Origin of the sequence: Nocardia sp. NPDC056000, assembly GCF_042269265.1 — a bacterium.
Lineage (GTDB): Bacteria > Actinomycetota > Actinomycetes > Mycobacteriales > Mycobacteriaceae > Nocardia.
Genome location: NZ_JBHJXS010000006.1, coordinates 1 through 227903 on the forward strand (window position 1 = coordinate 1; position 227903 = coordinate 227903).

The 227903-nt window shown below is 66.5% G+C and carries 224 protein-coding genes, 4 tRNA genes and 2 pseudogenes (1 of these 230 running past the window's edge); 78 read left to right on the forward strand and 152 right to left on the reverse strand.

Features of this window, described 5'->3' with window-relative positions; translation table 11 throughout:
- Window positions 1-83: 83 nt before the first annotated feature.
- A complete protein-coding gene (locus ACFC4D_RS18465; protein ID WP_376064882.1) occupies window positions 84-569 on the reverse strand; it encodes a DoxX family protein in 486 nt (161 codons plus the stop codon).
- 74 nt (window positions 570-643) lie between these two features.
- Entirely contained in the window at window positions 644-1312 is a 669-nt protein-coding gene (locus ACFC4D_RS18470; RefSeq protein ID WP_376064885.1) for a FadR/GntR family transcriptional regulator, read from the reverse strand.
- Between the two features lie 214 nt (window positions 1313-1526).
- Between ACFC4D_RS18470 and ACFC4D_RS18475 the strand changes: the two are divergent.
- A pseudogene (locus ACFC4D_RS18475) lies at window positions 1527-2855 on the forward strand (2-isopropylmalate synthase); the annotation flags it as partial.
- Window positions 2856-2877: 22 nt separating this feature from the next.
- Here the strand turns inward: ACFC4D_RS18475 and ACFC4D_RS18480 are convergent.
- The 5 genes from ACFC4D_RS18480 to ACFC4D_RS18500 form a co-directional block, all read right to left on the reverse strand.
- Window positions 2878-3504 carry a Clp protease N-terminal domain-containing protein gene (locus ACFC4D_RS18480; RefSeq protein ID WP_375967807.1) on the reverse strand — a complete coding sequence of 209 codons (627 nt, stop codon included), beginning with the start codon at window positions 3502-3504 and terminating at the stop codon, window positions 2878-2880.
- A 70-nt stretch (window positions 3505-3574) separates the two neighbouring features.
- On the reverse strand, window positions 3575-4189 hold the full coding sequence (locus tag ACFC4D_RS18485; protein ID WP_375967809.1) for a DNA-3-methyladenine glycosylase: 615 nt from the start codon (window positions 4187-4189) through the stop codon (window positions 3575-3577).
- A gap of 168 nt (window positions 4190-4357) precedes the next feature.
- A complete protein-coding gene (locus tag ACFC4D_RS18490; protein WP_364643037.1) occupies window positions 4358-4681 on the reverse strand; it encodes a DUF3761 domain-containing protein in 324 nt (107 codons plus the stop codon).
- Between the two features lie 175 nt (window positions 4682-4856).
- Window positions 4857-5783, reverse strand: coding sequence for an RNA polymerase sigma-70 factor (locus tag ACFC4D_RS18495; protein ID WP_376064888.1), 927 nt, complete (start codon window positions 5781-5783; stop codon window positions 4857-4859).
- Between the two features lie 71 nt (window positions 5784-5854).
- Window positions 5855-7036 (reverse strand): NAD(P)/FAD-dependent oxidoreductase, encoded by a 1182-nt coding sequence (locus ACFC4D_RS18500; RefSeq protein WP_376064890.1) that lies wholly within the window; start codon window positions 7034-7036, stop codon window positions 5855-5857.
- 179 nt (window positions 7037-7215) lie between these two features.
- Here ACFC4D_RS18500 and ACFC4D_RS18505 point away from each other — a divergent pair, with 179 nt between their 5' ends.
- Window positions 7216-7941 (forward strand): DsbA family oxidoreductase, encoded by a 726-nt coding sequence (locus tag ACFC4D_RS18505; protein WP_376064892.1) that lies wholly within the window; start codon window positions 7216-7218, stop codon window positions 7939-7941.
- A 3-nt stretch (window positions 7942-7944) separates the two neighbouring features.
- On the opposite strand, the gene ACFC4D_RS18510 is transcribed toward ACFC4D_RS18505, so the two are convergent.
- The 4 genes from ACFC4D_RS18510 to ACFC4D_RS18525 form a co-directional block, all read right to left on the reverse strand.
- On the reverse strand, window positions 7945-8358 hold the full coding sequence (locus ACFC4D_RS18510) for a hypothetical protein (protein ID WP_376064894.1): 414 nt from the start codon (window positions 8356-8358) through the stop codon (window positions 7945-7947).
- Window positions 8355-9497, reverse strand: coding sequence for a molybdopterin-dependent oxidoreductase (locus ACFC4D_RS18515; RefSeq protein ID WP_376065523.1), 1143 nt, complete (start codon window positions 9495-9497; stop codon window positions 8355-8357). The genes ACFC4D_RS18510 and ACFC4D_RS18515 overlap by 4 nt, the downstream gene beginning before the upstream one ends.
- Window positions 9498-9813: 316 nt before the next feature.
- Window positions 9814-10503 (reverse strand): DUF2064 domain-containing protein, encoded by a 690-nt coding sequence (locus tag ACFC4D_RS18520; protein ID WP_375967819.1) that lies wholly within the window; start codon window positions 10501-10503, stop codon window positions 9814-9816.
- Window positions 10500-11165, reverse strand: a complete 666-nt coding sequence (locus ACFC4D_RS18525) for a glycosyltransferase family 2 protein (protein WP_364643048.1) — start codon at window positions 11163-11165, stop codon at window positions 10500-10502. Before ACFC4D_RS18525 ends, ACFC4D_RS18520 begins: the two co-directional genes overlap by 4 nt.
- A gap of 125 nt (window positions 11166-11290) precedes the next feature.
- Between ACFC4D_RS18525 and ACFC4D_RS18530 the strand changes: the two genes are divergently transcribed.
- Genes ACFC4D_RS18530 through ACFC4D_RS18540 form a run of 3 tightly spaced genes read left to right on the forward strand, consistent with a single transcriptional unit; the run spans window position 11291 to window position 14704 of the window.
- Window positions 11291-12979, forward strand: a complete 1689-nt coding sequence (locus ACFC4D_RS18530; protein ID WP_376064897.1) for a hypothetical protein — start codon at window positions 11291-11293, stop codon at window positions 12977-12979.
- A gap of 5 nt (window positions 12980-12984) precedes the next feature.
- Entirely contained in the window at window positions 12985-13680 is a 696-nt protein-coding gene (locus ACFC4D_RS18535; protein ID WP_376064899.1) for a response regulator transcription factor, read from the forward strand.
- The gene (locus ACFC4D_RS18540) at window positions 13670-14704 is read left to right on the forward strand and encodes a sensor histidine kinase (protein WP_375967825.1); all 1035 of its coding nucleotides are present in this window, start codon (window positions 13670-13672) and stop codon (window positions 14702-14704) included. The genes ACFC4D_RS18535 and ACFC4D_RS18540 overlap by 11 nt, the downstream gene beginning before the upstream one ends.
- Window positions 14705-14858: 154 nt before the next feature.
- Here the strand turns inward: ACFC4D_RS18540 and ACFC4D_RS18545 are convergent, their stop codons facing one another.
- Window positions 14859-15914 (reverse strand): NAD-dependent epimerase/dehydratase family protein, encoded by a 1056-nt coding sequence (locus ACFC4D_RS18545; RefSeq protein ID WP_376064902.1) that lies wholly within the window; start codon window positions 15912-15914, stop codon window positions 14859-14861.
- Between the two features lie 198 nt (window positions 15915-16112).
- Complete coding sequence (locus tag ACFC4D_RS18550) at window positions 16113-17309, reverse strand: low temperature requirement protein A (RefSeq protein WP_376064904.1); 1197 nt, start codon at window positions 17307-17309, stop codon at window positions 16113-16115.
- A gap of 186 nt (window positions 17310-17495) precedes the next feature.
- Between ACFC4D_RS18550 and ACFC4D_RS18555 the strand changes: the two genes are divergently transcribed.
- From ACFC4D_RS18555 to ACFC4D_RS18570, 4 genes are all read left to right on the forward strand, one after another.
- A complete protein-coding gene (locus ACFC4D_RS18555) occupies window positions 17496-19016 on the forward strand; it encodes a multicopper oxidase family protein (protein WP_376064905.1) in 1521 nt (506 codons plus the stop codon).
- A 95-nt stretch (window positions 19017-19111) separates the two neighbouring features.
- Window positions 19112-19843: an ABC transporter ATP-binding protein gene (locus ACFC4D_RS18560; protein WP_376064908.1), complete on the forward strand. Its 732-nt coding sequence runs from the start codon at window positions 19112-19114 to the stop codon at window positions 19841-19843.
- Window positions 19840-20628, forward strand: coding sequence for an ABC transporter permease (locus tag ACFC4D_RS18565; protein ID WP_375967835.1), 789 nt, complete (start codon window positions 19840-19842; stop codon window positions 20626-20628). Before ACFC4D_RS18560 ends, ACFC4D_RS18565 begins: the two co-directional genes overlap by 4 nt.
- Complete coding sequence (locus tag ACFC4D_RS18570) at window positions 20625-21227, forward strand: TetR family transcriptional regulator (RefSeq protein WP_364643068.1); 603 nt, start codon at window positions 20625-20627, stop codon at window positions 21225-21227. Before ACFC4D_RS18565 ends, ACFC4D_RS18570 begins: the two co-directional genes overlap by 4 nt.
- A gap of 63 nt (window positions 21228-21290) precedes the next feature.
- Here ACFC4D_RS18570 and ACFC4D_RS18575 read toward each other — a convergent pair whose 3' ends face one another.
- Genes ACFC4D_RS18575 through ACFC4D_RS18585 form a run of 3 tightly spaced genes read right to left on the reverse strand, consistent with a single transcriptional unit; the run spans window position 21291 to window position 24275 of the window.
- Window positions 21291-21512 (reverse strand): Trm112 family protein, encoded by a 222-nt coding sequence (locus tag ACFC4D_RS18575; protein WP_364643070.1) that lies wholly within the window; start codon window positions 21510-21512, stop codon window positions 21291-21293.
- A 10-nt stretch (window positions 21513-21522) separates the two neighbouring features.
- Window positions 21523-22086, reverse strand: a complete 564-nt coding sequence (locus ACFC4D_RS18580; protein ID WP_376064911.1) for a GtrA family protein — start codon at window positions 22084-22086, stop codon at window positions 21523-21525.
- Window positions 22083-24275, reverse strand: a complete 2193-nt coding sequence (locus ACFC4D_RS18585; RefSeq protein WP_376065525.1) for a hypothetical protein — start codon at window positions 24273-24275, stop codon at window positions 22083-22085. The genes ACFC4D_RS18580 and ACFC4D_RS18585 overlap by 4 nt, the downstream gene beginning before the upstream one ends.
- Window positions 24276-24640: 365 nt before the next feature.
- Here ACFC4D_RS18585 and ACFC4D_RS18590 point away from each other — a divergent pair, with 365 nt between their 5' ends.
- Window positions 24641-25675 carry a glycosyltransferase gene (locus tag ACFC4D_RS18590; RefSeq protein WP_376065526.1) on the forward strand — a complete coding sequence of 345 codons (1035 nt, stop codon included), beginning with the start codon at window positions 24641-24643 and terminating at the stop codon, window positions 25673-25675.
- Window positions 25665-26804 (forward strand): dTDP-4-amino-4,6-dideoxygalactose transaminase, encoded by a 1140-nt coding sequence (rffA, locus tag ACFC4D_RS18595; RefSeq protein ID WP_376064913.1) that lies wholly within the window; start codon window positions 25665-25667, stop codon window positions 26802-26804. Before ACFC4D_RS18590 ends, rffA begins: the two co-directional genes overlap by 11 nt.
- A gap of 64 nt (window positions 26805-26868) precedes the next feature.
- On the opposite strand, the gene ACFC4D_RS18600 is transcribed toward rffA, so the two are convergent.
- Both ACFC4D_RS18600 and ACFC4D_RS18605 read right to left on the reverse strand, forming a co-directional pair.
- Window positions 26869-27486: a methyltransferase domain-containing protein gene (locus tag ACFC4D_RS18600; RefSeq protein ID WP_376065528.1), complete on the reverse strand. Its 618-nt coding sequence runs from the start codon at window positions 27484-27486 to the stop codon at window positions 26869-26871.
- A 168-nt stretch (window positions 27487-27654) separates the two neighbouring features.
- Complete coding sequence (locus tag ACFC4D_RS18605; protein ID WP_376064916.1) at window positions 27655-30618, reverse strand: AMP-binding protein; 2964 nt, start codon at window positions 30616-30618, stop codon at window positions 27655-27657.
- A 476-nt stretch (window positions 30619-31094) separates the two neighbouring features.
- Between ACFC4D_RS18605 and ACFC4D_RS18610 the strand changes: the two genes are divergently transcribed.
- The 4 genes from ACFC4D_RS18610 (at window position 31095) to idi (ending at window position 34365) form a co-directional block, all read left to right on the forward strand.
- The gene (locus ACFC4D_RS18610; protein WP_375967844.1) at window positions 31095-32501 is read left to right on the forward strand and encodes a family 2B encapsulin nanocompartment shell protein; all 1407 of its coding nucleotides are present in this window, start codon (window positions 31095-31097) and stop codon (window positions 32499-32501) included.
- A 12-nt stretch (window positions 32502-32513) separates the two neighbouring features.
- Window positions 32514-32837 (forward strand): hypothetical protein, encoded by a 324-nt coding sequence (locus ACFC4D_RS18615; RefSeq protein WP_376064919.1) that lies wholly within the window; start codon window positions 32514-32516, stop codon window positions 32835-32837.
- A 92-nt stretch (window positions 32838-32929) separates the two neighbouring features.
- Window positions 32930-33799: a geranyl diphosphate 2-C-methyltransferase gene (locus ACFC4D_RS18620; RefSeq protein WP_364643083.1), complete on the forward strand. Its 870-nt coding sequence runs from the start codon at window positions 32930-32932 to the stop codon at window positions 33797-33799.
- Window positions 33796-34365, forward strand: coding sequence for an isopentenyl-diphosphate Delta-isomerase (gene idi / locus ACFC4D_RS18625; RefSeq protein WP_364643085.1), 570 nt, complete (start codon window positions 33796-33798; stop codon window positions 34363-34365). The genes ACFC4D_RS18620 and idi overlap by 4 nt, the downstream gene beginning before the upstream one ends.
- Before the next feature lie 5 nt (window positions 34366-34370).
- Here the strand turns inward: idi and ACFC4D_RS18630 are convergent, their stop codons facing one another.
- The 5 genes from ACFC4D_RS18630 to ACFC4D_RS18650 all read right to left on the reverse strand — a co-directional run bounded on the left by ACFC4D_RS18630 (window position 34371) and on the right by ACFC4D_RS18650 (window position 38517).
- Window positions 34371-34748, reverse strand: a complete 378-nt coding sequence (locus ACFC4D_RS18630; protein ID WP_376064922.1) for a hypothetical protein — start codon at window positions 34746-34748, stop codon at window positions 34371-34373.
- 278 nt (window positions 34749-35026) lie between these two features.
- On the reverse strand, window positions 35027-35485 hold the full coding sequence (locus ACFC4D_RS18635) for an RrF2 family transcriptional regulator (RefSeq protein WP_376064925.1): 459 nt from the start codon (window positions 35483-35485) through the stop codon (window positions 35027-35029).
- Window positions 35486-35575: 90 nt separating this feature from the next.
- A complete protein-coding gene (locus ACFC4D_RS18640; protein WP_375967853.1) occupies window positions 35576-37066 on the reverse strand; it encodes an NCS1 family nucleobase:cation symporter-1 in 1491 nt (496 codons plus the stop codon).
- A gap of 80 nt (window positions 37067-37146) precedes the next feature.
- Window positions 37147-37872: a GntR family transcriptional regulator gene (locus tag ACFC4D_RS18645; protein WP_364643091.1), complete on the reverse strand. Its 726-nt coding sequence runs from the start codon at window positions 37870-37872 to the stop codon at window positions 37147-37149.
- Between the two features lie 126 nt (window positions 37873-37998).
- On the reverse strand, window positions 37999-38517 hold the full coding sequence (locus tag ACFC4D_RS18650) for a hypothetical protein (protein ID WP_376064928.1): 519 nt from the start codon (window positions 38515-38517) through the stop codon (window positions 37999-38001).
- A 173-nt stretch (window positions 38518-38690) separates the two neighbouring features.
- Between ACFC4D_RS18650 and ilvA the strand changes: the two genes are divergently transcribed.
- A complete protein-coding gene (gene ilvA / locus ACFC4D_RS18655) occupies window positions 38691-39914 on the forward strand; it encodes a threonine ammonia-lyase (protein WP_376064931.1) in 1224 nt (407 codons plus the stop codon).
- Window positions 39915-39974: 60 nt separating this feature from the next.
- On the opposite strand, the gene ACFC4D_RS18660 is transcribed toward ilvA, so the two are convergent.
- Entirely contained in the window at window positions 39975-40298 is a 324-nt protein-coding gene (locus tag ACFC4D_RS18660; RefSeq protein ID WP_375967857.1) for a DMT family transporter, read from the reverse strand.
- A 272-nt stretch (window positions 40299-40570) separates the two neighbouring features.
- Between ACFC4D_RS18660 and ACFC4D_RS18665 the strand changes: the two genes are divergently transcribed.
- Complete coding sequence (locus ACFC4D_RS18665) at window positions 40571-40753, forward strand: hypothetical protein (protein ID WP_376064933.1); 183 nt, start codon at window positions 40571-40573, stop codon at window positions 40751-40753.
- 78 nt (window positions 40754-40831) lie between these two features.
- Here the strand turns inward: ACFC4D_RS18665 and argH are convergent, their stop codons facing one another.
- From argH to ACFC4D_RS18760, 19 genes are all read right to left on the reverse strand, one after another.
- A complete protein-coding gene (gene argH, locus ACFC4D_RS18670) occupies window positions 40832-42253 on the reverse strand; it encodes an argininosuccinate lyase (RefSeq protein ID WP_375967861.1) in 1422 nt (473 codons plus the stop codon).
- Entirely contained in the window at window positions 42250-43167 is a 918-nt protein-coding gene (locus ACFC4D_RS18675; protein WP_376064936.1) for an SAM-dependent methyltransferase, read from the reverse strand. The genes argH and ACFC4D_RS18675 overlap by 4 nt, the downstream gene beginning before the upstream one ends.
- Window positions 43168-43232: 65 nt before the next feature.
- The gene (locus tag ACFC4D_RS18680; RefSeq protein ID WP_375967865.1) at window positions 43233-44435 is read right to left on the reverse strand and encodes an argininosuccinate synthase; all 1203 of its coding nucleotides are present in this window, start codon (window positions 44433-44435) and stop codon (window positions 43233-43235) included.
- Window positions 44436-44680: 245 nt separating this feature from the next.
- On the reverse strand, window positions 44681-45076 hold the full coding sequence (locus ACFC4D_RS18685) for an Imm7 family immunity protein (protein WP_376064939.1): 396 nt from the start codon (window positions 45074-45076) through the stop codon (window positions 44681-44683).
- Between the two features lie 43 nt (window positions 45077-45119).
- Entirely contained in the window at window positions 45120-45530 is a 411-nt protein-coding gene (locus tag ACFC4D_RS18690; RefSeq protein WP_376064941.1) for a hypothetical protein, read from the reverse strand.
- Window positions 45530-46786, reverse strand: coding sequence for a polymorphic toxin type 24 domain-containing protein (locus ACFC4D_RS18695; RefSeq protein WP_376064944.1), 1257 nt, complete (start codon window positions 46784-46786; stop codon window positions 45530-45532). Before ACFC4D_RS18695 ends, ACFC4D_RS18690 begins: the two co-directional genes overlap by 1 nt.
- Window positions 46787-46870: 84 nt before the next feature.
- The gene (locus ACFC4D_RS18700) at window positions 46871-47173 is read right to left on the reverse strand and encodes a WXG100 family type VII secretion target (RefSeq protein ID WP_376064946.1); all 303 of its coding nucleotides are present in this window, start codon (window positions 47171-47173) and stop codon (window positions 46871-46873) included.
- A complete protein-coding gene (locus tag ACFC4D_RS18705) occupies window positions 47170-47493 on the reverse strand; it encodes a WXG100 family type VII secretion target (protein WP_376064948.1) in 324 nt (107 codons plus the stop codon). The genes ACFC4D_RS18700 and ACFC4D_RS18705 overlap by 4 nt, the downstream gene beginning before the upstream one ends.
- Window positions 47494-47694: 201 nt before the next feature.
- Window positions 47695-48093 carry a HEAT repeat domain-containing protein gene (locus tag ACFC4D_RS18710; protein WP_376064951.1) on the reverse strand — a complete coding sequence of 133 codons (399 nt, stop codon included), beginning with the start codon at window positions 48091-48093 and terminating at the stop codon, window positions 47695-47697.
- Between the two features lie 34 nt (window positions 48094-48127).
- Window positions 48128-48658: an arginine repressor gene (locus ACFC4D_RS18715; protein WP_364643122.1), complete on the reverse strand. Its 531-nt coding sequence runs from the start codon at window positions 48656-48658 to the stop codon at window positions 48128-48130.
- The gene (argF, locus tag ACFC4D_RS18720) at window positions 48655-49596 is read right to left on the reverse strand and encodes an ornithine carbamoyltransferase (RefSeq protein WP_376064954.1); all 942 of its coding nucleotides are present in this window, start codon (window positions 49594-49596) and stop codon (window positions 48655-48657) included. Before argF ends, ACFC4D_RS18715 begins: the two co-directional genes overlap by 4 nt.
- A complete protein-coding gene (locus tag ACFC4D_RS18725; protein ID WP_376064957.1) occupies window positions 49593-50792 on the reverse strand; it encodes an acetylornithine transaminase in 1200 nt (399 codons plus the stop codon). The genes argF and ACFC4D_RS18725 overlap by 4 nt, the downstream gene beginning before the upstream one ends.
- Window positions 50789-51706 (reverse strand): acetylglutamate kinase, encoded by a 918-nt coding sequence (gene argB / locus ACFC4D_RS18730; RefSeq protein WP_364643128.1) that lies wholly within the window; start codon window positions 51704-51706, stop codon window positions 50789-50791. Before argB ends, ACFC4D_RS18725 begins: the two co-directional genes overlap by 4 nt.
- The gene (gene argJ / locus ACFC4D_RS18735) at window positions 51703-52914 is read right to left on the reverse strand and encodes a bifunctional glutamate N-acetyltransferase/amino-acid acetyltransferase ArgJ (protein WP_376064959.1); all 1212 of its coding nucleotides are present in this window, start codon (window positions 52912-52914) and stop codon (window positions 51703-51705) included. The genes argB and argJ overlap by 4 nt, the downstream gene beginning before the upstream one ends.
- The gene (argC, locus tag ACFC4D_RS18740) at window positions 52911-53969 is read right to left on the reverse strand and encodes an N-acetyl-gamma-glutamyl-phosphate reductase (protein ID WP_375967885.1); all 1059 of its coding nucleotides are present in this window, start codon (window positions 53967-53969) and stop codon (window positions 52911-52913) included. Before argC ends, argJ begins: the two co-directional genes overlap by 4 nt.
- A gap of 76 nt (window positions 53970-54045) precedes the next feature.
- On the reverse strand, window positions 54046-55521 hold the full coding sequence (locus ACFC4D_RS18745; protein WP_376064961.1) for a GntP family permease: 1476 nt from the start codon (window positions 55519-55521) through the stop codon (window positions 54046-54048).
- A 10-nt stretch (window positions 55522-55531) separates the two neighbouring features.
- Entirely contained in the window at window positions 55532-56140 is a 609-nt protein-coding gene (locus tag ACFC4D_RS18750) for a bifunctional 4-hydroxy-2-oxoglutarate aldolase/2-dehydro-3-deoxy-phosphogluconate aldolase (protein ID WP_376065531.1), read from the reverse strand.
- 8 nt (window positions 56141-56148) lie between these two features.
- Window positions 56149-57765 (reverse strand): amidohydrolase family protein, encoded by a 1617-nt coding sequence (locus ACFC4D_RS18755; RefSeq protein ID WP_376064964.1) that lies wholly within the window; start codon window positions 57763-57765, stop codon window positions 56149-56151.
- A gap of 10 nt (window positions 57766-57775) precedes the next feature.
- Window positions 57776-59095, reverse strand: coding sequence for an amino acid deaminase (locus tag ACFC4D_RS18760; protein ID WP_376064966.1), 1320 nt, complete (start codon window positions 59093-59095; stop codon window positions 57776-57778).
- A 139-nt stretch (window positions 59096-59234) separates the two neighbouring features.
- Between ACFC4D_RS18760 and ACFC4D_RS18765 the strand changes: the two genes are divergently transcribed.
- The 5 genes from ACFC4D_RS18765 to ACFC4D_RS18785 all read left to right on the forward strand — a co-directional run bounded on the left by ACFC4D_RS18765 (window position 59235) and on the right by ACFC4D_RS18785 (window position 63716).
- Window positions 59235-60269 carry a sugar kinase gene (locus ACFC4D_RS18765; protein WP_376064968.1) on the forward strand — a complete coding sequence of 345 codons (1035 nt, stop codon included), beginning with the start codon at window positions 59235-59237 and terminating at the stop codon, window positions 60267-60269.
- The gene (locus ACFC4D_RS18770) at window positions 60266-61021 is read left to right on the forward strand and encodes an IclR family transcriptional regulator (RefSeq protein ID WP_364643142.1); all 756 of its coding nucleotides are present in this window, start codon (window positions 60266-60268) and stop codon (window positions 61019-61021) included. Before ACFC4D_RS18765 ends, ACFC4D_RS18770 begins: the two co-directional genes overlap by 4 nt.
- A gap of 10 nt (window positions 61022-61031) precedes the next feature.
- Window positions 61032-61439 carry a RidA family protein gene (locus ACFC4D_RS18775; protein ID WP_375967897.1) on the forward strand — a complete coding sequence of 136 codons (408 nt, stop codon included), beginning with the start codon at window positions 61032-61034 and terminating at the stop codon, window positions 61437-61439.
- A gap of 214 nt (window positions 61440-61653) precedes the next feature.
- The gene (locus ACFC4D_RS18780; protein ID WP_376065532.1) at window positions 61654-63138 is read left to right on the forward strand and encodes an LCP family protein; all 1485 of its coding nucleotides are present in this window, start codon (window positions 61654-61656) and stop codon (window positions 63136-63138) included.
- 77 nt (window positions 63139-63215) lie between these two features.
- Window positions 63216-63716, forward strand: coding sequence for a nitroreductase/quinone reductase family protein (locus tag ACFC4D_RS18785; RefSeq protein ID WP_376064971.1), 501 nt, complete (start codon window positions 63216-63218; stop codon window positions 63714-63716).
- Window positions 63717-63854: 138 nt separating this feature from the next.
- Here the strand turns inward: ACFC4D_RS18785 and ACFC4D_RS18790 are convergent.
- The 9 genes from ACFC4D_RS18790 to ACFC4D_RS18830 all read right to left on the reverse strand — a co-directional run bounded on the left by ACFC4D_RS18790 (window position 63855) and on the right by ACFC4D_RS18830 (window position 70870).
- A tRNA-Glu gene (locus tag ACFC4D_RS18790) sits at window positions 63855-63930 on the reverse strand.
- A 25-nt stretch (window positions 63931-63955) separates the two neighbouring features.
- Window positions 63956-64034 (reverse strand) — tRNA-OTHER (locus tag ACFC4D_RS18795).
- Between the two features lie 420 nt (window positions 64035-64454).
- On the reverse strand, window positions 64455-64823 hold the full coding sequence (locus tag ACFC4D_RS18800) for a DUF6188 family protein (RefSeq protein WP_364643148.1): 369 nt from the start codon (window positions 64821-64823) through the stop codon (window positions 64455-64457).
- A gap of 19 nt (window positions 64824-64842) precedes the next feature.
- The gene (locus tag ACFC4D_RS18805; RefSeq protein ID WP_376064974.1) at window positions 64843-65886 is read right to left on the reverse strand and encodes a hypothetical protein; all 1044 of its coding nucleotides are present in this window, start codon (window positions 65884-65886) and stop codon (window positions 64843-64845) included.
- 35 nt (window positions 65887-65921) lie between these two features.
- Window positions 65922-66431, reverse strand: coding sequence for a PspA/IM30 family protein (locus ACFC4D_RS18810; RefSeq protein ID WP_376064976.1), 510 nt, complete (start codon window positions 66429-66431; stop codon window positions 65922-65924).
- Window positions 66432-66532: 101 nt separating this feature from the next.
- Window positions 66533-67408, reverse strand: coding sequence for an SDR family oxidoreductase (locus ACFC4D_RS18815; protein ID WP_376065534.1), 876 nt, complete (start codon window positions 67406-67408; stop codon window positions 66533-66535).
- Complete coding sequence (locus ACFC4D_RS18820) at window positions 67408-68871, reverse strand: flavin-containing monooxygenase (RefSeq protein WP_376064979.1); 1464 nt, start codon at window positions 68869-68871, stop codon at window positions 67408-67410. Before ACFC4D_RS18820 ends, ACFC4D_RS18815 begins: the two co-directional genes overlap by 1 nt.
- 20 nt (window positions 68872-68891) lie before the next feature.
- Window positions 68892-69875 (reverse strand): PDR/VanB family oxidoreductase, encoded by a 984-nt coding sequence (locus tag ACFC4D_RS18825; protein ID WP_376065535.1) that lies wholly within the window; start codon window positions 69873-69875, stop codon window positions 68892-68894.
- A gap of 101 nt (window positions 69876-69976) precedes the next feature.
- Window positions 69977-70870, reverse strand: coding sequence for a metal-dependent hydrolase (locus tag ACFC4D_RS18830; protein ID WP_364643158.1), 894 nt, complete (start codon window positions 70868-70870; stop codon window positions 69977-69979).
- Window positions 70871-70969: 99 nt separating this feature from the next.
- On the opposite strand from ACFC4D_RS18830, the gene ACFC4D_RS18835 reads away from it, so the two are divergent.
- Together ACFC4D_RS18835 and rho are read left to right on the forward strand one after the other, a co-directional pair.
- Window positions 70970-71587 carry a TetR/AcrR family transcriptional regulator gene (locus ACFC4D_RS18835; RefSeq protein ID WP_376064982.1) on the forward strand — a complete coding sequence of 206 codons (618 nt, stop codon included), beginning with the start codon at window positions 70970-70972 and terminating at the stop codon, window positions 71585-71587.
- A 223-nt stretch (window positions 71588-71810) separates the two neighbouring features.
- Window positions 71811-72956 (forward strand): transcription termination factor Rho, encoded by a 1146-nt coding sequence (gene rho / locus ACFC4D_RS18840; protein ID WP_376064985.1) that lies wholly within the window; start codon window positions 71811-71813, stop codon window positions 72954-72956.
- A gap of 3 nt (window positions 72957-72959) precedes the next feature.
- Here rho and ACFC4D_RS18845 read toward each other — a convergent pair whose 3' ends face one another.
- The 4 genes from ACFC4D_RS18845 to ACFC4D_RS18860 all read right to left on the reverse strand — a co-directional run bounded on the left by ACFC4D_RS18845 (window position 72960) and on the right by ACFC4D_RS18860 (window position 78231).
- Window positions 72960-73730, reverse strand: a complete 771-nt coding sequence (locus tag ACFC4D_RS18845; RefSeq protein WP_376064988.1) for an alpha/beta hydrolase — start codon at window positions 73728-73730, stop codon at window positions 72960-72962.
- 104 nt (window positions 73731-73834) lie between these two features.
- The gene (pheT, locus tag ACFC4D_RS18850) at window positions 73835-76336 is read right to left on the reverse strand and encodes a phenylalanine--tRNA ligase subunit beta (RefSeq protein WP_375967915.1); all 2502 of its coding nucleotides are present in this window, start codon (window positions 76334-76336) and stop codon (window positions 73835-73837) included.
- Between the two features lie 34 nt (window positions 76337-76370).
- Window positions 76371-77435, reverse strand: coding sequence for a phenylalanine--tRNA ligase subunit alpha (gene pheS / locus ACFC4D_RS18855; RefSeq protein ID WP_375968232.1), 1065 nt, complete (start codon window positions 77433-77435; stop codon window positions 76371-76373).
- A 151-nt stretch (window positions 77436-77586) separates the two neighbouring features.
- Window positions 77587-78231 (reverse strand): nitroreductase family protein, encoded by a 645-nt coding sequence (locus ACFC4D_RS18860; RefSeq protein ID WP_376064989.1) that lies wholly within the window; start codon window positions 78229-78231, stop codon window positions 77587-77589.
- A 72-nt stretch (window positions 78232-78303) separates the two neighbouring features.
- Between ACFC4D_RS18860 and ACFC4D_RS18865 the strand changes: the two genes are divergently transcribed.
- A complete protein-coding gene (locus tag ACFC4D_RS18865) occupies window positions 78304-78681 on the forward strand; it encodes a winged helix-turn-helix transcriptional regulator (protein ID WP_376065537.1) in 378 nt (125 codons plus the stop codon).
- On the opposite strand, the gene ACFC4D_RS18870 is transcribed toward ACFC4D_RS18865, so the two are convergent.
- Both ACFC4D_RS18870 and ACFC4D_RS18875 read right to left on the reverse strand, forming a co-directional pair.
- On the reverse strand, window positions 78641-79210 hold the full coding sequence (locus ACFC4D_RS18870) for a hypothetical protein (protein WP_376064991.1): 570 nt from the start codon (window positions 79208-79210) through the stop codon (window positions 78641-78643). The two genes, ACFC4D_RS18865 and ACFC4D_RS18870, sit on opposite strands and share 41 nt — an antisense overlap.
- Window positions 79211-79336: 126 nt before the next feature.
- Window positions 79337-80788, reverse strand: a complete 1452-nt coding sequence (locus tag ACFC4D_RS18875; RefSeq protein ID WP_376064994.1) for an MFS transporter — start codon at window positions 80786-80788, stop codon at window positions 79337-79339.
- Window positions 80789-80892: 104 nt separating this feature from the next.
- On the opposite strand from ACFC4D_RS18875, the gene ACFC4D_RS18880 reads away from it, so the two are divergent.
- Window positions 80893-81462, forward strand: coding sequence for a TetR/AcrR family transcriptional regulator (locus ACFC4D_RS18880; RefSeq protein ID WP_375967923.1), 570 nt, complete (start codon window positions 80893-80895; stop codon window positions 81460-81462).
- Window positions 81463-81471: 9 nt separating this feature from the next.
- Here ACFC4D_RS18880 and ACFC4D_RS18885 read toward each other — a convergent pair whose 3' ends face one another.
- From ACFC4D_RS18885 to infC, 5 genes are all read right to left on the reverse strand, one after another.
- Window positions 81472-82989 (reverse strand): APC family permease, encoded by a 1518-nt coding sequence (locus ACFC4D_RS18885; protein ID WP_376064995.1) that lies wholly within the window; start codon window positions 82987-82989, stop codon window positions 81472-81474.
- A gap of 80 nt (window positions 82990-83069) precedes the next feature.
- A complete protein-coding gene (locus tag ACFC4D_RS18890; protein WP_376064998.1) occupies window positions 83070-83873 on the reverse strand; it encodes a TrmH family RNA methyltransferase in 804 nt (267 codons plus the stop codon).
- A 37-nt stretch (window positions 83874-83910) separates the two neighbouring features.
- Window positions 83911-84291 carry a 50S ribosomal protein L20 gene (gene rplT, locus ACFC4D_RS18895; RefSeq protein WP_043650578.1) on the reverse strand — a complete coding sequence of 127 codons (381 nt, stop codon included), beginning with the start codon at window positions 84289-84291 and terminating at the stop codon, window positions 83911-83913.
- A gap of 91 nt (window positions 84292-84382) precedes the next feature.
- Window positions 84383-84577, reverse strand: a complete 195-nt coding sequence (gene rpmI, locus ACFC4D_RS18900) for a 50S ribosomal protein L35 (RefSeq protein WP_330181812.1) — start codon at window positions 84575-84577, stop codon at window positions 84383-84385.
- A gap of 64 nt (window positions 84578-84641) precedes the next feature.
- A complete protein-coding gene (infC, locus tag ACFC4D_RS18905) occupies window positions 84642-85364 on the reverse strand; it encodes a translation initiation factor IF-3 (protein WP_364644180.1) in 723 nt (240 codons plus the stop codon).
- Between the two features lie 341 nt (window positions 85365-85705).
- Here infC and ACFC4D_RS18910 point away from each other — a divergent pair, with 341 nt between their 5' ends.
- A complete protein-coding gene (locus tag ACFC4D_RS18910; protein ID WP_364643183.1) occupies window positions 85706-86074 on the forward strand; it encodes a DUF1844 domain-containing protein in 369 nt (122 codons plus the stop codon).
- Between the two features lie 14 nt (window positions 86075-86088).
- Here the strand turns inward: ACFC4D_RS18910 and ACFC4D_RS18915 are convergent, their stop codons facing one another.
- Window positions 86089-86943, reverse strand: a complete 855-nt coding sequence (locus ACFC4D_RS18915) for an SGNH/GDSL hydrolase family protein (protein ID WP_376065000.1) — start codon at window positions 86941-86943, stop codon at window positions 86089-86091.
- Window positions 86944-87335: 392 nt separating this feature from the next.
- On the opposite strand from ACFC4D_RS18915, the gene ACFC4D_RS18920 reads away from it, so the two are divergent.
- From ACFC4D_RS18920 to ACFC4D_RS18945, 6 genes are all read left to right on the forward strand, one after another.
- Entirely contained in the window at window positions 87336-88160 is an 825-nt protein-coding gene (locus ACFC4D_RS18920; protein WP_375968234.1) for an LppX_LprAFG lipoprotein, read from the forward strand.
- Window positions 88161-88428: 268 nt separating this feature from the next.
- Window positions 88429-89892, forward strand: coding sequence for a fatty acid desaturase (locus tag ACFC4D_RS18925; RefSeq protein ID WP_364643189.1), 1464 nt, complete (start codon window positions 88429-88431; stop codon window positions 89890-89892).
- 99 nt (window positions 89893-89991) lie between these two features.
- The gene (locus ACFC4D_RS18930; RefSeq protein ID WP_364644183.1) at window positions 89992-91152 is read left to right on the forward strand and encodes a 3-oxoacyl-[acyl-carrier-protein] synthase III C-terminal domain-containing protein; all 1161 of its coding nucleotides are present in this window, start codon (window positions 89992-89994) and stop codon (window positions 91150-91152) included.
- Between the two features lie 36 nt (window positions 91153-91188).
- Complete coding sequence (locus ACFC4D_RS18935; protein WP_376065002.1) at window positions 91189-93159, forward strand: ATP-binding cassette domain-containing protein; 1971 nt, start codon at window positions 91189-91191, stop codon at window positions 93157-93159.
- Between the two features lie 44 nt (window positions 93160-93203).
- Window positions 93204-94073 (forward strand): helix-turn-helix transcriptional regulator, encoded by an 870-nt coding sequence (locus ACFC4D_RS18940; protein ID WP_376065004.1) that lies wholly within the window; start codon window positions 93204-93206, stop codon window positions 94071-94073.
- Window positions 94074-94222: 149 nt separating this feature from the next.
- Window positions 94223-95014 (forward strand): SDR family NAD(P)-dependent oxidoreductase, encoded by a 792-nt coding sequence (locus tag ACFC4D_RS18945; protein WP_376065006.1) that lies wholly within the window; start codon window positions 94223-94225, stop codon window positions 95012-95014.
- Window positions 95015-95156: 142 nt separating this feature from the next.
- On the opposite strand, the gene uvrA is transcribed toward ACFC4D_RS18945, so the two are convergent.
- Both uvrA and ACFC4D_RS18955 read right to left on the reverse strand, forming a co-directional pair.
- A complete protein-coding gene (uvrA, locus tag ACFC4D_RS18950) occupies window positions 95157-98183 on the reverse strand; it encodes an excinuclease ABC subunit UvrA (RefSeq protein WP_376065008.1) in 3027 nt (1008 codons plus the stop codon).
- 122 nt (window positions 98184-98305) lie between these two features.
- A complete protein-coding gene (locus ACFC4D_RS18955) occupies window positions 98306-99136 on the reverse strand; it encodes a hypothetical protein (RefSeq protein ID WP_376065010.1) in 831 nt (276 codons plus the stop codon).
- A 177-nt stretch (window positions 99137-99313) separates the two neighbouring features.
- Between ACFC4D_RS18955 and ACFC4D_RS18960 the strand changes: the two genes are divergently transcribed.
- A complete protein-coding gene (locus tag ACFC4D_RS18960; protein WP_376065012.1) occupies window positions 99314-101044 on the forward strand; it encodes a GAF domain-containing protein in 1731 nt (576 codons plus the stop codon).
- A gap of 41 nt (window positions 101045-101085) precedes the next feature.
- On the opposite strand, the gene ACFC4D_RS18965 is transcribed toward ACFC4D_RS18960, so the two are convergent.
- Window positions 101086-102228, reverse strand: coding sequence for a beta-ketoacyl synthase N-terminal-like domain-containing protein (locus ACFC4D_RS18965; protein WP_376065015.1), 1143 nt, complete (start codon window positions 102226-102228; stop codon window positions 101086-101088).
- Between the two features lie 225 nt (window positions 102229-102453).
- Here ACFC4D_RS18965 and ACFC4D_RS18970 point away from each other — a divergent pair, with 225 nt between their 5' ends.
- Window positions 102454-103788: a diguanylate cyclase domain-containing protein gene (locus ACFC4D_RS18970; RefSeq protein ID WP_375967938.1), complete on the forward strand. Its 1335-nt coding sequence runs from the start codon at window positions 102454-102456 to the stop codon at window positions 103786-103788.
- A gap of 269 nt (window positions 103789-104057) precedes the next feature.
- Window positions 104058-106343 (forward strand): HelD family protein, encoded by a 2286-nt coding sequence (locus ACFC4D_RS18975; protein ID WP_376065539.1) that lies wholly within the window; start codon window positions 104058-104060, stop codon window positions 106341-106343.
- A gap of 63 nt (window positions 106344-106406) precedes the next feature.
- On the opposite strand, the gene ACFC4D_RS18980 is transcribed toward ACFC4D_RS18975, so the two are convergent.
- The 3 genes from ACFC4D_RS18980 to ACFC4D_RS18990 all read right to left on the reverse strand — a co-directional run bounded on the left by ACFC4D_RS18980 (window position 106407) and on the right by ACFC4D_RS18990 (window position 108674).
- Window positions 106407-106859 carry a universal stress protein gene (locus ACFC4D_RS18980; protein ID WP_375967940.1) on the reverse strand — a complete coding sequence of 151 codons (453 nt, stop codon included), beginning with the start codon at window positions 106857-106859 and terminating at the stop codon, window positions 106407-106409.
- A 451-nt stretch (window positions 106860-107310) separates the two neighbouring features.
- The gene (locus ACFC4D_RS18985; protein ID WP_364643213.1) at window positions 107311-107727 is read right to left on the reverse strand and encodes a DoxX family membrane protein; all 417 of its coding nucleotides are present in this window, start codon (window positions 107725-107727) and stop codon (window positions 107311-107313) included.
- An 83-nt stretch (window positions 107728-107810) separates the two neighbouring features.
- Window positions 107811-108674 (reverse strand): DUF6597 domain-containing transcriptional factor, encoded by an 864-nt coding sequence (locus tag ACFC4D_RS18990; RefSeq protein WP_376065018.1) that lies wholly within the window; start codon window positions 108672-108674, stop codon window positions 107811-107813.
- A gap of 55 nt (window positions 108675-108729) precedes the next feature.
- On the opposite strand from ACFC4D_RS18990, the gene ACFC4D_RS18995 reads away from it, so the two are divergent.
- The gene (locus ACFC4D_RS18995; RefSeq protein ID WP_376065021.1) at window positions 108730-109200 is read left to right on the forward strand and encodes a VOC family protein; all 471 of its coding nucleotides are present in this window, start codon (window positions 108730-108732) and stop codon (window positions 109198-109200) included.
- Between the two features lie 5 nt (window positions 109201-109205).
- Here ACFC4D_RS18995 and uvrB read toward each other — a convergent pair whose 3' ends face one another.
- Window positions 109206-111371: an excinuclease ABC subunit UvrB gene (gene uvrB / locus ACFC4D_RS19000; protein WP_376065022.1), complete on the reverse strand. Its 2166-nt coding sequence runs from the start codon at window positions 111369-111371 to the stop codon at window positions 109206-109208.
- Between the two features lie 282 nt (window positions 111372-111653).
- Between uvrB and ACFC4D_RS19005 the strand changes: the two genes are divergently transcribed.
- Window positions 111654-112238 carry a DUF402 domain-containing protein gene (locus ACFC4D_RS19005; RefSeq protein ID WP_375967944.1) on the forward strand — a complete coding sequence of 195 codons (585 nt, stop codon included), beginning with the start codon at window positions 111654-111656 and terminating at the stop codon, window positions 112236-112238.
- 100 nt (window positions 112239-112338) lie between these two features.
- Here the strand turns inward: ACFC4D_RS19005 and ACFC4D_RS19010 are convergent, their stop codons facing one another.
- Complete coding sequence (locus ACFC4D_RS19010; RefSeq protein ID WP_375967945.1) at window positions 112339-112770, reverse strand: hypothetical protein; 432 nt, start codon at window positions 112768-112770, stop codon at window positions 112339-112341.
- Between the two features lie 152 nt (window positions 112771-112922).
- Between ACFC4D_RS19010 and ACFC4D_RS19015 the strand changes: the two genes are divergently transcribed.
- Window positions 112923-113447 carry a DUF402 domain-containing protein gene (locus tag ACFC4D_RS19015; protein WP_375967946.1) on the forward strand — a complete coding sequence of 175 codons (525 nt, stop codon included), beginning with the start codon at window positions 112923-112925 and terminating at the stop codon, window positions 113445-113447.
- Window positions 113448-113485: 38 nt separating this feature from the next.
- On the opposite strand, the pseudogene coaE reads toward ACFC4D_RS19015, so the two are convergent.
- Window positions 113486-114433 (reverse strand): annotated as a pseudogene (coaE, locus tag ACFC4D_RS19020) (dephospho-CoA kinase); the annotation flags it as partial.
- Between the two features lie 289 nt (window positions 114434-114722).
- On the opposite strand from coaE, the gene ACFC4D_RS19025 reads away from it, so the two are divergent.
- Entirely contained in the window at window positions 114723-114941 is a 219-nt protein-coding gene (locus ACFC4D_RS19025) for a hypothetical protein (protein ID WP_364644243.1), read from the forward strand.
- A 98-nt stretch (window positions 114942-115039) separates the two neighbouring features.
- Here ACFC4D_RS19025 and ACFC4D_RS19030 read toward each other — a convergent pair whose 3' ends face one another.
- Window positions 115040-116572: a phospholipase C gene (locus ACFC4D_RS19030; protein WP_376065023.1), complete on the reverse strand. Its 1533-nt coding sequence runs from the start codon at window positions 116570-116572 to the stop codon at window positions 115040-115042.
- 194 nt (window positions 116573-116766) lie between these two features.
- Between ACFC4D_RS19030 and ACFC4D_RS19035 the strand changes: the two genes are divergently transcribed.
- Window positions 116767-119007, forward strand: coding sequence for an MMPL family transporter (locus ACFC4D_RS19035; protein ID WP_376065025.1), 2241 nt, complete (start codon window positions 116767-116769; stop codon window positions 119005-119007).
- On the opposite strand, the gene ACFC4D_RS19040 is transcribed toward ACFC4D_RS19035, so the two are convergent.
- Together ACFC4D_RS19040 and rpsA are read right to left on the reverse strand one after the other, a co-directional pair.
- Window positions 118953-119525: a TetR/AcrR family transcriptional regulator gene (locus ACFC4D_RS19040; RefSeq protein WP_375967949.1), complete on the reverse strand. Its 573-nt coding sequence runs from the start codon at window positions 119523-119525 to the stop codon at window positions 118953-118955. The two genes, ACFC4D_RS19035 and ACFC4D_RS19040, sit on opposite strands and share 55 nt — an antisense overlap.
- A 143-nt stretch (window positions 119526-119668) precedes the next feature.
- Entirely contained in the window at window positions 119669-121150 is a 1482-nt protein-coding gene (gene rpsA / locus ACFC4D_RS19045) for a 30S ribosomal protein S1 (protein WP_375968235.1), read from the reverse strand.
- 295 nt (window positions 121151-121445) lie between these two features.
- Between rpsA and ACFC4D_RS19050 the strand changes: the two genes are divergently transcribed.
- A complete protein-coding gene (locus tag ACFC4D_RS19050) occupies window positions 121446-122318 on the forward strand; it encodes a class I SAM-dependent methyltransferase (RefSeq protein WP_375967950.1) in 873 nt (290 codons plus the stop codon).
- A 38-nt stretch (window positions 122319-122356) separates the two neighbouring features.
- Window positions 122357-123919 (forward strand): serine/threonine-protein kinase, encoded by a 1563-nt coding sequence (locus ACFC4D_RS19055; RefSeq protein WP_376065027.1) that lies wholly within the window; start codon window positions 122357-122359, stop codon window positions 123917-123919.
- A 51-nt stretch (window positions 123920-123970) separates the two neighbouring features.
- Here the strand turns inward: ACFC4D_RS19055 and ACFC4D_RS19060 are convergent, their stop codons facing one another.
- Entirely contained in the window at window positions 123971-124141 is a 171-nt protein-coding gene (locus ACFC4D_RS19060; protein WP_375967952.1) for a hypothetical protein, read from the reverse strand.
- Window positions 124141-125025 carry an SPFH domain-containing protein gene (locus ACFC4D_RS19065; protein WP_375967953.1) on the reverse strand — a complete coding sequence of 295 codons (885 nt, stop codon included), beginning with the start codon at window positions 125023-125025 and terminating at the stop codon, window positions 124141-124143. The genes ACFC4D_RS19060 and ACFC4D_RS19065 overlap by 1 nt, the downstream gene beginning before the upstream one ends.
- Window positions 125026-125140: 115 nt before the next feature.
- Here ACFC4D_RS19065 and ACFC4D_RS19070 point away from each other — a divergent pair, with 115 nt between their 5' ends.
- Window positions 125141-125707, forward strand: coding sequence for a TetR/AcrR family transcriptional regulator (locus ACFC4D_RS19070; RefSeq protein WP_375967954.1), 567 nt, complete (start codon window positions 125141-125143; stop codon window positions 125705-125707).
- Between the two features lie 96 nt (window positions 125708-125803).
- Window positions 125804-127567: an alpha/beta fold hydrolase gene (locus tag ACFC4D_RS19075; RefSeq protein WP_376065030.1), complete on the forward strand. Its 1764-nt coding sequence runs from the start codon at window positions 125804-125806 to the stop codon at window positions 127565-127567.
- 294 nt (window positions 127568-127861) lie between these two features.
- Here the strand turns inward: ACFC4D_RS19075 and ACFC4D_RS19080 are convergent, their stop codons facing one another.
- Entirely contained in the window at window positions 127862-129226 is a 1365-nt protein-coding gene (locus ACFC4D_RS19080) for an FAD-binding oxidoreductase (protein ID WP_376065031.1), read from the reverse strand.
- 71 nt (window positions 129227-129297) lie between these two features.
- Between ACFC4D_RS19080 and ACFC4D_RS19085 the strand changes: the two genes are divergently transcribed.
- From ACFC4D_RS19085 to ACFC4D_RS19095, 3 genes are all read left to right on the forward strand, one after another.
- On the forward strand, window positions 129298-130233 hold the full coding sequence (locus tag ACFC4D_RS19085) for a LysR family transcriptional regulator (RefSeq protein ID WP_376065034.1): 936 nt from the start codon (window positions 129298-129300) through the stop codon (window positions 130231-130233).
- Between the two features lie 71 nt (window positions 130234-130304).
- On the forward strand, window positions 130305-130736 hold the full coding sequence (locus tag ACFC4D_RS19090; RefSeq protein WP_376065036.1) for a helix-turn-helix domain-containing protein: 432 nt from the start codon (window positions 130305-130307) through the stop codon (window positions 130734-130736).
- Entirely contained in the window at window positions 130733-131632 is a 900-nt protein-coding gene (locus tag ACFC4D_RS19095) for an alpha/beta fold hydrolase (protein ID WP_376065037.1), read from the forward strand. The genes ACFC4D_RS19090 and ACFC4D_RS19095 overlap by 4 nt, the downstream gene beginning before the upstream one ends.
- A gap of 114 nt (window positions 131633-131746) precedes the next feature.
- Here the strand turns inward: ACFC4D_RS19095 and ACFC4D_RS19100 are convergent, their stop codons facing one another.
- The 4 genes from ACFC4D_RS19100 to ACFC4D_RS19115 all read right to left on the reverse strand — a co-directional run bounded on the left by ACFC4D_RS19100 (window position 131747) and on the right by ACFC4D_RS19115 (window position 135631).
- Window positions 131747-132499, reverse strand: a complete 753-nt coding sequence (locus ACFC4D_RS19100; protein WP_376065541.1) for an amino acid ABC transporter ATP-binding protein — start codon at window positions 132497-132499, stop codon at window positions 131747-131749.
- A gap of 23 nt (window positions 132500-132522) precedes the next feature.
- Entirely contained in the window at window positions 132523-133473 is a 951-nt protein-coding gene (locus ACFC4D_RS19105) for an amino acid ABC transporter permease (protein ID WP_375967959.1), read from the reverse strand.
- 11 nt (window positions 133474-133484) lie between these two features.
- Complete coding sequence (locus ACFC4D_RS19110) at window positions 133485-134393, reverse strand: ABC transporter substrate-binding protein (RefSeq protein WP_375967960.1); 909 nt, start codon at window positions 134391-134393, stop codon at window positions 133485-133487.
- A 152-nt stretch (window positions 134394-134545) separates the two neighbouring features.
- Window positions 134546-135631, reverse strand: coding sequence for an isocitrate/isopropylmalate dehydrogenase family protein (locus tag ACFC4D_RS19115; protein ID WP_375967961.1), 1086 nt, complete (start codon window positions 135629-135631; stop codon window positions 134546-134548).
- 130 nt (window positions 135632-135761) lie between these two features.
- Between ACFC4D_RS19115 and trxA the strand changes: the two genes are divergently transcribed.
- Window positions 135762-136145, forward strand: coding sequence for a thioredoxin (gene trxA / locus ACFC4D_RS19120; RefSeq protein ID WP_375967962.1), 384 nt, complete (start codon window positions 135762-135764; stop codon window positions 136143-136145).
- A 160-nt stretch (window positions 136146-136305) separates the two neighbouring features.
- Here the strand turns inward: trxA and ACFC4D_RS19125 are convergent, their stop codons facing one another.
- Window positions 136306-136728 carry a 2-keto-3-deoxygluconate kinase gene (locus tag ACFC4D_RS19125; RefSeq protein ID WP_364643261.1) on the reverse strand — a complete coding sequence of 141 codons (423 nt, stop codon included), beginning with the start codon at window positions 136726-136728 and terminating at the stop codon, window positions 136306-136308.
- A gap of 465 nt (window positions 136729-137193) precedes the next feature.
- Here ACFC4D_RS19125 and ACFC4D_RS19130 point away from each other — a divergent pair, with 465 nt between their 5' ends.
- Window positions 137194-137526, forward strand: a complete 333-nt coding sequence (locus ACFC4D_RS19130) for a four-helix bundle copper-binding protein (protein ID WP_375967963.1) — start codon at window positions 137194-137196, stop codon at window positions 137524-137526.
- A gap of 226 nt (window positions 137527-137752) precedes the next feature.
- On the opposite strand, the gene polA is transcribed toward ACFC4D_RS19130, so the two are convergent.
- Complete coding sequence (polA, locus tag ACFC4D_RS19135; RefSeq protein WP_376065039.1) at window positions 137753-140491, reverse strand: DNA polymerase I; 2739 nt, start codon at window positions 140489-140491, stop codon at window positions 137753-137755.
- A gap of 169 nt (window positions 140492-140660) precedes the next feature.
- On the opposite strand from polA, the gene ACFC4D_RS19140 reads away from it, so the two are divergent.
- Window positions 140661-140733, forward strand: a tRNA-Trp gene (locus tag ACFC4D_RS19140).
- Between the two features lie 93 nt (window positions 140734-140826).
- Here the strand turns inward: ACFC4D_RS19140 and ACFC4D_RS19145 are convergent.
- The 7 genes from ACFC4D_RS19145 to ACFC4D_RS19175 all read right to left on the reverse strand — a co-directional run bounded on the left by ACFC4D_RS19145 (window position 140827) and on the right by ACFC4D_RS19175 (window position 147851).
- Complete coding sequence (locus tag ACFC4D_RS19145) at window positions 140827-141606, reverse strand: SMP-30/gluconolactonase/LRE family protein (RefSeq protein ID WP_376065040.1); 780 nt, start codon at window positions 141604-141606, stop codon at window positions 140827-140829.
- 36 nt (window positions 141607-141642) lie between these two features.
- Complete coding sequence (locus ACFC4D_RS19150; protein ID WP_375967966.1) at window positions 141643-142404, reverse strand: ABC transporter ATP-binding protein; 762 nt, start codon at window positions 142402-142404, stop codon at window positions 141643-141645.
- Window positions 142401-143366: an ABC transporter ATP-binding protein gene (locus ACFC4D_RS19155; RefSeq protein WP_364643271.1), complete on the reverse strand. Its 966-nt coding sequence runs from the start codon at window positions 143364-143366 to the stop codon at window positions 142401-142403. The genes ACFC4D_RS19150 and ACFC4D_RS19155 overlap by 4 nt, the downstream gene beginning before the upstream one ends.
- Window positions 143363-144634: a branched-chain amino acid ABC transporter permease gene (locus tag ACFC4D_RS19160; protein WP_375967967.1), complete on the reverse strand. Its 1272-nt coding sequence runs from the start codon at window positions 144632-144634 to the stop codon at window positions 143363-143365. Before ACFC4D_RS19160 ends, ACFC4D_RS19155 begins: the two co-directional genes overlap by 4 nt.
- A complete protein-coding gene (locus ACFC4D_RS19165) occupies window positions 144631-145680 on the reverse strand; it encodes a branched-chain amino acid ABC transporter permease (RefSeq protein ID WP_375967968.1) in 1050 nt (349 codons plus the stop codon). Before ACFC4D_RS19165 ends, ACFC4D_RS19160 begins: the two co-directional genes overlap by 4 nt.
- 89 nt (window positions 145681-145769) lie before the next feature.
- Window positions 145770-146978, reverse strand: coding sequence for a branched-chain amino acid ABC transporter substrate-binding protein (locus tag ACFC4D_RS19170; protein WP_364644189.1), 1209 nt, complete (start codon window positions 146976-146978; stop codon window positions 145770-145772).
- A gap of 249 nt (window positions 146979-147227) precedes the next feature.
- Window positions 147228-147851 (reverse strand): ANTAR domain-containing response regulator, encoded by a 624-nt coding sequence (locus ACFC4D_RS19175; RefSeq protein ID WP_364643277.1) that lies wholly within the window; start codon window positions 147849-147851, stop codon window positions 147228-147230.
- A gap of 232 nt (window positions 147852-148083) precedes the next feature.
- On the opposite strand from ACFC4D_RS19175, the gene ACFC4D_RS19180 reads away from it, so the two are divergent.
- Window positions 148084-148170 (forward strand) — tRNA-Leu (locus tag ACFC4D_RS19180).
- A gap of 238 nt (window positions 148171-148408) precedes the next feature.
- Here ACFC4D_RS19180 and ACFC4D_RS19185 read toward each other — a convergent pair.
- Both ACFC4D_RS19185 and ACFC4D_RS19190 read right to left on the reverse strand, forming a co-directional pair.
- Complete coding sequence (locus ACFC4D_RS19185) at window positions 148409-148711, reverse strand: hypothetical protein (RefSeq protein ID WP_376065043.1); 303 nt, start codon at window positions 148709-148711, stop codon at window positions 148409-148411.
- A 99-nt stretch (window positions 148712-148810) separates the two neighbouring features.
- Window positions 148811-149176 carry a hemophore-related protein gene (locus ACFC4D_RS19190; RefSeq protein WP_375967975.1) on the reverse strand — a complete coding sequence of 122 codons (366 nt, stop codon included), beginning with the start codon at window positions 149174-149176 and terminating at the stop codon, window positions 148811-148813.
- A gap of 182 nt (window positions 149177-149358) precedes the next feature.
- Here ACFC4D_RS19190 and ACFC4D_RS19195 point away from each other — a divergent pair, with 182 nt between their 5' ends.
- Window positions 149359-149481, forward strand: a complete 123-nt coding sequence (locus tag ACFC4D_RS19195; protein ID WP_376065045.1) for a hypothetical protein — start codon at window positions 149359-149361, stop codon at window positions 149479-149481.
- Here the strand turns inward: ACFC4D_RS19195 and ACFC4D_RS19200 are convergent, their stop codons facing one another.
- From ACFC4D_RS19200 to ACFC4D_RS19210, 3 genes are all read right to left on the reverse strand, one after another.
- On the reverse strand, window positions 149482-149805 hold the full coding sequence (locus ACFC4D_RS19200) for a hypothetical protein (protein ID WP_376065047.1): 324 nt from the start codon (window positions 149803-149805) through the stop codon (window positions 149482-149484). It lies immediately after the preceding gene.
- Window positions 149806-149944: 139 nt separating this feature from the next.
- Window positions 149945-151060 carry a hypothetical protein gene (locus ACFC4D_RS19205; RefSeq protein WP_376065049.1) on the reverse strand — a complete coding sequence of 372 codons (1116 nt, stop codon included), beginning with the start codon at window positions 151058-151060 and terminating at the stop codon, window positions 149945-149947.
- A 193-nt stretch (window positions 151061-151253) separates the two neighbouring features.
- Window positions 151254-151808: a TetR/AcrR family transcriptional regulator gene (locus ACFC4D_RS19210; protein ID WP_376065050.1), complete on the reverse strand. Its 555-nt coding sequence runs from the start codon at window positions 151806-151808 to the stop codon at window positions 151254-151256.
- Window positions 151809-151931: 123 nt separating this feature from the next.
- Between ACFC4D_RS19210 and ACFC4D_RS19215 the strand changes: the two genes are divergently transcribed.
- Window positions 151932-153032, forward strand: a complete 1101-nt coding sequence (locus tag ACFC4D_RS19215) for an FAD-dependent monooxygenase (protein ID WP_376065053.1) — start codon at window positions 151932-151934, stop codon at window positions 153030-153032.
- Between the two features lie 159 nt (window positions 153033-153191).
- Here the strand turns inward: ACFC4D_RS19215 and ACFC4D_RS19220 are convergent, their stop codons facing one another.
- On the reverse strand, window positions 153192-153743 hold the full coding sequence (locus ACFC4D_RS19220) for a hypothetical protein (RefSeq protein ID WP_376065055.1): 552 nt from the start codon (window positions 153741-153743) through the stop codon (window positions 153192-153194).
- 174 nt (window positions 153744-153917) lie between these two features.
- On the opposite strand from ACFC4D_RS19220, the gene bla reads away from it, so the two are divergent.
- The 4 genes from bla (at window position 153918) to ACFC4D_RS19240 (ending at window position 156868) form a co-directional block, all read left to right on the forward strand.
- Entirely contained in the window at window positions 153918-154838 is a 921-nt protein-coding gene (gene bla / locus ACFC4D_RS19225; protein WP_376065057.1) for a class A beta-lactamase, read from the forward strand.
- A 162-nt stretch (window positions 154839-155000) separates the two neighbouring features.
- The gene (locus ACFC4D_RS19230; protein WP_376065059.1) at window positions 155001-155561 is read left to right on the forward strand and encodes a monooxygenase family protein; all 561 of its coding nucleotides are present in this window, start codon (window positions 155001-155003) and stop codon (window positions 155559-155561) included.
- 51 nt (window positions 155562-155612) lie between these two features.
- On the forward strand, window positions 155613-156296 hold the full coding sequence (locus ACFC4D_RS19235; protein WP_375967982.1) for a low molecular weight phosphatase family protein: 684 nt from the start codon (window positions 155613-155615) through the stop codon (window positions 156294-156296).
- A gap of 170 nt (window positions 156297-156466) precedes the next feature.
- Window positions 156467-156868, forward strand: coding sequence for a hypothetical protein (locus ACFC4D_RS19240; RefSeq protein WP_364643294.1), 402 nt, complete (start codon window positions 156467-156469; stop codon window positions 156866-156868).
- 113 nt (window positions 156869-156981) lie between these two features.
- Here ACFC4D_RS19240 and ACFC4D_RS19245 read toward each other — a convergent pair whose 3' ends face one another.
- From ACFC4D_RS19245 to ACFC4D_RS19295, 11 genes are all read right to left on the reverse strand, one after another.
- Window positions 156982-157893, reverse strand: coding sequence for an acyl-CoA thioesterase (locus tag ACFC4D_RS19245; protein WP_376065062.1), 912 nt, complete (start codon window positions 157891-157893; stop codon window positions 156982-156984).
- Entirely contained in the window at window positions 157894-159315 is a 1422-nt protein-coding gene (pyk, locus tag ACFC4D_RS19250; protein WP_375967984.1) for a pyruvate kinase, read from the reverse strand.
- 90 nt (window positions 159316-159405) lie between these two features.
- Window positions 159406-160074: an amino acid ABC transporter permease gene (locus ACFC4D_RS19255; RefSeq protein WP_364643300.1), complete on the reverse strand. Its 669-nt coding sequence runs from the start codon at window positions 160072-160074 to the stop codon at window positions 159406-159408.
- Window positions 160075-160107: 33 nt separating this feature from the next.
- Window positions 160108-160866: an amino acid ABC transporter substrate-binding protein gene (locus tag ACFC4D_RS19260; RefSeq protein ID WP_376065064.1), complete on the reverse strand. Its 759-nt coding sequence runs from the start codon at window positions 160864-160866 to the stop codon at window positions 160108-160110.
- A gap of 199 nt (window positions 160867-161065) precedes the next feature.
- A complete protein-coding gene (locus ACFC4D_RS19265) occupies window positions 161066-161551 on the reverse strand; it encodes an NINE protein (protein ID WP_376065066.1) in 486 nt (161 codons plus the stop codon).
- A 74-nt stretch (window positions 161552-161625) separates the two neighbouring features.
- A complete protein-coding gene (gene lgt / locus ACFC4D_RS19270) occupies window positions 161626-162834 on the reverse strand; it encodes a prolipoprotein diacylglyceryl transferase (protein WP_376065070.1) in 1209 nt (402 codons plus the stop codon).
- A gap of 230 nt (window positions 162835-163064) precedes the next feature.
- A complete protein-coding gene (gene trpA, locus ACFC4D_RS19275; RefSeq protein ID WP_364643308.1) occupies window positions 163065-163865 on the reverse strand; it encodes a tryptophan synthase subunit alpha in 801 nt (266 codons plus the stop codon).
- Complete coding sequence (gene trpB, locus ACFC4D_RS19280) at window positions 163862-165148, reverse strand: tryptophan synthase subunit beta (protein ID WP_375967988.1); 1287 nt, start codon at window positions 165146-165148, stop codon at window positions 163862-163864. Before trpB ends, trpA begins: the two co-directional genes overlap by 4 nt.
- 8 nt (window positions 165149-165156) lie before the next feature.
- A complete protein-coding gene (gene trpC / locus ACFC4D_RS19285) occupies window positions 165157-165975 on the reverse strand; it encodes an indole-3-glycerol phosphate synthase TrpC (protein ID WP_067570623.1) in 819 nt (272 codons plus the stop codon).
- 149 nt (window positions 165976-166124) lie between these two features.
- Window positions 166125-167024, reverse strand: a complete 900-nt coding sequence (locus ACFC4D_RS19290) for a TIGR02234 family membrane protein (protein WP_376065072.1) — start codon at window positions 167022-167024, stop codon at window positions 166125-166127.
- Complete coding sequence (locus ACFC4D_RS19295) at window positions 167017-168564, reverse strand: anthranilate synthase component I (protein ID WP_376065074.1); 1548 nt, start codon at window positions 168562-168564, stop codon at window positions 167017-167019. The genes ACFC4D_RS19290 and ACFC4D_RS19295 overlap by 8 nt, the downstream gene beginning before the upstream one ends.
- A gap of 290 nt (window positions 168565-168854) precedes the next feature.
- Here ACFC4D_RS19295 and ACFC4D_RS19300 point away from each other — a divergent pair, with 290 nt between their 5' ends.
- The 4 genes from ACFC4D_RS19300 to ACFC4D_RS19315 all read left to right on the forward strand — a co-directional run bounded on the left by ACFC4D_RS19300 (window position 168855) and on the right by ACFC4D_RS19315 (window position 171015).
- Window positions 168855-169082: a hypothetical protein gene (locus ACFC4D_RS19300; RefSeq protein WP_375967991.1), complete on the forward strand. Its 228-nt coding sequence runs from the start codon at window positions 168855-168857 to the stop codon at window positions 169080-169082.
- 107 nt (window positions 169083-169189) lie between these two features.
- The gene (locus tag ACFC4D_RS19305) at window positions 169190-169648 is read left to right on the forward strand and encodes a peroxiredoxin (protein ID WP_376065077.1); all 459 of its coding nucleotides are present in this window, start codon (window positions 169190-169192) and stop codon (window positions 169646-169648) included.
- A gap of 103 nt (window positions 169649-169751) precedes the next feature.
- Entirely contained in the window at window positions 169752-170348 is a 597-nt protein-coding gene (locus ACFC4D_RS19310) for a permease (RefSeq protein ID WP_364643321.1), read from the forward strand.
- A gap of 136 nt (window positions 170349-170484) precedes the next feature.
- Window positions 170485-171015 carry a MarR family transcriptional regulator gene (locus ACFC4D_RS19315; protein WP_364643323.1) on the forward strand — a complete coding sequence of 177 codons (531 nt, stop codon included), beginning with the start codon at window positions 170485-170487 and terminating at the stop codon, window positions 171013-171015.
- Here ACFC4D_RS19315 and hisI read toward each other — a convergent pair.
- The 14 genes from hisI to ACFC4D_RS19385 all read right to left on the reverse strand — a co-directional run bounded on the left by hisI (window position 171012) and on the right by ACFC4D_RS19385 (window position 182852).
- Window positions 171012-171368 (reverse strand): phosphoribosyl-AMP cyclohydrolase, encoded by a 357-nt coding sequence (hisI, locus tag ACFC4D_RS19320; RefSeq protein WP_364643326.1) that lies wholly within the window; start codon window positions 171366-171368, stop codon window positions 171012-171014. The two genes, ACFC4D_RS19315 and hisI, sit on opposite strands and share 4 nt — an antisense overlap.
- Before the next feature lie 41 nt (window positions 171369-171409).
- Window positions 171410-173377, reverse strand: coding sequence for a PQQ-binding-like beta-propeller repeat protein (locus ACFC4D_RS19325; RefSeq protein WP_376065079.1), 1968 nt, complete (start codon window positions 173375-173377; stop codon window positions 171410-171412).
- 95 nt (window positions 173378-173472) lie between these two features.
- A complete protein-coding gene (hisF, locus tag ACFC4D_RS19330; RefSeq protein WP_375967993.1) occupies window positions 173473-174246 on the reverse strand; it encodes an imidazole glycerol phosphate synthase subunit HisF in 774 nt (257 codons plus the stop codon).
- 4 nt (window positions 174247-174250) lie between these two features.
- Window positions 174251-175069, reverse strand: coding sequence for an inositol monophosphatase family protein (locus ACFC4D_RS19335; RefSeq protein ID WP_376065082.1), 819 nt, complete (start codon window positions 175067-175069; stop codon window positions 174251-174253).
- 5 nt (window positions 175070-175074) lie between these two features.
- A complete protein-coding gene (gene priA, locus ACFC4D_RS19340; RefSeq protein ID WP_364643338.1) occupies window positions 175075-175806 on the reverse strand; it encodes a bifunctional 1-(5-phosphoribosyl)-5-((5-phosphoribosylamino)methylideneamino)imidazole-4-carboxamide isomerase/phosphoribosylanthranilate isomerase PriA in 732 nt (243 codons plus the stop codon).
- A gap of 58 nt (window positions 175807-175864) precedes the next feature.
- Window positions 175865-176317, reverse strand: a complete 453-nt coding sequence (locus tag ACFC4D_RS19345) for a MarR family winged helix-turn-helix transcriptional regulator (RefSeq protein WP_375967995.1) — start codon at window positions 176315-176317, stop codon at window positions 175865-175867.
- Window positions 176318-176437: 120 nt separating this feature from the next.
- A complete protein-coding gene (hisH, locus tag ACFC4D_RS19350) occupies window positions 176438-177070 on the reverse strand; it encodes an imidazole glycerol phosphate synthase subunit HisH (protein ID WP_375967996.1) in 633 nt (210 codons plus the stop codon).
- Window positions 177067-177699, reverse strand: a complete 633-nt coding sequence (gene hisB / locus ACFC4D_RS19355; RefSeq protein WP_375967997.1) for an imidazoleglycerol-phosphate dehydratase HisB — start codon at window positions 177697-177699, stop codon at window positions 177067-177069. The genes hisH and hisB overlap by 4 nt, the downstream gene beginning before the upstream one ends.
- Window positions 177696-178826 (reverse strand): histidinol-phosphate transaminase, encoded by a 1131-nt coding sequence (locus tag ACFC4D_RS19360; protein WP_376065084.1) that lies wholly within the window; start codon window positions 178824-178826, stop codon window positions 177696-177698. Before ACFC4D_RS19360 ends, hisB begins: the two co-directional genes overlap by 4 nt.
- Entirely contained in the window at window positions 178823-180160 is a 1338-nt protein-coding gene (gene hisD, locus ACFC4D_RS19365) for a histidinol dehydrogenase (RefSeq protein ID WP_375967999.1), read from the reverse strand. Before hisD ends, ACFC4D_RS19360 begins: the two co-directional genes overlap by 4 nt.
- Window positions 180161-180287: 127 nt before the next feature.
- Entirely contained in the window at window positions 180288-181055 is a 768-nt protein-coding gene (gene yidC / locus ACFC4D_RS19370) for a membrane protein insertase YidC (RefSeq protein ID WP_376065087.1), read from the reverse strand.
- An 83-nt stretch (window positions 181056-181138) separates the two neighbouring features.
- Window positions 181139-181435 (reverse strand): DUF6412 domain-containing protein, encoded by a 297-nt coding sequence (locus tag ACFC4D_RS19375; RefSeq protein ID WP_364643359.1) that lies wholly within the window; start codon window positions 181433-181435, stop codon window positions 181139-181141.
- 66 nt (window positions 181436-181501) lie between these two features.
- Window positions 181502-181789, reverse strand: a complete 288-nt coding sequence (locus ACFC4D_RS19380) for a putative quinol monooxygenase (protein ID WP_376065090.1) — start codon at window positions 181787-181789, stop codon at window positions 181502-181504.
- A 28-nt stretch (window positions 181790-181817) separates the two neighbouring features.
- Window positions 181818-182852 (reverse strand): aldo/keto reductase, encoded by a 1035-nt coding sequence (locus ACFC4D_RS19385; protein WP_376065093.1) that lies wholly within the window; start codon window positions 182850-182852, stop codon window positions 181818-181820.
- 183 nt (window positions 182853-183035) lie between these two features.
- On the opposite strand from ACFC4D_RS19385, the gene ACFC4D_RS19390 reads away from it, so the two are divergent.
- A complete protein-coding gene (locus ACFC4D_RS19390) occupies window positions 183036-184505 on the forward strand; it encodes an alpha/beta hydrolase (RefSeq protein ID WP_376065095.1) in 1470 nt (489 codons plus the stop codon).
- 120 nt (window positions 184506-184625) lie between these two features.
- The gene (locus ACFC4D_RS19395) at window positions 184626-185474 is read left to right on the forward strand and encodes a helix-turn-helix transcriptional regulator (protein WP_376065098.1); all 849 of its coding nucleotides are present in this window, start codon (window positions 184626-184628) and stop codon (window positions 185472-185474) included.
- A 17-nt stretch (window positions 185475-185491) separates the two neighbouring features.
- Here the strand turns inward: ACFC4D_RS19395 and ACFC4D_RS19400 are convergent, their stop codons facing one another.
- The 3 genes from ACFC4D_RS19400 to ACFC4D_RS19410 form a co-directional block, all read right to left on the reverse strand.
- Entirely contained in the window at window positions 185492-186091 is a 600-nt protein-coding gene (locus ACFC4D_RS19400; protein WP_376065101.1) for a maleylpyruvate isomerase family mycothiol-dependent enzyme, read from the reverse strand.
- A gap of 173 nt (window positions 186092-186264) precedes the next feature.
- On the reverse strand, window positions 186265-187875 hold the full coding sequence (locus ACFC4D_RS19405) for a protein kinase (RefSeq protein WP_376065103.1): 1611 nt from the start codon (window positions 187873-187875) through the stop codon (window positions 186265-186267).
- Window positions 187876-188145: 270 nt separating this feature from the next.
- Window positions 188146-189042 carry an arylamine N-acetyltransferase gene (locus tag ACFC4D_RS19410; RefSeq protein ID WP_376065105.1) on the reverse strand — a complete coding sequence of 299 codons (897 nt, stop codon included), beginning with the start codon at window positions 189040-189042 and terminating at the stop codon, window positions 188146-188148.
- 181 nt (window positions 189043-189223) lie between these two features.
- On the opposite strand from ACFC4D_RS19410, the gene ACFC4D_RS19415 reads away from it, so the two are divergent.
- The gene (locus tag ACFC4D_RS19415) at window positions 189224-191713 is read left to right on the forward strand and encodes an FtsX-like permease family protein (RefSeq protein ID WP_376065108.1); all 2490 of its coding nucleotides are present in this window, start codon (window positions 189224-189226) and stop codon (window positions 191711-191713) included.
- Between the two features lie 54 nt (window positions 191714-191767).
- On the opposite strand, the gene ACFC4D_RS19420 is transcribed toward ACFC4D_RS19415, so the two are convergent.
- A complete protein-coding gene (locus tag ACFC4D_RS19420; RefSeq protein WP_376065111.1) occupies window positions 191768-192730 on the reverse strand; it encodes an alpha/beta hydrolase family protein in 963 nt (320 codons plus the stop codon).
- 109 nt (window positions 192731-192839) lie between these two features.
- Here ACFC4D_RS19420 and ACFC4D_RS19425 point away from each other — a divergent pair, with 109 nt between their 5' ends.
- The 3 genes from ACFC4D_RS19425 to ACFC4D_RS19435 all read left to right on the forward strand — a co-directional run bounded on the left by ACFC4D_RS19425 (window position 192840) and on the right by ACFC4D_RS19435 (window position 194956).
- Entirely contained in the window at window positions 192840-194018 is a 1179-nt protein-coding gene (locus ACFC4D_RS19425; protein WP_376065113.1) for a winged helix DNA-binding domain-containing protein, read from the forward strand.
- A 189-nt stretch (window positions 194019-194207) separates the two neighbouring features.
- Entirely contained in the window at window positions 194208-194693 is a 486-nt protein-coding gene (locus ACFC4D_RS19430; RefSeq protein WP_375968011.1) for a tellurite resistance TerB family protein, read from the forward strand.
- A gap of 83 nt (window positions 194694-194776) precedes the next feature.
- Window positions 194777-194956, forward strand: a complete 180-nt coding sequence (locus ACFC4D_RS19435) for a hypothetical protein (RefSeq protein ID WP_364643394.1) — start codon at window positions 194777-194779, stop codon at window positions 194954-194956.
- 59 nt (window positions 194957-195015) lie between these two features.
- Here the strand turns inward: ACFC4D_RS19435 and nadC are convergent, their stop codons facing one another.
- Genes nadC through nadA form a run of 3 tightly spaced genes read right to left on the reverse strand, consistent with a single transcriptional unit; the run spans window position 195016 to window position 198601 of the window.
- Window positions 195016-195876 (reverse strand): carboxylating nicotinate-nucleotide diphosphorylase, encoded by an 861-nt coding sequence (gene nadC / locus ACFC4D_RS19440; RefSeq protein ID WP_376065114.1) that lies wholly within the window; start codon window positions 195874-195876, stop codon window positions 195016-195018.
- Window positions 195873-197528 (reverse strand): L-aspartate oxidase, encoded by a 1656-nt coding sequence (locus ACFC4D_RS19445; RefSeq protein ID WP_376065117.1) that lies wholly within the window; start codon window positions 197526-197528, stop codon window positions 195873-195875. Before ACFC4D_RS19445 ends, nadC begins: the two co-directional genes overlap by 4 nt.
- Window positions 197529-197563: 35 nt before the next feature.
- Complete coding sequence (gene nadA / locus ACFC4D_RS19450; RefSeq protein WP_364643403.1) at window positions 197564-198601, reverse strand: quinolinate synthase NadA; 1038 nt, start codon at window positions 198599-198601, stop codon at window positions 197564-197566.
- Window positions 198602-198678: 77 nt separating this feature from the next.
- On the opposite strand from nadA, the gene ACFC4D_RS19455 reads away from it, so the two are divergent.
- Window positions 198679-199428 carry an NUDIX domain-containing protein gene (locus tag ACFC4D_RS19455; RefSeq protein WP_364643405.1) on the forward strand — a complete coding sequence of 250 codons (750 nt, stop codon included), beginning with the start codon at window positions 198679-198681 and terminating at the stop codon, window positions 199426-199428.
- Here ACFC4D_RS19455 and ACFC4D_RS19460 read toward each other — a convergent pair.
- Complete coding sequence (locus ACFC4D_RS19460; protein WP_376065120.1) at window positions 199425-200357, reverse strand: MerR family transcriptional regulator; 933 nt, start codon at window positions 200355-200357, stop codon at window positions 199425-199427. The two genes, ACFC4D_RS19455 and ACFC4D_RS19460, sit on opposite strands and share 4 nt — an antisense overlap.
- 44 nt (window positions 200358-200401) lie before the next feature.
- On the opposite strand from ACFC4D_RS19460, the gene acpM reads away from it, so the two are divergent.
- Complete coding sequence (acpM, locus tag ACFC4D_RS19465; RefSeq protein WP_376065122.1) at window positions 200402-200674, forward strand: meromycolate extension acyl carrier protein AcpM; 273 nt, start codon at window positions 200402-200404, stop codon at window positions 200672-200674.
- A 14-nt stretch (window positions 200675-200688) separates the two neighbouring features.
- Here the strand turns inward: acpM and ACFC4D_RS19470 are convergent, their stop codons facing one another.
- Window positions 200689-201321 carry a TetR family transcriptional regulator gene (locus tag ACFC4D_RS19470; RefSeq protein ID WP_376065124.1) on the reverse strand — a complete coding sequence of 211 codons (633 nt, stop codon included), beginning with the start codon at window positions 201319-201321 and terminating at the stop codon, window positions 200689-200691.
- Between the two features lie 67 nt (window positions 201322-201388).
- On the opposite strand from ACFC4D_RS19470, the gene ACFC4D_RS19475 reads away from it, so the two are divergent.
- Complete coding sequence (locus ACFC4D_RS19475) at window positions 201389-202816, forward strand: FAD-dependent monooxygenase (protein ID WP_376065126.1); 1428 nt, start codon at window positions 201389-201391, stop codon at window positions 202814-202816.
- 5 nt (window positions 202817-202821) lie between these two features.
- Here ACFC4D_RS19475 and ACFC4D_RS19480 read toward each other — a convergent pair whose 3' ends face one another.
- The 4 genes from ACFC4D_RS19480 to bioB form a co-directional block, all read right to left on the reverse strand.
- Window positions 202822-202998 (reverse strand): hypothetical protein, encoded by a 177-nt coding sequence (locus ACFC4D_RS19480; protein WP_376065127.1) that lies wholly within the window; start codon window positions 202996-202998, stop codon window positions 202822-202824.
- Between the two features lie 91 nt (window positions 202999-203089).
- Window positions 203090-203770, reverse strand: coding sequence for a DUF2567 domain-containing protein (locus ACFC4D_RS19485; RefSeq protein WP_376065129.1), 681 nt, complete (start codon window positions 203768-203770; stop codon window positions 203090-203092).
- Between the two features lie 35 nt (window positions 203771-203805).
- Complete coding sequence (locus ACFC4D_RS19490) at window positions 203806-204021, reverse strand: hypothetical protein (protein WP_364644195.1); 216 nt, start codon at window positions 204019-204021, stop codon at window positions 203806-203808.
- A 76-nt stretch (window positions 204022-204097) separates the two neighbouring features.
- Entirely contained in the window at window positions 204098-205135 is a 1038-nt protein-coding gene (gene bioB / locus ACFC4D_RS19495; RefSeq protein ID WP_375968020.1) for a biotin synthase BioB, read from the reverse strand.
- A 108-nt stretch (window positions 205136-205243) separates the two neighbouring features.
- Between bioB and ACFC4D_RS19500 the strand changes: the two genes are divergently transcribed.
- Together ACFC4D_RS19500 and ACFC4D_RS19505 are read left to right on the forward strand one after the other, a co-directional pair.
- Window positions 205244-205828 carry a TetR/AcrR family transcriptional regulator C-terminal domain-containing protein gene (locus ACFC4D_RS19500; RefSeq protein ID WP_375968021.1) on the forward strand — a complete coding sequence of 195 codons (585 nt, stop codon included), beginning with the start codon at window positions 205244-205246 and terminating at the stop codon, window positions 205826-205828.
- A 111-nt stretch (window positions 205829-205939) separates the two neighbouring features.
- Window positions 205940-206656, forward strand: coding sequence for an HAD family hydrolase (locus ACFC4D_RS19505; protein WP_376065132.1), 717 nt, complete (start codon window positions 205940-205942; stop codon window positions 206654-206656).
- Between the two features lie 4 nt (window positions 206657-206660).
- On the opposite strand, the gene ACFC4D_RS19510 is transcribed toward ACFC4D_RS19505, so the two are convergent.
- Window positions 206661-207890: a helix-turn-helix domain-containing protein gene (locus tag ACFC4D_RS19510; RefSeq protein ID WP_376065135.1), complete on the reverse strand. Its 1230-nt coding sequence runs from the start codon at window positions 207888-207890 to the stop codon at window positions 206661-206663.
- A gap of 168 nt (window positions 207891-208058) precedes the next feature.
- On the opposite strand from ACFC4D_RS19510, the gene ACFC4D_RS19515 reads away from it, so the two are divergent.
- Entirely contained in the window at window positions 208059-208256 is a 198-nt protein-coding gene (locus ACFC4D_RS19515; protein WP_376065137.1) for a hypothetical protein, read from the forward strand.
- A gap of 6 nt (window positions 208257-208262) precedes the next feature.
- On the opposite strand, the gene ACFC4D_RS19520 is transcribed toward ACFC4D_RS19515, so the two are convergent.
- The 12 genes from ACFC4D_RS19520 to ACFC4D_RS19575 form a co-directional block, all read right to left on the reverse strand.
- The gene (locus ACFC4D_RS19520; protein WP_376065140.1) at window positions 208263-209501 is read right to left on the reverse strand and encodes a helix-turn-helix domain-containing protein; all 1239 of its coding nucleotides are present in this window, start codon (window positions 209499-209501) and stop codon (window positions 208263-208265) included.
- Window positions 209502-209569: 68 nt separating this feature from the next.
- On the reverse strand, window positions 209570-210142 hold the full coding sequence (locus tag ACFC4D_RS19525) for a dihydrofolate reductase family protein (protein WP_364643449.1): 573 nt from the start codon (window positions 210140-210142) through the stop codon (window positions 209570-209572).
- Between the two features lie 38 nt (window positions 210143-210180).
- A complete protein-coding gene (locus ACFC4D_RS19530; RefSeq protein WP_376065142.1) occupies window positions 210181-210915 on the reverse strand; it encodes an SRPBCC domain-containing protein in 735 nt (244 codons plus the stop codon).
- 3 nt (window positions 210916-210918) lie between these two features.
- The gene (locus tag ACFC4D_RS19535; RefSeq protein WP_376065144.1) at window positions 210919-211554 is read right to left on the reverse strand and encodes an ArsR/SmtB family transcription factor; all 636 of its coding nucleotides are present in this window, start codon (window positions 211552-211554) and stop codon (window positions 210919-210921) included.
- Between the two features lie 60 nt (window positions 211555-211614).
- Window positions 211615-212766 carry a lipase family alpha/beta hydrolase gene (locus ACFC4D_RS19540; protein ID WP_375968025.1) on the reverse strand — a complete coding sequence of 384 codons (1152 nt, stop codon included), beginning with the start codon at window positions 212764-212766 and terminating at the stop codon, window positions 211615-211617.
- 56 nt (window positions 212767-212822) lie between these two features.
- Window positions 212823-213302: an SRPBCC family protein gene (locus tag ACFC4D_RS19545; protein WP_376065146.1), complete on the reverse strand. Its 480-nt coding sequence runs from the start codon at window positions 213300-213302 to the stop codon at window positions 212823-212825.
- A 62-nt stretch (window positions 213303-213364) separates the two neighbouring features.
- Window positions 213365-214684 (reverse strand): sensor histidine kinase, encoded by a 1320-nt coding sequence (locus ACFC4D_RS19550; protein WP_376065148.1) that lies wholly within the window; start codon window positions 214682-214684, stop codon window positions 213365-213367.
- Window positions 214681-215346, reverse strand: a complete 666-nt coding sequence (locus tag ACFC4D_RS19555) for a response regulator transcription factor (RefSeq protein WP_364643466.1) — start codon at window positions 215344-215346, stop codon at window positions 214681-214683. The genes ACFC4D_RS19550 and ACFC4D_RS19555 overlap by 4 nt, the downstream gene beginning before the upstream one ends.
- A 127-nt stretch (window positions 215347-215473) precedes the next feature.
- Window positions 215474-216727 (reverse strand): DUF1501 domain-containing protein, encoded by a 1254-nt coding sequence (locus ACFC4D_RS19560; protein ID WP_376065149.1) that lies wholly within the window; start codon window positions 216725-216727, stop codon window positions 215474-215476.
- Window positions 216728-216759: 32 nt separating this feature from the next.
- Window positions 216760-217980, reverse strand: a complete 1221-nt coding sequence (locus ACFC4D_RS19565; protein ID WP_376065151.1) for a DUF1800 family protein — start codon at window positions 217978-217980, stop codon at window positions 216760-216762.
- 155 nt (window positions 217981-218135) lie between these two features.
- Entirely contained in the window at window positions 218136-218825 is a 690-nt protein-coding gene (gene bioD, locus ACFC4D_RS19570; protein WP_376065153.1) for a dethiobiotin synthase, read from the reverse strand.
- Window positions 218822-219976, reverse strand: a complete 1155-nt coding sequence (locus ACFC4D_RS19575) for an 8-amino-7-oxononanoate synthase (protein WP_376065155.1) — start codon at window positions 219974-219976, stop codon at window positions 218822-218824. The genes bioD and ACFC4D_RS19575 overlap by 4 nt, the downstream gene beginning before the upstream one ends.
- Window positions 219977-220051: 75 nt before the next feature.
- On the opposite strand from ACFC4D_RS19575, the gene ACFC4D_RS19580 reads away from it, so the two are divergent.
- Window positions 220052-220363 carry a hypothetical protein gene (locus ACFC4D_RS19580; RefSeq protein ID WP_364643481.1) on the forward strand — a complete coding sequence of 104 codons (312 nt, stop codon included), beginning with the start codon at window positions 220052-220054 and terminating at the stop codon, window positions 220361-220363.
- 4 nt (window positions 220364-220367) lie between these two features.
- On the opposite strand, the gene ACFC4D_RS19585 is transcribed toward ACFC4D_RS19580, so the two are convergent.
- Complete coding sequence (locus ACFC4D_RS19585; protein ID WP_376065156.1) at window positions 220368-221636, reverse strand: adenosylmethionine--8-amino-7-oxononanoate transaminase; 1269 nt, start codon at window positions 221634-221636, stop codon at window positions 220368-220370.
- Window positions 221637-221743: 107 nt separating this feature from the next.
- Here ACFC4D_RS19585 and ACFC4D_RS19590 point away from each other — a divergent pair, with 107 nt between their 5' ends.
- The 3 genes from ACFC4D_RS19590 to treY are packed head-to-tail and all read left to right on the forward strand — an operon-like array spanning window position 221744 to window position 227256.
- Window positions 221744-222709 (forward strand): GNAT family N-acetyltransferase, encoded by a 966-nt coding sequence (locus ACFC4D_RS19590; protein WP_376065158.1) that lies wholly within the window; start codon window positions 221744-221746, stop codon window positions 222707-222709.
- Between the two features lie 9 nt (window positions 222710-222718).
- Window positions 222719-224836: a glycogen debranching protein GlgX gene (glgX, locus tag ACFC4D_RS19595; protein WP_376065161.1), complete on the forward strand. Its 2118-nt coding sequence runs from the start codon at window positions 222719-222721 to the stop codon at window positions 224834-224836.
- Window positions 224837-224847: 11 nt separating this feature from the next.
- Complete coding sequence (gene treY / locus ACFC4D_RS19600) at window positions 224848-227256, forward strand: malto-oligosyltrehalose synthase (protein ID WP_364643492.1); 2409 nt, start codon at window positions 224848-224850, stop codon at window positions 227254-227256.
- A 35-nt stretch (window positions 227257-227291) separates the two neighbouring features.
- Here the strand turns inward: treY and ACFC4D_RS19605 are convergent, their stop codons facing one another.
- Together ACFC4D_RS19605 and ACFC4D_RS19610 are read right to left on the reverse strand one after the other, a co-directional pair.
- Window positions 227292-227537, reverse strand: a complete 246-nt coding sequence (locus ACFC4D_RS19605; RefSeq protein ID WP_375968035.1) for a hypothetical protein — start codon at window positions 227535-227537, stop codon at window positions 227292-227294.
- A gap of 97 nt (window positions 227538-227634) precedes the next feature.
- On the reverse strand, window positions 227635-227903 hold the final stretch of the coding sequence (locus ACFC4D_RS19610; RefSeq protein ID WP_376065163.1) for a DUF2235 domain-containing protein. Its footprint extends 907 nt past the window's final position; only the last 269 of its 1176 coding nucleotides appear in the window; its start codon lies beyond the right edge, outside the window — the gene reads right to left on this strand; its stop codon occupies window positions 227635-227637.

A 227903-nucleotide genomic window follows, 5' to 3' on the forward strand; every position in this document is an offset into this window, starting at 1 on the left:
GGACCCGCGCTCATCCGCACGCGACCGATCCGCCCCCGAGTGTCCTCGGGAGCGGATCCTGCGTCGAAGCAATATTCATCAGGTCAGTGCTTGACCAGGTCTGTGAAGGTGGCGAAGGAGGCGCGGCGCTCGTAGGCGATCCAGGCGAACATGACGGCCAGCACCAGCGGGAAGGGGGCCAGGGCCGGGGCGTCGAGCAAGAAGATCTGGGTGAGGGCGGCCAGCACGGTGGTGATGGACAGGCCCGCGGCGGCCGGACCGCTCAGGCGCGGCACCAGCAGGCCGATACCGCCGGAGACCTCGACGACACCGGTGAAGTAGCGGAACCATTCACCCCAGCCGATGTTCTGGAAGGCCACGACGGCGTCATGCTGGCCGACCAGCTTGGGCAGGCCCGAGGCGATGATGAAGAAGAGGCCGAAGATGATCTGCAGGGTCCACAGCACGCGGTTGCGGATCTTGCCGGGGGTGGCCGGGGCGGCGACGGTGGTGGTCTGGGCGGATGCGGCGATGGCGGTCATGATGAGTTTCCTTCTGGGGGTTGCGAGTTCGGGGCTGAACTCGGTCATGGGTTAGGACGGGACCCCGTACGGAAACTCATCGGTGCCGCGAAAAGAAATTTCGAGAAAGATCTTTTGCCTGGTCAGGCGAGCGCGGCCTTGAGAGCGGTGAGGTGGACGCGGCTGGCGGTGGCGGCGACATCGGGCTTGCGGGCGCGGATGGCGACATAGAGGTCTTCGTGCGCGTGATGATCGGCGGGCGGGTCGGCGATGGGCCGGATGCGGAGCATATCGATCATCGAGCGGCGCAGGCGCGGGACGAAGGCGTTGAACATCTCCAGCAGGATGTCGTTGTGCGCGGCGACCACGACGGTGCGGTGGAAGGCGGTGTCCGCGTCGACGAGGGCTTCGATCGAAGCGTCGGCCTCGGCGCGGGCGGTGAGGGCGCGCAGGATGTTTCGCAGATCCGCGGGGGTGCGCCGGGCGGCGGCCAAGGCGGCGGCTTCGGCTTCGATGGCGATGCGGGCCTCGATGACGGCGGCGATATCCGCCCGGCGCAACACGGTGTCCCAGTCCTCGGCCACATCCAGGGAGGTGACGAAAACGCCCGCACCCTGGCGGCTTTCGAGGACGCCCCGGCCCGCGAGCTCCCGGATGGCTTCGCGCAGCGTGGAGCGGCCGACGCCGAGCTGGGCGGCCAGGGTGGTTTCGCCGGGTAGCCGGTGGCCCAGTTCCCATTCCCCCGCGCGCAGCCGTTCGAGTAGTACCTCTGCGGCTTGTGCGGCGAGTGGGTGCCGCTGGACCTGGGACATATCCGTTTTGCCTCTCTACTTGTCTGAGGAGTTGTTTCCCTCTAGTCTAGGCCACATGCTTCAGGGTGTGCTGCTTCTGCTTCTCCGCCGCGACGGGCTCTGATCGACCGGCACCCCGTCCGCGGGTTGCAGTGCTGCGCCGGTCTGCCTTCCGACGCGAAAGACAGCAACCGTGTTCTCTGCAAACAACTGGAATCGTCAGCAGCCCTCCGCCATGCCGTCGCATCGGTACAGCGATGTGTACCAACGGGTTTCGGTACCCCTGACCGACCGGCACTGGCCGTCGAACCGGATCACGCGGGCCCCGCTGTGGGTGCCGGTGGATCTGCGGGACGGTAATCAAGCCCTGCACGAGCCGATGGATCCGGAGCGCAAGCGCCGGTTCTTCGAAATGCTGGTGGCCATGGGCTACAAGGAGATCGAGGTCGGGTATCCCAGCGCCTCGCAGGCCGACTTCGATTTCGTACGGCTGATCGGCACCGAAGGGCTCGCGCCCGAGGATGTGTCGATCGTCGTATTCACGCCCGCCCGAAGGGATTTGATCGAGCGGACGATCGAATCGGTGCGCGGCATCACCAATGACGTTGTCATCCATATGTATATCGCGACCGCCCCGACCTGGCGCGATGTGGTGCTGGGGTCATCGCGGGAGCAGGTGGCCGATCTGATCATGGCCGGCGGGCGCGACATCCTGGAACTGGCAGGGGATCTGCCGAATGTGCGGTTCCAGTTCTCGCCCGAGGTCTTCATGCTGACCGAACCCGATTTCGTGCTGGATATCTGTGATCGCATCACCACGCTGTGGGATGCGACGCCGCAGCGGCCGGTGGTGCTGAATCTGCCCGCGACGGTCGAGGTGGCGACGCCGAACGTGTACGCCGATCAGATCGAGTACATGCATCGGAATCTGGCGCGGCGGGACAGCGTCATCCTGTCGGTGCATCCGCACAATGATCGCGGCACCGGTATCGCCGCCGCGGAGTTGGCGTTGCTGGCCGGGGCGCAGCGGGTGGAGGGCTGCGTATTCGGCAATGGTGAGCGCACCGGCAATGTGGATCTGGCGGTGCTGGCGTTGAATCTGCACGCGCAGGGCGTGAATCCGATGATCGACTTCTCCGATATCGACCGGGTGCGCGAGACGGTGGAGTACTGCACGCGGCTGCCGATTCACGATCGGCATCCCTATGCCGGGGATCTGGTGTACACCGCGTTCTCCGGGACGCATCAGGACGCCATCAGGAAGGGGTTCGCCGAACATCGGTCCCGGGCCGCGGAAGTTGGGCAGCAGGAGCGTGAAATCCCTTGGCGGGTACCGTATCTGCCGATCGATCCGGCCGATGTTGGCCGCTCCTACGATGCGGTGATCCGGGTGAATTCGCAGTCCGGCAAGGGCGGTATCGCGTATCTGCTGGAGCAGGAGTACGGGATAGAGATGTCGCGGCGCACTCAGATCGAGTTCGCGCGGTACGTGCAGGAGTATCTGGATCGCACCGGGACCGAGGTGTCGGCGATGACGCTGCGGGAGTTGTTCATCGAGCGCTACGGGGCCGACGCCATGGCGTGATTCACGCGTCCGCATCCTCTCGACCGCCGCCGAGCCGCTGCTCCAGTTCGGTGACGCGGCGTTCGAGGGCCGCGATGCGCTGTTCCAGGTCATCGGAACCGTTGGCGCGGTCGTCGGATCCGGCGGGTTCGGGATCCTCGCCGATGTCCCGCAGTAGCGGTGCCGCCTCCGGGATGCCGTGCGATTCGAGCACCCGGGCGCGCACCCGGTCGGCGTCCGCGTCCATGGCGCGCAGCACCTGCGCGGCCACGCCCTCACCCTCCACGACCAGGCCGAGCAGCAGATGTTCGGGACGAATCTCGTTCTGCCCCAGATCTTTCGATTCGTAGAACGAGATCTCGAGCACCCGGCGCGCCCTGGGAGTGAAGGGAATGTGTCCCGATGCGGCCGCCGTACCCCGGCCGATCAACTCCCCCACCCGGCCGCGCACCGCGTCCAGGCTGATGCCGAGGTCGGCGAGTATGCGCGCCGCCACTCCGTCGTCATCGCGCAGCAGTCCGAGCAGCAGATGTTCGGTGCCGATGTAATTGTGATCGAAGCCCAGGGCCTCTTCCTGGGCCAGGATGACGATCCGGCGGGCTTGCGGCGAGAAGCGATCGAACATGGCATGGACCCCCTTGCTGAGCACTGTGCTTTCCACGGTAGCCCCGGCCGGGGTGGTTCTCGCCGAATCCGCTGGTGTACTTCGGGTTCGGGTGTCAAGCGGGGTGCGGGGCGCGCGGGCTGCGGCGGTAGGCCGATACCGCCGGTGAATCGGTGAGCCAGAGCCGCCACGGCCGATCGGCGGCCAGGCTCACGCCGACCCGGGGGCCGGCGGAAATCGCGGTGGGATCGGTGATTTCGGGTCCGAGTTCCAGGCGGATCGGCGATTTCGGGTCGAAGAGGTGAATACCGTAGTCGCTCAAGGAGATTCCGAGGGCGCTGCCGACATTGCCGGGGCCTTTGGCGAGTGCGGCATCGGTGCGCGCGGCGGGACGGCGGGCGCGGGCCTCGTCCTGACCGGCGATGATCTCGCCCGCACGGATGAGTACGGCGCTGGCGATGCCGTCGGGACCGGTGGTGACGTTCACGCAGGTGTGCATGCCATAGCTGAAGTAGACGTACAGCACGCCCGGCGGGCCGAACATAACGGCATTGCGTGGGGTGCGGCCCCGCCCCGAGTGCGCGGCGGGATCGTGCCACGGTCCGGCCGGATCTCCCCCGTATGCCTCGACCTCGACGATTCGCATACCGACCGGCCCGGACCACAACGTCGCGCCGAGCAGTCTGCGAGCGGCGAGCAACGGTTCGACGGCCAATAGGTCGGCATCCACGACAGGCCATTGTTCCGGAACGGGTTCCGGGCCGGCACACGGGACGGCGTAATGATCCGGAGCGCATCGGCGGTGCCGGTGACGGCGGAACCCGCGCACCCGGACTCGGGCGCGCGGGTTCCGGTGCGCCGTCCCGGTAGGGATTCGGGACGGCGATCGGTCAATCGATTACAGCCACTGGGAGACGCCGCCGTGGTGCGAGCAGGTGCCGCGGCGGGTCTGGCTGAAGCTGTAGGTGCCGTCGCCGCAGCGGGCGGTGGCGCCGTCGGGCGCGGTGTCCGACTGCTGCGGGCGCTGGACGCAATTGCCCTGCGCGTTCTCGTACTGGCTGGACGGGCAGGCCGCTTCCATCAGTACGGGTGCGGCGGTGGCCGGCGCGGAGGTGAAGGCGGCCGCGCCCATCATGACGGCGAACAGGGCGGGTAGTGCGGAGCGCTTCGCCAATGCGGCGGACCGGCCGATCAGGGCCGGTCGGGTTCCCCCAAAACTCATTCGGAATCCTTCTAGCAGTGCGTTTTTCGGTCGGGGAACGTACATCCCCCCGGATTGAGCCGCGTTAGCGTAGCGCGGGACGGTTGCTCTGCTGGATGGCCGATCTCAGGTTGGCACGGGATGACAGTGTTTTCCGTGAGAGGTGGCAAGTTCCGTCGGTCGTGAGCAGAGGTAGCTAATCCGTTGCGGGATGGGCGTTCTCCCCCGCACCCGGTCGCAGCCCGGAGAGTTTGTCGGGATTGAGCTGGAAGCGCAGATTCTCGATGCGCCCGCCGACCAGATCGAAAGTGAGTGCGCCGACGATGAACTCACCGATCTTGCCGAGGATGCCGAGTTCGCCATTGATGACCGCGGGTTCGAGCCGAATGCCCGCGCTGACCGGTTTGGCCATGACACCGAGCATCCAGCGCGCCACATGATCCGGGCCGTACAGCGGGCGGCGCGCGGCGGTGACCTTGCCGCCGCCGTCATTCCACAGCGTCACCTCCGGCGCGAGCAATTCCATCAGGGCGTTGACATCGCCACCGTGACAGGCGGCCATGAACCGGTCGGTGATCTCCCGGCGCGCGGTGTCATCGGCGTCGAAGCGCGGTCGGCGCGATTGCACGTGCGAGCGGGCGCGATGCGCGATCTGGCGCACGGTGGTCTCGGGGCGGTCCAGGAATCCGGCGATCTCGGCGTGTGAATAGCCGAACACCTCGCGCAGGACGAAGACCGCTCGCTCCACCGGGGTGAGGGTTTCCAGTACGACCAGCATGGCGGTCGACACGGTGTCGGCCATCTCGGTCTCCTCGGCGGCATCGGCGCTCACGGTGAGCAGGGGTTCGGGTAGCCAGGGGCCGATATAGGTTTCGCGGGTGGCCCGGGCGGAGGTGAGGCGGTTCAGGCACAGATTGGTGACGGTGCGGACCAGGTAGGCCCGCGGGTGCTCGACCGAATCATGGTCGGTGGCATGCCATTTGAGCCAGGTGTCCTGCAGGATGTCCTCGGCGTCGGCGACCGAGCCGAGCATTTGATATGCCGTGCCGAAGAGCAGCCTGCGGTGTTCGACGAAGGGGTCGATCTCGTCGCGGGCTGGTGTCACGGTGTCACGGTCCGGCATGGGCGTCATGTCTACCTGGCCTTACGGGTCGAAGCCAATGGCGGGCCGGTTCCGGCCCGCCGGTCCCGGCGTCACGCGCCGGTGCGGGTGGCGCGGCCGCCCTTGGACAGCTGGACGGGCATGGGGAAGCGCTTGCTCATGGCGTACGAGGTCAGAACACTGCTGCTGACCGACTCCTTGTAGGCGACGGCAGCCCTGCCCTTCAGGTACCAACGCTTCGGGGTGTCATCGGCCTTGGTGAACTGGATGACCGCATCCTTGCGGCCGAGGCTGACCGGCTGGTGGAAGTAGCCGAAACGGAAGGGGCGCACGGCTTTACCGCGCAGCAGCTTCGCGACCGTCGACGCGGTGTACGCGGCGGTGGGCAATCCGCTCTGGCAGGTGCCGTGGATCCGGCCCCACGCCTGATCGATGGCGGCCGCGTCACCGATGGCGTGCACGTCCGGGTGCGAAATCGAGCGCAATGTCGGATCGGTGCGGATGAGACCCTGTGCGTCGGTGGCGATTCCGGCCTCGGTGGCGAGTGCGGACACCTTGACGCCGGTGGTCCACAGGGTCATGTCCGAGTGCACCATCTCACCGGTGTCCAGTCGCACGGCATCGGGGAGCACCTTGGTGACCTTGACGCCCACGCGCCGCTCGATGCCGAAGCGGTCCAGCGCGCGATTGAGATACGCACGCGCCTTATCGCCCATCATCGCGCCGGGTTCGTTGTAGCTGATCAGGGTGACGGTGAGCTCCGGATGCGCTTCGGCGATCTCGGTGGCGGCTTCGATTCCGGTGAGGCCGCCGCCGCAGACGGTGACCGAACCGCCTTGTCGCGCAATCTCATTCAGGCGAATCGAGAACCGGTGTGCCTGGCGCGGATCGTTCAGGGTCCAGGCGTGGTCGCTCGCGCCGGGGACCGTGCCGGTGTCGGTCGTGCTGCCGAGCGCGTAGACCAGGGTGTCGTAGGGCAGCCGCACGGCGTCGTCGAGGGTGACGATGCGCGCCTCCGGATCGATGGCGGTGGCCGCGGCCTGCCGGAATTCGATACCGGTGCCCGCGATCAGATCCGCGATCCGGTGATCGCCGAGTTCCTGTCCGGCCGCGATCTGGTGCATGCGCAACCGCTCGGTGAAGCGCGCCGACGGATTCACCAGGGTGATGTGCACGGCGAGTGTGCGGGTGCGGCTGGCCAGTTGCAGGGCGGCCAGCATGCCGGTGTAGCCGGCGCCGAGGACGACGATTTCGTGGGTGTCGGTGGTGTTCATCGCTGCGCTCCGAAGGGTGTGTTCCCGTGTGGTCGGCTATGGGACAGCCGAGGGCCCGCGAACGTGACAACCGCGTCGCGTGACCTGGGTCACCATGGAATCTTCGGGCCTCGCCGCCGGTTGGTTCATACGGTGGCCGGGTCTCCGGCCTGCGAGTTTCCGCTATCGAGTGAGGTGTGATGGCCGTACAGGTCGAGATCTGGACCGATATCAACTGCCCGTTCTGCTATCTGGGCAAGCGGCGGTTCGAGGAGGCCCTCGAAGCTTTCCCGCACCGCGACGCGGTATCGGTGGTGCACAAATCCTTCGAGCTGGATCCGACGCTGCCGCGCGATCACAGTGATGCGGTGGTGCCGCATATCGCCGAGAAGTACGGGATCAGCGAGGCGCAGGCCGCGGCGAATGAGCGCGGTATCGGCGCGCAGGCCGAGGCGGCGGGACTGACGTACCTGACCTCGGGACGTGACTTCGGCAATAGCTTCGATATGCATCGGCTGCTGCACTTCGCGCTCGCGGAGGGTCGTCAGGAGGCGTTGCTGGACGCGCTGTACGCGGCCAATTTCGCGGTGGACGCACCGCTGTTCGGTGATGCCGAGCGGCTCGTTCAGGTCGCGGTGGGCGCGGGCTTCGATGAGTCGGCCGTACGCGAGGTACTCGACTCCGATGCCTACGCCGAGGCGGTGCGCGCCGATGAGGCCGAGGCGGCCGCGCTCGGAGCGCGGGGTGTGCCGTTCTTCGTCATCGATCGTAAGTACGGGGTGTCGGGCGCGCAGCCGCCGGAGGTGTTCGCGCAGGCGCTGGAGCAGGCGTGGAGTGATCACGCACCGCAGCTGGTGACGCTGCCCGGGGCCGCGGACGCCGAGGCGTGCGGTCCGGACGGTTGCGCTGTGCCGGAACGGAATTGACGGTCAGTCGACCGTGGGACGGGTGGTGCGGACGCGGCGCAGCATGAGTGCGACCAGGGTCCACACCACCGCCAGTGAAATGAGCAGTCCCGCAAGGTAATCGCGGTTCAGGATGGTGGGGTTGCTCGCGAGCGCTCCCGCACGATCGATGACCGGGACCGCGATCAGCACCAGGGTGATCGTGCAGACCGCGCCGCAGGCGACCGGAGCCCACCAGGCGGACGGGAGCAGACGGCGCGCGGCCACGCCGAGGGCGGCGGCGATCGGTGCGAAAACGCCGTCGTGCAACAGGATTCCGGCGGCGAACCAGAGCGCGATAGAGCGCAGATCTGCGGGATTCATCTCCAGCAGCAGGCTGATGCCGTACCAGCCGAGCCACAGCCCGAGCGCGATGAGCAGCACGCGAATGATTCTCACGAGAGCACCTCGATGGTCGAAAGCCATTTGGTTTGCAGGACTCCGGGGCGATTCGGGGCGATGAGACGGCAGGGGTAGCCGTGGTCCAGGGTGAGGTCCTCGCCATTGAGGCGCAGCGCCACCAGGGTGGAGTCGTCGACGGCGTGACGGCGCGGCAGTACCGAGGTGCGGTAGAGGCCGCCGGGTTCGAGGGATTCGAAACGCACATCGCCGCCGTGGAATTCGCCGACCGCGGTGAGCAGATCGCGCAGGCGCACACCGGACCAGTGGGCCGAGGCGCTCCAGCCTTCGACGCAGGCGATCGGCAGGGCGGCGGCGGTTTGCGGTAGCGCGGCCAATTCGGCGCGGCTGAATTCGCGATGACCGCCGGACGTGCGCACCGTGAGCCGGTAGCCGGGATCGCGGGCCTTGTCCCCCACCCCGGCATCGGCGGCGGTGCGGTTGATCGGAACGCCCTGCGGGCCTTCACCATTGCGCGGCGCGAGCACCGCCACCCAGCGCAGGAAGGGCACGGTCTGGCCCGCCACCGCCAAACCCGCTACGACCGCGCCGATTCCGGCGGTGGTCAGCACCGCACGCCGGGAGATGCCGGAGAGTGTCGAATCCTCCCGCACCACAGTCTTTTCCGTCTCGGCAATCGGTCGGCTCAGAGCGGTGCGGATGACCGGTAGTTTCACGGCGAGATGAATCGCCAGCGCGCCCAACGCCACATAGGCCATGGCGTAGTGCGTGGTGGTGAAGAAGAACTTCCACGGGTAGAACTGCGCCGTATTGAACAGTCCGGTGACCAGCTGGAAAATCACCGAACCCACCAGCAGCGCAATCGATCCGCGCTCCAGCATGCGCAGCGGATTCCCGATGAGCGGACGGCTGAACAGTCGCGGATACACCGCCCACAGCTTGACCAGCAGCAGCGGAATGGCGATGACACCCGAGATCACATGCGCGCCCTGGGTGACCCGATACAGCCACACCGGATTCGCGGGCCAGTAGAACCACGTCGGCGGATGCTGAATCCAATGACTGATCAGCCCGGTCAGGAAGCAGACGGTGATGCTGAGGCCCAACGCGATTCCGACCCGGGCCGCCACCGCCGGACCGCGCGCCGCCGAAATTCGATGGACGAGCGGGTCGGGCAGCAGTAGCCCCGCCCCCTCGGGAACCGTCGGCGCGGTCGGCCGAGCCTGCTCCGAATCCTGCTGCTCGATAGGGGCGTTCGCCACAGAATCGGCGCTCGCACCCGCGGCTTCGGCGCTCGGCCGAGCGACGGCGTCTTTCGCTCCCGGCGTGCGGCCCGTTCCCGTGTGCTCCGAAGCGGCCGGGTTCGTCGCCGATGCCGGCGCGGCTGCTGGTGTATTCGGTCCTGCCGCACCGGTGTCGGCGCGATCATCGCGGGGCTGTCGCGGTGTCGTATTCATTGGGCCGGATGCATTCTCGGGTCGGGGCGGTGGGCTGTCACAGCAGGGCGGGGGTCGCTGCCGCGCCGAGCCGATCGAAGGTCGCGGCGAATTGGCCGGTGGAGTGCGCCGCGACCGTGACGGCGTCGGCGTAGGTGTCGACGTCGGTGAGGACCGGGAGGCGGTGGACGCGGTAGCCGCAGCGGCGCACGGCCTCCCGGGTGAGTTCGCCGGTGCGGGCGGTGGACATGGGGACCTCGGTCAGCAGGCGAGCGGGGCGCGGATCGGTCAATCCCAGTGCCCACCAGCCACCGTCGGCGGCCGGTCCGAGGACGGCGTCACCGCTGGCGGTCAGATGCAGGACCGAGCGGGTGAGGAGTTCGGGACCGGCCTGCGGGGTGTCCATGCCGATTTGCAGGACGGGGACGCCGAATTGGGCGGCGTCGGCGTGCGCGTTGGCGAGACGTTCGCCGAAGGTGTTGCCGCGCTGCGGGATCACGGTGAAATCGCGCAGCGCGAGGGACAGCGCGGCGGATTCCTGTGCGTCGTCGAGGTTTCCGGTCCAGGCGACCATGCGATGCCTGGCGCCGCAGGCGCGCACGGCCGCCAGGGTGTCCAGGAGTGCGGCGGCGGCCAGGCGGGCGGCGTCGCGGGGTGAGAACGGCGGCGTCAGACGGGTTTTGGCGAAGCCCGCGATGGGGGCCTTGGCGATCACGAGCAGGGTGGCGGGGACGGTGGCGGGCCTCATCGGACACTCCAGAAGTCTTTGGCTGCGCGCAGGGTGCCGCGCAGCGAGCCGGAAACCTTGGATCGGCCGTGCGTGCGCGGCCGGTAGGTGATATCGCGTTCGACCAGTCGCCAGCCGGAATGCGCTGCGGCGACCAGCAATTCGAGCGGATAGCCGGAGCGCGGGTGCAACGGGCCCAGATCGAGCAGGCGGGTGCGGTGCACCACGCGCATGGCCGCCACATCGTGGACGGCCAGGCCGTAGCGGTGCCGCAGGCGGGCGGCGACGAGTTGATTGCCCAGGCGGGCATGCCAGGGCCAGGCGCCCGCGCGGTGGGCGCGGCGGCGGCCGACCACCATATCGACCTCGGGCCCGAGTTCGGCTACCAGGCCGGGCAATTCGCGCGGATCCATGGAGCCGTCGCCGTCCAGTACGGCCACCACCGCGGTGCGGGCGGCGTGCACGCCCGCCTGCACGGCGCTGCCGTAGCCGGGTTCGGGTTCGGCCACGACCTGTGCGCCCGCGAGCCGGGCGACGGCGGCGGTGGCATCGGTGGAACCGTTGTCCACCACGATCACCCGGTAGTCGCGCGGGATTGCCGAGAGTACGCCGGGCAGTGCGCCCGCTTCGTCCTTGCATGGGATCACGACGGTGACGCCGTGTTCAACCTCGGATTCGGTCACCCCATGACCGTAGGGCCCAACCGGGTGTTTTCACCGGTAGCGACCGGTGACGAAAGTATGACGAGACCTGGACCGACGCTCATTTCGCGGTGGATCGGCGGGTCGGGCGGCCTAGGGTGGAATCCGTGCGGAATGCCCCCGTCCTGACTCCCCCGCGCCGCCTCACCGGCCGCGCCGATGTGTACTGCGCGACGGCCGGAGCGGTCCTCGTCGCAGCGGCTTTCCTATACCCGCGAATCCTCAGCGAACCGGCGCGCGGGCGGTTGTACGCCGGGGCCGCGCCGATCTTCGGTAATTGGCTGCCGCATATCGGCTGGGGCACCGCGCCCGCCATCGGCGTGGCGGCACTGGTGATCAGCTACGGGCCAACTCTCGCGCGCCAACTGCCTTGGCGGCGGGCGCTCGCGCTGACCTGGTTGACCGCGATCGCCTGGGCGTTCGCGCTGGCCATGGTCGACGGCTGGCAGCGCGGTTTCGCGGGCCGCCTCACCACCCGCGACGAATACCTGCACGAGGTGGGCGGCGTACACGATATCGCCGCCATGCTGCGCGGATTCTCCGGCCGCATCCTCGATTTCCAGCCCAACTCCTGGACCACCCATGTCTCCGGCCACCCGCCGGGTGCACTGCTCAGCTTCGTGCTGCTGGACCGTATCGGCCTCGGCGGCGGAGCCTGGGCGGCAACACTGTGCCTGCTCGTGGGAACCAGTGCGGTGGTGGCGATTCCGGTCGCGATTCGCGCCCTCGGATCGGCGGACCTCGACGACGGCGCGGGTGTGGCCCGCCACGGCGCGGCTACCGGCGATCAGCCGAGATGGTTCAGCCGATTCGCCGGAAGCTCCGGTGCCGCGCCCGAATTCACCGATATCGCCGAGCAGCGCGCTCGCGCCGCACTACCGTTCCTGGCCCTCGCACCCGCGGCGATCTGGATCGCGGTGTCCGCCGACGCGCTCTTCGCCGGTGTGACGGCGTGGGCGGTGGCATTACTCGCGATTGCCACGCGGGGGCAGCGGCATTGGGTGGCGACGGGGCTCGCCGCCGGTCTGCTCTTCGGCTTCGGCATATTCCTGAGCTACGGCCTCGTGCTGATGGCGGTCGCCGCCGCCTTCGTCCTCGCGGCCCGCACATTCCGTCCGGCCATCCCCGCGCTCATCGGCGTACTGCTGGTGGTGGCCGCGTTCAAGGCCGCCGGATTCTGGTGGCTCGACGGCTATCACCTTGTGGTGCAACGGTATTACCAGGGCATCGCGAGCGAGCGACCGTACTCCTATTGGGTGTGGGCGAATCTCGGAGGCACCGTGTGCGCCCTCGGCTTGGCTCCGGTGGCGGCCCTGGCGCGGGTCGCGCGCGGCATAGCGCCGAATATGCCGGGGCCCGCGTCCGCCGCCGATTCGGCGGCACAACTCGCACCGGCCGCGGTAGCGCCCGCACACCCGGACGCGGGGAGCGCATTCGACGGAGAGGCGGCCGTCTCGGACCGGGAAGGCGTTGTCGCGTTGTCCGCCCCGCACGATGGTGGGGGGATGAACCCCGGCGGACCTGCCGCACGGTACTCCGCGCTGCTCAATGCCGTGCGGAACTGGCGCGGCGCGGTCGATCCGGCCGCATTGGTGGCGGCGGCGGGGCTGGCCGCGCTTTTGCTCGCGGATCTCAGTGGGTTGAGTAAGGCTGAGACGGAGCGGATTTGGTTGCCGTTCACGGTGTGGGTGATCGCGGGGGCGGGGTTGTTGCCCGCGCGGTGGGGGCGGGTGTGGCTGGGTGTGCAGGCGGTGGGGGCGCTGGTACTCGTTCATTTCATTCTGACGAATTGGTGAGGCAGATGCGGATTTTGGTGGCCGATGACGATCCCGTGGTGCGCGAGGTGGTGCGGCGATATCTGGAGCGGGACGGGCTCGAGGTGATCGAGACCGCGGATGGGCCCGCCACCGCGGCGGTGCTGGCACGCGAGGATATCGATCTGGCGGTGCTGGATGTGATGATGCCGCCGCCGGATGGGATCGATCTGACCCGGTCGGTGCGGTCCGGTCCGCGGCCGGGGACGCCGATCATTCTGCTCACCGCGCTCGGGGACGAGGATGACCGGGTGATCGGATTGCAGGCGGGGGCGGACGATTACGTGACCAAGCCGTTCAGTCCGCGCGAGCTGGCGTTGCGGGTGGCCTCGGTGTTGCGGCGGGCGAATCCGGCGGTGGCCGGGGATCAGGTGCTGCGCAGCGGGAGCGTGGAGGTGCGCCGGGCCGCGCGGGTGGTGACGGTGGACGGTGCGCCGGTGGAGTTGACCGCGCGGGAATTCGATCTGCTGCTGTTCCTGCTGTCGAATCAGCAGCGGGTGTTCAGCCGGGACGAATTGCTGGCGCAGGTGTGGGGGTGGACGTTCGGTGATCAATCCACCGTCACCGTGCATATCAAGCGGTTGCGCGCGAAACTCGGTGCGGCGCATCGCATCGACACCGTATGGGGTCGCGGATACGCCTGGGGCCGCGTCGATGCCGAGGAGGCGAGCCGTGCCGACTGATATGCCCGGCCTGATCGGTTACGCACTGGCCGCGTCGCTGCCGGTGGTGCTGTTGGGCGCGCTACTGCTGCGCTATCTGCGCAACCGGTCCATGACCACGAGTATGGCCGTGCTGGTGCTGATTCCGACGCTCGCCACCCTCAGCGGTGTGGTGGCGGTGAGCGGGCTCATGTTCGGTGATGAATTCGAGCGGCTCGCGGTGGTGCTGGCCGTGGTCACCGCGGTGACGGTGCCCGCGGCGGTAGTGCTCGGGCGCGCGCAGGCGCGAACCATGGTGTGGGAGAGGGAAATGCTGGAGCAGGAACGCGCGGCCGAACGATCGCGGCGGGAGTTGGTGGCGTGGGTGAGCCATGACCTGCGCACGCCGCTGGCCGGTATCCGCGCCATGGGTGAGGCGCTGGCCGACGGTGTGGTCGCCGAGACCGCGGATGTGGAGCGGTACGCGAATCAGATTGTGCGCGAGACGAATCGGCTCTCCACCATGGTGGATGACCTGTTCGAGATGTCGAAGATCAATTCGGGTGCGCTGCGGCTGAGTCTGGAACCGGTGGATCTGCGTGAGCTCATCGACGAGGTGCTCGCCGCCAATCAGCCCACCGCGCAGCGCGCCGGGGTGACGTTGACCGCGCGGCAACCCGGGGATCGAATCCTGGTGGCGGGCAGCGATCACGCGCTCAGCCGGGTGCTCACCAACCTGGTCGCCAATGCCATCGCGCACACCCCGCCCGGCGGGCGCATCGATATCTCCACCGGCATCGACGGCGGATACGCCTGGGCGCGGGTCGAAGACACCGGCCCGGGTATCGCCCCCACCGACCTGCCCCGCATCTTCGAGGTCGCCTACCGCGGCACCTCCGCCCGCTCCCCCGCCGCCGACGCACTGGGCAGCAGCAGCGGGATGGGACTGGCCATCGCGGCGGGATTGGTGGAGGCGCACCACGGCGATATCACCGCCGAGAACCGCGAGCACGGCGCACGATTCCAGGTGCGACTGCCGTTGCTGACCGGTGCAGGGGCGTCCTGACCGAGTACGCGACCCGAGTGTATGGATCCCGGCCAAAAGCACGCCGGGATGACGGTAGGAATGCCCAGGCGGGGTGACGGGGGGAAATGCCCAGGCGGGGTGACACTTGGAAAGCCGCACGCGCCAGGCAGATCGCACGCTCGGAGGACGAGGGTCAGCGCCAGGTGGGCGAGCCCGTGGCCGCGGCGGCTCGGAGCGGGGCGTGGGCGAAATCGGCCAAGCCGTCAGCCGGGGTGATGGCCGCGGTGAACCCCAGTGCGTGCCGGGCTTTTTCGGGGCTGGCGACGATGTGGCGGACGTCGCCGGAGCGGTAGTCGCCGGTGACCACCGGGGGTTTGCCGCCGCTGGCGGTGGCAAGGATTGACGCTACTTCGCCGATGGTGATGGGGTGGCCGGAGGCGATATTCAGCGGGGTGAAGGCCGCGAGGGGTTGTTCGAGCGCTGCGACATTGGCGGCGGCGATATCGCGGACGTGCACGAAATCCCGTGCCTGGCGGCCGTCTTCGAAGACGCGTGGGGATTCGCCCGCTTCCAGACTGGAGCGGAAGATCGCGGCTACACCGGAATACGGTGTGTCCCTGGGCATATCGTCGCCGTAGACATTGTGGTAGCGCAGCGCGGTCACGGTCGAGCTCGTCGCGGTCGCCCACGCCAGCGCGTAATGCTCCTGTGCCACTTTGCTAGCCGCGTAGAGGCTGCGCGGGTGCAGGGCGGCGGACTCGTCGATGGGAATCCAGTCCAGAGCGTCGCCGGAAGCCGAGCGATGGTCGAAGACGCCGCGATCGAGGTCGGCGCGGTCGCGCGGGCCGGGGATGAAATCGGCTGCGGTATCCCGGTATCGGCCTTCGCCGTAGACCACCATGGAGGATGCCAGCACGAGGTGGTGGCAGTGCGCGCGATCCATGGCGGCGAGCACGACGGCGGTGCCGAGATCATTGTGCGCGGCGTACGCGGGCGCGTCCTGTGCGCTGACGCCCGCGCCGACGACGGCGGCCTGATGGCAGACGGCGTCGATACCGCGCAGGTGCACGTCGAGACCGTCCGGATCACGCACATCCAGCAATGAGACGCCGGGCGGCGGGGTGGCGTCGAATCCGTGCGCGGCGGGCAACATGAGGTCGACGGCGATCACCTCGTGCCCGGCCGCGGTGAGCGCGCGGTGAATGTGTGAGCCGATGAATCCGGCCGCACCCGTGAGCAATACCCGCATATCAGGCCCTACCGATCGAGCGGCCGCTGAGATTCCAGGTCATGGGGTCGATTGTGGTCGCAGGACGCGGAACGGGCCTCCCCGGACACGGCGTGGCGCGGATTCGTCAGCGTTTGGTCATTCCCTCGGCGCGACCGAATTCGTCCGCACCGTATGCACGATCGGCGCGTGGCGCAGGCGCGGGCTGATCCCGGCCCGCTACCCGCGCGGTCGGCGGACGCGCGCTGCGACAGGTGAGTGGCTCAGGTATTTGCCCATTTCGCCGTCGCGGATGCTGAGGACGTCGTCGAGGATGACGAAGGCGTAGCCGACCAGCACCAGCACCGCCAGCTGCCCCCATGCCACCCAGAGCACGCCGATGGGCGCGGTCGCGAGCACCGCGACCGCCCCGATCAGCCGCAGCCACGGCCGGGGCAGGCCGAGTACCCGGCGGAAGACGCACTGCCCGAAGAAGTACAGCGCCACACCGCCCGAAAGTGCCAGGGCCGCGGCGGTGCTCGCGGATTCATTGCCGTGCGCGATGGTCATGCTGATGCCGGCGGCGGTGAGGATGATGCCGACGAGTAGTACGTAGAAGGCGTAGTCGTAGGCGACCAGCGCGGGCCGGGTGCGGTCAACGGGTGCCAGCGCCGCGAGCGCGTGTTCACCGCGTTCGTCGTCGAGGCCGAAGAACGCCCACCACAGCACGTACACCAGGGTCAGGCCGAGCGCGACGGTCGCGACCAGCGCGGGGGTGATGTCCTCTCCGGCGAGTCCGGTGCCCAGCGCCACCACCGATTCACCGAGCGCGACGATGATGACCAGGCCGTGCCGTTCACAGAAGTGTGCGACCCGGACCGAGAATCCCTCCGGCCCGAACAGGTACGGGGTGATGATCTGCACGCCGAAGGCCAACCCCCACAGCAGGTATCGCGGCCATTCGTGAATCAAGCCGCCGCCGAGCACCAGGGCCGCGGACAACAGATTCACCGGGCCGATCTGGCGGATGCCCGCCGATCCCGCACCGCCCGAGGTGGCGAACATGAGCGTGTGCACGGTGTTGATGAGGAAGTACGCGAGGCCGAAGGCCAGCCCGCTGCCGGTGAACGCACCCGGAATCGACAGCGCCAGCACGAAGAATCCGAACATGCCGATGAGCAGCCAGGTGCGGCGGTTCGAACTGTTCGGCGCGACCTCATTGGTGAGCCAGACGTATCCGGCGTACATCCACCAGATGATGCCGAACATGAGTGCCACCTGGCCGAGCGCGGTCCAGCCCGGGTGGTGGGTGAAGGCGTGGGTCAGCTGGGTCATGGTGAAGACGAAGACGAGGTCGAAGAACAGTTCCAGAGTGGAAGCACGCACTTGGCCGCCTTCGGCCGCGTCCTCCATCGCACCGGGATAATCGCTGGTCACGCCGGAAATCGTAAAGGCTGAACCGGTATTTCACCATTCCAACCAGCCGGTATTCCACGGATTGGCTACCGCCCCGCTACGTCCGGGACGGCGGATCGACCAGGGGTGCGGCTCAGGGATAGATGGGTGCCGCATGGGGGCTCGCACCCGATGTGCCGAGGGCTCCGCACTTCCTACCGTCTGAGCATGGCGTTCGGCAGGTCGCGGCTGCGGCGAATTCTCTTGATTCTCAGTGTGATCGCGGTGGCGGTCGCGGCGGTGGTGGGCGGCGGGTTCGCCTGGGCCTATACGACCGCCGATGTCTCCACCGTGGGCGCGGTCGAGTTCACCGATGAGCTGAGCGTGCCACCGCTCGCGCCGTCGACCGTCGACGCGGACGGAACCCGCGTATTCCAGCTCGACATGCGCTCCGGGACAAAGGAATTCCAGCCCGGTAAAGCGACTTCCACCTGGGGTTTCAATGGCGACTACCTCGGACCCACATTGCGTGCGCAACGCGGTGAACGAGTCCGGGTGCAGGTGCGCAACGGACTGACCGAGGCGTCGACGGTGCACTGGCACGGCATGCATCTGCCCGCCGCGATGGACGGCGGCCCGCATCAGATGGTGCGGCCGGGGGCTACCTGGACACCGCAATGGCAGGTGGATCAGCCCGCGGCGACGCTCTGGTATCACCCGCATCCGCACGGGGCCACCGAATCTCATGTGCGCATGGGCTTGGCGGGCATGTTCCTCATCGATGACGACGCCAATGATCCAGGGGCGCTACCGCACACCTACGGCGTCGACGATATGCCGCTCATCGTGCAGGATGTGAAGTTCAAGGGTGCGCAATTCGCCACCGGCCGTGGGATGTTCGCCGATATCGGCGTACTTGGGGACCGGACCGTGGTCAACGGGGTGCTCGCGCCGTATCGGAACATCGGTGATGAAGCGGTGCGATTGCGGCTGCTGAACGCCTCCACCGCAAGGGTTTACAACTTCGGGTTCTCCGATGCCCGCCGCTTCACGCTTGTCGGCACGGACGGCGGTCTGCTGGCGCAACCGGAAAGCCTTGACCAGCTGCGACTTTCGCCCGGTGAGCGCGCCGAGATCGTGGTGCGATTCCAGCCCGGCGAACGCGTGACGCTGCGCAGTGATCGCGTGGATCTGGGGATGGATTTCTTCGGGCAGCGGTTCAGCGGCGGCGACGATCGCTTCGATCTGCTGGAATTCCGTGCGGCACAGACGCTTCGGCCCTCGCCCGCGGTACCCGCCGCGCTGGTCGCCGCACAACTGCCCGATGCCGGGGCCGCGGTCCAGCAGCGCGATTTCACCCTGGAATTCGGCAAGATCAACGGCAACAAGATGGCCATGGATCGCATCGACGCCACCGTCGTACGCGGCAGCACCGAATCCTGGACGGTGCGCAATGCCGACGGTATGCCGCACAACTTCCATGTGCACGATGTGCAGTTCGCGGTCGTCGAGGTCGACGGCCACGCGCCGCCGCCCGCCCTGCGCGGGCCGAAGGACACCGTCTTCCTGCCGCCGGGCGGCACGGTGAAGCTGGCGCTGCGGTTCGACGGACCGGCCGATCCGAATACCCCGTACATGTTCCATTGCCATCTGCTCTGGCATGAGGACCTGGGCATGATGGGCCAATTCGTGGTGGTCGAGCCGGGGCAGCAGGCCGGGCAGCCACCGCATCAGCACTCCGGACACTGATCGCGTTCTCCGAGCGGGTCTTGCGCGCGGACCCATACCCGGCGCACAATTCATCACGTAGTGAATTCAACACTCGATGAATTGAGGGTGACCCAGTGACGGCACCGAGCCCAGCGCCCGCCATAGCGATCGACCACCTGCGGGTGGATCGCGGCGGGCGGCAAATCCTGCAGGACATTTCGCTGACCGTGCCGCGCGGCAGCATCACCGGACTCCTCGGGCCGTCCGGCTGCGGTAAGACCACGCTCATGCGCAGCATGGTGGGCACGCAGATCATTGCCGCGGGCACCGTGCGGGTACTCGGCGAGGAGGCCGGATCACCCGCGCTGCGCCGCAGGGTCGGTTATGTGACCCAGGCGCCGAGCATCTACGACGATCTGACCGTCACCGACAATGTGGCGTATTTCGGTGCGCTGTACGGCTGTTCGGCCGGGGACGTCGAATCCGCCATCGCCGCTGTGGGTTTGAGCGGGCGCGCCGGGAATCGCGGCAATCAGCTCTCCGGCGGACAGCGCACCCGGGTATCGCTGGCCTGCGCCTTGGTCGCCGATCCCGAACTACTGGTGCTCGATGAACCGACCGTGGGCCTGGACCCGGTCCTGCGCGCGGATCTGTGGACGCAGTTCCACGCGCTGGCCGACCAGGGCCGCACCCTGATCGTCTCCAGCCACGTCATGGATGAGGCCGAGCACTGCGATCAACTGCTGCTCATGCGCGAGGGACAGCTGCTGGCTCAGCTCAGCCCCGCCGAATTGCGCTCGGACACCGGCGAATCCAGCCTCGAGAACGCCTTCCTGGCACTGATCAAAATGGGAGAGAAGTCGTGACCACCACCGTGTCGCGCCCGGCCGGGCCGAAACCGCTGCGCTGCTACGCCGCCACCACGCTGCGCATTCTGCGCCAGCTGCGCGCGGATCGCCGCACCGTGGCCATGATCCTGCTGGTGCCCGCGCTGCTCATGACGCTGCTGTATTTCGTGTACCAGAACTATCCGACCGCGCCGGGCGCGCCGCGCCTGTTCGATCGGGTCGGGATCACCATGCTCGGGGTGCTGCCGTTCGTGGTCATGTTCCTCATCACCGCGATCGCCATGCAGCGCGAACGGGTTTCGGGCACCTTGGAGCGGTTGATGACCACGCCGCTGTCGAAACTGGATCTGCTCGGCGGGTACGGGACGGCGTTCTCCATCGCGGCGGCGGGCCAGGCGGTGATCGCATGTCTGGTGGCGTTCTGGCTGCTGGATCTGAACGCGGCGGGCAGTCCGCTGCTGGTGGTGCTGATCGCCGTGGTCGACGCCGTGCTCGGGGTGGCGCTGGGGCTGCTGGCCAGCGCTTTCGCGCGGACCGAATTCCAGGCCGTACAGTTCATGCCCGTGATCGTGCTGCCCCAGTTCTTCCTGTGCGGACTGCTGGTTCCGCGCGGCCAGCTGCCCGGCTGGCTCGAGGCCATCAGCAATGTGCTGCCGCTCAGCTATGCGGTGGACGCGCTGCAGCAGGTGTCCACGCACAGCGGAGCGACCGGGGTGATGTGGCGCGATATCGCGATCGTTGCCGGATTCGCCTGTATCGCATTGGGTCTGGGCGCGGCCACGCTACGGCGGCGCACCGCGTGAGCGTCGAGGGCAATTCCCGGAGCGGCCGGCGACCCGGCCGCTCCGGCACCCGCGAGGCGATTCTGGACGCCGCGCGAGTGCGTTTCGCCGAAGTGGGTTTCGATCGGGCTTCCATTCGCTCGATCGCGACGGCCGCGAGCGTGGATCCCGCACTGGTGCACCACTATTTCGGCACCAAACAGGAATTGTTCACCGCCGCACTGGAAATCCCCATCGATCCGGACGTAATCCTGGCCCGCATCGCCGCCGCACCCCTGGAAGAGTTGGGCGAGACCATCATTCGCACGGTCGTCTCGGTCTGGGACTCCCCCATCGGCGTTCAGGCGATAGCGGGCTTCCGCACCCTGCTCACCACTGCCGACCCGGCCCTGGCCCGCGCCTTCCTGCTCGAGGTCGTCCTGAAAGACGTTCGCGCACGCGTGGATTCACCCCCGGGCACCGGAGCCAAACGCGCCGTCCTGGCCGCCTCGCAGCTGGCCGGACTCCTCGTCACCCGCAAAATAGTGCCGATAGAGCCGATTGCCTCCATGCCCGTGGAGGAGCTGGCCGCCGCCGTAGGCCCCAACATCCAGCGCTACCTCACCGGCGACCTCGGCTAGCCGAACCCTCTCGACAGCACGGTCGACCGCCGCGATGAACGCGGTACAGAGATACCGGTGCGATCAGACCTGGGTGAGGAAGGCGGTGTGGTCTTCGTCGGCGACCGGACGGGCTTCATCGGCCAGCAGGACCGGGATGCCGTTGTCGATGGGGTAGGCCAGACGCAGGCGGGGGTTGTAGAGGAAGGGATCGCCCTCGGCGTTGCGAACCAGGTGCAGCGGGCCCTTGTCCTGCGGGCAGGCGAGCAGGGTCAGCAGCGTGGGGTCCAGGATTTCCTCCGACATGAGGGTCAACCTACCGGTCCGCCGGGGCGGGGTGGGAATCGGTGCGGCGGAAGGAGATGTGGCGGTGGCCGAAGAAGCTCGCCACCGCCACCAGCGCCATGACCACGACGGCGGCGGGGCGGGCCGGGGCGTGCAGGACGGAGACGGCGAACTGGAGCAGGGCCATGTTCAGGACCATGCCGACCGAGTTGACGCCGACGAAGGCGACGAAATCGCGCAGCAGATGACCGCGCACCCGGAAGACCAGGGTGCGGTGCAGGCCGAAGGCGATGAATACGCTCACCGTGTAGGCCAGCGCCACCGATAGCGCGGCGGCGACATCCTTGGACACCATGCCGTTCAGCACGGTCAGCCACATGATGGTCAGGGCCATGCCCAGCAGCGTGTTGAACCCGCCGACCAGCGCGAAGGCGATTTCCTGCCGCCGCACCAGCCGCAGCAGCGGACCGGGCGGAGCGCTCACCGGCTCCGGGTCGGCCGCTGCACCGGCCGTGCTCGCGGCCACCGCACCATCGACATTCGACGATGCGGCGCGCAGGTCGTCGGACGTGCCGACGGATCGTTCGGTGGTCACGAAACCGATTCCGCCAGTTCGCGTTTCGGGTCCGGGGTGATCGGGCCGGTATCGTCGCCGCCGTCGTCACCGTCATCGCCGTCGCGGCGGGAGCGCAGGTAAAGCCATTGCAGAACGCCGATGCCGATCAGGCCCGCCGCGGCCGCGCCGATGCCGATCTTCCAGCCCGGCGGACGCCAGGTGACTTCCAGTTCGGCGGCCTTGGTACCCGCCGGGATATCGACGGCCACAAAGGATTTCGCGACCGTGGTGAACGGGATCGTCTTACCGTTCAGGGTGACGCGGTAACCGGGCCAGCCCAGGCGGGCGAAGGTGATGCGGCCGCCGGTCTCCGAGGACACGCGCACCACGCTGCTGGTGCCGGATTCGGAGAGCGATGTGGCATCCACATTGTGGGCGTCACCGATGCGGCCGTTGACCGTGGAGATCGGGCCGCCATCGCGCTCGAGCACCCAGATGTACTTCTCATGCCCGGGCACCGGGGTGAAATGCCAGCCCTCCGGCGCGGGTTCGTTCCCGGCCTCGGGGAACATGGCCTTCTGCAACACGATTCGATCGATCAGCATGAGATCGGCGAGCGGGCGGCCGGTGGTCGGTTCGGGGGCGAACATGCGCTTGTACGAGTCCGGGCAGGTGCTGCCGTCCCAGCGCATGCACAGCATTTCACCGAAGTAGAAGTGCCCGTTGGGCGTATAGCCGTTCACGTAGTCGAGTTCGAGATCCTTGGCGTAGTTGCCCCACACCAGCGATCCGTACGCACCCTCGAGGCTCTTGTCGGCGGGTTGCAGCAATCCGCGATCACCGAGCTGCAGCGTGGTGCCGGTGGTGAACTTCGGGAACGCCGCCTTGGCCTCCTCGCGGTCGGCGGGCAGATTCCACGACATCGGCGTCGGCTGCACCGACCGCACCTGGAAGTACGCGATCGGGAGCATGGCGACGATGGTCAGCGCGACCGCCGCCGCCGTACCCCGGGTGCGGCCCAGCCACACCACGCCCGCGACCAGCGCCCCGACCACGAGCGCGGACAGCACATGCCAGAGCACATCGTGCGGATCGGCGGAGAAGGTGCGCACCCACAGCAGCAGGATCAGCACGCCCGCGGCGATCCCGCGATTACGCCAGCTCTGCACCGTGCCGAACCGCCCGAGCAGTACGCAGACGAGCACCAGCAGGCCCAGCGCCAGCATGGGCAGTACGCGCGCGGGCCAGCGCAGCGGTCCGATGGTGCCGGGCCCGGCGGTCCACATGAGCATCACCGCGGCGAACAGCGCGATGGAGGTGAGTTCCTTCCACTGCGCCTTGGCCGCACGCCAATCCACGAACGCCAGCGCCGGAATCAGGAACCACGCGATGTAGACCATCGGCAGCGGCTGGATATAACCCCACCACGAGTTGAATGCGGGCAGCGTGCTCGGCAGGCTGGCATTGAGCGATTCCGACCACGGCACCGTGAGGAACTGGTCGTTATTGATCTGCGAGGTGCCGCGCCAGCTGACCTTCGCGGACAGCATGCTCGGCAGGAAGGTGATCAGACCGGCCGCGCCCGCGGCGGCAGCGGCGGCGGTGAGCCGGGCCAGCGGAGCCCAGGCCGCACGCCCGCGCCACACCAGTTCCCCGACCGCGACCGCGACCAGCATGATGGCGGCCTCGACCGCCGGGAACACGTACTGCACCGAGATCGCCAGGTACAGGTACACGAAGACCGGAATCGGCCCGCCCTTACCGCGCGCGTACCGCACCGAGGACGCCCAGGCGTGGATCATCCACGCGGTTCCGCTCATGGCGGTGAACCAGCTGGCCGAATCGAAGAACAGGAAGAATCCGGTGAAGGGGAATGCCACACCGGCCGCCGCCGCCCACTCCGGGCGCGAGCCGTACGCCAGGCACACCCGGTACACCCCGAGCCCGGCGATAATGGCGAAGATCAGTTTGACGATGGTCGCGTACACCGCGAGGTTCGGCACCGAGGGCGCGATCAGATCGATCAGCAGCTGCGGCGGGTTGAACAGTCCCGCTTCCTCATTGGTGTAATTGCCCGACATCCACTGCTGCGGCAGCAGGAACGGGAACTGGCCGTCGCGGAAGGCGCGGCCGAAGAACACCCATAAACCGGTGTATTGGGATTCGCTGTCATCGGTGTAGAAGTGGCGGGCATTGGCCAGCAGCACCGCGATATAGCCGAGCGTCACACCGACGGCGGTGACAACTCCCCAGCGGTATACCTCGCGTCGCGCCGGCTGTTCGGCGGGTTCGGTTCCGGTGGTCCCGGCCACCGTCGAAAATGCGCTTTCCACCACGAGTTCCAGACCCTACAGGGCGTCGCGCTCGCGGGCATCAAGCTGTGCGGCAATGATGATGGGGTGATGATCTCTCGCCCCGGAAGCCGCGACCTGCACCGTGTTAGAGTTCTCCGCGGCTCGGGCTCTGTAATTTGGCGTGGAGTACCGGCGCGCTCCGTCATCGAAAGTCGATCCAGCTGATGCCGATTCCGTCTCGCCCGCTCCGCGCGCAGACCGCTCCGAGCGTCACCTCCGGCCCTTCCGGGTCGGCGCGGGTGCACGCCGTATCCGTTGTCGTACCCGTGTATCGCGGTGAAGACACCATTGCCGCGCTCGTCGCCGAGCTGGACAAGCTCAGCGGTCCGGTGCGCTCCCCCGCCGGGGCCGAATTCACCGTGAACGACATCGTGCTGGTGCACGATCACGGGCCGGATCGTTCCGATGTGGTGTTGCAGGAACTCGAGCAGACCTATCCGCAGGTGCGGGTGGTGTGGATGAGCCGCAATTACGGACAGGACGCCGCCACCATCGCGGGTATGGCCGCCGCCGACGGCGACTGGACCGTCACCATGGATGAGGACGGGCAGCACGATCCGGCGTTCATCGGTGAGTTCCTGGACGCGGCGCTGCGCGAGCGCGCGGATCTGGTGTACTCCAAGCCGGTCAATACCCGGCCGCACGGCTTCCTGCGCAATATCACCTCGCGCGGAGCCAAGATCGTGCTGGCGACCATTTTCGCGTTCCCGGATTCGACCCGGTTCGAGAGTTATCGGCTGATTCGCGGCGATATCGCGCGCCAGCTCGCGCAGGTCGCCTCCAACGGCGTGTATCTGGATGTGGCGCTCACCTGGGTGGTGAGCGATGTGGCGCAGGTGCCGGTGCAATTGCGCGCGGAGGGACGTGAGGAGTCCGGGTACAACTACCGGCGACTGTTCTCGCTGTTCTGGAAGATGGTGTTGTGCAGCGGAACTCGCGGGCTGCGGCTGGTGAGCATGCTGGGTGTGACGCTCGCGCTGGCGGGCGGCGGTATGGCGGCGTGGGTGGTCTATCACAAGCTCACCGATAGCGGCGGCGATCCCGAGGGCTGGGCTTCGCTGATGACGGTGCTGCTGCTGTGCTCGGGCGCGGTGCTGTTCTCACTCGGCCTGATCGCCGAATATCTGGGTGTGGCCTTGCACGTACTCGTGGGCAAACCGCTGTATCTGACGGTAGATTCGCCGACACCGCGACCGGTGCAACAGCATTCGGAGCACGCGGACAAGCAATTCCAGTACGCAGGAGCGAGGGGGAACGACCCGGGTGAGCACTGATCGCATCATCTTCAGCCGTCCGTTCCGCGCCACGGGTGAGCTGGCGAACGTCGAGGCCGTGCTGTCGTCGGATCACAGCCACGGCGACGGTCCGTTCACCGCGGCGGCCACCGCGAAACTGCGCGATATCACCGCCGCGCCGTACGCACTGCTGACCACCTCGTGCACGCACGCCCTCGAAATGGCCGGGCTGCTGCTGGAACTCGGGCCCGAGGACGAAGTGATCGTGCCGAGCTTCGCGTTCACCTCGACCGCGACGGCGATGGCATTGCGCGGGGCCACGGTGGTGTTCGCCGATATCGATCTCGCGACCGGCAATATCGATCCGGAGTCGGTGGCCGCCGCGGTCACCCCGCGCACCAAGGCCGTGGTGATCATCCACTACGGCGGCGTCGGCGCGGATATGGAACGGCTGCAACAGATCGCGGACGCGCACGGTCTCGCGCTGATCGAGGACACCGCGCACGGATTGGGCGGCACCTGGCGCGGACGGCAACTGGGCACCATCGGCACGGTCGGCGCGCTCAGCTTCCACGACACCAAGAACGTGCACTGCGGTGAGGGCGGCGCACTGCTGCTCACCGATGAGATCCTCATGGCGCGAGCGGAAATCGTGCGCGAGAAGGGCACCGACCGGGCGCGCTTCCTGCGCGGCGCGGTGGACAAGTATTCGTGGCAGGACATCGGCTCCAGCTATCTGCCGAGTGAATTGAACGCGGCGGTGCTGGACGCGCAGCTGGCGGAATTCGCGACGATTCAAGCCAATCGGCATCGGGTGTGGGATCACTACGCCGCCGCGCTGCCGGACTGGGCCGCCCGCAATGACGTTCAGCTCATGACGGTGCCGGAGGATCGCGAGCACACCGCGCACCTGTATTTCCTGCGCGTGCCCTCCGAGGGCCGCCGCGATGACCTGATCAAGCACCTTGGCGCACAGGGCATTTCGGCCCCGTTCCACTACATTCCGCTGGATTCCAGTCCGGCCGGATTGAAGCTGGGCCGCACGCCCACGCCCTGCACCCGCAGTGCCGAATTCTCCGGAACCATTGTGCGCCTGCCGCTGTGGCCGGGGCTCACAGAACAGCAGCTCGACCGCGTGGTCGAGGGCATCACCGGCTTCACCGTCTGATCCTGAAATCCGGCCCCTCGTTCGGGGGCCGGATTTCACGCGGTTCCGGTTCCGCCGCCCCGGATCAGTTCTTGGGCCGAGCGATGAGCAGATGGCCCGGAACCGGCTTATGGTCCACCGCACGGTCTTCCACGACCAGCCCCGCAGCCTCCAGCGCCGCGATCACCTCCGGAACCGGCCGCAGCCGGAATCCGAATTCGGTGAACGGCATCTTGGCCATACCGTCGGGATCCCCGATTCCGATCACGGCTCGCCCCTGCGGTCGCAGTACGCGCGCGAATTCCGCACAGACCCGGTCCAATTCGGGCACGAAGTAGATGGTGTTCACCGTGATCGCCGCGTCCAGACTGGCTTTGGCGAACGGCAGTTCGGTCAGCGACCCCTCCATCACATGCAACCGGCCCGCGCCGATCTGCGCGGCGAATCCGGCCCTGGCCCGGTTCAACATATCCGGCGAGATCTCCACGCCCTGCACATTGCCGGTCGGCCCGACCTGATCCAGCAGCAGCGACAATCCGACCCCGCCGCCGAATCCGATATCGGCCACCGTCTCCCCCGCCACCGGTGCGGCGGCCCGCACCGCCTCCTCGATCAGGAACCGATTCACCCGATTGAGCATCAGCGCGGTCCCCTTACCCAGCAGACCATGCGGATTGCCGAGTTGACCGGCAACAGTGGACATCACACGTGCGGCAAGCGGATTCACTCCTCGATGCTACCGGCGTGGCTCCGCCGCAGCCGCCGACCGCGCCCCCGACTTTCGGGGATATGCCCGAATTCGGGGAATCCCTAGACTCGGTCACTACAGCGGCGATCGGCCGAACCCCGACCCGGCCGATCGTCGCTGGTATCAGGCGAACAGTCGGGTCGCCAATTCCTCGGTGAGGACTTCGTAGTTCTCGGTTTCGCGGTTGTACCACCAGGTGAGCTCGCCCGGTTCGGGGCGGCCCGCGGCCTGAACGGCCTTGGTGGAGGGACGGAAGGTGGAACTGCGCGGGATATCGTCCACCACGTAGATGAGATCGGGGCGCTGATCCGGGGGCAGGTCACGCAGCGCCTCGGTGACATCCTTGGGAGTCAGGCGCATATCCGCGCGGACACTGACGGCCGCCACCGCGAGCGTGCGATTGCCCGCCGGAAGACCGTAGGCCACTTCGAGATCCACCGCGGTGATGTCATTGAGGACATCGACGATGGGCTTGGTGTACACCGGCCCGCGCGGGGTGTGGATGACGGTATCGCGGCGATCCATGAGCCAGTAGTCGCCATCGCTGTCGCGGCGGAAGAGGTTCTCCGTCGGCATCCAGGCATCACCGGGGGTGAAGACGCCGCGCAGGCCGCCCGCCGAGAGATCGACGGTATCGGACGCGGTCCCGATGAGCAGACCCACCTCGTTATCGGCGCAGCGGCGGGCGAAACCATTGTCCACGACCTGGATCTCATCGGAGATCGGATCGTAGGCGATGAGCTCGACCTTGGCGGTGCCGGGGACCGGGCGGCCCTTGGAACCGATCTTCGCGCCGGAGACGTTGGCGAGCACCACATCTCCCTCGATGGAGGCGTAGAACTCCAGCACCCGGGCGGGAGCGAAGCGATCCTGGGTGCGACGCCACAGCCCCGCGGGCATACCGGAACCGATGAAGAGACGGATCGGGTGCGGGTGGCCATTGGGGAAGGTGTCGGCGTCGAGGATGTCGCGCAGCATGGTCCAGGTGTAGGTGACCACGGTGACGCCGTAGCGGTGCACCTCCGCGGCGAACTGCGCCGGATCCAGCGAGCGGGCCAGCGCGATACGGCTGCCGCCTGCCACCGCCCCACCCAGGCTCACCAGTAATCCGGACGAATGGTGCAGGGGCGCAAGGCAGTACACCGTATCCTTGCGGCCGAGATCGGCGGCCGAGGCGGTGCCGAAGGCGGACAGCGCCCAGCGGTGATTGGTGACGTACTTGATGTCGAAGCGATCGCCGGTGCCGGTCACCAGGATGAACGCCAGTTCGCGGGCCAGGCCCGGATTGGGCTGATACCAGGCGGGCACGGCGACCTGCGCCGGATCGATCTGCTCGAGATCGGTGACATCGCAACCGGCCGGAATATCCAGTGCGCGTGCGTCACCGCCGCCGAGCACCAGTACGCGACTGCCGGTGGCGGCGGCATCCTTCAGATTCTCCGGATCGGCGATCAGCAGTTTGGTGCCGGTCAGTTCGACGACCTTGGTCAGTTCGCTCTTGGGTGCGAGCAGCACCGCGACCGCGCCGAGCCGGGACAGTGCGGCGATGGCGACCATGGCGCTGGGCCGGGTCTCCATGACGACGCCGACCCGGGTGGCCGGTCGCACCCCGGCGGTGATGAGTCCGCGCACCACATTGTCGATGCGCTGGTTCACCGCGAAATGCGTGTGCACCCGATCCTCGAAAAGGAAGGCTTCCCTTTCCGGTCCGCGCCGGGCCTGTTCGGACAGTAGGCGGCCCAGGGAGATTCGGGTGTGCGGTTGGATCATGCCGAGCCGGGTCAGCCGCGGCAGGGCGCGCGCCGCCTCACCGGTCAATTCGACTGTGCCGCGCAGGGTTTGACTGGCGACGCCCTCGATGGTCTTACTCAGTCCGGCGCCCGCCTCGGCGAGGCTGCCGACGGCGTGCACGGCGCGGGTGAGCCCGGTGCTCGGACCCTTGCGCGCCACTTCCTGACTCATCGGCACCACCTGGGCGGGCTGATCGCCGCCCTGGCTGAGCCAGTTCACCCAGTCGCGCACCACGGGCCAGGTGTACTTGGTGGCGGTGGAACCGGAGACCAGGCCGAAATGCCCCGCCACCACGCTGGCTTCGTACACATCGGCATTGGGTGCGGCGCGCACGATACCGCGCACGGCGGCGGGCTGGCCGATATCGTCGACCTCGCCGACGAAGGCCAGGATCGGGCATTTGAGATCCGCGAGTGAGATCGGCTGATCTCGAATGACGAAGCCGCCCAGCATCATTCGATTGTGCTTGATGAACTGCCGGAGCAGATCGGTGAGCGCGGGGCCCGGATACCCCAGCCAGCCGTCGGCCTCGAGGAAGCGGCGCTGGCGTTCCTTGGGCAGCAGCGCCTCCCGGTCGTGCAGCTGGCGCAGGAAGTCGATGCGCGCCTTGGCGGTCTTGACCGGGTCCAGGGCCTGAAAGCCCAGTCGCACCATGGAATCGGTGATGGGCAGCCGGTTCAGCACGTGATCGGCGAGGAATTCGGCAGCGCCGGAGGCGACCCCGTAGGGAATGCCGAACGGGATGCCCGCGACCGCGTCCACCGGGGAGCCGAAGGTGACGATGGATTCCACGCCGCTGCCGTGCCGGTAGGCCGCGGTCTGATAGGCGAACATGCCGCCCTGCGAGTAGCCCATGAGATGTACACCGCGCCCGGTCAATTCATTGACGGTGTCGATGGCGCTGCTGACCGCGAGCACATGGTCGGCGAGATCGCGATCCCAGCCGCCCTCCTCGGTGGTCGGCGAGCCGAAATCCACTACCCAGCAATCGATTCCGGCGGCCTGGAGAATGCCGACCGCCCCGTCGGCGGCATTCACGTCCCAGATCTCGGCGGTGACCATGATGGGCGGCACCAGCAGCACAACCGGTCGGTCGGTTCCCTCGGCGTCCGGGAAGTAATGCCGCAGCCGGTACATGCGTTTGCGCTCGGCTATTTCATACGGCGACGATTCGATTTCGTGAACCAGTCCCCCGAACCGGATCACCTCGAGCCCGTTCTGAGCGGTCGCCACCAGGCGCTGCATAGGACCGACAACGGACCTCGTATTGAATTTCACGGCTTCGCTCCCAGACATAATCTGCTCGTGACCTGCGTCATCCGCCCCAACGCGTCCAGATGAGCTTGCCATAGAGCCACTCTATCCCGTGGCGGCTGTGACCAGCACCATGCGTACCAGCCCCCGGGCGCGGCGAAATCTACGTACAGCCCGGTCGGTTCAGCTATTTTTGTGAAGCTGCGAATGCGGCGCCCGCCACCTGCGCCCGGCCGGTCAACACGCTGGTCGAATGCACCGCCGAAACGCTTGCGAACGCACGATTGCGAGGCGGCGAAGCTGCGACACGACGGCGATAGCAATACACCAGACATCATGTTTATGCATTTTGCTGCGGTTTCCCGATACCCGGTCCTACCATCGGTATCGCTGGAACGCACTGTCGCGCTTGTCATTTCACTACATGTCTAATTCCGCAGGCCCGTGCCGGACCTGCTCTATCGCCGTGGATTCCACCGCTTGCTGACGCGGTGGCCCTTCGAGGTGAGGACCGCAGCATGACCATTGAATTGCCCATCGAGACCACTAATCATCAGCGCAAAACCCTCAGCACCGCCGCCGCCAGCCAGCTGGCGCACACCACCAAGTCCGAACCTCAGATGCAGGGCATCAGCTCACGCTGGCTCACCCGCAGTCTGCCCTGGACCCAGGTGAAGGGCGGCGTCTATCGCGTCAACCGGCGCCTCACCCACACCGTCGGCAACGGCGAGGTGGAGTACATCATCAATGGCTCGCAGGCCCGGGTCATCCCGCTGGAGCTGCAGGAATTGCCGCAGCTGCGCGGATTCGACGACGAGGAGGTGCTGAGCGCCGTCGCCCAGCGCTTCGAGCAGCGAGATCTGGCCCCCGGCACCGTGGTTGCCGAATTCGGCAACCCGATGGACCAGGTTCTGCTGATCGTGCACGGCAAGCTCACCAAGATGGGCACCGGCGAATATGGTGAGACCACCAAGCTCGGCATGCTTGCCGGCGGTGACTTCTACGGTGATGAAACCCTCGTCGATCCGGACGCCATCTGGCCGGTGACGATCAAGACGGTCACGCCCACCACCGTGCTGGTGCTCAGCCGGCAGGCGCTCGATCAGCTCAATGATCAAATCCCGGCCCTGCAGCGGCATTTGGAGGCGGTGGCCAGCCTGCCCGCGGCGCCGCAGAACAAATACGGTGAGGCCGAGATCGTGGTCTCCTCCGGTCACTCGGGTGAGCCGATGCTCGACGGCACCTTCGTCGACTACGACGGACAGCCCCGCGAGTACGAACTGAGCCTGGGCCAGAGCGTGCTGCGGGTGCACACCCGCGTCGCGGATCTGTTCAACGATCCGATGGATCAGATCGAACAGCAGCTGCGCCTGACCATCGAGGCCATGTACGAGCGCCGCGAATACGACCTGGTGAACAACGAGGACTTCGGCCTGCTCAACAATTGCGATCTCAAGCAGCGCATCTACACCGAGTCCGGCCCGCCGACCCCGGACGATATGGACGAGCTGCTCAGCATGCGGCGCGGCACCAAACTCTTTCTCGCACACCCGAAGGCGATCGCCGCGTTCGGCCGCGAATGCAGTAAGCGCGGCCTGTACCCGGATCCGGTGGAGGTGGACGGCCATCGCGTGCCCGCCTGGCGCGGCGTGCCCATCTTCCCGTGCGGCAAGATCCCGGTGAGCGATACCCAGACCACCTCGATCATGGCCATGCGCACCGGCGAGAAGGATCAGGGCGTTATCGGCCTGCACCAGACCGGAATTCCGGATGAGTACGAGCCCAGCCTGAATGTCCGGTTCAAGGGCATCGACGATCAGTCGATCATCTCCTACCTGGTCAGCTGTTACTACTCGGCCGCGGTCCTGGTCCCCGACGCGCTCGGCATTCTCGACAACGTGCTGGTCGCACGGCAGTCCGACTGATCGGAGCAGGCCATGTCGGTGCCACCCCAGCCGGTGCCTCCGGATACACCGGAAGCCCGAGGCGCACTTGATGATCCACGCCTCGGTGTCTCGGATGCGGCGGAAGTACACCTGTCGCCCAAGCGGCTACTCGGTCCCATGGGGTTGGGGTCCGCGAGCCTGCTGGTGAATCTGCCGCCACCCGACACCTTGGCGATATCGGCGCCGCCCCGTCCCGCTCCCAGCGGGGTGGGGCGCACGCCCCCGAAATCGACCGCGGTGCGGCAGCTTTCCCATCTGTCCCCCCGAGTGCGCGCCCTGCCGGTCACCCAACTCGTCATCCCACCGTGGGGATGACGTCCGGCAGAAGATCGCCGCACCACTGAAAGCCACTGAGCCGCAGGGCTTTTCAGCTCTTGTTTCTGTCCGTATGCGAGAGGATGGTTCCCATGACCGCGCTGCACCCCGAGACCGAGGTACTGCGCACCGACTACCAGAAGTCGGTTGCCGCGTATTGGAACAACAATCCCAATGATGATCGCGTCAACACCGTGCTCGGCGAGGTGGACGGGCTCTACCACCATCACTACGGCATCGGCGCACCCGATCTGTCGGTCCTCGAAGGTCCCGAGGACACCCGCCAGGAGCGCCTGGTGAAGGAACTGCACCGGCTGGAAACCGCACAGGCCGATCTGCTGCTCGACCATCTGGGCGATGTGCGCCCGGGCGATCAGCTGATGGACGGCGGTTCCGGGCGCGGCGGCACCAGTTTCATGGCCAATCAGCGCTTCGGCTGCCGGATGGACGGGGTCACCATCTCCGAATATCAGGCCGGCTTCGCCAATGCGCAGGCCAAGGAGCGCGGTGTCACCGACAAGGTGCAGTTCCACTTCAAGAATATGCTCGACACCGGTTTCGACGCGGGTTCCAAGCGCGGCATCTGGACCAATGAAACCACCATGTACGTGGACCTTTTCGAACTCTTCGCCGAATTCTCCCGACTGCTGGAGCCGGGCGGGCGGTACGTCTGCATCACCGGCTGTTCCAATGACGTCTTCGGTGAGCGCTCGGCCGCGGTGAGCTGGATCGACGCGCACTACGGCTGCAATATCCATCCGCGCAGCGAGTACTTCAAGGCCCTGGCCGCCAATAATCTGGTGCCGGTCGCGGTGAAGGACCTCACCCCGGACACCATCCCGTACTGGGATCTGCGCACCCATTCCGAGCTGGCCACCGGCGTGGAAAAGCCCTTCCTGACCTCGTACCGGGAGGGGAGCTTCCAGTACCTGTTGATCGCCGCCGATAAGGTAGGACGGTGACCGGCACTCTCGACACTCCCGACGCCTCGGCGGCGGTCGATCGCGAAACCCTGCTCGTCGAGCTGGTGGACGAGCGGGGCCACGCGATCGGATCGCTGCCGGTGGCGGCGGCCCACACCGCGCCCGGCCAGCTGCATCGGGCGTTCTCGGTGCTGCTGTTCGATGACAGCGGCCAGGTCTTGCTGCAGCAGCGGGCCGGGGTCAAAACCCGTTTCCCGCTGCTGTGGACCAATACCTGCTGCGGTCATCCCGCACCCGGGCAGTCGGTGATCGCGGCCGCGGCGCAGCGCCTGCGCGAGGAGATGGGGCTCTCGGCCGAGTTGTTCGAGGCCGGGGCCTTCACCTACCAGGCCGCCGATCCGGCCACCGGGCGAGTCGAGCACGAATTCGATCACGTACTGCTCGGGCGGGTGGACGGCGTTGTGCCGCAACCGGATCCGGCCGAAGTGGCCGAAACCATGTGGGTGAGCATCGGCGAACTGCGCACCGCCATGTCGGCGGTTCCGGCGGGGTACACGCCCTGGCTGGCGCAGGTGCTCGATATCGCCGAGCGCGGGCGGCCCTGATCCGGTTATCCGGATCGGGACAGCAGCCAATCATTGGGTGCGAAGAGTTCGAAATGCACGCTGTCACCCGGAATCCCGGCGGCCAGCAGTTGACTGCGGACCGCCTGTAGAAACCCGTTGCCGCCGCACAGGTAGTAGTCGGCGTGCTGCGGCAGTTCGAGTTCGGACAGGTCCATCAGGCCGTGCCCCTCGGCCCGATACCACGTCCGCAGCTTCGAATCACGCAGCGCGCCAACCAGATCGGTGACGGTGTCACGGAGCGGGTGGGCGGCCGCCGAACGGTCCGCGTGCAGGACCAGGGTTCGGCGGTCGCTCGCCGTCGCGGCGAGATATTCGAGAATGCCCACCATCGGGGTGACGCCGATACCGGCGGAGATGAGCACCAGCGGGGTGGTGGCATCGGGATCGATGGTGAGATCACCGAACGGCAGGGTGATCTGCAGAGAGTCTCCCGCGCTGACGTTTTCGTGCAGCCAGGAGGAGACCTCACCCTCCGGACTGCCGTCGGCGGCGATGACCCGGCGGACCGCGAAGGCCAGCCGATGCGTGCCGGGTCGATTGATCAGGCTGTACTGGCGCAGCTGACGCGGATCTGATTGCCGCGATTGAAGCGGTCTCGCGGCATGCCGGTCATGCTGTCTCCTGAATCCTCGATCGGCGCTCAGTCGTCGACCAGCGCCATGCCCGGAAAAACCGGTAGATGCAGCAGTTCCACGGTTCGCCGGTCCACCAGATCGGCGAGGGTGAAATTGTCGAGTTCGGCGTAGAACGCCCGCTGGGCCTGGGCGAGCACGCCGCGCAAACGGCAGGCACTCGCCAGCGGGCAGGGATTCACGCCCTGGCATTCGACGACTTCGGTATCGCCCTCGAGGTCGCGGACAATGCGCCCGAGTGTGGTGGACCGTCCGGCGGGCGTGAGGAATATCCCGCCGGTCCGGCCCCGCAACGACTCCACATAGCCCAGTTCGGACAGTCGGGAGACCGCCTTGGCCACATAGTTCTCGGACGCATTCACCTGTCGCGCAATGAGTTTGGCGGTGACACGTTCCTGCGCCCGGTCACTGATCGCCAGCCGCATGAGGGCACGCAATCCGAGATCGGTGAACCGGGAAAGCTGCATACCGATCACGCTACTAATTCCGCTTCGGAAAAGCAGATTTTGCGCGTGTGGGCTTGAATACGTGAATTCATGCGGATTATGTCGGCGTCGTCACACCGTCATGGCAAACCTCGAGCGTTTGGCCAGGGCGTAGTAGATGACCAGCGCCAGACCGCAGCCGATGAACCAGCTGTACTGGGCGGCGGTGTACATACCGGTCAGGTCCTTGGCCAGTACCGGGAAGACCGCCGCGATCGCGCCGACCACCGTGGCGATGACCGCGACCGGGTTGAATCCCTTTCGGTACCAATAGCTTCCGGTCGGCGACAGGGTGAACAGCTCATCGACGTGGATAGTGCGTTTGCGGATCAGGTAGTAGTCGGCGATCAGCACCCCGAACAGCGGGCCGATGAACGCGCCGAGCACCTCGAGCGTGTAGTGGATGACCTCGGGATTGTTGTACAGATTCCACGGCGTGATGATGATCGAGCCGACCGCGGCGATCATGCCGCCCATGCGCCAGCTGATGCGCTGCGGGCTCACATGCGAGAAATCGAATGCCGGGGAAATGAAATTCGCGACGATATTGATGCCGACGGTGGCGATGGTGAAGGTCAACGCGCCCAGCACGATCGCGAAGGTGGAATCGATCCGCGAGACCGTCTCGACCGGATCGGTGATGAGCTCGCCGTACACCGGAATGGTGAGCGAGGCCGTGATGACCACCAGCAGTGAGAACGCCAGGAAGTTCACCGGCAGCCCGAGCAGATTGCCGCGCCGCACCGACTCCATGGATTTGGCGTAGCGGGAGAAGTCACCGAAATTCAGCATGGGACCGCAGAAGTACGACACCACCAGCGCGATCGCGCCCAGGATCACCGGCAGCGCGTCCCAGCCGTGGTACTTGACCGCGCCGAGCTGCAGATCGATCGAACCCCACCCGGCCTTGTAGATCAGGTAGCCGCAGAGCAGGAACATCACGACATACACTGCGGGACCGCAGAAGTCGATGAACTTGCGAATGGACTCCATGCCCTGCCAGAACACCGCCGCCTGCACCACCCAGAGCACCAGGTAGGCACACCAGCCCAGTAGTGACAGACCCAGGAAGCCGTAATCATCGGCAACCGCGTACGGGGCCAGGCTCGGCCACAATTTCACCGCGACCACGATCAGCGCCGCCGAGGCGAGGTAGGTCTGAATGCCGTACCAGGCCACCGCGATCAAACCGCGAATGATGGCCGGGATATTCGCACCGCGCACGCCGAATGCGCTGCGGCACATGACCGGATACGGCACCCCCGCGCGCTGACTGGGCGCCGCCACCAGATTGCACAGGAAGTACACGATGGTGATGCCGATGAGCAGGGCCGCGAGCACCTGCCATCCGGCCAGGCCGAGCGCGAACAGGCTGCCGGCGGTGACATAGCCGCCGACGCTGTGCACGTCCGACATCCAGAAGGCGAAGATATGGTAAGAGCCCCAACGTTGTTCGCGCAGGGGGGCCAGATCCTCATTGGTGAGCGCCGGGTCGTAAACTGGTGCGGTCGGCGGTGAATCCGGCGCGGCCGATGCCGCGGCGGGGGTGACGATATCGGTCATGGTGCATCCGATCCGAAGAGCAATGGTCGGACCAAAATAGGAAGCGGCTATTGCCCTTCCGTTGCACCTCTATTGCCCGCTCATTGCGGGATCGATATATCTTCCGGATGCACCAGCAGGCCGATATCGGTTGGCAGCGTGGCGATCACCTGCTCCAACCGGTGGTGATGCCGGCGGGCGATGGCGAGCAGCCGATCCACATCGCGATCCAGGAACGCGTCCAGCATGAGGTTGTGATCACCGTGCAGGCGTTCGCGATCCGCCTGTGCCACATGGACCATGGGCTGAATCGGCTCGGTGACATTCCAGGCCGCCTCGAGCATGTGCACGAGCCGGAACATGCGCGAGGGACGAGTCAGGGCGAGATGGAAGGTGCGGGAGTGCCGGTTGTAGGCGGTCGAATCGTCGTCATGGATGGCTCGCTCGAGTAGTTCGTTCGCGGCGATCAGGGCGGCGCGATCGTCCGCGCTCGCGTTCACGACCGCGAGGGCCAGCGCGGCCTCCTCCAAAGTCTGTCGCACCACGTACATTTCGCGGAGTTCATCGGCGGTGAGCTGGGCGACGGTGTACCCGGCGTGCTGGGCGTGCGTGACCAGGCCCTCGCCTATCAGGGTCTTGAGCGCCTCGCGGACCGGAATGTGGCTGACGCCGAACAGTTCCGCGATCTCGCGCAGCGGGATCACGGTGCCCGGCGGGGCCGCGCCATCGAGGATGACCCGGCGCAATTCACCGAGAATGATCTGCGGGCGACCCGGTTGATCGACCACCAGAGTGGCAAGCAGGGCGGAGCGTCGGCGTTGGGACATAGCGCCACGCTATGTTTCCCATGTTGGCTCCAGCGGTCGCTCGTGTCACAACCACGAAAATCCAATACGCCTCTCGAAACTCTCCGGGGTTCGGTCCCCGAGCCCCGGGGACGTGCCCCGGAGCGGTCAGATCATGCTGGCGGACAGGCGTCCCGGACCGGTTTTCACGCCCGCACCCATGCAGCCCATGACCATGTCCGGGGTCATCATCTCGTATTCGGCGACCACTTTGACGCGGCTGCCCAGGCCGAGGCCGTCCACCACTTCCATCGGGCCGACGGTGGGCTGGGACATGCCGACCGGCCACGGTGCCCACAGGGTGCTGACTTCACCGTTGTCCCAGGTGATCTTGACCGTGAGCGGGCCGTCCGCCGGATGCATGCAGTCGGACCACGCGATGTGCACGCCGGTGAAGGTGCCGCTGGAGATATTGCCCGGACCGCTGCAACCCCAGAGGCGGCCGACCGAGGTGAAGGTGAGCAGCGTCGGCTGCATGGTGATCGCGCCGTCGACCGCGGTCCAGCGGAAGTCGCCGCCGGAACAGCTGGCGATCGCATCGGCCGCGGCCACGGGGGTGCCCGTGGGGATCGCGCCCAGGGCGGCGGCAATGGTCGCGATCGCCAGGGCCTTCACTGTTTTCGGCACAGCTTCCCTCTCTCCCGATGCTCGGCATTTGTCTTCCCATGCCCTCGATCGGGCATCAGTGCAGGTCAGCGCCTATCGGAGAGAAGATAACTCGGCTACTGTCCAGCTACCTGGATTGCCGATTCGCCCCGGGTCCGATCGCGTGGCGGACAGTTCGGCTATTACCTGGCAGCATGACCGCCATGGACCTGATCGCACGGATCGACGCGGCGGCCACCCTGCTGGCCCCGGTGATCCGCCGGACTCCGGTGGTGGCTTCGCGGGTACTGGCCGAACGCACCGGGCACGACATATGGCTCAAATGCGAGAACCTGCAGCGCACCGGATCATTCAAACCGCGCGGGGCGTACAACCGGATCGCCAATCTGCCCGAGGCCGAACGGCGGCGCGGGGTGGTGGCGGCCAGCGCCGGTAATCACGCACAGGGCGTGGCGTGGGCGGCGACCTCGCTCGGTATCGAATCGACGGTGTTCATGCCCGTCGGGGCGGCGCTGCCGAAGCTGGTGGCCACCAAGGCATATGGAGCGACGGTGCACCAGGTCGGCGAGACCATCGAGGGATCGCTCTCGGCCGCAAGGGAATTCGCCGAGCAGACCGGGGCCACCCTGGTGCATCCGTTCGACCACCCCGATATCGTGGCCGGACAGGGCACGGTGGCGCTGGAGATTCTGGAGCAGCTACCCGATGTCGGCACGGTGATCGTGCCGACCGGTGGTGGCGGGCTGCTCGCCGGAATCGCCGGGGCGCTGGCGCAATTGGCTCCGCACGTGCGGGTGATCGGCGTGCAGGCGCAGGGTGCGGCGGCCTGGCCCGGATCGCTCGAGGCCGGTAAGCCGCTCCGGCTGGAGCAGATGGCGACCATGGCCGACGGTATCGCGGTCGGACTCCCGGGCGAGGTGCCGTTCGGGCATATCATCGAATGCGCTCCGGCCATCATCACGGTGGATGAGGACGCGCTGTCCAAGGCCCTGCTGCTGTGTATGGAACGCGCGAAACTGATCGTCGAACCGGCGGGGGCGGCCGCCGTCGCCGCGCTGATGGCTTGCGCGCCCGAGGAACTCGATCTGCGCGGACCGGTGTGCGCCGTGCTGTCCGGCGGCAATATCGATCCGCTGCTGCTGACCCGGGTCATCGGGCACGGTCTGAGCGCGGCGGGTCGCTATCTGGCCGCCCGCGTCACCATTTCCGATCGTCCCGGCAGCCTGAGCCGTCTGCTGGCCGAACTCGGGAAGACCGGTGCGAGCGTGCTCGACGTGGTTCACTACCGCACCGGCGCGTGGCTCGCCATCGACGAGGTGGAAGTGCTGCTCACCCTGGAAACCCGGGGACCCACCCATCGCGATGAGATGCTGGATGCCCTCACCGAGGCGGGATATCAACTGCGCGTGGAGGATTGAGAGACGTGCACGGGGCGCGTCGGCACTGTCCGACGCACCCCCTCGCACATCGGGCGAATCTCAGTGCGCCCCACCGAGTTCCAGCGCCAGCACACCCGCGATCACCAGTGCGATCCCGCCCACCTGCACCAGCGTCAGCTTCTCGTCGAGGAACAGCGCGCCGATGACCGAGACCGCCACCACGCCGACCGCCGACCAGATTCCGTACGCCACGCCGATCGCCATCCCGCGTTTGAGCGCCTGCGACAGGAAGTAGAACGCCGCACCGTATCCGATCACCACGATGATCGACGGCACCAGCTTGCTGAACCCGTCGGAGATCTTCAGCGAGACGGTCGCGGTCACTTCACAGGCGATGGCCAATCCCAGTAGCAGCAAGGTCATGGCCGGAGCGTAACCGGCGACCGCCCGAGACCCGGACCACACACCCGCGAAAAAAAGGGGTGCACGATCCGCGCGGGTGTGGTTAACCTGATTCCCATGTGGATGCCACTCAACTTCTGAGCGCCTCGCGCCGCACACCCGTGAGCTCTTCGCCTCCGTGTGCCCTCGCGCGATCGTTTCGGCCCTGAGCCGACTCCCCCGCCGCCCCGCGGCATTTCCGTACTGACCGGCCACTTCCGGTGAGTCGGTCACGCATCCCCTCAGGAGGACATATGCCTGCCCATCCTTCGAATTCCGAATCGCATTCGCACGACGTCACCCCCGCCGACCAGCCGCTCTCGCGTCGCGAACGGCGCGGCAAGGCGGCCAAACAGCAGCCGATCGGCGGCCGGGTGCAGAACGCCGGACGCGCCGCGGTCCCCGCCTCCAAACACATGAATTACCGTCGCGGATAAGGGAATCCGCGTCGATCCGCGCTGCGGGTTTGGCCCGTGGCCGCCGTATTCCACGGCGGCTACGGGTTTTTCGGCAGGTCAGCCGAGCCAGGTGCGCTGTTCGGCGGCGGTGGAGCGGACCTCTTCGAGCTGCTTGGCTACCTGGACGCCTGCGGTGCCGCCGCGGGAATTGCGCGACGCGATGGAGCCCGCAACGGTGAGGACTTCGCGGACCTGCGGGGTCAGGGCCGGATCGACGGCGGCGAATTCGGCGTCGGTGAGTTCGTCGAGGCCGACGCCGCGGGCTTCGGCGGCGCGGACGCAGCCACCGGCCGCCTCATGCGCAACGCGGAATGGAACACCCTGGCGGACAAGCCATTCGGCGATATCGGTGGCGAGGGTGAAGCCCGCCGGGGCCAGTTCGGCCATGCGGTCGGTGTGGAAGGTCAGCGTGGAGACCAGACCCGCGATGGCGGGGAGCAGCAGCTCCAACTGAGCCACCGAATCGAAGACCGGTTCCTTGTCCTCCTGCAGATCGCGGTTGTACGCCAGCGGCTGCGCCTTGAGCGTGGCGAGCAGGCCGGTGAGGTTGCCGATGAGGCGTCCGGCCTTGCCGCGGGTGAGCTCGGAGACGTCCGGGTTCTTCTTCTGCGGCATGATCGAGGAGCCGGTGGACCAGGCGTCGGCCAGCGTGATGTAGCCGAATTCCGGTGTGCTCCAGATGATTACCTCCTCCGCCATGCGGGAGAGGTCGACGGCGGTCATGGCCAGCACGAACGCGGCCTCGGCGGCGAAATCGCGGGAGGAGGTGGCGTCGATCGAATTGGCCGCTGCCGCATCGAAATCCAGGTCGGCGGCAATCGCCTCGGGGTCCAGGCCGAGCGAGGAACCGGCGAGTGCGCCCGAACCGTACGGGGAGATGGCGGCACGCTTGTCGAAATCGCGCAGGCGATCGATATCGCGCAGCAGCGGATGCGCGTGCGCGAGCAGATGATGCGCGAGCAGCACCGGCTGGGCGGCCTGCAAATGCGTCTTGCCCGGCATGACGGCGTCCGGATGCGCGGCGGCCTGGGCGACGAGGGCGTCGACCACATCGAGCACACCGGCGGCGACGCGGCGCACCCCATCGCGCAGCCACATCCGGAACAGGGTGGCCACCTGGTCATTTCGCGAGCGACCGGCACGCAGGCGGCCACCGAGTTCGGTGCCGACGCGTTCGATCAGACCGCGTTCGAGCGCACCGTGCACATCCTCATCGGAGTCGGCGGGACCGTACGCGCCCGAGGCGACATCGGCCCCGAGCTGATCGAGTCCGGCCAGCATGGCGGTCAGATCCTCGGCCGAGAGCAGTCCGGCCTTGTGCAGCACGCGGGCGTGCGCCTTGGACGCGCGAATGTCGTACGGCGCGAGCACCCAGTCGAAGTGGGTCGACTTGCTCAGCGCGGCCATCGCCGCGGCCGGGCCGGACGCGAAACGTCCGCCCCACAGCGCGCCCTCGTTCGTGCTGCCGCCCTCGGTCATAGCGTGTCGTCTCCTCGCGGTCGTATCGCGGTCATCAGAATGTGGTTGCCCATATCGGGCAGTGCCGCCTCGGGAACAGTACGGCCGTGTGCTTCCAGCAGGGCGACCGGATCGCCCTCGCGCACCAGCCAGCTGTGCAGGGCGAACCAGGTGCGCGGGTCGGTGCGGCCTTCCCACGGGTACCAGAGTTGTTCCAGGTCGACGCGCAGTCCGGCCTGTGCCAGCGCTTCGGCGCGGCGCTTGCGGAACTCGTCGGAGACCGCGCGTTCGCCGGTGCCGATATTCAGCGCCATCCGGCTGCCGGGGGCGCTGAGCTCGGCGACATTGGCCAGCAGCCGGTCCTGAGCCTCGCCGGGGAGGTAGCGGAGCAAACCCTCGGCGAGCCAGGCGGTCGGCTGGTTCGGATCGAAACCCTTGTCGCGCAGGGCTTTCGGCCAGTCCTGCCGGAGGTCGACGGGCACCTCGCGGCGGTCGACCTCGATCGGATCGTCGGCGAGCGCGTTCGCCTTGAACTCCAGCACTTTCGGCAGATCCAGTTCGAAAACCACACTGCCGGAAGGCCATTGCATGCGGTAGGCGCGCGCGTCCAGACCCGAGGCCAGGATGACGAACTGACGGACGCCCACCTCCATCGCATCGGCGAAATACCGATCGAAGTACAGCGTGCGGGCGATCAGGAAGTAGCCCATCACCCCGCGAATGAACGCGCCGCCCGTTTCGCGCAGGTCCTCGTCCTGGCCGCGCAGCATTCGGGTCCAGCTGTCGGAGCCGACCGCGCCGACGAGCTTGCCCGCGTACGGGTCCTGGAAAACCGCGTCCTCGCGGCCGGTTTCGTAGGCCCGCATGGCGGCGACGCCGATGGCGGTGGCGCCCACGCTCTCCGTGATGTCCCAGCTGTCGTCATCGGTTCGCATGAGCGCCTCCTGTTGCCGGTCGGGTCCCGGTCCGCAGGCTACTACTTCTCGCTGAGAGTCCCGCTCTACTTCTTGCTGAGATCCCGGCGGGCAGCGACCTTGGAGGACAGGCCGTGGATCTGCACGAAACCCTTGGCCAGCGACTGGTCGAAGGTATCGCCCGCGTCATAGGTGGCCAGGTTGAAGTCGTACAGCGACTCATCCGAGCGACGGCCGTTGACCACGACGCTGCCGCCGTGCAGGACCATCCGGACATCACCGGAGACGTGCTGCTGGGTGTCCAGCACGAACGCGTCGAGCGCGCGCTTGAGCGGGGAGAACCACAGGCCGTCGTACACCAGCTCGCCCCAGCGCTGCTCGACCTGCCGCTTGTAGCGGCCCAGTTCGCGCTCGATGGTGACCGCTTCCATTTCCTGGTGCGCGGTGATGAGGGCGATGGCGCCCGGGGCCTCGTAGATCTCACGGCTCTTGATGCCGACGAGCCGGTCCTCGACCATATCGAGGCGGCCGACGCCCTGACGGCCCGCGCGCTGGTTCAGTTCGGTGATGGCCTCGAGCATGCTGACCGAGCGGCCGTCGATGGCGACCGGAACACCCTTGTCGAAGGTGACGATGAGCTCGTCGGGGGCCTCGAAGTTGACGGTCGGGTCGACGGTGTAGTCGTACACGTCCTTGGTCGGGGCGTTCCAGAGATCCTCGAGGAAGCCGGTTTCCACCGCGCGGCCCCACAGGTTCTGATCGATGGAGAACGGCGACTTCTTGCTCACGTTGATCGGGAGCTTGTTCTCGGCGGCGAACTCGATGGCCTTCTCACGGGTCCAAGCGTAGTCGCGGACCGGGGCGATGACCTTCAGATCGGGCGCGAGCGCGCCGATGCCGACCTCGAAGCGGACCTGATCGTTGCCCTTACCGGTGCAACCGTGCGAAACCGTATCCGCGCCATGGTATTCGGCGGCCTCGACCAGGTGCTTGACGATCAGCGGCCGGGAGATCGCGGAGACCAGCGGGTAGCGGCCCATGTACAGCGCGTTGGACTGGATGGTCGGCAGGCAGTACTCGTTGGCGAACTCGTCACGCGCGTCCACCACGATGGACTCGACCGCACCGCAGTCGAGCGCGCGCTGGCGCACATCGTTCATGTCCTCGCCGCCCTGCCCCAGGTCGATCGCCACCGCGACCACCTCGGCCCCGGTCTCCTTGGCGATCCAGCTGATCGCGACCGATGTGTCCAGCCCGCCGGAGTAGGCGAGTACGACGCGCTTGGTCATAGTCCGTGTGCTCCTCGATTAGTACGTGTAGGTCGGTTCCCCCGGCGTCCTACAAATGATTATGCACGATGATGCAATCCCATTCATAACCGGGGGTAGGCCAACAGATATCCCCTGCTCAGGGCTAGTGCCACACTCACCGACGTCACCAGCCCAGCGTCCACGACACCTCCATGTCACCCCCGCACGCCCTGCCAGGCACCTACCCGAACTCGGCTGAACACGCGGTGCGGACTCCCGACCGATTACGCCATATCTTCGATAACAGGAACACACGGCGACAGATACCCGTCACTCTCCACAGATACTTCTCCCCTGCGCATGACAACCACCTGGAACTCATCACGCCCTGCGGAGTCCTCGTCATCCCAAAAGTAAAGAACCCCATAGGATCCCGGCGCTACCCGCCCGATACCGCAAAAGACTTCGAGCACCTCATCTCCCTGACCGCCACGATGGTTCGCCAATCCCCCGATATGAACCTGGTTGGCGCCGTTGACCGTTCGAATATCAGCAAGCCCCGGAACCCCTTGCAACCCCCGCAGCAAGGTCGCAGCCGCCACCCGAGCAGCCTCCCTCTCGCGATCGGTCTCATCCCCCGCAGAACTCTGCACGGTGACCCATCCGTGGTACTCGAACACATCCCTCCTCAACGGCACCGAACAGTCTTGAAGGTTCGAATGCCTACTTCCCCATCAGCCGCCGCAGGTTTTCCAGGCCGATCTTGGCAGCATCCGAGTAGCGGCTCTCGGGGATTTTCAGCGCGTCGGACAGAACGGGTAACTCTCCACCGAAATCGAGATTTTGCAGCATATAGGCGATGTAGTCGACATCGGGATCATCTGTTCGACGGCCCAGCACATCGAGTACAGCCAACAATCCTGGCTGCCCGCCAACCCTCACCAAGACCTCGGCAGCATCCACCTCGACCGTGACGATGTCGTCGTCCATCAGTTCCTCGAGGCGCGCACGCGCATCCGAATTCTCGATGTATCCCCCCAATTCGGCGATAGCGGTGATTCGCTGCATCCCATCGGGGCTCCGCGACATATCCAGAGCAGCCTGCAGTCCGGCGCGGTTCGCATCTACGGTCATTACGGGATCTCCTCGGGAAGAGCGGCTCTGACGCTGTTGGGAAGGGTTTGGCCGAAAATCTCACCGGTATCGGGGTTTATGTTCTTTCGAACATCTACAACATGCGGCGTAGGGATGTACTCCCCGGTCGTCTTGTCGAGATGTGGCTTGCCTGTCAAGTCGACGCGCTTGGTCGCCACTCCATCGGCATCGTAATACGAGTAGTGGGTGATATTTCCCTGCGAATCTCGCTTCACGAAATATCCGTTGGGCGGACCATCCTGGGCAGGGAGGTTACCTTTGGGCCACGTGGTCGCCTTATCCAGCTCCTGACGCAGCGTCAGCTTCGGAACCGGTCGCGGGATCTTCGGTGGTTCAATCGCTTTCGTCTCGAGTTGCTTCGCCTCATCGATTGATCTGCGAGACCTGCCCAAATCGCGGAGGGCGAATCTGGCTCGGGCGGCGGCTATACCGGTGCGCCAAGTGGTGACGGATTCGGTTATGCGGAGGGCGTAGCGGGTTACGGTGGCGGCGGTTACGCCGGTCATGGTGACGGCGGTTATGCCGAAGGTGAACCAGGCGGAGGCTATGGCGATGGTTAGTTCGCCTGCTACTGCCCAGGAGAGTTCCACGAGGATGCGGTGGAGGATTTCGCCGCGGAGGTGGTCGAGGTCGGATTTGCAGGTGGTGCAGAGTTGGGCGAGTTCGCCACAGGCCGCGAGGATGTCGTCCATTGCCGATTGGAGGTCGAGGAGGCGGCGGGTGAATTCGGTGGCGTCTTCGACGTCGTTTCGGGACATTACCGAGGCGGCGTTTTTCAGGACCGAGGTCAGTTCGGCGTGGCCGGTGTGCAGGCGGGTCCAGGCGTCGGCCGCCGTTTGGAGTTTGTCGGTGTTGCCGTCGGGGATGTCTATGCCGACTTTGTCGGCCAGGCGGATCAGGGAATCGGCGGCTTCGCGGAGACCATCGCTCGGGCCACCGGCTGATGGTGCGCTGCCGTAGTAGAGGCAGGCGGGGATCGGGCCCGCGGGTTTGGCGGCGGGCGGGACCGTGGAGTCGAGGATGCTGTCGTAGTCGGCGAGGTAGTGGTTGTATCCAGCCTGGACGATTACATTGCCGAGCTTCTGCAATCCTTCACCGAGGTCCGAGACCATGGTGAGAACCTCGGCCGCGCGAAGGTCATACTTCAGGCCCCACGCTTCACCCGTTTCATCGACACCGGCCATCGCACCGCAGTCGGCCATCGCCCGCGTTTCGGCGAGAAACGCGGTCTGCAACGCGTCATTGAGCCCGAAACATGCTCTGCCGACCGCGTAATACGTCCCGAAGTCAACGTTCACCAAGTCATCCCCCGAACCCGCTCACAGCCCGAGCATCTTCAGATTCGCGGCAACCGCGCCCCGATAATTGCGATGCGCGGACGCGGCCGCGGATTCCAGCACATCCAGCCCCTCACGGACTTCCTGTGCGCCACTTAACCATTCACGATGCGCGAGCTCGTAAGCCGCGGCAGCCTCACTGGACCACGCCCCCGACAGCTCCCCCGCCTTCTCATCAAGCGTCTTCAAATAATCGGCAACAAACCCCTTGAACGCCCGAATCCGAGCGGTCACCTCATCCAGATGAGCCAGATCAACCGAATACCCCGCACCCGGACCCGTCACGGCAACTCCAGGGAATTCACAGCCGCCCCGAATTCAGCATCCACCTCACGATAAGTCTCCGCGCTGACCCCAAGTTTCCCGGCAAGCTCGAACAACGCATCCCACACCTCGACCGCCCCCCGATGCATCTCACCCCACCCCGCCCCATACGAAGTGGCCGCCGCCCCCTTCCACGTATTCATCAACTCCCCGACCTCCCGATCGAGAGCCCCCGACCCCGCCCGCAACTCCTCAGCCATCCGGTACGCCACCCGCCCGAACGCCCGAACATCCTCCGGAACCACACTCAACCGCCCCGATTCCCCACCGAACCCACTCACCGCGCCCTCCCTTCAGCGCAGCATCCTATGGCATCCGATCAGCTACCCCACCCCCTCACCGAACTTCGCACCCCAACACACCGTCAAAGGCATGAAGCACAGCCATTTCAGCTCGTGAGACGTACCGAATCGGCCTCGGGAAGCACCTCGGGCCGCTTATCGGTAACCCACGTGAACTCAATTGCGGACAGATAGCCGCTGTCATCCACCGATCAGGACCAGCAGATCCCGCAAAGCGATCCCCGCTTCCGCGGAAAGCTCGGCACGATCAACCGCCGATACGAGGTCCAGCACGCGCACATCCCCCGACTGCTGCAATTCGGCGATCCGGTACGCCAGGTAATCGCATTGCGGATCATCGCTCCTGCGCCCGAGCTCGGTCAGAACCGCGACCAACCCGGCAGCACCACCGTGTCGAACCAACGCTTCGGCAGCCTCCACCTGCACGGCGATATCACCGGCATCCCCAAGCATCTCCGCCAATCTCGAACGGGCAGCGGGAATTCCGATGATCGCGGCAAGCTCGTGAGCGGCTGCGGCCCGGACCGCCCAGTCCGGGGAAATCGAATGTTCGAGGGCTGTCGCGAGTTCCGCGCTCATGTGCGCGTCAGTCGTTCGGGGCGCATGTCACCGGTCAGGCGAGTTGTTCTATTTTGGCGGCTAGTTCGGCGCCGGTGAGGGGTTCTCGGGCTATGACGGCGATGGTGTCGTCGCCGGCGATGGTGCCTACGATTTCGGGGAGGGCGGCTCGGTCGAGGGCGCTGGCCAGGAAGTGGGCGGCGCCGGGTGGGGTGCGCAGGACTGCGATGTTGCCGCTGGCGTCGGTGGATACCAGTAAGTCGCCGAGCAACTTCGAGAGGCGTTCGGTGCCGCCGGTTACGCCTCGGACGGGGCTGCCGTCTTCGGGGACGACGTAGACTCCGGCTCCGCCGTCGGCGGCTCGGAGTTTGACTGCGCCGAGTTCATCCAGGTCGCGGGAGAGGGTGGCCTGGGTGGTGTCTATGCCTTCGCCGGAGAGGAGGGCGGCCAATTCGGATTGGCTGCGGACCTCGTGCTGGGAGAGGATGGCCACGATTCGGGCTTGGCGGCCGGCTCGGGTGCGGGCTATGGCCGCACCCGACTTGCCGGAAACCGTTGCGGGAGAGCGGCGGTCGCCGCTTGTCACGCGTCACCTCGGTCATGTTGGCGCAGCAGCCAGACCAGGAGGGCCTTCTGGGCGTGTAGACGATTCTCGGCCTCGTCCCAGACCGCGCTGTGCGGGCCGTCGATGACCTCGTCGGTGATCTCCTCACCGCGATGCGCCGGGAGGCAGTGCAGCACAGTCACATCCGAGGCCGCGCGGGCGAGCAGGTCGGCGTTGACCTGGAAGGGGCGGAAGGGGGCTACGCGGTCGCGGCCGTCACCCTCCTGACCCATGGACATCCAGGTGTCGGTGACCAGGGCGTCGGCGCCTTCGGCGGCCGCCAGCGGATCATTGGTGAGGGTGATCGAGGCACCGGTTTCGGCGGCGCGCTTCTGTGCGAGATCCACGATCCACGGCAGCGGCTCGAAACCCACCGGCGCGGCGATGGTTACGTTCAGGCCCGCCGTCACACCACCGAGCAGCAGCGAGTGCGACATATTGTTCGCACCGTCACCGAGGTAGGTGAGATTGCGGCCCGCGAGGTCGCCCTTGCGCTCACGAAGCGTCTGCAGATCGGCCAGGACCTGGCAGGGGTGGAATTCATTGGAGAGCGCGTTCACCACGGGAACGGTTGCGGCACCGGCCATTTCATCCAGCCGCTCCTGGCCGAAGGTACGCCAGACGATGGCGTCCACGTAGCGGGACAGCACGCGACCGGTATCGGCGAGCGTCTCCTCGCGACCCAACTGGGTGTCGCGCCCGTCCACCACGACGGCATGCCCGCCGAGCTGCGCGATACCCATCTCGAACGAGAACCGCGTACGCGTGGAGTTCTTCTCGAACATGACCGCGACACCGCGCGGCCCTTCGAGCGGCCGCAGCAGCAGCGGTGCGCGCTTCAGATCCGTTGCGATGGTGAGGATTTCGGCCTGTTCGGCGGGACTGACATCGTCATCGCGCAGGAAGTGTCGAATGGTCACTTGCTGTTCTCCTTCGCCTTCGCCTGCGCGGCATCGAGAATGCCGGGAAGGTCGGACAGGAAGTTATCGGCCTGGGTTTCGGTGAGGATCAGCGGCGGCGCCAGCCGAATCACATTGGGCTTGGCGGGATTCAGCAGATACCCGGATTCCCGCGCGGCCTCGTCGACCTGCGCGGAGACATCCTCGGTGAGCTGAATGCCGATGAGCAGTCCGGCACCGCGCACATGATCGACCAGTGGATGCCCGAGCGCGTCGATCCCGTCGACCAGCACCTTGCCGATCTTCTCCACGTGCGAGAGCAGATCCTCCTCGTCGATGGTGCGCAGCACCGCCAAAGCCGCTGCGGCACAGACCGGATTGCCGCCGAACGTGGTCCCGTGCAGCCCCGGCTGCAACAGCTCGGCCGCCGGACCCTGCGCCAGCACCGCACCGATGGGCAGACCGCCGCCGAGCCCCTTGGCCAGGGTGATCACATCGGGCACGATGCCCGCCGCCTGATGCGCATAGAACGCCCCGGTGCGGCCGATACCGGTCTGCACCTCGTCCAGAATCAGCAGTGCGCCATGCTCTTTGGTGATGGCCCGCGCCTGCGCGAGGTAATCCGAGGGCGGCACCACGACACCGCTCTCCCCCATGATGGGTTCGAGAAACACCGCGGCCGTATCGGAATCGACGGCGGCGGCCAATGCCGCCGCATCCCCGTACGGCACGTGTACGACGCCCGCGGGCATCGGCTCGAACGGCGTGCGCTTGGCCGCCTGTCCGGTCAGCGCCAGTGCGCCCATTGTCCGCCCGTGGAATGCCTCTTCCGCCGCGACGATCTTGGTCTTACCGGTCAGCCGCGCCATCTTGAACGCGGCCTCATTGGCCTCGGTGCCGGAGTTGCAGAAGAACGCCCGCCCGTGCCCGTCCCCGAAGTGCGCGAGCAGCCGCTCGGCGAGTTCGATGGCGGGTTCGCTGGCATACAGATTCGATACGTGCCCGAGCGTGCCCAGCTGCTGGGTGACCGCGGACAGGATCGCCGGATGCGCGTGCCCGAGGCTGTTGACCGCGATCCCGCCGAGGAAGTCGAGGTAGCGCTTACCGTCGGCGTCGTAGACGACCGCGCCCGCGCCGCGCACCAGCGCCACCTTGGGGGTGCCGTAGTTGTTCATCAGCGCGGTATTCCACCGCTGCTGGATATCGGCCGTGCTCATGACTTCACTCCGTTCGAACTCACGCCGTCCGCGGGGGTCACCATGGTGCCGATGCCCTCCCCGGTGAACAGCTCCAGCAGCACCGAATGCGGTACCCGGCCGTCGATTACGTGCGCGGTGGGCACCCCGCCCTCGACGGCGCGCAGGCAGGCTTCCATTTTCGGGACCATGCCCGCATCCAGGCTCGACAGCAACTTACCCAGCGCGTCGGTATCGATGCGCGAGGTCAGCGAGGACCGATCGGGCCAATTCGTGTACAGCCCTTCGACATCGGTGAGGATGACGAGCTTCTCCGCGCCGATGCCCTGCGCCAGCGCGGCCGCGGCGGTATCGGCATTGATGTTGTGCACGACACCGAACGCGTCCGGCGCGATGGTGGACACCACCGGAATCCGCCCGGCCGCAATGAGATCCAGCACCGCGTCCGGATTCACCTCGGTGACATCGCCGACCAGGCCGATATCGGTGGGTTCACCGTCCACGGTCACGGTGCGCCGGGTGGCGGTGAACAGTCCCGCGTCCTCACCGGAGATGCCGACCGCGTACGGTCCGTGGGCGTTGATCAGTCCGACCAGCTCCCGGCCGACCTGGCCGAAGAGCACCATGCGCACCACATCCATCACCTCGGGCGTGGTGACCCGGAATCCGCCGCGGAATTCCCCTTGCAGCCCAAGCTTTTTCAGCATGGCACTGATCTGCGGCCCACCGCCGTGCACCACCACCGGATGCACTCCGACGGTGCGCAGGAACGCCATATCCGAGGCGAATGCCCGCTTGAGCTCATCGTCGATCATGGCGTTGCCGCCGTATTTGACGACGACGACCTTGTCCCGGAACTTCTGCAGCCACGGCAGCGCATCGGCGAGCACATGCGCCTTGTCGAGAGCCGAAAGCTGTTCCCGCGCCGAGGTCATGAGCTGTACGCCGAATTCTCTTCGACATAGCCGTGCGAGAGATCGGTGGTGCGAATGGTGGCCTCGCCCGCGCCCAACCCCAGGTCGACCAGCACCTGAATATCCGGCCCGGACAGATCGACCTCGCGCGCACCGGGCGCGCCCATACCGTTCACGCACACCGGATGCCCATTGAAGGACACAGTAATCTTGTCCTGCTCCAGCTCGATCGGCGCGATGCCGATGCTCGCGAGCACGCGCCCCCAGTTCGGGTCCGAACCGAAGAACGCGGTCTTGACCAGGCTGTCCCGCGCCAGCGCCCGCGCGCCGATGAGCGCCTCGTCCTCGCTGACCGCGCCGCGCACGGTGATGTGCACCCGCTTGGTGACGCCCTCGGCATCGGCCATGAGCTGTTCGGCCAGATCATCGCAGACCGCGAATACGGCGGCGTCGAGCTCGTCCTGGCTCGGCGTCACACCGCTGGCGCCATTGGCGAGCAGCAGCACCGTGTCATTGGTGGAGCAGGAGCCGTCCACGTCCAGGCGATCGAAGGTGAGCCCGGTGGCCTTGCGCAGCGCGGAGTCCAGCTGTTCGGGCGTGGCCACCGCATCGGTGGTGAGCACGATCAGCATGGTGGCCAGCGATGGCGCGAGCATGCCCGCGCCCTTGCCCATCCCGCCGACGTTCCACTTGTCCTTGTGGTGGAACGCAACCTCTTTCGGCACGGTATCGGTGGTCATGATGGCCCGCGCGGCCTCGGCCCCGCCGGAGAGTCCGCCGCCCATTTCGTGCACGATCTCGGTGACGGCGGGCAGCAGTTTGTCCATGGGCAGCCGGTCGCCGATGAGACCCGTTGAGCAGACCGCGATCTCGCCCGCACCGGTCTCGGTGCCCCAGTTGCTCAGCGCCTTCGCCAGCTCTTCGGCGGTGGTGTGGGTGTCCTGGAATCCGCCCGGACCCGTACACGCGTTCGCCCCACCGGAATTCAGGATCACCGCGCGCAGTCGCCCGGTCTTCAACACCTGCTGCGACCACAGCACCGGTGCGGCCTTCACCTTGTTGCGGGTGAACACACCGGCCGCTGAGTACTCCGGCCCCTCACTGAAAACCAGTGCCAGATCCGGCTTCCCGCTGACCTTGATGCCCGCGGTGATACCGGCCGCGCGGAACCCGAGCGGTGCGGTCACGCCCTGGGTCCGGACCAGCTTGCCGTCGATGGATGAAGTCACGGTGCCACTCCTACGGTGGAAAGTCCTGCGGTCTCGTCGATTCCGAGAGCCAGATTCATGGATTGCACGGCGGCGCCCGCCGTGCCCTTGGCGAGATTGTCGATGGCCCCGATCACGACCAGCATTCCGGCGGCCTCGTCCACGGCGACCTGGAGGGTGACGGCATTGGAGCCCAGCACCGAACCGGTCTGCGGCAGTACACCTTCGGGCAGCAGATGCACGAAGGGCTCATCGGCATAGGCTTTTTCATAGACCGCGCGCGCCGCCGCGGCGTCCACGCGGGTCGGGGCGGTGCAGGTGGCGAGAATGCCGCGCGGCAGCGGGGCCAGCACGGGGGTGAAGGACACCGCGACGTCGACACCGCCGACGGCCTTCAGATTCTGCGCGATCTCGGGGGTGTGCCGGTGCGCGCCCGCGATGCTGTACGCGCGCAGCGAGCCCATCACCTCCGAACCCAGCAGGCTCACATCGAGTTTGCGGCCCGCGCCCGAAGTACCGCTCACCGCAACCACATTCACCTGCGGTTCGATGATTCCGGCGGCGATGGCCGGGGCGAGCGCGAGGCTGGACACCGTCGGATAGCAGCCGGGCACCGCGATCCGGGTCGCCCCGCGCAGTTGATCCCGCTGTCCCGGCAGTTCCGGCAGGCCATACGGCCAGCTGCCCGCATAGGGGGTGCCGTAGTACTTCTCCCAGGCCGCACCGTCGGTGAGCCGGAAATCGGCCCCGCAGTCGATGATGATCGTGGATTCGGGCAGCGCCTTGGCCAGCGCCGCGGACTGTCCGTGCGGCAGGCCCAGGAACACGACATCGTGTCCGGCCAATTCCTCCACGGTGGTCGGGCCGAGCACCCGATCGGCGAGCGGCAGCAGATGCGGCTGGAGTTCACCCAGCGGGCTGCCCGCATTGGATCCGGCGGTCAGCGCCCCGATCTCGAGACGCCCGCTTCGATAGGCTGGATGCCCCAGCAGCAGACGCAGGACTTCGCCGCCCGCGTACCCACTCGCACCAGCGACCGCGACCCGTACCGAGGGCCCACCAGAGGTATCCGCCATGTGATGATTATGCACGACTGTGCAAGCTCATTCACAACGGGGTCCGGCGGGCCCTGCCCCCGCTACCGTTCGAACGCTATGTGAACAGGGCGAACAGCACCGCGGCGACCGCGAAACTGACCACCGACAGGATGGTCTCCAGCACCGTCCAGGTCTGCAATGTCTGCTTCACCGTCATATTGAAGTACTTGGAGATGATCCAGAACCCGCCGTCGTTGACATGGCTCAGCACGATCGACCCGGCCGCGATGGACATGGCGATCAGGGCCAGCGCGAATTGCGAATACCCGTGATCGACCACCAGCGGCGCGACGATACCGCCGGTGGTGACGATGGCAACGGTCGCCGAACCCTGCGCGATACGCAGTCCACAGCTGATGATGTACGCCAGCACGATCACCGGAAGCCCTGCGGCGGACATGGTTTCGGCCAGCGCCGAACCGATTCCGGTGGCGGAGATGACCTTTCCGAAGAACGCGCCCGCACCGACGACCAGCAGCAGCATGCCCACCGGGCGCAACGATTCCGAGGTCAGGGTGCTGAGCTCCTGTACGGTCTGCCCGCGGCGCAGACCCAGCACGTAGAACGCGATGAGCACGGCGATGAGCAGCGCCACGGCGGGCGTGCCGAGGAAGGTGAGCACCTGCAGCGGTTGTGAATTCGCGATCAGCAACTGACTGCCGAAGGTCGCGCCGAGAATCAGGATCAGCGGAATCGCGATGATGCCGCCGATCAGCGCCACCGAGGGCGGAGCTTGAACGGCCGCGGCGGTGGTGGTGCCGGGCCCGTCGCTCTTGCCCGCGAGCGTCTTGACCGCACCCTGATCCGCCTGCGCCGCTTCCTTGTTCGCCTCGGCGACCAGGAATTCCTCCGGCACCTCGACCATGACGCGCTTACCGATCCAGCTGCCCCACACGATGCCCGCGGCGATGAATCCCGGGATACCGCAGATGAATCCGACCAGGATCAGCCAGCCCAGGCTCACGCCCATCAGCCCGCCCAGGGCCACCGGCCCCGGATGCGGCGGCAGGAACGCGTGCGTCATGGACAGACCCGCGACCAGCGGCAGCACGTACCGCACCAGTGAACCGCCGCCGCGCTTGGCCGCCACGTACACCAGCGGCGCGAGTACGAAGATGCCGATATCGAAGAACAGCGGAATACCGAAGATCAAGCCCAGCAGGCCCATTGCGACGGGCGCGCCCTTATCGCCGAAGATCCGCAGCAGTCGATCGGTGAGCACATCCGCGCCCCCGGATCGCTCCAGGATCGCCCCGAGCACCGTGCCGAGGCCGATGATGACCGCGATATGGCCGAGGATCCCGCCGAAACCCGTTTCCAGCAGTGAGTCACCGGCTTTGAGCGGTGAGCCCACCAGCTTGGCCACCGGCAGCCCCGCCGCCAGGGCCAGGCCCAGGCTCACGAGCAGCAGCGCGATGAACGGCTCCAGTTTGACGCGAATGATCGCGAACAGCAGGACCGCGATGGCGAGTCCGCAGAGCACCAGCAGTCCTGGTGTGGTGGTGCGCAGCCAGTCGACTGTGGCGCCCATGGTGTACCTCTCAGGTCAGAGATCGAACGAACGATGCCGCGCGCGCGGCGATTTCGGCCCAGTGGCCGGCCGCGACATCCGCGGGTGCGACGACATCGGTTCCGGCGGTGACCGCTACCGCGCCCTGGGCGAGGAAGTCGGCCGCATTACCCGCATTGACCCCGCCGGAGGGGATCAGCTGCGCCTCGGGGAACGGGCCCCGCAGGTCCTTGAAATAGCCCGGCCCGAAAGCCTTGGCGGGGAAGATCTTCACCGCGGCCGCGCCCAGATCCATGGCGCGCATCACCTCGGTGGGCGTCAAAGCGCCCATGACAATGGGAATTCCGCGACGCGTGGCGACCTCGGCCACCTCTTCCCGAATGCCGGGGGTAACCAGGAATTGCGCACCGCTGTCGATGGCGGCGGCGGCCTGATCACCGGTCATGACCGTGCCCGCGCCCATCACCCCGTGGCCGGACTCGGCCGCCTTGCGCAGCGCGTCCAGCACCCCGGGGGTGGTGAAAGTCAGTTCCACGGCCCGTATTCCGGATCCGGCCAGGGCCTGGGCCAGTGCGGCCGGATCGGGAATCTCGGGTGCGCGCACCACGGTGAGCACACGATCGGCGCGAATGACATCCATGGCGGAGGTCAACGGGTCTCCTTCCGAACGGAATTCATGCGCAGGGCGCGACCGGCCCGTACACCGGTGGGTTTGCCCGCGTCCAAGGCGAATTCGCCGTTGACGAGCACGTACGGGATACCGCGCGCCTGCTGTTTGGGGTTCTCGAAAGTGGCGGTGTCGGCCACGGTCGCGGGATCGAAGAGCACGAGATCGGCGGCGTAGCCCTCGCGAATCAACCCGCGGTCCGGCAGCCGAAGTCGTTGTGCGGGACGGCCGGTCAGATGGTGTACGCAATCCTCGAGCCCGAGCACGCCGAGTTCGCGCGCATAGTGGCCCAGGTAGCGCGGGAAGGTGCCCCAGGCGCGGGGATGCGGCCGCTCCCCCACCAGCAGGGCGTCACTGCCGCCCATATGCCGGGGATGCCGCATGATGGCGCGCACATTCTCCTCATGCCCGACGTGCTGAAGAATGGTGGTGGCCAGCTGATCCCGGGTCAGCAGATCGAAGAACACCTCGACCGGCGGCATATCGCGCTCGGCGGCGATCTCGCTGACGGTGCGCCCGACATAGCGATCCAGTTCGCGATTGGCGACGCCGCTGATCTGAATGGTCTCCCATTCCACGGTGACGCCGTGACAGCCGTCCGAGCCGTTCACATTGACATCGGCCACGATTCGCAACCGGGTCGGCAGATCGGCGATCCGTTCCAGCGCGGCATCGGGTCCGCCGGACATGGCCCAGCTCGGCAGCAGCGCCGAAAGCGTCGTGGAGCCGGGCAGATACGGGTAGGTGTCCAGGCTGATATCGCAGCCGTCCGCCAGCGCCGCGTCGACCATGGCGAGGAATTCCGGTGCGCGCCCGCGATTCACGCCGAAATTCATGGTGGCGTGGGTCAGATGCAGGGCACAGCCGGTGCGGCGGGACAGTTCGATCATCTCCGCGTACGCCTCCAGCGCGCCCGCGCCGTAGGAACGGATGTGCGGTGCGTAGAAGCCACCGGCCGCGGCCACCACCTCGCACAGCGCCGCGAGTTCCGAAGTGTCGGCGTACATTCCGGGCGTATAGGTGAGGCCGCTGGACATGCCGACCGCGCCCTCGTCGAGGGCCTGGGCGAGCAGCGCGCGCATCCGCTCGATCTCCGCGGGAGTGGCATCGCGCTTCTCGCTGCCGACCACCATCAGGCGCAAGGTGCCCTGCGGCACCAGGTAGGCGGCATTGGGCGTGATGCCCGAGGAATCCAGCCGGTCCAGGTATTCGGCGACGGTGCGCCAGGAGAAATCCAGATCGGCGGGATTGCCGTTCCAGCCCGCGATCTGACGGCGCACGATCGCCAGCGCGGCATCGTCGATCGGCGCGTAGGACAGTCCGTCCTGCCCGATCACCTCGGTGGTGATGCCCTGGCTGAGCTTGGGGAAATGCCCGGGCTCGGTGAGCAGATGCAGATCCGAATGCGCGTGCATATCGATGAAACCCGGTGCCAGCGCGAGGTTCTCACCCTCGTCGATGATCCGGTCGGCCTCGGTCAGCGTGCCGGGCGCGGCGATCGCGGCGATCCGCCCGCCGTTCACCAGCACATCGCCCCGATACCGGTCGGCGCCGGTGCCGTCGAAGATCTCGATATCGCGAATCAATAACTCGGCCATGACGTTCCGCTCAGAAGAAGGTGTGCAGGAAGTCGACGATGCGCGGGCGTTCGGCCTCGGCGTCATCGATCACCGGGATGAGCCGCCATTTGTCGAAGGCCGTGCACGGGTGCGAAAGGCCCAGCCGGACAACCGCACCCACCGGAACCGCCTCGGCATCGTCGCCGGGCAGTCGCAGGAAGGTGTGCTGATCGTTGAGCGCGCTCACGGTCGCGCCCTCCGGCAGCGGTTTGCCTGCCGGTCCCGCAATCATCTGCGGGACCGGCAGCCCCTCATCGAACGGCAGATCGCGCTTGCCCGCATCGAGCAGCGCCAGTCCCGGTTCCGGACGGGAGACGCTGCGCGCCCAGCCGTGCATGGCCGAACGCAGTGGACGGGCATCGCCGGTCAGCGACGCACCGCCCGCGGTCAAAGGCGAAATGCCGGAGTAGAAGCCGTCATCGTGGATGACGTACGCGCCCGAGCGCAGTACCACGGTGGTCGGAATACCGTGCGCGCCTTGTTCATCCGCGAGACCGGCGAGACGTTCCACCACCAGGTCCGGATAGGCGCTGCCACCGGCGGTGATGAGGGCACGGTCCTCGTAATACCCCTGTGCCGCCAGCTCCTTGTGCAGGACGCCCAGCTCGTCGAGGTAATGCCGAACGGCCGCAAGACCTTCGGGGGTGCGGTCGTGCGCCAGCGCGCCCTCGTAGCCGCCGACACCGGCCAGGATCAGGCGATCGGAAGTGTGAATGGCCTCGGCCACCTCGTGCGCCTCGGTCAGCGTGCGGGCACCCGTACGGCCGTGCGGCCCACCGAGTTCGACCAGCACCGAGAGCCGCACACCGGCGGGAGCCGATTCCAGACCCCGCTCCATCGCCCGGACGGTATCGACGCCATCGGCCCAGCTGTAGAACTCGAATTCGGGATCGCGCGCCAATTCTTCTGCCACCCAGCGCAATCCGACCGGATCGACCAAGGCATTCGCGAGCAGGATGCGGTCCAGCCCGAAGGACCGGCCCACCTGCGACTGCCAGCCGGTGGCCAGCGTGATGCCCCAGGATCCGGTCCCGAGCTGTTCGCCCCACAGCTGCGGCGACATGGTGGTCTTACCGTGCGGTGCGAGCCGAACCCCCGCGGCCGCGGCCCATTCCGCCATGACGGCGAGATTGGAGTCGACCGCGGAGCGATCCACGGTGAGCACCGGGGTCTGCAATTGGTCCAAATACGGTGCCGTGGCCAGATATTCGCGCACCGTCAGTCCCCACGCGGCGGGCGGCAGCGATTTGTGCTGCGCGCTCAGCTCGCGGTCATGCAGTGCTGCGACGACATCGTTGTCGAGAGCCACGACGCTCCTTCCGATTTCCCTTCGGCCGGATTATAGCCGAAAGCTATTGCATAATCTGCAACGCTTGTTGCGTATTGTGTTCTCCGTGGTTATTCTGCACACGAAGGCCGAAAGCCGCAACCATTCGAAGGAGATTGGTGTGATCCAGGCGACCCCCCGCGCGGTCACCATCGGTGAGGGACTCGCCGTGCTCATCGCGCAACCCGGACCGCTGGAGGATTCGCACACCTTCGCGCGCGGCGCGGGCGGCGCGGAGGCCAATGCCGCCACGGTGCTCGCACAGCTCGGCGTGCCGACCGCCTGGATCTCCCGGGTCGGCGATGACGGTTTCGGCCGCTATCTGCTGCGACATCTGGGCGAACGCGGTGTGGAAACCTCCGCCGTCACCATCGATCCGGCCCGGCCCACCGGCCTGTACGTGAAGGAACGCGGCAGCGGCTCCGCGCGACAGGACGATCTGCCCGCCGGGTCGAGCCGAATGCTGTACTACCGCACCGGTTCCGCCGCCAGCGCGCTCGCACCGCACGATCTGACCGTTGCCGCGCGGCTGCTGAACGACGCCGAACTGGTGCATTTCACGGGCATCACCCCGGCGCTGTCGCCCTCGGCCACCGCCTGCACCGAAGCCCTGCTCGCGCAGCCGCGCGGATCACGCCTGATCAGCTTCGATCTCAATTTCCGCCCGGCCCTGTGGGAACGGCGCGAGGAATCCGCCGCCGATATCCTGGCCCGGCATATTCGCGGCAGCGATGTGGTCTTCCTGGGCGCGGACGAAGCGCTCGAGGTATTCGGCATGGGTGAGGCCGACCGGCTGCGCAAGCTCTTCCCCGAACCGCGGCATCTGATCGTCAAGAACGATAAACATTCGGTGACCGGATACATCGGCGACGAGCGCCTGGAAGTGCCCGCCCTGCGCCTGCGCGTCACCGAACGCATCGGCGCGGGTGACGCCTTCGCGGGCGGCTATCTCGCCGCACTGCTCCAGGGCCGCCCGCACGAACAGCTGCTGCGCTTCGGGCACCTGTGCGCGGCGGCCGCGCTCACCGGCACCGGCGATGTCGCCGAACTGCCGCCGGCGCACACCCTCGAATCGCAGTCGGCCGTCAGCGCTTCCGAATGGGCGGAATTGAATTACAGCCCGGCACAGCCCATCCCCGAGAATGTGGGCTCATGAGCCAGAGTCTGCTGCGTGCCCTCACCATCCTCGGCGAACTCGGTGAGGAGCCGAAATCATTGGACCAGTTGGCCACCCGGCTCGGGGTGCACAAATCCACGGTGCTGCGGCTGCTGCAGACCATGGAGGGCGAACGCTTCGTCACCCATGACGCGGAGCATCGATATCGGCTGGGCTCCAAGCTCTTCGAACTCGCCAACCGCTCACTGGAGGGGCGCGATGTGCGCACCGCCGCGCGACCGCATCTGAGCGCGCTCAATGCCGCCACCGGGCAGACCGTGCACCTGGCCACCTATGAATCCGGCGAGGCCGTCTACATCGACAAACTCGATGCCACGCACAGCGTCCGAATGTATTCGCGCATCGGGCGTCCCGCCGCGCTGCACTGCACCGCGGTCGGCAAGGTGCTGGTTTCCGCTCTGCCGCACGAACAATGGCGCGGTATCGCCGAGGGCCTGGAATACAAGGCGTTCACCGACCGCACCATCCGCACGCCCGAGCAGTACCTCGCCGAATTGGAACTCGTTGCGTCCCAGGGTTATGCCGAGGACCACGAGGAACACGAGAGCTTCATCAACTGCGTGGCCGTACCGATTCGCAATGGCACCGGCGCGGTCGTCGCCGCGCTGTCCATGTCGGTGCCGGACATGCTGCTCGATCACGATCAGGTGCTCGCCATGCTGCCGCAGGTGCGCGCCGCCGCCGATGCCGTCTCCACCGAATTGGGCTGGAGTCCCACCCCCGAGAAATGAAAGGCCGCAGATGACCGAGAAGATCGCCGTCCGCACCGATAAGGCCCCCGCCCCCGCGCACACCTTCTCCCAGGGTGTCCGCAAGGGTCCGTTCGTCCAGGTCTCCGGACAGGGTCCGGTGGATCCCGTCACCAACGAATACCTGTACCCGGGGGACGTGGCCGCCCAGACCACCCGCACCCTCGAGAACGTCAAGGCGATCGTCGAGGCCAGCGGTGCGAGCTTCGACGATGTGGTCATGCTGCGCGTGTATCTGACCAAGCGCGAAGACTTCCCGATCATGAACGACGCCTATGGCGAATTCGTTACCAAGCACACCTCGGGCGGGGTGCTGCCGAGCCGAACCACCGTCTTCACCGGCCTGCCGCGTGCGGAGATGCTGGTCGAGATCGACGGCATCGCCATCGTCGAAAGCTGAGACCAGGCTGAGGCCGGGGCCCTTCATTGTGACAAGTCGGTAGGGCTCCGGCAGACTCGACATAGCCATGTACGACGACGACACCGAGCAGCTGCCCGTCTACCGCTCCGGCGGGACGCACGGAGCCGCGCAGACGCCCACGCCCGAGCCGCGCCGTGCCCGGCGTGCCGGGCCGACCTCGCATCGCCGCTCCGCACCGACGGAGTCGCATCGCATGCGATACGCCGGGCGCGGACTCATGTCGCTGTTCGCCGTCGGCGTCGTCGGTGTCACCGGGATCGGCTGGTACGGCGAGACCAGCCTCAATAACGGCTTCGAGCACAGCCAGGTCATTCCGAAGGAGGATCAGTCCCTCGACGGCGATATCAATATGCTGCTCATCGGACTCGATACCCGCAAGGATCTGAACGGCAACGATCTCCCCAAGAACATCCTCGATCAGCTGCACGCCGGTGATGGCACCGAGGGCGGATACAACGCCAATTCGCTTATCCTGGTGCATATTCCGAAAGATCTCAAGAAGATCGTCGCATTCTCCATCCCGCGTGACGACTATGTGCAGGCGGTCGGAATTCCCGGCTACGACCACATCAAGATCAAAGAGGCGTACGGGCTCAAGAAGTTCTACGCCGAGGAGAAGCTCAAGGCACAGGGCGTCACCGATAAGGTCGATATCGAGCGCCAGGGCCGCGAAGCCGGGCGCGCGTCGATCGTGCAGGCGGTGAAGACGCTCACCGGGGTGCCGATCAACCGCTTCGCCGAGATATCGCTCGTCGGGTTCTACGATCTGGCCGACGCGCTCGGCGGCGTCGACGTATGCCTCAATCACGCGGTCGACGACAGCTACTACTCCGGAGCCGTATTCCCCGCCGGGCCACAGCATCTCGACGCCGCCAACGCACTGTCCTTCGTACGGCAGCGGCACGGGCTGGAGAACGGCGATCTCGATCGCACGCATCGCCAGCAGGCGTTCCTGACCTCGGTGGCCAAACAGATCAAGGATTCCGGCACGCTCACCAATATCAGCAAGCTCCGGGCGCTGATGGACGCGGCACACCGCGATGTGGTGCTCTCGGACGGCTGGGATCTGAGCGACTTCATCACCACCCTGGGGCGTGCGAAATCCCCCGCGGTGGAATTCCGGACGCTGCCGGTGCTGCGCTACGACAATGTCGACGGCCAGGATGTGAACATCATCGATCCGGCCGCCATCAAGAAGGAAGTGCGCGCCGCGTTCGGCATCGAACAACCGACCGTGGCCGCCGCACCGAAGATCACACCCACCTCCACCCTGGACGTGGTCAATGCGACCGGCACTTCCGGCATGGCGGCCAAGGTGTCGAAGTCCTTGGGCGGCAAGGGATTCCCGGTCGGCGATGTCAGCAACGCCACCTATGCCGACGGCACCTCCACCATGCTCTACTTCGGCACCGGCGCGGACACCGATGCCCAGGCGCTGGCCGATATGCTCGGCGGCAATGTCACCCCGGCCGCGTCCTCGAATGTCAGCGCCGGGCATATAAAGCTGGTGCTCGGCACCGATTTCGAGATTCCGGAGACGCTCGATCCGGCGGCCGCGAGCACCACCACCACGGCCACCACCTCGAAATCGGCCGTCGCCACCACCACCGCGGACACCCCCAACAACGGCAAGCCGGTGACCACCACCATCGGCGGCAGCATCCCCTGCGTGAACTGAACGCCCGCACCCCCGCCCACTCACTGGACAGCATGTACAGTGAGCCGCGATACAACGGGCCGATCATGGGAAAACAGATGGCAGGCAACAGCTCCGAAACCGGCAACCTCACCCTGAGCGGCCGCTTCAACCACTACTCCAGCATCTACCTGGGCTTCGCCGCGCGTGCCTTCGCACGCCTGAACAGCCGCACCTACACCCGCTCCGGCGGTACCCGCGGCAATATGTTGCAGGGCAAACCGGTCTTCCAGCTCATTGTCACCGGCCGCAAATCCGGCGAGCCCCGCCCCGTCATGCTCATGCTCATTCGCGATGGCGACGATCTGCTGGTCTGCGGCTCCAACGGCGGCCATCCCGGCACCCCGAACTGGTGGCACAATCTCGCCGCCCAGCCCACCGCTCGCGTTCAGGTCGGCCCCGACACCTGGCCGGTGGACGTGCACATCGTCATCGATGACGCCGAATACGAAAAGCACTGGCGCACACTGAAAGCCGGATATCCGGACTTCCACACCTACGCCGCCCTGAGCACCCGCCGCTTCCCCATCGCCGTCCTGACCCGCCGCGCCGAAAGCTGATATCCAGCGCGAACAAGACTGGTGCACAAGGGGATTGCGGAAAGCAGAGGTGTCGAACCCCATCCCCCTCCCGGAGGACCTGCCGCTTTCAAGGCGGTGGCGGACGCCGGTCCGCATTGCTTTCCCTGATGGTTGCCGTGACGCAGATCGGAATCGAACCGACGAAGTCCTGAGTGAAAGTCAGGGTGCCCGTTACCAGCAGAGCAACTGCGCCGCGATCTCGCCGGAGCGAAATGCGGTGGGGGCGGCAGGGATCGAACCTGCCATGCTCGCGCACCTGTTTTACAGACAGGCTGAGCCACCAGGCTCCTCGCCCCCGAAATAGTGTGATTACGACCGAGCCGGAGCGCTGTTCAGCGCTCGGACGACTCATAGGAATAGCGTTCGGAAGTCGTGCAGCCGTTCATCGCCATTCCTTTCGTCGTTGGTGAGAACAACGCTAACAGGCTGCGCCGCAGGAGGATAGCGAATTATCGGCCGGCACGCACCGGGTCCATGCGCCGCCGCGAATCCATGCAAATCAGCAGGGTGGGACAATTTGGGACAGGGCGATTGCTTGATCTTCCCCCCGCTCACCCGCGATGCTCTCAGAGCCGTCCAACGCTGTTCGGCGCCACGAATACCCGGAGGGGACGGCATGACCGCGGACCCATCGCTGCCGACGATGAGCCCACGCCACGTGCCGCACGGGAATTCGGCACGACGGGCCGGATCGGCACCGGCCGTCGTGCATGGGTTTCAGGCGTCCTGGGACCAGATGGCCAGTTCGCCGCCGGGCATGCAGGCGACGAGGTAGCGGCCCGGGTCGGTGACGTGCCAGGCCTCGAAGTAGCGGTCGGGTTCGACGACTATGCGGTGGCCGGTGTCGAGGTCGATGCGGAGTTCGCCGGTGGATTCGACAGCGGCGGCGACGATTTCGCCCTCCACCACGGTGGCCAGATCTTCCGGGCGGGCCTCTCCCGCCAGACTGTGCGAGGGTGAGCCGACGGCGCGGTGCACCACCAACTCACCCTCGATGTGGATCTCGTAGACACCGGCGGCCAGCACGATGACGTAGGGGCCGGGTGACATGACTGTGAGGCGCTCACCGGTGATCGGTAGTTTCATTGCGCCTCCAGCGTTCTCGTTACTTGGTGGCCTCCGCCAGCACGGCGATGACCTCATCGGAGAGGAAGAATGGTTCCAGGCGTTCGCGAACCACTTTGGCCAGCACGCCATTTCGCTTGGCGGCCTCGACCACGGCCGGACCGTAGCGCAGGATCTCGCCGGCGATATCCTCACCGGACAGACCCAGTTCCGGCAGCAGCGCCGCGAGGGTGTGATCGCCGTACTTCTCGAAGAAGACCTCGACGCCCTGATCGACCAGGACTCCGAAGTACTCCTTCTCGCGGGTGGTGAGCGCGATGCGGTAGATGATCAGCGCGAGCTCGTGCAGATCCTTTTGCGAAAGGTAGTCGCGCAATCCGCTGACCGGTTCGCCCGCGTGCAGATCCCAGAACTCCATGGCCGCGTCGTGCACGGGGGCATCGCGCAGCATCTCGCGAATGGCGTTATTGGTGCGCTTGAGCGCGAATTGCGCACCCTTGCCCGCCATTTCGCCGAGGAAGGTGCCGTCACCGGTGGCCTTCTCGGCGGCCTTGCGGGCCTGCTTGGCGGCGGAGGTGCCGAACGAGACCAGCGAGCCCACGCCCGGGATCTTGTTCGCCATCTGACGATTGCTCTCCATGAAATCGTCGATCAGCTTGTCGACGAACTTGGAGGCCACGGTCGCGACCAGCGGGCTCTCGGTGAGGCGCTCCAGAATGCGCTCCTGCGCCTGGTGCATGCCGAAGATCTTCTCCAGCAGTTGTTCCACCGGCTCGCGCTCGACCACATCGCCGAGGGTGTAGTCGTTATTGCTGGCGATATCGGTGTAGAGCGAATTGGCCAGCGTGCCGACCATCTCCCCCAGCACCGGGCTGCCGCCGATCAGATTGATGATATTGGCCACGGTCTGCTTGGCCTGATCGATCTCCACCACATCGCGGAAGATGATGGTGTCGGCGACGCCGATCACCGCTTCCACATCGCGGCCGATCACCTCGGTGAAGCGGTCACCGCTCACCTCGGCGAGCAGGAAGTCCACTTGCAGGTCGAGCAGCCGTTCGGCGATTTCGCGCGGCTCGGTCACAGATTCCACCCATCGTCAAGAAGGGACCGCCGAGTTCAGTCGGAATCGTTGCCGTGCACCGATTTTCGAATCTGTTCCAGGCGTTCCCGCGCGGCTTTCTCCCGCGCGTCCCACTGTTCCTCGACGCTACGACCCACTGGTGTCTGCCGATCGAGCTCGCCCATCCCCTGTGCGGTGCCGTAGCGCTGCTCGACCTTATCGCGAACTGACTCGAAAGTAGGGACGCCGGTGTTCGTATATCCGCCGATGCCCGGGGCCACCGGGATACCCGCCGGAGGTACCGGCACTCCGGTGACCACCGGACCGCCCTCCACCTGCCCGAATGTATCCGGCAGCGGTATCGGCGGCAGCTCGGATTCATCCTCCGTGTCCGGAGTCACATCGATGACCGCGGGTGCATGACCGACGGTTGCCGCCACCGACGCGGCCACCGCGTGCAGGGCGGCCAATCCGGCCCGGCCTTCGGTGGCCCGTTCCACCACGGCCGCCAATTCGGCGTCCGACAGCCCCGCCAATTCCGATCCGAAATCCTGGGCATCGCTCATGATGACCAGGCTACGCACGGCCGCGGGCGACATGCCCGAAATGCGGCTTGCCTGCGGGTTCGTCCGGTGAGTCCGGATTCCCGATGCGCCCGGAACCGTATCTACAGGCGCACCCGGCGCTGTTCCGCCCGGCGCACCAGATCATGAACGCGCGGATCGGCCGCCAAAGCGCGGTCCAGCACCACATTCACCAGGCCGCGCAGCAGCGCGTACGGCTCCCAGCCGTACGGCGCGATGGTGCGGGCCGCCCGCTTCTCGATACCGTCCGCGATCACCTCCGCGGCCCGGGCGGCGGAGATCCGCACATTGAGCGGCCACGGCAGCAGATCGTCCAGATCACGGCCGAGCTCATCGCGATCCAGCGTGGCCCGCGTCATATCGGTGTCCACGATGCCGAAATACGCGATCCCGGCGGTGGCCCCGAACGGGGCGAGCTCCACCCGCAGCGCGCGGCCGAACTGCTCAACGCCCGCCTTGCTGATCATGTACGGCGCACCCGCCATCCCCGGCGCGAACGCCGCGCACGAGGACACCACCACCACATGCCCACGGGCACTGACGATCTCGTCCAGTGCCGGGCGCACGGTATTGAACACACCGGTCAGATTGATGCCGATGACGCGATCGAAATCCGCGCCGTCCATGATGCGCAGCGTCGCCGGTCGCGGCACCACGCCCGCGTTGGCCACCACCACATCCACGCCGCCGAAATGTTCGACGGTGCGAATCACGGCCTGGCGCATGGCTTCTCGATCGGCGACATCGGCGGTGACGGCCAGAGCGCGATCACCCAGCCGATGCGCGATGGCAGCGACGGCATGCCCGTCGATATCGACCAGCGCCACCCGGGCACCACGCTCGTGCAACAGCACCGCGAGTTCATGGCCGATGCCCTGTCCGGCACCGGTGATGAGCACGGTCTGCCCGGCGACCCGATGACCCGGCCGCTTCGGCGAGAGCAGGCTGAGCAGTGGCATCATCGGGTCACCTCATAGTTCGCGCTGTCGAATTTCGCGGTGCGACGGCGGTATTCGAAGCTCCAGTTGGGATAGAGCCCGGCATTGCGTCCGTCCGCGGTGGTGTAGTAACTCTGGCATCCTCCGGTGAGCCAGACGGTGCCGGTACTGCGGTAGGCCATTTCGGCCAGGAAGGCCTGCTGTGCGCGCGGGCGCACCTGCACCCGGCGAGCTCTCCTGTCGCGCAAAGTGATCAGGGCGTCCACGATATAGGTGATCTGGGATTCGATCATGAAGATCGCGGACTGATTCCCGGCCGCGCCGAACGGGCCGAGCGTGCAGAAGAAGTTCGGGAATCCCGATACCGCGACGCCGAGATAGCTCTGCGGCTCCTTGTCGTAGAGCTGGGCCATACTGCGGCCGTGGATGCCGATGTAGCGATCGTAAGCCGTTGGGATGGAGGTGAATCCGGTGCCGAACACGATGGTGTCCACCGGATGCTCGGTGCCGTCGCGCAGCACGATCGAATGCGGGCGCACCTCGGCGATGGCCTCGGTCACCACCTCGGTATTGGGCTGATCGAGGGCGGGCAGATAGGCGTCGGAGAAGATGGCGCGCTTACAGCCGATCACGTAGTCGGGCAGCAGTTTCGCGCGCAGCTCCGGATCGCGGACCTGGCGCTGGAGTTGCCAGCGGGCCAGCGCCTCGTACGGGTGCCGGAATCGCTTGTCTACCAGCGAGATGAGTCCGAAAGCCTCGATGGCCGAATAGAAGCCGCCGCGAATCAGGCGCTGTGCGAGCGGAATCCGATCCAGGAGATAGCGTTCCACGCCCGAGGTGACGCGGTCCATGCGCGGCACGATCCACGGGGCCGAACGCTGGAACAGCAGCAGTTTCTCCACCAGCGGCTGAATCTCGGGAACGAACTGCACGGCCGACGCCCCGGTACCGATGACCGCGACCCGCTGACCGGTCAGATCATGGTCGTGATCCCAGTGCAGGGAGTGGAATGCCTTGCCCTCGAACGTATCCAGGCCCGGCAGTTCCGGATACTTGGCTTCGGCGAAGACTCCGGTCGCCGAGATCAGGAAATCCGCGGTGAGCGGGCCCGCGCTCGTCTCGATCCGCCACCGCGATTCCGCGTCGTCCCAGCGGGCGTCGAGGAGTTCGACACCGAAACGCATATGCCGGAGCACGTCATGCTCGACCGCCACTACGCGCAAGTACTCGAGAATCTCGCTCTGCCGCCCATACATCCTGGACCAGTTGGGATTCGGCGCGAACGAATAGCTGTACAGGTGCGAGGGGACATCGCAGGCGCAGCCGGGATAGGTATTGGCCTGCCAGGTGCCGCCCAGATCGTCCGCGCGCTCCAGGATGACCAGATCCTCGAATCCGGCCTCCCGCAACTTGATCGCCAAACCGATCCCGCCGAAGCCCGCGCCGACAATGGCGATGGGCGTGTGTTCGACCGCTGTGGTCATGTACCGACTTCCCTTCCAGATCACAGGTCGAGCACGAGCTGATCGCCCGCCGCGCGCGAGACACAGAGCAGCATGCGTTGCGCCCGTGCGGATTCAGTGAGCAGCCGATCGCGATGGTCGACCGCCCCGGCCAGGACGCCCACCTCGCAGGAACCGCAGAAGCCCTGCTGGCACGAGTAGGCGATATCGGGCAGGGTGCGGCGCACGGCGGCCAAGGCGGTCTCCTGCGCACCCACCCGCAGCGTGGTTCCGGTGCGGGCCAGGGTGATGCCGAACTCCCGGCCGTCCACCACCGGTTGCGCCGAGAAGCGTTCGGTATGCAGCGAACCGGTGGGATTCAGTTCGAACAGACAGCGTTGTGCGGCGGCCAGCATCGGTGGCGGGCCGCATACGTACACGGCCGCACCGGGTTCGGCGGTGGCGAGTATTTCCGCCACGTCGGGCACACCGCACTCGTCATCGGGAAGTACTCGCGCCGAGCCGATTTCCGTCAGGAACGGCATGGTCGCACGCGATCGACCGGTGTAGATCAGCTGCCCGCGCGCACCCGCCGCCCGCGCCATGGGCAGGATCGGGGTGATGCCGATGCCACCGGCGAGGAACAGGTAGGAGGGTGCGTCCACCAGGGTGAAAGCATTGCGTGGACCGCGAATTCGGAGCCGATCACCGACCCACAGCTCATCGTGCACCTCCGCCGAGGCGCTGCCATCCGGAATCCTCCGGACAGCGATTCGATACCGGTCGCGATCCGCCGGATCCCCGCACAGCGAATACTGCCGCTGCCGACCCGAGGGCAGGAACACATCCACATGTGCGCCCGGACGCCACGCGGGCAGCGCACCGCCGCCCGGGCGGCGCAGGGTCAGGCTCACCACGTCATCCGCCTCACGGGTGCGCGCACCGACCACCACATCGATATCGAAACCGCTGCGCCGCAGTGGATTCGGCCGCGACAGCAGCGGTGCGGCCGGACCGCTGACGAAGACCTTCAGGTACGCGTCCATGACATTGCCGAGCAAGCGCAGCGCCGCCGGACCGTGTGGATCCCGGCCAAAAGCCTGCCGGGATGACGAGGGGACGTTGCTGCCCGATATCACCGGCGCGGTCATCCGTTGGCTGCCCGGGCGGCGGGGGAATGGGCGAGGTAGCGCAGGGCGGTGTCCATGGGGCCCAGTTGGGAGGGATGGAAGCCGGGGCGCAGGTAGCGCGGGATCTCCTTGAAAAAGACTGTCCAGCTGGGGATTACGCCGCGGCGGGTGGCGTTGATGAATTGCAGGCCCCAGAAGCGGCCCTTGTCCGGGCTCGGATCCTGGCGGTAGAGGTAGCCGGTGGAGATGATGAACAGGGGAAGCAGGGTGGCGCTGGCGAGCAGGGCGGTGCGGGCCTTGCGGGCGTAGCCGCCGTCCACGTGCATGTAGGCGTCGTAGACGACGCTGCGATGCTCCACCTCCTCGGCACCGTGCCAGCGCACCAGATCCAGCATGGCGGGATGCATGCCCTTGGTCTCCAGCACATCGGCCTCTAGCAGCCATTCGCCGAGTACGGCGGTGTAGTGCTCCATGCCCGCGAACAGGCCGAGCCGTTCCTTGAGCCATTCCTCGCGCGCCCGGCCGGTGAGTCCGTGATCACCGAGGATGCGATCCACCAGCCAGCTGATGGCGCGCACATACGAGTCGACGTCGAGCCCGATGGCGCGCAGATGGTTGCGCGCGCCCTCATGACTGCTGGCGTGCATGGCCTCCTGCCCGACGAAGCCCGTCACCTCCTCGCGCAGGCGCTCATCATCGATGTACGGCAGGGCCTCGGCAAGCGTCGCGGCCATGGCGCGCTCCCCCTCGGGGAGCACCAGATGCATCACATTGACGATGTGCGTGGCCAGCACCTCACCCGGAATGTAGTGCAGCGGAACGGATTCGAAGTCGAACCGGACATCGCGCGCGGCGATGGCGTGTGCTTCGGCGAGGTACTGGCGCGTCTTTGCGCCGTCCTGTGCAACCATGATCCGAAAGTACAGTGCAACAAATTGCTTTGCAATGTTGCACGCAACAAAATCCGGGCGAATGTTGCAACGGAAGTGCGCTTTGCTAGCGTGGTGGACGTGCCAACCGCATCGAAACCCCAGGCCGGCCGGGTCACGGCCGATGACAACACCAGGATTCTCGATGCGGCCCTGCTCCAGTTCCAGCGCGTCGGGGTCAAGAAGACGACCATCGAGGACGTGGCGCGCGAGGCCGGGGTGGATCGGGTCACCGTCTACCGCCGGATCGGCTCCCGCGATGATCTGGTGACCGCGGTCTTCAGCCGCGAAGTCGCCCTCGTACTGGCCGAGCTCGCGCTCATCCCCGAACGGCACGGGAATATCGGCGACCTGATAACCGATATGTTCACGACGGTGCTGAAACTCTGGCGCGCGCATCCGGTGGCCCAAAGCATGCTGACACTCGAACCCGAACGGGTCGTCATGAAGCTCAGCGTGCACGGCGCGGATATCTTCACCATGGCGGTGGCCGCCACCGCGGCCGCTCTCCAACGCGCCGTCGAACGTGAAATGCTCGCTCCCGCAAGTGATCTCACCGCACGCGCGGAAGTCGCCTGCCGGGTGGTGCATTCGCTCATCCTGCTGCCGCACGCGGCGCTGGACCTCGAAACCGATTCGCAGCTCGAGGATTTCGCGCGCGGCTATCTGCTGCCGATCATTACCGGGCACACTGCCTGAGCATTCGCCCCGGTGGCGAGCCTGTTCCGAATCCGGCCCTTGCGCCGAATCGGAACCGGGCGTACGGTGGTGGCGTCGCAATCTCGAGGATGCAGGTCGATAGCATTCCCTCCCCCGAGATTTCTTCCCTCCCGAGTTCGAATCCAGCTTGAGCTCCGAATTTTCTTCGAGCGCTGACGTTTACCCGAACTCGGTTCACCACACCTTCTTCAGGAGAACCATCATGACTACCATCAACCCCGACCTCGGTCTCGAGGTCATCGAAACACTCTCTCCCGCAACGGGAATCCTCGATATCAGCGGACATACGGCGATACTGCGCCACCGCGGATACCTGCCCGGGCCGGGCGATATCCATGTGCCGAACCACCTGATTCGCGAACATGGACTGCGTCGCGGTGATGCAATCACCGGTCTGGCGCAGCCGAATGGCAAGGGCGGCAAGCTCGCCCCGCTCGTCCGGGTCGACGCGGTCAATGACCGGCCGACCGGCGAGACCAAGGCCCGGCCGCGTTTCGCGGACCTGACCCCCATCCATCCCGATGAGCGCCTGCGCCTGGAAACCGAGCCGAACAAGCTCACCACCCGGGTCACCGATCTGATCATGCCGATCGGCAAAGGACAGCGCGCGCTCATCGTCGCACCGCCCAAGGCGGGCAAAACCTCTGTGCTGCAAGCGATTGCGCACGGGATCGCCGCCAATCATCCGGAGGCGCACCTCATGCTGGTGCTGATCGGCGAACGACCCGAGGAGGTCACCGAATTCACCCGCGGTGTACCCGGCGAGGTCATCGCCGCCACCTTCGATCACTCCCCCGCCGAACAGACCGCGCTCGCGGAACTCGCCATCGAACGCGCACAGCGCCTGGTGGAGCAGGGCCGCGATGTGGTGGTGCTGCTGGATTCGCTCACCCGATTGGCTCGGGCGTACAACACCTCCGGACCCGCATCGGGCCGAATCCTTTCCGGCGGTGTGGATTCCACCGCATTGCTGCCACCCAAGAAGTTCCTCGGCTCGGCGCGCAATATCGAGCACGGCGGTTCGCTCACGATTATCGCCACCGCACTGGTGGAGACCGGTTCGCTGGCCGACACCGTCATCTTCGAGGAGTACAAGGGCACCGGCAATGCCGAACTCAAACTGGATCGCACCCTCGCGAGCCGGCATGTGTTCCCGGCCGTCGATATCGCCAAGTCCAGCACCCGGCGCGATGATCTGCTGCACACGCCCGCCGAGCATGCGGCGGTGAGCAAACTCCGCCGCACCCTGGCCGAACTCGACGATCAGAAAGCCCTGGACCTCATGCTCGATGGTCTGCGGCGCACCGGCAGCAATGCCGAATTCCTGCTCAATATCACTCGCAAGTAAGCACTATCGGGTCGGCAGGACTTTCGCCACCCATTCCGCCACGGTGTTCGCCCACCCCGGTTTCAACACGATGTCATTGTGCGCACCGCCCGGATAGATCACCAATTCCTTGGGCTCCGGAGCCGCCGCGAACAGTTCGCGCCCCATCCGCACCGGCAGTAATTCATCGTGATCCCCGTGCATGATCAGCACCGGACACGTCAGCCCCCGAATCCGCTTCAGACTTGGATAAGCGTTGGGCACGAACACCTTCGGCAGATACGGATACACCGCTCCCGCCGCATCCCGCAATCCGGTGAACGTCGACATGAGTACCAGCGCGGCGGGCGGATACGCGGTCACCAATTCCATCATCACTCCCCCGCCGAGCGATTTCCCCAGGTACACAACCCTTTCCGGATCAACACCGTCCTGGGCCAGCAACGCCTCCCGAGCGGCCCGCGCATCCAGATACGTCCCCCGCTCGGAAGGCCGCCCGGAGCTGCGCCCGTACCCCCGATAATCGAACACCAGCACATCGAACCCGGCCGCCGCCAGCAATGCCAGCACCGGCGACCGATCCCCGATATTCCCGCCATTCCCATGCGCGAAAAGTATGTGCCCCAACGGTTCCCCCACCGCCCGCACAAACCACGCGTTAACCGCCTCCCCATCCGCAGTCCGCAACAACAGATCCTCGAACCCCACCCCGAACTGCTCGGGCGTCGCATAGATCCGCCGATCCCCCGGAACATAGGTCAGCACATTGAGAATCGTCTCCGCCGGATGCCGCATACACCCTTCCTACCGCACCTGATCCAATTCGCTCCGTCAGGCACGAAACCCCGGCAACGCGCTGTCGCAGTTGCCGGGGTTTCGTGTCTGATCAGACTGGAACGTCAGCCGCGCAGTACCGCTCCCACCGCGTCGGCTGCGGCCGCGACTGCCGAGTCGCGGGCCGCGCTGGCCTCATCTTCGGTGAGGGTGCGGTCGGGGGCGCGGAAGCGGAGGGCGTAGGTGAGGGATTTGCGGCCCTCGCCTGCTTGGGTGCCTTCGTAGACGTCGAAGAGGGAGATCTTTTCGAGGAGGGCGCCTGCGCCGGAGCGGAGGGCCGACTCGACCGAGGCCGCCGGGACGGCCTTGTCGACGCTGACCGAGACGTCCTGGAGGACCGCGGGGAACGCGGAAACCACTGGGGCGGGGCGGTTTTCGCGGAGCGGGAGGGCGTCCAGGTTGATGACCACGGCGCAGGTGCGCGGCGGGAGGCCGGAACGTTCCAGGACGGCGGGGTGCAGTTCGCCCGCGTGGCCGACGACGGTGCCGTCCACCAGGAGTTCGGCGCAGCGGCCGGGATGCCAGGGCAGGTAGGCCGTGGCGCGGCGTTCGATGACCAGGCCGGTGGTTTCGGCGACCACGTCGACCAGGGCGAAGGCATCGGCGGCCTCGACCGGACGACCCGCACCGTGCGGGCCGCGCGGTTCGCGCTTACCGGTCAGCACGGCGGCCACATGCACCGGCTGCGACGGCAGCGAGCGCAGCAGGACGTTGATCTCGTCCTCGGTGGGACGGCGATCCACCGGCAGCGGGCCGACCGGGCCGGTGTCCGGGGTGCGGCGCACCACCTGGGCGATGCCGTAGATGGCGAGATCGCGTTCACCGCGAGAGATATTGCGGGCGGCCACTTCCAGCAGACCGGGCAGCAGCGTGGAAGCCAGCTCCGGGCGGTCCGCGTCGAGCGGGTTGAGCACGCGCATGGTGTCGCGGCGCGGATCGTCGGCGTCCAGACCCCAGACGTCGAAGACGTCGCGGGCCATGAAGACCGGCGTCGGCACCTCGACGCAACCCTCGAACGCGAGCGCCTTGCTGATCGCGCGGCGGCGCTTCTGCTCGGCGGTCAGACCGCGACCGGCGGGCGCGGACGGCAGCACCGACGGGATCTTGTCCAGACCTTCCAGGCGCAGCACCTCCTCCACCAGATCGGCGGGCTGGGTGAGATCGGGCCGCCAGGTCGGCGGGGTGACGATGAGCTGACCGTGCCCGGCGTCGCTGACGCCGACCTCGACCACACAGCCGACCTGCTGCAGGCGGCGGGTGGAGGTGCCCGGCGCGTACTGCACACCGGCGATACGATCGGCCAGGTCGATATCCATCGTGATGGGCGCGGCGGCCGGAACCGGCACGCGCACATCGGTCAGCACGGATTCGACCGTGCCACCGGCGATTTCGGCGAGCAGCGTGGCGGCGCGATCCAGCGCGGCCAGATTCACCTCGGGATCGACGACCCGCTCGAACCGGCGACTGGCCTCGGAGCCGAGCTTATGGCGGCGCGCGGTGCGCGCCACGGCGATCGGATTCCAGGTGGCGGCCTCGAGAATGATATCCGTCGACTCGTCGCCGACCTCGGTGCTCGCACCGCCCATGATGCCCGCGAGCGAGATGACACCCGAATCATCGGCGATCACAACATCTTCGGCATCGAGGGTGCGCTCGACCTCATCGAGGGTGCGCAGCGTCTCGCCCTTGTTGGCGCGCCGCACCACGAGTCCGCCCGACACCTTGGCGGCGTCGAACGCGTGCAGCGGCTGACCCAGTTCGAGCATGACGTAGTTGGTGACGTCCACCGCCGGGGAGATCGGGCGCACGCCCGAGAGCAGCAGCCGGCGCTGCAACCACCACGGGCTCACCGCCGTCGGATCGACACCGGTCACGCGGCGCACCGCGAAACGCGTGCACTGCGATTCCGAATCGATGCGCACCGGCCACGCCTCGGCATCGGAGTCGGGCAGCAGGCGCACGGCCGGATCCTGGAATTCCAGATCGAAACCGCAGGCCAGCTCACGCGCCAGACCGCGCGCGGAGAAGGCGTAACCGCGGTCCGGGGTGATGGCGAGTTCGATGACGGTGTCATCGAGTCCGAGCAGCTCATTGGCGTCCGCACCGGGTTCGGCGGTGCCGGGCTCGAGCACCAGAATCCCGTTGTGGTCCTTGCCGATCGCGAGTTCGGCGACCGAGCAGATCATGCCGTTCGAGGTGTGCCCGTACGTCTTGCGCGAGGCGATCTTGAAACCGCCGGGCAGCTCACCGCCCGGCAGCACCACGACCACCAGATCGCCGACGGCGAAATTGCGTGCGCCGCAGACGATCTCCTGCAACTCGGGCTGACCGATCTCGACCTTGCAGAAGCGGATCGGCTTCTTGAACTCGGTCAGCTCGGTGATCTCGGCGACCCGCCCGACCACCAGCGGATGCTCGATCTCACCGCCCACCCGCTGCAGCCGATCGACCTCCTCGACCTCCAGGCCGACCCGGACGAATCCGGCGTCGAGCTCCTCCGGCGTCACCGACCACCCGGGAGTGGTGCGCTGCAGGATTTCCGTCAGCCAGGACTGCGCTACTCGCACTTGACGTTTCGCTTCCTTGTTAAGAGGGTCGGGGTCAGGCTTGGATGCCGAAGGGCAGCGTGAAACGCACGTCACCCTCGACGATGTCGCGCATATCGGGCAGGCCATTGCGGAACTGCAAGGTCCGCTCCAGCCCCATGCCGAAGGCGAAACCGCTGTACACCTCGGGGTCGATACCGCTGGCGATCAGCACCTTCGGATTGACCATGCCGCAGCCGCCCCACTCGACCCAGCCCGGCCCGCCCTTCTTGTCCTCGAACCACACATCGACCTCGGCCGACGGTTCGGTGAAGGGGAAGAAGCTCGGCCGCATGCGCGTGGTGGTGTTCGGGCCGAACAGCGCCTTCGCGAAATGATCCAGCGTGCCCTTCAGATGCGCCATGGTCAGGCCCTTATCGATGGCCAGACCCTCCACCTGCGAGAACACCGGGGTGTGCGTGGCATCGAGCTCATCGGTGCGGAACGTGCGACCCGGGCACACCACATAGATGGGCAGCTCACGAGAAAGCATGGAGCGCACCTGAACCGGCGAGGTGTGCGTGCGCAGCACCTGCCGCGAACCCTCCGGCGCGATATGGAAGGTGTCCTGCATGGTGCGCGCCGGATGATCCGGCAGGAAGTTCAGGGCATCGAAATTGAAATGCTCGGTCTCGACCTCGGGACCCTCGGCGATCTCCCAGCCCATGGCGACGAACACATCGCCGACGCGCTCGGACAGCGCGTTGATGGGATGCCGCGCGCCGACCGCGGCCCGACGCGCGGTCACGGTGACATCGATGGCCTCGGCCACCAGCACCGCGGCATCGCGCTCGGCGAGCAGCTGGGCGTTGCGGGCCTCGAAGGCGGCGGTGACCCGCTGGCGCGCCACGTTCACGCGCTTACCGGCCTCGGCCTTCTCCTCCTTGGGCAGGGTGCCGAGGGAGCGCTGCGCCAGCGAGATCGGCGATTTACCGCCCATGAACTCGGTCTTCGCGCTCGCCAGGGCTTCCAGATCGGCGGCAGCGGCGAAGGCCTTTTCGGCGGCTTCGGCAGCGGCGCCGAGGGATTCCTCGGTCAGCGCCGCGGTCTGCTCGGCACGGTCGATATCGTCGGCCACGATGCTTCGTCTCTCCCCTGGCTGGTCTGGGTAGGGCGGATCTTCTCCCCTATTCTTGCTGGTCGAATCGTAAGGCTTGTACTCAGCCCGGTTCACCCGGTTTTCCCGCAGGCAGCGCGCACCGCGTCGGCGTGGTGCGCGCCACCATCGGGCCTCACGCGGCGGGATAGGTTTCGCGGAAAACCGTATGGCTCACGCTCCGGCGACCCGGGTGAATCCGATCCTCGGCGGCATAGCCGACGGACATCAACAGGGCGATCGACAGGTCCGGGCGATCCTCGATGCCGATGACCTTCTTCACCCTGTCCTCATCCCAGCCGTTCATGGGCGAGGTGGCCAGACCCAGCTCGGTGGCGGCCAGCATGACGAAGCTCGCGGCGATCATGGCGTCCTTCACCGCGTACTCGCGCAGCAGTCCGCGCTCGGCCAGCCCCTGCTGGAATTCCTGCGAGGCGGCGGCGAATCCGGTGATGAACTCCTCGTTCCACGCGCCATTGCTACGGGCCAGTTCATAGACATCGGACCGATCCTTTTGCCACGCTTGGGTTTCCGCGACAAAGACGAGCAGCACCGGAGCTTCCTGCGGCTGCGGCTGACCACCGGTGGCCCAGGTCAGGCCCTCACGCCCGGCGGTATCGGTGATCACCACGATGGACCGATCCTGCAGATTCCAGCTGGTCGGCGCTTCCATGGCGAGTTCGAGCAGGGTGTCCAGATCGGCGGGAGCGACCGGATCGGGCCGGTAATGCCGGACGGTGCGGCGGGTGCGAATGGCTTGGGCGACTGAGATCGTGTTCATGCCACTAACTATCGGAGAGTGACAATCATTCGGGAAGTAGGCACTAATTAGTGCGCTACTCTCCTACAGGTGATGATGCTCGTGGAATCCTCCGGCTTGCCCGCCGACGTCTACTCCGCCAAATGCCCCACCCGCCAGGTCCTGGACCACATCGCGGGCAAATGGACCATCCTGATCATCGACGCCCTGCACGAGCAGGGCCCCATGCGCTACACCGAACTCTCCCGCCGCATCGGCGGCGTCTCCCAGAAAATGCTCACCCAAACCCTGCGCAGCCTGGAAACCGACGGATTCCTCATCCGCACGGTCGAACCCACCATCCCACCCCGAGTCGACTACGAACTCACCGACCTCGGCCGCAGCCTCGCCGAACCCATTGCGGCCCTACGCAACTGGACCGAACAACACATCAACGAGGTCGAGCGCGCCCGCGCGCGGCGAGATCGGTGAGGGTGGCGGCGATGCGTTCGACGTGGGCGCGGCCGGTGCCGTAGTCGACGGCGGTGAAGCGGACGCGTGGACGGCTTTCGATCAGGACCGACGAGGTGTCGGGGGTGTCGGATTCGACTGTGATGGTGAGGGTTTCGCCGAAGGTCTGCCAGGACATGGGGGTTTGGGCGGTGATTCGGCCGGTGGTGGCGTCCTCGGTGGCGATGCGCGCCGGAAGGGTGCGCAGGACCTGTTGGGCCAAGGCGTAGGACTGCTGGGGTGGGCGCGGCAGGTGGATGCGGGCATGCTGGGACAGGCCCGGGTTCGCGGCGTCGGTGTATACGGCGCCGCGGGCGGCGCGTAGTTGGCGGGTGCCTGCGAAGGCGGCTATCAGCGCACCGAAGATCACACCGGCGATCAGGCCGCCCAGCACGGCGGAGGTGTTGCGGGCGAAGCTGATCGAGTCGTACAGGCCGATCAGCACACCGAACGGGATGCCGGTGAGCAGGAAGATTCTGAGGTAAAGCCGTGCCGCGGCAGCCTGATTCATGAGCGCTCCAATCCTTCACCCTGGTTACGGGACGGACCGGACATGAGTTCACCCCTTCCGATAACGGATCGGAAGGGGTGAATCGCGATATGGGAACGGCTACCGCAAGCTCGGCCGGCTACCGGATCAGTGCACGAGTTCGGTTGCGCCGTCACCGAGTTCGGCGGCGATGGCCTTGCGGCCGGGGATCAGGGTGGCGATGAGCGCACCGACCGCGACGATGGCCGCGCCGACCGCCACGGCGGGAGCCAGACCGTCGACGTAGGTTTGCGGGGTGCCGTAGCCGCCCCGGGAGGCGAAGACCGAGGCGAGTACCGCGACACCCATGGCGACGCCGACCTCACGCACGGTCGAGCTGGTGCCCGAGGCCATACCGCGATCCTCCTCGGATGCGCTGGCCATGACGACCGTGGACGCCGGTGCGAAGGTCAGGCCCATGCCGACGCCGCCGAGGATGAACGGCAGCACGAATGAGCTGTAGGAGACGTCGACCTCGGCGATCAGCGCCATCCAGCCGAGGGCCGCCGCCAGGAAGACCTGACCCACCACGACCAGCACGCGCGGCCCGACCTTGTCCACGAGCAGACCCGCGATCGGAGCCACCACCATCGGAGCCATGGTCCACGGCATGGTGCGGATACCGGATTCCAGCGGCGTATAGCCCTGCACGACCTGGAAGTACTGCGACAGCAGGAAGATCGAGCCGAAGACGCCGAGCGAGAACGCGAAATTGACGGTGTTGATCGCGCTGAAACCGCGGGAGCGGAACAGGCGCAGCGGCAGCATCGGCTCGGCGACCCGCAATTCCCACACCACGAACGCCGCCAGCAACGCGGCACCGCCGAGCAGACCGCTCAGCACCGGGGTGGAGGTCCAGCCGTCATCCGCACCGTGAATGACGCCCCACACCACCGCCAGCACGCCACCGGCCGACAGCAGCAGCCCGACCACATCCAAACGCCTTGCGCTGCCGAAGGATTCGCTCAGCACCCGAGCAACGAACGGCAGCGCGAGAATTCCGATGGGCACGTTCAACCAGAAGATCCACTGCCAGCTCAGGCCGTCCACGACCGCGCCACCGACCACCGGGCCCAGCGCCACACCGAGACCGGTGATACCACCCCAGATGCCGATGGCGGCACTGCGCATCTTCTCCGGTACATGCGCGGAGAGCAGTGTCAGCGACAGCGGCATGACGGCGGCCCCGCCGAAGCCCTGAATCGCGCGGAACAGGATCAACATCCATGGCTCGGTGGCCATCGCGCACGCCGCCGACGCGGCGGTGAACAGGGCGATGCCGATCAGGAAAAGCCGCCGACGGCCGAGCCGATCACCGAGCGCGGAGGCGGTGAGCAGGAGCGAGGCGAACGACAGTGTGTAGGCGTTGATGAACCACTGCAGATCACTCAGCGAGGCGTTGAGTTCGGTGCGAATGACCGGCAGCGCGTTGGTCACGACCAGATTGTCCAGCACCACCATGAACATCGGGATGCCGACGGCGGCCAGCACGGCGGCCAGCGGCGGCGTGCGCACACCGGAAACCGGCTGCGCAGCGGGTGTTTCGAGTACTTCAGTCATATCCGGTTCCCTAGTTGTAATCGACTGATAACTAGAGAGTATGCATCGACTGATAACATGTCAATGGTGCATCCGGCCCGCCACTGACGAGGAGGCTCACAGCCATGGCGAGAACACGCATGACCGCCAGCGAGCGCGGCGAGCAGGTACTCGCGGCCGCCGTCACCGCCTTCGCCGAATCCGGTTATGCCGCAACCAAAACCGATGAGATCGCGCGCCGCGCCGGGGTATCGCAGCCCTATGTCATCCGGCTCTTCGGCACCAAACAGCAGCTCTTCCTGGCCGCGCTGCGCCAGGTCTGCGATCGCATCGAGGAACTGTTCCGGGCCGCGGCCGAACAGACCCCGCCGGAGGCGACCACCCGGGAAGCGCTGGAGAATCTCGGCGACGCCTACAAGGTCCTGCTCACCGAGCGCGATCTACCGCGCGTCATGCTGCACGGCTTCTCCGCGAGCAATGATCCGGCGATCGGCCCGGTCATGCGCGAACGGTTCGGCGAGATCTACCAGCTGGTCCGCGATCTGACCGGCGCGTCGGCGAGCGAGGCCGGCGGATTCATCGCCACCGGCATGCTGCTCACCGATATGGCGGCCATGCAGGTGGTCGGCCCGGAGGCGATCGAAACCCCCTGGGCCACCGAGATTCTCACCTGTTTCGAGGCCGAGGAACTGTAGCGATCTACCTCAGCCGTGCGTGGGCGATTCCGCCTCGGCGGCGGGCGCGTCGGCCTCGATGATCTGTTCGGTCGGCTCGGGCAGCTGCCGCGCCAGCACCTCACCCCGGAAGAACGGCGGCATCATGCGCGCCAGCACCAGGTAGATGGGAATGCCGAGCAGCAGCGTGCCGACGCCCAGTACGAAGATCGCGCTGAACCACGAGGTCACCGCCGTCCATCCGGCCGCGAACAACAGGGCGAAGCCGCCCAGTGCGGGCAGCACCCCCTTCATGACGAAATCCCTTGGGCTGGAAGCGAACCGGTCGCGATACAGCCAGGCGCAACTGAGGCCGGTGAGCCCGTAGTACAGCCCGATCGAAATACCGATCGCCGTCACCGCCTCCGCGATGAGCCGCCCGCCCGAGGCGAAATTCAGGCCCACGTACAGCACCACCGATACCGCGCCGAACACGATCGTGGAGAACACCGGCGTCCGGAAGCGCGGATGAATCCGCCCGAACGCGGCGGGCAGCGCGTGATGCAGCGCCATCGAATAGGTGGCGCGCGCGGTCGGCAGAATCGTGGTCTGCGTGGACGCCGCCGCCGAGGTGAGCACCATCAGGAACAGCAGATGCACCAGCACCGAACCCACCGGCCCCGCGCCGAACACCGCATTGCCCAGCGCGCCCAGCACATCGTCGACGTGATCGGGATTGGCGAGTCCGAGCCCCTCGGTGCCCGCGCCGACGAACGCCTGCCCGGCAACGGTCACCAGCAGATACAGCGCGACCAGCGTGACGGTGGACAGCACCGCCGCCCGGCCCGGCGTATGCCGCGGATCGACGGTCTCCTGATTCACCGCGACCGCCGAATCCCAGCCCCAGTAGATGAAGACCATCAGCAGCATGGCGGTGACGAAGTCCGAGAACGACCCGATCTCGAACGGGTTGAACCAGGACCACTCCGGCATATGCGCCCCCTCCGGGGCATTGCCGATCCCGACACGCACCAGCGCCACCACCGAGAACACGACCAGCATCCCGAATTCGACCGTCAGCAGCCAGGATTGCAGCCGCGCGGACACATCGATCCCGTATACCGCGATCGCGGTCATGACCACGAGATAGACAATTCCCAGCAACAGCACCCAGGGATTGGTCGCATCCGCGCCGATGCCGTGCGCCCCGAACAGATGGAAGGTGTACTGCGAACTGATCTGCGCCAGGCTCGCCATCACCAGCAGATCCGACACCACGATCGCCCACCCGGACATCCATCCGGTGAACGGCCCGAACGCGCGCGTGGCCCACACGAACGTGGTCCCCGGATCCGGTTCCACCGCATTGAGATCCCGGTACCCGATGGCCACCAGCAGCATGGGAATGAACGCCAGCACCACAATGATCGGCGATTGCAGTCCGACCGCCGCGACCACGAGGCCGAGCGTGGCGGTAATGCTGTACGCGGGTCCGGCCGAGGCCACCCCGATCACCACACTGGATGCCAGGGAAAGCGCACCGGAGCGCAGAGTACTGGGCGAAGTCACCGGACAACATTAAGGGCTATCACCCAGCACACCGAATCGCGGGACCGCCCGAACCGGACGATCCCGCGATCGGAAATCGATCAGCGCCGGGCGGCGTACTGCACGCGCGCGCTGGCGTAGAGGCAGATCGACGCCGCCGCAGCCAGATTCAGGCTTTCGGCGCGGCCGTGGATGGGAATGCGGACGCGATGGGTCGCGCGCTCGGCGATCTCCCGGTCCAGTCCGTGCGCCTCATTGCCGAAGAGCCAGGCGACCGGGCCGCGCAGGATGTCATCGGCCTCATCGAGGTCGACCTCACCCTTGGCGGTGGTGGCCAGGATGGTGATGCCCGCGGCTTCCAAGGCGGACAGCACCTTCTCGGTATCGCGCTGCCGCGCGATCGGCAGATGGAACAGGCTGCCCGCTCCGGCGCGCACGCATTTGCCATTGTGCGGATCCACCGAATCACCGGCCAGCACAACGCCATTCGCGCCCACCGCATCGGCGACTCGAATGAGGGTGCCCGCATTGCCGGGATCGGCCATGCCGACGGGCACGGCGAGCAGGCTCGGCGCGGCACGCAGCACCTCGGTCACCGGCACATCGACCTGACGGCAGACCGCGACCAGTCCGGGCGGAGTCACGGTCTCCCCCAGCGCTTCCGCGGCGCGATCGCTGACCAGTGTGGTGCGCACGCCGTTCGCGGCGGCACCGGCGACCAATTCGGTTTCGCGGCTGGCAGCCTTGAGCGAATAGAAGAGCTCTTCCACCCGATCCGTATCCAGGGCCGCCTCAACCGAATTCGCGCCCTCGGCGAGGAAGAGCCCGGACTTGCGGCGCACCGGCGCGCGGTGCAGCTTAACGGCCGAAACGACCCGCGGGTTGCGCTCGGAGAGCGCTTCCACGGGTCGTTCCGAATTCTGCTGTGTCGTCACGCAGGGCTTAGGCAGCCGGGGCGTTGACGTCGGCAGGCAGGGCAGCCTTGGCGACGGCCACGAGACCGGCGAAGGCCTCGGCGTCGGAGACGGCCAGCTCGGCCAGGATCTTGCGGTCGACCTCGACACCCGCGGCCTTGAGGCCCTGGATGAAGCGGTTGTAGGTGATGTCGTTCAGACGCGCGGCGGCGTTGATACGAGCGATCCACAGCTTGCGGAAGTCACCCTTGCGCGCGCGGCGGTCGCGGTACGCGTAGGTCAGCGAGTGGAGCTGCTGCTCCTTGGCCTTGCGGTACAGCCGCGAGCGCTGGCCGCGGTAGCCCTTGGAGGCCTCGAGTACGGAACGGCGCTTCTTCTGAGCGTTTACGGCCCTTTTGACGCGTGCCACTTGTCAGTCCTTGATCGATTCGGCGGGCGCTGCGGTCGCGCCCGGAGTGGGTCGGGGTCGGCGTTCGAGAACGCGAGTTGCTGTGCGAGTCTTAGAGACCGAGCAGCTTCTTGATGCGGGGAACGTCAACCGTGGCGACGGCCTCCGTGCCTTCCAGACGGCGGGTCCGGCGAGAGGACTTGTGCTCGAGCAGGTGGCGGCGGTTGGCCTGCTCACGACGGAGCTTGCCACTGCCGGTCACCTTGAATCGCTTCGAGGCACCGCTGTGCTTCTTCATCTTCGGCATGGATTCCTCTAATCTGTCTCGTCCCGAGGGCGCGCCGAAGCGCGCCGCCGGAGCCTGATCGTTATTACTGCTGCGGGGTGGCCGCCGAAGCCTCGGCACCCGGCGCTTCGGCCGGAGCCGCCGCAACCTCGGTGGCCGGAGCCTCAGCCGGAGCCGCGGCCGCGGGCGCACTGCTGCGCTGCGGCGCCGAGCTGGCTTCGTTCTGCGCCTTCACCCGCGTCTTCGCGCCCTTGTGGGGTGCGAGGACCATGGTCATGTTTCGGCCGTCCTGCTTGGCCGAAGTTTCGACGAAACCGAGATCGGCGACGTCGGAGGCCAATCGCTGCAACAGCCGGAACCCGAGTTCGGGGCGCGACTGCTCACGACCGCGGAACATGATCGTGACTTTGACCTTCGAGCCGGCTTCGAGGAAGCGAACGACGTTGCGCTTCTTGGTCTCGTAGTCGTGGTCGTCGATCTTCGGGCGGAGCTTCTGCTCCTTGATCACGGTCTGGACCTGGTTCTTCCGAGATTCACGCGCCTTCTGCGCGGTCTCGTACTTGAACTTGCCGTAGTCCATGATCTTGCATACCGGCGGACGCGCGTCCGGTGCGACCTCGACCAGGTCGAGGTCAGCCTCCATGGCGACGCGTAGTGCATCTTCAACACGCACGATCCCGACCTGCTCACCACCCGGTCCGATGAGGCGGACCTCGGGTACGCGGATGCGATCGTTGATGCGAGTCTCAGTGCTGATGGGGCCTCCTAGGTCAAGCGGTTCGTCAACGACCGCAAGCAATAACTGCAACCCCAATTTCAACACGAAAGCCCCGGGTTGGTATTTCTCCAACACGGGGCCCGAGTCGACCGATCCACGACGCAAACAACTCGCATCGCACCTGTACAGGGCGAACCCATACAGATACCCATCCGGAAAAGGATGGGCGACCGGAACCGCTAGCCCGATTCGAAGATCGGCGGACGGTGGGAGTCGGGCTCCACTTGATGCCCCGGGTAGTTACATGAAGATTGACAGCATGCGACGCACCGGGGCGGTCGTCGCAGAAGAGTCTAACAGCCCATCGCCGTAGCTCCGAATCGGCCGCCCCCTGGACCAGCGGCAACCCGGTCGATGCCAAGATCTAGGGCATGAGCGAGGCACTACACGAACAGGAGTCGGCCCTCATCGACGGTGAGGTCGTGCGCGAGCTGGCCGATATCCCGGCGGTGGAGGTCATCAGCCGCGCCGCCGTCATGCTGATGAGTTCGGCCGCCGAGAAGCTCGGCCTGGGCGAGGCCGATCCCTCGACCAGCCCGCACCTGGATCTGGACGAGGCGCGGCGGGTCATCACCGCACTCGCCGGTCTGGTCACCGCGTCGGTGGAATACCTCGGCCCGCACGCCGGACCGATTCGCGATGGCCTGCAGTCGTTGCAGCGCGCGTTCCGCGAGGCGTCGGCGCATCCGGACGCACCGGGCGCGGGCCCGGGCGAGAAGTACACCGGCCCGGTCTACTGATCCGCTGATCCGCGTCAACCCTGGTTGGCACGTACCGCGCGCACGATGATGTCGGCGACGCCGCGCATTCCCTCCAGCGTGGGGTGATAAGGCACCAGGGTCTGGGTCGCGAGCAGCGGCTCGAACCAGCGCACCCCGGCGGGGGCGCACATATCGTGGCCGATCGACTCGGGCTGGGTGTCTATATAGACGGCACCGGCCGCTGTGGCCGCACGAGAAACGACGGCATTGAGACGGTCGAACGCGGCCTGGATATGAACCGCGTCCTCGGGGCGCAGGCCGATCAGGTCCGCGCAGCCGCCGGGGCGGACATAGGTGGGCCAGCCGTCGACGTAGATCTTCGCATTCGGCGCGAGGACCGAAATCTGGTGCAGCGCGGTCGAATACGCGCTCGCGATACCGTCGATATCGGCATCCCAGGCCGGATCGGCGCACGGCTTCAGCCCGGCCAGATGACAGGTCAGGATGTACTTGGTCATCTGGGCGTCGTTCGCGCCGATATGAACTGTCACCAGTGTCGTATTCGGCCCGAGGCCGTCGAACTGCGGTGCGATGCCCGGACCCTGCGAGGTCGTCAGATGCGGGATCTTCGCGGAACTGCAGGTGCGGTCGTCCAGCCTCAGCCCCAACTCCAGGGCGACCAGTTTCGGAGTGTTCGCGGTGGATCGCGCACATTGCAGTGGTGCGCTCGTGTCGAAGTCCTGCACCCCGGTGGTCGCCGCGCCCGAATCCCCCAGTGCCACATACGTTGCGCCACCGTCGGCCGGTGCCGCGGTCGCGGGCGCGGGCGTGGCGGCGGCGGCGAGCGCCAGCAGTGCGGCCGCGAGCAGCCCTGTGCCCCAATGGTTTCGCGGGGTTGTCGGCTTCACTGAATCCCCTATGCGATGAAAGTGATACGCTTCGGTCTCAATTCGATTGTGACGCAGGTTACTCTCTGGGCATACACTCCGCAAGCATGCGGCCGGGGGCAGTAACCCCCGGGTTGCGCACACACCCTGGAGTCCCAGGAAACTCCCAGAATCGGTACATGAAACCGGTCCGGAAAAATTTGCGCACAATTTGCGGATTTACTGTTAACACTCTCAAACCTTTTCGCGCGGAAGCAGTTTCCCGATTACGGGACGGAAAACCTTGGCGCTCGGGACGCGGTGCTGGTTGGATGCCGGATGTAGCGCCCGATCGAGCGCTGCGCATATCAAGTCCTGCATACTGACGCGGGCAGCGGCAGCTGTCCGTCACGAACCTTCGGGGGTTGTACATGATTGACTCGATTACCCAAGAAATCTCCGGGTCGCGGCGGCGACGAGCGGTTGTTCCGGCCATGGTCGCCGCGGCTGCCCTGTTCGGCGCCCTCGTAACCGGTTGCTCCTCTTCCGATTCCGGCTCCTCCACCACCTCGGCCGCCGCGCCCGCCACCGGCCCGCTGCCCGACGGCGGTCAGCTCATCGCCGAATCCTCGCGCACCACCCAGACGCTGCAGTCCGTGCACCTGGACCTCAAGGCCACCGGCCTGGAGAACCTGCCGGTCGATTACGTCAAGGCCGATATCACCAATCAGCCGCAGGGCAGCGGCCAGGCGGTCGGCGAGGCCAAGGTGAAGGTCAAGGAGGGCGACGCCAACTGGACCGAGACCAAGTTCCTGGTCGTGGACAAGACCCTGTACGCCGGTGACGGCACCAAGTACGCACCGGTCGGTCCCGCCGAGAAGATCTACGATCCGGGCGTCATCTTGGACAAGGACAAGGGCCTCGCGCACGTCATCGCCGAGGTGAAGAACCCGAAGGTCGAATCCCGCGAAACCATCAACGGCGTCAACACCGTGAAGGTCTCCGGCACCATCGACACCGCGGTCATCGATCCGGTCGTGCCGCGCATCGGCCAGGCCGCCGGCGTCCTGCCCATCACGCTGTGGATCGCGGACGTCGCGCCGCCGACCGCCTCGGCCACCCCGCTGCCGTCCAGCGCCGCATCGCCCGGCACCGGCCCGAACCTGGTTCGCGCCATCGTCACCAAGGACGGCGGCAATGTCAGCCTGACCCTGTCCAACTGGGGCAAGCCGGTCACCGTCGTCAAGCCGGGCAGCTAGCCGGCATCGACTCGGCCACCGAGTCTCACCACCCGGTCCGGGAAAGCGGAACGGCGGCAATGACTGCCGTCCGCGGTCCCGGACCGGACGCGTCTCGACGCAAGCTTCGCCACGAAAACACCGCTTAAGAAGTTTTTCAGTGAAATGCAAGGCTCCGCACAGACGATACCTACACAACGCTCAAACGCTGTGTGTGCGTATGGCTTTCCGGGGGCAGCGATGAACCTGATCGGCCGAACCGACAGCCGATCAGACATGGAGGAATGAGATGACGACCGACGACCGCCCAGAAATCGAGGAGCGGGAACTCCGTCAACCTCCGCCCGATGGCCCCCCTCCGGTATCGAACGTATGGGTTTATAACGGTAAAGCCTACGACCTCAGTGACTGGATTTCCAAGCATCCGGGCGGTGAGTTCTTCATCGGGCGAACGAAAAACCGGGATATCACCTCGATTATCGGTTCGTACCACAAGAATCCGGAAGGCATCGGCAAGCTGATCGAGCGGTACGCGCTCAATCGTGTTGCGCTGCCGGAGGATATCCATCCCAAGGCGAACGCGCCGGACTTCCTGTTCACCGAGGGCTTCGACAGCTGGCGGGACACCCCCAAGTACGCCTTCGACAACAAGGACGACCTGCTGCATCAGGTCAAGAAGCGGCTCAAGGAGCCGGAACTGGCCGCCCGCATCAAGCGGATGGACACCCTGTTCAACATTGTCGTTGCGGTACTTGCCATTTCGTACTTCGCCGTGCAGGGTCTGCGCCTGTTCGAGCGCAGCTGGATGCCGCTGCCGGTGTTCGTCATCGCCATGGTGCTGCTGCGCAGCTCGCTGGCCGGTTTCGGGCACTACGCCATCCATCGCGCCCAGAAGGGCATGAACAAGATCTATACGAATGCCTTCGACTTCAATTACGTCGCACTGGCTTTCGTCACCGCGGACGGGCACGCACTACTGCACCACCCGCACACCCAGAGTGAAGTCGACATCAAGAAGAACGTCTTCACCATGATGACGCGGATCCCCCGGCTCTACCGGATGCCGATCCACACCATCCACAAGTTCGGGCACACCGTCACCGGTATGACCATCCGCCTGCTGGACGTATGCCGCCTGACCCGCAAGGTCGGCATCAAGGATATGTACGGCACCTGGGGCGGGGCGCTACCGCACTTCATCGGCTCGTTCGGCGTGCGCTTCCTGCTGCTCGGCGAACTCATCCTGTTCACCGTGATGGGCGACTTCTGGGCCTGGGCACTGCAATTCGTGATCTCACTGTGGATCAGCACCTTCCTGGTGGTGGCCAGCCACGACTTCGAGGAAGAGGTCGAGGAGATCGAGACCAATACCGAGGACTGGGGCGTCAACCAGATCGAACAGGCCTACGACCTCAAGGTGATCGGCAACCGCTACATCGACTGCTTCCTGTCCGCCGGGCTCAGCTCGCACCGGGTGCATCACGTATTGCCTTATCAGCGCAGCGGTTTCGCCAATATCGCCACCGAGGACGTATTGCGGGAGGAGGCAGCCAAATTCGGGGTCGAATGGCTGCCCGCCAAGAGCTTCTTCACCGATCGTTTCCCGAAGCAGGTCGCGATCTATCTGTTTTCCCGCTCGGACGACGCCAAGGAACGCAACTGGGGTTTCTTCCGCGAACACTTCGCGCCGTCGGCACTGAAGACCTGCGCGGTCTACACCGTCCAGGGCTTCACCGGAATCGGCACGGTCTGAACCGATTCCGTTGACCGTCGCGCGCCACATTTTCACTGAAAGAAGGGGAGTAATTTCGTGACTATCACATTCAACGAGGGGGGCACCGCGCCCGTATCGATCGCCCGGCTTTCGGGTGGCGAGCACGGGTACGGCCGGATCGACACCGCACTGCCGCCCGCCCCGCCGACCACCGTCGGCGTAATCGAAAGCATCGCAACGGGTTCCCCGCTGCCGGTGATCGATCAGGGCGAGGCGGCCCAGCGGGTCGCCGAGCGGTTCAGCGATCCGGCGCAGCAGGCCCGCATTCCGCGGATCTACCAGAAGACCCGGATCGACACCCGCCGCCTGGCGATCGATCCGCTGGACGAGGAGTTCCTGCCGTTCAGCTCCAAGCCCGCCACCATTCGCGAGCGGATGAATCTGTTCTACGAGCACGCCGCACCGCTGGCGGTCGATGTGGCACGGCGCGCGGTCGCCGGGCTGGACGATCCGGCCGCGCAGATCGGGCTGCTGGTCTTCGTCACCAGCACCGGATTCATCGCTCCCGGAGTCGATGTCGCCGTGGTCAAGCAGCTGGGGCTGTCCCCCGCCGTCGGCCGCGTGGTGGTGAACTTCATGGGCTGCGCCGCCGCCATGAACGGTATGCGCACCGCCGTGGACTACGTCCGGGCCCATCCGGATAAGAAGGCCATGGTCATCTGCATCGAAATCAGTTCGGTGAACGCGGTTTTCGACGATGACATCAATGACGTCATCACGCACAGCCTGTTCGGCGACGGCTGCGGCGCGGTGGTGATCGGCGCGGGTCAGCCGCATCAGCAGCTCGCCCCCGGCAAGATCGTCATCCGGGACAGCTTCAGCTACCTGTTCGACGACGCCGAGGACGGCATCGTGCTGGGCGTCAATGACAACGGCATCACCTGCGAACTCGCCGAGAGCCTGCCGCAGTACATTCTGCGCGGGGTCGATCCGGTGGTCTCGGAAGTGCTGGGGCGCAATGGACTCGACAAGTCCGATATCGACCTGTGGGCCATCCACCCGGGTGGACCCAAGATCATCGAGCAGTCCGCCGCCTCGCTCGGCATCCCGGTCGAGCAGGCCGCGGTGAGCTGGGACGTGCTGGCGCGCTACGGCAATATGCTCAGCGTCTCGCTGATCTTCGTGCTGGAAGAGATGGCGCGCCAGGCGGATTCGCCCAAGCCGCTCTCCACCGGCGTCGCGTTCTCCTTCGCGCCGGGCGTGACGCTCGAAGGCATCCTGTTCGACATCGTCCGCTGATCATCCTCGCGCACAGCACCTTTCAGAGAGCAAGCCATGCAACTCATCAGATTCCTCATCTCGATCTCCTGGATGCGGATCGCGGCCGTCATCACCGCCGGCCTGATCTGCGGCGCCGCCAACACCTACCTGGTGACGCTGATCCGCGGGGTCGTATCACCCGAACCGCATCCGCAGGTGACCGTATGGGCCTTCGCGGCCACCGGTCTGGTGATCCTGGTGAGTGGCGTGCTCTCCCAGGTGCTGCTGGTGCGGCTGGCACAGGACGCCATCTACCGGCTCCGCGCGGAGCTGAGCTCGGGCATCGTCTCGGCTCCGCTGGAGCATCTGGAACGACTCGGCATGCACCGGCTCATGGCCACGCTGACCGAGGACGTTCGATCGCTGTCACAGGCGGTCACCGCGATTCCGAGCATCGCCGTCGATGTGGCGACCATCATCGGCTGCTTCATCTTCCTGGTGGTGCTCTCGGGACCGATCTTCGCCATCACGCTGGTCGGCACCATTATCGGAATCTCCTCCGTCGAACTGTTTCTCAAGCGGGTGCGGGTGCTGTACCGCGAGGCGCGCGAGAACGATGACGCACTGCTGCGCTCCTTCCAGGCGGTGACGCTGGGCATCAAGGAACTCAAGCTGCATCGCGGGCGGCGCAGGGACTTCATGGACCGGCATCTGCTGGGATCGGCTCGGGCACTGCGGGATCAGAATGTGGAGGCCGGATCGCGGTTCTCCATCGGACAGGGGCTGGGACAGGGCTTGCAGCTCGCCACCATGGCGCTGATCCTGTTCGTGGTCGCCAAATCCCTTGGCGTGCACCAGGATGTCATGGTCGGCTACGTGCTGGTCACCACCTTCCTGGCGATGCCGATGCAGAACTTCATGCACCGGATTCCGGATCTGCTGCGAGGTGATGTGGCGCTGGCCAAGATTCGCGGCATGAACCTCTCGATGGAGACCGCGCACAATGAATCGCTGCTGCCGTACAGCGATCGGCCCGCGGCCACCGAGGCGCGGCTGGAGCTGACCAATGTCAGCTACAACTACCGGTACGAGGCGCGTTCGCCGATGGACGAGGGGCCGGGTGGACCACCGCCGGGCACCGGACCGCATCCCGGTGGACGGCCGGAGGCGGCGAATCCCGAAGGCGCGCCGACTCTTCCGGGTGAGGCACCCGGCGGACGTCCGGGCGGTCCGCCCGGTGGACATCCGCCGCATCCGGGTGGTCACCCCGGGGGCGTGGGGGCGCATCGTCCCGGCGGGCCTCCGCCGCCGCGGCGCGGAGCGCATCCCACCGGACCCGATGTGAACGGTCATCGTTGGGTCGATCACGGTAAGCGCGATCCGCGGCCGGTGCCCGTCATGGCGATGCCGGAGGTGGGTGAAGGCGACGGATTCCGTTTGGGTCCAATCGATCTCACCTTCGAACCCGGTCAGATCACCTTCATCGTCGGCGGTAACGGCAGCGGCAAATCCACGCTCGCCAAGCTGATCACCGGGCTGTACGTGCCGCGTTCGGGCACGGTCAGCCTCAATGGCGAACGCATCGACCACGAGAATATCGAGTGGTTCCGGCAGAACGCCTCGGCCATCTTCACCGATTTCCATCTCTTCGACGACTACCTCGGCTTCGACCGCCCCGGCATCGATGACGAAGTGCGGCACTATCTCGAGGAATTGCAGATCGCGCACAAGGTGACCGTCCAGGACGGCAAGCTCTCCACCATCGACCTGTCCCAGGGACAGCGAAAGCGGCTGGCGCTGTTGACCGCACTGCTGGAGGATCGCGCGATCTACCTCTTCGACGAGTGGGCCGCCGATCAGGAACCCAAGTTCCGCGATGTGTTCTACACCGAGATCCTGGCCGAGTTGAAGGCGCGCGGTAAGACGGTCATCGTCATCACCCACGACGACCGCTACTTCCACCTCGCCGATCAACTGGTCAAACTCGACTTCGGCAAGCTCACCGAGGCCGAGGCCACCGCCGGACTCGCACCCGGCACGGAATAGGGCGGGCGCGGAGTAAGACCGGACCCGTCGTTGTTGCCCGAAGCATGGTCAGCGAATCATCGGCAACGAAGCAGCGGCGACGGGAACAGCTCCGCGATTTCCTGCGCACCCGCCGGGCGCGCCTGACGCCCGGCGACGTCGGCCTACCGCCGGCGGGCACGCGACGCACCCCCGGACTCCGCCGGGAGGAAGTCGCTCTGCTCGCCGGCGTCGGCGTTTCCTGGTACACCTGGCTCGAACAGGGACGCGATATCAACCCCTCCGCCGACGTACTCGAAGCGGTAGGACGAGCACTCCAGTTGAGCCAGCCCGAACGAGCGCACCTGTTCGTGCTCGCGGGACTGAATCCACCACCGGCGCAACGCGTTCCGGAGTCGCGAGTAAGTGCGGAACTCCAGCAGCTGATCGATGCCTGGACACCGCGACCCGCCATTCTGCGCGACCGGTACTGGAACATCCTGGCCATCAACGACGCCACCCGCGCCGTCTTCGGCTACGACGACAGCGATCAGAACTGCCTGATCACCTTCTTCACCAACGCCCGCTACCGCGGCATCCACGCGCACTGGGAGCGGGTCGCCCCGACCATCGTGGCCGCCTTCCGCGCCGAGACCGCGCACCTGCCCGATGATCCGGAACTGCGCCGGGTGATCACCGAATTGACCGCGCTCAGCCCGGAATTCGCCGAACTGTGGGCACAGCACGATGTGGCAGCACCCACCCAGGAGGTCAAGGCCATCACTCATCCCAGCGCGGGTGAACTGTATTTCGACACAACCACACTCGCCGTCATCGATCACCCGGGGTGGTACCTGGAGCTGTACAACCCCAAGGCCGGAACAGGGACGCTGGAGCGGGTGGACGGACTGCTCGCCGAACCGGTGTGGATCCCGGCCACAAGCACGCCGGGATGACGGGGCGGCATGACCCGGGGACAGAAGCGGGGCGGGAACGGCGCGGGAACGGGAGGCGAGGCGAGGGCTGATGGCGGGAGCCTGGTGGTGGCGGACCCAGGTTGACTGCGCACTGTTTGCTCGCGGGCGTGCTCGGCAGGCTGAATGCCATGACGCACAGCACTTCTCGATTTCAGGACAAGATCGCACTCATTACCGGCGGTACCAGCGGTATGGGATTGGCGACCGCGCACCGACTGCTGGCCGAGGGCGCGAACGTGATCATTACCGGGCGGAGTAAGAAGCGACTCGATGCCGCCGTCGCCGAACTCGAACGGGGACTGCCGGAAGGCGCTGCGGCGGAACGGGTGCTGGCGATCGTGGGCGATGTGGGCGATCGCGTGGATCTGACCACGCTGATCGACACCATCCGGCAGCGGTTCGGACGGCTGGACGTGCTGTTCGCCAATGCGGGCATCGGGTCGTTCGGACCGGTCGGAGAGGTGACCGAGGAGGAATTCGATCGGGTGATCGGGGTCAACTTCAAGGGCGTGTATTTCACCATCCAGCAGGCGCTTCCACTGCTGGTGGACGGATCGGCGATCGTGATCAACGCCTCCTGGACCCTGCATCGCGGACTCCAGGGCGCAACCGTCTACTCAGCGACCAAGGCCGCCGTGCACAATCTCGGCCACACCCTCGCGGCAGATCTCGCGCCGCGCCGGATCCGCGTCAACTCGGTCAGCCCGGGCTATATCGAAACCCCGATGTTCCACGAGGCCGTGTCGGTGGACGCTCACGCCGAGGTCATCTCGGCCGTAGCAGCGGCCCGGCTCGGCACCGCCGAGGATGTGGCGTCCGCGGTCGCCTTCCTCGCATCACATGAGGCGTCGTACATCAACGGCCAGGACCTCATCATCGACGGTGGTCTGGTCGCGGCCATCCCCGGCGGCATGCTCTGAGAGCCTGCCCGCTGGCACGGCATGAAGGATCTTCCCCCCGTCATCCGGGCATGCTTTTGGCCGGGATCCACATCGGCGGCTGATGCAACCGTGGTGTGGATCCCGGCCAAGAAGCGCGCCGGGATGACGGAGGCGGCTGGCGTCAGCGCAGGGCGGCGGCCTTGCGGCGGGCTGCTGCGGCCTTTTTCGCTGCCGCGTCGGCGGGCTTCTTCTCCGCGGCCGTGGTTTTCTTGGCGGTGCTGCTGGTCTTGGCGGCGGCGGCCTTCTTTGCCGGGGCCTTCTTCGCCGGGGCAGCTGCGGCCTTGGGGGCGGGCTGGGATTCCAGGACCGTCTTCAGGAATTGGCCGGTGTAGCTGTCCGCTACGGCGGCAATGTCTTCCGGGGTGCCTTCGGCGATGACCTGGCCGCCGCCGGAACCGCCTTCGGGGCCCATATCGATGACCCAGTCGGAGGTCTTGATGACATCGAGGTTGTGTTCGATGACGATCACCGAATTGCCCTTGTCGACAAGGCCGTTGATGACCTTGAGCAGCTTGCGGATGTCCTCGAAGTGCAGGCCGGTGGTGGGCTCGTCGAGGATGTAGATGGTGCGGCCGGTGGAGCGCTTCTGGAGTTCGGCCGCGAGCTTGACGCGCTGCGCCTCACCGCCAGACAGGGTCGGCGCGGGCTGGCCGAGGCGGACGTAGCCGAGGCCGACGTCCACCAGCGTCGCCAGGTAGCGGTGGATGGAGGTGACCGGTTCGAAGAATTCGGCGGCCTCCTCGATCGGCATATCCAGGACCTCGGCGATGGTCTTGCCCTTGTAGTGCACCTCGAGGGTTTCGCGGTTGTAGCGCGCGCCGTGGCAGACCTCGCACGGGACGTAGACGTCGGGCAGGAAGTTCATCTCAATCTTCAAAGTGCCGTCGCCCGAGCAGGCTTCGCAGCGGCCGCCCTTGACATTGAAGGAGAACCGGCCGGGCTGATAGCCGCGCACCTTGGCCTCGGTGGTGGCGGCGAACAGGGTGCGGATCTTGTCGAACACGCCGGTGTAGGTGGCGGCGTTCGAGCGCGGGGTGCGGCCGATCGGCGACTGATCGACCTGCACCAGCTTGTCCAGATGATCGAGACCGTTCACGCGGGTGTGACGACCCGGAACCTGGCGCGCACCATTCAGTTTATTGGCGAGCACGGTCGCGAGAATATCGTTGACCAGCGTGGACTTACCCGACCCGGACACACCCGTGATCGAGGTGAGAATGCCCAGCGGGAAATTCACATCGATATTCCGCAGATTGTGTTCGACCGCGCCCACCACGGTGAGCTGCTTCTTCTTGTCCATCGGCCGCCGAATCAGCGGCACCTCGATGCTCTCGCGGCCGGAAAGGTATGCGCCGGTGAGGGATTTGGGATCGGTCAGCAGACCCGGATACGGACCGGAGTACACCACCTCACCACCGTGTTCACCGGCGAGCGGGCCGATATCGACCACCCAGTCCGAGGCGTGAATGGTGTCCTCATCGTGTTCGACCACGATCAGCGTATTGCCGAGAGTCTTGAGCCTGGTGAGGGTTTCGATCAACCGGCGATTATCGCGCTGATGCAGGCCGATGGACGGCTCGTCGAGGACGTACAGCACGCCGACCAGTCCGGAACCGATCTGGGTGGCGAGCCGAATGCGCTGCGCCTCACCACCGGACAGCGTTGCGGCGGCACGGGACAGCGACAGATATTGCAGGCCGACATCGAGCAGGAAGCCCAGCCGCGCCTGAATCTCCTTGATCACCTGCGCGGCGATCGCGGCCTGCCGGTCGTCGAGGGTCAGCGAGTTCAGGAAGTCCGCGGCATCGCCGATGGACAGGTCCGAGATATCGGCGATGGAGCGGTCCTGCTCCCCCGCGCGCAGCGTGACGGCCAGGATCTCCGGGCGCAGGCGCGCGCCATTGCAGACCGGGCACGGGATATCCCGCATGTACCCGTCGTAATACTCCTTGGCCGATTCGGATTCGGTGTTGTCCATGCGCCGCTGCAGGAACGGCATCACACCTTCGAAATCGGCGTAGTACGAACGCTTGCGGCCGTACCGGTTGGTGTACGAGACGTGCACCTGTTCGGAACTGCCCTCCAGCACGGCCTTTCGGGCCTTGGGCGGCAGATCCTGCCAGGCGGTGTCCATGGAGAAACCCATCGCCTCGGCCAGGCCGGACAGCAGACGGGTGAAGTATTCGGCGGTCTGCCCGCGCGACCACGGCGCGATCGCGCCCTCGCCCAGGCTCAATTCCGCATCGGGCACAACGAGATCCGGATCGACCTCCTTGCGAATACCCAGACCGGTGCAATCGGGGCAGGCACCGTACGGCGAGTTGAAGGAGAACGAGCGCGGCTCGAGATCCTCGATATCGAGCGGATGCCCGTTCGGGCAGGCCAGCCGCTCGGAGAAGCGACGCTCACGATCGTGCGCGTGTTCATCGCGATCCACGAAATCGAGCACCACGACGCCGTCGGCCAGCCGCAGAGCCGTCTCGATCGAATCGGTCAGGCGTTGTTTGGACGTGGGCTTCACGGCGAGACGGTCGATGACCACCTCGACATCGTGCTTCTCCTGCTTCTTCAGCTTGGGCGGATCGGTCAGCGGGTACACCACGCCGTCGACCCGCACGCGCGAATAGCCCTGCCCGTTCAGCGATTCGAAGAGATCCACGAATTCGCCCTTGCGGGTGCGCACCACGGGCGCGAGCACCTGGAACTTGATGCCCTCCTGCATGGCGAGCACCTGATCCACGATCTGCTGCGGCGACTGCTTCTCGATGAGATGACCGCACGTCGGGCAGTGCGGGGTGCCCGCGCGCGCGAACAGCAGGCGCAGATAGTCGTAGACCTCGGTGATCGTACCGACCGTGGACCGCGGATTGCGGTTGGTCGACTTCTGATCGATGGACACCGCGGGCGAGAGGCCCTCGATGAAATCCACATCGGGCTTATCCATCTGCCCGAGGAATTGCCGGGCGTATGCCGACAGCGATTCCACATAGCGGCGCTGCCCCTCGGCGAAGATGGTGTCGAACGCCAGCGAGGACTTACCGGACCCGGACAACCCGGTGAACACGATAAGACTGTCGCGGGGTAGGTCGAGATCGACCCCTTTCAGGTTGTGCTCCCGCGCTCCACGCACCGTCAGGCGATCCGCCACCGGCCATCCTTCCAACGTTTCGGCATCAAGACATACCCCCGACGCCATGCTAGGCGTGCCCACCGACAAGTTCGGTTACGCACGCGGAAACGCTGGTCAGATGAAGGAAATTGCGCGCGAGGTCACTCCGGGACGAGTCGGTCCGTGAACCACAACGACTGTTCGGACCCGGATTGTTCCGGGATGTTCCGGCGCACACACGGCACCACGATCGCGCGCGGCTGTAAACCGCGATCGCGCGGGCGTTCCTCCGAGCCCGCCGCGGTGACCAGGGCCAGGTCACCGTCGAATCGGCGGTACAGCAGCCGACCCCGATGGGTGTCCGGATCGGTGTAGAACAGGTACGGCGATCCGCCCAGGCATAGTCGAGCGGCGGCCTCGTCCTCATGCAGTGCGGGCACGCTGTCGCGATGGCGGCGCACCGGCCGCACACCTTCGGCGCCGTTCCAGCACACCACCGCGTCCGCGCCGGTCTCGGCGTCGATATAGAGGTGCGCGTCGAAATCCATCGCGTCCAGGATCCGGGCGGCCGCGCCGGCGGTGGACACCTGTAGTCGGCAATCCTTGCGCCGCACGATCGGGCGCGGATCGGTGACCAGGGCCAGCGCGGGCCGCGCCGGATCGGGCCAGGGCCGGGACGCTTCCTCCGGTGGGCAGCCCAGCCGCAGGTCCAGGCGCTCCAAAGCGAAGGTGGTCGCGAAGCGTCCCGGCCCGGCGACCTGTACCCGGAACGCCTTCCCCAGCGTCCGGATCGATATTTGGGTCAACGTGTGCTCATCATCGGAGTCGGGCCAGTGCAGGCGTGCCCGCACCGGCCCTTCCACCCCGTGGCGCCGCAGGATTCTGCCCAGTCCGCGCACCACGCGGGTCACTTCGGCGGCCGGTACGGGCCCGCGCGTGGTCACCACGAAATCCTCGTCACTTCCACTGGACCACACATCGAATCCGCCCATAGCCGACCCACTTTCCCGATTCCGACCCGGCAACCCGCTCCTATGACAACACGCTCGCGTACGTGGCCGACAGGGGCGAAGGTCCCAATCCGGGCTATTTTTTGGAAATTCTTCCGCTAAAAAGTTGGCGGATGGTTGCATGGGGTGGAATCGGTTGCCGGACAAGGCAGGACGAGCATGCACGAAACGCACCGCACGGGCCCCTACTCCGTACGCGACACACTGTCCCAACTGCGGTTACGGGAATTGCTGACCGAGGTCAAGGACCGCGTCGAGCAGATCATCGACGCCCGCGATCGCATCGACGGACTGGTCGAGGCGATGCTCGCGGTCACCTCCGGACTCGACCTCGATCAAACCCTGCGCACCATCGTGCGTGCGGCCACCAGTCTGGTCGACGCCCGCTACGGTGCGCTCGGCGTACGCGGGCACGATCAGCAGCTGACCCAGTTCATCTATCACGGCATCGATGAACCGACGCGGGTGCTCATCGGCGCGCTGCCGGAGGGCAACGGGGTGCTCGGACTGGTCGCCGAACAATCCAAACCCATTCGGCTGGACGACCTTACGCGGCATCCGGCCTTCGTCGGATTTCCCGAACACCATCCGCCCATGCGCACCTTCCTGGGAGTGCCGGTGCGCATTCGCGGTGAGATGTTCGGCAATCTGTACCTGGCCGAGAAATCCGGCGGGCATCCCTTCACCGAGGACGACGAGGTGCTGATGCAGGCGCTGGCCGCGGCCGCCGGTATCGCCGTCGACAATGCCCGGCTCTACGAATCCGCGCGCACCCGGCAGGCCTGGATCGAGGCGACCCGCGATATCGCCACCGAATTCCTGGCCGATACCGATCCCACCAAAGTGCTCGCGCACGTGGTGGAACACGCCCGCGAACTCACCGCCTCCCAGCGCGCGCTGCTCGCGGTGGTCGCCGATCCCGAGACACCGCCCGAGGATGTCACCGAACTGGTGATCGCGCAGTGGTCCGGACCGGGCGGCGGTGCGGACGGTAAGACCGTGCGCACCATCGGCACCGCGGTCGGGCACGCGCTGACCACCCGCACCCCGCTGCGCTTCGACGATGCCCGGCAGGTGGATCTGGGCAAGACCATTCCGGGAATCGGACCGGCGCTGGTGCTGCCGCTGCACACCCCCGATTCCACGCTGGGCGTGCTGATCATCCTGCGCGCCGCCGAATCCAGTCCGTACCCGGACGAATTGGTGGAGCTCATCGCGGCGTTCACCGATCAGGCCGCGCTGGCAATGCAATTGGCGGTGGCGCAGCGGCGCATGCGCGAGCTCGACATCCTCACCGATCGCGATCGGATCGCCCGGGATCTGCACGATCACGTCATCCAAAGGCTCTTCGCCATCGGGCTCTCGCTCCAAGGCACGGTGCCCCGCGCCCGCGTTCCCGAAGTGGCGCAACGGCTTACCGACACCATCAACGATCTGCAGGATGTGGTGGAGGAGATCCGCACCTCCATCTTCGATCTGCACGGCGGCAACGGGCACAGCACCCGGCTGCGCCAGCGCCTCGAGCGGGCGATCAAACAGCAGACCACGGCCACCGGGATCCGCGCGCTCATGCATGTGACCGGACCGCTGTCGGTGGTCGAACCCGCGCTCGCCGATCACGCCGAAGCCGTTGTGCGCGAGGCGGTCAGCAATGCGGTGCGGCATTCGGGCGGCGACACCATCACCATCGATATCGGGGTGGCGGACGATCTCACCATCGTCGTCGCCGATAACGGCTGCGGAATTCCGGACGGCATCACACCCAGCGGACTGACCAATCTCGCGCATCGCGCCGAACAGTCCGGCGGGCGGCTCGCGGTCTACCCGCAGCGCGATACCGCGGGCGAGCAGACCGGCACGAAATTGAATTGGTCGGTCCCGCTGCACTGAACGAGCCCGTCGACGCGGATCCGGTTGTCCCCGAATCGGGCTCAGACCGGCCCGAGCACCAGCGCGGAGTTGTTGCCGCCCATACCGAGCGCGGTTTTCAGGGTGATGCCGTCACCGCCGGAGATCACGCCGTCCACCAGGCGGGCATGCGCGGGCGCGACGATCGGCGCCGACACCACCACACCGCGGTCGTATCCCATTGCCACGGCGGCGACTTCGACGCCCGCCGAGGCCGCCTGACAGTGCCCGGTCAGCGGTTTGGTCGCGCAGACCAGCGGCTTGTTCTCGAAAAGTTCGGCCAGCAGCGCGGTTTCGGCGTCATCGCACTGCTGGGTGCCCGAACCGTGCGCGTTCAGATACGCCACCTCGTCCGGTCGCACCGCGGCATTGGCCAGGGCGCGGCGCACGCATTCGAAGATGTGCTCGTGCGAAGGCTCCACGGAGATCACGTGATAGCCGTCATTGGTCATGGCCCCGCCCAGCACCGCCGCATAGGGCCGGTCCGCCTCGCGGGTCACCACGAACGCGGTGGACGCCTCACCCCAGCTGAAACCGCGACTGCCCTCCTGGAACGGACGGCAGGCGACGAGCGGCTCCACATCGGTGACGGCCGCGCCGAGGGATTCGAAGTGCTCCACCATGTCCGGGGTCGCGGACAGATCCGACGCGACCACCACCACATCGTCCGCGATGCCTTGCGCCAGCCACAGCTGCGCGGTGATCAACGCCGCGTTCGCCGAGGAACACGCCGCCGTCACATTCATGGCGGGACCGTGGAAACCGAACTCCCGCATCAGGTTCGCATTCGGGGTCGAGGGCAGTAATCGCAGATAGTCCCGGGCGCGCCGATGCCCGTGATCCTCGACATAGAAATCCCGCCACTCGTACACATTGCCCAGCACGATGGCGTGCAGCAGACCCACGGTGCGACCGGGCCGCCAGCCGCGCGCGGTGGCGTCGGCGACGGCCTCGCGCACCGATTCCTGCACCGCGCGCACATAGCGACTGGGGCCGATTTCCGGATCACCGCCGTCCGGCACGCGGGCAACCCATCCGTGCCGATCGCGTTCGGGGCCGTACCCTGGATGCAACCGGGCTGCGGGCTTACCGCTCAGCAAACCCTCCCAGAGGGCTTCTCGACCCCAGCCGTACCCGGTGACGGCACCGATTCCGGCAATGGTCATATGATCTTGGTGCTGTATCGCAGTGTTCGGAGCGGGGTTGGTGCCAGGCATTGCATCGATCCTTCCCAGAGCCGGTGCCTGTAATGATCACCACCAACAGGCCGATGCTGTGCGGAACTGTGATTGATCCAATACGTTCGGCGCGGTTTCCAGCAAACCCCGCCGCTCACACCATAGTGCCGTGCTCCAGCGAAGCGTTTCAACGACGACCAGGGGGTGCTTGAGGTGGTTGGTAACGATCGGGCAAACTCCCCGACCGATGCCGAACAGCTGGCCCAGCGGTACCGCACGCTGGTGGAACACAGCCCGGACGGGGTTGTGGTCCACGAACGCGGCACGATCGTCTACGCCAATCCGGCCATGGTGCGGCTGCTGGGGGCCACGGAGATCGACGAAGTCGTCGGACAGCCGGTCACCAATTTCGTGATGGCGCGCGATGTGCCCGCCATGCTGGAACGCATTCGCAGACTCACCATCGCCGGAACCGCTTCCGAGCCCGCCGAATTGGTGCTCGTGAAGATCGACGGCAGCACCGTCGAAGCCGAAACCGTCTCGGTGCTCACCGCCTGGCATGAACGACTCGCCTATCAGGTGGTGGTGCACGACCTCACCCCGCAACGACGCGCCGAGGCCGCGCAGGCACGCGCCGAACAGTTCTTCACCACCGTGGTCTCGCAATTGGAGGAGGGCGTGGTGGTCATCGACCGGGACGGGCGCATCGAATCCGCGAATCCGGCCGCGCGCCGCATATTCGGTTATGACGCCGACGATCTCGTCGGCACGCATCTCAACGACATACCGCTGTGCCTGCTGGACGCCAACGCCCAGCCCATGCCGCCGTCCTGGTATCCGGTGATCCGCACGCTGGCGACCGGAGAAACGGTGACGCGCTTCGTATTCGGAGTGGACCGGCCCGACGGGCAGCGGCGCTGGCTGTCCGCGAGCAGCCGGTTGCTCAATCCCGAGGACCCGAATTCACCCGCGGTGTCATCGTTCAACGACATCACCGAATTCCGGGCCAGCCGAAGGCAATTGGAGTACCAGGCCACCCACGATCCGCTCACCGGGCTGGCCAATCGGGCGCTGGTGCTGTCCCGGCTCGCGGGGGCGCTGGGCACCAGCGAGGCGCTGCCGGTGTCCACGGTGCTGTTCATCGATCTGGACGGTTTCAAGACCATCAACGACACGCTCGGGCATGCCATCGGCGATACCGTGCTGCAGATCGTGGCGCAGCGGTTGCAGCGCGGCCTGCGCTCGGACGACATCGTGGGGCGCATCGGCGGGGACGAATTCCTGGTGCTGCTGTCCGGGCGCACCCTCGGCGAGGATCTGGAGGCGCTGGTCACCAGATTGCGGCAGACCATGGCCGAGCCGATCATCGCGCGCGGGCATCGCATCCAGGTGAATGCCTCGATCGGCATCACACCGCTGCATCCCGGTGACGGGCGCACCCCCGAAGCCGTGCTGCACGATGCCGATCTGGCCATGTACCGGGCCAAACCGCCCGGGCACCGGGACACCACGCTGAGCCGGCGCAGTGATTCCACGCATGCCTCCTGAACCGATGCGCCGACCCGGTTTCCGCGCCACACGTCACGGTTGACCTGCCGGTACGGCGCGTCGGGCAAACGGGAACTAGACTCGATAACTCTGTTCTCGATGGTTCGCGCGCTGTGCGCGTACAGCACCGCGTGGTGACAAGGAGTTCCGTTTTGCCCGACCTCACCGAGGAGCGTTCTGTGTCCGCGTCCAGTTCCGATGCCAAGACCGCGGCGGAACTGGAACGCGAACAGCAGCACCTGACCCTGCTCTACGAGCGGCTCGACGGAATGCGCGAATACGCGCAGCGACGACTGCGCACGGTGCTGCTGGAAACCGGCGGCACACCGCAGGCCCGCAGTGAACGGGAATCGTTCACCCAGTTGTATTCGGAGGATCTATCCAAGTACGACGCGGCCGAGCACGGATTGTGCTTCGGCCGCATCGATCTCGCGCCCGAGAGCGCGGACGGCTCCGGGGACGGCGCTTCGGGCAACGGGAGCTCCGGCAATAACAGCTCCGGTAATGGGAGTTCGGCGAACGGGGACGCCCCGCCCGAGAGCGAGCGCCGGTATATCGGCCGCATCGGCATCCTCGACGAGGCCGCCGATTACGAGACACTGCTGCTGGATTGGCGCGCCCCCATGTCGCGGCCGTTCTACCTGGCCACCACCGCCGCCCCGGACGGGGTAACCAGGCGGCGGCATATCCGCACCCGCAATCGCAAGGTCACCTCGGTCAACGACGAATACCTCGATCTGGAGACCGCCCGCCGCGACGGCGTCATCAACGATGACGGCGGCGTGGGCAGCGAGAGCGCGCTGCTGGCCGCGCTCAATGCCGCGCGCACCGGGCATATGAACGACATCGTCGAGACCATTCAGCACGAGCAGGACGCCATCATCCGCTCCGAGCACAAGAGCGTGCTGGTGGTGCAGGGCGGGCCGGGTACCGGCAAAACCGCCGTGGCGCTGCATCGTGCGGCGTACCTGCTGTACACCTACCGGCAGCAGCTGGACAAGGCCGGTGTGCTGATCATCGGGCCGAACTCGACCTTCCTGGATTACATCGGGCAGGTGCTGCCCTCGCTTGGTGAGACCGGGGTGCTGCTGTCCACCATCGGCGATCTGTATCCGGGAGTGCGCGCCACGCTGGAGGATTCGCTGCGCGCCGGGGAACTCAAGGGTTCCCTGGACATGCTCGAGGTGCTCAAGAAGGCCGTGCGGGATTGGCAGGAGATTCCCAAGGATCCGATCCGGCTGCACTTCGACGGGCGCGAACTCACCCTGGATCGGCGCATCGTCACCAAGGCGCGCGGGCGGGCGCGGTCCTCGCGGCGACCGCACAATCTGGCGCGGCCGATCTTCGCGGCGGGCGTGGTGGACGCGCTCACCGATCAGCTGGCGCAGATCATCGGCGCGGATCCGCTGGGCGGGCGAAACCTGTTGAGCCAGACCGATCTCACCGAGATCCGCGATGAGATGCGGGCCGACGCCGATATCCAGCGCGCCATCGCCGGACTGTGGCCGCTGCTCACCCCGCAGGACGTACTGGGCGGGCTGTGGGCCGATGCCAAACGACTCGCCAACGCAGCCTCGCAGTTGAGCCCGGAGGATCGGGCCGAACTGGCGCGCAGCGATAACGGTGAATTCAGCGCCGCCGACGCGCCGCTGCTGGACGAGCTCGCCGAACTGCTCGGCATCGATGACAGTGAGGAGCGTGAGCGCTCCCGCCGCCGCTGGCGCGCCCAGCTCGCCGAGGCGCAGGACGCTCTCGATATCCTCACCGGCTCAGCGCCACAGGATCTCGAGGATGAGCTCGATCCCGAACTGCTCATGGCGTACGACCTCATCGACGCCAGTCAGCTCGCCGAACGCCAGCAGGTCCGCACCAGCCAGACCACCGCCGAACGCGCCGCGGGCGACCGCACCTGGACCTACGGGCATGTCATCGTCGATGAGGCGCAGGAGCTTTCGGAGATGGCGTGGCGAATGGTGATGCGGCGCATCCCGAATCGCTGGATCACCGCCGTCGGCGATGTGGCCCAGACCGGTGACCCGGCGGGCGCGTCGTCCTGGCAGCAGGTGCTGGAACCCTATGTGGCCAAACGCTGGAAGCTCACCGAGTTGACCGTCAACTACCGCACCCCGGCGGAGATCATGGCGGTAGCGGCGGATGTGCTCGCCGAGATCGATCCCGGTGCGGCCATTCCGCGATCGGTCCGCGATTCGGGCTTCGAACCCGCCGCGCATCGAGTCACCGCCGGGCAACTCGCCGATGAGGTGGGCCGCCTGGTCACCGCCGAGGCCGAGCACCCCGGCACCACCGCGGTCATCGTGCCGCACGAACTGGCCGCGAAACTCGCTCACCTGGCAACGGATTCGGCCCGCGTGCTCACCGTGCACGATGTGAAGGGCCTGGAATTCGACGCGGTCATCCTCGTCGAACCCCGGCAAATCCTGGACGAATCCCCCCGCGGCATGAACGACCTCTACGTGGCCCTGACCCGCGCCACCCAGCGCCTGGCCGTGGTGCACACCGAGGATCTCCCCCCGGTACTGAATCGCCTGGCCTGACGAGCCCCCGGACAAAGCGAAGCGGCCGTGACCAACTGGTCACGGCCGCTTCGTTGTTCAACGTCAGCGCACGGTGTGCACGATCAGTACGTCGCTGCGGGACTTGCGGGCCACGTCCGAGGGGACGGAGCCGAGCAGGCGACCCGCGAGGGTGTTGAGGCCGCGGTTACCGACGACGAGCAGGTCGGCGTCGACTTCCTTGAGCAGGGCGAGCAGGGATTCCACGGGCTCACCGACGACGGCCTTCTCGACCACGTTGGCGGCGCCGGCGGCGGCGGCCTTATCGCGTGCGACGCGCAGGATCTCGCTCGTCGGCGCGGAGCCGCGCACCTGGTAGGCCTCGTCCTTGAGCACGTCGGCGGCGGCGGCGACATCACGGTCATCCGTCGGGTAGTACGCGCAGGCGATGTACAGCGTCGCACCCTCGTCGCCGGCCAGAGCCGCGGCCCGCTCGACGGCGACGTACGACGAGTCCGAGCCATCGGTACCGACGACAATCGTCCGGTAGGCGGTCATTCTCTCCTCCAAGTACAAGGGTCGGGGTCGTGGCGTCCACCTTCGTGGTTACCGCCTCGACAACTGCGCCTGACAATAGCGGCATAACCGGCGGAAATTTTCGATATCGCCCCACATCACACTCGCGTGCCGTGCCGGATACAACGCACATTCTGTGACGTCGGCCGATAGGGCCCGCACTACCAGCGAATTCGGCGGGCGTTTGTGAGACCTCCCAGAAATCGTCAACCGCATTGCGCGCCTGGGACTTTCATCACAACGGTGGAATTCGCCCGGATACGGCGCGGCCCATCCGGTGCGAGGCGCGCACCGGATGGGCCGTGAAACCGCTACCTCACAGCTCGTGATAGTCGGCCCAGAACCAGCCGAGAATCACGCTGAGGATGGTCATCCTCGCTCCTGTCGCTACGGCCGATCATTGACGCGCAATACTAACGCGCCGGGCCGGGCATCAGAGGCTGAAAAGCGGTCCGGTCAGCGTCAATCCGAGATCGTGGCCGACATAGGCGAAGAAGGCGAAGAGCATGAGCGCCGCGCCCGCCAGCGACAGATCCTTATTGAACGAGATCATCTCGGTCTGCTTGGCCTGCGGATCGGTTTCCTTCCAGAACGCGTGCATGATGAACGCGGTCGGGACCAGGAAGATGACCAGCAGCAGGGCGCCCAGATCCGCCCAGACGCCGAGCAGCACGCTCAGCCCGCCGAGCAGCAGCAGTACCCCGGAGCCCAGCACCGACAATCGGGCTGCCGGAACCCCTTTGAATTGCGCGTACTGCGCCATGGCCTCGGACTGGGTCAGATGCCCGACCGCCGAGGAGAGGAACAGTAGAACGAACAGGATCCGTCCGATCAACACCAGCACATCCATGGCCCGCTCCTTAGTCGATTCCTGCCATAGGGTGATACGGCAACCAACCACATCAGGGGCGTGCACATTCCCGATCTTGCTGTTCAGGAGGGTAGCGAGGTCTTGGCGTATTCCAGCGGAGGCATTCCGATCTCGGTCGCGAACTCGCGGGAGAAGTGCGCCTGATCGAAGTAGCCGAGGTCCAGTGCGAGCGCGGCCAGATCCGAGCTGCGGCCCTGCGCGAGCAGATGCGCGCCGTCCTGGAGCCGGAAGCGGCGCAGCACCCATTTCGGGCTGACGCCGACATACCGGCGGAACAGGCGTTGCAGGGTGCGGATCGGAATGTCGAAGAGTTCGGTGACCTGGTCGACGCGGGTGAGATCGCGATCGGATTCCATCGCGTCGATAATGCTCAGCACCAGGTGGTAGGAAGTGTCGTCGGCGACGGCGCGGCGGTCGATGGCCTCGATGAGGAAGTCCTCCACCAGCTTTCGGCGCTGTTCCAGCTCGGCGGTGGCCAGCACGCGTTCGGACAGGCCCGCCGCATCGGGCAGCACCTCGGTGACCGGGAGCGCGGTATCGCGCAGCGCCCCCACATCCATTCCGGTGAACGCACCGAACCCGCCGGAACGGAACTTCACGCCGAAAGTGTCACCGACACCGGACAATTCGCGCACATACTTGGTGGTCCAGACACCGGTGACGAAACCACCGCGCCGATCGTGCGCGTTCTCGAAGGTCAGATTCACCACCGGAAAACCCAGTACCTCGGCCGTATACGGCGGCAGGCCGGTGCGATCCCAGTGCACCGACCAGTAGAACTCGACATAGCGCGCGACCTGCTCCCCCGCCGGCAAACGGGCGTGATTGCTGGCCGCGATCTGTTCGCGCGGGCGCAGAATGCCCTTGGCGGTCTCCGGCGGCGGCACCGGGCGGCGGCCCGGCGGCGGCGCATCAGCGCTGGTCATGAGGCTGTCGCTTTCTTACAAGATCCGCGGCGGCAGGACGAGCAGAGTGATTGCCATGAGCAACGCAGTGAATCCGATCCCGGAGAACTACCACTCCATCACCTGCTACCTGACCGTCCCCGACGGCAATAGGGCCCTGGACTTCTATACGACCGTGTTCGGCGCGAAGGTGGTGAGCCGCAACGATCTTCCCGACGGCCAGCCCGCGCACGCCGAACTGCTGATCGGCGACTCCACCATCCAGGTCGGCATGCCGATTCCGGAGAGCGGCCTCGTCGCCCCGAATGGCGAGACCCTGAACACCAGCATCGTGCACTACTGCCCGGATGTGGACGGCGTGATCGAACGCGGCCGCGACGCCGGGGCGCGCATCGCGGACGAACCGGCCACCTTCGTCACCGGTGACCGCTACGCCGTCCTCTACGACCCCTTCGGCTACCGCTGGGTCTGCATGACCCGTGTCGAGGACGTCCCCCGCGAAGAGGCCGAGCGCCGCGTCAACGAATGGATGGCCCAGCAGGGCTGATTCGCTCATTGCAATCCGGCGGCGTCCATACCGCGGAGCTCCTTCTTCAGGTCGGCGATCTCATCGCGCAGGCGGCCCGCGAGCTCGAATTGCAGTTCGCGGGCGGCGTTCATCATTTGCGCGGTCATATCCTTGACCAGGTCCGCGAGTTCGGCGCGGGGCATGGATTTGACGTCGCGGCCCTCGAAGACGCCCGCCGACACCGCGCGCCCGGGTTCGCCCTGGGCGCGACGGCCGCGGCTGGAGTTGCGGCCGGAACCGCCCACCTCGACCTCGGTCTCCTCGGCCTCGCGATAGACGGTGTCGAGAATGTCATTGATCTTCTTGCGCAACGGTTTCGGATCGATACCGCGCTCTTCGTTATAGGCGACCTGCTTGGCGCGGCGGCGTTCGGTCTCGCTGATGGCGTGCGCCATGGAGTCGGTGATCTTGTCCGCGTACATGTGGACCTCACCGGAGACATTGCGCGCCGCGCGGCCGATGGTCTGGATGAGGCTGGTGCCGCTGCGCAGGAAGCCCTCCTTATCGGCGTCCAGAATCGCGACCAGCGATACCTCGGGCAGGTCCAGGCCCTCGCGCAACAGGTTGATGCCGACCAGCACGTCGTATTCGCCGAGTCGCAACTGGCGCAACAACTCCACGCGGCGCAGGGTGTCGATCTCCGAATGCAGATAGCGCACCCGAATGCCCAGGCCCAGCAGATAATCGGTGAGATCCTCGGACATCTTCTTGGTGAGCGTGGTGACCAGCACGCGCTCATCGCGCTCGGTGCGCAACCGGATCTCGTTCACCAGATCGTCGATCTGGCCCTTGGTCGGCTTCACCACCACGTGCGGGTCGACCAGACCGGTCGGGCGAATCACCTGTTCGACGAATTCGCCGCCGGACTGGCCCAATTCGTACTTGCCCGGGGTCGCGGACAGATACACCGTCTGCCCGATGCGGTCCGCGAACTCCTCCCAGGTGAGCGGCCGATTGTCGACCGCGGACGGCAGCCGGAAACCGAACTCCACCAGGTTCCGCTTACGCGACATATCGCCCTCGTACATGCTGCCGATCTGCGGCACGGTCACATGCGATTCGTCGATGACGAGCAGGAAATCATCCGGGAAGTAATCGATCAGGGTGGCGGGGGCGGTGCCCGCGCCACGGCCGTCGATATGGCGCGAGTAATTCTCGATGCCCGAGCAGAAGCCGACCTGCCGAATCATTTCCAGGTCGTATTGCGTGCGCATGCGCAGCCGCTGCGCCTCCAGCAATTTGCCCTGCTTCTCCAATTCGGCCAGGCGCGTTTCGAGTTCGGCCTCGATATCCTTCACCGCGCGTTCCATACGTTCCGGACCCGCGACGTAATGGGTGGCCGGGAAAATGCGGACCATATCGACCTGCCGCACCACATCACCGGTGAGCGGATGCAGATAGTAGAGCGCCTCGATCTCGTCACCGAAGAATTCGATGCGGATCGCCAATTCCTCATAGCTGGGAATGATTTCGACGGTATCGCCGCGCACCCGGAAACTGCCGCGCGTGAACGACATGTCATTGCGGGTGTACTGCACATCGACCAGCAGCCGCAGCAGTTTGTCGCGGTCCACCTCATGACCGACCTCGAGCTCGATCGAGCGGTCGAGATAGGACTGCGGGGTGCCGAGACCGTAGATGCAGGACACCGACGCCACCACCACGACATCGCGCCGGGACAGCAGGCTCGACGTGGCCGAATGCCGCAGGCGCTCGACATCGTCGTTGATCGAGCTGTCCTTCTCGATATAGGTGTCGGTCTGCGCGATGTACGCCTCGGGCTGGTAGTAGTCGTAGTACGAGACGAAGTACTCGACCGCGTTGTTCGGCAGCATCTCGCGCAGCTCATTGGCCAACTGCGCGGCGAGGGTCTTGTTCGGGGCCATGACCAGCGTGGGCCGCTGCAACTTCTCGATGAGCCAGGCGGTGGTGGCCGATTTACCGGTACCGGTGGCGCCGAGCAGCACCACATCGCGCTCACCGCTGTTGATGCGCTTCTCCAGTTCGGCGATGGCCGCGGGCTGGTCACCGGCGGGCACATGCTCGCTGACCACCTGGAACTGCCCCTCGGTCCGCTCGATATCACCGATGGGCCGATGCTCCGAATGCGCCAGCGGCCGGTCTTCGGGGATCTCGGATGCGAAAGCCATGCTCACAGCCTAGAACGACCCACCGACAGGTTCACGCGGACCGTGATCTCGGCGGGCGTGCCGCCCCCGCCGGGACCCACCCTTCCGACCGCACGGTTTGATGCTGGAGCATTCCTCTTTCCAATGGGTCAATTGTCCGAATTATTGTTTCTCCCAAGAAAGTTCAAAGAATTCCCATGTGACGAACCTCGAATTTCCTTCCCACACAACGGAGGTCCCATTCCCAGCATCCAGGTGTAACCTGGGCTGGCGGTTCGGGACGAGTCGGAAAGAGGCAAGGCCATGGTCGGTCTGCATATGCCACAGCGCAATTCCACCAACGGCGCAGATCCACAAAGGGTCGAGCGGCCGGCTCCCGCGGCGTCCGCGCATCGCCCCAGGCTGGAGTTCTTCAATCTGGCGGACCTGTGCTGGACGGATTATCACGGGTACGTGCACTCCGTGGAGCGGCTACACGCCGAACCCTGGGGCCTTTATATCGAGCGGATTGTGGACAATCCGCGTTTCCACTACATCGAATCCTGGTTGCTCCCAGAGCTTTTCCTCCGGGTCACGGTCTATCACCTGCGGCCCGGCCACGATCGCGGTCAGACCTACTACCTCGATATCGGCGAGTACAGCCAGATCGAGCCGAAGAAGTGGCGTGGCGAGGGTCACTACCTGCACGTGGTCGCGCGACCCGGACAGGTGCCCGAACTGCTCGGCATCGACGACCTGCTGACCGCGCACGCGGCCGGGCATTTCGATACCGCGCGCACGCACAAGGCCATCGAGCGGGCCGCGGCGGTGGTGGACGGTATCGCGGGCTGCGGTCACGATGTGGACCGCTGGCTCGCCACCAAGGGCGTCGCGCTGAGCTGGCTCTAGCCGCGCGAGATCTCGCTTCGGCTGCGCGAGATATGGAGAAGGCCACCCGGTCCGTCTTGTACCCGGCCCGGGTGGCCTTGTCCCGTCGTACTTTTCGGCGCTAGCTGGAGCCGGTCGGAATGAGCCCGCCGAGCCCGCCGCCGCAGCCCAGGCTGCCGGTATTGCTGCCCGCGGTGACCTGAACGTTGATCGAATCGCTGATCAGGATCTGGCGCGCCTCGAGCTTGTGATTGCCCACGGTGGTGGGCGTCCACTTGATGGTGACCTTATTGCTCAGCAGCGAGGGCGACACCGGGCTGCCCGGGATGTCCACGCCGTTATCGGTGAACTTCACCGTCGAGAGCCGGTCCACCTCGACCGAGGCGGTGACGGTGTAGCTGCAACCGGTCTTATGCTCGGTGCCCCCGTCGACCTGGAGATTACCGACCCACGCGCCGGCCTGGGGTGCGGCCATGACCATGGTGGCGGCCAGCGCGCCGAAGGCGGTGACTCCCATCCCGGCCCGGCGAGCGCGAACGCTCTGTACCTTCATCTTTGCTTCCCTTATTCGAACTACCCACGTCAAGTAATGGGTAGCCGCAACATAACGGAAGGCAACGTTTCACATTTGCGTTTCGGCGAAACTCGGCCGAATCGGCCACACTCCCCTGGACGACGCCCGCCGGACAGGCGATGCTTACGGGCATGACTCAGGCTTCCGCGGTTGACCTACACCGACCCAAGGTTGAGTACTTCAACGTCGATGAACTCACCAATATCGATCCCAAGGGCTTCGTTCGGCAGGTCGAGCGCTACCACGTCGAACCGTGGGGGCTGTACATGGCGCGCACCTCGGACCATCCCGAGTTCCACTACATCGAATCCTGGCTGCTGCCAAGCATGTCCATTCGCGCGACGGTCTTCCACTTCACCCCCGCCCACCTGCGCGATCAGGACTACTACATCGATATCGGCGAGTACGCGCAGGTCGGTGCGAAGAAGTGGAAGTCGGTCGACCACTACCTGGATCTGGTGGTGCGCAGCAACCGCGAGGTCGAACTCCTCGATGTCGACGAGCTCCTCGCCGCGCACGCCGCCGGATACCTGGATCTAGGCCAGGCGCAGCAGGCCATCGAAACCGCGACCACCGTCATCGACGGAATCGCCGCGCACGGGCACAGTTTCGAAGCCTGGCTGCAAGCTCGGGACATCACCCTGACCTGGATGTAGCGCCGCCGGGCGATGCCGCGGCGACGCAATCGTCAGTTCTCGACAGCCACAACCACATTCGCGAGACGGCCGGGATCGGCGCTCGCATGCGCCCACTCCCCCGCGACCGGCTGATCGTCCGTGGCGCGCGGGAAACCCGCATCCGCCAATCGATCCCGTAGCGCCTCGGCCACGGTCACATCGGCGACGGTGATGCGGATGTCCAGCACATCCTCGGCGGGCTTATCCGCCACCGCGGTCGGCCCGACGTGTTCGATGCGCCGCGCATCGGCCGCGCAGGCCAGGGCGAGGCGGGCGATGAGGCGCTTGGCCTGCACCGGCCATTCCGGATTCGCGGGGACCACGGGCAGTTCGGCGGGCCGGGCAGCCGGAGTGCGGGTGCGCAGATTGCGCTCGAACGGAATGAGCCGCTCGGTCCAGAGCGCGTCGACGGCCGCGGCGACCGCGCCGTCCGCGCCATTGTTGTCCAGCAGTACATCGGCCACCGCGTGCCGCTGGGCATCGGTGGCCTGGGCGGCGATCCGTGCGCGCGCGTCGGCTTCGTCCACGCCGCGGAATTCCACCAGGCGGCGCAGCCGGGTCTCCTCGGCCACGTCCACGATGACCACCAGATTCATGAAGGGCGCGAGCCCGTTCTCCACCAGCAGCGGAATGTCCTGCACCACAATGCCGTCCGCGGGTGCGGAGGCGACCAGTTCATTGGTGCGCTTGCCGACCAGCGGATGGGTGATGCCGTTGAGGGTGGCGCGCGCCTCATCGCTGGCGAAAGCCTTGGCGGCCAATGCCGGTCGATCCAAGCTGCCGTCGGCGGCGAGAATATCGTTTCCGAAGGCGGCCACGAGTGCGGCCAATCCCTCGGTGCCGGGCGCGACTACTTCGCGCGCGATAACGTCGCTGTCCACCAGCAACGCGCCGTGTTCGACGAGAATGCGGGCCACGGTGGATTTGCCCGCTCCCATGCCTCCGGTGAGACCGATTCGCAACATTCGCCCAGTCTGACATCTGTCGCGGCGGTCGCGCACACCACCCCTCACCTGGCGAAAGTACGGATTACCCAGTCGGACCGGTGAATTCACTTTCGGCCGTGGAGTTTGCTCATTCCGTGATATTGATGAGACCAATTCGCAACTTTTTCGTTCAATACGGACCGTTTGTCGGCAACATTCCGACACGCCGGGGTGAATGTCGCGCAAAATACGGCGTCGCACACTTTTGTTCGGCTAAGGTTCGCCGCAGGCGATCCAGGGCCGGTAACACGTAGGAGAAGGAACTTCATTGGGCACCAGAAACATCCAGACGGGTCGGCACCGTCTGGGACTGCCGGGCATGATGCACTGCATCGAGATTCCCGCGGTCGCGGCAGCGCTCGCCGTACATCGGCGCGGCTGGTTCACCGCTTTGCTCAACCTCACCCCCGCTCGGCACAGCGCCGCCGCCACGCGAAAACGCGCCGAACGTCCTGCCGTCCAACAGTGGGTGCCCGCTACCGCCTGATACGCGAACGCGACTGTGGCCCAGCCCCTTCCGGGACTGGGCCATAATTTCGCGTGCGCGGGTGGCGGCCCGACCGCGAACGGCCGGGCCGCCAGGCATCACACCGTGAGGCCGCTGGGCCTGCGGCGGGTGCCGGGTTCCTGCGTCGGCATGGCGTTGGGCGGCACCGGATACGGGGTGCCGACATTCGCCGTACCCAGGGCGACATTCGGACCACATTGCGCCAGTGCGGCATTCAGCTTTCGGTCCGCCGGGCCGAAGGCCGGTTTCGCCGTGTCCGGGGTCGAGCCGAAGTCGAAGCTGGAGGTCATATCGCCGGTGACGCCGCGCCGCCACGCGGTCAGGTTCGGCACGTCGACGCCGAAGCGGCGCTCCAGCAGGCGCAGCTGTGAGGTGTGGTCGAAGGTCTGCGAGGAGACCAGCCCGCCGCGGCTGTACGGCGAGATGACGAAGCACGGCACGCGATAGCCCAGACCGATCGGTCCGGCGATGCCTTCCGATTTGTGTGCGCGATCCAGGGGCACGGTCAGGTATTCACCGGCGGTTCCGGGCGGCGGGGTCGGTGGCGTCACGTGATCGAAGAAACCGCCGTTCTCGTCATAGCTGACGATCAGCGCGGTCTTCTCCCACACCTTCGGATTCGAGGTGAGGATATCGAGCACCTGCATGATGCCGACCGCACCCAGAGCCGGTGGCAGCGCGGGATGTTCGCAATTGAGCAGGGACGGGATCACCCAGGACACATTGGGCAGCTGATCCGCGGCCACATCGGCGGCGAAATCACTCGGGTACACCGGGGCCTTACCCCGGCGCGCCAGCTCCGAGGCGGGATCGGCGGCCTGTTTGAAACAGCCCATCATGCCGTCCAGGATCACCGAGGACAGCGGGCCGACATCGCGATTGTTGTAGATCTTCCAGCTCACCCCGGCATCGGAGAGGTTCTCCGGCATGGTCCGCCAGCTGTACGCGTTCTGCGGAATCATGGTCGGCGTCTCCAGCAGCGGGCCACCCGCGAGACCATCCGGATCGATGGTGGCCGACACCCAGTACAGCCGATTGGGATCGGTCGGCCCGAGCACCGAGCAGTGGTAGTTGTCGCAGATGGTGAACGCGTCCGCGAGATCGTGGTGCACCGGGATATCGGCGCGGGTGTAGTAGCCCATGGCCGCCGGGCCGTTGGCCGCGCCGACCGAGGCGATGGACATCGGCATCCAGCCGTCATTGCGGCCGTTGTTCCATGCCTTGTGCATGCCCGCCCAGGTGTGGTCGGGATCGTTGATGCATTCACCGTCCAGCGACGGCCCGCGCTCGGTGTCCAGGCGGAACGGGTTGATGAATCCGTCGGCGGTCGGGCCGATGCCGGGCGCGTACCCGTACTGGTTCCACGCCGGTGACGGATCGTCGAATCCTCTTACACCGGACAGGGTTCCGAAGTAGTGGTCGAAGGAGCGGTTCTCCTGCATCAACAGCACGAAGTGCTCGATATCCCCGAGTCCGCCCATTCCGGCCGGATCGGCGGCGTAGGCGCGCTCGATAATGGGATTGGCCCACGAGGCGACCATGCCCGCGCCGCCCGCGACCATCGCCTTCGCCATGAAGTCACGCCTGTTGATGCCGTCGAACACGCCCATGCCTGCATCCAACCTTCGATTGGTGTCGGGACTGCGAATCCCCGGTTTCCGACCGGGTTTCCGACCATGACGCCGGTCACGGTACCGCATGATCACAAAATTCCTGAGAGTGACTTGCAGGCATCCTCGGCACCGGCCTAGGCTGAGCGACATACCTGAGAGTGACTTTCAGGTATCGCGTCCGGAGGGGAACCATGGCAGAGCCCGCAAAGTCCGCAGCGTCCGAACAATTCGGCATGGTCGGCAGGGTGGGCATGTTCATGGCCCGGCATCGCCGCACGGTCCTGGGAGTCTGGCTGCTGCTGGTCATCGGGTGCGCTGCCGCCTATCCGGCACTGCACAGCCGCCTCGGCGCACCCGACTACAGCGTTCCCGGCTCGGAATCCAAACGGGTGGAACAGCTTGCGGCGCAGCATTTCTCACAGCTGGGCGCGGAACAGGATCTGATCGTGTTCCATTCGGCGAGCCATACCGCCGACAGTCCCGAATTCCGTACCGTCATCGACAGCGCGCTCACCACCGCCCGGGCGATCCCCGGTATCGCCGGTGCGGTCGGCCCGTTCGAAGGCAATGCGGCACTGCAGATCTCGGCCGATCGGCATACCGCGTTCGGCATCGTCGGCCTCAACGGCGAGATGACCGAGCGCGTGGATCTCGCCGGCCGCCTGCAGACCGCCCTGGACCCGGTCGGCGCCAACGGCATTCAGGTCGCGGTCACCGGATACTCCCCCGTCCAGGGCGAATTGATGCGCATGGAAACCGCGGATATGCAGCGCGGGGAGAGCATCGGCCTGCCGGTCGCGGCCCTGGTGTTGGTGCTCGCCCTCGGCGCGATCGTGGCCGCCACCATCCCGATCACGGTGACCGGCGCGGGCATCGCGGTGGCGGTGGGCGTGCTGTTCGGGCTCACCAGCTTCCTGACCTTCGATTCACTGGTGCTCTCGGTCGCCACCATGATCGGTACCGGTACCGCCATCGACTACGCCATGTTCATCGTGAGCCGATTCAACGAGGAGCTCACCAAACGCGGAGTCCGTGATCGCAAGGCGCGCACGCGGATCGACGCCGCCGTCGGCGCGGCCCTGGATACCACCGGGCGCACCATCCTGGCCTCGGGGCTCATCGTGATGATCTCGCTCTGCGCCCTGACCGTGGTCGGGCTGCCGATGCTCAACGGTGTCGCCATCGGCGTGGTGACCGCGGTGCTCGCCACCCTGGCCGCGGCCTGCACCCTGCTGCCCGCGGTGCTTTCGCTGCTCGGCCCGGCGATCAACCGGGGTGCGCTGCCCGCGCGCCTGCGCCCCGCCGAGACCCGCGCCGCCGTCACCTCGACCGCGTGGACCCGATGGGCGCATCTGGTCATGGGCCGTCCGGTGCTGTTCGGCGTGGCCGGGGTGGCGGTGCTCGCCATTGCCGCCGCACCCCTGGCCGGTATGAAGTACGGCATCGATATGGCGCTGGGCTCGCTCGGCGATCGCCCCGCCGGACAGGCCACCCAACTGATTCGGAGCGAATTCGGCCCGGGTCTGCTCTCCCCCATTCAGGTGGTGCTGACCGGACCGGACGATACCGCCCTGTCCGGCGGTGGTTTCGTGGACGCCAATCGCTTTGTGGCCGAACTCAATCGCGATCCGCGCATCGCCTCGGTGCTGCCGCAGACCGCCGACGGCCGCATGCTCGCCATGGTGGTGCCGAAGGATTCCTTCGATTCCACCGCCGTCGCCGACCTCACCATCGATATCCGTTCCCGCGCAAGCACTGTCGACTCCGCGACGATCTCGGTCGGCGGTGTATCGGCCACCTTCGCCGATGTCTCCGAGCTCATCACCTCGCGCTTCCCGTGGGTGATCGTGCTGGTGCTGACGGTCTCGATGGCGTTCCTGGTCTTCGCGTTCCGCAGTATCGTGCTGGCCGTCAAGGCCATCGCGCTGAATCTGCTGGCCACCGGTGCGGCACTGGGCATTACGGTCGCGGTCTTCCAGCGCGGTATCGGCGAATCGCTGCTCGGGTTCCACAGCGCCGGATTCCTCCAGGTGTATCTGCCCATGCTGGTGTTCGCGGTGCTGTTCGGGCTGTCCATGGATTACGAGGTTTTCCTGGTGCGCCGCATGAAGGAGGCATGGGAGCGCAATCCCGATAACGCCGCCGCCGTGGCGGAGGGATTGCAGCACACCGCCCGGCCGATCACGGCCGCTGCGGCCATCATGGTCGCGGTCTTCGCCAGCTTCGTGACCGCGGATGTCTTGGAGCTCAAGCAGATCGGCTTCGCACTGGCCGTCGCGGTGACCATCGACGCGGTGATCGTGCGCCTGATTCTGGTGCCCGCCTTCATGCAGCTGTTCGGCCGCTGGAACTGGTGGCTGCCGACGCTGCGCCGGACTCAGCCGATCACGGCGTCAAGCGCGGACAGAATCGAATCCAGCGCCTCGGTGTAGACCTGCCGCATGGGCACCGCGAAATCCGTTCCGGCCCAATGGTCCAGCGAGGCCATGCACCCCCAGATGGCGGTGGCGACGGCGATCCGCAATTGCAGATCATTGGCGTCGCGCCCGGACCGCTCGGCCAGCAGCGCCAGGAATTGCGCCTCCAGATCGCGCATCTGCCGCACCTGCCGGTCCCGCACTTCCGGATAGGTCAGCGCGTGCTGCATGCGCATGCGGGTGCGGCGTTCGAGCTCCGGGGTGATGAGCGTATCGATGAGGATCGGCGCGAGCGTGCGCGTCAGGGCCAGCAGTTCGGCCGGTGTGGCGATGCCGCCGTCACCGGCGGTGCGCAGCACCTCGAGGATCTGCGGATCGGCCTCGTCGTAGAGGACCAGCATTTCCTTGGTCCCGAAGTACCGGTAGATCGAGCTCGGCGACACCCCCGCCGCGGTCGCGACCCGTTCCACCGTCACCTCGCGGTACCCGTGCCGCTCGAACAGATCCAGCGCGATTCGCTGGATACGGCTCATGGCTTCGACTTTGCGGCGCTCCCAGAGCGATCCGGGAGACTCGACGGCGGAGTGGAACATATTGCATCGAGAATAGCGAAAGTCCCCGAGCCCATAGGGACTCGGGGACTTTCGAACTATCGCGTTATCGCGTCAGTAGCGAATCAGGCGTTGCCCGACAGCTTCTCACGGAGCGCGGCCAGCTGCGCATCGCTCGCCAGCGAGCCACCGGCGGGCTCGGCGGAGGACGAAGACGACGAGGAGGACGTGGCCGCCTGCGAACCGCTCTCGGAGGAGTAGTTCTGCGGGCCACCGTTGGCGGCCTCGGCAGCGGCGTCAGCCGCCATCTTCTCCATCTGAGTGGTGTGCATCTTGTGGCGACGCTCGGCCTCGGCGTACCGGCCTTCCCACTCCTCGCGGACCTTGTCCGAACCCTCGAGCCATTCGTTGGTCTCGGGATCGAAGCCCTCGGGGAAGATGTAGTTGCCCTGGTCGTCGTAGCTGTCCGCCATGCCGTACTTGGACGGATCGAACTCGGCGTTGTAGTCCTCGTTCGCCTGCTTCAGCGACAGCGAGATACGACGACGCTCGAGGTCGATGTCGATGACCTTGACCATCGCGTCGTCGCCGACGGCGACAACCTGGTCCGGGACCTCGACGTGGCGCTCGGCCAGCTCGGAGATGTGCACCAGGCCCTCGATGCCCTCTTCGACGCGCACGAAGGCGCCGAAGGGAACGAGCTTGGTGACCTTGCCCGGGACGATCTGACCGATCGCGTGGGTCCGGGCGAACTGACGCCACGGGTCTTCCTGAGTCGCCTTGAGCGACAGGGAGACACGCTCGCGGTCCAGGTCGACGTCGAGGACCTCGACGGTGACCTCGTTGCCGACCTCGACAACCTCGGACGGGTGATCGATGTGCTTCCAGGACAGCTCGGAGACGTGCACCAGGCCGTCGACGCCACCCAGGTCCACGAAGGCACCGAAGTTGACGATGGAGGACACGACGCCCTTGCGGACCTGGCCCTTCTGCAGCTGGTGCAGGAACTCGGAGCGCACCTCGGACTGGGTCTGCTCCAGCCAAGCGCGACGCGACAGAACCACGTTGTTGCGGTTCTTGTCGAGCTCGATGATCTTGGCCTCGATCTCCTTGCCGACGTACGGCTGGAGATCGCGAACGCGACGCATCTCGACGAGCGAGGCCGGGAGGAAGCCGCGGAGGCCGATGTCCAGGATCAGGCCGCCCTTGACAACCTCGATGACGGTGCCCTTGACGGCCTCGTCACGCTCCTTGAGCTCCTCGATCGTGCCCCAAGCCCGCTCGTACTGCGCGCGCTTCTTCGACAGGATCAGGCGGCCTTCCTTGTCCTCCTTGGTGAGAACGAGGGCCTCGACCTCATCACCCACGGAAACGACCTCATTCGGGTCGACATCGTGCTTGATGGAGAGTTCGCGAGAGGGGATGACGCCTTCGGTCTTGTAACCGATGTCGAGAAGGACCTCGTCACGGTCGACCTTGACAATGGTGCCTTCGACGATATCGCCGTCGTTGAAGTACTTGATCGTCTTGTCGATAGCGGCGAGGAAGTCCTCGGCAGTGCCGATGTCATTAACGGCTACCTGCGGCGAGGTCACAGTAGTGGGCATGTGTGAGGTTGCTCCGGACGGATTGTGGTCGGAAGTGGACATGTGGGCTTTCGGTATTGCTGCGAACACACAGCTGATGGAACTAACGTTGGTCATGCGACAGCACATCGCTGTGGCGGAGCACAACGCTGCCCTGAAAAGCATGCGGACTCACAGCACGATTGTCTGCTCTGCTCGACCCAGTGAGTTTCCCCAGAGATTCGAGTACAGAAGACACTCGCGGGAAACAGCGTACGCGAGGTCTGTTGTACCAAGCAAACACGGGTACCTCGGCGCGAGTCGATAGGGTTGCGCAATGGCCGAAGATCACCCCGCTCTCCCCGACGATACCCGGCACGCCGAGGCGAATTCCCTGCTCGGGACGGTGGGGGTGGCTCGAACCAAGATTGACTCCACCGCGAGCGAGCGCGCCAGCCGCAAATGGTGGGATGCGGACGCCGCGGCCTATCACGAGACGCACGCCGATTTCCTGGGCGTGGATTCGATTGCCGGGGAGTTCATCTGGTGCCCGGAGGGCCTGCACGAGGGTGACTGGCGGCTGCTCGGCGACATTGTGGACAAGCACATATTGGAGATCGGCTGCGGTTCCGCGCCGTGCTCGCGCTGGCTCGCGGCGCACGGCGCGCATCCGGTAGGCCTCGATATCTCCCGGCAGATGCTGGAGCGCGGGATGCACGCCATGACCGCGAGCGGGCCGCGGGTACCGCTGGTGCAGGCGGGTGCGGAGGCGCTGCCGTTCGCGGACGCGAGTTTCGATCTGGCCTGTTCGGCGTTCGGCGGGGTGCCGTTCGTGGCGGATTCGGGTCAGGTGATGCGCGAGGTGGCGCGGGTGCTGCGGCCGGGCGGGCGCTGGGTGTTCTCCGTCAACCACCCCATGCGCTGGATCTTCCCGGACGATCCGGGACCGGAGGGCTTGCGCGCGGCCATCCCGTATTTCGATCGCACGCCGTATGTGGAGCTGGACGGGAACGGTGAGCCCACCTATGTCGAGCACCATCGCACCGTCGGCGATCGGGTGCGCGAGATCGTGGCCGCCGGGCTGACCCTGGTCGACCTCATCGAACCCGAATGGCCGGAGTGGCTCGAGCGCGAATGGGGCCAGTGGAGTCCTTTGCGAGGCGAAATATTCCCGGGCACAGCCATTTTCGTCACCGAGAAGCCGCTCTGATCTGGCCGCCGTCACCTCGGGTGTGGTAGGCGTGACGGGTGGAGGAAAGTCCGTTCGGCCGCTATCGACTCCTCGGACTGCTCGGCGAAGGGGGCATGGGGCGGGTCTATCGCGCCTTCGATACCGAGACCGAGCGGGTCGTGGCGCTCAAGGTGCTGCCGCCGCAGTTCGCGCATGACCCGGTGTACCGGGAACGGTTCCGGCGCGAGGCGCAGGCGGCGGCACGGCTGACCGAACCGCACATCATTCCGATCCACGGGTACGGGGAGATCGACGGGCGACTGTTCCTGGATATGCGGCTGGTCGAGGGCACCGATCTGGCGACCGTGCTGAACGCCTCGGGACGGCTCGCGCCGCTGCGCGCGGTCGAATTGCTGGCGCAGATAGCCGCAGCGCTCGATGCCGCGCATCACGCCGGACTGGTGCACCGGGATGTGAAACCGTCCAATATCCTCACCACCGCAAACGATTTCGCGTATCTCATCGACTTCGGCATCGCGCGCGGTGAGAACGATTCCGATCTGACCACCATGGGCGCGGCCATCGGCACCTTCGCCTATATGGCCCCCGAACGCCTGGCCAATGACAGCTATGACGGCCGGGCCGATGTGTACTCGCTGGCCTGTGTGCTCTACGAGAGCCTGGCGGGCTCGAAACCGTTCCCGGGCACCAGCGTCGAGCGGCAGATCGCCGCGCATCTGTCCGCGCCGCCGCCGCGGCCGTCGGTTCAGGTGGCGGGTGTGGCGACCGCGTTCGACGCGGTCATCGCGCGCGGGATGGCCAAGAATCCGGTGGATCGCTATCGGACCGCCGGAGCGTTGATCGACGCCGCCCGGGCGGCGGCGCGCGGGCAGCTGCGGCTGCCGGATTCCGGCCCCGAACCCATACCGCCGGGTCCGGCCGCCGGACCGCACACGCTCCCGGGACCGGGCATGACGGACGCGGATACCGTTGCGACACAGGCGAGTCCACTGTCCCCGCCGCAACCCGACCACTGGATCTCATCCGCTTCGACCGCCGACACCCAGCTCATCCGCCCCGCCTCGCCGGATCCGGCGAGGCGTTCGCTGCGCGCCCTGATGTGGGCGGCCTCTGCGATGGCGGTGCTCATCGCGATCGGGGTGATCGCGGTCCCGCTGATCCGCCAGAGCGGTACCTCGTCCGAGTCCGCTGGCTCCCCCGCCCCGCAGTCCACCAATACCCTGGCCCTCACGCCCCCGGGCACCCGCGCCACTCCCCCGCCGACCACCACCGGCGATAGCGAAACCACCACCGCCCCAGCCGATTCCGCCACTCGCGCGGTGAACTTCCTCCGCGAGCACTACGCCCTGCTGCCGAGCAATCCGGCGGCCGCCTGGGCGCGCCTGACACCCGCCTACCAGAACCGCATCGGCGGCTATACCGCCTACCAATCCTTCTGGACCACGGTCGATGCCGTCACCGCCTGGGATGTCGCCGCCGACGGCAGCACCCTGACGGTGACCTACCGCCTGTCCTTCCGCTACAACAACGGCAAACCCATCGCCGCCGAACAACGCCGCGCCCAACTGGTCCGCAGCGGTGACACCTTCCTGATCGACAGCGCCGAACTCATCTCCTGATCCGGTCCGGATACGCCGAACTCCTCCCGCACGCTGCGGGAGGAGTTCGGTTCAGGGTGTCTTCGGTTCTCGCCCGGCGTTTTTCAATGCCACCCGGAGGGCGTATTCGATTTGGGCGTTGATGCTGCGGAGGTCGTCGGCGGCCCATTTGGCGATGGCGTCGTGGACGCCGGGATCCAGGCGGAGCAGAACCTTTTTGGGCTCGCGTTTGGGCGCCGGCATCAGCTGTAGAGGGTGCCGGTGTTCACGACGGGCTGGGCGGCGCGGTCACCACACAGGACCACCAGGAGGTTGGAAACCATTGCGGCCTTGCGCTCCTCATCGAGTTCGACCATGCCCTCGGCGGCGAGCCGCTCCAGGGCCAGGCCGACCATGCCGACCGCGCCCTCCACGATACGGGTGCGGGCCGCGACGATCTGCGAGGCCTGCTGGCGCACCAGCATGGACTGGGCGATCTCGGGGGCGTACGCCAGGTGCGTGATGCGGGCCTCGATGACCTCGATACCGGCCAGATCGGTGCGTTCGCGCAGTTCGGCGGTGAGTTCCTCGGCGACCGTGCTGCCATCGCGCAGGCTGGTGCGGGTGGCGTCGTCATGGGCGTCGTAGGGGTGGATGGTGGCCAGATGACGGACCGCCGCCTCGGACTGGGTCTCCACGTACTGCTCGTAATCGTCGACGGCGAAGGCGGCCTTGTAGCTGTCGACCACGCGGTAGACGACCACCGCGGCGATCTCGACCGGATTGCCGTCCGCCTCATTGACCTTCAGCTTCTGGGTCTCGAAGTTCCTGACCCGCAACGAGATTCCGCGCCGGCTGCTGAACGGGGTGACCCAGTGGAATCCGGCCTCGCTGACCGAGCCGATGTACCGGCCGAAGAACTGAACGACCTTGGCCTGGTTGGGATTCACCACCACGAAGCCGGTGAGCACCACGACGGCCGCGATCATGGCCACGGTCAGCAGCACCGCCCCGGCCGGTGACGCACCGTTGTGATTGTTGGCGGAATTGCCGAGCACCGCGATACCCGCGACGGCCAGCGCACCGAAAATCAGAAAAACCCCCAGCATCAGAAACCCGTTCACGCGGAACGCCCGACGCATCTCCATGACACTCTCCTAGTATCGAAGTGATATCACGACGATAGCGCTTGACCGGGCCGGTGCCAAGTGGGTTTCGGAAGCCGGGGTTGCGGAAATATGTAGACCGGTCTAGTTTTCAGGCATGGGACAGAAGGGCGCGGAAACGCGGGACCGGCTGCTGGACGCGACCCAGGAATTGATGGAGACCTCGGGATACTTCGGTGCCGGACTCAATCAGGTGGTCGCGCTCAGTGGTGCGCCGCGCGGATCGCTGTACTTCCACTTCCCCGGCGGTAAGGACGAGATGGTCGGGGCGTCGGTGCGACGCGCGGGGCAGACGATCGGCGACGCGCTGACGAGCCTGGCGGAATCGAGCGAATCGGTGACGGCACTCGCGGACGCGATGCTGGGCTTCCTCGGCGACCAGTTGGAGCAGTCGGGCTGGCGCAAGGGGTGCCCGGTGGCGACCGTGGCATTGGAGACCGCGGCCACCAATGATCCACTGCAACAGGCGTGTTCGGAGGTCTACCGCGCATGGGAGGCGGCACTGCGCATCCAGGTCGCGGACCGGCCCGATGCGGATGATCTCGCGATCACCATCCTGGCGCTGGTGGAGGGTGCGCTGGTACTCGCCCGCGCGCATCGCAGCCGAGATCCGCTGACCCGGGTGGGACGGCAGATCAACGCGCTCTTGTCAGCGCCTTCCTGAGCCCCCTCGGCTCCCCTGAGACAACTCGGCCCGCTCGGCAAGGCGGGCCATTTTCCGGACGACAAAATATGTAGACCGATCTATTAAGGACCGTTCATGGATGCAATCGTCTTCGGCGCGACCGGCTTTCTCGGCCGCGCCCTGGTGGCCGAACTGCTCGGACGCGGACAGCGGGTGGCCGCCGCCGTGCGTAAGGACACGCTCACGCCGTGGCTGATCGCCCAGGGGGTCGATATCGGCAGGCTGGAACTCGTCACGGCCGATATCACCCAACCGCTCTCGGGCCTGCCGACCGTGCGCGATGTCTACAACACCGCCGGGCGCTACGCCTTCGGCCTCGGCGTGGACGAGGCGCGGGCGACCAATGTCACCGGGGCGGTCAACGTACTCGAATGGGCCGCAACGCTTCCCGAGCTCCGGCGGCTGGTGCACATCAGTGGGTACCGGGTGAGCGCGGCCGACGGGATGCCCGATTACGCCGAACTCGGCGCGTACGAGGCATCGAAGGTCGAAGGCGATCTCGCGGTACGCACCCGGGCCCGCGAGCTGGCGGTTCCCCTGACCATCGCCAATCCCAGCGCGGTCATCGGCCCCGGGCAGTACATAGGGCCATCGACACTCATAGAACAGCTCTGGAACGGACAGCTACCCGCTCTGCCGGGCGGTCCGGACACCTTCGTGCCGATCGTCACCGTCGACTATCTGGCGAAATTCCTCGCCGAGATCCCCGAATACCCTGCGGGCGAACACCATTGGATTCTCGACGACGCCACTCCCGCACTGCCCGAACTGATCGGCACGATCGCGAATCACCTCGGCGTACGAGCACCGCGCCGCAGCATCCCGGTCAGCCTGTTGCGACGACTGCCGCGCACCTTGACCGGAGCGGACCCCGAAACCCTGACATTCCTGTCGACCGACCGCTACCCGACCGCCTCCGCCCGAGCGCTCGCGGCACACGCGGGTCTGCAAATACCTTCCGCCACAGCCGCTTTACGCGACTGGGCCGATGAACTGGTGGCCGCCCGCTTCGGCGCGGCCGAACCCTGGCAGCGCCCACACGGATTCCACGACGTGGCAGGCAGCCGCACCTGGCTGGTAGGCGACCGCGAACGCCCCGACTACGTACTGCTGCACGGCCTACCGCTGAACGCCGACCTGTGGGCCCCACTCGCCACCCACCTACCCGGCCCAATCCTCGCCCCCGACCTCCCCGGCCAAGGCCGTTCCGCCGCAGCCGAATCCACTGACACCTGGCTGGCCGAGCTGTTCCGCCCGGTCCGCACCCGCCCCGTCCTGATCGCCCATTCAGCGGCCTGTGCACCCGCACTTCGCTTCGCCGCCGACCACCCCGACCGCATCGGCGAACTCGTCCTCATCTCCCCCGCATTCCTCCAGAAACCCGCCGGTCGCCTGGCCCGATCCCGCGTGTCTGCCCCGCTGCTGCGCCGCATGTCCGCGGAGCGGCTGGCAAAGACGCTGAATCTCCCCGAAAGCGATGAGATCCGAAGCGCCGCAGCAGATCTGCATCGGCCCGGCGTAGCGCGCCGAACACTCGCGGCCTTGCGCACCGACGCCGGGCAACGCACACGGTCGCACACCCTGCTGAACCAGCTCGGCGAGGCCGGCACGGCACGGCGCGCGCCGAATCCGACGCGCGCCGATCAGCGACCGGTCATGAATGAGTCGCACCCGCGAGTCACGATCATCGTGGGCGCAGCCGACCCCCTCGTCACGCCCACCGACCTCCCGGTGATCGAGATCAGCGGAGCCGGGCACTACCCCCAGCTGACACACCCCACCGCTATCGCGAGGCAGCTCGCCACGGCGAGCGAATCCCCCACCGCTCCCCGAACCTGAAGCAGCCCACGCCCGCCATCCCCGCACCCGATCCCGATCGGCACGGCACGGCACTAGATCGGCCACACCCCACTCCAACCACCGGGTACTCCACTCCAACCACCGAGCACGCCGCCCCGATAGCCGCGACCCCTGCTCCGTCATCCCGGCATGCTTTTGGCCGGGATCCACACCCGCTGCACAACAACTGGTTTCTCGGATTCCAACCAACCCCACGCCGGAGTATCGACCGGGCAATCCACCGACTCCGCGCCCGCGATCGAATCCGATCGCGGGCGCGGAGGTTCGACCCGATCAGCGGGGCTGGATATTGCGGTTGAAGCGGAACAGGTTGTCTGCGTCGTATTTCGCCTTCAAGGCGGCGAGGCGGTCGTAGGTGGGGGCGGTGTAGGCGGCGCGGGTTTCGGCTTCGCCGCGGTCGCCGCCGCCGTAGAGGAAGTTGAGGTTGGTGCCGATGGCCCAGGGCTCCACGGTCTTTCGGATGCGGGCCAGGCCCGCGGTGATGGCGTCGGCGTCGGGGCCGGGCATTGCGATCGCGCGGGCCACGTATTGGGCGTCGCGGTGGTCGACGGCGGATTCGTAGGCGGCGGGGCGGCTCAGCGCACCGCCCAGGTGGCGGAATCCGGCGACGACCGGCAGGTCCGAGCCCGGTCCGGTGGCCTCCAGGAAGGCGTCGGTGGCATCGGCGGGGAGTTCGGCGAGCAGGGCGTTGGTGGCGGTGTACGGATGCGGCTGCGGCGGATCGCTGTGGATGGTGTGGGAGTCGGTGTAGGGCAGCACTTTCAGGTTGTCGGTGAAGCGTTCGCCGATGGCGCGCAGCGGGGCGACCAGACGCTCGCCGTCGGCCTCGGAGCCGGTGTAGGCGATATTGACGGTGGCCAGGTAGCGGCCGCGCAGGTGTGCGGGGAACTGCGGGATATCGGGCATGGTCATCATGCCGAAGGCGGAGGTGAGTTGATCGGGCAGATCGGCGGTCCAGAGCCGCCAGGCTTCCAGAGCCTGCGGCACCAGCGGCGCGTCGAATTGCAGCTGTCCGCCGTACACCGTTGTCACCGGCACCAATTCGAGTTCCAGCGCGGTGACCACGCCGAAGTTGCCGCCGGTGCCGAGCACCGCGCCGAAGAGTTCGTCACCGGGGCTCAGGCGGCGTAGTCGACCGTCCGCGGTGACGATCTCGATGACCCGCACATGGTCTGCGGCATAACCGAATTCGCGAGCCAGCAAGCCCAGGCCGCCGCCCAGGGTGTACCCGACCACGCCGACCGAATTGGACGAGCCGTTCAACGGTGCCAGCCCGTGCGCCGCGGCGGCCGCGATCAGTTCTCCGGCCTGCACACCGGCCGCGACGCGAGCGGTGCGGGCGGCGGCATCGATCCGAATGTCCTTCATGCGACGGGTATTGATGAGCACTCCCCCGTCGGCGGGTGCGGCCAAACCGTGCCCGGTGGCCTGCACCGCGATCGGAAGTCCGTGCCGCGCGGCGTATTCCACGGCGGCCCGGACATCCTCAGCGTGCACGGCCGCGACGACGACGGCGGGGCGATGGGTGTACGCGGTTTGGAACCCGTCGATTTCGGCGCGGTAGTCGCCGTCCTCGGGCAGCAGGACCGCGCCGGTGGTGGCGGGGAGTTCGTTCCGGTGGTGCGCTGTCTTCGTCATGTCTCCAACTCTGCGCCGCGTCGATCTAGAACTCCAACACATAGTTTTTCTTGCTACTAGAATCATCAGTTATGGAACTTCGCCAGCTGCGCTACTTCGTCACCGTCGCGGAGGAAGCGAATTTCACCCGCGCGGCCGCCCGCCTGCATCTCGCGCAACCCGGGTTGAGCGCGCAGATCCGCCAGCTGGAGCGCGAACTCGGCCAGCAGCTGCTGGACCGCTCCACCCGCTCGGTGACCCTCACCCCGGTGGGCGCGGCCGTCCTGGATCACGCAAAGGCGGCATTGGCTGCGGCACAACAGATTACGCATACCGTGGACGAGTTCACCGGCCTGCTGCGCGGGCACGTCCGGGTCGGATTGATCTCCGGCGCGGCGAATGACGAGGTCGATATGGCCCGGGTGCTGGCGGACTATCACCGCGATCATCCGCAGATCGCCATCTCGCTCACCGAGGACACCTCCGAGGCCATGTACGCCGCGCTGCGGCATTGCGAACTGGATATCGCCCTGCTCGGGTTGACCGGCTCCGAGGACGATCCCGCCGTTGCGCTGGAGACCGTCTTCGATACCGCCATCGTCGCGGCGGTCGCCGCCGACGCCCCCGGATTCGGTGACCGCATCACGCTGGCGGAGCTGTGCGAACACCAGCTGATCTGCCTGCCACGCGGCACCGGCATTCGGGGTGTACTCGAGAAAGCTTGCGCGGCAGCGGGTTTGACCCCGAACGTGGCATTCGAAGGGGCCGCACCGCCGCTGCTGCTGCGTCTGGCCGGGCACGGTCTGGGCGTGGCGGTGGTGCCGCCGCTGCGCGAGCCCGATGCGGCGGCGATCGGGGTGCGCATGCTCGATATCGATCCGGCGATCACCGGCCGTCTCGCCCTCGCCTGGAATCGGGAACGCCCGTTGAGCCCGGCCGCGAAGGTGCTGCTCGGCCAGGTCCGCATCGCGATGGGCGGCTGGAAGGGCGGGGACACGATCTTCGTCGAACGCGAGAACCAGTTATAGTCGCCCACTGACGCATACTTCCCTAAACTTCCCTATTGAGATGTTGGATAGGGATGTTTAGAGTAGTTTCCGTGACCGAACGCCTGTACTCCGTGGAAGACGTCGCCGAACGTCTCGGCCTGCACGTGCGCACCGTCCGCGGCTATGTGCGCGACGGCAAGCTCCCGGCCGTGCGCATCGGCAAGCAGTACCGCATCGCGCACGCGGATCTGGAAGCCTTCACCGGCCGCCCGGTACCGGATACGTTGCGCGAGAGCGTGCCCCGGCAGCGACATGCCGAGGTCTCCAGCATCGTCGAGGCGGACGCGGTGGACCGCGCCACGGTGGATCGGGCGTCCGCCCTGCTCACCGGCGCGACGGGGAATCGGCAGGCCGGTGACGCGCCGATCCGGTTCCACACCATGTACGACGCCGAACGGGCTCGGCTCAAGATCATCATCGTGGGCAGTCTGAGCGAAACGGCTCAGCTGCTCGAATATCTGGACGGAGTACTCACGCCATGAGCACCGCGAACCGCTCCGGGAGCAGCACCGCCGCTGACACGGTGCCTCCCATCTACAAATCCGCCGCCGGACAGGCGGCCATCCGGGAGCGCTACCGGGAAGTGTTGCGCGACTGGCCGGTTCCCGCCGAGCAGCGGACCATTCCGACGCGCGAGGGCGATACCTTCGTACTCGTGTCCGGACCGGCGACCGCGCCGCCGGTGGTGCTGCTGCACGGTTCCGGAGCCAATTCCGGCACCTGGCGCGGCGATATCCCCTCCTGGGCGGAGCATTTCCGCGTGTATGCCGTCGATCTGGTCGGTGAACCGGGCGGCAGCGCACCGTCGCGGCCGAAGCTGGGCACCGAGGCCATCGCGCTCTGGCTCGACGATGTGCTTGCGGGACTGGGGCTTTCGGAGACGGCCGTGGTGGGCATGTCGCTGGGCGGCTGGCACGCACTGGATTACGCCATTCGCAGGACGGAACGCGTTACGGCACTGGCACTGCTGTGCCCCGGCGGGATCGGCAAGCAGCGTTACGGCTGGCTGCTCAAGGCCATCGTCCCGCGCCTGCTCGGCCGCCGGGATCTGCGCGGTTCCGCACAGGCCACCACCGGACTGTACGGCGCGGAATTGGAACCCATCCTCGATGACATCGAGTTGACGTTCACCCATTTCAATCCGCGCACTGAACGGCTGCCGCGCTTCACCGACGACCAACTGCGCGGCCTGCCCATGCCGGTGCTGGCGATCGTCGGCGATCAGGACGCCATGCTCGACTCGGCCGAAACCGCCCGGCGCATCACCGCTTCGGTGCGGGACGCGACCGTACTGGTGCTGCCCGGCGTCGGCCACGCCATCCTCGGCCAGACCGAGCCGGTGCTGAATTTCCTCACCGCGCACGCGGATCGGGAATAGGCAGACCGGACGTCACCCGGAGGGAACTCCGCTTCCACCGATACGGCCGCAGTGGACCGTCAGCCCCGCCTTCGCTGATCGAAGGCGGGGCTGATGACGGAATACGCTGTGCCGCTACAGAATGCGGGACAGGAATGCCTTGGTGCGATCGTGCTGCGGATTGGCGAGCACCTCGCGCGGATCACCCGCCTCGACGACCACGCCGCCGTCCATGAACACCAGCTGATCGGCGACCTCACGCGCGAAACCCATTTCGTGGGTCACCACGACCATGGTCATACCGTCGGCCGCCAATTCCCGCATGACGCCGAGGACTTCGCCGACCAGTTCCGGATCGAGCGCCGAGGTGGGCTCGTCGAACAGCATCAGCTTGGGGTCCATGGCCAGCGCCCGCGCGATGGCGACGCGCTGCTGCTGACCGCCGGAGAGCTGCGCCGGATACGAATCGGCCTTATCGGCCAAGCCGACTCGATCCAGCAGGGTGCGGGCGCGGGTCAGCGCCTCGGCCTTCTTGATCTTCTTCACCTGGGTCGGCGCCTCGATGACATTCTCGAGGACCGTCCGGTGCGGGAAGAGGTTGAAGTGCTGGAACACCATGCCGATATCGCGACGCTGACGCGCGGCATCGCGCGGATGCAGCTCGTAGAGCTTGTCACCCTTTTCGCGGTAGCCGACCAGTTCGCCGTCCACGTACAAACGGCCCGCGTTCACCTGCTCGAGGTGATTGATGCAGCGCAGGAACGTGGACTTGCCCGAGCCGGACGGCCCGATCAGGCAGAGCACCTCACCGCGCTTGACCTCGAGCGAGATGCCCTTCAGAACCTGTAGTGCGCCGAAGTTCTTGCACACCTTGTCGGCGCGCACCATCGGCGTCGACGGATCGACCGAAGTCACTGCACTCCCCCCGCCCGCTGCATCTGCGCCAGGGCCTTCAACTGCTTTCCGGTCAGCTTGCGCGAGGATCCGCGCGAGTAGTACCGCTCCAGGTAGAACTGGCCGACCATGAGCACGCTGGTGATGGCCAGGTACCAGGTGGCCGCGACCAGCAGCAGCGGAATCGGCTGGAAGTTCACGCCGTAGATATCGCGCGCCCGGCCGTACAGGTCGGTGGTGAGCGGGATGGCGGTGACCAGCGAGGTGGTCTTGAGCATGGAGATGAGCTCATTGCCGGTCGGCGGAATGATCACCCGCATGGCCTGCGGCAGCACCGTGCGGGTCATGGTCTGCGACCACGACATGCCCAGCGCCGTCGACGCCTCACGCTGGCCCTCGTCCACGGAATTGATTCCGGCGCGGACGATTTCGGCCATGTACGCGGCCTCGTTCAAGCCGAGGCCGATCATGGCGAACAGGAACGGGGCGGACAGATGCTGCACATCGAAATTCGCGAACGACGGCCCGAACGGCACGCCGAGGGTGATGGTCTTGTACAGCGAGGGGAACAGTCCCCAGAACACCAGCTGCACATAGACGGGGGTGCCGCGGAAGATCCACAGGTACACCCACGCCACCGAGCGCAGCACCGGATTCGGCGAGAGCCGCATGACCGCCAGCAGCACACCGAGCACCACGCCGATGAACATGGCGAGCACGGTGAGCTCCAGGGTCACCATGGCGCCGGAGGCGATCTTGCTGTCCCGCAAGTACTTCCAGTAGGTGTCCCAGTGATACGCCGGATTGGTCTTGGCGCCCCAGAGGAACAGTGCCACCAGGATCAGTAGCACGGCCGCGGCGATCCACCGGCCCGGCCGACGCAGCGGAATCGCTTTGATCGGCGCGGGGTCGGTGGATTTCGCGAGCGTCGCAGCCGAGGCTGCGGAGTTGGTCTCGTCCTGCGACATGGTGGGTTATCTCAGCCCTGTGCTCCGTTGATGACCGATTTGCTGATCGCGCCGTCCTGCACGCCCCAGTTCTCGGCGATCTTCTTGTACTGGCCGTTGTCCATCAGGTACTGAACGGCTTCCTGCAGAACGGGTCCCAGCGCGGAGCCCTTCTTGATCGGCCAGCCGTACGGCGCGGAATCGAAGATGGCGCCCGCGGCCTCGATGGTGCCCTGGTTCTGCTTGATGGCGTACGCGGTCACCGGGGAATCGGCGGACATGGCGTCGACCTGGCCGTTGACCAGTGCGGTGGCCGCGGCGCTCTGCTCGTCGTAGGCGACCTTGGTGATCTCCGGCTTACCGGCGGCGACGCAGGCCGCGCTCTTGGCCGGGATCTCGTCGGTGTCCTGAATCGTGGTGCGCTGCACCGCGACTCGCTTACCGCAGGCATTGGTCGGATCGACCGTCTTACCCTTGGGCTGGGCCCATAGGCTGCCCGCGCTGAAGTAGGTGACGAAGTCGGCGGTCTTCTCGCGTTCCTTGTTATCGGTGAACGAGGACATGCCGAGGTTGTAGGTACCGGCCTCGATACCCGGGATGATCTTCTCGAAATCGGCTTCCTTGTAATCGGCGCTGAGGCCGAGCACCTTGGCGACCGCGTCCATCAGGTCCACGTCATAGCCGACGATCTTGCCCGAACCCGGATCCTTGTACTCGTTCGGCGAGTACGGGGTGTTCACGCCGACGATGAGCTTGCCCGAGCTCTTGATATCGGCCGGCACCTTGGCCGCGATGGTGTCGACCTTCGAGATGTCGACCTTGGCCACCGCGGGCGCGTCGGAATCCGAGTTGCTGGTACACGCGGTCAGCACCAGGGCGCCGCCCGCGATAACGCAGGCGGCCCGCAGGGCACGCCCGCGGAGAGAGTTACGAACAGACACAGCAGTCCTCCACAGTTCGGTCACGCGACATCCGGACGTCGCCCGCCGTTTTGAAATGTAGGCGAGTCGTACATTCCATGCCGGTCGGTAACCGAACATTAATCGGCGACACGCCGGAGCGGGCCGATACACGCCCGGTTACGGAAGCGCGCTCACCAGCGGTGCAGCCGTGCGCGCACCTGCTCGGTGAATTCGGTGGTAGATGCTAACCCACCCAAATCGGATGTGGCGATTCCGGCCCGCAACGTCTCGGCTACCCCGTGTTCGATCCGCTCGGCCACCCGGCGCAGCGCACTGTGCGAATAGCGGGTCGCGATCCAGCGCAACAGCAGTGCCGCGGAGAGCATGAGCGCCACCGGATTCGCACGATTGTGCCCGGTGAGAGTCGGTGCCGCGCCGTGCACCGCCTGCGCCATCGCCTGCGTGTCAGAACAGTTCAGCGAGGGCGCGAGACCGAGGGAACCGCTCAACTCCCCGGCGAGATCGGAAAGGATATCGCCGAAAAGGTTTTCGGTGACGATGACGTCGTAGTCCTGCGGCGCGCGCACCAGATGCGCCGCAGCGGCATCGACGTGCTCATCGTTCACCTCGATCTCCGGATAGTCCTTGGCGACCTCATAGCACACATCGCGGAACATGCCCATGGTCACCGGAAGCACATTCGCCTTGTGCACGATGGTGACCTTCTTGCCCCGATTGCCCGCACCATCGAATGCCAGCCGCGCGACACGCTCAATGGCGGTACGCGTGAACACGCCGATGGCCATTGCCATATCGGCGGTCGGGCGGAATTCACCGGAGCCGGTGAACATATTGCGATCGGCGTACAGACCTTCGCTGTTCTCCCGCACGATGATCAGATCCATCTCACCCGCCACCGCGCGCACGCCCTCCATGGTTCGAGAGGGACGCACATTGCCGTACAGCCCGAAATGCTTGCGGACCGCGCCCGCGGGCGGCAGTCCGGCGCGATGCTCGGGCGCGTACGAGGCACTGTCGTGCGGACCCATGATCCAGCCCCGCAAACCCTCCAGGGCTTTCAGCGTCGAGGCGGGCATCGGATCTCCGAATTCCTCGATCGCGGCGTGACCGATCGGGACCGGCACCCACTCCACCGCGGGCAGACCCACGACCTCGAAGGCATCGTCGACCACGGTCCTGGTCGCCCGGACGATCTCCGGGCCGATGCCGTCGCCCTCCATCAGGCCCAGCCGGAGCCGAGTCACGCTGTCGCTCATGACAGTCATCCTCGCGCAATCGCGGCGGCGGCCGGACGGCGGCACGCGGTTGGCCGCTACCGTAGTGGGTAAAGGGAAGAGAACCGCACGGCCCGGTGTTGGACCGGGAAACTCGACATGAGAGGACGCCATGGCCACCCAGACACTGACCGAGCAGAACTTCGATGACATCGTCACCAAGAGCGATGTGGTTCTCGTAGATTTCTGGGCTGCGTGGTGCGGTCCGTGCCGGTCGTTCGCCCCCACCTTCGAGGCTTCCTCGGACAAGCACCCCGATGTGGTGCACGGCAAGGTCGACACCGAAGCCGAGCAGGGCCTGGCCGCCGCCGCGAATATCCGGTCGATTCCGACCATCATGGCTTTCCGCGAGGGTGTGCTGGTGTTCGCACAGCCCGGTGCGCTCCCGCCCGCCGCGCTGGAGGATCTCATCGGGCAGGTCAAGGAGCTCGATATGGACGAGGTCCGCAAGCAGCTCGCCGAGCAGCAGGAGACCCAGCAGGAAACCAAGGCCTGATTCGCGAAAGAGGCCGGTACCGCCGGTAATTCACGCATCGAATGCGCCGCACACCCGTAAAGGGTTGCGGCGCATTCGTTTTGCGTGCGTCAAGGCCGGTGCGGGTACACCGAACGCCGAAAGCGCCTGCGGCCGTTCATGAGCCGCAGGCTGTGCACTCTCAGGCGAAGGTGTTGATACCGGCAATCATGGCGCGGACGGTGGATTCCGCGCTGTCATCGGCGAGGGCCGCGCCCCAGCCGCGACGGCCGTTGAACTCGCACTGCACGAAGGTGGCGATGCCGTGTTCGGTGCGGCGCTGATGGAATTGCAGGATCTCCACCGGATAGCCCTCGTCGTACAGGGCCGAGGTGAGCGCCGCGACCGGGCTACCGGAGGTGGAGACGGTGCGCAGGTGACCGGCGAATTCCAAGGTCGCGGTGAAATCCGCGGCTTGGATATGAGTCCATTCGCCGAGTTTGATCGCACCGGTATCGCGGCAGTAGCGATCATGGAATTCGGCAGGGCTCAAACCGGCGCTCTCGGCCCGCAGGCTCGCGGGGGCAGCGGTGATGAACGCGTGAGTATCAAGTGTGATTGTCATTGGACTAGGTCTTCCCGACTTCTTCCCAGAAATTGGCAGAGGTGACCAGCTCAAAAAAAGTTCAACGGCCGCAGCGAGGGGGCCGGTCCGAATCAGACCCCGCTACGGCGCGGTACTACGAGTACGCGGTCAACAGCCACCGTCGCGGTGAGCGGAACAATCGCGGCGCGGTCGCGGATAGCGAGCGCTGCGTTGCGGCTGTTGGCGGGATTCGGCACGGCACCGAGCATAGGGGCAGACCCACGCAATGGCAACCATATTCGCATTCGACCCACGGGTAACTTTGTCGCAGGTCATCGGGTGTGTGGCGCGGGCCATACCGGCTAGCGCCGGTGAGCACAGCAACCGGTGTCTTGGAGCACAGCAACCATGCTCCCGGCCGTGGGCAACCACGGATGTCACAATGGGCAAACCTTGCCGGACGCGCGTTCCAACCCTTCGTGAACACACTCGGGAGAAGCACCGATGACCGATCCGAAAATCATGAGCACCATCAACCATCTATTCGGTTGTCACCGCACCTGCGTCCGGCAGACCGGCGAGTCGCTGGACTCGGGCGGCGATCACGCCGCGCGTGCGCATATCGCGCAGTTGATGGATTGCGCGGCGATCTGCCGCCTCACCGCCGACATTCTGGATCGGCGCTCACCCTGGGCACTGGAACTGTGCGAACTCACCGCCAAGGTATGCACGGCAACGGCCGAGAGCTGCGAACAGCTCGACGAGAAGATCTGCGCGCGCACCTGCCGCGAAACCGCCGACGTACTAACGATTCTCGCGGCTCAGCTCGCGAACTGAGCCGCTCGGGCAAACTCCCGCCTCCGCGATATTCGGCACCAGCCCCCGTCATCCCGGCGCGTTTCTGGCCGGGATCCACACGATCGGCGCAGTACTGCTCGGTGTGGATCCCGGCCAAAAGCATGCCGGGATGACGGGAGATGGCCCGCCGGATGACGGGGAGGGCTCCCCGTGGCAGGCGAATGCTCGCCTGCCACGGCGTGTGACGACTCTGGTCGCCCTTCCTCTAGTGCGCGGCGGAGTCCCAGCTGCGGCCGACGCCGACCGAGACCTCGAGCGGGACCGAGAGTTCGATGGCGTTCGACATGTGTTCGCGGGCAAGGGCTTCGAGTTGTTCGCGTTCACCCGGGACCACTTCGAAGATGAGTTCGTCGTGGACCTGGAGCAGCATGCGGGACTTGAGCCCGGCGGCGCGGATGGCGCGCTGGGTGTCGATCATGGCGACCTTGATGATGTCGGCCGCGGTGCCCTGGATGGGGGCGTTCAATGCCATGCGCTCGGCGGCCTCACGACGCTGCCGGTTGGACGAATCCAGATCCGGCAGATAGCGGCGGCGGCCGAAGAGGGTTTCGGTGTAGCCGGTCTTGCGAGCCAATTCGACTGCCTCGCGCAGGTATTCGCGAATCGCGCCGAAGCGTTCGAAGTAGACGTCCATCTGCGCCTTGGCCTCTTCGGCGCTGATCTTGAGCTGCTGCGACAGCCCATACGCGGACAGGCCGTACGCCAGGCCGTAGGACATGGCCTTGATGCGGCGGCGCATTTCCGGATCGACCTCGGTGATCGGAATGTCGAACGCCTTGGAGGCGACGAAATTGTGCAGATCCTCGCCGGAGTTGAAGGCTTCGATCAGGCCCTCGTCCTTGGACAGGTGCGCCATGATGCGCATTTCGATCTGGCTGTAGTCAGCGGTCATCAGCGATTCGAAACCCGGGCCGACGACGAAGGTGTCGCGAATGCGGCGGCCCATATCGGTGCGGATCGGAATGTTCTGCAGATTCGGCTCGGTCGAGGACAGGCGGCCCGTGGCGGCGACGGTCTGATTGAAGGTGGTGTGGATGCGACCGTCATCGGCGATCGACTTGAGCAGGCCGTCGACCGTCACCTTCAGGCGGGTCGCGTCGCGGTGTTCGAGCAGGTGTTGCAGGAACGGGTGCTGGGTCTTCTCGTAAAGCCCTTCCAGCGCATCGGCATCGGTGGTGTAGCCGGTCTTGGTGCGCTTGGTCTTGGGCATGTCGAGTTCGTCGAACAGCACCACCTGGAGCTGTTTGGGCGAGCCCAGATTGATCTGCTTGCCGATTACGCCGTACGCGTTATTCGCGGCCTCGCCCACGCGGTCGGCGAATTCACGCTGCAACTCTTCCAATTGGGTCGAATCGACGGCGATGCCCGCCGCTTCCAGATCGGCGAGCACGCTCAGCAGCGGCAGTTCCATATCGCCGAGCAGCGCGGTGGATTCGATGTTCTCGAGTTCGGTGTCGAAGGCGTCGGCGAGGTCGTACACCGCACGCGCGCGCAGCATTTCGGCCTTGGCGATCTCCTCATCGGCCTGATCCTCATCGTCCAGCAGGGACAGCTGGGTGTCCCCGGCGTCCTCGACGCGGAGTTCACGGCTCAGGTAGCGCAGCGACAGGTCGTCCAGATTGAACGTGCGCTGTCCGGGCCGCACCAGGTAGGCGGCGAGCGCGGTATCGCTGCTGAGACCGCCCAGGACCCAGCCACGGCCGCGTAGCGCGTGCATGGCGGACTTGGCCTCGTGTACGGCCTTGAAAGTCTCCGCATCGGCGAGCCAGGCCCCCAGCGCCGCTTCGTCTTCCGGGGTGAGGATATGCACATCGAGGTACGCGCCCTCACCGTCGGCGGCGGCGATCGCGATGGCCTTCACATCACCGTGTACCGGGCTGCCCACGCCGACCACCGAAACACCGTGCCGGACACCGGCCTTGGCGTGTTCGGCGAGCCAGTCCGCGACCGCGCCGGGAGTCAGTGCCGCACCGCTGATCTCGAAGCCCGCCTCGGCCTCGGGCTCCACGGGTGCGAGGGTGTCGAACAGCCGATCGCGCAGCACCCGGAATTCCAGCTCGTCGAACAGGCGGTGGATCTTGTCCCGATCCCACGGCTGCATGGCCAGCTGATCCGGGGTGTACGGCAGCGGCACCTCGCGGACCATCTCGGTGAGCTGGCGGTTCAGCAGCACGCTGGACAGGTTGGCGCGCAAGGCATCTCCGACCTTGCCCTTGACGGTGTCGACCTTGTCCACGAGTTCGGTCAGATTGCCGTATTCGCGAATCCACTTGGTGGCGGTCTTCTCCCCCACGCCCGGAATGCCCGGCAGATTGTCACTCGGGTCGCCGCGCAGCGCCGCGAAGTCCGGATACTGCGCCGGAGTGAGCCCGTACTTCTCCTCGACGGCCGCCGGGGTGAACCGGGTCAGCTCGGAGACGCCCTTCTTCGGGTACAGCACGGTGACGTTGTCATTGACCAGCTGCAGCGAATCGCGGTCACCGGTGACGACGAGCACCCGGAATCCCTGCGGCACCGCCTGCGTGACCAGCGTGGCGATCACATCGTCGGCCTCGTACCCGTCGATGGCCATCACCGGAATGCCCAGCGCCCCCAGCACTTCCTGGGTGGTCTCCACCTGCCCCCGGAACTCGTCCGGCGTCGCCGACCGATTCGCCTTGTACTCCGGATACGCCTCGGTGCGGAAGGTCTTGCGGCTCACATCGAACGCCGCCGCCACATGCGTGGGCTTCTCATCCCGCAGCAGGTTGATCAGCATGGCGGTGAACCCGTACACCGCATTGGTGGTCTGCCCGCTCGCCGTCTTGAAATTCTCCGCGGGCAAGGCGAAGAAGGCGCGATACGCCAGCGAATGCCCATCCAGCAGCAGCAACGTGGGCTGCTCGGTGGACGCGGCAGGTGCGGACACGGCGCTCGGCCGTTGATCGGTAGAGGCAGGGGTCACGGCACAGAGTCTAGGGACGTGCACCGACACGTGCGGGAACCGGGCGCGATCGCCGCGTCACGGCCGCCGAATCGCCGCCGCGAGGGCCGAATCTCCGCAGGCAGCGGCGCTGACGCAAATCGATTTCCGGGACGGGCACCCCGGCTGATAATCTTGCCGCGCACGACAAAGGGGCGTAGCTCAATTGGCAGAGCAGCGGTCTCCAAAACCGCAGGTTGCAGGTTCAAGTCCTGTCGCCCCTGCAGGAATCGGGCCGGTCATCCAGTGGATGACCGGCCCGAATGCTTTGTCGGACAGGGTGTTTCGGCCCTTCGACGGGTGCGGGCGGATCGGGGTTAGCGCGGGATGCGGGAGTCGGGGATCGGCAGGCCCGCGATACCGGCGGTACCGGACAGCAGCGCGCCCGCGGTGGTGACGACCATCGTGGTGCCGGCGAAGGCGACCGAGGAGACGAAGCGGTCCGGGAGGTCGATGACCTCGTCCAGGGTGCCGTCGGGGTGGAAGCGGGCTATACCGCCGCCGCTGCCCAGGGCCACCCAGACGCCGCCTTCGATATCGACCGCCAAACCGTCGCATTCGCCGCGCGGAGCGGTCGCGAAGACATCGGAGCGGCCGTCGCGCACCGCCCGGATGCGACCGGCGGCGTACTCGGAGATGTAGATGGTGCGGCCGTCTGGTGAGTGGCCGATTCCGTTGGGCCACAACAGATCGGATGCGATCGTGGTGACCTCGCCGGAAGCGTCGAGCCGCAGCACCTCGCTGGGTACCGCGGGCTCGCCACGCGACGGGCGGTGGCGCAGGACCCCGACCAGCAGCGCGCCGTCCTGATCGACGGTGACATCGTTGTATCCGGTCGAGCCGGGGACGGACAGCACCGCCACCGGGTCGGACTTCCCGTCGTAGGCGATGACATCGCGGCCGGTTATCAGCAGACCGCCGTCGATGTGGTGGGCGAGACCGCCGATTCCGCGACGGGCGGGCAGCACCGTGCCGACCGCGCCGTCGCGGAGCTCGAAAACGCCTCCGGCACCGACATTGACGAACAGGATCGAGCCGTCGGACGCCGGGCGCGGCGCTTCGAGCAGCCCGTCCATCTCATGTATCACCCGCAACATAGGCCGTTCCTACCGCACCGCGCGCCGGTGCGGTAGTCAGCCCACGCCGAGGTACGCGGACTTCACCGCCGGATCGTGCAGCAGATCGCGGCCGGTGCCCATCTTGGTGACCTCACCGGTCTCCAGGATGTACGCGCGGTCGCTGCGGGTCAGCGCCTGCTGGGCGTTCTGCTCGACCAGCAGCACCGTGGTGCCCTGTGCGTTGATATCGGCGATGATGCGGAAGATCTGCTGAATCACCATGGGCGCCAAGCCCATCGACGGTTCATCGAGCAGCAGCAGTTTGGGGCGGGCCATGAGCGAGCGGGCGATCGCGACCATCTGCTGTTCACCGCCGGACAGGGTGCCGCCGGTCTGCTTCTGCCGTTCCTTGACGCGCGGGAACAGCGTGAAAATCCACTCCAGGGTCTGGTTGTAATCGGCCTTGTTCTTGAAAGGGCGTGAGTAGCAGCCCATATCGAGATTCTCCTGGACCGTCATACCCGGGAAGACGCCCCGGCCCTCGGGCGCTTGGATCAAGCCCAGACCGACGCGATCGTGCGCCTTGACCCGGGTGATGTCCTTGCCCTCGAACAGGATTCGGCCGCGCGAGAGCGGCAACAGACCGGACAGCGCGCGCATGGTGGTGGTCTTGCCCGCACCGTTCGCACCGAGCAGGGTCACCAGCTCACCCTGTGCGACCGTGAGCGAAATACCGTGCAGCGCTTGGATTCTGCCGTAGTTGACGACCATGTCGTCGACCTGGAGCAGCGCCTCGGGTTGGGACGGATTCGGCGGTGCCGGGTTCGGCGCGGTCATCCGAGGTCACCCACTTCCTCATCGGGCACGCCGAGGTAGGCGGCAATCACCTTGGGGTCCTCCCGAATCTGCGTCGGCAATCCGTCGGCGATCTTCCGGCCGAATTCCAGCACCACGATGCGGTCGGTCACACCCATGACCAGGCGCATATCGTGCTCGATCAGCAGCACGGTGAAACCGTCGTCGCGGATCTTGCGGATCAGGTCCATGAGCGCGGCCTTCTCGCTCGGATTGAAGCCCGCGGCGGGCTCATCCAGGCAGAGCAGTTTCGGCTCGGTCGCCAGCGCGCGGGCGATCTCCAGACGGCGCTGATCACCGTAGGAGAGGTTGCGCGCCTTCTCCACCGCACGCGGTGCGATGCCGACGAATTCCAGCAGCGCCATACCGCGTTCGACGGCGTCCTTCTCCTCGCGGCGATGCCGGGCGGTGCGAAAGACCGCGCCCGGCACCGAGGTGTGGTGCCGGGCGTCGGTGCCCACCACCACGTTCTCCAGGGCCGTCATCTCCGCGAACAATCGAATGTTCTGGAAGGTGCGGGCGATGCCGAGCCGGGTGATCTCATTGCGTTTGGATTTGGTGAGCGGACGGCCGTCGAAACTCACCGTGCCCGAAGTGGGCCGGTAGACGCCGGTGATGGCGTTGAAGCACGTCGTCTTGCCCGCGCCATTGGGTCCGATCATGCCGAGGATCTCACCGCGACGAATGTCGAAGGTGACATTGTCCAATGCGGTGAGGCCGCCGAATTTGACGGTCAGGCCCTCGGCGCGCAGCAGCGGCGCACCCACCTCGGTTTCGATATCGCGGTGCGGCGCAACCACATCCGCGACCACTTCGGGATCCTTGAAAACGGGCAGCACCTCGGTGACATCGAGGGTGCCCGCGCTCGGTTCGGCCTCGGCGGAGGTGTATCCGGCGGCCATATCGTCATTGTCGAATAGCGCGCCGCCACCCGGCCCGGTCATCGCACCCCTCCAGTTGTCTCCCCGGGGGTGCGGTGCACCGCGCGATATACCGTGCGCCCGTAGGCGAGCAGTTTCTGCCGCACCGGGAACAAGCCCTGCGGGCGGAAGATCATGACGACCACCAGTGCGACACCGTAGAAGAGATATTTATACTCGCCGAGCGATTGCCCGCCGACATTCACCGACATGAAACGGTTCGGCAGATACACGATCAGGAACGCGCCGACGATGACACCCAGTTTATTGCCCTGACCGCCGATCACCACCGCGCACAGGAACAGCATCGAATTGATGATGTTGAATCCGGTCGGATTGATGAACTGCACCTGACCCGCGTACAGCGCACCGGACATACCGCCGATGCCCGCGCCGATCATGAACGCCCACAGTTTGAATTTGAAGGTGGGCACGCCCATCATCTCCGCGACGTCCTCATCCTCGCGAATGGCGACGAAGGCGCGGCCGACCCGGCTGCGCTCCAGATTGCCGACGATGAGCAGAATGACGATCACGAACGCCATGCCCATCCAGAACCACCAGGCTCCGGAATTGGCGCGGTCCAACAGGTTTCCGCTGTTCTTGTCACCGAGATTACCGGAGGAGAAATGCCCGCCGGGATTGGCCTCGGTGCCGCCGATATGCGGATAGGCGATACGGGAGAGCCCGAGACTGCCATTGGTGATATCGCCCAGATTCTCGGCCAGCAGGCGCACGATCTCACCGAAACCGAGCGTCACGATGGCGAGGTAGTCGCCGCGCAGGCGCAGCGTCGGGGTGCCCAGGATCAGACCGGAGACCGCGGTGACCGCGATCGCCAGCGGAACGCAGATCACCCACGCCCAACCGGGTTTCAACCAGCCGTCGGTTTGATTCCACGGACTGTTCGGGCTGGTGAGCAGGCCGACCGTATACGCGCCGACCGCGTAGAAGCCGACATAACCGAGGTCGAGCAGACCCGCTTGGCCGACAACGACATTCAGGCCGACCGCGATCAATGCCGTCATGGCGAACTGCGCCATGACGCCGGAGAAACTGGTGCCCGGGGTATCGATGAGCGGCGGCGGGAAAAGCGGGAGCAGGGCCAGCAGAATGATCGCCGGAACACCCACACCCCATTGCGCGGGCCGGGAGAGTCCGGCCCACCAGGTGCGAACCTTATCGCCCACACCGTGTTTCACCGGACCTTCGGGGCCGAAATCCTGTTTCCACGCCGAGGTCGCATACAGGCCGCCCTTATGCGGGCGGGGCGTCCTTGCCATATCCGTCATACCCGCGCCCTCCCCAGGCTCTCACCGAGAATGCCGGTGGGGCGGAACATGAGTACGGCCACCAGCACCACGAACGCGACGACATCGCGCCACTGATTGCCGAACAGGATCTGACCGTAATTCTCCGCGAGCCCGAGCAGCAGACCGCCCAGCAGCGCACCGCGCAGATTGCCGATACCGCCGAGCACCGCGGCGCTGAATGCCTTGATGCCCAGGATGAATCCGCCCGAGGAGATGATGCCGCCGGGAATCTTCAGCGTGTACAGCAGCGCCGCCGCACCGGCGAGCAGACCGCCGAGCAGGAACGTCAGCATGATGATCCGCTCCCGCGAAACGCCCATCAGCGTCGCGGTATCGGGATCCTGCGCGACCGCGCGAATACCGCGGCCGAATTTCGTTCTGTTGATGAGGATTTCGGTGACGGCCGCCAGTACCACCGCGGAGATGATGATCACCAGCGTCACATTGCTGACCGCGGCGCCGAAAATCGTGAACTGGGTGGAATCGCGTACCAGCGTGATCGGCTGCTGCGCGGTACTGCCGCCGAGCGGAGTCGACATGCCCTGGGTGAGTTTCGGCAGCACGTATTGCACGGACTGCTCGATCACGAATGACATGCCGATCGCGGTGATCAGGAAGATCAGCGGTTTCGCACCGCGTTTACGCAGCGGCCGATAGGCGACGCGTTCCAATCCGACCGCCGCACCACCGGACACCAGCATGCCGAACAGCATGGCGGCGGACAGATATACGACGGTGAGAACGACGCCCTCGTGATAGACGTTTCCGCTGGGCGCGAATCCGAGCAGCATGAGCCCGATGTATTGGCCGAACATGCCCAGCATGAAGATTGAGGAGTGCGCGAAATTGATCAGCCGGAGTACACCGTAAACCAGCGTGTACCCGACCGCGACCAGCGCGTAGATCGAGCCATAGGCCAAGCCGTCCACCGTGAGCCGCCAGAATTGGTCGGCCACGCCGGAGACGTTGAATTCGATGGACCCGTTGGCTAGCAGAGCCGCATCGGCCAAGACGGATAAAGACATTCAATACTCTCGCCGTAGAGGAAGCGGCGCGTGCCGAACGGGTTTGTGACCCGCCGTATTACCGGCACGCGCCGCTCCAGAGTCGGTGACTACTTGACTTCGTACATCCAGATCAGGGCGTTCGACAGCTCGCCCGTATCGCCCCACTTGTATTCGCGGGCCAGGCCCTGGCCCTGGTAGGTCTTGACGTACGAGACCAGATCGGCGCGGCTGGTCTTACCGGCGGCGATGCCCTTGAGCACGATCGTGGTCAGGTCGTAGCCCTCGGTCGAGTAGGTGCCGGCGTCGAAACCGTTGAACGCCTTGTAATCCGTGGCGAACTTATCGGGCGCGGGACCACAGGGGCAGGACAGCAGCGAACCCTTGGAGGCGTCGCCCGCCTGCTTGGTGAACTCGACGTCCTTGGTGCCGTCATCGGAGATGAAGGTGGCGGTCACGCCGCCGGTGCGCAGCGCGCGCACGAACGGGGACGCCTCGGCGTAGTAGCCCGCATAGAAAATGGCATCCGGCTTGGCGGATGCCATCTTGGAGACCGCGGCGGAGAAGTCCTTGTCACCGGCCTTCACCTGGGTGGCACAGCTGGAATCGGCGATCGAGCCGAGACCCTCGGTGAGCGTCTTGGCAAGGCCCGTACCGTAATCCGAGTTGTCCTGTACGACGCAGATCTTCTTGTACTTGCCGGTGCCGGCGAGGTACTTGGCGACCGCCGGACCCTGCACACCGTCATTGCCGAGGCCGCGGAAGAAGGTCTTCCAGCCGTTGGTGGTGAGGGTGACGTTGGTGGCGGACGGGGTCAGCGACAGCAGACCCGCATCACTGATGACCTGGCCGGTCGCCTTGGTCTCACCCGAGAAGGTCGGGCCGATCATGGCGGCGATGGACGAATCGTTGATGATCGTCGGAATGACCTGGGTGGCCTTCTGCGGGTCACCTTCGGTGTCGAATTCCTTGACCGCCACCTGGCAGTTCGGATTCGCCTTGTTGTGCTGGTCCAGCGCGAGCTTCACACCGCGCACGATATTCAGGCCGAGATTGGCGTTCGGGCCGGTGAGCGGTCCGGACATGGCAATCGTCTGCGGCGCGCACTTATCGTTGCCGTCGCTGGCGGGATTGGCCGCGGCCGAGTTGTCGGCGCTGGCCACTTCCTTACCGTCCTTGTCGATCTGGACAAGGGGGGCAATGGTCAGGCTGCTGTTGTTGTCTCCACTGGTACCGGCATTATCAGTGGACTTGCTGCCGCAGCCGGCAGCGCTGAGCGCGAGTACTGCCGCAGCTCCGATGACCACCGCGCGCGCCATGCGGCTGCGCGGTTTTGTCACTGAACCAAGCACGATTCACCTCTATGTTCTGTGCTCCCCCGGCTCGCCGAGGAGGGCCGCCCCATCGATCGGCCCGGACAGAACATATCCCCGCCACGTTAGGTCCGCATCACATTCGGATCATTCATGTGACATCGCAACAAACGAAAGAGCCCCTCGTGTTACCGGTGGGTTAATTGCGCTGGCGCATTTCCGGCAACAGAGGGGCAATGTTCGGGCAATCGCGGCCTACTTCGGCGCGAGATTCTCCAGTACGACCTCCGCGACCGCCTTCATCGTGGTGCGACGGTCCATTGCGGTGCGCTGAATCCACTTGAATGCCTGCGGTTCCGAGAGGCCCTGGGTCTGCATGAGCACACCTTTGGCACGCTCGACGAGCTTGCGGGTCTCCAAACGATCCGACAGATTCGCGACTTCGCTTTCCAGCGCGGCGATCTCGTGGAAGCGGCTGGCGGCCAATTCGATGGCGGGCACCAGATCGGACTTCGTGAACGGCTTCACCAGATAGGCCATCGCGCCCGCGTCGCGTGCCCGCTCGACCAGATCGCGCTGGCTGAACGCGGTCAGAATGACCACCGGCGCAAGACGTTTCGACGCGATCTCGGCTGCGGCGTCTATTCCGTCGCGGCGCGGCATCTTCACATCCATGATCACCAGATCAGGACGCAACTCCTCGGCGAGCTCCACGGCCTGCTGACCGTCGCCCGCCTCACCCACCACGTGATAACCCTCTTCCGAGAGCATCTCCACCAGGTCCATCCGGATGAGCGCCTCGTCCTCGGCAACCACCACCCGCTTGGGGGCCGATGCCGCAGCATCCTTCTTCGAACCGCCCCCTGCTGTCGTTCCCATAGATGAACCCCTGTCGCTCCGATATACCAACACCCGACGTACATCGGTCCGAAGCCACCCTCGACGGATCGGCACGTACCCGAGTACCCAAAGAGTACCGTCCGTCCCCCGCCACAACCCACGTACCCAGCGCAAACCGACCAGTATCACAACCGTGTCATTCTCACCCCCACCCTCCCGAGCCCCGGTTAGGTCATCCGCCCCACCACCCGCTATAGTTCCAACGCGGTGCGCCGAGTTGGCGGAATAGGCAGACGCGACGGTCTCAAAAACCGTTGTCCGAAAGGACGTGTGGGTTCGATTCCCACACTCGGCACCAAAATAGAGGGCCGTTCCGAACACACCCGGAACGGCCCTCTACTCATTCGCCCCGGGAGACATGCGCCGATGACGGTCCCCAGGATTTGCGCGACGATGTCGAAACGCTTTGGGCCTTCAGCCAAATGCGTCATGAGCCGAAACCGCCGTGCGAAAAGCCTTCTCCCGCTTGGTAGCCGCGGGATTCGACCGGCGGCTACTTCCCGAGTGAGAGAGCGGGGCGTGCCGATCGGCGGGCATCAGCCCCGGTTGCCGATGCAGTCTCCATGGGCGCTGCCGGTGGCGTTTCCCAAGATGCACAACGCGAGCCAGCCCAGGCTCAGGGTGGTCTTGGCGACGTCGGCGCTGCCGAATTGGATCTTGCCGAGGTTCGAGCTGTCGGTGGGGATATGGATGCCGGTTTTGTCCGAGCTGTTGGTGGGGATGGCGATGTCGACATCGGTGGCCACGGGGGCTGCGGCAGCGGATCCGGCGGCGATGACCGAGGCGGTCAGGGTCAGGGCGGCTATTGCGGCGCGGAGGGTGGTGCGCTTCGGGGTCATGGCGGGTGAGCGTATCTGAACGACCTATATTTCGGATGTATTCGGAGCGGAGGCGGGGCAGGGTTGGTTGGCAACCCTGCCCCGCCGCTCTGTGCGGGATCAGTACTGGCTGCAGGTGTCGACGACCTGGGAGAGCTTGTTGCCGAATTCGGCGTTGGTGTCGGCGCTCACGCCCATTTGCTGCTGCTGGGCGATGAGGTTCTGGAATGCGGTGCGACGCTGGTCGACCGGCTGGTCGTAGGCGTTCTTGATGGCGGATTTCTGGGCGGGGGCGGCGTCGAGCTGGGCCGCGGTTTCCGGGGAGACCTTGTGCAGGGCGGAGTCGATCTGGGCGAAGGAGCAGCTCGAGGTCAGGAGCGGCTCGATATCGCTCATCGGGTCGGCGGCGGCGGGACCCGCCAGCGCGATCGCGGCGAAACCGGTGGTCGCGATCGCGACCGCAAACCGCGCACTGAACAACCTCATGTAGGACCGGCCTTTCGAAGTAGCTGGATCGACATGGACAAACCGACCCCTCGGGATGGGGTCGGCCACAAGGGGTATCGGAGCCGATCCGGCGATGGCTTGGTCGACTCGGGAAGTTTCGCAAACCGGTCCCATATGGGCGATTTCGGCAGACTCCGGCGACATTGTCGGAGGGCGCGGGCATGGTTGGACGCCGCGGACTCATCGCGGACGTGTTCGAGGCGACACGGGCGGCGGGTCTGGATGAGCTCGCCGACGCTGTAGGCCAGGACAACTTGCGCCCCGCCGCAACGGAATCCGGCTGACTACGGGGCAGGCGATGGACTATCGGTGCCCGCGTTCGCGCGCGAAGACACTGCGGCGGATGGCTTTTCGCCGAGCAGCAGGCGCGTGATCACGCGATAGACCAGAACCGCGGGAATGACGGTGAGCAGCGCTATGCGCAGGACTACCTCCAGAGCGGCAATTGCCAAGTAGGGCAGACTCATACCGTCGGGGGAACCGAAGCCGTGAGTTGCCGAGAGGGCGGCCAGGACTGGGTGCAGAACCAGGTACAGCGCGAGCGTGAGAATGGGCAGGCGAAGAAGTCGCCACGCCGGACGCAGGCGCAGCGGGATACGGAAATTCATCAGAGTGGCTCCCCAGCCAGAGGTACGAAGTTTCATCGGGCCAACTCCCCGGCCGGAGGTACGACGTTTCATCGGGCCAACTCCCCAGCTGGAAACGCGGAGCCTCATCGGGCTAGCTCCGGGCCGGGAACGCGGAGGCTCATTGGGCGAGCTCCGGGCCGGAGGTGAGGAAGGCGAGGAGGAGGGCGTTGCCGGTGGCGCCGGCGGTGGTGAAGCGGAGGCGGGAGCCGGTGTGGAGGGGGAGGCCGAGGAGGTCGGTGGTGCGGAAGATTCGGGTGAAGACGTCGTGGTTGGCGAAGGCGTGGGCGGGGGCGAGGGCGAAGCTGGTGGCGGAGACCGAGATTCCGAGGATTACCGGGCCGCTGTCGATATCGCCTGGTCCGGTGTAGCCGCTGCCGTATTCGTGAATCGCGCTGAAGCCGAGGAGGGTTCGTTCCTGGCGGAACATTCCGTCGGCCAGTTCCTTCGCCAGGGAGCGGTCGGCGAAGCCCGCGAAATAGGCGGCCAGGCCGGTGCCGGAGGAGCGTGGGGCGTCGTGGGATTTGGCGTCCACACCCATGCGTTGCACGACCAAGCCTGTGCCACGGTCGATTTGGACGGCGCGGACCTGCTGCGCCCAATGAGCCAGGACCGCCGAGTGGTCGACGCCGGTCGCGCGGCCGTGCACCGCGATGGCGGCGGCGACCGCCGCGATATCGGTGGGGTACGCCTCGCCGGGGAGCGTGTCCAGCAGGGCGGTCGGCGAGGCCAGCAGGCGACGCTCATAGGAGGCGACCAGCGCGTCCTGCTGCGCCGCGAGGTCGGCGGGGAATGCCGGATCGACCAGCCGCGCCATGCCGAGCGCCAGGGCCGGATAGGACAGGTACGCATGACCATTCGGGCCGTCGAGGACGGACATGCCGTCCTGCCCGTGCCAGGCGGCGGTGAAGGTGGAGCGCATTTCGGGCAGTAGCGTTTTCGCGGCGGCGCGAGTCGCGATGGGGGCGTAGCGATCTCGCCATTCGGGATGCGCGAGGCAGATCTGCGCCAAGCCCTGCGCGGTCATCTGATGGGTGAGCAGCCCCCACATATCGGTGAGCTCGCCGCCTTTACCGCTGGCGCGGAGTTGATCGTCCTCGGCTTCGAACGCCACTATTTCCTCGGCGAGTCCGCGCACCCGCGCCGCGTCTCCCCGGAACCAGGCATCGGCTTCCCGCCCGCACCACCAGTTCGGCACCGCCACCGCGACCAATGCCGCGACCACGAGCCCGAGCACCAGCGCGATCGGCCGCCGCAACCTGCCCGGTCGCGCGGTCGGCCGATCGGGTTCGAATCCATCCGCCGGTGCCGGTTCGAATCTATCCGGCCGCCCTGTGGCCCGCTCGCCCCGGCTCGACGCCGCTTGCGGCCGAACCGGGCGCTCTGTATCCCCACCCAAATCCATACCACACGGTACACAGCGGGAGCGCTCAGGCGAGCAAGGCTCGAACAATGCGATCCACACCCGGGCGCGCATCGAAATCTGTTGCTGGATAGGTCAATTGATGCAGGGCGGCACCGTCGATGTATTTGACGAGGAGTGGGGTCACCTCGGGTGGCGCGTCCGGGACCACCGCTCGGAGCATGGTGGCGATCCAGTCGGTCAGACGGTTGTGGCCGCGCAGCAGGACCGACTGAAGGCCGGGCGCGGTCTGAGATTCGAGAAACAGGGCGTACCGGGCGAGGGTGCGGGTGCGGTCGGTGGTGACGGCATGGGTCAGCAGGGCGGCGAAGCCGTCGATCAGTTGGCGCAGCGTACTGGGGGCGGCGATGCGGGTGACGGCTTGCCAGTCGGCGTAGTCGCGTTCCTCGAGGCGTTCGGCGATGCCGGTGAGCAGGGCGTCGCGGGTGCGGAAGTAGTTGGATGCGGAGCCCGGTGGCATATCCGCGAGCTCGTCGACCGCGCGGTGAGTGAGGGCGCGCAGGCCGCGCGTACCCAGGAGTTCGATCGCGCCGTCGAGGATCAGCTCGCGTTTGGTGGGCATGCACGGATACTACATCGGTAGTGACTGACACTACATCGGTAGTTTTTTCACTACAGGAGTAGTAGCGTTCACGGCGTGCAGCGAACGGCTCGGAAGAGCCGATTCGGATCGAAGGGAAACGACATGCCCAAGGCGCTCATCATCGGCGGCGGAATCGGCGGACTGGCCACGGCCATCGCGTTCGATCGACAGGGCTGGGAGGTCGAGGTGCTGGAGAAGGCCGCCGCGATCAAGGAGGTCGGCGCGGGATTATCCCTGTGGCCCAATGCCATTCGCGCACTCGACGCACTCGGGCTGGGCGAGCGGGTGCGAGCCCGCGCCATCGAGGAGGGCTCGGCCGGAATCCGGAACAGCAGGGGCGCGTGGCTATCCCGCGCCGATACCGAAACGATGCGGGCCCGCTACGGCAACCCGATCATGATCCACCGCGCCGACCTGCTGGACATGCTGCACACGGCACTGCCGCATAACACGCTGCGCACCGGCAGCACGGTGACCGAGGTGCGCCCCGACGGCACCGTCACCCATTCGCACGGCACCTCCACCGGCGATGTGATCATCGGAGCCGACGGCATCCACAGCATCGCGCGGCGCGCGGTCTGCGGCGTGGTCGAACCCCGCTACAGCGGTTACACCGCATGGCGAGTGGTGGTCTCCCCCACCGCACCCGTCGGCGATCTGGGCGAAACCTGGGGCCGCGGTGAGCGATTCGGCTATGCCGGACTGGCCGACGGCCGCGTCTACTGCTTCGCCACCGCGAACACGCCCGCGGGCGCCCCGAGCGACGGCCTCGCCGAACTGCGCCGCCGCTTCGGCACCTGGCACGACCCGATCCCGAGCCTGCTCGCCGCCGCCGACGACGCAGCCGTGCTGCACAACGACATCTACGAACTGCCCGCGCTGACAACCTATGTGGCGGGCCGCATCGCCCTGATCGGCGACGCCGCCCATGCCATGACCCCGAATCTGGGCCAGGGCGCCTGCCAGGCCCTGGAGGACGCGGTCGTGCTCGCCCGCGTCGCCGCGGCGGACGAAGACCTCACCCGCTACGACGCCGAACGCCGACCCCGGACTCAGATGATCGCCGCACGCTCCGGCAGGATCGGCGCGGTCGGCCAACTCGCCTCGGCCCCGGCGGTATTCATCCGAAACGCCGTCCTGCGCCTGATCCCCTCATCGGCACAGTCCAAGGCCCTCGCGCCGGTGCTCGACTGGGAATGCTGACACAGCCGACGGCGCGCACACGATGACCGATATGCCGCACCGAGACCCGTCCGGCCCGCGCCCCGCAGGGCTACAGCGAACGCTGAACTCGTATACGACATCGGCGGAGTGCGCGAAGATCTCGCGGGCTCGACCCGATCGGAATCGCCGCCGAACGCCTCAGGCGCTGCCCTCGGCGAAATCCTCGACCGCCGGCGGCATATCGTCGATGCCGCGGGTTTGCAGATCCGCCGAGGTGAAGGTGAGGCTCGCGCGGCTGCCCGCGAGAATGCCGAGCAGCGCTTCGAGCATGTCCAGGTGGGCTTCTCGCGAAGAGTGCATGAGTTTGTCGATGCGGGCCGAGGTTGCCAGCACCTGGCGGCCCTGATCGCCGGCCGCTTCGAGCGAGCGCAGCAGCAGGCCCGCCTCCTGCTGTCCGGAGGTGGGGGTGCGCTGGGCGAGCAGCGAGTTCACGGTACGTTTGAAGTGCATGAACAGGACTGTGCCGCGCGGGATTTCGACCATCTGACCCATTTCCAGGGTGAGGCTGTAGAGGTCTTCCAGGCCGCTCAGTAATCGTTCGCGGTACTTGCGCAGGGCCGCGTTGTAGGCGGTGTTCTCCTGGATGTAGCCACCGATCGGATCGGACCAGTTCGCCTGTGCCAGTACATAGATTTCGGCCAGATCGCGTAGGTGGTAGGTGCGCGGGGCGGCGACGGTTTCGGAGCTCACCACCGGACAGTATCCGGGCCGGTGCTGGTCCCGCACGGCATTAGAACGACTCACAGTTCGGATGGGAACCGGCGTGGCGCGACCGCTGTGCGGGATGCGGCATTTGCCCGATGGCAGCTGACCGCCCGGGTTTATTAGGGTCGGTAATGGAATAGCGGCGACGAAGGGATGTGTATGCGGTTCGGGTGGCGTGGCACGGTTTTGGGGGCGGCGGCCCTCATCGCGATCGCGGGATGCGGCGGTGGTGACGATTCCGGCCCCGCGGCGAGGGAAACCACAGGCAGCGCCGCCGAAACCGTCGATGTCACCGGCGCGATGCGCGATCTGGAAACCAGATACGGCGCACGCCTGGGCGTCTTCGCGGTGGATACCGACAGCGGGCACGAGGTCTCGTATCGCAAGGACGAGAAGTTCGCGCTGGCATCCACTTTCAAGGGGATCGCGTGCGGGGCGCTACTGAAGCAGCATCCGCTGCACACCGGCTACTGGGACACCGTGGCGCATTTCGGCCAGGAGGAGGTGGTGGCCGCCTCGCCGATCAGCTCGCAGCGAGTCGAGAGCGGTATGACGATCTCGGAACTCTGTCATGCCGCCATTACGGCCAGCGACAACACCGCCGCCAACCAACTGCTGAAGCAACTCGGCGGACCGGAGGCGGTCACCGCGTTCATGCGGAGCATCGGCGATCAGGTGAGCCGCCTGGACCGCTGGGAAACCGATCTCAACACCAATATTCCGGGCGATGAGCGCGACACCACCACCCCGGCCGCATTGGCCGCCGATTACCGCACCCTGGTGCTCGGCGATGTGCTCGGACAGCCCGAACGCGATCAGCTCAAAGCCTGGCTGGTCGCCAATACCACCGGCGCACAACGGATTCGAGCGGGTCTGCCGCCGGGCTGGACGGTCGGCGACAAGACCGGTACCCCGGCCTACGGCGGCAACAACGATGTGGCGATCGCCTGGACCGAACTCGGCGGCCCGATCGTGATCTCGATGCTGGCCACCAAGACCGAGCCCGACACCACCACCGATAACGCATTGCTCGCGGACGCGACGCGACTGGTGGTGAATACGCTCAACGTGCACGAATAGCGGTAACGGACTGGACGGCTGGATGGCATCCGCGGGCATGAGAGAGCATGCTGGACCCAAGGGGACGCGAAGTGAAGAGGGTCCGAACCGTCGTGGCGGGTATTTCGTACATCCGCACAGACCGACCTGACGACGGCCTCGGTTCGAAGTGGAGGTCTCCTCATGCGGGTGCACAGGGTTACGGCGGATCTGTCCGAATATCCGGACCTGGTGGTCATCCTGCTCGGTATGCGGGTGCACCGGCCGCGCGGCATCCTGCGGCTGCTGGGTGTGGGCCCCAAGCTCTACAGATCCCATCACGACCGCCCGGACGGCCTGCTCTCGCACGAGGACGTGATCTGGTCGCTGTTCCCGCCGCACTGGGGCGCGCGGCAGTACTGGCGCGATCTGGAGAGTCTGGAGCGCTGGACCCGATCCGAACCGCACAAGATCTGGTGGCGCGATTTCCTGAAGGATTCCGGCGGCACCGGCTTCTGGCATGAGGCGTATTTCGCGCGCGGCGGGATCGATTCGGTGTACGACGATATGTCCCCGGTTTCCGGCCTCACCCGATTCGCACCGATGGTGCCCGCGCGCGGCCGCATGTTCTCCACGCGCCAGCGCGTGCAGGGTGCGGAACCATTGGTCGAATCGGTGGTCGACGAGACCGAGTACTACGCCGGGAGCGAACTCCAGGCGACTGACATTCGGCCGCGAGATGAACTTCCCGGACGAAACGTGTGATTCGGTCTTCCAGGCGTTTTCGCGACCGCGCCATGGGCATACGTTGAGCGCATGCATGTGCTCTTCGTGTGCAGCGGCAACGTTTGCAGGTCCGTCATCGCCGAGCGCCTCACGCTGGCGGTGGCCGCCGAACACGGGCTACAGGAGCTATCCGCCGAAAGTGCGGGCGTGCGGGCGCTGGTCGGCTTCCCGGCGGAACCGCTTGCGGCGCAAACGATCATCGGACTCGGCGGCGACCCGAGCGGATTCAAGGCGCGCCGGCTGAAACCGGAGATGGTGCTGCGCGCCGATCTGGTGCTCACCATGACCGACAAGATCCGGGATCAGGTGCGCGAACTGGTGCCCGAGGCGCTGCCCCGCACCTTCACGCTGCTGGAGGCGTACCGCATCGCCAAGGTGAGCGGTGCGCGCTCGGTGGTCGGACTGCATGCCGCCCGCGACGATCTGGCCTATGTGGGGCGCGAGAACATCTCGGACCCGGTGGGTTTGAAGGCCCAGCAGTTCTGCGAGGTCGGCGATCGGATCGCCGAGGCGCTGGTGCCGCTGCTGCTCGCATTGCACGCGCATCAGCATCCGCAGGCCACCATCCACCCTCGTGGCACCGCCGGTGATGCCGGTGCGCAGCGCCCCGCGCTGCTGGTCCTGCCGGGCGGGCGCGCCGATACCGGTCCGCTGCCCGAATTGTCCCGGCGGTCAGCCGAACCCGTGCGGCATTCGGTGGGAACCGCCGGGTAGGACCGGAATTCGGGCATTCGAGACCCGCTCCTACTTCCCTTGTGGCGTAACCAGGATTACGCTGGCCCCTGCGTGTCAATACACCTGTCTGCCCGCTAAGTCCGGTAAGGGATTACACTTCCGCGCGGAACACCACCGCCGGTGGTTCGACACAGGAACAGGACTCAGACATGCCGAAGCGCATTTCGGATGTTTCGCTCCATGTTTTCGTCACACCGCAAACCCTCCACCGCGTCACCGAAACGGTGTGCCGCGTCGTGGATGACTACGTGGACGATCGCGACATCTTCGCGTGGCGCTTCACCCTTCCGGTGGAGTGCGACGATCCCACCCATACGGTCCTCGAAACCCAGTGGCGCCTGGATCATCCCGACGCCGATCCGGGTGAGCGCCGCACCTACGAGATAGCGCTGAGCCTGGTCGGCGAGGCGCGCCAGCTCACCAAGGCGGGCATCGCCCGGCTGGAACAGCGGCTGGTGCTCGAGCTATCCGCGGACGAACCCATCCCCTACATCGTGCACGCGCTGCAGCGGGAGAACTTCGACCTCGAAGAGAACCGCGAACTCATCTGAGCCGCTACCCCTCGGCATCCATTGCGAGCGGGTGGATTCCGGCCCAGACCGTGCCGGAATGACGAACGGGCCGCACCCGCGCGACGGGTACGGCTCAGATCTGCTGTCTCGGGTCAGGTGCGGGCCGGGAAGTGCCGGATGACGCCTTCCTGCACCGTGGTGGCCAGGAGTTCGCCTGCGCGCGAGTAGAAGTGACCGCGCGCCAGTCCGCGCGAGCCCGCGGCGACGGGTGATTCGGTGGCGTACAGCGCCCAGTCGTCGAACCGGAACGGCCGGTGGAACCAGATGGAATGGTTCACCGTGGCCGCGAGAATCCGGTCATGCCCCCAGGACAGCCCATGCGTGGTGATGATCGAATCCAGCACCGTGGTGTCGGACGAATACGCCAGCGCCGCAACGTGAATCAGCGGATCATCGGGCAGCGCGCCATCGGTGCGCATCCACACCCGATTGTGGTTGAGCTTCTCCCCCGTGCCCTTGAGGATCCAGGCCGGATCGTTCGTGTACCGCATATCGATGGGATGCGGTGCCTTGACGAACATTTCGAGCTTGTCTTCCATGCCGATGAAGGATTCCTCCACGCGCGGAAGGTTTTCCGGATCGGCGACCTCGGGCAGCGGCGAACCGTGCTCGAGGCCCTTACCCCAGTCCTGGAAGGCGGCCAGCATGACGAACAGTTCCTGATCGTCCTGATAGGCCGTCACCGTGCGATTGGCGAACGCGCGCCCGTCGCGATGCCGGTCGACGCGATATTCGATCGGCTTCTTGACGTCGCCGCCGCGCACGAAATGCGCGTTCACCGCGTGCACCGGCCGGCCGGGGCCGACCGTGCGCCCGGCGGCGATGATCGCCTGCGAAACCAGCTGCCCGCCGAAGGTGCGACTCCACACCTTCTCCGGGTGCTGTCCGATGAAGATGTCCGGTCCGTGCTCCTCGAGATCGAGCAGCTCGAGGAGCACCCGTAGATCATCGGCCGGGGCCGATTTCTCAGCCCCAGTCAAGGTTTCGTCAAGCGACGCACTCACCTAGTGGTCCTCCTCGCCGATGCGGTGCACGTGGATCAGATTGGTCGACCCCACGGTACCCGGCGGGGAGCCCGCCACGATCACCACGAGATCGCCCTTGCGATACCGGCCGATGGACAGCAGCGCGGTGTCGACCTGATGAATCATCTCGTCAGTGCTATCGACGGTGGGGACGATGAATGTTTCAGTGCCCCATGTCAAGGCCAGCTGACTGCGAATCGCCGGATTCGGGGTGAATGCCAGCAGCGGCAGCGGGGTGTGCAGGCGGGCCAGGCGGCGCACCGTATCACCGGACTGCGTAAAGGCAACCAGCGCTTTGGCATTGAGCCGCTCGCCGATATCGCGCGCCGCGTAGGAGATGACACCGCGCTTGGTACGCGGCACGTGGGTCAGCGGCGGCACCCGGGTGGAGGATTCGGACTCCACCGCGTGCACGATGCGGGCCATGGTGCGCACGGTCTCGATCGGGTAGTCGCCGACCGAGGTCTCGCCCGAAAGCATCACCGCGTCAGCGCCATCGAGCACCGCGTTCGCCACATCGGACGCCTCGGCGCGGGTGGGCCGCGAATTGGTGATCATCGATTCCAGCATCTGGGTGGCCACGATGACCGGCTTGGCGTTCTCACGCGCCATCTGGATGGCACGCTTCTGCACCAGCGGCACCTGCTCGAGCGGAAGCTCGACGCCGAGGTCGCCGCGCGCCACCATGATGGCGTCGAAGGCCAGCACGATGGCCTCCAAATTGTCGATGGCTTCGGGCTTTTCGAGCTTGCCGATGATCGGCACCCGGCGGCCCACGCGATCCATGATCTCGTGCACCAGCTCCACATCGGACGGGGAGCGCACGAAGGACAGCGCGATGAAGTCCACGCCGAGCTTCAGCGCGAACTCGAGATCCTCGATGTCCTTCTCGGACAAGGCCGGAACGGAAATATCCATACCCGGCAGCGAGACGCCCTTGTTGTTGGAAACGGGGCCGCCCTCGGTGACCCGGCAGATCACGTCATTGCCGTCGACGCGCTCGACGGTCAGTCCCAGCTTGCCGTCGTCGACGAGCAGCCGATCCCCGGCCTTGGCGTCCTTCGCGAGCTGCTTGTAGGTGGTCGAAACTCGGTCGTGAGTGCCTTCGATGTCGTCTACCGTGATGCGGATTTCTTCACCCGTCGCCCAGACGGTCTTACCCTCGATGAACCGGCCAAGTCGGATCTTCGGTCCCTGGAGATCGGCGAGAATTCCCACCGCGCGGCCGAGCAGATCGCTGGCCTGACGCACCTTTTTATAGTTGTCGGCATGGTCGGAGTGTTCGCCATGGCTGAAATTCAGCCGCGCCACGTCCATTCCACTCTCAACGAGTTCACGAATACGGTCCTCGGACGACACAGCCGGTCCGAGTGTGCACACAATCTTCGTTCGTCGCATCACGGCATCAACCCTAGACCTGCCGTTGGTGTCCCGCTGAACGGGCACACGCTCCTGCGAAAGATATACACATGCCGTTCAGCTAACCGCCGGTCAGCGCGCGACGTGCCGTCCGAGGCGGGTCTCCAACCGGGTTTGCCCGAAGCCCAGGACCAGGCATATTACCCAGTAGTAGAGTGCCGCTACGCCATACAGCGCGAAGAAGTCGAACGTCGGCGCGGCCGCCAGCTGAGCCGTCCGCAACAACTCGGTGACGAGGATGGTGGACGCCAGCGAGGTGTCCTTCACCAACGAGATCAGGGTGTTGGACAGCGACGGCACCGCGATCCGCGCGGCCTGCGGCAGGATGATCAAACGCAGTGCCTGCGCATAGCTCATACCGACCGCATAGGACGCTTCCCACTGCCCCTCGGCGACCGAAAGAATAGCGCCGCGAATGACTTCGGCCGCATATCCGCCGACATTGAGACTGAACGCGATCACCGCCGCCGGGAACGGATCGATCACTATGTGGAACTGCGGCAGCGCGTAGAACACGATGAACAGCTGCACCAGCAGCGGCGTACCGCGAATGATCGAGATGTAGAACCGGGCCGCCGCCGATACCGGCCACAGCTTCGACATCCGGGCCAGCGCCACGAACAGCGCCAGCACCAATCCGATGGCGAAGCTGATGGCGGTGAGCGGCAGCGTCATCTCGACGGTGGCCTTCAACATCGGCCACAGATTCGCCCGGATCAGTTCCCAGGTGGCGTCGTCCATTCGGTCGCCAGTCGTCCAATCGTCCTGTGCCGCTTACTTGCTGACGTCGGTGCCGAAGTACTTGTCGGAGATCTTGGCCAGGGTGCCGTCCGCGCGCAGCTGATCCAGGGCGGTGTTGACCTGATCGATCAGCGCCTGCGAATCCTTGCGCCCGGCGAACGCCTGCTTACTGGTCTCACCGGTCTTGCCCGCGACGTGCACGCTGGAATCGTTGGTCTTCTTGCTGTATTCGCCCACGGCCAGGGTGTCGTTGACGGTCGCGTCGACGCGGCCGTTCTTGAGCAGCTGGATGGCCTGCACGAAGCCCTCGACGCCCTCGACCTTGCAGCCCGCGCCCGCCGCGACCTTGTTCCAGTTGCTGGTGACCGACTGCGCGCAGGTCTTACCGCTCAGATCGGTGAGCGCGTGGATGCCGGTGTTATCGGCCTTGGTGACGATGACGCCCTCGGAGGTGGTGTACGGCTGCGAGAGCGAATACTTCTGCGCGCGTTCGGGATTCACGGTCACCTGATTGGCGACCAGATCGAAGCGCTTGGACTCGAGGCCCGCGAAGATGGCATCCCAGGGGGTCTGCACGAATTCGACCTTGCGGCCGAGCTTTTCGCCGACGGCCCTGGCGACCTCGACGTCGTAGCCGGTGATGCTGCCGTTGTCCTGATAGCTGAACGGAGCGTAGGTGCCCTCGGTGCCGATCTTGAGCACATTGGGGTCGTCATTGCCGCTGCTGCATGCGGTGAGCGCCGCGGTAGCGGCGACTACGGCGAATACGGCGGCCAACAACTTACGGCGCACGGGGACTACCTCTCCTCGAGCGTGGTCGACCCACGCGACGGACAACCGACAAAGGGTACGCCGTAAACCAACCGGGTGGCACGTCAACCATCTGATCGCGCGAAAACCTTGTGCGATCACGCATGGTGATGATAAACGGCGGACGGGCACCGCCCTGCCCAGTGGTGCCCGCCGAAGTCGGTGTGTCGCTACCGCGCGATCAGTCCTTGAGCGGACGACCCTGCGGGTCCGGCACCTTGCCGGTGAGGATGAGAATGCCGTCGATCAGCGACCAGATGCCGAAGCCGCCGCACGTGATCAGTTGCAGCACACCGATGGTGGTGTAACCGAGGTAGAAACGGCCGATACCCAGGCCGCCCACCAGGATCTGCAACAGGCCCGCGGTGAGCTTGGACTTGTCCGAGTACGGGACACCGTACGGATCACGGCCGAACGGGGCCTCGGCGTCCGCGCCGTAGGGCATCGGCTGACCGTAGGGGCCGGGCTGACCGTACGCGGGCTGCGGTGCACCGTACGCGGGCTGCTGGCCGTATCCGGGCTGGGGCTGACCGTAACCCGGCTGCGGCTCACCGTAACCGGGCTGGGGCTGGCCGTAACCCGGCTGCGGCTGACCGTACTGCGGGCCGGTGCCGGGCGCGCCGTACTGCGGGCCCTGCTCCGGCTGTTTGGCGAATGGATCCGTCACTCGAGTCCTCCTGGATCGCGGGCCGCACGGCCCCTGTGTGCTGAACCCGCCGTGCGAGCCTCGATACGCGGCGGTCAGGAGCCATTCTTTCCCGAGTCGACCGTTTTCGTCTCGTCGAGCGTGACCGCCGGTTCGGATTCACCGGATTCGGAAGAGTTATCGCGAACCTTTGCGGATTCGTTGCCTTCCGAAGCGGATTCGGAGGTGGCGGGGTCCCCGGATGACCCAGCCTTCTCGAGATCGGGCGAATCGGACTTCTCGAGATCGACCGCCGCATCGTCGGCGGCGGTGTCGGCCGCAGCGGCATCGGCGGTGGTGAACTCGGCCGCCGCGACCCCGGTGCCCGCACCGTACTTGCGCAGGGCGGAGAACTGCCACGGCCACGGCCGCAATACACCCGCGCGCACCTGGTCCGGCGTCTCGCGCCCCTTGGTCGCGAAGACGAAATACGCTATGGCGCACAGGAATACGATCGCCGCGGTGAACGAGTTGATCCGGATCCCGGCGATATGGGTGGCGTGATCATCACGCAGCAGTTCCACGAAGAAGCGCCCGAAGCAGTAGATCGCCACGTACAGCGCGAACAGCCGCCCGTGCCCGATCTTGAACTTGCGGTCCACGTACAGCAGGATCGCCACGCCGAGCAGATTCCAGATCAGCTCGTACAGGAAGGTCGGCTGCACGATCTTGACCGGCGGACCCGAGGCGATGCCGTTCATCAGATCCGGATCACCGTGGGTGTTGAAGCGGTCATAGATCTCCAGACCCCACGGCATGGTGGTGGTGCGGCCGAACAACTCCTGATTGAAATAGTTGCCGAGCCGCCCGATGCCCTGCGCCAGCAGAATGCCCGGCGCGATGGCGTCACCGAACGCGGGCAGCGGGATCTTGTAGATGCGGCAGCCGATCCACGCGCCGAGCGCTCCCAGCAGCACCGCACCCCAGATGCCGAGGCCGCCCTGCCAGATCTTCCACCAGTCCCCCGCCTTACCGCCGGGACCGAAGTACGTCGACCAGTCGGTGGCCACGTGATAGAGCCGTCCGCCGATCAGACCCAGCGGCACCGCGAACATGGCCACGTCCAGCACCATGCCCTGCTGCCCGCCGCGCTGCTGCCACCGCTTCTCCCCCAGCCAGATGGCCGCGACGATGCCGAGGATGATGCAGATGGCGTAGGCCCGCAGCGGGAACGGTCCGATATCCCATACGCCGCGAGGCGGACTGGGAATGTAGGCCAGCACGTCGGAGGCCGGAACTCGGTCGGCCAGGGCTCGTATGGTCACGCGCCCACCGTAGCGGAATCAGCTGGGAAGGCATGTGGCCCGGGTGGCGCGCCGCCGACACCTCGGCGAACAACGCGCGCACCGCCTGGCCGCCCAGTCGCCAACGACACCTACCGGCAGGACCACGTCCCGTCATCCCGGCATGCTTTTGGCCGGGATCCACACCCGCTGCACAGCAACGGTTTTCGTAGACCCCGGCCAAAAGCGCGCCGGAATGACGAGGGCGTAGGTCAGGAAGCCACGGCGGCCGAGCGGACGCCGAGGGCGAGTTCCTCGGTGAGGGTGCGGACCGCGCCCAGGCCCTGGGCGGCGGCGCTCACCAGCGCCGAGCCGACGATGACTCCGTCTGCGTAGGAAGCGATTTCGGCCGCCTGCGCACCATTGCGCACACCCAGGCCGACGCCGATCGGAATATCCGAATGCGCGCGGACGCGGGCGCACAGGGCCGGAGCCATATCCGAGACCGCGTCGCGCGCGCCGGTGACGCCCATGGTGGAGGCCGCGTAGACGAATCCGCGCGAGGCTTCCAGGGTCTTGACCAGGCGCTCTTCGGTGGAGGACGGCGCCACCAGGAAGATGCGATCCAGGTTGTAGGTGGAGGAGGCGACGAACCAGTCGTCGGCCTCTTCCGGAATCAGGTTCGGCGTGATCAGGCCGAGGCCGCCCGCCGCCGCGAGATCGCGGGAGAAGGTGTCGACGCCGTACTGCAGCACCGGATTCCAGTAGGTCATGACCACGGCCTTACCACCGGCCTGGCTGATCGCCTCGACGACCTTGAACACGTCGCGCACGCGGATACCGCCGCGCAGCGCCTGTTCGGCGGCGGCCTGAATGGTCGGTCCGTCCATCACCGGATCGGAGTAGGCGACGCCGACTTCGATGACGTCGCAACCGGATTCGACCATGGTGCGGCAGACGTCGATACTGCCCTGCAAATCCGGGTACCCGGCGGGCAGATAACCGATGAGCGCCGCGCGATTCTCCTCACGGCAGGCCGCGAAGGTGTTCGCAAGACGGGACTGCTGGCTCACTTGTCGTTCTCCTCGGTCTTGTCGAAGAGCCCGAACCAGCGGGCGGCGGTGTCCATATCCTTATCGCCGCGACCGGACAGATTGACCAGAATGATCGCGCCCTCGCCCAATTCCTGACCCAGCTTCAGCGCACCGGCGACGGCGTGCGCGGATTCGATGGCCGGGATGATGCCCTCGGTGCGGCTCAACAGCATGAGCGCGTCCATGGCCTCGGCATCGGTGATGGGCCGGTATTCGGCGCGGCCGATGTCCTTGAGATGCGCGTGCTCCGGGCCGACGCCCGGATAGTCCAAACCGGCTGAGATCGAATGCGATTCGATGGTCTGGCCGTCCTCGTCCTGCAGCAGGTACGAGTACGCGCCCTGGAACGCACCGGGCCGCCCACCGGCGAAAGTGGCTGCGTGACGGCCGGTTTCGACACCGTCGCCCGCCGCCTCATAGCCGATCAGGCGCACGCCTTCATCGTCGATGAACGGGTGGAAGATGCCGATGGCATTGGAACCGCCACCGACACAGGCGGTTACCGCATCGGGGAGCCGACCGGTCAGCGCCTGGATCTGCTGGCGCGCCTCCATACCGACGATGCGCTGGAAGTCGCGCACCATGAGCGGGAACGGATGCGGTCCGGCGGCGGTGCCGAAGCAGTAGTAGGTCGCGTCGGCATTGGTGACCCAGTCCCGCAGCGCCTCGTTGATGGCGTCCTTGAGCGTCTGCGAACCCGTTGTCACACTGACGACTTCGGCCCCGAGCAACCGCATGCGGGCCACGTTCAGCGCCTGCCGCGCGGTATCGACCGCACCCATGTAGATGACGCATTCCAGGCCGAGCAGCGCGCACGCGGTGGCGGTGGCGACGCCGTGCTGGCCCGCGCCCGTCTCCGCGATGACGCGGGTCTTGCCCATGCGCTTGGCGAGCAGCGCCTGCCCGAGCACATTGTTGATTTTGTGAGAACCGGTGTGGTTCAGGTCTTCTCGCTTGAGCACCAGGCGTGCCCCGCCCGCATGCTTGGCGAGGTTCTTGCACTCGAACACCGGCGACGGACGCCCGGTGTAGTCGCGCTGCAACCGATCCAGCTCATTGAGGAAGTTGGGGTCGACGCGCACCTTGTCGTATTCGGCGGTGACCTCTTCGATCACGGCCATGAGCGCCTCGGGCACATGGCGGCCGCCGTAGACGCCGAAGTGCCCGCCGAGATCCGGCTCATGCGCACTGCGATGCGAGACGCCCGCGCTGGCCTGCGGCAGGCCGAGCGTGTTCTTACCCAGGTCGTTGATCTGTGTCATCGGCTCTTTCACCGGCCCCGGCGAACCGGCTTCGGGCAGGACGGATGGGTGCCGGCGGTCACCAGCTCGGCCACCGCGGCGCGCGGGTCGCCGCTGGTCACCAGGCCCTCGCCGACGAGCACGGCGTCCGCGCCCGCTCCGGCGTAGGCCAGCAGGTCCGCGGTGCCGCGGATACCGGATTCGGCGATGCGGATGACATCGCTGGGCAGGCCGGGGGCGATGCGCGCGAACACATCCCGATCGACCTCGAGGGTCTTGAGGTTGCGGGCGTTCACACCGATCACGGTGGCGCCGGCCTCGAGGGCGCGATCCGCCTCTTCCTCGGTGTGCACCTCGACCAGCGCGGTCATGCCGAGCGATTCGGTGCGGTCGATGAGCGAGGACAGCACGTCCTGCGGCAGCGCGGCCACGATCAGCAGAATCACGTCCGCGCCATGGGCGCGGGCCTCGTGGATCTGGTACGGGCCGACGATGAAGTCCTTGCGCAAGATCGGAATGTCGACCGCGGCACGCACCGCGTCGAGGTCCGCGAGCGAACCGCCGAAGCGGCGCTGTTCGGTCAGCACGCTGATGATGCGCGCGCCGCCGTCCTCGTACGCACGGGCCAGCACGGCCGGGTCCGGAATGTCGGCCAGGGCGCCCTTGGAAGGAGAAGACCGCTTCACCTCGGCGATAACGCCGATACCCTCTTCGTGCAGCGCAGCCTTCGCGTCACGTGGAGATTTCGCCGCGGCGGCGGCCTTCTTCACTGCCTGAAAATCCAGGAGGGCTTCCCGAGCGGCCACATCCGCGCGGACCCCGTCGAGAATCGAGTCGAGTACCGTCATCTGGCTCGAATCCTTTCTGGGGAGACGGACTTGCTGCCTGAGAATCCCCCCAGGCGCTGTCTCACCGATGCTGATAAAGAGTAAATGGCTATGTTCCCGTCACTGTCGGCGGGGGCGGAACCGGGAGCGACTCTGCTCCGGCCCGCTGTTCACGCGGGCTTATGGCCCGTTTTCCCGCTACCTGGATCATCGTGTGCGGCAGGGGTATTGGTTTCATCGTCGGTCGGATCCGCACCGGCGTCGAGGGCATCCCACAGGACACGGCCCGACAGCGGCTCCGCCGGGGTCGACTGTGACCCGGATTCCGCGGCGCGCGTCACCGCGTGATGTTCGGCAACCTGTTCGGCCGCCTCGGACTTCCGGAAAACCGGGTTGTCGTATTTTCCGGACATGGGCGCGGAGGCCGACGGCATGCGCGTCAGCAGCACACCGGCTCCGAACGCCGCCACCGCGCCGATGAGGGTCAGCACCGCGGGCAGCGTCGAGGTCTGCGCCTGCCCTACATGTTCCCAGTCGTGCAATTCCGCCAGCCGACCGGCCCGCTCCGCGGTTTTCCCGGCACCCTTGAGCAGGGCGTACGCGGGGACGGCGGCCACGGCGGCGAGGACCGCCACGACCACGCCGATGATGCGGCGCGGCCAGCCGCTGGTGGCGAAAACCGCCGCGATGGTGGCGAGCAGCACCAGTGCCAGCGGCGTCAGCGCGCCGAACCAGGTCCCGCCGTCGAGTTTGTCGGTGCGGCCGGGACCGAGTTCGCTGATGACTTCGACGCTCACCCAGGTCATCCGCGACGCGGCCCACAGCAGTGCCGCGGCCACGGCGAGCAGCGCCGCCGCGCCCACGGGCCTGGGCTTCGACTTGGCCCCATCCGTCTCGGCTTGGCGCGCATCGGCTTTCGCCGCGGCGGCGTCGGCTTCGGCCTGCTCCGCATCCGCCCGCGCCGCTTGCGCATCCGCCTGTGCGGCTTGCGTATCGGCCGACGCGGCGGCCAGGTCATCCGAATCCCGCTGCGGTACGGCCTTTTCCGGGTCGGGGTCCGGATCACTCATCGGCGCTGCCGTTCGGGCGGTAGGCGCGCAGGGTTTCGGCGGCGGCCACGGCCTTGAGGACGGCCATCGCCTTGTTGCGCGATTCGACGTCCTCGTAGTCCGGATCGGAGTCCGCGACGACGCCCGCGCCCGCCTGTACGTATGCCATGCCGTTCTTGAGCAGTGCGGTGCGGATACAGATGGCGGTATCGGCGTCACCGGCGAAATCGAGATAGCCGACCACACCGCCGTAGATACCGCGGCGGGTGGGCTCGAGTTCCTCGATGAGTTCCATGGCCCGCACCTTGGGCGCACCGGAGAGGGTGCCCGCGGGGAAGCACGCCTGCACCGCGTCGAAGGCCACCTTGCCCGCGGCCAGGCGACCCGACACGGTCGAAACCAGGTGCATCACATGGCTGTAGCGCTCGATATGCCGGTATTCGGTGACGCGCACGGTGCCCGGTTCGCAGACGCGGCCGATGTCATTGCGGCCGAGATCGACGAGCATGAGGTGCTCGGCGTTCTCCTTCTCATCGGCGAGCAGATCCTTCTCGAGGAGCAGATCGTCCTCCTCGGTGGTCCCGCGCCAGCGCGTGCCCGCGATGGGATGCGTGGTCGCGATGCCGTCCTTGACCGTCACCAGCGATTCCGGGCTGGAACCGACGATGGAGAACGCGGTGCCGCCGGAACCGTCCGGAATATGCATGAGGTACATGTACGGGCTCGGATTCGACGCGCGCAGCATGCGATACAGGTCGATCGGCGTACCGCCGTATTCGATCTCGAAGCGCTGCGACAGCACCACCTGGAACGCCTCACCCGCCTCGATCTCCTTGACCAGGCGGCGCACGCCAGCGCCGAATTCCTCGGAGGTGCGCTGGCGGCGGAAGTTCGGTTCGGGACGATCGAATACCGAGACGGTGGATTCGGCCGGGGCGGCAAGGGCTTCGGTCATGCGATCGAGCCGGGCCACGGCGTCGTCGTACGCCTCGTCGACGCGGTCATCGGTGCCGTTCCAATTGACGGCATTGGCGATGAGGGTGATCGCGCCCTCGTGATGGTCGAAGGCGGCCAGATCGGTGGCCAGCAGCAGCACCATCTCCGGCAGTTCCAGATCATCGGCGGCGAGCGCGGGCAGGCGTTCCATCCGGCGCACGGCGTCATAGCCGAGGTAGCCGACCATGCCACCGGTCAAAGGCGGCAGACCGGGCAGGCGTTCGGTGCGCAGCAATTCCAGGGTTTCACGCAGCGCGACCAGCGGGTCGCCACCGGCGGGCGCGTCGGCCGGACTCTGCCCGAGCCAGGCCGCCTCACCGTCGACCACGCTCAATGCGGTCGGACTTCCGGCCCCGATGAACGACCATCGCGACCAGGAGCGCCCGTTTTCGGCGGATTCGAGCAGGAAGGTCCCGGCCCGGTCGGCGGCCAGTTTGCGGTAGGCCGAGAGTGGAGTCTCCGAGTCCGCCAACACCTTTCGAATCACCGGCACAACCCGATGATCGGCCGCGAGCAACCGGAACTGTTCGCGGGAGGTGGTGGAGGGGTTCGACGCGCTGGGCATTGCCCCATCATTCCAGGCGACACAACGGGAAATTGAATTGGCCATCCCCGCCCAGCCGAGAGACCTCCGGCGGCGAATACTCGGTGCGGTCATCACTACGCTCGCGGCAATCTGCGCTTCCAGCAGATCAATCTGCTCCTCCAGCAGATGGAGAGGTCGCACGCGGTATCCCAATCGAGAGGAGTTCAACACAGATGTACCCCTCGCAACCGGTAGCTCCGGAGGGTCCACGGCACGCTGCTCCGCAGGTCGGCCAGGGTATGCCCGGTCAACCGCCGCGGATGATGAATATGAATCACCAGCAGGGTGGTCAGCAGGTCGGCGGTAAGTACAGCGCCATCGCCTCGTTCGTCACCTATGTGAAGGCCCTGGAGGCGCTCGATCCGCGCAGCTTCCCGGACGAGTACGCCGAGCACACCGAGCGTCTTCGTGAGCTCAAGCCGTTCCTGCGGGCACACGGCATTCTCGATGTCATGGATATCAAGAACCCTGAGGTCGCCGCGCTCATCGGTGTCTGACCCAAGGGTGTTCCCGAAGTTCCGAAAACGGCCCGCGGCCGGACCGTACAGACAGGTCCGTCCACGGGCTGATTCGTGCGCGAAGGTAATCACGTAATCTGCTGCGTATGAAGCCAGGTCAGCTCGCCCCGAAGTTCGAGCTTCCGGATCAGTCCGGCACCGTGCGTTCCCTCGAGTCGCTGCTCGCGGATGGTCCCGTGGTGCTCTTCTTCTACCCCGCCGCCAACACCCCGGTGTGCACCGCCGAGGCGTGCCACTTCCGGGATCTGGCAGGCGAATTCAACGCCCTGGGCGCGTCCTGCGTCGGGATCAGCGCCGATGATGTCGAGGTGCAGTCCGGGTTCGCACAGAAGCAGGGGCTCGGCTATCCGCTGCTCTCGGACAAGGGCGCGAAGGTGGCGGCCGAGTTCGGTGTGAAGCGTGGACTGCTCGGCCCGCTCATGCCGGTCAAGCGCACCACCTTCATCATCGATCCCGACGGCAGCATCGCCAAGGTGATCAACAGCGAGCTGCGCGCCAATGTGCACGCGGATGAGGCACTGGAGTTCCTGCGCGCGCGTAGCTGATTCGAGCCCGCACCCGCCGCGGCGCGTCGGTTCGTCCGTCGCGTCCGGTTGGTCCGGAGTGGCGCTCACTGCCGCGTCGCGCGGCGCGGCATACGCTTGGGCTATGACTACGCCCAGCGAGACCGTGCCGGAGCGCAAGCGATCCTCGTTCGTCACGTGGCGCAATCGCATCATCGCGCTGGTTATCGCGGCGGTGGTGCTGTGGTTGTCGTATCTCATTCTCGCGGCGTTCATTCCGCGCTGGTGGGCGCAGCGGATCGCGGAAATGGTGCACGGCAGTTTCTCCAAGGGCATCTGGACCGGTTTGTCGATGGGTGCGGTTTGTACCTTTCTGCCGCTTTTTCTGCTGTTGATCGCGGGAATGACCTGGCGGAAACGGAGCGGTCCGTTTATTGCGGGCGCTTCGGCCGTTCTCGCCCTCATTGCCGCCATCCCGAATTTGATGACGCTGACGGTCGTACTCGGCAGTTCCAATGCCGCACACGCCGGTCAGCGGATTATGGATGTCGACGCGCCCGCATTTCGCGGGGCCGCGCTGGCGGGTGCGATCGCGGCCGCCGTGGTGTTCCTCGGTGTGGCATTTCTCTTGGTGCGCAGGCGAATCCGGAAGAATCGCGCCGCGAAGCAACAGCCGGTTCCGGAAAAGCCGCGCGTGTCGGCCGATACTCCGCCAAATCCCGCGGAACCCGGCGCGTACTGATTTCGCCGTGCGACACGCGTGATGGATGTCACGTCATTCATGAACACCGTGACTGACGAGCGAAATCGTGGCAAACTTTGCTTTGCGGGTGACTCGCTGTTGATGCTCCACCAACCGCCGGACTGGCCAGCACAACATGTCACTTGGCTGCTACGAGAGGGCTGGCACGGTGACAAAGTGGTTGAATCCCATGGAACAGCGAGCGTGGCGAACCGTCATCGCGCTGACCACCCGACTCCCCGCTGCACTGGATACCCAGCTTCAACGTGAGTCCGGGATTACCCATTTCGAATACTTCGTGATGACTCTGCTCTCCGAAGAACCAGGCCACCGGTTGCAACTGAGTGAGCTTGCGCAAAAGGCAAACGCATCGCTATCGCGTCTCTCCCATGTGATTTCCAAGCTCGAGCGTTTGGGCTGGGCCGAACGCGTCTCCATCTCCGGACGACGCGGCGCACAGGCCGTACTCACCGACGCGGGCTTCCAGAAGGTCACCGAGGCCGCCCCCGGATACCTGGAATGCGTACGCGGACTGGTCTTCGACGGACTCGACAAAGACCAGACCAAAGAGTTGCTCGAACTCGGCGAGGCACTTCTCCAGCAACTCGACAAGGGCATGGCCCGCGGCGTCGGCCGCTCCGGCCGCCCCAACAGCCACCTGGATTAGAGCAGCTGATCGCCCCGGGCGAGCAGCACATCGGTATCGAAGCAGGTGTGCGTCCCCGTATGGCACGCCGCGCCTTCCTGATCCACGATCAGCAGCACGGTATCCCCATCGCAATCCAACCGAACCTCATGCACATACTGCGTATGCCCCGAGGTCTCCCCCTTCACCCAGTACTGCTGCCGCGACCGCGAATAGTACGTCCCCTTACGCGTCTCCAGCGTCCGAGCCAGCGCCTCATCATCCATCCAAGCCATCATCAGCACATCCCCGGTACCGCGCTCCTGCGCGACAGCCGCGAACAACCCATCCTCATTGCGCTTGAGACGGGCGGCGATAGCGGGATCGAGACTCATCCCTCGGTTATAACAGGGCGAACGACCCCGTCCGCGCGCGGCTAGCCGTTCGGCCGGAATCCGACCAGGTCGGCACCGGTGTCAGTGACGCACGGCACCAGCGTCGCGCCCGGAACGGAAACCAGCCAGTGGTCAGAGCAACGTTCCCCGTCCCTGGTGATCGGTGTGGCGTTGACGAGGGCACCGTCGACCCGACGCCACGCTCGGACTTCGGTGTGGGCTCCGCTGTCGGAGTCGTACAGCGCCGCTTCCACCAACTCGTCGGAGAGGAACAGATCCGATGCGCCGACGCTCAAATGGCCGGGAACCTCGATGCGATCGACGATCGTTCCATCCGCGACTCGGCGGATCTCCAGCACGACGGGTTCATCGGGGCTGGTGTCCGGTTGAATCAGCATGTCGGTGCCGGTCGAGTCGACCGCCAGCAGGGCCGACCTCGATGTGCTGTCGGTCCGTGCGGTGAGCAGATGCTCGGGCTTGTCGATGACAATCCGCTGCCGGGGATCGTTTCCGGCGTGAAAGGTGATGACGACCGCACCCGCGGTGTGCGCGCTGGTCGAAATCAGGTTGTCGACGTCGGTGGCCCGCCCGAGTTCACGTTCGGCCATGATCGCACCGGTCGCGGGATCGAGTGCGGTGACAACCAGCCGCACACCTCCCGCACCATCACGTCTGCCGATACAGGTGGCGATGCGGTAGAGCGCGGCATCGGTGCTGATAACACCATCGCGACCAGCGCTCTCACAGACTTCGGTGGACCACAGGTGTTTTCCGGTCCGGGCGTCGTAACGGGCGGTGTGGGTCTTATCGGTGGCAAGCAGCGCCGTCGAACCGATCCATCCCCGTTCGCGCGGTGCGGGCCAGCGCTCCTTACCGAACACCAGATCCGCGAATTCCGATTCCCGCCAGAGCAATTCGCCGGTGACGGCGTCGAAGGCAGTCAGACCACCGTTGCGCCATTGCGCAAGCACCGTAGAGCCGCCATCGAGCGACATGAGTGACCCCGGGGTGTAATCGACGCCCGGACGTCCGTCGGCCGACACATTCGATCGCAGATAGTGCCAGCGCGGCGTACCGGTCGCACCGTCGTACGCGGTCAAGCCGTTTTCGGTGGCGATCACGAAACCTGTTCCGGCGATGACCATTCCGGCGAGGGTCTTACCGTCGGAGTTGAACGGCCGTGGGACACGGTAGCGTTCGGTCCCCAGCGTCGCCGGAATCGCCGGAACGGGAACCGAATCGGCGGTGACATGGTCGACGCGAGTGCCGTCGTCACCCGCGTGCACCGCCACGGCCGCGACCGTCGCACTGACGAGCAGCCCCGCGCCGAGCCCGAGAACCAGCGACCTCCTGGCGGCGGCACGCACCAGCGCCGGACGGAGCAGCCCGATGAGAAGCACTGTGCCACAGAAGATCAGGCCGATCGCGGCGGCCGCGGTCGGCAGCCGCCCGAACAGTGGGTACTCGAAACGCGCCGCCGCCAGTACACCCGGTATGTGCTGGGTGATCGCATACCAGCCGAGATTCACCCCGGCGAGTGCCAGCACCAGTAGCCAGGCGCTGACAGCCGTCTTCAGGGTGACAGCCCGGCTTCGACGAAGCAGATCCGCGATGACGACCACCAGGATCAAGCCCCAGATGAGGGCGATGCCGGACCACCGCTCCGGTACCGTCGCGAACGGCAGCGCGAATTCGCCGAACACATCTCGTCCGGATGCCCACCGGTCGCCCAGATTCCGAGTCGCCGCTCCGAATCGGCTGTAGAGCGCCAGCGCTGTGCCCCCGATGACCAGTCCGGCACCGAGCATGCCCAGAACGGCAGGCGGCCGCCGACCGGATTCAGCAGCCGGTGCCTCCGCGTCGGATTCGGGGCCGGGCCCCGAATCGATCGACGACACAGTCGATTTCGACGCCGAACTGGATTCGGAGCCGATGCCGCCCGGTTCGGCGTTCGGTTGGGCGGCGGCGGCCGGGTCCAATGGATTCGGCTGCGGATCGTGGTCGGGCATAGCTTCCCCTAGGCGGTATGCGGCGGCGTGGTGCCGGTGCAATCATTCCGAAAGGGGGTGCGGTCCTTGGGAGGACACGCTCGGGGTGATGCGGGTCAGCGGACGGTGATGCCTTCGGTGCGCATGGCGTCTTTGACCTGGCCGATGGTGAGGTCGCCGAAGTGGAAGACGCTGGCGGCGAGGACGGCGTCGGCGCCGGAGTGGACGGCGGGGGCGAAGTCTTCGACCTTGCCCGCGCCGCCGGAGGCGATGACGGGGACGGAGACGGCGGCCCGGACGGCGCGGATCATGGTGAGGTCGAAGCCCGCTTTGGTGCCGTCGGCGTCCATGGAGTTGAGCAGGATTTCGCCTACGCCGAGTTCGGCTCCGCGGATGGCCCATTCGACGGCGTCGATGCCGGTGCCGCGTTTGCCGCCGTGGGTGGTGACTTCCCAGCCGGAGGGGGTGGCGGGCTGGCCTGCGGGCACCGTGCGGGCGTCGACCGAGAGGACGATGCACTGGGAGCCGAAGCGTTCCGACATTTCGCGCAACACATCGGGATTGGCGATGGCGGCGGTGTTGACCGAGACCTTGTCCGCGCCCGCGCGCAGCAGGCGGTCCACATCGGCGACGGTGCGGACGCCGCCGCCGACGGTGAGGGGGATGAAGATCTGTTCGGCGGTGCGGGTCACCACGTCGATCATGGTGCCGCGGTCGCCGGTGGAGGCGGTGACGTCGAGGAAGGTGAGTTCGTCCGCGCCCTGGGCGTCGTAGGTGGCGGCGAGTTCGACGGGATCGCCCGCGTCACGCAGGTTTTCGAAGTTGACGCCCTTGACCACGCGGCCGGCGTCCACGTCCAGGCACGGGATTACGCGCACTGCCAACGTCATTGCTCTACCTTTCGTCGGATATGTCGGCGGCCCTGACGGTTTCGCCGATCATGTCCAGTAGTTCCTCGTGCACGCCGGGCGCGGCGGCCAGCACCGACTTGGATTCGATGGTCCAGTCGCGGCCCAGCAGATCGGTGACCACGCCGCCCGCGGCCCGCACCAGGGCCACGCCCGCGGCGTTGTCCCAGGGATGGTGTCCGAAGACGACCGCTCCACCCAACACGCCGGATGCGGTGTATGCCAAGTCGATTCCCGTCGAACCGTGCATGCGGACGCGCCCCGACAATCGGCTCAGCGCACCCAGCAGGTTGAAGCGGAAGATCCCCGGAATACGGCCCGCCCCATCGATATTGAAGGCCCCGAAGCCGATCATGGCGCTGGAGAGCTTGCCGTGCGCCAGTTTCGGCAGCGGCTGCCCGTTCAGCAGTACCGGCCCGTCCACGGTGGCGGCGTAGCGCTGATTGAGCCCGGGCAGCCAGGTCAAGCCGATGACCGGTTCGCCGTCCCGCACCAGCGCCAGCAGCATCCCCGAAAGCGGATGTCCCGCAGAGTAATTGAAGGTGCCGTCAATGGGATCCAGCACCCACGCGGTACCGCTGGTGAGCTGGGGGCCGCCGAATTCCTCACCGTGCACCGGAAATCCGGTGCGCTCGGTCAGCTGCTCGGAGATGGTGCGTTCCAGCTCCAGATCGAGTTCGGTCGCGAAATCGTTGCGCCCCTTCTCGACCGCGCTGGGCGCGCCGACGCCTTCCACGAAACGCGGTGCGGCGGCGTCGAGTACATCACGGGCGATGGTGAGCAGCTCGGCGAGTTCGGCGGCCATCTGGTTCAGCGCACCGCGGCGAGGGCTTCGGGCAGGGTGAACCGGCCCGCGTACAGGGCCTTGCCGATGATGGAGCCTTCGACGCCGTCCTCGGTGAGGGTGGCGATGGCGAGCAGATCGTCGATGGTGGAAACGCCGCCCGAGGCGACGACCGGCGAGTCGGTGGCATTGGCGACATCGCGCAGCAGCACCAGATTCGGCCCGGTCAGCGTGCCGTCCTTGCTGACGTCGGTGACCACGTAGCGCGAGCAGCCATCGCGTTCGAGGCGCTCGAGCACCTCCCACAGATCGCCGCCGTCGCTGACCCAGCCGCGCCCGCGCAGCCGGTACTCACCGTCGATGAGCTTCACATCCATGCCGACCGCGATCTTGTCGCCGTATTCACCGATGGCGCGCCGGCACCATTCCGGATTCTCCAGCGCGGCGGTGCCGAGGTTGACCCGGGCGCATCCGGTGGCGAGCGCGGCCTTCAGCGATTCGTCATCGCGGATACCGCCGGAAAGCTCCACCTTCACATCGAGCTCACCGATGACATCCGCCAGCAGTTCCCGATTGGATCCCTTGCCGAACGCGGCATCCAGATCCACCAGATGCACCCATTCGGCGCCGTCGTTCTGCCAGGCCAGGGCGGCGTCGCGCGGCGAACCATAACTGGTTTCGCTGCCCGCCTCCCCCTGAACCAGGCGCACGGCCTCACCATTGGCGACATCGACGGCAGGTAGCAGCACAAGACTCACGCAAGCATCCTAGTAGTTACCGGTCACCGCCTCGGCGTCGGCCCGTACTGCCGCCGATTCAGTTGCGGGCGTGTAGTTCCAGGATGCGGGTCAGGGTGAGGACGAAGTTGGCGCGTTCGGCGGCGGTGAAGCCGGGCAGCAGTTCGGTCTGCGCGGCTTCGAGACGGGTGTCGAGGTCGTGCAGGTGCGCACGTCCGGCGGCGGTGAGGGTGAGGGTGTTGCGGCGGCGGTCGGCGGGGTCGGGGGTGCGGGTGAGGTAACCGCGGTCGGAGAGGTCGTTGACCGCCGCGACGATATCGCTGCGGTCGATGCCGGTGCGGCGGCCCACCTCGGCCTGGCTCAGGGGACCGGTTTCATCGAGGGTGGCGAGCAGGGCGTAGTGGTAGCGCCGCGAACCGGTGGGTTCGAGGGCACGTTCGGTGGCGCGGCTGGCCAGGATCGCGACCTGGCCGACCAGGCGGGTCGGCAGGGCGCGGAGGCGGCCGGAGGCCCCTGCGGGCGCGATGTCCATGCGGGCAATGTACCCCTCTTGTTGGTGGGGCCAACGTTCCAGTCACGCACCGCACGCAGTCGTCCCGCTGACACACGAAACCCCCGCCGACAGCGGGGGTTTCGGATGCCGATACGCGCGTCAGAGCGAGGTGACCCAGTTGCGCAGCAGCTGAGCACCGGCATCGCCGGACTTCTCCGGATGGAACTGGGTGGCGCTCAGCGGACCGTTCTCCACCGCCGCCAGGAACGGAACGCCGTGCTCGGCCCAGGTCAGTTTGGCCGGGGCGAGCGGGCCGTCATCGGTGAGTTCCCAGTTCTGGGCGGCATAGGAGTGCACGAAGTAGAAGCGGGTATCCGCGTCCATGCCCGCGAACAGCACACTGTCCGCCGGAGCCTTGACGGTGTTCCAGCCCATATGCGGGAGGACGGGCGCGTCCAAACGCTCTACGACACCGGGCCATTCACCACAGCCGTCGGTTTCGACACCGAATTCGACACCGCGCTCGAACAGGATCTGCATACCGACGCAGATACCCAGCACCGGACGGCCACCGGCGAGCCGCTTACCGATGATGCGATCACCGCGCACCCCCAGCAGCCCCGACATGCAGGCCGCGTACGCGCCGACGCCCGGCACCACGAGACCGTCCGCGTTCAAGGCGATCTCGGGATCGGCGGTGACGGTGACCTCGGCCCCGGCGCGCACCAGCGCGCGCTCGGCCGAGTGCAAGTTGCCCGAACCATAGTCCAGCAGTGCGAGTTTCGTGCTCATAGCGTCCCCTTGGTGGACGGGATGCCGGTCACGCGCGGGTCGTATTCCACGGCGGCGCGCAAAGCCCTTGCCACAGCCTTGAATTCGGCCTCGGTGATGTGATGCTGATCGCGGCCGTAGAGCACTCGCACGTGCAGCGCGATGCGCGCGTTGAGCGCGATCGATTCGAACACGTGGCGATTGATGACCGTGGAGTACGAGGCACCGGCCCCGACGGACGGAATCACGGTGTGCAGCATGTGTTCCGGCTCGCCGGTGTGCACGCAGTACGGGCGGCCCGAGACGTCGACGATGGCCTGCGCGAGGGTTTCGTCCATGGGGATGAAGGAGTCACCGAAGCGGCGAATGCCCTTCTTATCGCCGAGCGCCTGCGCCAGCGCCTGGCCGAGCACGATGGCGGTGTCCTCGACCGTGTGGTGCGCCTCGATCTCGATATCGCCCTTGGCCTGCACGGTCAGATCGAAGCTGCCGTGCTGGCCGAACGCGGTGAGCATGTGATCGTAGAACGGGACGCCGGTGGAGATATCGGTCTTACCGGAGCCGTCGAGGTTCAATTCGACCACGATGCTCGATTCACGGGTGGTGCGTTCCACCCGGGCGATTCGGTCCATGCTCGCTTCCGTCGTCATCGGGCAACCACCTCGGTCGCAACAAGTTTCGCGCTCACGCGCAGGAATTCGTCGTTCTCGGCGGCCAGGCCGATGGTGGTGCGCAGATACCCCGGAATGCCGACATCGCGAATGAGCACGCCCTCGTCGAGGTAGTGCTGCCAGGCGCGCGGGGCGTCGGCGAAGCGGCCGAAGAGTACGAAGTTGGCATCGGAGGGGATGACGTCGTAATCCAGGTCGGTGAGCGCCGCCATCACCCGATCACGCTGCGCCGCCAATTCCGCGACGCTGCCCAGGGTTTCATCGGCATGCCGCAGGGCCGCCCGCGCCGCGGCCTGGGTGACCACGGACAGGTGGTACGGCAGGCGCACCAGCAGCATGGCGTCGATGACCGCGGGTGCCGCGACCAGGTAACCGAGCCGCCCACCCGCGAAGGCGAACGCCTTCGACATGGTCCGGCTGACAACGAGTTTCGCCGGGAACCGGTCGATCAGCGAGATGGCGCTGGGCGCGCTGGAGAACTCCCCGTACGCCTCGTCCACCACCACGATGCCGGGTGCGGCATCGAGGATGCGCTCCAGGTCCGCGACCGGAATGCTGTGGCCCGTCGGATTATTGGGGCTGGTCACGAACACCACGTCGGGGCGGCGATCGGCGATCGCCATGACGGCGTAGTCGATATCGAGGGAGAAGTCGCCATTGCGCTTGGCTTCGATCCACTCGGTGTCGATGCCCTCGGAGATGATCGGGTGCATCGAATACGAGGGCACGAAACCCAGTGCGCTGCGCCCGGGTCCGCCGAACGCCTGGAGCAGTTGCTGCAGGATCTCATTGGATCCATTGGCGGCCCACACATTCGACACGTCCACCGCGACGCCGGTCTGCCGGGTCAGGTAGGCGGCGAGATCGGTGCGCAGGCCGACGGCATCGCGATCCGGGTAGCGGTGCAGATCGGCGGCGGCGGCGCGAACGGATTCGGCCACATCGTCGACGAGCGCCTTACTCGGCGGGTGCGGGTTCTCATTGGTATTGAGCTGTACCGGCACCGTCAATTGCGGTGCGCCGTAGGGACTCTTACCGCGCAGGTTCTCCCGCAGCGGCAGATCGTCCAGCGAGACAGCGGATCCGGGGACGGTCACGGCGTTCACGACAGTTCTCCGAATCGCACCTGTACGGCCTGGCCGTGTGCGGGCAGATCCTCGGCATTGGCCAGCGCGACCACGTGTCCGGCAACGTCTTTCAACGCCGCTTCGGAGTAGTCCACGACGTGGATGCCGCGCAGGAAGGTCTGCACGCTCAAACCCGAAGAGTGCCGGGCACATCCGGCGGTGGGCAGCACGTGATTGGAACCCGCGCAGTAATCGCCGAGGCTGACCGGGGACCACGCGCCGACGAAAACCGCTCCGGCACTGCGCACCCGGGCGGCGACGGCGGAGGCGTCGGCGGTCTGGATCTCCAGGTGTTCGGCCGCATAGGCGTTCACCACGCGCAGGCCCTGCGCGATGTCATCGACGAGCACGGTGCCGGACTGCTTACCGGTCAGCGCCTCGGTGACCCGATCGTGGTGCTTGACCACGGCCATCTGCGCGGTGAGCGCCCTGTCCACGGCATCGGCCAATTCCACGCTGTCGGTGACGAGCACGCTCGCGGCCAGCACATCGTGTTCGGCCTGCGAGATCAGATCGGCGGCCACGTGTGCCGGATCGGCGGTGGCATCGGCCAGGATCGCGATCTCGGTGGGCCCGGCCTCGGCATCGATGCCGACCAGTCCGCGGCAGAGCCGCTTCGCCGCGGTCACATAGATATTGCCCGGCCCGGTGATCATGTCGACCGGTTCCAGCTGCGCGCCATCGGTATCGATACCGCCGTACGACAGCAGTGCGACCGCCTGCGCGCCGCCGACCGCCCACACCTCTTCGACCCCGAGCAGCTGTGCGGCCGCCAGAATCGTCGGGTGCGGCAGTCCGCCGAACTGCGCCTGCGGCGGCGACGCCACCACGAGTGAATCCACGCCCGCGGTCTGCGCGGGAACCACATTCATGACCACGCTCGACGGGTAGACCGCATTGCCGCCCGGCACGTACAGCCCGACCCGCTCGACCGGAACCCACCGCTCGGTCACGGTGCCGCCGGGCACCACCTCGGTGGTCTTATCGCTGCGCCGCTGATCGCCGTGCACCTTGCGGGTGCGCTCGATGGCGACCTCGAGTGCGGTCCGCACGGCCGGATCCAGTTCGGCCAGGGCCTTCTCGAGTTCGGCGGCGGGCACCCGCACCGAGACCGGCCGCACCCCGTCGAACTTCTCGCTGAACTCGATCGCCGCCTCGACACCTCGATCGCGAATGGCCTCCACGACCGGTCGCACATGATGCAGCACCGAGTCCACGTCGACGCCCCCACGCGGCAGAGCCGCGCGCAGTTCGGCAGCAGTGGGAGTACGTCCGCGCAGATCCACGCGGGCGAGCTCGATGCGGCTTGTCATAGCGCTGTCAAGTCCTTGTCTGTGCTGATCATCAAAGGGGTCCGGCGCACAGCCGAAACTGCCCGCGACCAGGTACCAGACTATCGGGTCGGCGCCACCGCTTATCCGCAGGACCGGCACGGCCCGGTTATGGCACCGGCACTTCCGCGTCGAAGCGCCGATAGACCAGGTGCTGCTGGGCGAAGGTCCAGGCGTTCTGGGTGACGAAGTAGAGCAGGATCGCGACCGGCATGACGGCGCCGGCGGCGATCGCGCCGAGGGGGAAGACCCAGAGCGAGAGGTTGTTGATCAGGCGGACCTGGGGGGTTATCTCGGTGCCGATGCGGCGTTGGCGTTCGACGGTGAAGCGGGCGGTGAAGTGGGTGGCGACCGCCGCGATGATCATGAGCGGAATGGCCACGGCCGCAACGGAAGTGAACGAGTCACCCGCGTTCATCAGGGTCGAGGCCAAGGGGGCGCTGAAGAGTTTGGCCTGAAGGAACGATTGCACCTGCTCCGGGGAGAAGACGTAGTTCGCGATATTCGGGTTCTGGAATGAGCGGAGTACGTGGTACAGGCCGATGAAGACCAGGGTTTGGCCGACTATCGGGAGGCAGCCCAGGAGCATGTTGACGCCCTTCTCCTCCTGGAGTTTGCGCATCTCCTCGCTCTGTTTCTGCAGATCGCCGGGATGTTTGCGCTTGATCTCCGCGATATGCGGCTGCATTTCGGCCAGGCCCTTGGAGAAGCGCAGCTGGGACAGGAACGGTTTGATGAGCAGGGCGCGCAGGGTCAGCACCAGGAAGATGATGGCCAGCACCCAGGCCAGGCCGCTCGATGCGCCGAGCACCGCCGCGAAAGCGGTGTGCCACAACCAGAGCACGGCCGATACCGGGTAATAGATGAAGTTGAGCATGGGGGACCTCACTGCGAGGCACCCGCGCACGGGCGCGGGTGGAGCGATTCAGGGCAGCGGTGGACCCGATCGTGCGCGCACGATCAGGCCGGGCACACCCCGGGCGCTCGCGGCCGCGGTCGTCCCGCCGCATCCGGATTGCTCTGTCGCAGAAAGGCTCCCCGCCGCCGTCCGGCCGCCGATTCGGGTGGTCCGGCGTGGACGGCGGTCCGCAGTACCGGGCCGCGCGCCGCGATGAGCGCGGCGGTGAGGGCGACCAGCGCGGCCGCACCCAGTACGAAGAGCGAATTCGGTTCGGCCGCGGCCAGGAAGAGCACGGCCCACGCGGCGACGATCAGGGTGCACACCAGCACCACCGCCGTCTTCATCCGCGTGACCATGCCGTCGACCCTACCCATAGATCGGGCCGGACGCGCCCGCATGTGAGGCGGAAAACCTCGGCGGGGTTATTCGGCGATGAGGCGGCGGATGATCATGGGCTCGGCGAGGATGCCGTCGAGCACGCCCGCGATATGGCGGAAATGCGGGGTGGTGAAGTGCTCTTCCAGGGCTTCGGCACCGGCCCACTCCTCGACCACGACCATATGCGTCGGATCGTTGGGATCGGCGAAGGGCTGATAGCTCAGGCAATCGCGTTCGGCGAGGGAGGGTTCGATCATGGCTTCCAGGGCGGTGCGGAGGCGATCCTGATGCTCGGGGAGGGCGCGGAGTTCCGCGACGACGTGCAGGGACATGAGGTGTTCCGTTCGTGAGGTGTGGTGATCAGGGACGGGCGGGGCCGGTGCCCGCGCCGGTGGTGCTGATGGCGGTGGCGATCTCGTCGAGGTCCGCGGGGGTCAGGGCGAGGGTGAGGGCACCGGTCCAGCCGTCGATCTGAGTGGTGCTGCGGGCTCCGACGATCGCACCGGTGATGCCGGGCCAGGAGGCGACCCAGGCCAGGGCGACCTCGGCGACGGTGACGCCGTGCCGGGCGGCGATCGGGCGCAGGGCATCGACCAGGGCGAGGTTGGCGGGCAGGCCGGTGGTGAAATCCGGGCTGCCGGAACGCCAATCGTCGGCGGTGAGCTTGCGGTCGGCGGTGAAGGCGCCGGTCAGCAGGCCGGATTGGAGTGGGGAGTAGGCGATCACACCGGTGGAATGCGCCTGCGCCCAGGCGATTTCGGGAGCGGAGCCGCGGTTGACGGCGGAGAAGGGCGGTTGGATGGCGTCCACGTGTGCGATGGCCTCGGCTCGATCCAGTTCGGCCACATCGTGATTGGACAGTCCGATGGCGCGGACCTTGCCCTCCTTCTTGAGGTCGGCCATGATCTGCCAGTACTCCTCCAGCGGGGTGGGCTGGGCCAGGCTCTCGCCCTCGCCGCCGTAGACGAAGACCGCGCCGGTATCGGGCCAGTGCACCTGGTACAGGTCGATGTGGTCGACGCGCAGTCGCCGCAGTGACGATTCCAATTCGGCGCGAATGGTTTCCGGGCGCATGATGCGGCGCGGCGGGCCGGAGCGGTCGTCGCCTTCCTCCCAGATCAGGCCGGTCTTGGTGAACAGGTATGGGCGATCGGCCTCGGGCAGTTCGGCGAGGGCGCGGCCAACCAGGGTTTCGGCGTGGCCGAGACCGTAGGCGGGTGCGGTATCGAGCCAGTTCAGTCCGCTGTCCACGGCGTGCCGGATGGCGGCGATGGATTCGGCGTCATCGGTGGCTCCCCACGAGTACTGCCAGCCGGATCCCGCGATCACCCAGGTGCCGAAGCCGAGCGGGGTGAGGTTCATACCGGTGTCGCCGAAGGGACGGGTGTGGCTCATTCGAATCTCCTGACGCTGCCGGATCGGTTCCGGCTGTGAGCATTACTTTTGTCCGTCGCAACCGGGGTAAACAGTGCCGCGCGAGCCTGGGCACGCGATGACCAGGATGCGACCGCAGAGCCAGGCGGGAACGGCTCCACAGGGTGATGCGGCCGAGTTCGCAGGGCTCCTAGCGTCGGCGAAATGAAGAGCAGTCATCGTCTCGGAGCGCTTGCGGCGCTTGCGATTCTGTCCGTCTCGACGATCGCGGCCTGTCGCACCGCGCCCGCCGCGACCGCACCGCAGTGGCATACCTGTCAGGGTGGTGGCCTGGATCCGAGGCAGGAGTGCGGCACCATCTCGGTACCCCTGGATTACGACCATCCCGAGGGTGAGCAGATCACGCTGGCCGTCTCCAGGATTCGCAGCGCGCATCCGGAGTCGCGGCACGGTGTACTGCTGCTCGTCCCCGGCGGCCCCGGCGGAACGGGACTGGATCTGCCGACCACCTGGGGCGCGAAACTCCCTGCCGCACTGCGCGATACCTATGATCTGGTCAGCTTCGATCCGCGCGGAGTCGGCGCGAGCACCACCGCCGATTGCCGAATCGACCGCGCGGATCTGGCGCTGGAGCGGTTCCGGGGCTGGCCGAGCCCGGACGGTGACATCTCGGCGAATATCGCTGTCTCGCAGCGCATCGCGAAAGCCTGCGCGGATAACGGCGGCACCCTGGTGCGCACCATGGGCACCCGCACCGAGGCCCGCGATATGGATCGCATTCGCGCGGCGCTTGGCGAGGACCGCATCTCCGCGTGGGGTGAGTCCTACGGCACCTACGCGACCTCGGTCTACGCGACGCTGTTCGGCGGGCGCACCGATCGAATCCTGTTGGACAGCAATGACGATCCCGATCCGGAGCGGGTGGAGCGGACATGGAACGCGAATTACGCGGTGGGCGTGCGGGATCGATTCCCGGATTTCGCGCGCTGGGCGGCCGATGCGGGCAATCCCGATCGCCTGGTCGATACACCGGAGGCCATGCTCGGCGAATTCCTCGGCCTGGCAGCGCGACTCGATCGCGATCCGCTGCCCTGGCCGGGATCGGAGACAGGACGGTTGACCGGCAACGGGCTGCGACAAGCGCTACTGGACGCGCTCTATCGCGATGCGGCCTTCCCCGCGCTGGCACGGGTGATTCGCGCCGCGCGAACCTCGGCCACCCTGCCCGATCCACAGCCCGCACCGCCCGAATCCCTGCTCCAGCAGCGCACCGCCGTCGCGGTGGGCACCATCTGCAATGATTCCGCCTGGCCCACAAAGCTTTCCGACTACGCCGACGCGGTCATGCGCAGTCGCGCCGAGGATCCGCTCACGGCCGGACTGCCGCAGAATGTCTCCCCGTGCGCGTTCTGGCCCTACCCGCCGGCCGCGAAGACAGTCGTCGACTCGAACGGTCCCGCCAATGTGCTGCTCGTCCAGAATCTGCGGGATGTGGCCACGCCCTACAGCGGCGCGCTCAATCTGCGCAACGCGTACGGCGCCCGCGCCCGGATGATCACCGTCGACGCGGGCGGCCACGGCGCCTACCCCTCGCCCAACACCTGCGCCAACGCGGCCGTCGAACATTTCCTACGCGACGGCACCCGCCCCGATCAGGACCTCACCTGCCGGTGACCCATGGCAGTCGCTCCCGGCACCGTACGCCGGGTCCGATTCGAGCACGTCGATACCGCATCGCGAGCCTGGGCACGAGGTGACCAGGAACCGAACTGCCCAGCCCGCGATACTGGACGCATGACCCTGGACCGTCGTGCCGAACTCGGTGAATTCCTGCGCTCGCGCCGGGCTCGGCTGAGCCCGCAGGAGGTCGGGCTGATCGATCATGGGGCGCGGCGACGAGTGCCCGGACTGCGGCGCGAGGAGCTCGCGCTGCTGGCCGGGGTCAGTGTCGATCACTATGTGCGGCTCGAACAGGGCCGCACGCTGCACTTCTCCGAATCGGTGCTGGACGCGGTGGCGCGGGCGCTGCGGTTGAATCCGGTGGAGCGTGAACACTTCTACCGGCTGGCGCGGCCGTGGTCGGGTGAGGAGCCGCCCGCCGAACAGCAGGTGCGCCCCGGCCTGCGGCGACTGCTCGAATCCGCCGCCGATGTGCCCGCCTACATCGTCGGGCGCGGTACCAATGTGCTGGCCTGGAATCGCCTGGCGGCGGCCCTGATCACCGATTTCGCCGCACTACCGCCGCGCGAGCGGAACCTGGCCCGCCTGGTTTTCCTGGACGAGGGCATGCGCGAACTCTATGCGGACTGGGAGGCCAAGGCCGCCGATGTGGTCGCCTATCTGCGGCTGGACGCCGCCCGCAATCCCGGCGATTCCGGCATCGCCGACTTGATCGCCGACCTATCCGAATCCAGTGCGGAATTCCGCGAGCTCTGGGACCGGCACGAACTCAAGGACAAGACCCACGGCCGCTACGTCTACCTGCACCCGGTTGTCGGCCACATCGACCTGGGCTTCGAAACCCTGCGCCTGCCCGATGATCCGGATCAGGGCCTGATCGCGCACACCGTGGAGGAGGACTCCCCCAGCGCCAACGCCCTGCGCCTGCTCGCGAGCCTGACCGCCGAAACCCAGTCGGTCTGATTCGGGCACACCGCGATTCAGGCGCAGCGGGCCCGAAGTTCGTTCACCCCAGCACCTTCGAGGTCATCGAATGCGACGGTCCGCCCGACCATGGCCAGGGCGAGCGCCTCACCGGGGCCGCGGACCAACGGCCCGGAGCCCTTCGACCAGTCGACGTCCGTCGCCTCCCAGCGCAGACCCTTCAGATAGCGGCCCGGACCGGCGAACATATCCGGGTTGTCGAGAACCGCGACCAGTCGTTCGGCCGGGACCTCCCGCTCGCGACCGAGCGGACGGCGAATGTCCTGCTGGTGCACGAAGCTGTCCGACAGCGCCGTTTTCGGCATATACCGCGAGAACCAGCCGCGCGGTTCGACCAGTCGATCCACCAGTTCCCCGGTGGGCCGCCCATTGAACTGTTCGACCAGCGCCTGATTGAGCCGATCGGTGGAGGGATTGCGCAGCCCCAGCAGCGCATAGCTCGGCAGCGATACGGTATCGGTTTGCAAGTGGCTCACCACATCTCGCACCCGCCACCCCGCGCACAGCGACGGCGTCTCCCACTCCTCCGGAGTCAGCGACCGCAATAGTTCGACCAGTTCCCCGCGCTCATCGATGAGCAGCTGGCGCACGTTCATAACCGAAAGGCTAATCACCCCGGGCACATTCGGACAGTCCCCGACGTGCGCATCGCGGCTCTTCGTACTCGCGGCGACCATGGGGCGACGCGGCGATCCGCCCCATCATTCGCCGTAAACGCACTGCGCCGCACCGGGATTCCGGTGCGGCGCAGTGGTATCGCGGGTAGCGACTACATCTTGGTGTCGCTGTCGATCTTCACATTGCCGCCACCCATATCGATCACGCGGAGCGTCACCGATTTGGTGGAGCTGGAGGTGGAGACGGTGGCCACCGAAATATCCGCCGAGCCATCGGCATTCACGCTGTCGGACCAGCCGCGCGCGCCATTGATGGTGGAGTACCGGGTGATTCGGTTATCGGTCCAGTAGGACTGGAACGCGGACTGGCTGCCGTACACCTGCTGCGCGGCGGGGGTGAGGCGGTTCCAGGCGTCGGCGAAGTTCAGGTAGACGAGACCGTCGTAGAACTTCTGTACCGCGTCGACGCCGTCCTGCACGGTGACCTGTCCGGCGCTCTTGGTCTGGCCGAGTGCGCCGGCGGTGCCCTTGCCGGTGGTGGTCTGCGCGGACGCCTTGGTGGCACTGGTATCGCCACCGGTGGTGCCCGGGCTGTCCGATCCGCCCGAGCTCATCAGGCCGAAGACCACCGCGCCCGCCACGACGACGGCGGCGACCAAGGCCGCGATCACCAGTCTGGTGCGGCGCGGCTGTTCGGGCTCGTCATCGTCCAGATGCGGGGCGAAGGTGGAACGGGTGGGCGGACCGCCGTTGACCGAGGGTCGCGGCGGCGGGGTCTCGAGCAGCTGGGCCTGGCTCATGGCGCCGGTCGGGATATCCGCGTTGGCGGATCCGCGCCGGTCCATCTGCCGGGTATTGCCCCGCTGCGGTGCGGGCCGCGCGCCCGCCGGTTTGGCGGGCGGGGTCAGGGTGCCGCCCTGGCGGCGTGCCGCCATGACGCGGGTGGCCTCGGCATCGGGCCCGATTTCCGCGAACTCCGCCATGATGTCGCGGACCTCGGTCATGCTCGGCCGGTCCTCCGGCTCGAAGCTGAGCAGGGCCAGCAGCAGATCACTGAGCGGTCCGGCATTGCGCGGCGTGCTGATCTGGCCGTTGGCGGCCGCGTACAGCAGGGCGAGCGGATTCGGGTTGGTGCCGTAGGGCGGTTCGCCTTCGAGCGCGTGGAAAAGCGTTGCGCCCAGGGCGAATACGTCGGCGGCCGGGCTCGGTTCGGCGCCGCGCGCGACCTCGGGTGCGAGGTAGGCGGCGGTACCGGAGATGAGTCCGGTGGCGGTGAGGGTGACATCACCCTTGGCCTTGGAGATGCCGAAGTCGGTGATCTTCACCGCCCCGTTGTCGCCGAGCAGGATGTTGCCCGGCTTGACATCGCGATGCACGATGCCGACCCGGTGCGCGGCGATCAACGCCGACGCGACCTGTTCACCGATGCGCGCGACCTGGGGCAGCGGCAGTGTCCCCTGCGAGGACAGCACCACCGCCAGGCTCTGCGACGGCAGGTACTCCATCACGAGGCATGGATCGCCCTCGTGCTCGGTGATGTCGAACACCACAATGGCGTTGGGATGCTGGAAGCGAGCGGCATTGCGGGCCTCGCGGGCAGCGCGCTGACGCACGATGTCCTTGTCGGCCGCGGACAGGCTCGGCTGGGTGATGATCTGTTTGATCGCCACCGAACGCTCCAGCCGCTCGTCGACGGCTCGCCAGACGACGCCTGTGCCGCCGCTACCAATCCGTTCGACCAGGCGGTAATGCCCTGCGATCACTTGGCCGGTTTCGATGGCACTACTCCGAAATTCTGCGCGATGGTGACTGTGACGACGCGGTTGCCCGCGTGTTTCCCCGCATGAGTGTAGCGGGCGATGGGCAGCACGCCGACGTCAGCGTGAGATATGAGCGAGATCTCGGTGAGATGTACGCCGCACTCGGGTGACGTTTATATGACGGGCCACGTTAAAGTGCTGCTCAGAGCAGTTCGATGACATGACAGCGAATTCTGCCGCACAAGCGCGGATCCCACCGCGTGGGACGGGATTTCAGTCGTTGCGTGTCGCGCCCTCCGTCTCGCGGTGCGCGGCGGGCCATTCGGCGCGGGTGAGCCGCATCGCATCGGCCGCGCCGAGTTCGATATCGAACACCTCGGCGAGCACCTTGGGCAGTTCGGTCGCGTCCAATTCGCGAACTTCGCCCGTTCCGTCCGGATAGTCGGTCGTCCAGGTCGTACCGTCGATTTGCTGATGCACCGCATCAGTGAAGCGCTGAATGAACGGCCGCATGGTGAACGGCGAACGCGGTGAGGTCGCGACGAAGTGATTACCGACCGTGAAGTCTGTTCGATACTGCGGATTCGGGCTGAACGTATAGCGATCCAGCCAGCCGTCCCGGCCGAACTGATACAGCGTCCAGAGCTCACCGCCCAGCGCGTCCGCACCGAGCTCGAGCCGGTAACGCCAAGCGCCGAGCGAGAATTCGCCGCGATCGGGGGTCAGCTCGAACGGTTCCAGCGGACCCGAGCCGAAGCCGACATCGCAGAGCCAGGCGCGCTCGTCATCGACCGGGCGCACCCGCAGCAGCGCGTGCGTGGCGGGCCGCAATCCACTGGCGCCCATGGTGACTCGGCCGGAGATGCCGGTGAATTCGAAGCCGAGGCGTTCGAGCGCGGCGGCGAACAGCAGTACGTTCTCATAGCAGTAACCGCCGCGACGTTGCCGGATCAGCTTGTCCTGCAACGATTCCAGATCCAGCGGTACGCCGCGGCCGAGAATGCTCTCCAGATTCTCGAACGGGATGGTGGTGGTGTGCGCGCGGACCAGACCGCGCAGCGTCGCCAGCGTCGGGGTGCGCTCACCGGTGTATCCGATGCGGTTCAGGTACGCGTCGAGATCCAATTCGCCACCGCTCCACAAATAGGATGGATCCACCGGCTTCGTCATCACTGCCTCCGTTTCGATTCACGTTCTTCCGCAGCAACCCCGCACATCACGAAGATGTTCCGGAATCGAGCATTCCCGGCGGGTTTGCGGGGCGGAAACTGGGGTGGCCCATATCGGGTTCGTCTGGGACGGTTGTCCGGATTTCGTGGACAGCACGGACCGGCGGTCATAGCCTCGGTCCATGATCGCGCTGCTGGATCGGTTGCGGCTGCTCACCATTCGTGAGTTCGCCACCCACTGGGGCCGGACGGTGGCCTCGGTCGTCGTCATGGCGGTGTCCTCGGCGTTCCTGGTGGCGGTGATCGGCATCTCCGGTTCGCTCACCGGATCCATTGCGCAGCTGTCATCGGGATTGGCGGGCAATGCGGCGCTGGAGATCTCGGGGGTCACCGATGCCGGATTCCCGCAGCAGGTGCGCGCGGATGTCGCGGCGGTCCCGGGCGTCACCGCGGCGGTGCCGATGCTGCGCGCGAGTGTGGGACCGGACGACGACCGGCTCCTGCTGCTCGGCGTGGACGCCTCCACCGCCGCGCTGGACAGCGAACTGAAGGATTCGGTCGGGAGTGCGCAGACGGCAGCGCTACTGAGCGTGCCCAATGGCGTCCTGGCCGGACCTGGTGCCGGATTCACGAAAGGCGATGTGATCACCCTGCGTTCGGGCACGGTGACCGTCGCGGCCGTCCTGTCCGGTAAGGAGCAGTCCCGGCTCAATGGCGGCCACTATCTGATCGCACCGCTCCCCCTGGCCCAGCGCGTCACCGGCCGCCCCGGACAGCTGGATTCCATCCTGATCGTCACCGCACCGGACGCCGATGCCGCACAGGTGAATTCGGCGGTCACCAACGCCGTCGCGGGGCGCGCGCTGGTGGGCACGCCCAGCCTGCGCGCCGCGCAGACCAGCAGCGGTGTCGTCATGCTGCGTTTCATCGCGGCCATGGGCGCGGCCATCGCGTTCGTGGTGTCGGCGTTCCTGATCTACAACACCATCAGCATGGCGCTGGCCGGACGGCGGCCGGTGATCTCGATGCTGCGGGCCATCGGCGGCCGCAAACAGACCATCGTGCGCGATGTGCTGGCCGAGGCCGCGGTGCTCGGCCTGGTGGGTGGACTGATCGGCGCGGGTCTCGGAGTCCTCATGGGGCGCTATGCCATCGGCCTGCTGCCGGGCGCGTTCAGTCAGATGATGGAGGCGCGGCTGGAATACCTGTTGCCCTGGTACGCGATTCCCGCCGCGGTGCTGGCGGCCGTGCTCACCAATCTGGCGGCCACCGCGGTCGCGGCCCGGCAGGTGTACCGGGTGTCGCCGGTGGAAGCGCTGGCCCCGGTGGGGGTTTCGCAGGCCGATGCGGTGCCGCTGCGGGTGCGGCTGCTCGCGGGTGCGCTGGCGGCCGGATTGGCGGTGGTGACGGTATTGGTGGTGCGCGCGCACCTCGGTCTTTTCGCCGCTGCCGCACTGGGTTCCGCGCTGGGCGCGGAGATCGCGCTGGCGTTCGCCTGCACCGGGCCGATCGTATGGCTGACCGGTGCGACGGCGCGGCGGCTGGGGTCCGCGGGCGTGCTGGCCGGGGTGAATATCGATCGCGCGCCGCGCCGGGTGTGGGCCACGCTCATGACGGTCACCATCGCGGTGGCCATGACCATCACGATCACCGGATCGAACGCGGACGCGGTGCGCTCGGCGCGCGATACCTTCGCCTCCATCGCCGATAACGATGTGTGGGTGAGCGTGACCGCCGAGGATATGGTGCCCACACCGCTGCTGCCGGACGGACTGGCCGACAAGGTCGCCGCCGTACCCGGGGTCGGACGAGTCACCCAGGGGCAGTTGGCCTTCGCATCCTTCGGCGGGACCAAGGCACTGGTCTACGGGGTCGACCCGGACAGCAATTTCGCCATGGCGCGCGCACTCGACACCGCGACCCGGCAGCGACTGCTCACCGGCGAGGGAGTCGTGCTGTCCCGGGATCTGGCTCGCGCACTGGGGGTTTCGGCCGGTGACGAGTTGACGGTGCAGACGCCCAGTGGGGAGCGGCGCACGCGGGTGCTGGCGTCGGTGTCGTACTTCTCGGCGCTGAGCGGTACGGCGTCGATGAGTCTGACGCTGATGCGGGAGTGGTTCGATCGCCCGGGCGCGACCACCCTGCAGATCGATGCCGCGCCGGGCGTGGACAAGGCGCGATTGCTCACGGCCATAAGGCAGGTCGTGCCGCCCGAACTACACGTCTACACCGGCGCGGCGGCGCTGGACGGCGTCAGCCGGGCCATGGAGCAGGGTCTCGTGCTGTCCCGGATCATGCTGGTCATCGTGGCGTTCATCGCCGCGATGGCGCTGCTCAACACCCTCACGCTGGCGCTGCTGGAGCGCCGCCGCGAATTGGGGATTCTGCGCGCGGTCGGGTCGAGCAGGCGGTTCGCGTTGCGCATGGTGCTGGCCGAGGCCGCGGGCATCGGGCTGATCGGCGCGGCGCTGGGTGTGCTGTTCGGTTTGGCCAACCAGTACCTGTATTCGCTGCTGGCCACCGACATCATGGGGCTGGACGTGCACTTCCGGCCCGGGCCGCCGCTGCTCGTATTCACCGTCGCCGCATTGGCTTTGAGCCTGCTCGGCTCCATTCCGCCCGCCGTCCGCGCGGCCCGGCTCAATATCGTCGACGCCGTCAGCGCCGACTGATACCGAAGCGGGTAGCGCACGCCTACATCGTGCGGTACCGATCGGCGCTCGAATTCAGGCGGCGCACTTGGCATTCGGCGGGGCGGGCGGGGCGGTGTTGACACCGTTGGCGATATCGACGATGTAGTCGCTGCCCCACGGCTCGGAGTTCGCGAGCAATCGTTCGACCACACAACCGGATTCGAAGAAGACCGGGCCGAGACCATGCTCCCCCGGCACCACCGCACCGCCCAGATCGCGGCCGCTGAGCACGGTGTACATCGATACCGGCTTCCCGGCGGCCAGGAGCGCGGCCCGCATCTCCAGCCCGGAGCTGTACGGCACCAGTGGATCCGCGGTGCCGTGCAACAGGATTGCCCGGCGCACCCCGATCCGCCCGGCCAGCAGGGAAGGTGAGCGCGCCGCGTACGCGGCCGGACAGGTCAGCGGTCCGCAGCCGCCCGCATCGCGTTCGATCTCCGGCCGCAGCGCCGGACCGGCGAGCGGGGCCTCGTACCAGGAGATGAAATCGCTTGCCTGGCCGAAGGTGTCGACCCAGTAGTCGTAGGTGCCCGGCGGGGCGTACGCGGCGGCGAGACCGCTGGTCAATCCGCCCTGGCTCCACCCCCACAGCACGGTGCGGCCGATGCCCGGATGCTCACCCCGATACCACTGGGTGGCGGCGACGATGTCCTGCCAGCCCGCCCACACATTCCATTCCCCGGTGCGCCAGCGGCCGTCGGCCGAGCGCTGATCCATGGTCAGCAGCGCGGCTCCGGTGTGCTGTGCGATCGAGGCCATGTACTCGGGGAAGTCGGCGGCGCTGCCCGCATGCCCGTGCACCGCGACGATCAGATCCCGGATCTCACCGTCGGGTTCGTAGACCCGCCCGGTGGCCGGTTCGCCCTCCACGGTGAGCGTCACATCGCGCACCCGCACCGGGGTTTCCGCGGCGGCCTCCGGTAATCCGGCCACCATCGCGCCCAGCATCGCGAGCACCACACCGCCGACCAGCCACCGCCGATTCCGACCACCCATCGCGGAATCATCGCACGTCACGGCCGCCGAACCGGGCAGCCCGGCCCCGGTGTCCGGACACCGGGGCCGAGATAACTCGAATGTCGCACCCGGCGGCTAGGATTCGCCCATGCGTTCGATGAGTGTTGCGGAGCGGCGGGCTCGGGTCGGGGTGCGGCATCGGCTGGCCACGGCCGAGCGGGCCGACGATGTGAACGAGATCGTGCGATCGCTGGTGGTGTTGCACGCCACCGATCCGGCCACGGTGTTCCTCTCGATCGCCGCGCGCAGCCGAGTGCTCGAGCCCGGGCATGTGGAGAAGGCGTTGTACGAGGATCGGACGCTGCTGCGCATGCTGGCCATGCGGCGCACCATGTTCGTCGCACCGCTCGAACTGGTTCCCGCGCTCCAGGGTTCGTGCGCGGACGCGCTCGCGCACAAGCAGCGCAAGACCTACGGGCGGCTCATCGATCAGGCCGGGGTGATCGAGGGCGATATCTCGTCCTGGCTCGCCGAGGTGGAAGCCGAAACGCATCAGGCGCTGCTCACCGCCGGTGCCGCCACCGGCGCGCAATTGAGCAAGCTGGTGCCGCGCCTGCGCACTCAGATCGACGCGGCCCCGGGCAAGTCGTATTCCAAGCCGACCAGCATCACCACCTGGATTCTGGTGGTGCTCGGCGCGGAGGGCCGCATCGTGCGCGGACGGCCCAATGGCAGTTGGAGCAGCAGCCAATACACCTGGGCTCCCATCGAATCCTGGCTGCCCGCGGGCATTCCGGAACTCTCCGCCGAGCAGGCCCGCGTCGAGCTGGTGCGAAAGTGGCTGTACGCCTTCGGCCCCGCCCCGGTGAGCGATATCAAATGGTGGACGGGCTGGACGCTGGGCGAGGTCCGCAAAACCCTCGCGCAGATCGATACGGTCGAGGTCGATCTGGAAGGCGTGACCGGCCTGGTGCTGGCCGACGACGTGGACCCGGAGCCCGCCCCGGACCCCTGGGTGGCCCTGCTGCCCGCCCTCGACCCCACCCCGATGGGCTGGCAGGCCCGCGACTGGTACCTGGGCTCGCACGGCCCGGCCCTGTTCGACCGCAATGGCAATGTCGGCCCGACCGTCTGGTCCGACGGCCGCATCGTCGGCGGCTGGGCACAGCGCCCCGACGGCGAAATAGTCTGGCGCCTACTGGAAGACATCGGCACCGAGGCCGAGGCCCGCATCGAAGCCGAAGCCGCCCGCATGACCACCTGGTACGGCGAAGTCCGCCCCATCCCCCGCTTCCGCACACCTGTGGAACGCGAACTCACCTCCTGAGGACCCCGTCGAATCGCGTACGGCCGGAATCGTTCTCACTCCCCGGCAATCAGCGGATGCTGGGCGTTCGCACAGGAATTTCCTAGACTTCACCAGGTCGCCGACTGTTAGGGTCGGTTCGTACATCCGCACAGTCCGGGCATCGACACGGGGGTCCGCGAGTCCGGGGAGATCATTTCGGAGTGTGTCATGACTTTCCTGCATCGCGTCGATGCCCAGCCGATCTCGATTCCCCGGTTGCCGGAGCACACCGCACAGTGGCGGGAGCAGCTGCTCGCACAGCGAAACGAGTTGCGCGGCGGCCCTTTCCGGGACGCGATCGTGGCGGTCTGCGCCCTGATCACCGCGGCGGACGGCGGTATCGATCCCGAACATCGCGCGCGGGTGGCGCACCTGCTCGGCGCGGATCCCGCGCTCCGGCATTTTCCGGCCGATGAGCTGCGAAATCTCTTCGAGGACAACTGCTCCCGCATGAGTATGGATCCGGCGTTCGGCCGCGCGAGCGTACTGGCGCAGATCGCCGAATGCACCGGCGATCCGGAACAGGCGCGCGCCGTGGTCCGGTTGGGCATCATGATCGCCGCCGCCGATCGCGGGCTCGATGCCCACGAGGTTGCCGCTGTCCGGGAGGCTTGTCAGGTGCTGCACCTGGAAACACTCGAATTCGGGGTGTAAAGACTGCTGGATACGCCTTTACATCGCTCGGTAAATATCGCACCCTTGGTGAGTTTGGATTCCGAGCGAGGAGTGCACGCTGCATGGCGATCCAAGGTTTTCTGAATATTTTCTTCGATACCGTTCACCCCAATAGGGGCTGGCGGTACTGCATGATGTGCGAGGGCAAGGGCGATTACGGCCTGGTCAACGACTCGGTGCAGTGGTGCTCGGTATGCGGCGGAACCGGCTGGCTAGCCGACGCGCCGCAATACCGCCGCTGAACCCGCAGCGAAATTCCCAGTTAAATTCCGGAATTTCGGACTTTTCGGGAAAAGCGGAATTACATATCCAAACCCAGGTCCAAAACTCGGACCGAATGGGTCAATGCGCCGACCGATAGATAATCGACACCGGTGCCCGCGTATTCCGCCGCGACATCCAGGGACAGGCCGCCCGAGGATTCCAGCTTGGTCCCCGGCGAGCGGTTGTTGCGGCGTTGTACCGCGGCCTGGGTAGCCCAGAGCGGGAAGTTGTCCAGCAGCACCAGCTGGACGTCTTCGTCGAGGATGGCATCGAGCTGGTCGAGGCTGTCCACCTCGATCTCGCACTCGATGTCCGGGTTCACCTCGCGCACCGCGCGCAGCGCCGCGACCACCGAACCGGCCGCCACCACGTGATTGTCCTTGATGAGCGCGGCATCGCCCAGGCCCATGCGGTGATTCACGCCGCCGCCGGTGCGTACCGCGTACTTCTGCAAGGCTCGCAAACCCGGCAAAGTCTTGCGGCTGTCCCGGATTCGGCAGTCGGTGCCCGCGACCGCGTCCACCCACGCCGAGGTCGCCGTGGCGATTCCGGACAGATGGCACACCAGATTCAGCATGGTGCGCTCGGCGGTGAGCAGGCCGCGCGTCGGCGCGACCACGCTCAGCACGGCGTCACCGGGCTGCACCCGGGTGCCGTCGGCGACGCGGGCGGTGACCTCGTACTCGCCCGCGCCGATCACCTCGTCCAGCACCAGCAGCCCGACATCGAGTCCGGCGATGGTGCCGGGCTGACGCGAGGCCATGGTCGCCTTGGCCACCGCGTCGGCGGGAACCGTTGCGGCCGTGGTGATATCGGGGCCGTAGCGCAGGTCCTCCTCCAGAGCCCGGCGAATGAGCGCGATCACCTCATCGCGATCCAGTCCGGCGTCGAGAGTCATTGCGGCACTCCTTCTTCAGTGCGTGAAGCGTCGTGATGCCAGGTCGGCACCATTTCCGAGCCATCGGTGATCAACTGGGGGCGGCCGTCGGAGCCGAGTCGCACCGCGGTACTGCGGTGCAGTTCCTCGCGCGGTTCCGGATAGTCCGAACGGGTATGGCAGCCACGGCTTTCGGTGCGCGCGGAGGCGGTCAGCAGAAACGCGCGCGCGGTCAGGGTGAGCGCGGAGTCCTCCAGATCGCGAATCACCGCGGCCGGATCATCGGCGCGCACGTCATCGCTCTCATCGGCTTCGCCGCCGGTGATCAGGCCGACCAGCCGCAGCACCGCACCGCGCAGGCCGTCACCGTCGCGGACGACCCCGGCGTGCTCGGTCATCAACTCCTGCAACAGTTTGCGATCCGCGCGCGGTAACGCGGCCACCCCGGAGAACCGTTGCTCGGCGGGAATGAGCTCGGCCCGGCCGAGTCGTTCCGCCGCCGCGACGCCGACGCGCCCGCCGACCACCAAACCCTCGAGCAGGCTGTTGGAGGCCAGGCGATTCGCGCCGTGCAGTCCGGTGCGCGCGACCTCACCGGCCGCGTACAACCCGGGAACCGCTGTGCGCCCGTGGGTATCGGTCACCACCCCACCGCACTGGTAGTGCGCGGCCGGTGCCACCGGAATGAGATCGACCCGCGGATCGATCCCGGCCGCGGCACAGGACGCGGTGATGGTCGGGAACCGTTCCGGGAATCCCTCGATGGCGCGCGCGTCGAGGAAGACGTGATCGGTGCCGAGTTCGCGCATACGCGCGGCGATGGCCCGCGACACCACATCGCGCGGTGCGAGATCACCGCGCGGATGCACCCCCGCGGTCACCGAATTCCCTTGGGAATCCACCAGAATCGCGCCTTCGCCGCGTACCGCCTCGCTGATCAGCGGCCGCCGCCCCACCCCGCCCGGGGTGAACAGCACGGTGGGATGGAATTGCAGGAACTCCAGATCCGCCACCGCCGCCCCGGCACGCAAGGCCAGCGCGATACCGTCCGCGGTCGCCCCGGGCGGATTGGTGCTGCACGCGTAGAGCTGCCCCAATCCGCCGGTGGCCAGCAGTACGGCGGGTGCGTGCACGATGCCGAAACCCTTGTCCGACACCGCGATCACACCGCGCACCCCATCGGGTCCGGTCACGATCTCGACCACGGCGGCCCCGAACAGCACCGGCAGTCCGGCCGCGTTCAGCGCCCGCTGCACCTCGGCCCCGGTGGCGTCACCGCCGGCGTGGATGATGCGACGCGTGCTGTGCCCGCCTTCGCGGGTGCGCGCGACCTCGCCATCGCGGCCGTGATCGAAAACGGCTCCGAGGTCGGTGAGCGCGGCGACCGCCTCGACGCCGCCCTCGACGATCGAGCGCACCGCCTCGGGATCACACAGTCCGGCCCCGGCCACCACGGTGTCGTGTACGTGCGAGGCGACCGAATCCCCGTGCGGCGCGACCACGGCGATACCGCCCTGGGCGTACTGCGTGGAGGTGTCGGTGGCCCCGCCCTTGCTGAGCGTGAGGACGCGCAGTCCGCGCAGTGAGGCGGTGCGCGCCGCGGTCAAACCCGCGACGCCACCACCCACCACGATCAGATCCGCTTCGGCCTCCCACGTGAGGGAAATACTCACGGCTTCACCCTTTCCGGCGAACGACCGAGCCCGTGCTATTCCCCGCCGCCCGGATTGCCGATCTCGATCATGCGCTGCACCGAATTCCGCGCCAGGGCAGCGGTTTCCAGGTCCACGTGCACCTCGTCGCGGTTCTCCACCAGGCAGCGCAGCAGCGCGGCCGGGGTGATCATCTTCATGTACTGGCAGGACGCGCGATCGTTGACCGGCTGGAAGTCGATTCCGGGTGCGGCCTTTCGCAGCTGATGCAGCATGCCGACCTCGGTGGCCACCAGCACCTGATTCGACTTGGCCGCCTTGGCGGCGTCGATCATGCCGCCGGTGGACAGGATGTGCACCCGGTCGGCCGGGAACTCGCCCGCGCCCGCCAGGTAGAGAGCCGAAGTGGCGCAACCGCATTCGGGGTGCACGAACAGTTCCGCGTCCGGGTGGCTCTTGGCCTGCGCGTTGAGCTCATCGCCGTTGATGCCGGCGTGCACATGGCATTCGCCCATCCAGATGTGCATGTTCTCGCGGCCGGTGATGCGCTTGACGTGCGCGCCCAGGAACTGGTCCGGCAGGAAGAGCACCTCGCGGTCCGGGTCGATGGAGGCGACCACGTCGACGGCATTGGAGGAGGTGCAGCAGATATCGGTGAGCGCCTTCACCGCGGCCGTGGTGTTCACGTACGAGACCACTACGGCGTCGGGGTGCTCGGCCTTCCACTCGCGCAGATCATCGGCGGTGATGGAGTCCGCGAGCGAACATCCGGCCCGCTGATCCGGGATCAGCACGGTCTTGGTCGGGCTGAGGATCTTGGCGGTCTCGGCCATGAAGTGCACACCGCAGAACACGATGGTGTCCTCGGGCGCCTCGGCGGCGATCCGGGAGAGCGCGAGCGAATCGCCCACATGATCGGCGATGTCCTGGATCTCGGGCAGCTGATAGTTGTGCGCGAGGATCGTCGCATTGCGCTCGCGCGCCAGCCGCTTGATCTCCGACGCCCACTCCGGGGTGGCGTTGACGCCGGTGAATCCCGCGGGCCCATCCACAATGCGCTCGGTGAGCGCCAACGTCGCACCTAGTGCAGCCATCTCCTGGCTCCTTCTCTCATGCGCCCGGCCACATCGCCGATTCGCATACAACCGGTTTTCGACTTAGAATCGAAAACGTGCCCCATCGTAGCACCATCCACGAAACGCTCACCGCGGTGTTCCAGGTTCGTCGCTTCCCGGACACCAACACCGCAGGTGAGAGCAATTCCACCCCCGTCGGAGACCGTTGCCCGCCCGGACAGCACACCGAACTCGCGGTACTGCTGTGGGAACGCGCCCTGGACCCGGCGATCGGCACCTGGTCAACCCCCGGCGGACGGCTACGCGATGGCGAGGATCTGAACACCTCGGCCGCGCGCCAGCTCGCCGAGAAAGTGGATGTGCGCGAATTGACGCACCTGGAACAGCTTTCGGTCTTCAGCGATCCGGATCGGGTGCCCGGCGATCGCCGTATCGCCTCGGCCTATCTCGGCCTGGTCCCGCTGACCGCGGATCCGCAGCTACCCCCGGACACCCGCTGGCATCCGGTGTCGAATCTGCCGGATATGTCCTTCGACCACGGCATCGTGGTGGAGCACGCCCGCACCCGGCTGGCCGCGAAACTGTCCTACACCAATATCGCCTTCGCGCTCGCGCCCGAGCGCTTCACCATGTCGACGCTGCGCGAAATCTATTGCGCCGCACTCGGATATGACGTGGACACCACCAACCTGCAACGGGTGCTGACCCGCCGCGGCGTCATCACACCCACCGGCGCGACCGCCTCCCCCGGCCGCGCCGGCGGCCGTCCGGCGGCGCTCTACCGTTTCGCCGATTCCGAAATCCGGGTCACCGACGAATTCGCGGCCTTCCGCCCGCCGAGCTAATTCACCGCACTATCGGCCGAATGGGCGAGCGCGTCGTACACCCACCGATGCGCTCGCCCGACGGTGATGCGCGGCCCGAGCAGCCGTTCGGTCAGCGCCCAATAGCGATCGATGCGCCGATCGGTATCGGGGCCATCGATCAGCAGCCGCGCGCGGAAACGCGGGGAATCCCGCTCACCGCGCGCGGTGGCGTGCGCACCGACGAATCGGTCCAGCTCACGGCCGCCGCGCGGTGCCACCCCGCTCGAAATCAGCGGCACCACATCGGTCATCACCGCGCCCACCGCGGCATACAGCTCAGGCCCATCGCGGACCGTTTCCGGGCGCGTCCGCCAGAGTTGTTGTCGCACAGCGCCGTGCAGTCCGGAGTCGGTGATCAGCGCGGCCAGCTCGGCATAGGCGACGATTTCGTCCACGGTCGGATCGGCGGGCGGCTCCGGGACATTCCAGCCGATGAAGGTATCGACCTCGGCCCGGGGTATCGGCGCGAGCACACCGCGCCAGAACCGCACCAGACCCTCATGTGCCGCATCGGCATCCGAGACCGCGGCCAGCAATGTGAGCCGCTCATCGCACCGCACCGGGCCGTCCGAGTCGAGCGCCCGCAATGCCGCCCGCCGCCAGGCGAGGGCTCTGAATTCAGCGTCCAGCCGCGCGGTTTCGGCCGCGACGGCCTCGTCGATCGACCATTTCCCGTGCAGCACATCGGTAATCGACTCCAGCCCGAGACCGAGTGCGCGCAGCCGCCGCACCAGCAGCAACCGTTCGATGGCGATCTCGGCGTCGAACATCCGGTGCCCGCCCGCGCTGCGCCGCGACTCCAGAATGCCCTCATCGCAATAGAACCGGATCGTCCGCACGGCAATCCCGGTGGCGCGCGCCAACTCTCCGATGCTGACGGGTGCGCCGTCCCGTGTGTCATCAGTCACAACCGCTTGAACCTCCACCCCACTGGAGCTCCTAGCGTAATCGCATGGCTATCACGCAAGCGGAAATCGTCGCCGGTATCGCGGAAATCATCGAGGAGGTGACCGGGATCGAGGCGTCCGAGGTGACCATCGAGAAATCCTTCTCGGAGGATCTCGAGATCGATTCGCTGTCTCTGGTGGAGATCGCGGTGCAGCTCGAGGACAAGTACGACGTCAAGATTCCCGATGAGGATCTGGCGAGCCTGCGCTCCCTGGGCGATGCGGTCGACTATGTGCAGCGGATGGAGTCGAAAATGCAGGAGAGCCAGGCTAATTGAGGTAGCCCGGATAGTCAGTGCACGCGCCGCGCGGCCAGACCGTCGCGCAGCAGATCGAACGCCACGTTCGTCGCGTGCACCGCCGCCGGATAGCGGTGGTCGGCGGACTCGCCGTCGACCAGGTGATCGTGATTCATGAAGGCGAGTTCGGTATGGATCACGGTCACCTGGGCCGCGACCAGGCGTGCGGTGAGCGGATCGAAACCGTTCTCGCGCAGGGCTTCCGCGAGGGTGTCCACCGCACGGGCCAGGTAGCTCGTCAGCCGGGCCGCCAAAGACTCCGTGCCCCTGATCAATTGGAGAAAGGCCATGATCTCCGGGGTGTCATTCAATCCGCTGTTCGGATCGCGACGGCTCAGCGCCTCCAATCGCGCCTCCCGCAGGGTATCCAGCGGAGGATGGCCGGGCCGGGCCCGGATCTGCCTGGCCGCCTCGTCCTCATGATCGGCGAACCGTTGCAGGACAAGGTCTTCCTTGGTCGGAAAGTACGCGAAGAGCGTGCGCCGGGAGACCTCCGCGGCCTGCGCGATATCGGTGATGGAGACGCGATCGAAGCCCGATTCCAGGAACATGCGGATCGCCGTGGCGGCGATCGTCTCGCGCAGGCGCAGTTTCTTGCGTTCGCGGATGCCCATCGGTTCGGTCATGCGATGACCATACCGTCAAAAGTAGACTGAGTGTACTCTTGCACCAAGTCTACTTTTGGAGATCAACGTGCAGACCGAAGTGATCGTCGTCGGCGCCGGGCCGACCGGATTGATGCTGGCCAATGAACTGAATCTGGCCGGGGTTCAGGTCGTGGTGCTGGAGCAGCAACGCACGCGCAGTACACAATCGCGCGCGGGTGGGCTGCAACCGCGCACCGCGGAGGTGCTCGACCTGCGCGGATTCCTCGATCCGTTACTCGAACAGGCACTGGATCGCGGGAAGTTCGGCGGGCACTTCGCCGGACTACCGGTCGAATTGGATTGTCGGCCTTGGCACACCCGGCATCCGTACCCCGTCGCCATCCCGCAGGGGCGATTGGAAGCGTTCCTCGAACAGCGGCTCGTCGAGCGCGGGGTGCCGGTGCTGCGGGGACACGAGGTCTCCGCGATCGAACAGGATGCGGACGGCGTGACGGCCGGGGAGATTCGCGGCGGCTATCTCGTCGCCTGCGATGGCGGGCACAGCGCGGTGCGCAAACTGCTGGGCGTCCCTTTTCCCGGCATCCCTGGACGCATGGCATCGGTGGTCGCGGACCTCACCCTGGCGTCCCGGTCCGAGACCGTCCCGCGCGTGTCCGAACATTTCAGTCGATATCCCAAGTCCGCCAACGGATTCTTCACCGTCTTACATCCGATCGAGGGCAAGCGTTACCGGTTGATCTTCGGCAGGTTCGCCGCCGAGCGCCCGGATCGTGAGCTGCCCATCACGACCGGGGAGGTCCAGGAGGCACTGACGGCGGTGTACGGACCCGAGACGACCCTGGGCGAATTGCTTGCCGCATCCCGGTTCAGCGATGCCACCCGGCAGGTCGAGAACTATCGCGAGGGCCGGGTGCTCTTCGCCGGGGACGCGGCGCATATTCACCTGCCGATCGGCGGCCAGGGCGTGAACCTCGGCATTCAGGACGCGGTCAACCTCGGCTGGAAACTCGCTGCGGCAGTGCGGGATTGGGCACCGGAGGGACTGCTCGACAGCTATCACACCGAACGCCATCCGGTCGCCGCGCGCGTACTGCGCACCACCCGCGCCCAGAGCATGATCATGAATCCGAGCCGGGACGCGGATCTGGCCACCGTCCGCGACCTCTTCACCGATCTACTGCGGCTGCCGGATACCAATTACTTCGTCTCGGGCATGATGTCGGGCCTGGACATCGACTATCCGGGGGTCGGGCCGCGCATGCTCGATCTCGATCTGACCACCGCCGACGGACCGACCCGGATGAGCCGGCTACTGCATTCGGGCCGCGGGCTGCTGCTCAATTTCGATGACGCGCCCCGATCCATCGACCGCTGGTCCGCTCGCGTGGATCAGGTTGTCGCCGAGGCCGATCGGGACGCGACCACGGTGCTGATTCGTCCCGACGGTCATATCGCCTGGACCGCGAACGATGAGCGACCCCTCGAATCAGCTCTGGCCCAATGGTTCGGCTGAGCCGATCACCACGCGCGATCGCGATGCTTCGAGCTGCGCTTGTACCTGCGCCCACTCGGAATCGGTTGTGCGGCATTGGATTGCCGGATGGCGTGGCGCTGCCGCCAGGCGGTGAGGTCCGGTCGTTCCGCCGGGGCCTCGGTAGCCTGCGGCGCACGATCGGCGTGCGGTGCGGCTTTCATGGCCGATCCCCCTGCGATGTCGTGAGTTCGACCTCAGAGTAGGGGGATTCGGCCGGTCGCTCCAGCGAATTTCAGTGCGCGCGATCCGGCTTCAGTGCGCGCGATCGGTGTCGGATGGGTCGAAGGGCACGACCGGATCGCGAGGTCCGTAGCTCGGACCGCCGTTTCCGCCCGGACCGCCGTACGGACCGTAGCTGATGGCGGAACCGTACTGGGCCGGAGCGAAAACCGCCGGATCCCTCGGCTTACCGCCGAACGGCAGGAATTGGCCGCTGCCGAGGTCATCGGAAGTACTCAGCGCCGTCAGGATGAGCACGACCAGCACCGCGATCAGCGGTTGCATGAGCAGTGCGGGCCAGCCCTCGACGGTCGGGGCGAATTCGACGATGGTGTGCACCGCCGGATGCGCGGGCCGGGTGTGGCGTTGCTCGGCGACGGCCTCACCCACCCAGCGCATGAGCGAGGAGCCCAGTGCCGAACCGGCCAGCAGGCCGAGCAGCATGACCGGGCCGCGAGCGCGCCGCCAGCGCCAGGCGGCGGCGGTGCTCAGCACGGCGACGACGACACCGAAGAGCACGAATATGGCGACCGCGTCGAAACGGTGCGTGCTCTCCCCCGTCAGCGCCGCGCCCCGGTCCGGATCGACCACCAGGAGTTGTTCGGCGGGTGCGAGGAAACCCCACAGCACGCCGCCGAGCGCACTCACCGCGGCGATGGCCGCGAACACCACCGCTGCCGCGCGCGCCTCGCGCATCAGGGTCTCGATACGCATCGACGGCTGCTCGGCAGCGGTGAATGTGGTTGCCACTAGCGGTTTTCCAGGGTGCTGGAATCGAGTACGCCGTGCCGGGAGCATTTGGCCCACCAGCCGTCCGGACTCACCTGCACGATCATGCGGCGGCCGCAGGATTCACAGAACCGCGGCGGTTCCAGGCCCATGGCGGCGGCGGTCGGCACCGGATCGTCCAGACCCGGCACCACTCGCTTGCCCGTGAACGGGTTGTAGCGCTCCTCTATATCCACGACCACCTCAGTGCACCTCAGCCTCAGTGAAGTTCCGGTACCGCTCACGGTACCGGTTTCCCATAACCCGTTTATCTCAGAGGGTTTCGTTGAGCGCCTTGATCGGCATGGAGAGCTCGCCGAGCAGATCGATATCGGCTTCGGCGGGTCGGCCCAGCGTGGTCAGGTAGTTGCCGACGATGACGGCGTTGATGCCGCCCAGGATGCCCTGCTTGGCGCCGAGGTCGCCGAGGGTGATCTCGCGACCGCCCGCGAAACGCAGGATGGTGCGCGGCAGTGCGAGGCGGAACGCGGCGACGGCGCGCAGCGCGTCGGCGGCGGGCAGCACCTCGAGGTCACCGAAGGGGGTGCCCGGGCGCGGGTTGAGGAAGTTCAGCGGCACCTCGTCGGGCTGCAATTCGGCCAGCTGCGAAGCGAATTCGGCGCGCTGCTCCAGGGTTTCGCCCATACCGAGGATGCCGCCGGAGCACACCTCCATACCGGCCTCGCGCACCATGCGCAGGGTGTCGTAGCGCTCCTCGTAGGAGTGCGTGGTGACCACGTTCGGGAAGTGCGATTTGGCGGTCTCGAGGTTGTGGTTGTAGCGGTGCACGCCCATGGCGGCGAGCTGATCGACCTGCTCCTGGTTCAGCATGCCGAGCGAGCAGGCGACCTGGATGTCGACCTCGTTGCGGATGGCCTCGACGCCCGCGGCGACCTGCGCCATGAGGCGGGCGTCCGGGCCGCGGACCGCCGCCACGATGCAGAATTCGGTCGCGCCGGTCTTGGCGGTCTGCTTGGCGGCCTCGACCAGGCTGGGGATATCGAGCCAGGCGGCGCGCACGGGCGACTGGAAAAGCCCGGACTGCGAACAGAAGTGGCAGTCCTCGGGGCAGCCGCCGGTCTTGAGCGAGATGATGCCCTCGACCTCGACCTCGGGACCGCACCACTTCATGCGCACCTCGTGCGCGAGGGCGAGGGTTTCCTCGAGCCGGTCGTCACCGAGCCGCAGCACCTCGACGGTCTGCTCCTGGGTGAGACCGATGCCGCGCTCGAGCACCTGCTCGCGGGCGATGGTCAGAATGTCCTCACCTGCCGTGCTGTCGGCTTCGGTGCGGACGGCTGCCTGGGTCATGCGCGCGAATCCCTTCGTCCGGCCGGGTGTGGCCGAGCAACTTGAACGGTGTTCAGGGTAGGCTAGCAGTCCGGAGAGTGAGCCGGAACACGAAGGGGTCGAATTTCAGTGCAACTGCACCGCACGGACGTGGTCGACGGGGCCATCGCCATTCTCGACCAGTACGGCCTCGCCGACCTGACCATGCGCCGCCTCGCGGGTTCCCTGCACGTACAGCCCGGCGCGCTCTACTGGCACTTCCCCAATAAACAGGCCCTGCTCGGCGCGGTCGCGGACCGCATCCTGGCCCCCATGGACGAACCACTCGAAACCACCGAATGGTCCGGCCAGATCACCGAATTGGCGCACCGCCTGCGCTCCTGCCTACTCGCCTACCGCGACGGCGCCGAATTGGTCTCGGCCACATACGCTTCCCGCCTCACCACCAGCAAGGGCCGAGAACGCCTGGCAGGCGCGGCAATCCGCGCCGGCATGACCCGCGAAGAAGCCGAACTGGCGGCCTACACCCTCCTCTACTACGTGCTCGGCCAGACGGTCGACGAACAGTCCCGCATCCAAATGGATTCCGCCGGAGCCCTCCCCGAGGAAAGCTCCCCCCTCTACGACAGCCCCGACGCCACCTCCCGCTTCGACTTCGGCCTGCAACTATTCATCAGCGGCGTCCGCCACCTCCTCGGCACCCGAGTGCGCTGAATCAGTAGAACAATTAGTTCGAATAGGCACACTCTGCTAATTCGGGGCACATCCGGCGAGTCGCCGCATTGTTCGGCGATTCCTCCGGTGTCGCATTAGTCTTGCGCAATCATGCTGACACCTACGCCGAATGATCCACTCCCCCAGCGTATCCGAGCGGTCGTCTTCGACTGGAGAGGCACGCTCGTCTCAGAACTCGACGCATGCGGATGGGTCCGCGAAGCACTACGACTCACGAACCGCGATCACGATGATCATGCCGTAGACACGGTACTGAAAGCCATTCACGCGCCCGAATTACTCCGCAGACTCCAGTCACCGCAGGGCAACACCAGCGCACAGCGTCACCGTGAGACCTACTACGGCGTTTTCACCGATGCCGGGCTGGAAAAAGATGTGGCGGACGCATTGTGGGACATCGACTCGAGTACGAAATACAACCATTTCGCGGCAGACGCGGCGGACACCATCCACATGGCTATCGAGAATGGTTGCAAGATCGGCGTTCTCAGCAACATTCATTTCGATATCCGTCCGGTCTTCGACGCCGCTCGGCTACTGGAACCGATCGACGCGTTCATCCTGTCCAACGAGGTCGGCGTGCAGAAGCCGGATCCCGCGATCTTCCAGCTGATGCTCGATGAACTCGGTACCGATGCCGCCGCCACCCTGATGGTCGGCGATCGGCCCTCGCGTGACGGCGCCGCCGCGGCGGTCGGCATGCCCACCCTGATCGTTCCCCCCTTGACCGATCCCGCGATTCGCCAGCTCCACATCGTCGAGGAAGCGATCCTCGCCGGTCACGCACCAGCCGCCCGGACAGCCTGATCCCTCAGGCCAGCCGCATCGCGCGTTCGATCGCGCCGAGTCCGGCGTCGATCGCGGTCGGCTGGCCCCGTCGGCACAGTTCGCCGACGAGATCCCGTGCGGTCGGATGGTTGTAGACGTACTGCGGGGCCAGCCGAGCCGCCCGCTGCAACTGATGCACCGCCGCACCATCCTGTTTGAGTAGCCCACAGGCGCGGGCGATTTCGATGCGATGCCGGGTGTGCCGCTCCTTCGAGGCGAGTCGCGCCAGATTGATCGAGGCATGCCGCCGCAGCGCGATATCGGGCTGATCGAGCGCGACGGCGATCTCCGCGGCATGGATATCGCAGTTCGTACGCCCGAAAACGGTCTGAAAGTCATTGCGGTCCACGCCGAGCCGGGCCGCGGCCACCTCCGCCTCGGCCAGGTACGCCCACGCGCCGGACGCGTCGTGGCGGCGCGCGGATGCCACCGCGCAGCGCAGATGCAGTGCTCCCCACAGCGAAAGCACCTGCGGTGCGGGCGAAGTCATGGCGGCGCGGAGATCGTTCAATGCGGCCTCGGCAACCGTCAGCACCTCGGTGGTGGCCTCGGTGTGCAACAGCACCCCGCAGCGGTCCCAGGCCGAGCAGGCACGCATGAGCGGATCACCGAGCCGGGCCGCGGCGGTCGCGCCGTTCTCTACGGCCGTCCAGGCCAGATCGTGGTATCCGAGCTGGTTGAGCACGGTGCGGGCGACATGCGATGTCTCGACGATCAATCCGTCGACCAGATCCCGCTCCGCGCCGTCCACCGTGAGGGCGGCGGTATTCAGCGATTCGGCCAGATCCGGGAGCTGCCGCATCACCTCCGGCAGATTCGCGGCCTGACGCCGCCTGGTGATGCGGTCGACCTCGGCTCGCAGATCCGGGAGCAGCTGCGGCGGTGTCGCCGGGCGTAGACCGGGCTGTCCGGCGAGGCCGAGACCGGTGCGGCGCAACGCTGTTCGCAATGCCGGGATGGCGCTGTGCTCGGTCTCCTGGCCGAAATCGAGCTGCTGTCCGAGCAGCCAGCCGATATCGATCTCCAGCACGGTGGCGAGCCGATCGATCACCGAATACCTGTCGAGTTCGATGCGGCCGGCCTCGACTCCTCGCAGCCAGGATTCCGAACGCTGCACGAGACCGGCGAGGGTGGCTTGACTCATCCTGCGGGCCCGCCGAGATCGTCGTATTCGCGAGCCGATGGTCAATGCGGCATTGGTGCTGGTGGCCACACCCCGAGTCTATGGGGTCGATCCGGAAAAACCGCTAATAAATTGACGGTCGACAGATTCTTCGCCGGACCGTCAGATATCTGACGAAACTTCGACCGAATAGTTGCCATTCTATTCGCGGCCGGGAATCCGGCGAATCGATCTTGCGCATGGGATGGAACCTTCACAATGACAGATTTCAATGAATCGCCGGACAGCGGAAATGATCATCGAGCGGATACCGAATCGTCGACGCGCCCGATGGTGGCGCTCTCGATCAGCGCCGGACTGGCCACGATCACCGGACTGCTCACCGACTGGAACACGGCGTCGATGGTGTTTCTCGCCATCCTCACGCTGTACGGCAATGAGCGCCCGAGATCATGAAACCGTTCATTCCAGGCCCATTTCATTTTTGATTCCGACCAGTCCGGCATCAAATGAGGAGCGTCGCGCCCGGCGCAGCAGATTCTCGACCAATCCGCGTGCGAGGGGATGGCCGTAGACATACTGCGGTGCGTCGTCAGCCGCTATACGCAGGGTCATGACCGCACTCGCGTCGTCGCCGATGTGCGCGTAGGCACGTGCCACATCGATGCGGTGCCGGGAATGGCGCTCCTTACTCGGCACCGAGGTGAGATCGAAATCGGCACTGCGCCGTAGCGCCACATCCGGCTGATCCAGTTCCACCGCGATCTCGACGGCGTGAATCGCCACATTGCCGGGACCGAATACGGTCTGAAAATCGTTGCGCTGGACACCGAGCCGGGTCGCCGCCCGGTCGGCCTCGCCCAGGTACTCCCAGGCCGACGCCGCGTCGGCACCGCGCGCCGCCGCCACAGCACACCGCAGATTGAGCGCCCCGAACAGCGAAAGTGCCTGCGGGTCCGGCGAACTCAGCCCGGGGCGCAGATCGTCCAGTGCCGCTTCGGCCACCACGCGAACCTGCCGCAGCGCCCCGCTGTGCAGCAGCACACCGCATCGATCCCAGGCCGCGACCGCGAGCATGAGTGGATCACCCAGCCGAGCGGCGGCCGCGGCGGCGTTACCGGCGGCGGTCCAGGCCAGATCGTGGAAACCGAGCTTGTTCAACGCCATTCGCGCGACCTGGCTGGTTTCGATGATCAGGCGATGGATCCCATCCAGCTCAGCGGTGTCCGCCGCATCGAGCGCGCCGGTGTTCAAATCCTCCACCAGCCGCGGCAGTTCGACCATGACCGCGCGCAGGCTCGCCGCCTGTCTGTCTCGCACTACTCGAAAGACGCCGGCGCGCAGTGCATCCATGGGCACCGGCTCGGCGACCGCGGATATTCTCCGATGCCCCGACAGCATCAGATCGGTGCGGCACAGCGCGGTACGCAGCGCGGGAACCGCACCGTATCCCGCGTCCCGGGCGGGTTCCGCGGAGCGATAGGGCTGTCCCAGCAACCATGGAATATCGGTGCCGAGCAGGTCGGCCAGCCTGTCGATCGACGAATACCGATCCGGGGTGAGCCGATCGGCTTCCACCTCACGCACCCACGACTCCGGCCAATCGCCCAGCGCGCCGAGGTCCGCGACGCTCAATTCCCTCGACAGCCGAGCGCGCCGGACCCTGGCACCGAGGCTGTCGCCGATCGCATTGCTCGGCATACGCTGATTGTGCGGTTCCGGCGCGACTCACGTCGGCCATTCGCGAACTTGATCTCCCGAATGACCGATCAGTGGATGACGTCGAAGACGTTCTTCTGGAGGCCGTTCGAGTAGGACTCGCTTTCGACCAGCTTCAGTTTCTGGGTGTCCTTGTCGGTGGTGGAGAACAGGCGCTTGCCGGCGCCGAGGAGGAGGGGGAAGACCAGGAGGTGGTAGCGGTCGATGAGGTTGGCGTCGGAGAGGGACTGGTTGAGGGAGGCGCTGCCGTGCACGATGATGGGGCCGCCTTCGGTTTCCTTGAGCTTCGCGACGTCGTCGAGTGAGCGCAGGATGGTGGTGTCGCCCCAATTGGTGACCAGGTCTTCGTCTTTCAGGGTGGTGGAGACGACGTACTTGGGCATCTTCTTGTAGTCGCCGAACTCTTCCATATCCGGCCAGACCGGGCTGAAGGCCTGGTAGCTGACTCGGCCCAGCAGCATGGCGGCGGCCTCGGTCTGTTCGCGGCCCTTGATCTCGAAGGCATCGGGCACGAAGTCGATGTCCTTGAAGGTCCAGCCGGAATTGCGGTAGCCGGGCTCGCCGCCCGGGCCTTCCACGACGCCGTCGAGGGAGATGAACGCGGTGCTGATCAGGGTGCGCATGTGGTTGTCCTTCTGTGTGTTTCGGATCGTCGGTCTGTTCAGCCCAGCAGGGTGCTGAGCCACTGCTGCCAAGCGGCTTGTGCCCCATCGGTTTTCGGGCCGAAGAGGTGGTGGAACATCAGGGTCAGGCCGGTGGGGCCCTGGTGGAAGCTGTAGAGGGCGTCGGCGGTGCGGACCTCGAAACGCTGGTCATCCGCCCACACCACGTCGCCGTCCAGCGGCGGGAGTCCGGGGATCTCGGCGTGCGCCCGCGCGCCGTTGGTGATCGGCGTCGGCAGGGCCAGCGCCGCGGTGAGCGCGGCCCGAACCTGTTGCGCCGACTCACCATTCGCGACAGCGAAGACCGGCACGCCGATACGGCCCGGGAAGTGCGTCAGGTATTCACTCAGCGTGTGCAGGTGGAACGGCCACCCGCTGCGCAGCGCGTCGTACTCGTCCTGCCAGTTGTCACCGAGCATGCCGCTGTGCACGACCCGCAGGACAGTGCTGCCGCCGTCGCGACCCTCGAGCAGATATTCGAAGGCCATGAATTTGCCGTCGGCATCGGGTTCGGTGCGGGTGGCCAGGCGCTTGCCCGGGTCATAGGCGGTGACGGTCGATTCCTCGCGATGCCCGCCGGTGTCCATGGCGGCGAGACCGCCCACGCGCGGTTCGACCTCATTGGCTCCCATGAACCAGGAATCGATGCCGGGACCGGTGGCGATCGCCTCCCACACCTGTTCCGGGCTCGCGGCGAGGGTCGTCTCCAGTTCGATTTCGAACGGATGCGGCATTGGTCAGTTCTCCTGTCCTGCTTCGGTTTCGGTCTCCGGCTTCGGTGCGGGCCCGGGTAGCGCGTCGGGGATCTGATGCAGTCCGACGATCACCCGGTGGCGACGCCCGCCCGCGGCCGATTCATCGTGATAGCGGCTCACCAGCCCGGCCACGGTCTGCGCCAGTTCATCGGCGAAGGCGGCGCGGTCGGCGGCGGAAGCGAATCGCACCTCCGCGTCGATGCCGAACGAGGCGACCCGGCGCTGGGCCCGCGCGGCTCCGGTGAGCAGCGCGCCCACCTCCTGCACCAGGCGTGAGCCGAGCGCCAGCAACCAACGGGCCGACAGCTGATCGGGTGAGCGGTCCGGATCGGGACTGATCGCGCCCAGCGCACTCGGCGAGATCACATAGGACGCGGCGATGGCGCGATAGACCCGTTCGGTGACATTGCCCTTGCGCCGTTCCTGTTCCAGCTCGACCAGACCGTGCTTCTCCAGCTCCTTGAGGTGGTAGTTGATCTTCTGCCGAGGCAATCCGAGCCGCCCCGCCAGCATGGCCGCCGAACCGGGTTCGGCCAGCGCGGCCAGGATCCGGGACCGAATCGGGTCCAGGGATGCCTCCGCCACGGCGGGTTCTTCGATCACGGCTACGTCGAGCATGCACCCAGTCTGCTACCGACAAATATTTTTGTCAAGACAAAGATAGTTGTCGGTGAAGGGTCATCTGGGCGGGGCCGCGACCGATACCGGCTGCTGCCGCAGCAGCCGGATGAACGGCACCGCCTGCTGTTCGATGACCGCGTTGTACTCGCGCGGGCGCTGAATCGGATTGGCGTGCGCGGTATTCCGCGTCGTGATGACTAGCAGCGTGCCGTTGACACCGCCGACCTGATCGATGAGCACACGATGCGAGTAGTCGACATCGACGATCGGATCGCGGTAGCCGTCATGCGGGCGGATGAAAACGATTGCGGGCCGTGGTTTTCCGGCGGCGGGTTTGGCCAGGGCGCGCAGATCGTCGATCGCGCCGCCCGCCACAATCGCCTTGAACTGCGCCTCGATGAGCCCGTTACTGGCGATATCGCTGTTGAAGATCTTGTCGTGCAGCACCTGCAACACCGCCTCGCGGAATCGTTCCGGGCGGAAGCCGTAGCGGCCACCGCCCATGAATCGCTCATGGCGGGCGTACATTTCGACGGTGAAACGCAGCAGGCGACTTTCCCGCGCGCCGGGAATCCAGCCCGTCCAGCGCAGCATTTCCTCACCCTGATCACGACTTTCCGGGCGCACGGCGTGCAGATCGACCGGGGTGCAGTCCAGCATGACCGCGAGCACCCGGCGATCACTCTCGGTATGCAGATGGTTGGCGATCTCGAGGGCGATGACCCCGCCCATACTGTGGCCCACCAGCACCACGTTCGGCGCGCGGGCCGCCGCGGTGACCTTCACGATCAGATCGGCGATGACCTTGGTGTCGATACCGGTGTTGTCATAGCGCACCGCCCACACCGAACCGAGTTTGCTCAGTGACGGCAGCGCCTGTGCGGTATCGGTGGCATCGAGCACGCCGAGCCCGACGAGATCGAAGACCGCGGTATCGGACGCGCGCGGATCCGAGGGTCCGGCGATCGGCATGACCGCCGGTTCGGTGCGCGCCAGCCGGGCGCGTTCGGGCATGACATCCCAGGCCAGATACTGGGCGAAGAGGCCGATCAGCACGAGCGGAATCAGGCTGCCGCGCAGCAGGATCAGCCGGGTGCGCCGCCAATCGATCCAGTCGTGGCCGAGGCGGGTTTCGCGCAGGCGGGCCTGCCGCCGTCGATCGTCGTACTCAACGGCAGTGGACGGACGTGGATAGCCCGGCAGCGCCATACCAATCCACCATAGGCACCGAACCCGGGATCGCGCAGCCGTCCGTTACGCCCGATTCAGTCGGGCGGCGTGTCCGATTCGGCGTGTTCTGCCAGGTCGGCGAGCTTGGCGAGGGACATGCGGAAGCCGAGTTCATTGTCGTCCGGGGACAGTCCGGGCGGCAGATTCTCATGCCTGGCGATCACCCGGGTGCCGCCGCGCTCGGAGGATAGCGAATAGGTAATGGTCATTTCGCCGGATAAGTCCGGGTTCTCGGTTTCGAATTCGACGCTCTGCACCACCTCCGCATCCGGCACCAGACGCACGAAGTGGCCGTGGAAGGTGTCGGTGTGCGCGGAGGTCTTGCCTGCCATGGTGGGGACGTCATAGGTGAGCGAGATTCGGAAGCGGCCGCCGACGCGCGGGTCGAATTCGTGGATGCGACTCGTCATACCGTCGGGGACCATCCACGTTCGTACCGATCGCGCATCGAGCAGTGCCCGGAAGACATTCGGGCGGGGAGCACTCACGAACCACTCGACGCGGGTGGAGTTCACGGGCGTCACCATACGCCCGGTCCATTGGTTTCCGAGGCCGGTTCGAGTGGACAGCGCGCAGGTCAGAGCTGGGGTGGGGCGGGCAGGGTGAGCGTGGCTAATGTGCCGCCATCGGGGGCGGAACCGATTGCCACCGAACCCGAATGCGCGCGGGCCACCCACTGCACCAGGGATAGCCCGATACCGTACCGACCGCTCGGACCTGTCGCACCGTGCTCGAAGGGATCGGCCAGCTCCGGATCCAAGCCCGGACCGTGATCACGCACGGTGACCGCGTAATCGGCGACGGTGATCTCGATCGGCAGGCCGCCGTGCACCAGCGCGTTATCGATGAGATTGCGCACCGCGAGCGCCAGCAGATCCGGATCCGCCCGCACCACGGTCGGTTCCGATCGCACCTCGATCTCCGCCACCCCGGATTCGGCGACCACGCCCTCCACCAACTGGTCCAGGCGCAGCCGCTCCACCTCTAGTTCGCCTATCCCGGTCTCGGTGCGGGTGCGCGCCAGCAGGCCCGTGACCAGGCGGCCCATCCGGTCGGTGAGCTCGCGCGCCTCGGTGACCGCGCGCCGGGTGTCATCCGGATCCCGAAGTGCCGCATCGAGATACAGCCGCAGCGTGGCCAGCGGCGTGCGCAGTTCATGGGAGGCGTCGGCGAGGAAGCGCTCCTGTTCGGCGAGCATGCGCACCGCCGGGCGGGTGCTCACCCCGGACAGCACGTGACCGATCAGGGCCGCGAGGGCGATCAGGCCCAGACCGCCGAATTCCAAGGCCAGCACCAGTTTTCGGTGATCGCGCATGGTTGGTTCCGGGTCCGCGCCCGCGAAAACCACCGCGCCGACGGCATAGTCGGCGTCATACGCCGGAGCCGCTGCCACCCGAATCCGGTTACCCGATCGATCGGTCATGGTGCTGAGCACGGTGTCCTCGGCGAGCGCCGTCTGCGCCGCCGCCGCGCTCAGATCCTGCGGCAGCTCCGAGCGCAGATGCCCATACTTCTCATGCCATTTCCCGTCCTGCTCCAGCGATAGCACCACGACCGCCGCATCACCCTGCGCCAGATCGTCATCCCGCAGCGCCTCCAGATCGAGCGCGCCCTCCTCATTCCAATACACCACCCGCGCCAACCCGGTGACCACCCGATTCACGCTGTCATCGAGCTCCCGGTCCCGCGAATGACTGTCGATCGACGCGGCTACGGTGGCCAGTACCAGTAGGCAGGCGGCCGTGAGCGCGGTGAAAAGCGCTGTGAGCAACCATCGCATCCGCCGCAACCGCCCCGGCGTCGTCGGATTGCGGCGCGGACCGGCCGCGGCTTTACCGCCGCGCGATCGGAACAGCGCCGCTACCCGGGCGCGCAGCCGAAGCAGCCACGCGCTCATGGGGATTCGGCGATCGTGAAGCCGACGCCGCGCACCGTATCGATGAGCGGTGGATCACCGAGTTTGCGGCGCAGCTGCGCGACCACCACATCCACGACATTGGAGGCGGGTTCCGCCATTTCGTCCCAACAGGATTCGATGAGTTCGGTGCGCGAGACCACCGTGCCCGCGCGTGCGGCCAGCAACTCCAGCACGCCGAACTCCTTGGGCGTCAAGGTGAGTAGCACGCCCGCGCGATGCACCTTGCGGCGCGGGCGATCGACGGTGAGATCGCCGAGTGTGGTCCGGGTCGGCGCGGGCGGTTCCCGGCGGCGGCACAGCGCGCCCACCCGCGCGGTGAGCTCATCCATGGCGAACGGTTTCACCACGTAGTCATCGGCCCCCTGGGCGAACCCGTCCAGCCGATCCGCCAGCGCGTCCCGCGCGGTGAGCATGACCACCGGCGTCCGCTGTCCGGACTCCCGATGCGCCTTCACCAGATCCAGCCCGTCCCCATCGGGCAGCCCGCGATCCACGACCAGGCAGTCATAGGCATTGACCGCGATCTTCAGATCCGCGTCGGCGTAATCGCGGGCCAGATCCACCGCGAACCCGGCCGCGCGCAGCCCGGCGGCCACCTCGTCGCCCAGCCGCCGATCGTCCTCACACACCAACACCCGCACTTTCGCCATTAGAGCATCACCCCCGACGCCCCGGCCAGCACATGCACGGTGTGCCATCCAACAATCAGGCACACGTCCAGGTCAGCGCACGCTGCGGCCGACCGCGTCTCGAGGCGGGACGCCGGGCTCATGCGGCGATCACGCCGGGGATGGGGCGGGGGAAGCCGGGGAGGACGTCGGAGGCGGGGATGCCGAACCAGGATTCGGCGAGGGTGGCGTAGTACTCGGTCATGTGGACGGTGGCGCGCAGGTTGTCGTCGGGGTCGAGGGTGCGCAGGGAGGGCAGCGCGCCGAAGACGCCGGTGTTGGTGGGGCCCAGGAGCAGGGCGGTGCCCGCCGCGCCGTGGTCGAGGCCGTCGGAGCCGTTATCGGGGACGCGGCGGCCGAATTCGCTGTAGGCGGCGATGAGGACGCGGTCGGCGATACCGCGCGCGGCGAGGTCCGTGCGCAGGGCGGCGAGGGCGGCGTCGAGGTCGCGCATGAGCAGGGCGTAGCGCGCGGGATGCGATGTGTGGGTGTCGAAATCCGCGCCCACCGGGACGTGGACTATGCGCAGGCCGTGCTGGTCGTCGGCGAGAAGTCGTGCGGCCAGACGCAATTGGATGCCGAGGTCGGTGTCCGGATAGCCCGCGGCGGCGGGTGAGAGGGTGGCGGCGACGTCCGAGAAGCGCAGGGCCGATGCGGTGCCCGCGCGGGCGGTGGCCAGCAGCGGGGTGTCCGCGCGGTCCGGATGCGACATGGCGCGCTGGGCCGCGAGCCACGCCGAGCGCAGGTTCTCATCTTCGAAAACCGGGAAGAGACCGTCGTTTCCGGCATCCACCGACAGCGTGGTGACGTGTTCGCAGGCCAGCGCCTGGGTCGCGCCGACACCGAGGGAGACACCGACCGCCGGGACGCTCGGATCACCGAGGTGATCGCAGAGCCTGCCGAGGAATCCGGTGGCTGGGCGGGTGCTGCCGGTCGGATCACCGGTCTGCCAGCGGTGCAGCATTTCGAAATGCGAGAGATCGGGTTGGGCGACACCGACACCCGGCATCACCGAGACACCTCCGGCTGCCAATTTCGGGAGCTCCGGGTGCAGGCCGATCGAATTGTCGATCGCGTGCACCGCGTCGGCGCGAATCGCGTTGGCGGGGCGCAGATCCCGGTAGCGGGAATCGGTATAGGGCACGGCCATGGACAAACCGTCACTGCCACCGGCCATTTCGATCACCAGCAACCGCCGCAGCTCGGGTGCGGCGGCGCGCACGGGCGGGGACGGCTGCCAGAGATCCGGGGGTTGCCAGGACAGGGTGCGCACGGCCGCGATGCCCGCCGTAGTGGCGGCCACGCCCAGGCCGACACCGGCCCGCAGTGCCGTGCGCCGAGTCAACGAGACCATGAGTTTCCCTACTGTGCGGGCACACCGGCCGTTCAGGCCAGTGCGAATTCGGGTGAGGTGAGGGTGAGCGCGAGCAATCCGGTCGCGGCCTGTTCGGGATCGCGGCGCAGTGCGAACGCGAGATCGCGTGCGGCCACCGCGGTTTCCGGTGTCACATCGTGGATTCCGGCGCGGGCGAATACCGCCGCGACAGGATCCGCCGCATTGGCCAATTCGGGAATCACCGGCGCGTCCACCGCGAGCGCGGCGCGCGCGACCGCACTGCCCGGACCCAGCAGCGTGCCGCCGAGTGGCCAGCCCGCGACATTGGGCGGATAGAACGGGGATTGGCCGAGCGCGGTCATATGCTCGAAAGCCCCTGCCGGGTCGTCGATTCCGCACACGGCGAAGGCCGCGGTGACCCATTCGACCGGGTAGCGGGGGCGGGTGCGAACGGCGGTCAGAAACGATTCATGCCGCACGATGGCCTCCACCAGCGGCCGAATCTCCAAGCGCGCCCGCGTGAATACCTCGGCCAGCTCGCCGAGCCGCTGGTCGCCGGGCCACTCCCCCAGCAGGAAGGCATGCAGTTTCGCGGCGATGAGTCGCGCGGTCTCCGGCTGATCGCACAGCACGTCCACGGCGTCGTGCACATTGGTCACCGGCCGCGAAAGCAGCTGCACCGCAGTCTGATTCCCGGATTCGCGATCGAATACGGCCTTACCGTCGTCATCCACGCTCCACCCGGACAGCGCCGACGCCGCGGCCTTCACATCGGCCTGCGAATAGCTCCCGCGCCCAATGGTGAACAGCTCCATGAGTTCTCGCCCGTGGTTCTCATTCGGCGCGGAGGCCACCGAGCCCGCACCGTCGAGCCACTGCAACATGGCAGCGTCGACGGTGACCGCCTGCGCCAGCACCCGGAAATTCCCCAGTGCGTGCTCGCGCAGCAGTAAATGCTGCCGCCACATGAGATCCCAGGTGTCGACCTTGTCGTGGCTGGAGGTGAAATGCCCGTGCCAGAACCACACCAGCTTCTCGTGCACGCCCGCCGCCGGATCTGCCATGAGCCGCAGCCACCGCACCGCCGGTCCATCCGCCCCGGCTTCGGCGAGCTCGTCGAACACCGGTGCGGCGGGTGTCAGCGGCCGCGCGTCCAGCACCGCATCGAGGGTGCCCCCGACCCCGCGCGCCGCCAACGCCTCGGTCATCCCCGGAAACGGCCCGAAGGTGGTACGCCGCAATACATGCGCCACAGCGGCGAACTCGTCCATGCGCTCACGGTCGCAGTGGGCTCATTAGGAAATCGTGAGGCCGGGAGAATGGCTCCCGTCGGTCCGATGCGCTGTTGGCCGAAATTCACTGCGGGTGGCTGGAGATCCGCAGGTGTGGATCCCGGCCAAAAGCATGCCGGGATGACGGGGGGGAGTTAGTTGGTCGGGTGCAGGTGGCGAGCTGTCCAGGCGGGGTCGAACCAGGTGGGTGCGGTGGTGGTGAAGCTGTCGGTGGACCAGGCACCCGCGCCGGCGGGGAGGGTGCCGATGATGTCGACGCCGGTGACGGCGGGCAGGTCGGTGCGGTTGCAGTCGGCGGCCAGGTCGGGGGTTTCGGGCCAGGAGCCGATGACCAGGCCCGCGCAGTGGACGCCCGCGGAGTGCAGGGTGCGGGTGGTCAATTCGGTGTGGTTGAGGGTGCCGAGGCCGGCGGCGGCGACCACCAGGACGGGGGCGTCGAGTTTTTGGGCCAGGTCCAGGAGGGTGAATTCGCCCATGCGGACGAGCAGGCCGCCCGCGCCTTCGACCAGGGTGAGGTCGGCGTCGGCGCAGGATTCGATACCGGCCACGGTTTCGGCCAGGGTGAGCAGCGGCTGACCGCAGCGGCGGGCGGCGGTATCGGGGGCCAGGGGTTCGGGATAGCGGGCCAGTTCCACCGTGCGGGTGATACCGCTGAGCCGGGTGATCTCGGCGAGATCGCCGGGTTCGCCCGGCGCGATACCGGTTTGGGCCGGTTTCACCACGGCCACCCGTGCGCCCGCCGCGGCAGCGGTGGCCGCCAGGGCGGCGGTGACGATGGTTTTGCCGACATCGGTCGAGGTGCCGGTGATGAAGAGCAGACTCATGAGGCGACAGCCGTCCGTTCGCGTGCTTGCGCCAGCACTTCGCCGAGAATCGTTGCGATGGTGGCGATGTCATTGTCGGTGAGGTTCGCGCGCGCGGTCAGCCGCAGTCGCGAGGTGCCCTCGGGGACCGAGGGCGGCCGGAAGCAGCCGACGCTGAGCCCGCGCGCCGCACACGCCTGGGCGGCGTCGTAGGCGATCTGCGCCTCACCGAGCACCACCGAGACCACGGCCGAATCAGGTTGCGGCACACCGGCGATGCGCGCCAGATCGGCGGCCCGCGCCAATACGCGCGCGGCCATACCTGGATCGCGGCGCAACACCCGCAGCGCGGCACGCGCCGCACCGACAGCCGCCGGAGCCAGTCCGGTATCGAAGATGAACGTCCGCGCCGCATCGATGAGATGCGCCCGCACCCGGGCACTGGCCAGCACCGCACCACCCTGTGCCGCAAGGGCTTTGGACAGCGTCGCGGTAATCACCAGATCGGGTTCCCCGGCCAGGCCGACCTCGTGCACCAGTCCGCGCCCGCCGTCGCCGCGCACGCCGATGCCGTGCGCCTCGTCCACGATCAGCACCGCGCCATTGGCCCGGGTCACCCTGTGTAGTTCGGCCAGCGGCGCGAGATCGCCGTCCGCGCTGAAGACCGAATCGGTGAGCACCAGCGCCCGCTCCTCGGTGCGCTCGGCCAGCAACCGGTCCACCGCGCCCGGATCCCGGTGCGCGGCAACCTCCACGCGCGCCCGCGACAACCGGCAGGCGTCCACCAGTGAGGCGTGACTGCCCGCATCGGACACCACCAGCGATCCGCGCCCGGCCAGTGCCGTGACCGCGCCCAGATTCGCCGCGTATCCGGAGGCGAAGACCAATCCCGCTTCGGCCCCGACGAATTCGGCGAGTTCGGTCTCCAGCAGTTCGTGTTCGGCGGTGGTCCCGGTGACCAGACGAGATCCAGTCGAGCCCGCGCCCCATTTGCACACCGCGTCGACGGCTCCGTCGATCACCTCGGGATGCCGGACCAGTCCGAGGTAGTCGTTGGAGGCCAGGTCGATGCTCGCGGTCTCGGGTGCGCGGGGGCGTAGCTCGCGGCGCAGTCCGGCGTCCACGCGCTCGGCGGCGCGTTCGTCCAGCCAGCTCAAGGGATCGGCACTCACAGCTCCGCAGCATACTTGAACACCGTTCAGGAGGCATCCGCCGGGCTATGCTGGATGCTATAAGGAGGCTGCGCGATGCCACGATGGGCAATAGTGGTCGAGCAGACGACCGGCTTCGGAGACAGTAAGAACTGGTCGCCGAAGGTCATCACCGAAGTGGTCGGCACCCGCGAGCAAGCACTCGCCAAGCTGCCCGATCTAGTACAGAAATTCATTCCCGATCATCCGAAATTGATCAGCCGCCGCACGATCCTGCGCGACGGCGACACCTTCATGCTGATCGCACGCGGTTGGTCCGACGACTACCACTGCGTCTTCCGCGTCTGGGAAGTGCTGTCGGACACCGAGAATCCCGAACGAGTCCGGGAGAAACGCGCCAGTCGCTGAGCGCTCACACCGCCGCGGCGGCGAGCACCGCGGTGGTGATGCGCTCCACGTCCCGAGTCGAACTGATGAAGGGCGGCATGGTGTAGATCAGGTTGCGGAACGGCCGCAACCACACGCCGCATTCGACCGCGGCATGCGTGGCTTTTCGCATGTCCACGTCATGGTCGAGTTCGACGACGCCGATCGCGCCGTGCACGCGAACGTCCGCGACCCCCGAGATGTCAAGGGCGGGAGTCAAACCCGATCTCAGTCCGGCCTCGATCGCGCGCACCTCGCCCTGCCAATCGCGGGACAGCAGCAGTTCGATGGAGGCCACCGCGACGGCGCACGCCAGCGGATTGCCCATGAAGGTCGGTCCGTGCATGAGCCCGCCGTGCGACCGGCTGATGGTCTCGGCGATCTCCGAGGTGCACAGTGCCGCGGCGAGTGTCATGTACCCGCCGGTGAGCGCCTTGCCCACGCACATCACATCGGGCCGCACCCCGGCCACCTCGGCGGCGAAAAGCGTTCCGGTGCGGCCGAATCCGGTGGCGATCTCATCGAAGACCAGCAGGACGCCGTGCGCGTCACAGAGCCCGCGCAGATCGGCGAGATAGCGCGGATCGTGGAAGCGCATACCGCCCGCGCCCTGCACCACGGGTTCCACGATCACCGCGGCCAATTCGGCTGCGTGCGTGCGAATCAGCCGTTCCAGTTCCGAAACGTATTCCGGCACATAGTCGCTCGGCGGTGCGGGCGCGAAGATCTGCTGGGCGAGCACATCGGTCCAGAGCGCGTGCATCCCGCCCTCGGGATCACACACGCTCATGGGTGTGAAGGTGTCGCCGTGGTACCCGCCGCGCCAGGTGAGCAGCCGGGACTTCTCCGGATGCCCCAGCGCGCGCTGATATTGCAGGCACATCTTCACCGCGACCTCGACCGATACCGAGCCGGAGTCGCAGAGGAAGACCTTGTCCAGCCCCTCGGGCGTGAGCTCGACCAGCAGCTGGGTCAGCCGCGCCGCGGGCTCGTGGGTCAGCCCGCCGAACATCACGTGACTCATCCGCCGCGATTGCGCGAGCAGTGCCGCGTCCAGCACCGGATGCTGATACCCGTGCACCGCCGCCCACCACGAACTCATACCGTCGACGAGTTCGCGGCCGTCGGCCAGGGTGAGCCGGGTACCGGACGCGGAGGCGACGATCAGCGGTTCGGTGGTCGCCGGGAATCCGCCGTACGGATGCCAGACGTGCGCGCTGTCGATCGCGGTGATCTCGTCGGGTGTCAGTGCCACAGGGAATCCTTCAGGAGGCGGCTTGAACACCGTTCAAGTTACCAGAACCGGCCCGTGACTAGCAGCGGCGGCATATTCTTTGACGGAGTCAAAGGATTGGGGACAGCATGACGACCGCCGAACGCTCCGTGACCGCCGACCACATCACCGCCGTCCGGTCCTTCAACCGGCGCTACACCCGCGTCATCGGGGTGCTCCAGGGCGGCCTGCTCGGCACCGAACATTCGCTCACCGAAGCGCGAATCCTGTTCGAACTGGCCAATTTCGGTGCGGCCGAAGTAGTCGACCTGCGCCGCGAACTGGATCTCGACGCGGGCTATCTGAGCCGCATCCTGACCCGCTTCCAAGACAAGGGATTGATCGCGCGCCGCCGCTCGGACAGCGACGGCCGCAAACAGGTGGTCGAGCTGACCGATAAAGGCCACGCGGCCTTCGCCGAACTCGACGGCCTGACCCAGCGGCAGATCGGCGAACTGCTGGAATCGCACTCCCCCGGCACCCGCGGGCGGCTGATCGGCGCGATGCACACCATCGAGCAGATTCTGGACGCCGACTCCGAACCCGATCCCGCCGCCGTGCTGGTGCGCGCACCCCGCCCCGGCGACCACGGCTGGGTGATCGAACGCAATGCCGTGCTCTACAGCAGGGAGTACGGCTGGAACGGCGACTACGAAGCGCTGGTCGCGCGGATCGTCGCCGACTTCCTGAATTCCCATGACCCGCAACGGGAACGGGCCTGGATCGCCGAATACCAGGGCAACCCGGTCGGCTGCGTCTACTGCATGCGCGAGGACGACGACACCGCCCGGCTGCGGCTGCTACTGGTGGAACCGACCGCCCGCGGCCTCGGCGTCGGCAGCGCACTGGTCGACGAATGCCTGCGCTTCGCCACCGCCGCCGGCTACCGCGAACTGGTGCTGTGGACCAATGACGTACTCACCTCCGCGCGGCACATCTACCAGCGCGCCGGATTCGAACTGGTGGAATCGAATCCGCATCACAGCTTCGGCGCCGATCTGATCGGCCAGACCTGGCGGAGGGCACTTGATTCGGGGGTCGATCCGGACCGATAGGGTCTGGGCATGGCTCGCGCGACTACCGACACGGCACCCCCGGGTGTCTGGCCGGGAACCGCCTACCCGCTGGGCGCCACCTACGACGGAGCAGGCACCAATTTCTCGGTGTTCTCCGAGGCCGCCAAGCGCGTCGAGTTATGCCTGCTCGGCGAGGACAATCGCGAGACGCGCGTACCCCTGGACGAGGTCGACGGGTACGTCTGGCACGCCTATCTGCCCGGTATCGCCCCCGGTCAACGCTACGGGTTCCGGGTGCACGGCCCGTTCGATCCCGCGCGCGGACTGCGCTGCGATCCCAGCAAACTGCTGCTGGACCCGTACGGCAAGGCGTTCGAGGGCGATTTCGGGGCCGATGCCGCGCCCTACAACCACGGGCAGAACACCCTCGGGCACACCATGACCGGGGTCGTGATCAACCCGTTCTTCGACTGGGCCGATGATCGCGCGCCCAAACGCCCGTACCACGAGACGGTCATCTACGAGACCCACGTGAAGGGTATGACCATCACCCATCCGGACGTGCCGCCGGAATTGCGCGGCACCTATGCGGGCATGGCGCATCCGGCGATCGTGGCGCATCTGCTGAGCCTGGGCATCACCGCGGTGGAACTCATGCCCGTGCACCAGTTCCTGCACGATCGGCTGCTGCTGGATCGCGGACTGCGAAACTACTGGGGCTACAACAGTTTCGGCTACTTCGCCCCGCACCTGGAATACGCGTCGAGCAAGACTCCGGGCGCGGCCGTCACCGAATTCAAGGCCATGGTGCGGGCGCTGCACGCGGCGGGCATCGAGGTGATCCTGGATGTGGTCTACAACCACACCGCCGAGGGCAATGAATTCGGGCCGACGCTGTCGTTCCGGGGGATCGACAATGCCGCGTATTACCGTCTGGTGGACGATGATCCGCAGCACTACATGGATTACACCGGCACCGGCAACAGCCTGAACGTGCGGCATCCGCACACCCTGCAGCTGATCATGGATTCGCTGCGCTACTGGGTGCTCGATATGCACGTGGACGGATTCCGCTTCGATCTGGCCGCAACCCTCGCGCGGGAACTGCACGATGTGGACCGGCTGGCCACCTTCTTCGATCTGGTGCACCAGGATCCGGTGGTGAGCCAGGTGAAACTCATCGCCGAGCCGTGGGATGTCGGCGAGGGCGGCTATCAGGTCGGCAATTTCCCCGTCGCCTGGACCGAATGGAACGGGAAATACCGTGACACCGTGCGGGATTACTGGCGCGGACAACCGGCGACGCTGGGCGAGTTCGCATCCCGGCTCACCGGTTCGTCGGATCTGTACGAGGCGACCGGGCGCAGACCCAGTGCCAGTATCAATTTCGTCACCGCGCACGACGGCTTCACGCTCGCGGATCTGGTGTCCTACAACGACAAACACAATGACGCCAATGGCGAGGGCAATAACGACGGCGAGAACTACAACCGCTCCTGGAACTGCGGCGTCGAGGGTCCCAGCGACGATCCGGAGATAATCGCCTTGCGCGCCAGGCAATCTCGCAATCTGCTCGCCACCCTGCTGCTGTCCCAGGGCACCCCGATGCTGCTGCACGGTGACGAATTGGGCCGCACCCAGCACGGCAACAACAATGTCTACTGTCAGGACTCACCGCTGTCGTGGATGGACTGGTCCCTCATGCACACCAATACCGATCTGCTCGACTTCACCCGGCGCGCGGTGGCGATCCGCACCGCGCATCCGGTGTTCCGGCGGCGGCGATTCTTCGACGGACGGCCCGCGACCACCCATGACCATCCCGATGACATCGCCTGGTTCACCCCCGCGGGCACCGAAATGACCGATGCCGATTGGGAAACCGGCTTCGGTCGCACCCTGACCGTGTTCCTCAACGGTGACGGCATCCGCGAACCCGGGCCCCGTGGCGAGCGCATTTCCGATGATTCGTTCCTGCTCTGCTTCAATGCCCATGACGCCGGAATCGATTTCACCCTCCCGCCCGCCGAACACGGTGCGGTCTGGAAGGTGGAGCTGGACTGTTCGACACCCACCGGTGCCGCCGCCGACGATCAACCCCATAACGCCTCGTCCACCATGGCAGTGCCCGCACGCTGCCTACTCGTACTGCGCCGTACGGCATGATTCAGAAGGCCATGACCAGCACGCCCGAACATCACACCGGCCCCATCACGCGGCAGACGCCCGTGCGCAGCACCTATCGGTTGCAATTGCGCCCGGACGCACTGACCTTCGCCGATGCCCGCACGATCGCCGAATACCTGCAGCAGCTCGGTATTTCGCATCTGTACCTGTCCCCCGTACTGACCGCGACCCGCGGCTCCACACACGGCTACGACATCACCGATCCGACCACCGTGTCCTCGGCGCTGGGCGGGCCCACCGGGCTCAAAGCGCTCTCGGACGAGGTGCGCGGGCGCGGTATGGGCCTGATCGTGGATCTGGTGCCCAACCACGTCGGCGTCGCCGATCCACGGCAGAACCCGTGGTGGTGGGATGTGCTCACGCACGGCAAGGAGTCGAAGTACGCGCACTACTTCGATATCGACTGGAGTCCGGCGAACGGTGCGGGCGGGCGGCTCGCGCTGCCGGTGCTGGCCAATGAGAACGATCCCGCCGCGCTGTCGGTGGATCGCGGCGGACTGGAACCCATGCTGGCGCTGCGCGATATGCGCTTCCCCATCGCGCCCGGCACCGACGGCGAGAACGCGCTGCGCATTCACGATAAGCAGCACTATCGGCTGGTGAACTGGAAGTCCGGACTGTGCGGATACCGGCGCTACTTCACCGTCGGCGGTTTGGCGGCGCTGCGGCAGGAGGATCCGGTCGTCTTCGACGCCACGCATCGCGAACTCGCGGCGTGGTGTGAGCACGATCTGATCGACGGGGTGCGGGTCGATCATCCGGACGGGCTGTCCGATCCCGGCGAATACCTCACGCGCCTGCGCAAACTCATCGGACCGCAGCGCCTGCTGCTGGTGGAGAAGGTGCTCGCGCACGGTGAGACGCTCGACTCCGGACTGCCGATCGACGGCACCACCGGCTATGACGCGCTCGCCGATATCGGCGGGGTGCTCATCGATCCGGACGGTGAGAAGACCCTCACCGAACTGTCCCGGCAGTTCACCGGACACGGCAGTGATCGCGCCTGGTTCACCGAGCACGAGCATCGGATCAAGCGCGCGGTCGCCGAGACCATGCTGGTGCCGGAGGTGCGGCGGCTGGTCGCGGCGATCAAGCGCGATGCGCGCGCGGACGCCTTCGACACCATGGCACTGACCAACGCCACCATCGAGGTGCTGTCGTATATGCCGGTCGCGCGCGGTGATTACGCGCCGCTGTCCGGCACCATCGGCAGGGTGGTCGCCGAAGTGGCGGGGCGCAACAGCGAACTCACCGCACCGCTGCAGGTGCTGGTGACCGCGCTGTCCATTCGCGGCGAGGCCGCCACCCGATTCCATCAGGTGTGCGGGGCCGTCACGGCGAAAGCCGTGGAGGACACCATGTTCTACCGCGCCGCCCGGCTGGTCTCGCTGCAGGAGATGGGCGCGGACCCGGCCCGCTTCGGGGCGTCGGTGATCGAATTCCATCTGTCCAATGCCGAACGGGCGGCCCGCTGGCCCGCCACCATGACCACGCTGTCCACCCATGACACCAAACGCGGTGAGGACACCCGGGCGCGCATCGGCATGCTGTCGCAGGTGCCCGATGTGTGGGCGCGATCGGTGAGCGCGTGGAATGAGATCGCACCCGGTCCGGACGGGGCGACGGCACTGTTCCTGCTGCAGAACATGTATGGCGTGTGGCCCGCCGACGGCCGCGCCGCCGCGGCCGTGCCCGGATTCCGGGAACGCATACATCAGTTCGCGGAGAAGGCCGTTCGCGAGGCGGGGACCCAATCCTCCTGGGAGGAACCGGATCTCGAATTCGAGAATGCGGTGCACCGCTGGATCGACGCCATTGTCGACGGACCCGTCGGCGTCGAATTGGGGGAATTCGTCACCGATCTCGCGGCGCACGCCTGGACCGACGCGCTGGCGCAGAAACTGCTGCAACTGTGCGGCCCGGGAATCCCGGATATCTATCAGGGCTGCGAACTCTGGGAGGACTCGCTCGTCGACCCGGACAATCGCCGGCCCGTCGACTTCACCCACCGCTCGCTGCTCTTGCAATCGCTCACCGGGACACCGGATCTGGAGCCCACCGGTGCGGTGAAAATGTGGATCGTGGCATATGCGCTCTGGCTGCGCCGGGAGCGACCCGAATGCTTTGTCGGCGGAACGTATACGCCGCTGTTCGCATCCGGTGACCATGCCAAACATCTGGTGTCCTACGCCCGCGGGCGCAATGGTGAAACACCGGAGGTCATTGTCGCGGTCACCCGGCACAGTATTCGACTCGATGAAGCCGGTGGCTGGGGAGATACCGTTCTGGATCTCCCCCAGGGCCATTGGACCGATCGTTTGACCGGCCATACATTCTCCGGGCGATCGCGATTGGAGAAGCTGTTCGCCCGGCTACCCGTGGCACTTTTGGTTCGATAGGTTAGAGGACTGTCAGGTCTGGGAGATTCCGCAGGTCAGAGCGTCGGGCACCAGGCACCGGCGCCCGGCGGCGGCGCGGGGATGATGCGTTCCGGGGCGGGAACGACGCGTTCGGGAGCCGCACCCGCGGGGAGGGACTTGTCGCCGGGGCCGGGACCCGCGGGAGCCACTCCGGCGGGGCCGGTATCACCGGACGCCCAGGCCGCGGACGGATTCATGGTGAATATCGAGGCGCAAACAAACGCACCGACGAGCAGGCCGATGAGCTTCTTTTCCGTCATGTATGGCGACGATACCGGCGTGGCAAGGCAATTCGGTGTATCCGGGGTTGATCGGCGGGTTGAGTGGGTATAGGGCGCGCGTGAATAGACACCGGCTTCAGGCGGCGGACGCCGATTCGGATTCCGGTTCCGGGGCGTCCAGGGGGCCGAGTTCGGTGGATTCGATCAGGCTCGATGGCATTGAGCCGTCGAGGGTTTCGCGCCAGCGCACGAGATTGGCGGGCAGGTATTGGTGGGCGTGCTGGACGGATGACGCGAGATAGCCCGCCTGGTCCGTCGGGGTGAGGATGCGACGCCAGGAATCCCAGTAGAAACGCGGGCTGCGGGGGTGCCGCAGGAAGCGCAGGAAATTGAGGACCTTGAAGC

Bases quoted from the DNA above. Each gene is read 5' to 3' on its own strand.
- ACFC4D_RS18465 (WP_376064882.1), bottom strand. From the start codon at position 569: ATGACCGAGTTCAGCCCCGAACTCGCAACCCCCAGAAGGAAACTCATC.
- ACFC4D_RS18470 (WP_376064885.1), bottom strand. From the start codon at position 1,312: ATGTCCCAGGTCCAGCGGCACCCACTCGCCGCACAAGCCGCAGAGGTA.
- ACFC4D_RS18490 (WP_364643037.1), bottom strand. From the start codon at position 4,681: ATGAGTTTTGGGGGAACCCGACCGGCCCTGATCGGCCGGTCCGCCGCA.
- ACFC4D_RS18495 (WP_376064888.1), bottom strand. From the start codon at position 5,783: ATGCCGGACCGTGACACCGTGACACCAGCCCGCGACGAGATCGACCCC.
- ACFC4D_RS18500 (WP_376064890.1), bottom strand. From the start codon at position 7,036: ATGAACACCACCGACACCCACGAAATCGTCGTCCTCGGCGCCGGCTAC.
- ACFC4D_RS18505 (WP_376064892.1), top strand. From the start codon at position 7,216: ATGGCCGTACAGGTCGAGATCTGGACCGATATCAACTGCCCGTTCTGC.
- ACFC4D_RS18520 (WP_375967819.1), bottom strand. From the start codon at position 10,503: ATGAGGCCCGCCACCGTCCCCGCCACCCTGCTCGTGATCGCCAAGGCC.
- ACFC4D_RS18535 (WP_376064899.1), top strand. From the start codon at position 12,985: ATGCGGATTTTGGTGGCCGATGACGATCCCGTGGTGCGCGAGGTGGTG.
- ACFC4D_RS18545 (WP_376064902.1), bottom strand. From the start codon at position 15,914: ATGCGGGTATTGCTCACGGGTGCGGCCGGATTCATCGGCTCACACATT.
- ACFC4D_RS18555 (WP_376064905.1), top strand. From the start codon at position 17,496: ATGGCGTTCGGCAGGTCGCGGCTGCGGCGAATTCTCTTGATTCTCAGT.
- ACFC4D_RS18575 (WP_364643070.1), bottom strand. From the start codon at position 21,512: ATGTCGGAGGAAATCCTGGACCCCACGCTGCTGACCCTGCTCGCCTGC.
- ACFC4D_RS18600 (WP_376065528.1), bottom strand. From the start codon at position 27,486: ATGTCCACTGTTGCCGGTCAACTCGGCAATCCGCATGGTCTGCTGGGT.
- ACFC4D_RS18605 (WP_376064916.1), bottom strand. From the start codon at position 30,618: ATGTCTGGGAGCGAAGCCGTGAAATTCAATACGAGGTCCGTTGTCGGT.
- ACFC4D_RS18610 (WP_375967844.1), top strand. From the start codon at position 31,095: ATGACCATTGAATTGCCCATCGAGACCACTAATCATCAGCGCAAAACC.
- ACFC4D_RS18615 (WP_376064919.1), top strand. From the start codon at position 32,514: ATGTCGGTGCCACCCCAGCCGGTGCCTCCGGATACACCGGAAGCCCGA.
- ACFC4D_RS18620 (WP_364643083.1), top strand. From the start codon at position 32,930: ATGACCGCGCTGCACCCCGAGACCGAGGTACTGCGCACCGACTACCAG.
- ACFC4D_RS18635 (WP_376064925.1), bottom strand. From the start codon at position 35,485: ATGCAGCTTTCCCGGTTCACCGATCTCGGATTGCGTGCCCTCATGCGG.
- ACFC4D_RS18640 (WP_375967853.1), bottom strand. From the start codon at position 37,066: ATGACCGATATCGTCACCCCCGCCGCGGCATCGGCCGCGCCGGATTCA.
- ACFC4D_RS18645 (WP_364643091.1), bottom strand. From the start codon at position 37,872: ATGTCCCAACGCCGACGCTCCGCCCTGCTTGCCACTCTGGTGGTCGAT.
- ilvA (WP_376064931.1), top strand. From the start codon at position 38,691: ATGACCGCCATGGACCTGATCGCACGGATCGACGCGGCGGCCACCCTG.
- ACFC4D_RS18660 (WP_375967857.1), bottom strand. From the start codon at position 40,298: ATGACCTTGCTGCTACTGGGATTGGCCATCGCCTGTGAAGTGACCGCG.
- ACFC4D_RS18665 (WP_376064933.1), top strand. From the start codon at position 40,571: ATGCCTGCCCATCCTTCGAATTCCGAATCGCATTCGCACGACGTCACC.
- argH (WP_375967861.1), bottom strand. From the start codon at position 42,253: ATGACCGAGGGCGGCAGCACGAACGAGGGCGCGCTGTGGGGCGGACGT.
- ACFC4D_RS18675 (WP_376064936.1), bottom strand. From the start codon at position 43,167: ATGCGAACCGATGACGACAGCTGGGACATCACGGAGAGCGTGGGCGCC.
- ACFC4D_RS18680 (WP_375967865.1), bottom strand. From the start codon at position 44,435: ATGACCAAGCGCGTCGTACTCGCCTACTCCGGCGGGCTGGACACATCG.
- ACFC4D_RS18690 (WP_376064941.1), bottom strand. From the start codon at position 45,530: ATGACCGTAGATGCGAACCGCGCCGGACTGCAGGCTGCTCTGGATATG.
- ACFC4D_RS18710 (WP_376064951.1), bottom strand. From the start codon at position 48,093: ATGAGCGCGGAACTCGCGACAGCCCTCGAACATTCGATTTCCCCGGAC.
- ACFC4D_RS18725 (WP_376064957.1), bottom strand. From the start codon at position 50,792: ATGAGCACGGCCGATATCCAGCAGCGGTGGAATACCGCGCTGATGAAC.
- argB (WP_364643128.1), bottom strand. From the start codon at position 51,706: ATGACCTCGGCGCGGGAACAGCTTTCGGCTCTCGACAAGGCGCATGTG.
- argC (WP_375967885.1), bottom strand. From the start codon at position 53,969: ATGGCGGATACCTCTGGTGGGCCCTCGGTACGGGTCGCGGTCGCTGGT.
- ACFC4D_RS18745 (WP_376064961.1), bottom strand. From the start codon at position 55,521: ATGGGCGCCACAGTCGACTGGCTGCGCACCACCACACCAGGACTGCTG.
- ACFC4D_RS18750 (WP_376065531.1), bottom strand. From the start codon at position 56,140: ATGGATGTCATTCGCGCCGATCGTGTGCTCACCGTGGTGCGCGCACCC.
- ACFC4D_RS18755 (WP_376064964.1), bottom strand. From the start codon at position 57,765: ATGGCCGAGTTATTGATTCGCGATATCGAGATCTTCGACGGCACCGGC.
- ACFC4D_RS18770 (WP_364643142.1), top strand. From the start codon at position 60,266: ATGAGCCAGAGTCTGCTGCGTGCCCTCACCATCCTCGGCGAACTCGGT.
- ACFC4D_RS18775 (WP_375967897.1), top strand. From the start codon at position 61,032: ATGACCGAGAAGATCGCCGTCCGCACCGATAAGGCCCCCGCCCCCGCG.
- ACFC4D_RS18780 (WP_376065532.1), top strand. From the start codon at position 61,654: ATGCGATACGCCGGGCGCGGACTCATGTCGCTGTTCGCCGTCGGCGTC.
- ACFC4D_RS18785 (WP_376064971.1), top strand. From the start codon at position 63,216: ATGGCAGGCAACAGCTCCGAAACCGGCAACCTCACCCTGAGCGGCCGC.
- ACFC4D_RS18800 (WP_364643148.1), bottom strand. From the start codon at position 64,823: ATGAAACTACCGATCACCGGTGAGCGCCTCACAGTCATGTCACCCGGC.
- ACFC4D_RS18810 (WP_376064976.1), bottom strand. From the start codon at position 66,431: ATGAGCGATGCCCAGGATTTCGGATCGGAATTGGCGGGGCTGTCGGAC.
- ACFC4D_RS18815 (WP_376065534.1), bottom strand. From the start codon at position 67,408: ATGCCACTGCTCAGCCTGCTCTCGCCGAAGCGGCCGGGTCATCGGGTC.
- ACFC4D_RS18820 (WP_376064979.1), bottom strand. From the start codon at position 68,871: ATGACCACAGCGGTCGAACACACGCCCATCGCCATTGTCGGCGCGGGC.
- ACFC4D_RS18825 (WP_376065535.1), bottom strand. From the start codon at position 69,875: ATGGACGCGTACCTGAAGGTCTTCGTCAGCGGTCCGGCCGCACCGCTG.
- ACFC4D_RS18830 (WP_364643158.1), bottom strand. From the start codon at position 70,870: ATGGTTGCACAGGACGGCGCAAAGACGCGCCAGTACCTCGCCGAAGCA.
- rho (WP_376064985.1), top strand. From the start codon at position 71,811: ATGACTACCATCAACCCCGACCTCGGTCTCGAGGTCATCGAAACACTC.
- ACFC4D_RS18845 (WP_376064988.1), bottom strand. From the start codon at position 73,730: ATGCGGCATCCGGCGGAGACGATTCTCAATGTGCTGACCTATGTTCCG.
- ACFC4D_RS18860 (WP_376064989.1), bottom strand. From the start codon at position 78,231: ATGAACACGATCTCAGTCGCCCAAGCCATTCGCACCCGCCGCACCGTC.
- ACFC4D_RS18865 (WP_376065537.1), top strand. From the start codon at position 78,304: ATGATGCTCGTGGAATCCTCCGGCTTGCCCGCCGACGTCTACTCCGCC.
- ACFC4D_RS18870 (WP_376064991.1), bottom strand. From the start codon at position 79,210: ATGAATCAGGCTGCCGCGGCACGGCTTTACCTCAGAATCTTCCTGCTC.
- ACFC4D_RS18875 (WP_376064994.1), bottom strand. From the start codon at position 80,788: ATGACTGAAGTACTCGAAACACCCGCTGCGCAGCCGGTTTCCGGTGTG.
- ACFC4D_RS18880 (WP_375967923.1), top strand. From the start codon at position 80,893: ATGGCGAGAACACGCATGACCGCCAGCGAGCGCGGCGAGCAGGTACTC.
- rpmI (WP_330181812.1), bottom strand. From the start codon at position 84,577: ATGCCGAAGATGAAGAAGCACAGCGGTGCCTCGAAGCGATTCAAGGTG.
- ACFC4D_RS18910 (WP_364643183.1), top strand. From the start codon at position 85,706: ATGAGCGAGGCACTACACGAACAGGAGTCGGCCCTCATCGACGGTGAG.
- ACFC4D_RS18925 (WP_364643189.1), top strand. From the start codon at position 88,429: ATGACGACCGACGACCGCCCAGAAATCGAGGAGCGGGAACTCCGTCAA.
- ACFC4D_RS18935 (WP_376065002.1), top strand. From the start codon at position 91,189: ATGCAACTCATCAGATTCCTCATCTCGATCTCCTGGATGCGGATCGCG.
- ACFC4D_RS18940 (WP_376065004.1), top strand. From the start codon at position 93,204: ATGGTCAGCGAATCATCGGCAACGAAGCAGCGGCGACGGGAACAGCTC.
- ACFC4D_RS18945 (WP_376065006.1), top strand. From the start codon at position 94,223: ATGACGCACAGCACTTCTCGATTTCAGGACAAGATCGCACTCATTACC.
- ACFC4D_RS18955 (WP_376065010.1), bottom strand. From the start codon at position 99,136: ATGGGCGGATTCGATGTGTGGTCCAGTGGAAGTGACGAGGATTTCGTG.
- ACFC4D_RS18960 (WP_376065012.1), top strand. From the start codon at position 99,314: ATGCACGAAACGCACCGCACGGGCCCCTACTCCGTACGCGACACACTG.
- ACFC4D_RS18965 (WP_376065015.1), bottom strand. From the start codon at position 102,228: ATGACCATTGCCGGAATCGGTGCCGTCACCGGGTACGGCTGGGGTCGA.
- ACFC4D_RS18975 (WP_376065539.1), top strand. From the start codon at position 104,058: ATGCGCGAATACGCGCAGCGACGACTGCGCACGGTGCTGCTGGAAACC.
- ACFC4D_RS18980 (WP_375967940.1), bottom strand. From the start codon at position 106,859: ATGACCGCCTACCGGACGATTGTCGTCGGTACCGATGGCTCGGACTCG.
- ACFC4D_RS18985 (WP_364643213.1), bottom strand. From the start codon at position 107,727: ATGGATGTGCTGGTGTTGATCGGACGGATCCTGTTCGTTCTACTGTTC.
- ACFC4D_RS18990 (WP_376065018.1), bottom strand. From the start codon at position 108,674: ATGACCAGCGCTGATGCGCCGCCGCCGGGCCGCCGCCCGGTGCCGCCG.
- ACFC4D_RS18995 (WP_376065021.1), top strand. From the start codon at position 108,730: ATGAGCAACGCAGTGAATCCGATCCCGGAGAACTACCACTCCATCACC.
- uvrB (WP_376065022.1), bottom strand. From the start codon at position 111,371: ATGGCTTTCGCATCCGAGATCCCCGAAGACCGGCCGCTGGCGCATTCG.
- ACFC4D_RS19005 (WP_375967944.1), top strand. From the start codon at position 111,654: ATGGTCGGTCTGCATATGCCACAGCGCAATTCCACCAACGGCGCAGAT.
- ACFC4D_RS19010 (WP_375967945.1), bottom strand. From the start codon at position 112,770: ATGAAGGTACAGAGCGTTCGCGCTCGCCGGGCCGGGATGGGAGTCACC.
- ACFC4D_RS19015 (WP_375967946.1), top strand. From the start codon at position 112,923: ATGACTCAGGCTTCCGCGGTTGACCTACACCGACCCAAGGTTGAGTAC.
- ACFC4D_RS19030 (WP_376065023.1), bottom strand. From the start codon at position 116,572: ATGGGCGTGTTCGACGGCATCAACAGGCGTGACTTCATGGCGAAGGCG.
- ACFC4D_RS19035 (WP_376065025.1), top strand. From the start codon at position 116,767: ATGGCAGAGCCCGCAAAGTCCGCAGCGTCCGAACAATTCGGCATGGTC.
- ACFC4D_RS19040 (WP_375967949.1), bottom strand. From the start codon at position 119,525: ATGAGCCGTATCCAGCGAATCGCGCTGGATCTGTTCGAGCGGCACGGG.
- rpsA (WP_375968235.1), bottom strand. From the start codon at position 121,150: ATGCCCACTACTGTGACCTCGCCGCAGGTAGCCGTTAATGACATCGGC.
- ACFC4D_RS19050 (WP_375967950.1), top strand. From the start codon at position 121,446: ATGGCCGAAGATCACCCCGCTCTCCCCGACGATACCCGGCACGCCGAG.
- ACFC4D_RS19060 (WP_375967952.1), bottom strand. From the start codon at position 124,141: ATGCCGGCGCCCAAACGCGAGCCCAAAAAGGTTCTGCTCCGCCTGGAT.
- ACFC4D_RS19065 (WP_375967953.1), bottom strand. From the start codon at position 125,025: ATGGAGATGCGTCGGGCGTTCCGCGTGAACGGGTTTCTGATGCTGGGG.
- ACFC4D_RS19070 (WP_375967954.1), top strand. From the start codon at position 125,141: ATGGGACAGAAGGGCGCGGAAACGCGGGACCGGCTGCTGGACGCGACC.
- ACFC4D_RS19075 (WP_376065030.1), top strand. From the start codon at position 125,804: ATGGATGCAATCGTCTTCGGCGCGACCGGCTTTCTCGGCCGCGCCCTG.
- ACFC4D_RS19080 (WP_376065031.1), bottom strand. From the start codon at position 129,226: ATGACGAAGACAGCGCACCACCGGAACGAACTCCCCGCCACCACCGGC.
- ACFC4D_RS19085 (WP_376065034.1), top strand. From the start codon at position 129,298: ATGGAACTTCGCCAGCTGCGCTACTTCGTCACCGTCGCGGAGGAAGCG.
- ACFC4D_RS19095 (WP_376065037.1), top strand. From the start codon at position 130,733: ATGAGCACCGCGAACCGCTCCGGGAGCAGCACCGCCGCTGACACGGTG.
- ACFC4D_RS19100 (WP_376065541.1), bottom strand. From the start codon at position 132,499: ATGGTGCGCGCCGACAAGGTGTGCAAGAACTTCGGCGCACTACAGGTT.
- ACFC4D_RS19105 (WP_375967959.1), bottom strand. From the start codon at position 133,473: ATGTCGCAGGACGAGACCAACTCCGCAGCCTCGGCTGCGACGCTCGCG.
- ACFC4D_RS19115 (WP_375967961.1), bottom strand. From the start codon at position 135,631: ATGAGCGACAGCGTGACTCGGCTCCGGCTGGGCCTGATGGAGGGCGAC.
- trxA (WP_375967962.1), top strand. From the start codon at position 135,762: ATGGCCACCCAGACACTGACCGAGCAGAACTTCGATGACATCGTCACC.
- ACFC4D_RS19125 (WP_364643261.1), bottom strand. From the start codon at position 136,728: ATGACAATCACACTTGATACTCACGCGTTCATCACCGCTGCCCCCGCG.
- ACFC4D_RS19130 (WP_375967963.1), top strand. From the start codon at position 137,194: ATGACCGATCCGAAAATCATGAGCACCATCAACCATCTATTCGGTTGT.
- ACFC4D_RS19145 (WP_376065040.1), bottom strand. From the start codon at position 141,606: ATGTTGCGGGTGATACATGAGATGGACGGGCTGCTCGAAGCGCCGCGC.
- ACFC4D_RS19150 (WP_375967966.1), bottom strand. From the start codon at position 142,404: ATGACCGCGCCGAACCCGGCACCGCCGAATCCGTCCCAACCCGAGGCG.
- ACFC4D_RS19155 (WP_364643271.1), bottom strand. From the start codon at position 143,366: ATGACCGGGCCGGGTGGCGGCGCGCTATTCGACAATGACGATATGGCC.
- ACFC4D_RS19160 (WP_375967967.1), bottom strand. From the start codon at position 144,634: ATGACGGATATGGCAAGGACGCCCCGCCCGCATAAGGGCGGCCTGTAT.
- ACFC4D_RS19165 (WP_375967968.1), bottom strand. From the start codon at position 145,680: ATGTCTTTATCCGTCTTGGCCGATGCGGCTCTGCTAGCCAACGGGTCC.
- ACFC4D_RS19170 (WP_364644189.1), bottom strand. From the start codon at position 146,978: ATGGCGCGCGCGGTGGTCATCGGAGCTGCGGCAGTACTCGCGCTCAGC.
- ACFC4D_RS19175 (WP_364643277.1), bottom strand. From the start codon at position 147,851: ATGGGAACGACAGCAGGGGGCGGTTCGAAGAAGGATGCTGCGGCATCG.
- ACFC4D_RS19185 (WP_376065043.1), bottom strand. From the start codon at position 148,711: ATGACCCCGAAGCGCACCACCCTCCGCGCCGCAATAGCCGCCCTGACC.
- ACFC4D_RS19190 (WP_375967975.1), bottom strand. From the start codon at position 149,176: ATGAGGTTGTTCAGTGCGCGGTTTGCGGTCGCGATCGCGACCACCGGT.
- ACFC4D_RS19195 (WP_376065045.1), top strand. From the start codon at position 149,359: ATGGTTGGACGCCGCGGACTCATCGCGGACGTGTTCGAGGCGACACGG.
- ACFC4D_RS19200 (WP_376065047.1), bottom strand. From the start codon at position 149,805: ATGAATTTCCGTATCCCGCTGCGCCTGCGTCCGGCGTGGCGACTTCTT.
- ACFC4D_RS19210 (WP_376065050.1), bottom strand. From the start codon at position 151,808: ATGCCCACCAAACGCGAGCTGATCCTCGACGGCGCGATCGAACTCCTG.
- ACFC4D_RS19215 (WP_376065053.1), top strand. From the start codon at position 151,932: ATGCCCAAGGCGCTCATCATCGGCGGCGGAATCGGCGGACTGGCCACG.
- bla (WP_376065057.1), top strand. From the start codon at position 153,918: ATGCGGTTCGGGTGGCGTGGCACGGTTTTGGGGGCGGCGGCCCTCATC.
- ACFC4D_RS19230 (WP_376065059.1), top strand. From the start codon at position 155,001: ATGCGGGTGCACAGGGTTACGGCGGATCTGTCCGAATATCCGGACCTG.
- ACFC4D_RS19235 (WP_375967982.1), top strand. From the start codon at position 155,613: ATGCATGTGCTCTTCGTGTGCAGCGGCAACGTTTGCAGGTCCGTCATC.
- ACFC4D_RS19240 (WP_364643294.1), top strand. From the start codon at position 156,467: ATGCCGAAGCGCATTTCGGATGTTTCGCTCCATGTTTTCGTCACACCG.
- ACFC4D_RS19255 (WP_364643300.1), bottom strand. From the start codon at position 160,074: ATGGACGACGCCACCTGGGAACTGATCCGGGCGAATCTGTGGCCGATG.
- trpB (WP_375967988.1), bottom strand. From the start codon at position 165,148: ATGACACAGATCAACGACCTGGGTAAGAACACGCTCGGCCTGCCGCAG.
- trpC (WP_067570623.1), bottom strand. From the start codon at position 165,975: ATGACGGTACTCGACTCGATTCTCGACGGGGTCCGCGCGGATGTGGCC.
- ACFC4D_RS19290 (WP_376065072.1), bottom strand. From the start codon at position 167,024: ATGAGTGATCCGGACCCCGACCCGGAAAAGGCCGTACCGCAGCGGGAT.
- ACFC4D_RS19295 (WP_376065074.1), bottom strand. From the start codon at position 168,564: ATGCCCAGCGCGTCGAACCCCTCCACCACCTCCCGCGAACAGTTCCGG.
- ACFC4D_RS19300 (WP_375967991.1), top strand. From the start codon at position 168,855: ATGAATCACCAGCAGGGTGGTCAGCAGGTCGGCGGTAAGTACAGCGCC.
- ACFC4D_RS19305 (WP_376065077.1), top strand. From the start codon at position 169,190: ATGAAGCCAGGTCAGCTCGCCCCGAAGTTCGAGCTTCCGGATCAGTCC.
- ACFC4D_RS19310 (WP_364643321.1), top strand. From the start codon at position 169,752: ATGACTACGCCCAGCGAGACCGTGCCGGAGCGCAAGCGATCCTCGTTC.
- ACFC4D_RS19315 (WP_364643323.1), top strand. From the start codon at position 170,485: ATGTCACTTGGCTGCTACGAGAGGGCTGGCACGGTGACAAAGTGGTTG.
- hisI (WP_364643326.1), bottom strand. From the start codon at position 171,368: ATGAGTCTCGATCCCGCTATCGCCGCCCGTCTCAAGCGCAATGAGGAT.
- ACFC4D_RS19325 (WP_376065079.1), bottom strand. From the start codon at position 173,377: ATGCCCGACCACGATCCGCAGCCGAATCCATTGGACCCGGCCGCCGCC.
- hisF (WP_375967993.1), bottom strand. From the start codon at position 174,246: ATGACGTTGGCAGTGCGCGTAATCCCGTGCCTGGACGTGGACGCCGGC.
- ACFC4D_RS19335 (WP_376065082.1), bottom strand. From the start codon at position 175,069: ATGGCCGCCGAACTCGCCGAGCTGCTCACCATCGCCCGTGATGTACTC.
- ACFC4D_RS19345 (WP_375967995.1), bottom strand. From the start codon at position 176,317: ATGGACATCGCGCCCGCAGGGGCCTCCGGCCGCCTCCGCGCCCTGCCG.
- hisH (WP_375967996.1), bottom strand. From the start codon at position 177,070: ATGAGCACGAAACTCGCACTGCTGGACTATGGTTCGGGCAACTTGCAC.
- hisB (WP_375967997.1), bottom strand. From the start codon at position 177,699: ATGACGACGGAAGCGAGCATGGACCGAATCGCCCGGGTGGAACGCACC.
- hisD (WP_375967999.1), bottom strand. From the start codon at position 180,160: ATGACAAGCCGCATCGAGCTCGCCCGCGTGGATCTGCGCGGACGTACT.
- yidC (WP_376065087.1), bottom strand. From the start codon at position 181,055: ATGCTCAACTTCATCTATTACCCGGTATCGGCCGTGCTCTGGTTGTGG.
- ACFC4D_RS19375 (WP_364643359.1), bottom strand. From the start codon at position 181,435: ATGGTCACGCGGATGAAGACGGCGGTGGTGCTGGTGTGCACCCTGATC.
- ACFC4D_RS19380 (WP_376065090.1), bottom strand. From the start codon at position 181,789: ATGTCCCTGCACGTCGTCGCGGAACTCCGCGCCCTCCCCGAGCATCAG.
- ACFC4D_RS19385 (WP_376065093.1), bottom strand. From the start codon at position 182,852: ATGAGCCACACCCGTCCCTTCGGCGACACCGGTATGAACCTCACCCCG.
- ACFC4D_RS19390 (WP_376065095.1), top strand. From the start codon at position 183,036: ATGAAGAGCAGTCATCGTCTCGGAGCGCTTGCGGCGCTTGCGATTCTG.
- ACFC4D_RS19395 (WP_376065098.1), top strand. From the start codon at position 184,626: ATGACCCTGGACCGTCGTGCCGAACTCGGTGAATTCCTGCGCTCGCGC.
- ACFC4D_RS19400 (WP_376065101.1), bottom strand. From the start codon at position 186,091: ATGAACGTGCGCCAGCTGCTCATCGATGAGCGCGGGGAACTGGTCGAA.
- ACFC4D_RS19410 (WP_376065105.1), bottom strand. From the start codon at position 189,042: ATGACGAAGCCGGTGGATCCATCCTATTTGTGGAGCGGTGGCGAATTG.
- ACFC4D_RS19415 (WP_376065108.1), top strand. From the start codon at position 189,224: ATGATCGCGCTGCTGGATCGGTTGCGGCTGCTCACCATTCGTGAGTTC.
- ACFC4D_RS19420 (WP_376065111.1), bottom strand. From the start codon at position 192,730: ATGGGTGGTCGGAATCGGCGGTGGCTGGTCGGCGGTGTGGTGCTCGCG.
- ACFC4D_RS19425 (WP_376065113.1), top strand. From the start codon at position 192,840: ATGCGTTCGATGAGTGTTGCGGAGCGGCGGGCTCGGGTCGGGGTGCGG.
- ACFC4D_RS19430 (WP_375968011.1), top strand. From the start codon at position 194,208: ATGACTTTCCTGCATCGCGTCGATGCCCAGCCGATCTCGATTCCCCGG.
- ACFC4D_RS19435 (WP_364643394.1), top strand. From the start codon at position 194,777: ATGGCGATCCAAGGTTTTCTGAATATTTTCTTCGATACCGTTCACCCC.
- nadC (WP_376065114.1), bottom strand. From the start codon at position 195,876: ATGACTCTCGACGCCGGACTGGATCGCGATGAGGTGATCGCGCTCATT.
- nadA (WP_364643403.1), bottom strand. From the start codon at position 198,601: ATGGCTGCACTAGGTGCGACGTTGGCGCTCACCGAGCGCATTGTGGAT.
- acpM (WP_376065122.1), top strand. From the start codon at position 200,402: ATGGCTATCACGCAAGCGGAAATCGTCGCCGGTATCGCGGAAATCATC.
- ACFC4D_RS19470 (WP_376065124.1), bottom strand. From the start codon at position 201,321: ATGACCGAACCGATGGGCATCCGCGAACGCAAGAAACTGCGCCTGCGC.
- ACFC4D_RS19480 (WP_376065127.1), bottom strand. From the start codon at position 202,998: ATGAAAGCCGCACCGCACGCCGATCGTGCGCCGCAGGCTACCGAGGCC.
- ACFC4D_RS19485 (WP_376065129.1), bottom strand. From the start codon at position 203,770: ATGCGTATCGAGACCCTGATGCGCGAGGCGCGCGCGGCAGCGGTGGTG.
- bioB (WP_375968020.1), bottom strand. From the start codon at position 205,135: ATGACCCAGGCAGCCGTCCGCACCGAAGCCGACAGCACGGCAGGTGAG.
- ACFC4D_RS19505 (WP_376065132.1), top strand. From the start codon at position 205,940: ATGCTGACACCTACGCCGAATGATCCACTCCCCCAGCGTATCCGAGCG.
- ACFC4D_RS19515 (WP_376065137.1), top strand. From the start codon at position 208,059: ATGACAGATTTCAATGAATCGCCGGACAGCGGAAATGATCATCGAGCG.
- ACFC4D_RS19520 (WP_376065140.1), bottom strand. From the start codon at position 209,501: ATGCCGAGCAATGCGATCGGCGACAGCCTCGGTGCCAGGGTCCGGCGC.
- ACFC4D_RS19525 (WP_364643449.1), bottom strand. From the start codon at position 210,142: ATGCGCACCCTGATCAGCACCGCGTTCATCTCCCTCGACGGCGTCGTG.
- ACFC4D_RS19530 (WP_376065142.1), bottom strand. From the start codon at position 210,915: ATGCCGCATCCGTTCGAAATCGAACTGGAGACGACCCTCGCCGCGAGC.
- ACFC4D_RS19535 (WP_376065144.1), bottom strand. From the start codon at position 211,554: ATGCTCGACGTAGCCGTGATCGAAGAACCCGCCGTGGCGGAGGCATCC.
- ACFC4D_RS19540 (WP_375968025.1), bottom strand. From the start codon at position 212,766: ATGGCGCTGCCGGGCTATCCACGTCCGTCCACTGCCGTTGAGTACGAC.
- ACFC4D_RS19550 (WP_376065148.1), bottom strand. From the start codon at position 214,684: ATGAGCGCGTGGCTGCTTCGGCTGCGCGCCCGGGTAGCGGCGCTGTTC.
- ACFC4D_RS19560 (WP_376065149.1), bottom strand. From the start codon at position 216,727: ATGGTCTCGTTGACTCGGCGCACGGCACTGCGGGCCGGTGTCGGCCTG.
- ACFC4D_RS19565 (WP_376065151.1), bottom strand. From the start codon at position 217,980: ATGGACGAGTTCGCCGCTGTGGCGCATGTATTGCGGCGTACCACCTTC.
- bioD (WP_376065153.1), bottom strand. From the start codon at position 218,825: ATGAGTCTGCTCTTCATCACCGGCACCTCGACCGATGTCGGCAAAACC.
- ACFC4D_RS19580 (WP_364643481.1), top strand. From the start codon at position 220,052: ATGCCACGATGGGCAATAGTGGTCGAGCAGACGACCGGCTTCGGAGAC.
- ACFC4D_RS19590 (WP_376065158.1), top strand. From the start codon at position 221,744: ATGACGACCGCCGAACGCTCCGTGACCGCCGACCACATCACCGCCGTC.
- glgX (WP_376065161.1), top strand. From the start codon at position 222,719: ATGGCTCGCGCGACTACCGACACGGCACCCCCGGGTGTCTGGCCGGGA.
- treY (WP_364643492.1), top strand. From the start codon at position 224,848: ATGACCAGCACGCCCGAACATCACACCGGCCCCATCACGCGGCAGACG.
- ACFC4D_RS19605 (WP_375968035.1), bottom strand. From the start codon at position 227,537: ATGACGGAAAAGAAGCTCATCGGCCTGCTCGTCGGTGCGTTTGTTTGC.